This is a genomic window from Jeotgalibacillus salarius, assembly GCF_004405125.1.
GTDB classification, from domain to species: domain Bacteria; phylum Bacillota; class Bacilli; order Bacillales; family Jeotgalibacillaceae; genus Jeotgalibacillus; species Jeotgalibacillus salarius.
The window spans coordinates 313451-529640 of record NZ_SORX01000001.1 but is presented as its reverse complement, the minus strand read 5'-3'; the positions used below and the strand labels follow the sequence as shown (position 1 = coordinate 529640).

Here is a 216190-nt window from a genome sequence, read left to right as displayed (position 1 = left end):
AATCCGATGTCCTATCCGACCACTTTGGCTGCACCGCTCGACCCACTTCATGCCCCCAACAAACCAAAAGTCTGTTTCCAAAGTGCACAAAGAGCTGAGCCTACCTGACAATGTTCACTTCGTACACCGAATTCTTTTAAAAAACATCTTGAAATCTCCCCAAAAAAGTCTATACTTTTTCACATGTGTGTTTTCATTTCAAAAGAAGTGGAAAACAGACTTAGAAGCAATTTAATGATCGTTTTTGAGCCATGGTGTCATGTTCCGCTATGGTTGTATGTATAAATTTTTATCTAAACACACATTTATTGTGTTCATTCACTTCAGCTTCTGGTTGGAGTGGAGGGCGGAGACTCCCGCCCCGGAAAGGGACAGGTGAGATCCCGCAAGGCGAAGCCTGAGGAAGCTCACCGCCCGGGGGCAGGAAAGCGCAGCCCTCCACGGAAAACAGCAGCGGTTAATAAGTGCAATCTAAATTTAAAGGAGAAATGCAAAATGGGCGGATTCTGGTTCACAGAAAAGCAGACAGAAAACTTCGGTATTACAATGAAAATCAAACAAACACTTCACTCAGAAAAAACAGACTTCCAACAGCTCGACATGGCTGAAACAGAAGAATGGGGCAACATGCTATTCCTAGACGGCATGGTCATGACATCTCAAAAAGACGAATTCGTTTACCACGAAATGGTCGCACACGTACCACTATTCACACACCCAAACCCTGAAAACGTACTAGTCGTTGGCGGTGGGGATGGCGGAGTGATCCGTGAAGTACTAAAGCATCCATCTGTGAAAAAAGCGACACTTGTTGAAATCGACGGAAAAGTAATTGAGTACTCAAAGAAGTACCTTCCTGAAATTGCAGGGGATCTTGAAAATGAGCGCGTTGAAGTGATTGTAGGCGACGGCTTTATGCATATCGCCGAAAGTGAAAATATCTATGATGTGATCATGGTTGATTCAACAGAGCCTGTTGGACCAGCTGTTAACCTGTTTACAAAAGGCTTCTACTCAGGCATTTCAAAAGCGCTGAAGGAAGATGGTATCTTCGTTGCCCAGTCGGACAATCCCTGGTTCAAAGCTGATCTGATCAAACAGGTAATGAGCGATGTGAAGGAAATCTTCCCGATTACGCGTCTTTATACGGCGAATATCCCAACGTATCCAAGCGGTCTATGGGCGTTCACACTTGGATCTAAGAAGCATGATCCGTTAAAAGTGGCTGAAGAAAGATTCCATGAAATTGATACCAAGTATTATACAAAAGAACTTCACAATGCATCCTTTGCACTTCCGAAATTCGTGAAAGATTTAACTGAATAGGAGGAGCTTTCTATGAAATTTGACGAGCAGTATTCAGGAAATGTTTTTATTAAGAGTCACCCGAATTACGATGAAAGTCAGGCTGTTATTTACGGCATGCCGATGGACTGGACAGTCAGCTACCGTCCGGGTTCACGCTTCGGCCCTGCCCGTATCCGTGAGGTATCAATCGGTCTTGAAGAGTACAGCCCGTACCTTGACCGTGACCTTGATGAAGTGAAATATTTTGATGCCGGCGATATTCCGCTGCCATTCGGCAATCCTTATAAAAGCATTGACCTGATCGAAGAATACGTTGATTCTCTTTTAAAAGATGGAAAGTTTCCACTAGGTATGGGTGGAGAACACCTTGTCTCATGGCCGGTGATGAAGGCTGTGGCGAAGAAATATAATGACCTTGCGATTATTCATTTTGATGCGCATACTGACCTTCGTACAGATTATGAAGGAGAAGAACTTTCACACTCAACACCAATCCGTAAAATTGCTGAACATATCGGACCGAAGAATGTTTACTCATTCGGAATTCGTTCAGGTATGAAAGAAGAATTTGAGTGGGCGAAAAATAACGGCATGCACCTGTCGAAATTTGAAGTGCTTGAACCGCTGAAAGAAATCCTGCCAACACTTGCAGGACGCTCTGTCTATGTCACAATCGATATCGACGTCCTTGACCCGGCACACGCACCAGGCACCGGAACAGTAGACGCAGGCGGTATCACATCACGCGAACTGCTGGCATCCATCCACGCCATCGCAGGAGCTGATGTAAATGTAGTAGGTGCCGATCTCGTGGAGGTTGCACCAATTTATGACCCATCAGAACAAACCGCCAACACAGCCAGCAAAATGCTGCGCGAAATGCTGTTAGGGTTTGTGAAATAATTTTTTGTATAAGAATGGCTCTTTTTTAAAGAGGGTCATTCTTTTTTATGTATCTTTAGAAACCGCTGACCCTTTCCTTGTGGGACTGCGCTTTCCTGCCCCCGGGCGCTGAGCCATCAGGCTTCGCCGTGATAGTCTCACCTGTCCCTTCCTGGGGCGGGAGTCTCCGTCCCACACTCCAAGGGTCAGCTGAGTGTGAATCATTAAAAAGTTATAATCTTCTTCAGGTTGATCGGAGTGGAAGGCGGCGACTCCGGGACGATTAGAGGGAAGGTGAGACCCCACAGCCGAAGGCGAGGAGGCTCAGCAACCTCCGTCCGGAAAGCGTCCGCCTGAAACGTAGATCAACCGTTATTAAAAAATTGCTACATATTAGCACTCCCCGATTCAAGATTTTTCTCTACAATTCCCCTCCACATCCATTGCAATTTGCAACCACCCTCTTTTATAATAGATAAGTTATTAATTGAGCGAAACGGAGTGAGTACGATGGACAACGCAACACCCGTATCCATTCATCTAACCACAGTCATTACACAGCCGGATGGCTCAAAGGAAGAACTATCCCTGCAATCTGAAGGTGAATGGATTGAAAAAAACAACATTCACTATTTAAAATATGAAGAACATCAGGAAGCCGGCACAGTCAGAACCATTGTAAAAATGGAAGAAGACAGTGCGGTCATTTTACGCAGTGGTGCAATTAAAATGAGACTTGCATTCAGACGCGGCGATAAAATGATGAGCTCCTATGAAAGTGAACATGGAACATTGTCACTTATCACTGATACGAAATCTTATGACCACACAACGCCTGATCCGGAAAATGGGCGCTTTCAAATCACGTACGGCCTTGAAATGCAGGGCTCAAGCGTAGGTACTTATAACATGACAATTGATTACAAGGAGGCTGTGAAATGACCATTGCATTAGATGTACAGGAAAAATTGAAGCAGGAAATTAAAGATGCAGTATTAAAAGCAGGGCTCGCAACTGATGAGCAGCTGCCGGAAGTGATTCTGGAAACGCCGAAAGATAAAGTAAATGGAGATTTTTCAACGAACATGGCGATGCAGCTTGCACGCGTAGCGAAGAAAGCTCCGCGTCAAATTGCACAGGACATTGTTGAAAACTTTGACCAGTCAAAAGCTTCTATTAAAGAGCTGGACATTGCAGGACCAGGTTTTATTAATTTCTACATGGATAATTCATATCTGACAGATTTGATCCCATCAATACTGACTGCAGGTGAAGCATATGGAGAAACGAATACCGGTGCAGGTGAAAAAATTCAGGTTGAGTTTGTTTCAGCAAATCCAACTGGAGATTTGCATCTTGGACATGCACGCGGCGCGTCAGTAGGTGACTCCCTTTGTAACGTCCTTGCGAAAGCAGGATACGATGTGAAGCGTGAATATTATATCAATGATGCAGGTAACCAGATCCACAATCTTGCATTATCGGTTGAAGCACGTTATTTTCAGGCGCTTGGACAGGAGAAGGAAATGCCGGAAGACGGCTATCAGGGTGCTGATATTATCGGAATTGCCAATACACTTGCTGAAGAATTTGGTGACAAATACGTTCATGCATCGGAAGAAGAGCGTTACGAATTTTTCCGTGCATACGGCCTGAAATTTGAGTTGAAAAAGCTTCAGGATGACCTGGAAGCGTTCCGCGTACCTTTCGACGTATGGTTCTCTGAAACGTCTCTTTATAAGAGCGGTAAAATTGATGATGCGCTAAAAGTGTTAAGAGACAATGGCCACATTTATGAAGAAGATGGCGCAACATGGTTCCGTTCAACAGAGCTTGGTGATGATAAGGATCGCGTTCTGATCAAAAATGACGGTTCTTATACGTATTTGACACCTGACCTTGCTTATCACCGTGATAAGTTCGAGCGCGGCTTTGATAAAGTGATTAATATCTGGGGTGCTGACCATCACGGTTACATTCCACGTATGAAAGCAGCTGTTGAAGCGCTAGGTTATAACCGGGAAAACCTTGAAGTTGAAGTGATCCAAATGGTTCAGCTTTACAAAGACGGCGAGAAAATGAAGATGAGTAAACGTACGGGGAAAGCCGTGACGATGCGCGAGCTTGTGGATGAAGTTGGACTCGATGCAGTGCGTTATTTCTTCGCAATGCGTTCAGGTGATTCCCACATGGACTTTGATCTGGATCTTGCAGTATCTCAATCCAACGAAAATCCGGTCTACTATGCTCAGTATGCACACGCGCGTATCTGCAGCATTCTGCGTTCTGCTGAAGAGCAGGGTTTCAGCTTTGCTGACAAAGCAGATGTATCACTGATCGGTACTGAAAAAGAAATCGATCTGTTGAAAAAGCTTGGTGAATTTCCACAGGTGGTGGGCTCATCTGCGCAAATGCGTACGCCTCACCGTGTAGCAACGTATATTAATGAATTAGCAGCTGCATTCCACAGCTTCTATAATGCGAATAAAGTGCTGGATGCAGAAGCACCTGAACTGACAAAAGCGCGCTTGAATCTGATTCAGGCAGTGCGCCAGACAATCAGCAATGCACTAAAACTGATCGGGGTAGCAGCTCCGGAGAAAATGTAATGACTTAGGGATGAGGCATATTTTTACTGTCTCATCCTTTTTCTATCATGATAACCGGTTCGCTGCACTGCAGACGGTTGCTTTCCCCCTCAAATCACCTCCGTTTAGACAGTTTTGCTGTCAATAATAAAAATTCTCCTGAACAACTCATTCTAAAAAAGGAATTATGCAGAATCAACACGAATATATACTTCGGGAGGGGAAGATATGAACATTTTAACGAAACACCTGACAAAGGATCAGAAAATCGCAATTAATTTATATATAGTAAGGGATGCGCGGGAAGTGGACCGTGCTTTTCATGAATTCAGGCAGGGCTTGGATTCAGCAGAAAAAGTCATACATGCACTTGAATCCTATCAAAATGCAGACGGTGGCTTTGGTCACGCGCTTGAGCCTGACAGAAGGCTGATAGACTCATCCGTAATTGAGACGACAGTCGCCTTGCAATATTTAATGCAGTTGCCGATCAAGCCGGAGCATCCTATGGTATCAAATGCACTCAACTATTTAGAGAAACAATATGATGGTGAAATTAAGTTGTTTCCTATCGTTCCCGCAACGGTCAATCATGTGCCGCGTGCACCGTGGTGGAATGTTAATGAAGCGGGAGAGACGGGTTTTGAAAAAACGCCGGGGAATCCTTCTGCAGAAATTCTGGGGTATTTTCAGCGATGCCGGCCGAATTCCGTATTTACATCAAAACTTGAGACTGATGTAATGAATCGATTGAATGAAATTGAAGAGTGGGACATGCATGAAATTCAGTGCTACTACAGACTTGCTGAATTGACACCAAAAAAAGAGGTCAGTGCTGCAATCATTCAGAAAATTTTTCAGCTCGTTCAATTTACAAAATTACCTGAAGAGTGGCAGGGATATGGACTGCAGCCGCTGCAGTTAATTAAAAAAACGCATTCACCGTTATATGATGAATTTGAAGATCTTGTGGAAGAAAATGCGAGATGGTATGCAGAACAGCTGAATCCTGAAGGGTACTGGAATCCTTCGTGGGAATGGGGGCAGTATCCTGTTGAATGGGCGCAGTCCAGGAAAGATTGGCAAAGTTACTTAACAGTCAATGCATGTCATCCGCCACAATATTTACTACATCATTAAAAACAGCCGGACTCCTCAAATGGAGCCCGGCTGTTTGTTTAAATACTTTTGACAAATTCAATGACTTTTTCCGGCGGTGTGCGATAAGTGTAATCAGCATCGACTTCAGCAAACAGAATCTCACCTGTAGAATCAATGACAAATGTTGCCGGTTTAGGCAGTTCCCAGTCATCATTACCGTTATGAGCAGCTACATCAAGACCGGAATCTTTATAAATATCAATCAGATAATCAGGCATGCTGAAAACCAGGTTGAATTGATCAGCCACTTTATTTTCAACATCACTTAAAACCTTATATTCAAGACTGTTTTTTTCTTTCGTATTCAACGACGCGTCAGGTGTCTCCGGGCTGATGGCGACGAGCTCTGCTCCAGCGCCTTTGATGTCTGACAGTTTATTCTGATAAGCCTTCAACTCAAGATTACAATATGGGCACCAGCCCCCACGGTAAAATGTAAGAATCACGGGCCCTTGAGCCAATAATGTTTTAATAGAAACCTGCTGTCCTGCAGCATCGGGCAGAGTGAAATCAGGAATTTGATCTCCTTTTTGTAAACCCTGTGCTATACCGGATTCTTCGAGCTCTTTAGTCGCCTGAGCCATTAAGCGCTGCTTTTCTTCAGGCGCTTTTTTCTTAAATGTTTCTTTATACACTTTAATTTCCTCTAATAAAGTAGACATTTTGTTCCCTCCTTAAAGGTTCATTTTAAAACATACCAAAACAGTCGGCTTTTATCACGTAACTTGCTTCGATTAAACACAATACGCGTGACAACATGATCAATTTCTGATATTATAATCACCGTCCAGGTTAATTCCGAGTATATTGATATGAATAATAAAATTTGAATGGAGTGGACCACGAAATGGGACGCGAGTTTGTAGAAATTTTTGATGCGTGGGCAGACAGCTATGATGCATCAGTCAGCGGTCAGGATGAAGAATATGCAGCGGTTTTCGAGCACTATGACACCATCCTTGAAGAAGTAGCCGCTAAAGCGATTGGACATACGATTGAATTTGGTCCAGGGACAGGCAACCTGACTGAAAAGCTTTTAGCAAAAGGGCTGGATGTGACTGCCTATGAACCTAACAACGCCATGCGCATGCGCACGCAGGAACGCTTTCATGCTTTAAATATTTCCGATGGCGACTTTCTTGACTTCGAATTAAAAGAACATCCTGATACATTCGTCAGCACTTACGCTTTTCATCATTTAACAGATGAGGAAAAGGCAAAAGCAGCTAAAATCTATGCGTCCAAACTGTCAACAGGCGGCCAAATTATCTTCGCTGACACAATCTTCGAAACAGAAGAAGCCAAACTTGATCAGTGGAAAAAAGTAGAGCAACAGGGGTATAAAAATCTCCTTGAAGATCTGAAAAGAGAATACTACACAACCATTCCGGTGATGAACGAACTGCTGGACGAAGCAGGGTTCTCAACCTCATTTAAAAGACTGAATGAGTATGTATGGCTAATTCATTCGGTGAAGAAGTAACAATTTTTATTTTATAGAGAGTGGTACTATAAGTATCACATAGTTAATCGGAGCGTAAGGCGGCGACTCCGGGACGAATAGAGGGAAGCTGAGACCCCGCAAGGCGAAGCCTGAGGGATAAAGATTGGACCACTAAACGGTCCACCGTCCGGAAAGCGTCCGCCTGAAGCGCAGATTAACGATTATAGGACATTAACCGAATGGAAATCCCTGTACATCCCATCACCGGACCAGTTAAGATAAATATAATCACACTTTCAAAGGAGAGATTTCACATGACAAAGAAAATGAATGTAGAAAGCTTTAATCTTGACCATACGAAAGTTAAAGCGCCATACGTACGACTGGTAGGCGTTACAAAAGGACAAAATGGCGACGAAATTCATAAGTATGACATGCGCTTTAAGCAGCCGAACAAAGAACATATGCCGATGGATGGCCTTCATTCAATTGAGCACTTAATGGCTGAAAATGTCCGTAATCACCTGGATAATGTAGTTGATATTGGGCCGATGGGTTGCCAGACAGGATTCTATCTTGCAGTACTCAATCACGATAACTATGATGAAATCTTAAATGCGATCGAAGCAACGCTGAACGACGTGTTAAAAGCTGATGAAGTACCGGCATGCAATGAAGTGCAGTGCGGCTGGGCAGCGAATCACAGCCTGGAAGGTGCGAAGGAGATTGCTGCTGATATGCTTGCAAAACGCGATGAGTGGAAAGACGTTTTTGGTGAGGAAGCATAAATGAATGTAGCAAAAAGCGTGCAAGAATTGATCGGCAATACGCCGGTCGTAGAAATCTCCGGCATTCCGGTTCCAAATGAATGCCGGATTTTTGCGAAACTGGAGTACTTTAATCCGGGCGGCAGCGTGAAAGATCGTCTCGGAATGGAATTGATTGCTGATGCACTCAAGCGCGGCGAGTTAAAAGAAGGCGGAACGATTATCGAACCGACCGCCGGGAATACAGGAATTGGAGTCGCACTGGCAGCTGTCGGACGCGGATTCAAAGTGATCTTTGTTGTACCTGAAAAATTCAGTGTGGAAAAGCAGACATTAATGCGTGCACTGGGTGCAGAAGTCGTGAATACACCAACAACTGATGGAATGAAAGGTGCAATCGCCAAAGCAGAAGCACTTGTGCGAGAAATACCTGATTCATTTTCCCCGGCGCAATTTGGTAATCCGGCAAATCCTGAAACCTACTATAAAACAATGGGACCTGAGCTTTGGCGCGATCTTGATGGCAAGATTGATATTTTTGTAGCAGGCGCAGGTACGGGCGGTACGTTCATAGGAAATGCCCGGTACTTTAAGGATCAAAACTCTGCGATCAAAACAGTGATCGTAGAACCTGAAGGCTCAACGATTAATGGTGGGGAATCCGGTCCGCATAAAACAGAAGGTATTGGCATGGAATTTCTTCCTGAATATATGGATCGAGAATTATTTGATGCTATTCACACAGTTTACGATAAGGACGCGTTTTACTGGGTAAAAGAGCTTGCTTTAAAAGAAGGCTTGCTTGTTGGCAGCTCTTCCGGTGCAGCGTTTCATGCGGCATTGAAAGAAGCAGAATCAGCTGAAAAAGGCAGCCATATTGTAACGGTATTTGCAGACAGCAGTGAACGTTACTTAAGTCAGAATATCTACGAAGGTGGTTAATCAATTATGAAGCAGAAAACGAAATTGATTCACGGCGGTATTGTTGGAGACGAAGCGACAGGTGCGGTTTCCACGCCGATCTATCAGGTTAGCACATACAAGCAGGACGGGGTAGGCGGTTTACGTCAAGGCTATGAGTACTCACGCACAGGAAACCCGACGCGCCATGCACTTGAAGAATTAATTAAGGATCTTGAAAATGGCCATGCAGGCTTTGCTTTTGGCTCAGGAATGGCAGCAATCAGTTCAGTCATGATGATGTTTGATACTGGTTCACACGTTGTTCTGACTGATGATGTGTACGGTGGAACGTACCGAGTGATGACCAAAGTATTGAACCGTCTTGGCATTGATTCAACTTTTGTTGATACAAGCAATCCTGACAATGTGAAAAATGCAATTCAGGAAAACACGAAAGCAGTATTTATTGAAACGCCGACAAATCCTCTGTTAAAAGTGACAGACATTGCAGCAGTTTCAGCTGTGGCGAAAGAGCACGGTCTGCTGACAATTGTGGATAATACATTTACCACACCATACTGGCAGACGCCGATCGATCACGGTGCAGACATTGTTGTGCATAGTGCGACAAAATATCTTGGCGGACACAGTGATGTTGTAGCAGGGCTTGTTGTTGTGAATTCTGCTGAGCTTGCTGAAGAAGTACATTTTATACTAAACTCTGTTGGTGCCATTCTTGGACCACAGGATTCATGGCTGTTAATGCGCGGCATTAAAACACTTGGCCTGCGTATGGAAGAGCATGAGGTGAACGCAAAAGAGATTGTTTCATTCCTTGAACGCCATGACGGAGTCACAACAATTCATTATCCAGGTATTAAATCACATCCTGGTCATGAAACAGCAGCGAAGCAGTCACGCGGCTTTGGCGGCATGATTTCATTCGATGTGGGCAGCGGTGAAAAAGCAGCACGTGTGCTAGAAAAGGTGAAATACTTTACGCTTGCAGAAAGCCTTGGTGCAGTAGAGAGTCTGATCTCTGTTCCGGCACGTATGACGCATGCGTCGATTCCTGCAGAACGCCGCGCAGAGCTTGGCATTACTGACGGGCTTGTGCGAATCTCAGTTGGAATTGAAGACATTGAAGACCTTCTTTCAGACCTTGAACAGGCACTGGAAGACTAATCGTGACGAGCCGCTCCTAAGTTGGGGCGGTTTTTTCATGGTTGATGAAGGTAGGGTGGGGCATGGCTGGCTGGGAATTGCGACAATCTGGAGCTGGAAAGGTACAACTTGGCGGGGGACAGCGACAACCTGGCACAGAATTACAACAATTTCCCGGGCGTGTCGCAACAATCTAAGAAGGAAATGCTACAAATGTGGTTTCCCCACAAATATTTTGCACTGCATGCACTTTGGAAACAATCTTTTAGTTTTTTAAAGGCATGAAGAGGATAGGTGAAGCAATGGGAATGGTGGATTGCAACAACCTGGTAGGGCCATTGGAACAAAATGGAGTTGAATAACGACAGCCGCCCGGGTGTATCGCTACAAGCTGCACAGGGAATGCTACAACTCCAGCGAAAATACAACAAACTAAAAAATATCTCGAATTCGAGATATTTTTCTTGCATTTATTTACAATCAGGCATACAATAAAGATAGAAAATATCTCAGTTTCGAGATAAAGGAGTTGGAACAATGAACGTAACAGGTATTCATCACGTATCAGCAATCACATCAGCTGCTGAGAAAAATCATAAATTTTTCACACAGGTATTAGGTATGCGCCTTGTTAAAAAGACGGTCAACCAGGACAGTACGTCATCTTATCATTTATTCTATGCAGATGCGGTCGGCAGTCCGGGAACGGATATGACCTATTTTGATATTCCGATGGCAGGACGCACGTATCCTGGCGTTTCAAGTATTTCAAATACCGCTTTTCGCGTACCAACCACTGAGTCACTAACGTATTGGAAGAACCGTTTCAAAGAGTTAAACGTCACCCACGATGAGATTGAAAAGCGGGCTGGACGGGATACACTATACTTTGAAGATGAAGAAGGATCACGCCTGATGCTCGTTGCAGACAATGGAGAAGAAGGCGTTGCGCCGGGCATACCGTGGACCGGTTCTGATGTTCCGGAAGCACATGCAATCGTTGGTCTGGGGCCTGTCACACTAACTGTCCGCCGTGCAGCGAAAACAATCGCTGTACTTGAGCAGGTACTTGGCTTTGAAAAAGTGGGTGAATATCCAAATCGTGCGGGTGCCGAGCTGCCTGCCATTCAGGTGATGTCCGTTGCTGAAGGCGGAACAGGCGCAGAGGTTCATATTGAAGAACGCCCTGATCTGCCACCGGAACGCCCTGGCCGCGGCAGTGTTCACCACGTAGCATTCCGGGTCCCGACATTCGAGGACTATGAAAAATGGGATGAGCGGATCAGAAGCTTTGGACTGATGACATCGGGAGAAGTAGACCGCTACTATTTCCGCTCAATCTACTTCCGTGAATCAAACGGCATTCTGTTTGAGCTGGCGACTGATGAGCCAGGCTTTGCAACAGATGAGGATATGGAGCACCTTGGGGAGGAACTTGCACTTCCACCATTTCTTGAGCCAAAGCGTGCACAAATCGAAGCGAGCTTAAGGCCACTAGAGATCAAATCATAATTAAACATAAAAATGATTTACCTGCTTCTCCGGTTATTGCCGGAGAGGCTTTTAACTATGTAAAGTTCTTATAAATCTTATATATATTGACTATGGATAATCATTCTAATCGTACAATTAATTTAAAAGAGCTTTAGGTTGAAGGCAGTGGAAGGTGGAGACTCCAGTGCGAAGAGCGTGACAGCTGAGACCCCGCAGAGCTGCAGCCCGAGGAGGCTCAGCGCACGCCGCGCGGAAAGCTTCCACCTGGAGCTGCCTTCAACCGGTCTACTCTGTTCGGTAATCTCTATTAAAAAATCATTTGCACAAATGTCGAAACTAAGTGCTATAATAGCATTGGAAAAACATTTCAATATCGACGGATAAAGGTGCTGATCATCAATGATCAGTTAAAAGGGAAGCTGGTGTAATTCCAGCGCGGTCCCGCCACTGTAAATGACTTGTGAATGCCGCAGCCACTGTAGCTTAAGCTATGGGAAGGAGGCAAACACTGATCGTCATAAGCCAGGAGACCTGCCTTGATTCCAAGCACCAGACACGCCTACGAGGATATGGGCGGGTGTTGCAGCCTCTCCGTTTTTTACATACGGCTATACCCTGCAACCCTGCATCTCCCGCGTGAGATGTTTTTTTATTGCAAAAAAATCATAAGACGGAGGAACACAACATGAAAAAATGGTTACCAGTTTTACTCGCAGCGGGCGTACTTGCAGCCTGCTCAGACAGCGCAGAAGAAACGACAGAAACGCCGGCAGACGATCAGGATCAGGAAGAAACAACAGAAGAACCGGCTGAGTCATCAGAGGAATCTACATTCCCGGTCACAGTAACAGATGCAAACGGTGACGAGATCACAATTGAAGAGCAGCCTGATGCTGTCGTATCCATGCTGCCAAGTAATACAGAAATTGCATACGCACTTGGACTTGATGAAGAAATCGTCGGGGTATCTGATTTTGATAACTATCCTGAAGAAGCAATGGACGTTGAAAAAATCGGCGGAATGGAATTTAACGTAGAAAAAATTATTTCTCTTCAGCCTGATGTCGTGCTTGCACACGCCTCGAACCCGGGTGGTGCAGATGGTCTTCAGCAAATTGAAGATGCAGGAATCCCGGTTGTTGTAATTGAAAATGCGATGACGTTTGATGAAGTGTATGACACGATCGATATGATTGGTCAGGTGACTGGAACAACTGAAGAAGCAGAGCAGATTATCGCTGATATGCAGGCAGGCTTTGATGAAATTGCTGAAAAAGCAGCAGCGATTTCAGAAGAGGACCGTAAATCAGTATTAGTGGATGTGGCAGGACCGCCTGAAATGTACGTAGCAGCAAACAATACATTTATTCAGGAAATGCTTGATCTGATCAATGCTGAAAACGTGATGGCAGATCAGGAAGGATTCGTTCCTTTAACAGAAGAGGAAGTTGTCACGCGTAATCCTGAGGTAGCATTACTGACTTATGGTGATTTCGTAGAAGATGCAGTGGAACAGTGGATGGGTTATGAAGGCTTCAGCCAAGTTACTGCAGTAACGAATGAAGACGTGTATTTAGTTCCGTCAGATCCTGTTACACGTTCAGGTCCGAGACTCGTAGAAGGTACACAGGCACTTGCAGAAGCGATCTATCCTGATGTTTTCGCTGAATAAAGTCTGGGCGGGATACGCTGTTTCCATCCTGCTTTTATTGACTGCTTTCACACTTGGAGTCACAGTAGGCTCTGTAAGAGTGCCTGTCATGGAAATGCTTAGTATTTTCGCAGGTGCGTTCAGTAACCGAGAAGCGCTGGACCCGATGTTCAGCTCAATCGTGCTTGATATCAGATTTCCACGGGTGATACTTGCAGCACTGGTTGGCGCCTCGCTTGCAATTGCTGGTGCTTCTTTTCAGGGGCTCCTTAAAAATCCGCTCGCTGACCCGTATACACTTGGTGTTTCATCCGGCGCGTCAGTCGGTGCAGTAGCGACTATTTTCCTCGGGCTGACAATACCTGGACTTGGCAGCTTTACATTGCCTGTGATCAGTATATTAGCAGCGCTGCTTACGTTAATCATTGTGCTTGGCTTTGCCAGAATGGTTGAGAAGTCAATGAAGATGGAAACGATTATTCTGACAGGGATCATTTTCAGTTCATTTCTCGGCTCGATTCTATCACTGATGATTGCATTAACCGGCGATGAGCTCAGACAGATCATCAACTGGCTGCTTGGCAGTGTATCAATGAGAGGCTGGGAATACATCCGCCTGATTGCGCCATTCTTTGTCATTGGTGCACTCCTGTTGATTTGGAACGCACGTGAGCTGAATGCCATGGCATTTGGTGAGGAACGGGCCCAGCATTTAGGGGTAAACGTTCAGCGGAGAAAATTTGTTGTTTTAGCTTCAGGTTCATTATTAACCGGAGCAGCAGTGGCAGTATCAGGAACGATCGGCTTTGTCGGGCTTGTGGTCCCTCATATGGTCAGAATGCTGACCGGCTCAGATCACCGTCACGTACTGCCGCTCTCAATTCTAAATGGAGCAAGCCTGCTCATCTTATGTGACCTTGTGGCAAGAACGATTGTTGCACCGACTGAGCTGCCGATCGGCGTGATTACAGCTTTAATAGGAGCACCGGTCTTTGGATTAATACTCATACAAAAACGTAAAGAAAGGAGAGGATAGCGATGCTGAAGGCTTCAAAGATAAGTGGCGGTTATGGTGAAAAGAACGTTGTGAAAAATGTTTCATTTGAGCTTCAGAAGCAGGAGATTCTCGGCATTCTTGGACCGAATGGCAGCGGAAAAACAACACTCATGAAAATGATCAGCGGCCTGCTGCCGTGCCGTTCAGGGGATGTTTCATTTAAAGACCAGCCGCTCAAAAGTTATTCAGCGAAGCAGCTCGCCCGTGAAATCGCCGTATTACCGCAGCTGCACAGCCATGCATTTGATTATACGGTGCGCGAAACGGTGTCGATGGGCCGCTATCCTCACCAGAAAGGTATGTTTGCACCGTGGACGGCACAGGATGAAAAAGCAGTCAAAGAAGCGATGAAGCAAACCGGCGTCCTTGAGTTTGAAGGGAAATCGATTCAGGACCTTTCAGGCGGTGAGCGTCAGCGCGTATTTTTAGCACAGGCACTGGCGCAGGAACCAAAGCTGCTTTTACTGGATGAGCCGACGAATCACCTGGATCTCTCTTACCAGAAACAGCTCCTTGATCTGTTAAAAGAATGGACGGAAACGCATGAACTGACGGTGATATCGATTTTTCACGACTTAAATATTGCATCGTTATACTGCGACCGCCTGCTGCTTTTACACAACGGGGAAACCGTGCAGCTGGCTGAACCGGGGCATGTGATGAACAAAGAAACGGTTGAGCGGGTGTATCAGGCACGCGTGCATACGCAGTCGCACCCTGAGCTGCCAAAGCCGCAGGTGACACTGCTGCCAAACCATGGGCAGGGCATGCCGTCAGAAATCACAAAAGATCACTTCACCATTACCGCTGACCATATTCATGTCACAGCTCCACAGTCACTGAAGACATTATCATCTGCAGTCATTGGAGCGGGACTTGGCTGGTATCATCATTTCGTGAACCGGCACGTGCCGATGGATTATGAATGTGATGACAGCTATGAGGATATGAAAATGTACGCTTCGAAAAATGGATGGAACGCAGCTGACACAGTTGGCATGATGACAGCCGTACTGGTTGAAGATGTTGTAATTCGTGAGTACGAAGAGAATGGATTATCGGTTGTCATTGCTGTCACTGCAGGAGTAGGAAACTCAGTTGACGTCTCACTTTCCCATGAACGGGATCGAGAGGCGACAATCGGTACCATCAACAGCTGGATCTTTATTAACGGAAAGCTCTCGGATGAAGCATTTATCCAGGCGATGATGACGGCAACTGAAGCGAAAGTAAAAGCGCTTCAAAACGCTGATGTGAAAGACCCACTGACCGGCACCCTTGCAACAGGCACGTCCACTGACAGCGCCATGGTGGCAGCAACGCAGCATGGACCTTTCGTGCAATATGCAGGGTCGATTACACCACTTGGAAAGCTGATTGGTAAAGGAATTGTCGAATGCACGACAGAAGCAATCAAGATTTACCGTAAAAGAAAGGGAATATCATGATCACACATGCAGCGGCACTTACCATTGCGCTCTGCCTTGATCGACTCATCGGAGATCCGCCCGCCTGGCCGCACCCTGTCAGGTGGATCGGGTCTTTCATTATATGGCTTGAGCGCAGGTTAAATAAAGGGGAATCACGTAAGCTAAAAGGGATGATTGGCGTATTCACAGTTGTTGGCATCACGACATTGATCACGGTTTTAGTCGTTTATGGGAGCTATCAGATCCACTGGATTGCAGGCTTTGTGCTTGAAACGATCTTGATCACATCAGCACTTGCCTCTAAAAGTCTGGCTGACGCAGCAAAAGAAGTCTCTATCCCGCTTCAAAAAGGAGAGATGGAAGAAGCGAGAACAAAGCTCTCCTGGATCGTTGGACGTGATACAGAGAACCTCAATGAATCAGCCATCGCACGTGGAACGATCGAAACAGTCGCTGAAAATACAAGTGACGGGGTGACTGCACCAATGTTTTGGGGACTTTTATTCGGCGCACCCGGCATCTGGGGGTATAAAGCGATCAACACCGGTGATTCACTTGTCGGCTACAAAAATGAGCGCTACCATGAATACGGCTGGGCAAGCGCAAAGCTTGATGATGTAGCTAATTGGATTCCGGCAAGAATCACTGCTCTTTTGATGTTGCTCACTATAAAGCCGGCACAGGGTAAAAGGTCCGCGCTTTTAAAAGGACTTCCAGCACAGGCAAAAAAGCATCCAAGTCCAAACAGCGGCTGGGGTGAAGCAGCTGTTGCACTGCTCTTACATATTAAACTCGGCGGAACAAATACATATCAGGGTGTGGTCTCAAACAGGCCAGTGATCGGTCTGTCTGACGATCCGCTCACAGTACATCATATTGATCAAACCATTACCATCATGCATAGAACGGCCTGGCTGTTTATTGCATGTTGCTGGATCGGAGGAATGCTCTATGACTTTACCTTCACATGGCGCTAATCCGCTTTATTTGTATGAAACGTTGGGTATGGAAACACCTGATGCAGTGATCGATTTCAGTGAAAACAGTATTCCGACCGGTCCGCCAACACGTTTAAAAGAGCAGTGGGCTCGCTGGTACAACGCGATTTCCTCCTACCCTGATCCTGAAGGAAGGGGCCTGAAAAAGCTGATTGCGAATAAGCATCAGGTGAATGAAGCGCAGCTCCTCCTTGGAAACGGTGCGTCAGAGCTGATGATGACAGCGCTTAGGAAATTTCAGGGGAAAACAGTAGGCGTGATTCACCCTGCATTCAGTGAATATGAGCGGGTCATCAAGGCAAATGGTGCATTTACGCATCACATTTATTCAACTGAGTTGATGGGTTTTCAGCCCGATGATCATGAAATCCATGCATTTTTATCAGAGCCTGATCGTGCATTATTTATCTGTAACCCGAATAACCCTACAGGCATCAGGCTTGAAAGGGAAACCCTTTTATCCTGGTTGGTAACAGCTGAGAAATCAGGCAGTACACTTTTGCTCGATGAAGCGTTTATAGATATGGCTGGAGAGCAGTATTCACTTGCAGATTACACTGGCAGCCCTTCACTTCTTATTTTCAGGTCCATGACAAAAATGTACAGTATCGCAGGATTGCGTCTTGGCTACCTGCTCGCTAATGAGGAAACGGTAAAAGAAATCAGTCAGTGGCTGCCTCACTGGAACGTGAATCAACTTGCGCTTTTAGGCGGAGAAACGGTATTGCAGGATCAGCTGTACACAGATGAAGTCCGCTCATTTATTAGTAAAGAAAGATCTTATTTCACAGACGCATTACGTGACATTGGTTTTAAAGTTTCTGAATCAGCAGCTAATTATGTGTGCATTCAGCCGCCGGATGCAAAGCAGACAGAAGCACTTTGGCAGTTTTTACTCAGGGAAGGGCTGGTTCTGCGCCACACTTACAATTACAAAGGTCTTGACGGTGCCTGGCTGAGAATCGGGATGAAGCTGCCGGAACAAAATCAAAAGCTGATTAAGGCGGTGACGTCATGGGCACAGTAACGATTGTCATTGGCGGCGTCAGAAGCGGTAAAACCGGATGGGCAGAGCGTGAAGCGCTTGGACGGCAGCATGAAATTGGGGGCAATCTTGTGTATCTCGCATCAGGTGTTTCCTTTGACCGGGAAATGAAGGAGCGGATTGAAAGGCACCAAAGGGATCGTGAGAATGAAGAGTGGCTGACAATTGAACAGCCGGTTGACCTGCCCGGAGCGATCAGTAGGTTACCGGAGCGTGCCGTGATCGTTTGGGACTGCGTGACAACCTGGCTGACAAATGAGCTGATGAGAGGGTCAGAAAAGGCACAGATTCTGCATGATGTGTCCTATTTTATCAAGTCGGTCAGAATGCAGGCTGATCTTTATATTGTTTCAAACGAAGTGCTGTGGGAGCCAGTATTTATAGAAGGATTTACCTTTGAGTATCAGCGGCTGATCGGTGAGATTCATCAAATGCTTGTAAAAGAAAGTAACCGCGCAGTTGAAATGGAAGCGGGTCTTGCGCTGATCCGGAAAGGTGAGATGCTGCGATGAACACCCTGCAATATGATAAGCTTGCAGTAAATAAGGTATCATCATGGTAAAAGGATTTTTACTTGCCGTTCAGTTTTTTACCGTCCTGCCAATCCGCCGCGAAATAGAGATGAATCAGCGGTCAGTCAGCTGGATGATTGGGCTTCTTCCGATGGTTGGCGCAATCATCGGGAGTGGTTCGATCGGACTCATCATTACTGCAGAAACATTTTCTGCAAGTCCGCTGATCACTGCATTTCTGGTCTGGCTGACGTTTATTGTACTGACAGGCGGTCTGCATCTGGATGGCTGGACGGATGTCAGTGATGCGTACTTTTCATATAAAGATTCTGAAAAGAGACATGAGATTTTAAAGGATCCAAGAGTCGGTGCATTTGGTGTGCTGTCACTGATTGTCCTGCTGGCGTCAAAGTTTATTCTGCTGCTTGACCTTGCGATGCAGGGAGCGGCAGGCTGGATCTGGCTCATCTGGGTTCCGGTGCTGTCCAGGCTGATGATCGCTGTACTGCTTGTAAAAGCGCCGCTTGCAAGGCAGGATGGCATGGCACATTACTTGAAAAGTTATCTGACTCGCCATGTTCTTTTAAAAGCAGGGACAGTCAGTCTGGTTGCAGTCATCCCGCTGTTACTTTCACCGGAGCTGTGGCCGCTGCTCGTGATCCTTTTAGCAGGAACAACCATTTTTACAATCATCAGCGTGATCTTTTTTAAAAAAGCATTTGGCGGAATCTCAGGGGATTCGCTTGGTGCTTCAGTTGAAGGAGGAGAATTATGGAGTCTGATACTCGTGTGGTGTTATCTCTCTATCGTCATGGGGTAACAAAGGAAAATCAGGAAAAAGTCTATATCGGCTGGTCAGACGTTTCGATCTCTCAGGATGGAATCGACCGTCTGTATGAAACAAAACAACATCGGCCGGACGCAGAACGCGTTGTGATCAGTGATTTGAAAAGATGTGTGGAATCAGCAGACATTCTGTTTCCGGATCAGCCAAAAATTCAGCATCGCGGTCTGCGTGAAATCAACTTCGGTGAATGGGAAGGACGTAAAGCTGACGAACTGCAAAAGCGTGAAGACTTTGCAGAGTGGCTGAATAACCCTGAAGTGATGCAGCCTGAAAACGGTGAGCCGTTCAAAGACTTTTCAGCGCGCGTGATGGAAGCGTGGAAAACAATCCGCGAGTGGTGTATGCATGATGAGGTAAGGGATATCGCCATCGTGGCACATGGTGGTTCGATCAGAAAGCTGCTGACAGAGCTTGCACCTGAAGAGAAGGATTTCTGGGACTGGAAGCCGCTTCACGGTGAAGGACTGACACTTGTCTGGAAAGACGCTGAGTCGTTCAGGAGGGGAGACCGGTGCACTTTGTTATCGGCGGTGCCTACAACGGCAAACGAAAATGGGTAGAAACTCAGCTTAATCAAGTGCCGTATCAGAAAATCAGTGAGCCTGGTGAAAAGATAGAAAACGGTGTGACCACCATTTTATTTACAGCGCTAGAACACTGGATTCTTAGGCATTATGGACGTGACAGCGATGAAGTTGTTCTGATATGGAAACAGGAAGTTGACCGTTTAATTAAATGGGAAAACGGTGACCCTGCCAGGCAGGTGGTCATCGTTGGAACGGATCAGTCAAAAGGAATCGTACCAATTGAAAAAGAACAGCGCTTTACAAGAGACGTTCTTGGCTGGTGTCACCAATATTCCGCATTAAAAGCAGAGCGCGTGACAAGAGTCTGGTATGGACTTGCAGAAGAGCTGAAAACAAAGGAGGAATTAAGATGAAAATTTACACGAAAACAGGGGATAAAGGACAAACAAGTCTAATCGGGGGACGCGTTTTTAAAGATGATGTCCGCGTGGAAGCATATGGCACAATTGATGAGGCAAACAGCTTTGTAGGCAAGGCTGTCACTGAGCTTGATGCTGAAAAATTTGCAGATATTCTGGAAGATCTTGAAGCGATCCAGCACGAACTGTTTGACGCAGGCGGTGACCTTGCAAACGTATCAAGCCACCGTGAGTGGAAGCTTGATCCAAAGGCAGTGGAGCAGCTTGAAAAGAGAATTGACGAACTGATGGAGGAAGCACCGGAGCTTGAACGCTTTATCCTGCCTGGTGGTTCACCTGCAGCAGCAACGCTTCATATTGCACGAACCGTAACCCGTCGCGCAGAGCGTCAGACAGTGTCGCTTGCCAAGCTTGATGCAGAACTGCCGGGTACACCACAGCAGTATTTAAATCGTCTATCAGATTATCTGTTTGCATGTGCACGTGTTGTGAATGCACGCCAGAACATTTCAGATGTTGAATATATCCGCAGCGCAAAAGTGTTCCATACGAATAAAAAATCTAAAGATGAATAAATCAGCTTTTGGCCGCAACGCGATGGAGTGGTCCGTTGGTGAAAAGACGATCGTCATGACAACGGATAACAGCGGAGGCATTGGGGAGAAGCAGCTGGACGAGGTCAATGCACCTTATGAGGTGGTCGCCTATTATGCTTTCCGTACAGCAGTGATGGACTGCTTTTCAGCAGGGGCAATCCCGATTTCAGTGGTGCTGCATAATTTTTGCGGGGAAGCTGCATGGGGAAAGCTTCATGCAGGTGTTCGGCAGGGTCTGGCTGAAATTGGTGTGGATACTGATGTCACCGGGAGCACTGAATCAAATATGGCGCTGCAGCAGTCCGCTGTTGCAGTGACAGTGCTTGGAGAAAGGGTAAGGGATTTTTCAGAAGTGAGCGGTCCTATTGAATGGACGCTTGCCGGCATGCCGCTGGTTGGGATAGAAGTAGTGGAAAAGGCTGCGGAGATAGCGCCTTTGAGTCTCGCTCGCTCATATATTGATGATCCATCAGTTGCTGTGATTTGGCCGGTTGGTTCAAAAGGGATTGCTGCGGAGTGGTCACGGATGTGTGAGCAGATTGGTGTTGAAGATCCTATGCCCGACTTTGGCGTGGATATAAATAAATCGGCTGGTCCGGCAGCGTGCTGGATTGTAGGAAGGAGGTCTGCAGTGGAGTAATGCTGCAGGCTTTTTTGTTGAGTTGTAGCAATCATCGGTGCGCGGGTTGTTGTGATCCACGCACGGGATGTCGCAATCCCACTAAAAGAGGGAACTTTTACCACGCTCATCCGTATTAATACTATAAGGATTATAAAGGAGGAACATATCATGCCGGTCTGTCAGAATTGTCATCAGAAATGGCCTTACTCGAAAGCGTTTAAACGGATTATGTGGTTTAATGGCGCAATGGAATGTCCGCATTGCGGTGAAAAACAGTATGTAACTAAAAATACACGAAAACGCTCGGCTTCACTTTCAGGAGTGATCAGTTTTATCATTATATTTAGCGCTCTGATACTAGACTTATCTTTTACAAGTCTCGCAATCCTAGCAGTGATCGTATTTATCAGTGCTAGCCTCACCATGCCGGCTGGTGTCAGACTCTCAAATAACGACGAACCGCTATGGTAAAAGGCAGAGAGTCACACTACTCTTTGCCTTTTTCTCTACAGCAAATGCCCCACACACCACGCAGCCGTCTCCTTAATCGGTTGTAATTTTAAATCTCCCTGATTCAGTTTCACAGCATTGGCTAGGTCCTTCTCAATACTCTCCGATAAAGAAAGGATTATTTCCTTATCCTCCGTAATCACATTTAACTCCTCATTAATTAACAGACTCCGCCGGTCAAAATTCATCGTCCCAATATCACACAGCTTGTCATCAATTAAAATCGCTTTTGCGTGATAAAAGCCGTTTTGGAATTGATAAACATCCGCTCCTTTTTCAATCAGCCTGCGAAGATAACGGTAAGAGGCAGGCTGAACCAGGGGGTGATCAGGCGTTCCGGGCACTAAAACGGTTAGTTTTACACCACTTTTGATGGCATTAAACAGACAGGATTCAACCTTTTGAGTCGGAATAAAATAAGGAGAGCCGATAAAAATCGAAGTCTCCGCTTTTTTAAGCAGGCTGCAAATGAAATCCTCCTGGTCCACCGTTTCAGATGACACTAGCTGATATCGTCCACTGCCACCCGTTTCAGGCTCAATCGATTCCTCCCGCCAGTCACGATCAAATTCAGTCTGACAGTCCTGCGTAATGTCACCAGTCAGCCGCAAGTGATAATCGCGCCATGGTGTCAGCACAGGATCCAGATGTAAATACTCAAGTCCGATATTAAACCCGCCGACGTGAGCAATTTTTTTATCGATGACTGACAGTTTTTTATGATTGCGCTTTTGCATCGAAAACCAGCTTCCTTTAAACGTAAACGGGCGGCTGAATTGAATGATCACACCTTCATGCGAAATATGCTTCAGCGACTTTTTAAAGGAACCGCTGCCAATCGCATCCAGCATCAGACGCACGCGTACACCTTCCTGTGCTTTTTTCACAAGCAGTTTCATCAGGCGTTTCCCCGCATCATCGGGCTGTAAAATGAAAAACATGATATCTATCGTACATACTGCATTTATACAGTCATCCTCCAGCTGCTTCATCCATTCCACGCCATCATCAAAAAAAGTGGCTTTAGCATTTTTCTTTTTATAGGGAGAAGCAATTGGTTTTTTATTCTTTTTTAATCCGGCCAGCCAATCCAGTCTCAGCCAGAGAACAATCAGTGAGATCCAGACAAAAAATTTCATCACACGACTCCTTTCTCCAAAATAGTATGTCCAAATAACAGCATTAACTGTAAAATGAAAGAGAAAAGTTCTTAAAATCCATTGACTGAATGCTCATTCATTATATAATGAGTATAAGAAAGAGTCAGACAACTTTGGGAGGAGTGCAGCGAACATGAGCATTGGGGATATTTTGCTGATTGTTAACTGGATTGCGTTTATTCTTGTAACCGCTTACGCAGTCTATTTATTTGGTTATCTGGTCAAATCACGTTACGACTTTATCAAACTTGGTAAAAAAGAAGAGTTTGATAACAATGTCAAAGAACGCATGAAGAAAATCATGGTTCAGGTGTTTGGACAGAAAAAATTATTGAAGGATAAGAAGAGCGGCATGATTCACGTCATGTTCTTTTATGGCTTCCTGCTTGTTCAGGCCGGTGCCATCGACTTCATTTATAAAGGACTTGTACCTGGTGAGCATCTGCCACTTGGCATTTTCTATCCTGGATTTACGTTCTTCCAGGAGCTCGTTACATTAATGATTTTGGTAGCGGTTGCCTGGGCATTTTACCGCCGTTACATGGAAAAGCTTGTCCGTCTGAAAAGGGGTTTTAAATCAGGGCTAGTACTGATTTTTATCGGCGGACTTATGGTATCAGTTCTACTCGGAAATGGAGCAGGGATTGTTTTCTTCGATCACGATCCGACCTGGACTGAACCAGTCGCGTCCGCTGTTGCACTTGCAACAGGCTGGATGGGAGCTACCGCAAATGCAGTCATTTTCTATTTTGCATGGTGGGTACACTTATTATTCCTGTTAGGCTTCTTGGTATACGTGCCGCAGTCAAAGCACGCGCACTTAATCGCAGGACCGATCAACGTTTACTTCAACCGTCTTGATAATCCTGGTAAACTTCGCAGCATTAATTTTGAAGATGAATCACAGGAAACCTTCGGCGTTGGAAAAGTAGAAGACTTCACACAGCTTCAAATGATTGACCTGTATGCCTGCGTAGAGTGCGGACGCTGTACGAATATGTGTCCTGCAACCGGTACAGGAAAAATGCTGTCGCCGATGGATCTGATCACGAAAATCCGTGACCACCTGACATTTACAGGAGCTGCAGTTACGTCACAGTCTCCATGGGTACCGGTACCAGCATTCGCTCAGACAAAAGGGAACCAGATCGCAGCAACATCTGCAACAGGCGGTCAGGAAGCAGCAATCGACATGTACCACCCAAGTCTGATCGGCGATGTCATCACTGAAGAAGAAATCTGGGCTTGTACAACTTGCCGAAACTGTGAAGATCAGTGCCCGGTTATGAACGAGCACGTTGATAAAATCATTGACCTGCGCCGTTACCTTGTACTGACTGAAGGTAAAATGGAGCCGGATGCACAGCGCGCAATGCAAAACATTGAGCGTCAGGGTAATCCTTGGGGTCTGAACCGTAAAGAAAAAGAAAACTGGAGAGAAGCACGTGAAGACGTTGTGGTACCGACAGTAAAAGAAATGAAAAAAGCAGACGAAGAATTCGAATACCTTTTCTGGGTTGGATCAATGGGTTCATTTGACAACCGAAGCCAGAAAATCGCCCTTTCATTCGCAAAAATGCTGAATGAAGCAGGCGTGAAATTCGCAATTCTCGGTAACAAAGAGAAAAACTCAGGGGACACACCTCGCCGCCTTGGAAATGAATTCTTATTCCAGGAACTTGCGAACGCCAACATCGCTGAGTTTGAAAAAAATGACGTGAAAAAGATCGTGACGATTGATCCTCACGCATACAATGTATTTAAAAATGAGTACACTGAGTTCGGCTTAAAAGCTGAAGTCTATCACCATACAGAAGTACTTGCCGACCTGGTTGAAAAAGGAAAACTGAAGCCGGTACATGCAGTCAATGAGAAGATCACCTTCCACGACTCATGCTACCTCGGCCGTTACAACGAAGTATACGATCCGCCACGTGAAATCCTGAAGTCAATCCCAGGCGTTCAGCTCGTGGAAATGGAACGCAACCGCGAAAAAGGCATGTGCTGTGGCGCCGGTGGAGGACTCATGTGGATGGAAGAAGACAAAGGCCACCGCGTCAACGTCGCCCGTACTGAACAGGCACTCGTCGTAGAACCATCCATGATCAGCTCCGGCTGCCCATACTGCCTGACAATGCTGTCAGACGGTACGAAAGCGAAGGAAGTTGAAGAAGAAGTTGGCACAATGGATGTTGCCGAACTGCTTGAACTGAGTGTAATTGGGAAACCTCAGACAGCGGAAATCGCATAAAAAAGAAAAGCGGAAGCAGGCATTCAGCTCCGACAAGCATAAGACGCGCTGAGAGAAACGGGTGATCTTCCCCATTTTCTCAGCGAAGCTTATGACTCGAGGAGTTGCCTGCTGGAGCTGAACATCGTGATAAAGCGGAGGCGCTTAAACCGCAACAACATATACTAATAAACCCAAACGACCTGGCTGCTTCTGATGACGGCCAGGTCGTTTTTTATTTGAGGAGCGCCACCTTGACAGGGTGGAGGTCGCTGGTTCGAGCCTCGATATGCAGTAATCAGTATATGCCTTTTGATACTATTCTATGAAACACCACGTTTTTTCTCCGAACCTTGCCATTTAATCTTTGAACACCACAGGTTAAACTTCGAACATCGTACCCTGAACTCCGAACATCATTAACTTTCCTGCGAACCTATATGGCAGTCCCCAAGCCAGAATCAGAATCTCTCCTCCTATTAAAAATCCCACTTGTATCAACAATTGAAATCGCTTACAATAGAAGAGGTAGAATCATTTAAATGCCGTTAAATCGGCTTTTTTAAAGGGGACTCACTGAGCGAGCGTTCAGTCAACACACGCCCGCCCACCCTCACATTCATCAAAATGTTCAAGTCAAGGCTGCATTTTTGTAAGCGGATTCAATTTTTATTTAAATAACCTGTTGATCATATGTGTGAGTCACACAGAGCTGAACGGAGTGGAAGGCGGCGACTCCGAGACGATTAGTGGGAAGCTGAGACCCCGCAAGGCGAAGCCTGAGGAGGCTCAGCAACCACCGTCCGGAAAGCGTCCGCCTGGAACGCAGTGAAGCGGTTAACAGGAAACAAACAAAGGGGAGAATCACAATGCCAAAAACAGTAATCATTGACGGAGCAAGAACACCATTCGGAAAACTCGGAGGATCACTCGCATCATTCACAGCCTCAGACCTTGGAGCAGAAGCAATCAAAGAAGCACTTAAGCGTTCAGACGTTGCACCAGAAACAATAGATGAAGTCATCCTAGGAACAGTCCTGCAGGGCGGACAAGGACAAATCCCATCACGCCAGGCATCACAAAAAGCAGGTATTCCATGGGAAGTCAAAACAGAAACAATCAACAAAGTATGTGCATCAGGCATGCGTTCAGTCACACTTGCAGACCAGTTGATCAGACTTGGTGACGAGTCACTGATCGTTGCAGGCGGAATGGAATCAATGACCAATGCCCCTTACTTTATGGATAAAGCAAGATCAGGTTTCCGTATGGGAGATCAAATGGTCAAAGACATGATGATTCATGACGGCCTGACTTGTACATTTAACAACGTTCACATGGGAACCTACGGGAACTCAACTGCTGAAGAATTCAGCCTGACGCGTGAAGAGCAGGATGCATGGGCAGCAAGAAGCCACATAAAGGCGAGCGAAGCAACTGACAACGGCGTGTTCGCTGAAGAAATCGTAGCCCTTCAGGTTCCTCAGCGCAAAGGAGATCCAATTACTGTTGAAATCGATGAAGCAGTCAGAAAAGGAACAACTCCTGAAGCACTTGCTGGTCTGCGCCCGGTATTTGGCAAAGACGGTACAATCACTGCAGGAAACGCACCTGGAATCAATGATGGTGCCTGCGCAATGGTGCTGATGAGTGACGAACGGGCAGAAAAAGAAGGCAAAAAGCCGCTCGCAACCATTCTTGGGCATGCAGAAGTTGCAGTAGAAGCTTCAAAATTCCCACAAACACCGGGGCTGGTTATCAACAAATTACTTGAAAAAACAGGTCACAAGCTTGAAGACATCGACCTGTTCGAAATTAACGAAGCATTCTCAGCAGTCGCACTGGCAAGTAACAAAATTGCAAACCTTGACCCTGAAAAAGTAAACGTCAACGGAGGCGCAGTAGCCCTTGGACACCCAATCGGCGCAAGCGGCGCACGTGTCATCCTGACACTTGCATACGAACTGAGACGCCGCGGAGGCGGAATCGGCATTGCAGCCATCTGCTCAGGCGGAGGCCAAGGCGACGCAGTACTCATTCAGGTTTGATTCTGAACTTTTTATTCCAAAAACCATGTCCTGTATGTGTATCACTAAATTAAGGGCTGATTTTATTTTATAAATAGGAAACTTGGGCAGACCGGAGCGTAAGGCGGTGACTCCGGGACGATTAGAGGGAAGCTGAGACCCCGCAGCGCAAAGCGCGAGGAGGCTCAGCAACCTCCGTCCGGAAAGCATCCGCCTGAAGCGCAGGTCTGCGGTTATCAGAAAGTACATCATGTTAAAAGGAGAATCCCAATGAACATCAAAACAGTCATGGTCATCGGCGCCGGTCAGATGGGCGGCGGCATAGCACAAGTATGTGCCCAGGCAGGATACAACGTCATCCTCAACGACCTGAAAGACGAATTCCTCACACGCGGTCTGTCAGTCATCGAAAAAAACATGAACCGCGCAGTCAGCAAAGAAAAAATGACAGAAGAAGATAAAAATGCATCACTCGGCCGCATTACACGCTCAACCGATCTCAACGACGCAAAAAACGCGGACCTCGTCATCGAAGCAGCAGTAGAAAACATGGCCATCAAAACGAAAATCTTTGAAACACTTGATCAGGCAGCTCCTGAACATGCCATTCTGGCTTCAAATACTTCTTCACTGCCAATTACAGAAATTGCAGCGGCCACAAAGCGTCCTGAGCAGGTAATCGGGATGCACTTTATGAACCCGGTTCCTGTCATGAAGCTCGTTGAAATCATCCGCGGACTGGCAACAACAGATGAAGTGTATCAGGCAATTGAAGAGATGACTAAAACGCTGAACAAGGCGCCGGTAGAAGTAGAAGACTTTCCCGGATTTGTTTCAAACCGCATTTTGATGCCGATGATCAATGAAGCAATTTACACCCTTTATGAAGGTGTTGCGAGTAAAGAAGCAATTGATGATGTCATGAAAATGGGTATGAATCATCCGATGGGACCGCTTCAGCTGGCTGATTTTATCGGTTTGGACACGTGTCTTTATATTATGGAGATCCTGCATGAAGGATTTGGCGACAGCAAATATCGTCCATGCCCACTGCTTCGCAAGTACGTCAAAGCAGGCTGGCTCGGAAAGAAAACGGGCCGCGGTTTCTACATCTACGAATAAACATCAAGGGGGAGCATGAGATGGACCTGCGTTTTACAGAAGAACAGAAAATGATGCAAAAAATGGTGAGAGATTTCGCGCGTGAAGAAATTGAACCATTTATCGAAAGAATGGAAGCAGGGGAGTTTCCTCGCGAAATTTTAAATAAGATGGCCGAGCTCGGACTGATGGGCATCACGGTTCCTGAAGAGTACGGCGGTGCAGGCATGGATTACATTTCCTATATCATTGCACTCAACGAACTTGCCAAAGTGAGTCCGGTTGTCAGCGTGATCTTGTCCGTTCATACCTCAGTCGGGACAGGCCCGATTTTATACTATGGCAATGAAGAACAGAAGCAAAAATATGTGACGAAGCTGGCAACAGGTGAATACCTGGGCGCATTCTGTCTGACAGAGCCAAGTGCCGGATCGGATGCTGCGAGTCTGAAAACGCGCGCAGTGAAAAAAGACGATCATTATGTAATGAACGGCTCAAAGATCTTTATCACAAACGGCGGAGAAGCTGATACGTATATCGTATTTGCAGTGACCGATCCCGAAAAAGGGTCAAAAGGCATCAGCGCATTTATCGTAGAAAAGAACTTTCCGGGGTTCATTGTGGGAAAAGATGAAAAGAAAATGGGTCTTCATGGATCACGTACAGTCCAGCTGACGTTTGAAGATATGAAAGTGCCGGCGGAAAACCTTTTAGGTCAAGAAGGAGAAGGTTTTAAAATTGCGCTTGGCAACCTGGATGCAGGACGAATCGGAATCGCAGCAAAATCTCTCGGCATTGCAGAAGCGGCCGTGGATCATGCAGTGGCTTATGCAAAAGAGCGTGAACAGTTCGGAAAGCCGATTGCACAGCAGCAGGGAATCGGATTTAAGCTTGCTGACATGGCTACAGCGGCTGAAGCAGCGAGATTGCTTGTCTACCAGGCAGCGTTCCTGAGACAGGAAAACAAACCTTGCGGAAAAGAAGCCTCAATGGCTAAGCTCTTTGCATCATCCACAGCAATGAACAACGCAATCGAGTGTGTTCAGGTATTTGGCGGAAACGGTTATACAGAAGACTATCCGGCAGAGCGACTGTTCAGAGATGCAAAAATCAGTGAAATCTATGAAGGTACAAGTGAAATTCAAAGAATCGTGATCAGTAAGCACGTGACCAAATAGGGGGAAGTACAATATGAATTTTAAATTAACTGAAGAACATGAAATGATCCGTAAAATGGTGCGCGACTTTGCAGAAAAGGACGTTGCACCAACTGCTGCAGAGCGTGATGAAGAAGAGCGTTTCGACCGTGGCATTTTCGATAAAATGGCTGAGCTTGGCTTAACAGGCATTCCGTGGCCAGAAGAATACGGCGGCATCGGAAGTGACTATCTGGCATACGTCATCGCAGTTGAAGAACTGTCACGCGTCTGTGCATCAACTGGTGTAACGCTGTCAGCTCACCTGTCACTTGCAAGCTGGCCAATCTTTAAGTTCGGAACAGAAGAGCAGAAAAAGCACTACCTGACAAAGCTTGCACAGGGTGAAATGCTGGGCGCTTACGGACTTTCTGAGCCTGGAGCCGGATCTGACGTATCTTCAATGAAAACGAAAGCTGTGAAAAACGGAGACCATTACGTGTTAAACGGATCAAAAGTCTGGATCACAAATGGCGGCGCAGCAGAACTTTACATTATTTTTGCAGTAACAGATCAGGAAGCCGGCACACGCGGAATGAGCGCATTCATCGTTGAAAAAGGCTGGGAAGGCTTCTCGATCGGTAAAAAAGAGAAAAAGCTCGGCATTCGTTCATCACCTACAACAGAACTGATTTTTGACAATGTAAAAGTACCTGCTGAAAACCTTTTAGGTAAAGAAGGAGAAGGCTTTAAAATCGCAATGATGACACTGGACGGCGGCCGTAACGGAATCGCTGCTCAGGCAGTCGGAATTGCACAAGGGGCACTTGATGCATCAGTTGAATATGCCAAAGGCCGTGAGCAATTCGGCAAGTCAATACTTGCGAACCAGGGCGTATCATTCAAAATCGCAGACATGGCAACAAGCATCGAAGCATCACGCCTGCTTACTTACCAGGCTGCATGGCTTGAATCAGAGGGACTGTCATACGGAAAAGAATCTGCAATGTCCAAGCTGATGGCAGGAGACACTGCAATGAAAGTAACAGTAGAAGCTGTTCAGATCTTCGGCGGCTACGGTTATACGAAGGACTATCCTGTTGAACGCTACATGCGCGACGCAAAAATCACTCAGATTTACGAAGGCACCCAGGAAATCCAACGCCTCGTAATCGGCCGCATGGTAACGAAGTAAGCAGATTATTGCATTGAAATCGCTTTTGATTTCCGCGGGAGGACCTCGCTTTCCGCGGACGAACGCCCGAGCCTCCTCGGGCAGAAAACCGGTGCCCTGCGGGGTCTCGAACGATCGTTTTTCCGCAGGAGTCTCGGCCCTCCCGCTACAATCAACGCTCTGTCTGACTATGAAAGCGGGGGATTCTTTGTAAGTCAGATCATTTTCAGTAGCAATTTTTACTTCAATAAAGCAGGACGTACGATCACAGTGTTGATTGAAGCGTAAGGGGGCGACTCCAGCGGGATAAGTCGGACAGGTGAGACCCCGCAGCGCAAAGCGCGAGGAGGCTCACCGCCGGCCCCGCGGAAAGCGTCCCCCTGAAGCGGAAATCATAAGCGATTCTTATAAACAGTTCCCCTCAGTCAAAGGACCTTCAGAATGTGAAAGGTGGCGGATGCGATTGGAGAACAAACGGGAAGTACAATCCTCGGTAAAAGACGAGCGGCTCATAGAAATGCGCCGCGACCAGATGATCAAAGGGGCCGTCTCACTTTTCAAACAAAAAGGATTTCACCGCACAACAACACGTGAAATCGCCAAAGCTTCTGGCTTCAGCATCGGTACCCTCTATGAATATATCCGTACAAAAGAAGACGTCCTGTATCTCGTCTGCGACAGAATCTATGATGAAGTACGCGTCCGCCTCCATGGGATGGAGCTTGACGGCGGTACACTTCAGGCTCTGTCACGGGGGATTGCACACTATTTCAAGGTAGTTGATAGTATGCAGGATGAAGTGCTGGTCATGTACCAGGAAGCCAAGTCATTATCTAAAGACGCACTGCCTTATGTGCTGAAAAAAGAGCTTGAAATGGTAGAAATGTTTGAAACCCTGATCCAGAAATGTGTGGATGAAGGTGAACTGGTGATGGGTCGTGAAGAAATACACCTGCTGGCACAGAACATTTTTGTACAGGGACAGATGTGGGCGTTCAGACGATGGGCGCTGCGTGATTATGATATAGACCAGTATACGAACAGACAGACCGAGCTGCTGCTCAAAGGTGTTCGAGGATACCAGACAGCGGTGAACAAGGGGGAATAAGTGATGGCAGTAAATGAACCAGTAATCTATAAGCCGAAAAATCCGGTTCGTTTTGTAACAGCATCCAGCCTATTTGACGGGCACGATGCATCCATTAACATTATGAGGAGAATTCTGCAGGCTAGCGGTGCGGAAGTCATTCATCTGGGGCACAACCGCTCAGTGGAAGAAGTCGTGAATGCAGCGATCCAGGAAGATGTGCAGGGGATTGCCATTTCATCTTATCAGGGCGGACACGTAGAATATTTTAAATATATGCATGATCTGCTGAAAGAGCGTGGCGCACCTCATATTAAAATTTACGGTGGCGGTGGCGGAGTGATTATCCCGCGTGAAATTAAAGAACTTCACGCATATGGAATTGCCCGTATCTTTTCTCCGGAAGATGGCCGTTCCAATGGGCTTCAGGGTATGATTAACCGGATGCTTGAAGAATGTGATTATGCCACGATTGAAAAAGAGATGAAGCATGAGATCAGTGAATTAAAATCCGGCAATATTCCGGTTGTTTCCAAGTTTATTTCACTCGCAGAATACCGCATGAAGGATGACAGCGACGTCTGGCAGAACATTATGGATCAGGTAAAGGCAGAGGAAAAACATTCACCTGTAATCGGAATCACAGGGACGGGCGGTGCCGGAAAAAGTTCGCTGACAGATGAACTGATCCGTCGTTTTATCAATGAAATTCCTGATAAAAAGGTAGCCATTCTTTCAATTGATCCGACTAAGCAAAAAACAGGCGGAGCGCTTTTAGGTGACAGAATCCGTATGAATGCGATCTTCTCTGACCGTGTATTTATGAGAAGTCTTGCAACCCGTGGTTCTAAAAGTGAACTCTCTCTTGCAATCAGAGACGCGATTTCAGTTGTAAAAGCAGCAGGCTATGACATGGTCATTGTTGAGACAAGTGGAATTGGGCAGGGGGATGCTGAAATCGCTGAGATCTCGGACGTCTCAATGTACGTGATGACAAGCGAGTTCGGTGCACCATCCCAGCTTGAAAAAATTGACATGATCGACTATGCAGATCTTGTGGTTATTAATAAATATGAGCGCAAAGGATCCGAGGATGCAAAGCGCCAAGTGCAGAAGCAGTATCAGCGCAGCCGCATGCTGTTTGATCAGGACCTTGATGACATGCCGGTATTCGGTACGATCGCGTCCCAATTTAACGATGCAGGTACAAACGCACTTTTTGCAGCGCTTGTTGAAAAAGTGAATGAAAAAGTTCAGACAGACTGGTCAACTGAGTTTTCTAAAAATGCAGATGTAGAAAAGCAGAACGTCATTATCCCTAACGACCGGCGCTACTACTTGCGTGAAATCTCGGAAACCGTCCGCCGTTATCACAAGTCAGCTGAACAGCAGACGAAACTGGCGCGCCGCTTCTTCCAGCTTGAAGGCAGTATTGAAGCAGCAAAAGAAGAAGGCGAAGAAGAAACGGTTAAAGTACTGGAAACAATGAAAGAAACGGCATGGGAACAGCTTTCTGCAGAGTCTAAAAAAATTCTCGAAAACTGGCCTAAGATGAAAGAACTTTACGCACAGGATCAATTCACAACGCAGGTCCGCGGTAAAGAACTTGTGACAGAGCTGAAAACAAAGAGTCTGTCAGGTCTTTCTATTCCTAAAGTGGCACTGCCAAAGTTTGAAGACTACGGTGAAATTTTAAAATGGGTGTACAAAGAGAATGTACCAGGATCATTCCCGTATACAGCAGGCGTATTTCCGTTTAAACGTAAAGGTGAGGATCCAAAGCGTCAGTTCGCTGGTGAAGGAACGCCTGAGCGTACAAACCGCCGCTTCCATTATCTTTCGAAAGACGATGATGCAAAGCGTCTGAGTACAGCGTTTGATTCGGTCACACTTTACGGTGAAGACCCTGATCATCGTCCGGACATTTACGGAAAAGTCGGGGAGAGCGGCGTCAGCATTTGTACGCTTGAAGATATGAAGAAACTTTACGCAGGATTTGATCTGTGCGCGCCGTCAACATCAGTATCCATGACAATTAACGGTCCTGCCCCGATTATTCTTGCAATGTTTATGAATACAGCAGTGGATCAGCAGGTGAAAGTACGTGAAGAAGAGCTTGGCAGAACGCTTTCAATGGAAGAATTCACTGAAGTGCGCGAACAGACACTTCAAGTCGTACGCGGCACCGTGCAGGCTGATATTTTAAAAGAGGATCAGGGTCAGAATACATGTATCTTCTCAACAGAATTTGCACTGCGTATGATGGGTGATATCCAGCAGTACTTCATTGATCAAAAAGTACGCAACTATTATTCTGTCTCGATTTCCGGTTACCATATTGCAGAAGCAGGAGCGAATCCAATTTCCCAGCTTGCGTTCACACTTGCGAACGGCTTTACGTACGTTGAGTATTATTTAAGTAGAGGCATGGACATTAACGATTTCGCACCGAACCTGTCATTCTTCTTCTCAAATGGACTGGATCCGGAGTACACGGTGATCGGCCGTGTGGCAAGACGCATCTGGTCAACTGTCATGAGAGATAAGTATGGTGCCAACGAGCGAAGCCAGAAGCTGAAGTATCATATCCAGACGTCAGGCCGCTCACTGCACGCGCAGGAAATCGACTTTAACGATATCCGCACCACACTCCAGGCGCTGATGGCACTCCAGGACAACTGTAATTCGCTTCATACCAACGCATATGACGAAGCGATCACAACGCCGACTGAAGAATCCGTCCGTCGGGCAATGGCGATTCAGATGATCATTACAAAAGAGCATGGCTTAAGCAAAAACGAAAATCCGCTCCAGGGCGCATTTATCGTCGAAGAACTGACTGACCTTGTAGAAGAAATGGTCCTGCAGGAATTCGAACGCATTAATGACCGCGGCGGTGTACTTGGTGCAATGGAAACACAATATCAGCGCGGAAAAATTCAGGAAGAATCAATGCACTACGAAATGAAGAAGCATACAGGCGAGCTTCCGATTATCGGTGTGAACACATACCTGAATCCAAACCCGCCATCAGAAGAACAGATGGACAGCATGGAACTTGCGAGAGCGACGAAGGAAGAAAAAGAAACCCAGATCACCAACCTTCAAAACTTCCAGCAATCGCATGCTGACAAAGCAGAGGAAGCGCTGAACAGACTGAAAGAAACAGCAGTCTCAGGCGGAAACCTTTTCGCTGAGCTGATGGAAACAGTCAAAGTAGCATCACTCGGTCAAATCACACATGCATTATATGAAGTAGGCGGACAGTACCGTCGTAATATGTAATATTAATTTCCCGTTAAAACTGCCGGATTATTACCCGGCAGTTTTCTTTTTGTACTATAATGGAACTAATTATTGTGATCGGGATGTGATTTAGTGAAGAAACTGTTTATCCTCAGCGCCTCCATACTGCTGATCGCCGGATTGACTCTTTACCTGTACAGCCGAATGGTCGGAGCAGTCCCATTTCTCCTGCTATCAGCCCTTTTCTACTGGCTCGCATGGCGGGAAACAAAAAAGGCCGCATAAAGAATTCCTAAAAAACAATGGTAACTATGGCATTCTCCTTTAAACTTTGGTTATAATGGAACATATGCCTTGAGCTAAATTCATTTAAATACGTTATAAGAGGATCGTTGATTAACGCTGCAGGCGGACGCTTTCCGCTTCAATCAGCTTTGTGCAAAGCAAATAGATGCACTTTCTAAAAGTATGTTAAATGAAATTCTATACAAAGTTGCTGCAGTTAATTACTTAAAGAACAATTGATTGTTGTAAGCTATATTGGCTGTCCCTTGTAGTGGGGGACGAAGACTCCCGCCCCAGAAAGGGACAGGTGAGACCCCGGAATGCGAAGCATGAGGAGGCTCACCGCCCGGGGGCAGGAAAGCGAAGTCCCCCACGGAAAGGGACAGCGGTGCGGAAGATTAAATTTAGCAGCAACACCACCCAACCTAAAGGAGTGCAAATAATGGAACTTAAGAATCGCTCAGTAGAAGATCTACGTGAATATTCATTTATAGAAATCGCACACCAGCTGCTCGTTGACAACCATAGATCAATGACATTCAACGACATGGTCGACGAATGGAAACGCCTGCTAGGTGTAACAGATAAAGAAGCACGCCAAAGAGTTGTTCAATTTTACACAGACCTGAACATGGACGGCCGCTTCATATTCCTTGATCACGATAAAGGCTGGGGTCTCCGTTCATGGTACCCGCTTGATCAGGTAGAAGACGAACAGATCACAAGCGAAATCCAGACAACGAAGAAGAAGAAAAAGAAAACAAAAGCAAAGTCCAAGAAAAAGAAAAAAGCTGAAGAAGATCTTGATTTTGACAACCTGGACGACGAAGAAGAAGATCTTGTGTATGATGAGATTGATGACGACGTTGAGGATGTTGAAGACATCGATGGAGAAGAATTTGAAGACGATGTTGATTTTGATGATCTTGATGATGACGACGACGATGACGATGATGATGAGGAAGAAGACGACAAGCTGTAAATCGTCAGTCTTTTCCGCCATTTAATTCTTTCTTGATTTTTTAAAATTTGATGGTAATATTTTATTTGGGCTCCCTTAAAAGGGATCAATCGCAAATATCCGCGCTCCCTTGCGTTTCACACGCAGGAGGGGCGCTTTTTATTTTTTATAGAACTCTTAGAAAAAACGCTGTTTCCTTCCGTTCAGGACTGCGCTTTCCGCACCTGGGAGACAGAGCCTTCTCATGCTTTGCGCTACGTAGTCTCGTCAGCCCTTTCTGGTGCAGGAGTCTCCGTCCTGAACTCCAAGGGCAGCAGAATAGAGTGAAACATATTATCGTGCACGTTTGTCCCTGATATAAAAATCTATTCTAATGCAAAGAGTTGATCGTAGCGGAAGGGGGGGACTCCTGTGGCAGGAAGGGACAGGTGAGACAATCACGGCAAAGCCTGATGGCTCAGCGCCCGGCCACGGAAAGCTTCCCCCTGGAGCGTAGATCAACGGTCACCTTCTATCACACCGTAAACCCGAAAGGAGAAATACACATGTCAACAAAATATATCTTCGTCACAGGCGGCGTTGTTTCATCGCTTGGAAAAGGAATCACAGCAGCATCACTTGGACGCCTTTTAAAAAACAGAGGGCTTAGCGTAACAATTCAGAAGTTTGACCCATACATCAACGTGGACCCTGGAACAATGAGTCCTTATCAGCACGGAGAAGTTTTCGTTACAGATGACGGTGCTGAGACTGATCTGGATCTTGGTCACTACGAGCGTTTCATCGACATCAATCTGAACAAATACAGTAACGTCACAACTGGTAAAATCTATTCTACTGTTCTGAAAAAAGAGCGTCGCGGTGATTACCTTGGCGGAACAGTTCAGGTTATCCCTCATATTACTAACGAGCTGAAAGAGCGCGTTTTCCGTGCAGGCCGTGAAACAAATGCTGATGTTGTCATCACTGAAATCGGCGGAACAGTAGGGGATATTGAATCACTTCCATTCCTTGAAGCAATCCGTCAGATTAAGAGTGATGTAGGCCGTGAAAACGTCATGTACGTTCACTGTACGCTTGTTCCTTACATTAAAGCTGCCGGTGAAATGAAAACAAAACCGACACAGCACAGTGTAAAAGAGCTTCGCAGCCTTGGTATCCAGCCGAATATCATTGTCCTGCGTACTGAAAACCCGATTTCTCAGGATATGAAAGACAAGATTGCGCTATTCTGTGACATCGATGAAAAATCAGTTATCGAAGCAACAGATGCTGATACGCTGTACGCTGTGCCACTTGCGCTTCAGGCACAAAACATGGATCAGATCGTTTGCGACCATTTTAAACTGGATGCACCTCAGCCTGAAATGACTGAGTGGAACGAGCTGGTTGACCGTGTACGTAATCTGAAACAAAAAACGAAAATTGCACTTGTTGGTAAATACGTTGAGCTTCAGGATGCGTACATTTCAGTAGTAGAATCACTGCGCCACGCAGGTTACAGCTTTGATGCTGACGTTGAAGTGAAATGGCTGAACTCTGAGCTGCTCACACGCGAAAATATAGAGCAGGAGCTTGGAGACGTTGATGGAATTCTTGTACCAGGCGGATTCGGTGACCGTGCAATCGAAGGTAAAATCGAAGCAATACGCTATGCACGTGAAACAAAAACGCCATTCTTCGGAATTTGCCTTGGTATGCAGCTGGCAAGCGTTGAATTTGCACGAAACGTTCTTGGTATGGAAGGTGCACATTCAGCTGAGATCAACCCGACAACGCCGTACCCGGTCATTGACCTGTTACCTGAACAAAAGGATATCGAAGACCTTGGCGGAACGCTGCGCCTTGGACTATATCCATGTAAACTGACTGAAGGCACAAAAGCGTTCGAAGCGTATGACAATGAAGTCGTTTACGAGCGTCACCGTCACCGCTTTGAATTCAACAATCAGTATCGTGAGAAAATGGAAGACGCAGGATTCCTCTTCTCAGGTACAAGCCCTGACGGCCGTCTGGTAGAAATCATTGAACTTGCTGACCACCCATGGTTCGTGGCATCACAGTTCCACCCGGAATTCACATCACGCCCAACGCGTCCGCAGCCATTGTTCAGAGACTTTATCGAAGCAACAATGAAGAAATAAAGTTTGATTGGATCCTCCGCTCTGTGCGGGGGATTTTTTTCTGGCAGGATGATTGGGGTAGTGAGTGTGAATACGGCGTTCAAATATGAGGAGCGATGATACAAATAAACTTGGGCGTGAGTCAATTATTGCCGGTGATGAACTAATTATTCAGGTTTCAACAGCCCCTGAACCAATTATGCACGGCGGTGATTCAATAAATTGCGGCGGTGAACCAATTAACAAAAGTCATGAACCAATTCCCATCCCGCATCCGCCACAAAAATTCGCCCCGCCAAATTCATCCCGCTATAATAAACCAAAAGAGGTGAATCAGATGAAAAAGCTGTATCAATGGTCAAACTGGAAAACCTGGCTCGTATCTTTAATCATTTTCGCAGCATTTCTTGGCTTCATACTGCCAAATGAAGCGGCTGAATCCTCGCGAGTGACCGGAACATCTGAATCGCCGGACAGCTCATTTCTTTATACGCCGGAAACACTTTTTTCAATTGCGGAAGCATATGGTGAAGAAGGCAGGCAGTATTACGTCCGGGCCAGGTATACATTCGATGTTGTATGGCCAATTGCATATTTTTTATTCCTGACTACCACGCTGGGCATATTGTTCAAGCGGATCCGTCACTCTAAATGGGGATTAGTCATTTTACTACCGTTATGTGGTTTGGTTTTTGATTACCTTGAAAATCTCAGTACATCATTAGTGATGAGCTTTTACCCCGAACAGCTAAACGCGATTGCTGCAATTGCGCCGCTATTTACAGCTGTGAAATGGAGCTGTATTTATGCAAGTTTTGCGCTGATCCCAATCGGTGTGATTGTATTTTTGATCACCAGAAAGAAAGTCAGATCCTGAGACAACCCTGAGCACAAAAAAAGTTCCTATCCAAAATGGAATAGGAACTTTATTTATTAGTAATCCTCCAAAATCTCATCCAGCACAAACTTCACACCATGATACAAATACAACGCAGACATCAGAGACGGGAAGCCGAATCTTCCTCCTAGTTCATCTGGCAGCATGCCGCGGACAGTCTGTGTGTTCAGGAAAGAGTCCGCTTTTTCCTGAAGGTCACCCTCTGCATCTTTTACTTTCCCTGCAATGACTGCAAAAGGAACTTCAGCTTCAATCAGTTTTTCTGCAAAAACCATTGCCTGCGGATCATTTGATCTCCGGGTCACAAGCAGAACGCGGTCGGCGACAGTTAGCCCATCGGCATCCTGCAATTCTCTGACACCTTCGAGCGGCTCTTCACCCTGAATCGCTTCCGCGGCAACTCCTGTCATTTCTCCAAACCCCTTTATATAAATAAAACCGTCACCTACCGAAGCCTGGGCTAACAGACGGGCGGCATTTTCAATTTCCATTTCTTCTTTAGACTGCAGTCTTCCGAACAGTCCGGTCAGTTGTGTGGTGAACATTTTCAGCATAATTATCATCCTTTCGATTGAAATTGTTATTAATTGTCGAAAAAGCGCAAACGTTTTATTTATTAATAGGAAGGAACTCATATGTTTGTGTTGAATGTACCATAATAAGGGCAGATTGAGAAACCGTCATTATTCATCTATTATTAAAGAGAGAATAAAAAGATAATTGGGGCTGGGAATCACAAAGAAGAGGTGTAAATTGTGGAAAAAATTTTAATTGTAGATGATCAATTCGGCATTCGAATTTTACTGAACGAAATCCTTGAAAAAGAAGGCTATGAAACATTTCAGGCAGCTAACGGTTTGGAAGCACTGGCACTTTTAAAAGAAGAGCCTGATCTGGTGTTACTCGACATGAAAATTCCGGGCATGGACGGCATAGAAATTTTAAGAAAAATGAAAGAAAAAGAAGCGGATATCAAAGTCATTATTATGACAGCCTATGGTGAACTTGGCATGATACAGGAAGCAGAAGCTTTGGGAGCGCTTACACACATTGCAAAGCCATTTGACATTCAGGATATCCGCAACCTCGTTAAAGAGCATGTGAAGGCAAATTAGAGCGTCTTATACACAAAAGATAAGCTGTCGGCATGGTAAATTTCCTCAACGTTTGGTATGATACTAAAGGATATGGTTGTACACCATAAGGGGCGTACGTGCACTTTCAAAGGTGAATGTAATGCCATTTAATCAAAGGAGGAAACAAATTATGCCATTAGTATCAATGACAGATATGCTGAACAAAGCGAAGGATGGGAGCTATGCAGTAGGTCAGTTCAACTTGAATAACCTTGAATTTACTCAGGCGATTCTTCAGGCTGCTGAAGAAGAAAAATCACCTGTAATTCTTGGTGTTTCTGAAGGCGCTGCCCGCTACATGAGCGGATTTACAACTGTGGTGAAAATGGTTGAAGGTCTTCTTGAAGACTTAAAAATCACTGTACCGGTGGCAATTCACCTTGACCACGGTTCAAGCTTTGACAAGTGTAAAGAAGCAATCGACGCAGGTTTCACATCTGTTATGATTGACGCTTCACACGGTCCTTTCGAAGAGAACGTGGAAGTAACTTCTAAAGTTGTTGAATACGCACACGCTAAAGGAGTTTCTGTAGAAGCTGAACTTGGTGTTGTAGGCGGCCAGGAAGATGACGTGGTTGCTGATGGTGTGATTTATGCAGATCCTAAAGAATGTAAAGAACTTGTGGAACGCACAGGTATCGACACACTTGCACCAGCGCTTGGATCAGTTCATGGTCCTTACAAAGGCGAACCAAACCTTGGATTCAAGGAAATGGAGCAAATCGGTAACGAAGCAGGCGTACCAATCGTTCTTCACGGCGGAACAGGCATTCCGACAAAAGATATCAAAAAAGCGATTTCTTATGGAACAGCCAAAATCAATGTGAACACAGAAAACCAACTTGCATCAGCTAAGAAAGTACGTGAAGTACTTGCTGCTGATTCAGAAGTGTTTGACCCACGTAAATATCTTGGACCAGCGCGTGAAGTGATTAAAGAAACAGTAATCGGCAAAATGCGTGAATTCGGTTCATCTAACAAAGCATAAGTAACTCGTCACTCGGTTTCAAGGGGTAGAAATTGAGTCATATCAAAAGAGGCTGGCTCACAAACAGGCAAGCTGCTTATTTAATAATAAGCGGCCCAACCGTTTTTTGAGTCAGCCTTTTTTAAAACAGTCTTACGTAACCGGCTTTGATTTCCACGGGAGGGTCTCGCTTTCCGCGGACGAACGTCCGAGCCTCCTCAGGCAGAAAACCACTGCCTTCCGGGGTCTCGACCGATCGTTTTTCCGCAGGAGTCTCGACCCTCCCGCTTCAATCAAAGCCTGAATGCAGCTTTTATTCAATGAACTTCAGGGTATGTAGAAATATTTGATCATTCTCAGGTATTTTTTTACATTACTATTCATATTTTTGGAGTCTCACGAAGTTGATCGGAGCGTAAGGCGGCGACTCCGGGACGATTAGAGGGAAGCTGAGACCCCACAGCCGAAGGCGAGGAGGCTCAGCAACCTCCGTCCGGAAAGCGTCCGCCTGAAGCGCAGATCAACGTTTATCAAAGACAAACTACATAACAAAGGATGGGATTATATTGAAATTTTTCATTGACACAGCAAATATGGACCAGATCAAGGAAGCACACAGCTGGGGGATTATCGACGGAGTCACAACAAACCCGTCGCTTGTAGCGAAAGAAGGTATTTCGTTTCACGACCGGCTTAAAGAAATTACCTCACTCGTAGACGGTTCTGTCAGTGCAGAAGTTATTTCTCTTGATGCAGAAGGTATGATCAGAGAAGGTAAAGAACTGGCTGCAATCGCACCGAATATCACCGTTAAAGTCCCCATGACTCCTGATGGACTGAAAGCGACTGCGGCATTCGCCAAAGAAGGCATTAAAACAAATGTTACGCTGATTTTCAGTGCAAATCAGGCACTGATGGCAGCACGCGCAGGCGCTTCATATGTATCGCCTTTCCTTGGCCGTCTGGACGATATCGGTCATGACGGAATGGATCTGATCAGCACGATTTCTGATATATTTATTATGCATGACATTAAATCGGAAATCATTGCGGCATCAATCCGTCACCCGATGCATGTAACACAGGCTGCACTGAATGGTGCACATATTGCAACATGTCCATTAAAGGTTTTACATCAGTTATTCAAACATCCACTTACGGAAGCGGGAATCGAAGCATTTCTAAACGACTGGAACGATCGGAAATAATTGAAATCCTGCTTCCTTCACACATGATTCAGCTGGAAATACACATGATAAATAGCAAAAGAGCTGGTTCGGAAGGAGCTTTAATCTTATGGAGAAGTTAAAAATTGAAGGGGGCAATCCCCTTAAGGGTAATATAAAAGTCAGTGGAGCAAAAAACAGTGCGGTTGCGCTGATCCCTGCAACAATTCTTGCAGACTCTCCAACTGTGATCGAGGGTTTACCGAATATTTCAGACGTTAGCACACTGCAGGCGCTGCTTGAAGAAATTGGCGGAAGTGTAGAGTTTGAAAATGGTGAGATGCGAGTAGATCCTGAAGGAATGGTTGCCATGCCATTACCGAATGGGAAAGTAAAAAAACTGCGTGCATCCTATTATTTAATGGGTGCAATGCTTGGAAAGTTTAAAAAAGCAGCAATCGGTCTCCCTGGTGGCTGCTACCTTGGACCACGTCCAATTGATCAACACATCAAAGGTTTTGAAGCACTCGGTGCAACAGTGACAAACGAACAGGGAGCGCTTTATCTGCGTGCTGATGAACTGAAGGGTGCGCGCATTTATCTGGACGTTGTGAGTGTAGGTGCAACCATCAATATTATGCTTGCAGCTGTTAAAGCAAAAGGTCAGACGATTATCGAAAACGCAGCAAAAGAACCTGAAATTATTGATGTTGCTACACTTTTAAGTAATATGGGTGCAAATATAAAAGGTGCTGGGACAAATGTCATCAGAATTGAAGGTGTGGAAGAGCTGAAAGGCACGCGCCACACAATTATTCCTGATCGTATTGAGGCAGGAACATTTATGATTTTAGCTGCGGCAGCCGGGGAAGGTGTGACCATTAACAATGTCATTCCCCTTCATATCGAATCACTCATTGCAAAGCTGCGTGAAATGGGTGTGCCGATTGAAATTGGAGACGAAGATATTTACATTGGAAAAGCGGAAAATTTAAAATCGATTGATATTCAGACCCTTGTTTATCCTGGGTTCCCGACAGATCTCCAGCAGCCAATGACGTCATTAATGACTAAGATTCATGGTACAGCAATGGTGACAGATACAATCTATTCAGCCCGTTTTAAACACATTGACGAACTGAAGCGGATGAACGCCAATATTAAAACAGAAGGTCGTACAGCAATGATTTACGGACCATCTGTGTTGCAGGGTGCGAGAGTGAAGGCTTCTGACTTACGTGCAGGTGCTTCGCTTGTCATTGCAGGTCTGATGGCAGAAGGTATTACTGAAGTGACAGGACTTGAGCACATCGACCGCGGATACAGTGATTTAATTGAAAAGCTATCAGGTCTTGGCGCAGTTATTTGGCGTGAAGAGATGTCGAATGAAGAACTTGAACAAGTAAATAACGCATAGTTTTTCATTAGTATGTCATATTAAAAAACAATGTGTTATACTGATCGTGGAATGATTAACCACGAGGGGATGGATGACATGGAACGCAGTTTATCAATGGAGCTTGTACGTGTAACGGAAGCAGCAGCATTATCATCAGCAAGATGGATGGGACGCGGATTGAAAATGGAAGCAGATGACGCAGCAACCACCGCGATGCGTGATGTATTCGATACGATTCCGATGAAGGGTACTGTTGTAATCGGTGAAGGTGAAATGGATGAAGCGCCAATGCTTTATATCGGCGAGAAGCTGGGAACAGGCTATGGTCCCCGTCTCGACGTAGCAGTAGATCCACTTGAAGGTACAAATATTGTCGCTTCCGGAGGATGGAATGCACTGGCTGTTCTTGCAGTTGCAGACCACGGCAATCTATTGAATGCACCTGATATGTACATGGACAAAATTGCGGTTGGACCGGAAGCGGTAGGCTGCATTGATATTAATGCACCTGTTATTGATAACCTGAGAGCAGTTGCCAAAGCAAAAAACAAAGATGTGGAAGATGTTGTGGCAACGGTTTTATACCGTGAACGTCATGCTAAAATTATTGAGGAGTTGCGAGCAGCAGGTGCCCGCATCAAACTGATTAATGATGGGGACGTTGCAGGTGCCATTAACACAGCATTTGATCAGACAGGCGTTGACATTCTTTTCGGATCAGGCGGTGCACCTGAAGGGGTCATTGCTGCGGTAGGGTTGAAGTGTCTGGGTGGAGAAATCCAGGGTCGCTTATTGCCTCAGAATGAGGAAGAAGCAGCGCGCTGTAAAGCAATGAATATTGATGTTAGTCAGGTACTTCGTATGGAAGATCTGGTTCGGGGTGACGATGCAATTTTCGCTGCAACGGGCGTAACAGATGGCGAACTCCTGAAAGGCGTCCAGTTCAAAGCTACTTACGGTGAAACCGATTCTCTCGTTATGCGTGCAAAATCAGGGACAGTTCGTTTCATCAAAGGCACACACAGCCTGAAGAAAAAGCCGAATCTTGTCATGAGATAAATGTCGAAAAGCTCCAGGTGATGACATACCTGGAGTTTTTTCGTTTGATCATATTAGTAACCGCTATTCCTCTCCGTCCTGAACGCCGAGGAATTGCTCAGGTTAGCTTTTTCATCATTAATATCAACGTATCAGACTATGTTTGAATACAGGTTTCCTGGTGATGATTAAATTTCTAAGCGTTGATTGGAGCGTAGGGCGGTGACTCCTGCGGCAGGAAGGGTCAGGTGAGACGATCACGGCGAAGCCTGATGGCTCAGCGCCCGGCCGCGGAAAGCATCTGCCCGAAGCGGAAATCATAAGCGATTACACAAGTACTGACTAACCGACAATTTTCACCGTTGATTGTCCGGAAAAATAAGAGTAGAATAATGAATGACTTCAGCTACACAACCTCTATTTCAATTAGTTATCCTCACAAACATATTCAAGCACAATAGATTCGCTGAAGAAGCATTTAAAATAACAGAAGCGTGGTGTCCTTTATGGAAGAATTAAAAATGTCGTCACTCGACAATATGAAATTAAAAGAATTATATGAACTGGCAAAAGAATATCGTGTATCGTATTACAGCAAACTGACGAAGAAAGAATTAATTTTTGCAATCCTGAAATCACGTGCTGAGCAGGAAGGCTATTTCTTTATGGAAGGCGTGCTGGAAGTTATTCAGTCGGAAGGATTCGGCTTCCTGCGCCCGATTAATTACTCACCAAGTTCAGAAGATATTTATATTTCTGCTTCACAGATCCGCAGGTTTGATCTGCGTAATGGAGATAAAGTTTCAGGTAAAGTAAGGCCGCCTAAAGAAAACGAACGCTATTTCGGTCTGCTTCATGTTGAAGCTGTAAACGGTGATGATCCTGAAACTTCTAAAGAACGTGTGCATTTTCCAGCGCTCACTCCTTTATATCCCGATCGCAAAATCAAGCTTGAAAACCAGCAGAGACAGCTTTCTACCCGCATTATGGACTTAGTATCTCCAGTAGGATTTGGTCAGCGTGGTTTAATCGTTGCACCTCCAAAAGCCGGTAAAACGATGCTGATGAAAGAAATTGCAAATTCAATCACAACGAATCATCCGGAAGCGGAACTGATTGTCCTACTTATTGATGAAAGACCTGAGGAAGTAACGGATATCGAGCGTTCTGTAGCTGGTGATGTTGTCAGCTCAACATTTGATGAAGTGCCGGAAAACCATATCAAAGTCGCAGAATTAGTTCTTGAGCGCGCAATGCGCCTTGTTGAACACAAGCGTGATGTTGTGATTTTAATGGACAGTATCACACGTCTGGCGCGTGCCTATAACCTGGTAATCCCACCAAGCGGCCGTACACTTTCAGGTGGTATTGACCCAGCTGCGTTCCACCGTCCGAAAAGGTTCTTCGGTGCTGCACGTAACATCGAAGAAGGAGGCAGCTTAACAATCCTTGCTACCGCACTCGTAGATACAGGGTCCCGTATGGATGAAGTGATCTATGAGGAATTCAAAGGAACAGGTAACATGGAGCTCCACCTTGATCGCAGCATGGCTGAGCGCCGAATTTTCCCTGCAATTGACGTTCGCCGCAGCGGTACGCGTAAAGAAGAACTGCTCGTCACAAAAGATCACCTTGATAAACTATGGGCGATCCGCCGTGCGCTGACAGATTCGCACGACTTCGGAGAGCGTCTCGTACGCAAAATCCGCCAGACAAAAACCAACCAGGAATTCTTTGAAAACCTGACCGAAGAAATGAAAACAAGCGGGCGTAAGTCTTAATTTTTTCTTGCAGAACCGCACCTCCTTTCCGTGCAGGACTGCGCTTTCCTGCCCCCGGGCGGTGAGCCTCCTCAGCTTCGCTTCCGGGGTCTCACCTGTCCCTTCCTGGGGCGGGAGTCTCCGTCCTGCACTCCAAGTAGGCGCTGAGTGATAATAAATTACTTTAAGTTTTTTTGTTTAACTCAGGCTGGTCGGAGCGTAAGGCGGCGACTCCGGGACGATTAGAGGGAAGCTGAGACCCCACAGGCGAAGCCGAGGAGGCTCAGCAACCTCCGTCCGGAAAGCGTCCGCCTGAAGCGCAGACCAGCCGTTCTCTTGTACCAAACATTTTTCGGAAACAAGGTTGCTACACTCAAGGGAGCCTGCTATAATGTAAGCAGTGTGCTTGAAACATATCTGGCACCATGCTAGTATGTAAGATACTTACTCTGTTCCAGATGGTTCAGGGCGGAAGGAGATGACTGAGATGAAAACTGAAATTCATCCAAATTACAAAACTGCAAAGGTTTCATGTACTTGCGGTAATGAATTTGAAACAGGTTCTGTTAAGGAAGACATTCGTATTGAGGTTTGTTCTGAATGCCATCCATTCTACACAGGACGTCAGAAGTTCGCAGCAGCGGACGGCCGTGTTGATCGCTTCAACAAAAAATACGGTCTTAAGTAATATCCGTAAATCAAAACAGGCGAGAATCAATTTCTTGCCTGTTTTTTTACGGTTAAAATCGCCAATTAAGGGAATAAAACAACAGATTCAGTCAAATCGCCTCTTGAACGAAGAGGTGTTTTTCAATAGACTTAAACCATACTGTGGATCAAATATATTTACTTTTTTTAACACTATATGTTGATGTAGTAACAAAGATTCTAATCCCAAAAATCAGCTGTCCCTTGGAGTGGGGAACGCAGACTCCCGCCCGGGGGCAGGAAAGAGGAGTTCCCCACGGAAAGGGACAGCGGTTTTTAAAGAATAACTAACATTTACATAGGCACTACTGCTAACGAACCAAAGGAGCTGAAGGAAACGTGTACGTAATGAAACAGACTGGCTGGGTAGAAGTAATTTGTGGAAGTATGTTTTCCGGAAAATCAGAAGAACTAATCAGACGCGTGAGACGCGCTCAATTTGCAAGACAGCACATTCTTGTATTTAAACCAAAACTCGACGATCGCTACAGTGAAGAAGCCATCGTTTCACACAATGGTGCTTCGGTCATTGCTGTTCCTGTTGAGCACTCTACAGACATCCTCGAACAAGTAACAGATCAGGCAGACCTGATTGCCATCGATGAAGTTCAGTTTTTCGACGAAGGTGTAATTAAAGTGATCACTCAGCTTGCAGATAAAGGATTTCGCGTAATAACAGCCGGTCTGGATCAGGATTTCCGAGGGGAGCCATTTGGTCCGGTTCCACACCTGATGTCACTTGCAGAACAAGTAACAAAGCTCCAGGCAGTATGTGCAGTTTGCGGATCACCTGCAAGCCGGACGCAGCGATTAATCGAAGGACGTCCTGCAGGCTATGACGATCCAGTTATCTTAGTCGGCGCATCAGAAGCCTACGAACCACGCTGCCGCCATCACCACGAAGTACCAAAAGGCGTAACCGTTTCATCAGAAAAAGTTTAATCCATAACACTTTAGACAGAGAATCATTTTCTTCACATTCCGATTGGAGAGAGAATGATTCTCTTTTTAAAGCATGTGACTTTGAAATGAAAAATTGAGTATGATGGTAGCGTAAGGCGGGGACTCCGGGACGATTAGCGGGACAGCTGAGACCCCGCAGCCGAAGGCGAGGAGGCTCAGCGACCGCCGTCCGGAAAGCATCCGCCTGAAGCTGCCATCATCCGGTTTCAGAGAAGCTGATTTCAGTTGTGAGACGCACTGTCATCGGCTATACTAACTAAAGAGGTGAAGATATCATGTTTGATCGATTACAATCGGTAGAAGACCGTTATGATAAATTAAATGAATTACTTAGTGACCCTGAAATTGTCAATGATACGAACAAACTTCGGGAGTACTCAAAAGAACAGTCAGACCTGTCTCAAACTGTTGAGACTTACCGCCGTTACAAAGAAGTATTTGAGCAACATAAAGAAGCAAGAGAAATGCTGAACGAGAAACTTGATGCTGATATGCGCGACATGGTAAAGGAAGAAGTCAATGAACTTTCAGCAGAAATTGAAGAGCTGGAAGAAAAACTACATGTGCTTCTTTTACCAAAAGACCCTAATGATGATAAGAACGTAATTATGGAAGTGCGCGGCGCAGCTGGTGGAGACGAGGCGGCATTATTTGCCGGCGACCTTTATCGCATGTACAGCCGTTTTGCCGAAGCGCAGGGCTGGAAAATTGAAGTGATGGATGCCAGCACAACAGGCGTTGGCGGATATAAGGAAATCACATTTATGATTAATGGAACAGGTGCCTATTCTAAAATGAAATATGAAAACGGCGCGCACAGGGTTCAGCGTGTGCCTGAAACAGAATCAGGCGGTCGTATTCATACGTCAACTGCAACCGTTGCCTGCCTGGCGGAAGTAGAAGACGTTGAGGTGGATATTCATGAAAAAGATATCCGTGTAGATACATTTGCATCAAGCGGACCGGGTGGTCAGTCTGTTAATACGACAATGTCAGCAGTACGTCTGACACACGTCCCAACAGGTGTCGTGGTATCGATGCAGGATGAAAAATCACAAATTAAGAATAAAGAAAAAGCGATGAAGATTCTTCGTGCGCGTATTTATGACAAGTTCGAACAGGAAGCGCGTGCTGAATATGACGCTGTCCGAAAGTCAGCTGTCGGAACAGGTGACCGCTCAGAGCGTATCCGCACATATAACTTCCCGCAAAACCGAGTTACGGATCACCGTATCGGCTTAACGATCCAGAAGCTTGATCAGATTCTCCAGGGTAAAATGGATGAAATCATCGAGGCGCTTATTTTAGAAGAGCAATCAGCTAAAATGGAAGCGATGAATAATGGAGAAGCTTAAAATGTACGAGGCCCTTAATTGGGCTTCTTCTTATTTAGAGGATCACGATCGCGAAGCCTTTGCCGCAGAACTTTTACTGAGACATATAACCGGGCTTAACCGGACATCTTTTTTTATGGAACTAAGGGAAGAGCTCTCAGATGACCACCTGAAAGCCTTTGGTTTTGCGCTTGATCAGCACGTTCAGGGTGTGCCGGTTCAGCACATAATCGGTTACGAGGAATTCTATGGCAGACGTTTTCATGTAAATGGAGATGTGTTGATTCCGAGACCGGAAACTGAAGAACTGATCTGGTATATGTTTGATCGAGCGGATCGTATCTTTGATAAAAAGAAGAACGTATTAGCAGTTGATATAGGGACCGGAAGCGGTGTAATTAGTATCACCATGAAGCTCGAACGTCCGGACTGGCAGGTGACTGCAACGGATTTATCCACAGCAGCACTTATCATCGCTAAAAAAAATGCCGAATCGCTTAAAGCTGATGTTAATTTCCTGGAGGGGGACCTCCTTCAGCCACTCGAAGGAAGAAAATTTGATGTATTTCTATCAAATCCTCCCTACATTCCACACAGTGATATCAGCACAATGTCAGAAATCGTCACAGAACACGAGCCACATTCTGCACTTTTCGCAGATGAAGAAGGCTTAATTCTCTATAGAAAAATGAGCGAACAGCTGCCACAACACATGAACAGACCCGGCCTCATCGGCTTCGAAGTTGGAGCAGGACAAGGCAAAACAGTCGCAGCCCTGCTAAAAAAAGCATTCCCTGAAGACCACACCGAAGTCATCTATGATATCAACGGTAAAGATAGAATGGTATTTTGTGAGTTATTATAGTATAAAATGAATTGATTTGAGTTTTGCACAAAGTGAAGTGATTTAATCCAACTATTGACTACAGCGTTGATCGGAGCGTAAGGCGGGGACTCCAGCGCACGCCGCGAGTAAAGCCTCCGCCTGAAGCGCAGATCAAACGTCAATGTTTATTAGCAAGCCCAATGTTTAAAAATCTTCATTTCCGTCCACAATGCCCTAGTAACAGCAGGGAGGAATGGACGATGATTAAAAAAACAATGATTCTTGCAATCTTATTAACAATTCTTACGCCAGTCTCAGCATTTGGTGAAGAGAACGACATACGCATGCGCGTCATTGCTCACAGTGATACGGCAGAAGATCAGTTGAAAAAACAGCAGCTTTATCAATCACTACAGACAGCTATGATTCAAATGTTTGGTGACAAGCCGCTGACAAGAGAACAATTGTCTGCTCAGCTAACATCAGAGCTTCCTGATATAAAAAGATTTGTGGGAAAGGAAGCAAAGCGTATTGCGCCCGAACAAGTCATTTCAACAGCATTTGAACCGCACACCTTTCCCGATGGAAAAACCTATCTGACGCTTGTGATCACAATGGGGGATGGAGCAGGTCAAAACTGGTGGTGTACATTCTTCCCGGAAATCTGCGGGACCGTAACGCTTGATGAAGAAAACGGAGAGTGTACGAATAACTTATCCCCAGAAAAAAAGGTGTCGAAAACAGAGATTAAAGTTGAATCTCTTTTTGTGAATTGGATTTCAGAAACCTGGAACCGCTTTAATGAAAAACGGGGATAACCGATATTTATTAACAGAGTTGTGCACAATTTGAATGAAGTTATGCACAAACTGTGGATAATAATTGGCTTTGTGCACAGCAATATCAAAATAGTATACTATTAATCAGGACTAAATGTTGATAAATCAGGTTGTCGAAAAAAATCTAAATCAATCTAAAAAGTAATTTGAGAGGTGATTCACATGAAAACAATTCGCTGGACTGTGGATATTAATGTGGATAAAGAGAGTGGATATCCACAGATATCTGAAGCAGCTGAATATCTTCGAAATGGACATGTTATCGCCTTTCCTACTGAAACCGTTTACGGTCTGGGTGCCGATGCAACAAGTAATACGGCAGTTCAAAGAATTTTTGATGCGAAGGGACGGCCTTCAGATAATCCGCTTATTGTCCACATCTCCTCTGCAGATCAGCTAAGTGAATTGGTTGAAGAAGTAACTGAAGTTGAATACAAGCTGATTCAGTCGTTTTGGCCAGGTCCATTGACAATTATTTTTCGCAAAAAAGCAGGTGTGTTTTCAGATCTTGTTACAGCAGGACTGCAGTCAATAGGTCTTAGAATGCCATCTCATCCGGTTGCACTCGAATTGATCCGTCTTGCAGGAAAGCCACTGGCGGCACCTAGTGCAAATACAAGTGGTAAGCCAAGTCCGACAACAGCGAATCATGTTTTTTATGATCTGACCGGAAAGGTTTCTGGAATCGTAGATGGTGGTGAAACGGGAGTTGGTCTGGAATCTACAGTAATTGATTGTACAGTAAGCCCGCCAACGATCCTTCGTCCCGGTGGAGTAACAAAAGATGAGATTGAAAGGTGTATCGGTCAGGTCGTTATGGACGCATCATTAAAAGGGGAAAATGCACCGCGCTCTCCTGGTATGAAATATACACATTACGCACCTACTGCTCCGCTTTACTTAATGAAGGTCAAAAACAAAGAGACACTCCAGGTGAAAATAAATGATTTACAGGCTGAAGGAAAAAGAGTCGGTTTGCTGGCAACTTATGAAACTGCCGCTGATATTCAGACAGATCATATTGCTGAAATCGGATCAGTCAGTAACTTAGAGGAGGTTGCCAGGCGTCTTTACAGCGGTATTCGTTCATTTGATGAAACAGAAGTCGATCTTATAGTGGCAGAAGCCTATCCATATGAAGGAATTGGAATAGCGATTATGAATCGCCTTGAAAAAGCAGCTGGGCACAAGTGGATCTTATAGTTGAAAGCTCTCATTGTAGGCAATGGGAGCTTTTTTAATTTGTTGACTTTTTAGAACTGTATATTGATATCAACTTCCTCCGGAGGTATCAGTGTGGTAATGATCCTCTTCATAACAACATTCTTACAGTAGGAAATGCCTCACGCTACAACCCTCCGCTATGTAAGTACACAATAAATTTTAATATAGCTAAAATTTTACACTAACAGATCTTCACTATGTAATAAGAACGTTTTTCTTACAAGACCATCATTTCCTATTGAATCGTATACACCCATTTAATGGCGAACCATATAGTAATGGGAGGTGTAATATGAGAAGGTTTATTGATTTTAGTTTATCACTTTTGGTGCTGTTATTTTTAATGCCTTTTGGTGCTTTAATTGCATTGCTGATCTGGTTGACAATGGGACGGCCGATCCTATTTATTCAAGAACGATCAGGGATTAATGGGAAGGTATTTGATATTTATAAGTTTAGAACAATGATAGAAAGCTCTTCACATGCAGATCAAGAACGAATTACAAAGCTCGGGAATACATTGAGAAAGTATTCAATTGATGAGTGGCCGCAGCTGATTAATATTTTAAAAGGAGAGATGAGCTTTATCGGACCAAGGCCATTACTTCCTGAATACCTTTCTTTGTATAATGAGGAACAGCGTATGCGTTTGAGTGTCAAACCAGGCATTACAGGCTGGGCTCAAGTGAAAGGAAGAAATGCAATTTCGTGGGAACAAAAGTTTGAATTTGATTGCTGGTATGTCAGAAACCGTTCCGTTTGGCTGGATATTAAAATTCTCTTTATGACATGTTTGTATATCATAAAGCCAAAAGGTATTAATCAGAATGATGCTGTGACGATGGAACGGTTTAGCGGAGAAAAAGTTCATGAGGAGCTGAATGAAAAAAATGAATCATGATAAGATCACAGTTTTCGAGGCATTTCGAGCTGTCCTGCAAAAGTGGTGGCTGGTGCTGATATTTACACTTTTTTCAACAGGTGTGAGCTGGTATGTAACAGACAATGTAATTGATCCGGTGTATGAGTCAAAAGTAAACATTTTGATTGCAAGTAAATTGACAGATGATTCTTCCATTCTCACAACAAGTATTGATGACTCATTAAAGCTAATTAATACTTACAGTGATATCTTAACGAGCTCATACATTTTCAAAAGTGCCGAACAGGAATTGTCATTGGATGGGCATGATCTTATAATCGATCCTGAACTAGTGAAAGTAACGAATATTGAAAATTCACAAGTCATCACACTGGTCGTTCAGAACCAAAATGCTACGGAAGCCGCGTTGATCGCAGGAGAAATTTCCAAAGCGTTTGATAATAAAGTACAGACCATAATGGGTTTAAGAGAAAAAAATGCAAAGGTCCTAAATAAACCAACGATTAATCATGATCCGGTTTCTCCCAACCATATTATGATTATTTCAATCACATTTCTTCTCGCACTCATTGCCTCTATATGGTTCAGTATTTTTATTCATTTTGTAAAACTACAAAAAAAATAAGTTAAAAGGATTTCAACTATGAAAAAGGGTGCAGAACATCCATATATTCTTGTTGTGATTTCTGCTTTATCTGCTCTTCTGTCTTTTGTTACAGGCATTTGGATACGCAACATTCTTGGTCCGGAGGATTATGGTACATGGCTGATGCTTTCTCTCATTTTAATGTATGGGTATTACACTCAACTCGGAATGCTTGAAAGCTTCAGTCGGGATGTTCCGAGACTGATCGGACAAGGAGATAAAAAGGGTGTTCAGTCTGTACGCAGCACAACCCTTGCAGCAATCATATTTTCGATGATTTTATGTGTGATAGGAATATTTTTACTTCTCTTTGCATCTATTCCTCCCGCCACAAAAATTTATTGTTCGATTGCATTTAGCATAGTACCGCTTCAGAATTTTGTGCTGTACTGCAACCATTATTTCTTAACAATACAACAATATAAAAAAGCCGCAGTAACTCAATTGTTAATTGGTTCCGTTCAATACGTGTTAATGGCACTTATGTCCATGTGGCTGGGTATTTACGGTTTATTCACAGGGGTGATTGTGGGATGTTTAATGGCAGTCATATACAGCACACGGCCGGGTAACCTCAAAGTAAATTTCAAAATTGACCGTGCACTTTTGAGAAGCATGATTACTTATGGAATAAAAATTACTTTTATAGGGGTTTGTCTGTTATTACTGACCACCATTGACCGGATCGTTCTTTATGTCGGGCTTGGATCTCCCGTTCTAGGACAATACGGGATCACCATTATCATGTTTCAGGCTGTGATGGTATTGCCTGCAGTATTTCATCAGATCATTTATCCAAAAATGAATTATATCTATGGTCACACGGGGTTGAAAGTAAGCCTTTACCCGATTATTAAAAAATCGGTCATCGCCTTTTCAGCCCTGAATCCACTGATCATTGCACCTCTGTATTTTTTTATTCCATGGCTAGTGCACGATTTTATGCCTGAATATGCCGAGGGCATAATGCCGGCAAAAATCATTATTTGCAGCTTATTTTTTTATTCATGGGCGCTATTGATCGCGCATTATTTTACTGTTATCCATAAAGAGAGAAATTATTTATTTACGCTGTTATTGCATGTGGGAGTATCCATAATATTAAATGTACTGATGGTTTATATGGGCTATGGGATGAATGGAGTAGCACTTGCTTCATCTATGATTTACGTTGTGTACCCCTTTACTTTATTATTTCTGTGCCTGAAGGATATGAAAATAAAAATAAAAGATAGAGGATCACTGTTTCTTAAGGTGATTTCTCCATTTGGCGTAATGGTGCTGATTTTTGGTCTAGTATACTCGATCACTAACCCGATTATTAGCACCAGTATATTTATGCTCATATATATCTTTTTTTTATCCATGGCTCTGAAGCTGGGGGCACTGCCTTTCCTGAAAAAAATGTTAGAAGAAAGTGCAGGAAACCTTAAAAGGGTGGGAGGACGTATAATGTCCAATCTTCGTGAATGAAACGCGATACAGACCGATTAATGTATTTGCGGTTATGTTTTTTGCAGTTCTATTTGGTTTGTTTATTTCATATGTAAATGTCAGCTTTCTGAGCTATCTTTCTATTTTGACAATCGGGTTGTTATTTTCCTGTTACTTATCTTTCATGTTCCGGCAGCCATCTATTGTTATTAAAATAATTCTTTTTTCATTGTCTGTCAGAGTGGTGCTGTTTATTATTCTCAAAATCCACTCCTACCAATCAGGACTGGATGGTTTTTTCCCAGGAGATGTTGATGCATTAACCTACCATTTTGACGCAGTAAAGGCATTAAACGCTTATTCCTGGTACGAAGCGTTACAGGGTAATTTAAATTATACGAAATTCGTTGCATTTTTGTATGACATGTTACTAATTGATATGAATATTCCCCAATTGATTAACATTGCCGGATCGGTCTTGTGTATTCCATTGTTATTTGAATTAGGAAATCGTGTAGCAGGGAAAAAAGCAGGAATGACTGCTGCGATTATATGGAGTCTCTTTCCGAGTGCAATGTTCTGGTCTGTCTCTCTATTAAAGGATTCATTCGTGGTATTAGGTGCGATATTATCCTGTTTTTTAATTCTTTCATTCGAAAAGCAAAAGATAAAAATGATGGAGATGATACTTGGGTTATCCGGAGTCATCCTGATTGGTTTTATGCGACCTCAGTTTATATTAGCCGTTGCAATCCCGATCATCGTTTTGATAGGTCTTCAATTTCTAAAAGGTCAGGGAACATTCTTAAGAAGTCTCATTCTGATCATAGCAGCTGCTGCACTGATCATTCCTTCAGCTTCAGGGGACATTATTGCGGAGCATCTTGACCAGTCCACGTCAGAGGAAGGGGTAGAGCATATCAATGAAGTCGCTTTGGACGGGGGCTCGGGAATTGAATTAGTCACCCATTTTCCGCCATGGATCAGGTGGGCAGTTCAATATCCATTCTCTTTATTTGCACCATTTCCTTGGCAGTGGTTTTCATTCAGTCAAGGGCTTTATTTATTGTCTGCTGTTGAGATGATTTTTCTCTACTGCATTTATTATCTTATATGGAAAAACAGAAAAGAAATTATCCAGTCTCAATCTGGCAAGCTGATTGTATGGTACTCTCTTTCTCTGTATCTTGCTGTTTCGTTCAGTCTGCCGAATATCGGTTCAATTTATCGTTATCGTCTGGCAGCTGTAGCCCTGTTATTACCGTTAGTATTTATTACAAAAAAACAGGAAAGCAGGAAAAAAATTGAGTAGTAAAGTACTAGTTGTAACGACTGTTTCAAGAACGATAGAGGCTTTTTTAATTCCGCATATCAAGGATTTAATACAGCGCGGATATGAAGTGGGGCTTGCTTCGAATTTTTTAAAAGAACCAGACAGTAACCTAAAAAAAAATGCACATTCAATTTACTGTGTGAGTTTTCAACGAAATCCCTTTCATTGGAAAAACATACGAGCTTTTAAAGACATGAGAATGATTGCGCAGGAATATGATCTGATTCATGTTCATACTCCTGTTGCAGCATTCGTCACAAGGCTGGCGGTTAAAAATAAGATACCGGTTATTTATTCAGCTCACGGTTTTCATTTCAATAAACAGCAAATGTTTCTGAAAAACTGGCTATTTAAAAAAGCAGAGAAGATTTGTGCACCTTATACCTCGCATCTGGTCGTCACAAATCAGGAAGATGAAGAAGCCGCAAAGCAATTATATAAAAATTGTCCGGTTACTCACGTTCGGGGTGTAGGAATTGACTGCAGCCATTTTTCAATTGACAGGTTCAGCATCAGAAGGAGAGAACAGCTCCGTATGCAGTATGGAATCGAGCCGGGAGTCAAAATATTAACTCATATTGGTGAGTTTAATCAAAACAAAAGGCAGATTGATCTGGTCCGTGCAGCTGCAGAAATGAAAAAAACAAACGTTCGTTTCGTCATGTTATTAGCAGGCGAAGGAAATACCAAGAAGAAAATTGAAAATGAGATCATAAAATATAGGCTTGAAAAATACATTAAGTGTGTTGGATTTGTTCATGACATTCCGGCGCTGCTTAGCATTACTCATATAGGGTTATTAGTCTCTGCGCGTGAAGGGCTGCCTAAATCAATAATGGAAATGATGGCGATGGGAATACCTGTTATTTCTACCGATATCAGAGGAAATAATGACTTGATCAAAGAGGGGAAGAACGGTTACCTGATTCCCGTAAATGCACCTTCGCAAATTGCTTTAAAAGCCATTGATCTGATAAATGATGAGACGATATGCAGAAAAATGGGAGAAGAGAACAGAAAGAACGTCAGAAGTCATTACTCTCTCCCGATTATTCTTGAGAAGATCAATGAAATATACGAATCTTTAAGGGTGGAGAGCTGATCGTGATAAAAGAACTTATTGTAATCGGCTGCGGCGGTCAGGCAAAAGTTGTTGTTGATTTGGTTGAACAGCTGCACTCTTTTCAAATAATCGGATTTTTTGATGACTACAAAATTGAACCCGAATTTATGGGATATCCAGTTCTGGGAAAAGTAGAGGATATTAAAAAATATAATGGGATTTATTACGGAGGGATTGTGGCGATCGGGGACAATTGGAGCCGAAAGAAGATTGTGCGCAGAATTCAGGAGATGGACCCTAAGTTCAGATATGTGACCCTCTGCCACCCTGAAGCAATTGTCAGTCAAAGAGCTGAAATAGGTGAAGGAACAGCAGTTATGGCAGGAGCTGTAGTAAATACAGATGTAAAGGTTGGTCATCATTGTATTATTAATACGCTCGGTTCTGTGGCGCATGACTGTGTGGTGGGTGACTACGCAAGTGTAGGACCGGGCGCTCATCTGGGTGGGCATGTGCAAATCGGAGAGCATTCAGCGATTTCGATCGGTGCCAGAGTACTACATGGGATTACCATCGGTCAGGATACGATAATAGGCGCCGGTGCCACTGTCACACATCACATTACTGACAGGGTCATTGCATATGGCGTACCGGCAAAAGTAATTCGATCAAGAGAAAAAGATGAACCTTATTTATAAGTGAGGAAAAAATGAAAAATATATTAATTAAACACTCTCATAAAGCGTATTTACCACAAATAGAAGCAGCGGTTTCCTATTTTGAAAACAGAGATGTTCCTTTTCAATTAATTAATTATGATCAATCCCCTGAGGCTGATGAACGTGAGGCTGACGCGATTTGGAGCTTCCCGGGTATTGAATACCGCAATCAGTTAAAGATCCCTAGAATTCATGAATATGCCTCTTTATCCACAGGTTACTTTCCAAAGGTAAAAAATAGGCTGAAAAAAGTGGTGAATACCCGTCCCGACCTTCGAATTTTTCTTAATGAACTTGTAGAGCAGGCCTATCAATTCAGTGATCATGTTCCGTCAATTCAGCGGGATATGGGAGTTCATACCTCTTTTTTTAATCAGCAGCTGACCAAAAAATCATATGACTTCGTATATTGCGGATCCATTTCCAAGTCCAGAGGAATACATAAAGTGCTGAACCATTTCAAAACCCATCAAAAGAAACACTCTCTCCTCTTAATTGGTGCAGTAGAAGATGATTTGTACAACAGATTTAAGGATGAAAGTAATATAACATTTACCGGAAAAATACCTTATTCTGACGTACCTTCAGTGGCTGCTCAGGCAATATACGGTCTTAATTATATGCCTGATCAATACCCTTTTAATATTCAGACCTCCACCAAATTACTGGAATATATTGCGCTTGATCTACATGTTATTACAACAAGATACCAGTGGGCTCAACAATTTCAAAAAAAATATCATCTTCCATTTACATTTGTTAATGAAAATCTGAGTGACCTAGTGATTAAGGAACCCCCACTAATATCAGCAAATTACGATCATTCATTAAAACAATGTCTGACCTGGGATTATGTATTTTTACATTCGGGACTGGAAGAGGCATTGTCCAGCTTAGTTTGAGGACTTCAAGTGAATGCTGAGTAAGGCAATTATAAGCGGAGGGCCGGTGAAATCGTGAAGAATGACAACAGCCGAATACACCTCTCGATTCCTCACATGGGTGTACAGGAACAGCAGTTGATCAATGAAGCCTTTGAATTGAACTGGATTGCACCAGTGGGACCGCATCTTCAGAAGTTTGAACAGGCCGTTATAAAATATACGGGAGCTGGTGGAGCAGTGGCTTTAACTTCAGGTACTGCAGGCATTCACCTTGCACTCAGAGCTTCTGGTATTAAGGAAGGAGATATCGTTTTCTGTTCAAGCTTTACTTTTGTTGCAAGTGTCAATCCGATTCTATATATGGCTGCAGTACCTGTACTGATCGATTCTGAACCCGAAGGCTGGAATATGAGTCCTGAAGCATTAAGGACTGCATTTCGTAAATATGAAAAAAAAGGAATGCTCCCCAAAGCTGTACTGGTTGTGAATCTATATGGTCAAAGTGCCGATCTGAAAAAGCTGAAAGCAATTTGTGATCATTACGAAGTACCTATCATAGAAGATGCAGCAGAATCTCTCGGAGCTACTCACGAAGGAATGTCAAGCGGGACAATAGGAAAGTATGGTGTGTTCTCATTCAACGGAAATAAAATTATTACCACTTCAAATGGGGGAATGGTTGTTTCAGATGATGCAAGTAGTTTGGAAAAAATACGTTATTGGTCTACTCAGGCTAAAGATCCGGCTGATTACTATCAGCATAGTGAAGTAGGTTATAATTATCGGCTGAGTAATGTGCTTGCTGCAATTGGGTGTGCACAAATGTCCGTGCTTGATCAACGGATCGAGGCGAGGCGAAATGTTTTCAGGCGTTATTATGAAGCGCTGCATGAAATTAAAGGGATTTCTTTTACAAAAGAAATTCATGGATGTTCTACCAGGTGGCTGACAACTTTAAAGATGAATCTGTCCTGTTTCAGGGATACGCCTGAAACCATAGTAAAACGTTTTGAACAATACAATATTGAAACACGTCGTTTGTGGAAGCCGATGCATGCACAGCCGTTGTATACAGGCTGTGATTACGTCAAACATGCTGACAATCAAAGTATATGTGACGAATTATTTGAAACCGGCATTTGTCTGCCTTCAAGTTCAAACCTGTCTGTAGAAGATCAGAATAAGATAATTAAACACTTAAAGAATTTTCTTGCGGAATCAAAAGTCTGATTTTAACAAGAAGGTGAATGAATGGACTTGAAAAGTGCGGTAGAACAAGAGATTATGAGCTATAAGTGTAGTAACGACCAGAGAATTGCAACGGTCGGGACAACTGCGAGAAAAACTAATTCCTTTGCCGTTTTACCCAGAAGAGAAGCATGGGGGTTTGAAGCCATAAATTTTTTGGTTGTTGATCAACAGTCAGCGGAGACGTTGTTTCAATTAATAGATAAAAAAGTAAAGTATATACTTGTGGATATAGAAATGAAGAAAGATCTGGACTTACTTTCAATTGCCAGTAAAACAGTCCAACATGCAGTTGTGGTCACCTATAAACCAAATGACACGACTTTGGAAGCTGCAGATTTTTTTCTGCGTCATTACTTCAATGATGATTTGGAAGGAAAGAAAATTATAGTTTACGGGGCAGGGAATCTCGGCTCTAAACTCTCATTGAGGCTCGCAGAAAGAGGAGCAGAGATTCACCTTGGCTCAAGAAATGAACAGAAGGCTATGGAGATTATTAAGGCTTTAAATCATTTGCTGCCTGCTTATACAAAGTCAAAGATTAGTCTGTTTAAAGCTGCTGATGTTAATAAGGGGATATGCGATGGACTTGTATCATTTACCTCTGCATCTGCTGTCATTCCGCCATCTTATTCAAAAAGTATTAAGGCAGATGGACTTGCGCTTGATGGCGGTATTGATAACTTCACCAAAAATTTTATTAAAAAAGCATCAAAGAAAAACATACACCTTTACCGTTTGGATGTGCGTTCTGCATTTCCACACGCCATTTTGTATCTTGAAGACTATATAAAAAATTTTTATTCATCGATTCAGGGAGAAAATCTGCTTGACGGAATCAGGATGGTTGCGGGGGGCATTATTGGTCGTGAAGGGGATATTGTGGTTGATCGTATAGAGCGGCCAACACAAATTGTGGGGATTGCAAATGGAGTTGGCGGATTAAAGGACAGAGCCGTTTTTTCGTCACAGGAATCAGATGATATACGAAAGGTATATCAAAGGATCAATCAAAATTCTTCATAAATTAAGCTCCATTTTTAACAGGAGGAAAAATGTCCTCTTATTAAAAATGGAGCGGCAAATAATCTGAAAGAACGAGTCTATTCCTTTTTATCATAGGTGTAGGAAGGAATGATTTCTTTGATCATTTTTTTTATATCCGAAGAAGAGGTATAGCTGCCAGTCAATCTCACGTGCTGCAGTAAGCCTTTTATCTGGAGCATGATCACATCCAGGTTGGCAACTGAAGGTTTGGCGACAAAAATCAGCTCATGCTTCGTTGCATTATTTCCTTCTTCTTGAGAAAAGAGTTCTTCATAGAGCTTTTCACCTGGTCGCATGCCGGTAAATTGAATATCTATGTCATGCTCAGGAATTAATCCTGATAGTATAATCAGATTTTTAGCTAAATCATAGATTTTAACAGGCTTTCCCATATCCAGCACATAGGTCTCTCCACCTTTTGCGAGTGTGCCAGCCTGTAATACCAGCTGTACAGCTTCAGGAATGGTCATAAAAAAGCGTGTCATGTCCGGATGAGTAACAGTAACGGGTCCTCCACTTCGTATTTGATTCATAAACAAAGGAATTACACTTCCCCGACTGCCTAATACATTGCCGAAACGGACCGTGGCAAAACGCGTTTTACTGGATGAATGAACAGATTGAATATACAGCTCAGCAAGTCTTTTTGTAGCACCCATTACACTCGTAGGATTAACCGCTTTGTCAGTAGAAACATAGACAAATTGTTCAACATTGAACATATTAGCGCAATCAGCCATGTTTTTTGTTCCCATTACATTGTTTTTAACTGACTCAGAAGGGTTCTCTTCCATTAATGGCACATGTTTATGAGCGGCCGCATGAAATACGACATCAGGACGAAAGTGGTCAAAAATGCTTTTAATTCTTGCTAAGTCCTGTACGTCACCAATGACAGGGATGAATGTTAGCTCAGGAAATTTTTCGTGAAGTTCTCTTTCGATCAAATAAATACTATTTTCTCCATGCCCTAATAACAGAATCTTTTTTGGTTCGAACCTGGCGACCTGCCGGCAAATTTCAGAACCAATTGAACCTCCTGCTCCACTGACTAAAACTGTTTTATCAGCTAAGTAACCTGAAATGAGCTTCAAATCCTGTCTGATAGGTTCTCTTCCTAATAAATCCTCTACGTTAACATCTCTAATCGTTTTATCCAATCTGCCATGAATAATATCATTAATTTTTGGAAGAATTTTTATTTCTACACGTGTTTTACTGCAATACTGCACGATGTCTTTGATTTCTGAAGTGGTGGCAGAGGGAATCGCAATAATAATCGTTTCGATCTTATGTTTGTGAATAAATTCCTCCACTTTGTTGATGGTACCTTCTATAGGAACTCCATATAGTTTTGTTCCAACTTTTGAAAGATCATCATCCAAAAATACGACCGGGTAGAGTGGGGAATCAGCAGACTTTTTTAATTGAGTTAAAACAAGGAGGCCTGCTTCACCGGCACCGATGATTAACGTTCTTTTTCCTTTGTAGTTTCCTTTATTCTTAAAACTGTAGTGAAGCCTTACGCCTATTCGGATTAAAGATATTCCAGTTACACTGAAGCACCAGCTTAAAAAGACAAAATAGACTGAGATTGATATGAACTCAAAAAGATTTAAATAAATGTTGAGCGTATAGATGAATAAAAAACCCAACATGACTACCCTGGCAAAGTAGAAAAACTCATGGTGACTAATGTACTTATAGGTGCTTCGATAAAGGTCGTAATAATATAATCCACCAACTAAGACACCACATAAAAGCAATGATAAATATAAAGATTCTAACCAGGGAACTTGTCCAGTATTCAGCAGTAAAGACGCACTAATAACAGCCGTAAAGATTACTACGCAATCACAAAAAATAGTAAACAGAACTTTCAATTTTGGTTTCATTTTATCCTCCAAACTATTATTTTCAGTATTATATGAAGGTTTAATAGAATCGGTGATTTAATGAACAAAGTTGATTCATTTGAAGGATGAACTGCAGTAAAGAATTGTTGAGGATCAAGGAGCGGATCAAAAGGTCTTATACGAATAGGAATGAATACAGCAGGGTTTCTTATAACTGTTTTTGGTGTTGAGACTCACCTGTCATTTTATGGAGAACATCTGAAATAAGTTAACTTCTCCATCAGCTTTAATCATATAACTTAATTCTGGATTAACATATTTATCCCTCAGCTTCATACAATATTCTATTGAACAAAAGGGGGAGCAGTATGTGGACAATCTTTCTTGCGCTGGCACTGGGAATGGATGCCCTGTCAGCCAGTATTGCAGCAGGGTCCCAGCCAGTCACTGCCACAATTAAATGGGTGATTAGTATATTGATTGGTTTATTACATATGATCCTGCCGGCAGCGGGAATGCTGATTGGTTCGGCACTGCTTGACGCAATGAACTGGTTTGGAACGCTGCTGCTTATTTTTATTGGTCTTCAAATGATCTTCGCCGGCTTTAAAACGAAACGCGAACAGCCAATCACACTGACGCCGCTGAAATGGATCGCATTTTGTATTGCAGTCAGTCTGGACAGCCTGTCGATCGGCATCACACTTGGCATCACAGATCTGTCAGACTGGCATGAGCTGATCTTCTTCGGTTTTGCTGCATTTTTAATGACGAGGGTGGGCTTTGCAATTGGCGGCATTGTTACATTGACTGCCGGAAGGTTCAGTGAAGTGATTGGCGGAAGTATATTAATTGGTCTGGCACTAAGGATGATTGAGTAACAAAACTTTGTAAGGCTGGTTTGAAACCCTGCACGGAGGCTACATAACTATTATAGAAGTGAATAGCCGGGGTGAATGTGATGAAAATTGAAACATATAAAGGACTTGAAGCAATTATTTTAGAAAATGAATATCTTAAGGCAGTCATTCTGCCGGACTTTGGAGGCAAAGTAGCAAGTTTTTACGATAAAACAGCAGATTATGAGTGGTTCTATCAAGCAAAAGTTGAACAGTTGCCGATGCCCCATTATGGATCAATGTTTGGAGAGTATACACCAGGCGGGTACGATGATTTATTTCCCGGTGTTGATGGAGGGCCTCACCCGATTAATAACCGGAAAGTACCGGATCATGGAGAGGTCTGGTCGATGGTCTGGCAGATAGCCGAAAAACTCGATAATGGTATTACGCTTGAAGTGAAAAGTCCTGTTTTTCCGTACGTGCTTAAAAAGACAATCACTTTACTGGAAAACGGACTGGAAGTAAGATACAGAGCAATGAACACTGGAGAAGCGCCATTTGCATATATCTGGGCGCCGAGTATTCTGCTCAACATGAATAACCATACAAAAATTGAAGTGCCAGAAGAATGTGATGAAATTATCAGTATAGAACCGGATAACGAGCATCTCGGCGCATGGGGAACACATCACCCGTACCCTATTACAAAATCAAAAGATACAAAAGAAGAAATAGACTTGTCGGTAATGGCACCTAAAGACTCGCAGAATGTTGAAAAATTTTATTTTGCTAAAAAACTTAACAATGGATGGTGCAGAGCCGTTCAGGGTGACATTGGCAAGTCGCTCTATTATTCATTCGATCCGGACAAAGTCCCTTATCTCTCAATATTTAAAAATCAGGGAGGCTGGCTTGGCGATTATAACTTCTCACTCCAGCCATCAACTGGAATGTACGACGATGTGTACGTTGCAAATAAGATCGACAGGATCGCAAAAATTCCTTCAGAGGATGAGCATACGTGGATTTTTAAGATTACTGTGGAAGACATAGATTGAAAAAAGCTGTCCAATTCGACCGGTTGGACAGCTTTTTTTAAAAAGAACATCATCTGTAACTCTTAGTGATCTTTCATTTCAATGTGATCCAAATCAAACGTACCATTTGTAACACTTAACTCGACTGTGTTTTCACCTTCTTCAAGATTAAGCCTATATGAACTTACAGCCAGCGGTTCATCTTGAAGGCCTTGATTATTATTGAAAAATGTAAACGTGTCACCTGAGTCTGTCGAGCCATTCACTGTTACAGCGCCATTGCTTCTCCAGTAAAGGTAGAGGTAGTATTCTCCGGCTTCAGGTGCATCATATTGAATGGTGAGGGATTGGTCCGTTTCAGCTAAAATACCCTCATCAGTCATTTCTCCTTCAGTTTCAATATCCTCGGGTGTGTATTTAGTAATATTGACTGGATCACCGGCGGGAAGTGGCAACGGTTCAGTGACTGGAACGGGTTCTCCGAATTCAGGGAATCCGTCTTCGTTAATTTCAAATGGCTGCATACGAACATTTCTCGTCCAGCCTGATCCTTGTTCTTTAGCAGCATGGTATACGATCCACTGCTCCGAGCTGTCGGGTGATTCAACAAAAGAGGCGTGACCCGGTCCGAATACATTGTTACCACTTTGAAATACAGGATCTTCCTGTTTTGTCCATGAATCCGGATCAAGTAAATCAGCATTTTTTTCTGCAGTTAAAATCCCGAGTTTATAAAAGTCGCTCCAGCTTCCGCTTGCTGAGTATACAATATGAATATAATCTTCAGTGTATAGAATCTGTGGACCTTCATTAATGGACGGTTCGCCACCTTCCATTTCCCAATCATACTCGGGTCTTGAGAGTTCAACTCTATCTGTATTCAGTTCTTTAGGGCTCTCCATACCTGCGATATAGGTATGCTGACTGACATTTTCATCACCTTCCCAGCCTGACCAGACGTAAAATAATTCTCCGTCCTGGTCAATGACTGTGCCATCAATTCCCCATTTATCAGTAGGATCTGTAATTTGTCCAACATCAGTATATTCAGAGAATGGATCCTCATTTTCAGATTCCAGTACATACATTCTGTGCTGGCTGCCGCCACCATCTGCTGCATAGTATACGTACCATTTTCCATCAATAAAATGAATTTCCGGTGCCCAGATATTTTGGCTATTTTCAGTTCCGGGCGTAGGTTCCCACACGACTTTTGATTCTGCATTCATCATCGAAGTTGGGCTGTCAGATTGCCATATGGTAATATTGCTTCCTGTTGTATGAGTATATATATACGTATCTTCATGTTTAGTCATCCATGGATCAGCGCCATCGGGCAAAATCGGATTATAGAATTCTTTTGTGTATTCTGTTGAAACAGAGTCTGATGATTCATCGGGTGTACAAGCAGCAAGTCCGATACCTGCAGCAAATATAACGATACCAGTTAAAACTGACTTTTTCACAACATCACTCCTAAAACAAAAGCCGCTCTGGGCGGCTTTTGATTACTTGATACCTGATTGCGTAATCCCTCTGATAAACCATTTCTGACCGATCAGGAAAACAATCAGAATTGGAATTGTAGCTAGAGTTGTAAGTGCCATAAGCTGCCCATAAGATGATACAAAGCTGCCCTGTTGCATGATGGCAATTCCCGTTGTTACCGTTCTCATTTCGGGTGTACTCGTTGTAACTAAAGGCCACAGGAAGTCATTATAGATTGCCATGAATGTAAAAATCGCAAGTGTTGCAATCAACGGTCTTGCAGAAGGAATGACGACCTTCATGAAAATTTGCCATTTATTTGCGCCGTCCATCCGTGCTGCTTCTTCAAGCTCTTTTGGGAAAGAACGGAAAAACTGGTATAAAAGGAATACACCAAATGCATTTGCTGAATAAGGCAGAATTAGTGGAGCATAAGTATTGAGCAGACCCAGGTTACTGAACTGCTGATAGAGTGGAAGGAAAGTAATTACCCAGGGAATCATTAATGTACTGACAAACAATGGGAACAATACCTTCTTAAATGGTACGTCAAGACGGGCAAGTGCATATGCAGCCATTGAATCAATTACTACTACAATGGCTACGCCAGCAAAGCCGACAAATAAAGAGTTAAATAACCATCTTAAAATTGGAACGCTAGTGCTCGTTAAAGTGCTAATATAATTCTGAAAAGTGAACTCCTGAGGAAAAAATGTTCCTCCGCCGATTGCTTCAAAGTCTGATTTGAAAGAAGTGGAGACCATCCATACAAGCGGGATTAAAAATAAAATCGCTAATATAGAGGCAAAGACGATATTGATAATTTTAGATTTACGCATTGTTTTTCTCCTTTCTTTCACCAGATCTGGTAACAAGGAACTGGCCGACTGAAATAACAATCATAATGAGCGCCATCAACATGGCCATTGCAGCTGCTGATCCCATTTGTCTCAGTTGAAACGCCTGCTGAACAATACCCATTAACAGGACCTCTGTTGATTCACCAGGACCACCGCGTGTCATTAAGTACGGCTGGCCATAAACGTTAAAAGATGCGATCGTTGAGGTGATAATTACAAAGATCATAATCGGTCTGATAGTCGGCAGCGTGATATGTAAAAACTTATGCCATTTTGAAGCACCATCAATTTCCGCTGCTTCATAAAGATCTTCGGGAACCTCGTTCAGTGCATTGATAAAGATAATCATATTAAAACCAATAGTCCACCACACAGTTGCGATAACGAGTGATATCCATGCAAAAGGCAGTCGGGTTAACCATGGAATACTATCCATACCAAGTGAATTCAGAAATTGATTCATCAGACCTGAGTTTGAATCAAGCATCCAAAGCCAAAGGACAGCTATTACTGATACAGAAATAGCGTAAGGGAGGAAATAGGCTGTTCGGAAAAAGCCGCGAATTTTCTCAGGTAAACTGTTGACCAGCATAGCAAGCCCAAGACCGACAATGACTAATAAAGGCACACTGTAAATAACAAATTGAGCAGTATTTTTTAGTCCGTTCAAAAACACACGGTTTTCAGGTGTACCTGATATAAAAATTGCTGAATAATTTTCCAGTCCCACAAAAGGATGTATAGGAGAGATTAAATTCCAATCATGAAAACTGATATAGATCCCGTAAATCAATGGGAAAACCAAGAACAGTGTAAACATGATCAGATATGGAAGCACGAATAAAAATGATGTGAATCCCGATGCTTTTGACTTCATATCATAACCTTCTTTCTTTAAAGCTGGTTTAAAATAAAAGGTAAGAGGGAGGGCAAATCCCCACTCTTACCTTTTCACTTTATTGTTGATTATTGCAGACTTGCCTGCGCATCCTGAGCTGCCTGCTCAAGTGCTTCCTGTGGTTCACTCTGGTTAAGGAGTACTTCATTTACAGCGCTAAACAATGGATCTGATACAGGTCCCCAGTTTTCAACGTTTGGAGAGAACTGTACATATTCGAATTGCTTCGCCACTTCTGGCTGCTGTTTCATTTCATTGAATTCGTCACTTTCGTATACAGCTTTAGATGCCGGAGCCTGTCCAGACTCAGCCCAAGCCATACCATTTTCATCTACATAGTTAAGGAATGTTGTGATTGCTTCAATTTTAGCATCATCCTGAACCGTTTCAGGGATCACGAAGTTATGTGAGTTCGCAAATACAGCCTGCTGTTCAGTTCCTAGCTGAGGCACTGGTGCAACGCCATAATTCATGCCAGATTCTTCAAACTGGTTCATCATCCATGGACCGTTCATATGCATTGCTGAATTACCCTGAAGGAACAACGTCAGCTCTCCATCCTGCTGAATGTCTGCCGGTGATACTTCATGCTCATAGATTAAAGAGTGAAGAAACTCAAGTGCTTCAACTGCTTCTGGTGAATCATACTGTACTTCACCATCATCTGTGATCAGTTCTCCGCCATTTTGATATACAACTGTCGGGAAGATGAACTGCTGAGGCCATAGTGTTGGTACTGCAAATCCATATTGTCCTTCACCGTTTGTTGTCGCGATTGCTGCTTCAAGGAACTCTTCACGATTAGTTGGTGGAGCTTCCGGATCCAATCCTGCTGCCTCAAATAAATCTTTATTGTAATAGAACATAAGTGGGTGGATATCCAGTGGAACACCATAAATCGATCCATCTACTTCTGCGCCTTCCCAGGCAGTAGGATGGTAATTATCCTGGCTGATCTGGTCACCTACGATATCATCAAGGTTTTTAATAATGTTTTGATTCGCATATGTCATAATCTGATCACCGTGCATGATCATCACATCTGCACCTTCCTGCTGACCGCTTAGGGACAAGTCAAGAGTCGTATAATATTCTGACTGTGGGACAATTTGGAAATCTACTGCAACTTCATCCTGTGAGTCATTGAATTCGTTTACAATCTGCTCCATGTTTGGACCGTCTGCTCCTGAAAATGGTGCCCAGAATGTAATTTCCTGAGTGCCGCTGCTACCTTCACTGCTGCCTTCGTTTGATGTGTCATCGCCTGAACATGCTGCCAGTACTGACGCCACTGCTAAACCTGATGCAACTGTAAGTAAAGACTTTTTCATTTGAAAATCCCCCTCAAGTTAAAAGTTTAGTTAACAATCGTTTTATTAACTAAAACAAATGTAAACTAAAAGCGCTTACATTGTCAACTTTATTTTTTGATAATTTAATAACCTTGTAACATTATTACGTATTAATCCCTTAATAGTAAGGTTTTTCGAATTAAAATAGTTAGTTGATTTAGTAAAACTTATTTTAGTTTTACGTTGACTTTTACTAAAAATAAATTATAATTATGAATATGTTTAGTTTTATTAATCAGTATCAATGATAAGGAGGATGCCAGATGAACGTGTACGACTTAAAACAGTCTTTTATCTCTATATTTAATGAATCACCTGAACGTTTGTTTTTTGCGCCGGGTAGAATTAACCTGATCGGGGAACATACGGATTATAATGGAGGAAAAGTATTTCCGCTGGCGATTACATATGGAACTTACGCCTATGTGAAGCAGCGTAATGATAAGAAGATCAGATTGGCATCTAAAAACTTTCCGCAAACAGGCATCATTACAGCTTCTCTGGATGAGCTTGAAAAGAACACTGAAATTGAGTGGGTGAACTATCCGCTGGGAGTCATACACTTTTTAAAAGAAAGCGGTTACAAAATAAATCAAGGCTTTGACGTGTTATTTGAAGGTAATATTCCGAATGGTGCTGGTCTTTCATCATCTGCTTCTATTGAAATGGCAGCCGGTGTAATGGCAAAAGGATTAGCCGGACTGACAATTTCACAGGTTGAACTGATAAAGTTGTGTCAGCGTGTTGAAAACGAATTCATCGGTGTAAATAGCGGGATTATGGATCAGTTTGCAATCGGAATGGGGAAGCAGGGACAGGCGCTATGGCTTGATTGTGACACGCTGAAGTTTGAATATGCACCGATTGAACTTAAATATGAAAAAATCGTGATTATGAATACCAATAAAAGAAGAGAACTCGCATCGTCAAAATATAATGAACGTCGTGCTGAATGCGAGCGGGCTTTAGAAATGATACAAAACCATGTAGAAGTCGAGAGCCTGGGTGAACTTTCAGTTGACCAGCTCTCAGAGGTGGAGGTATGGCTCGATGATTCACTTCTATATAAAAGAGTCAAACATGTCGTAACTGAAAATGAGCGCACGAAGCAGGCTTATGTTTCTTTAAAAGCGGGCGACCTTGATCACGTAGGTCAACTGATGAATGCCTCCCACCAGTCTTTAAAGGTAGATTATGAAGTGACCGGAGAAGAGCTGGATACGTTAGCGGAATTTGCTCAAACGCAGCCAGGTGTAATAGGCGCCAGAATGACAGGAGCGGGCTTTGGTGGTTGTGCAATTGCGATTGTAAAAACGGATAATGTTGATGACTTGATTAAAAATACGAGAAGTCATTATCAGGACCGCATTGGCTATGGTCCGGACTTTTATGTCGCTTCAGTTGGAGACGGTGCAAAAGAGATTTCTATTAAAGGAGCTGAACAGACAGGATGATATCACAAAAAGAAATTGCAACACATAATGGGCAAAAGGTTATTAAATACACAATTGAAAACAAAAATGGCGTGCAGCTGTCAGCGCTGAATTACGGTTGCATCATCACTGAATGGATTACACCTGATAAAGATGGAAAACAGGACAATATTGTTCTCGGCTATAATGATTTCTCCAGATATTTAACAGACTCACCGTACTTCGGGGCAATTGTCGGGCGTTTTGCAGGCCGAATTGAAAACGCAGCTTTTAAGTTAGATGACGAAATCTTCAACCTTGAGAAAAATGACGGTGAAAACTCACTGCATGGTGGGGAAGAAGGGTTCGATAAAAAGATTTGGGCAGTAACTGAAAAAGACGATACGTTAGTGTTTCATCTGACAAGCCCTCATTTAGATGAAGGATTCCCCGGAGAACTGAATGTGCAGGTGAGTTACACGCTGACAGATGATGATGAACTTAAAATTAACTATGAAGCAACAGCTGACAGAAAAACAGTTGTCAACCTGACGAATCATACTTACTTTAACCTGACAGGAACTCTTGAACCGGTTATGAATCACGAGCTGCAGATTCCGGCAGATGCTTATCTGCCGCTAAATGAAAACCTGATTCCGACAGGAGAACAAAGAAACGTAGAGAATACGCCTTTTGATTTCCGTGAACCGAAAAAGCTGGCAGATGCTTTGGACATCCAGCATCAACAAATTAAAATTGGTGGGAACGGCTATGACCATCCGTTTTTATTAAATGAAGGAACGATTCAGCTGAGTGAGCCGAGAAGCAGAAGGCGACTATCTCTTCGTACAGATCAACCAGCTGTCGTTTTTTATTCGGGTAATCAGCTTGGAGCTGAAGGTGAGATGCGCGGTGAGAAGATAAAGGCGCACTCAGGAATGTGTCTGGAAACGCAGGGCTTGCCAAATGCAGTGAATGAGCCTTCTTTTCCAACATGTGAGTTGTCTCCGGGGGAAACATACAGTGCTGAAACGGTTTATCGATTAACTACATACTAAAAGGAGTGGAAAGTAATGAGAACAGAATATCCTCGTCCGCAATTTGTACGTCAAGACTGGCTTAGTTTAAATGGAGAATGGGATTTCGCTTTTGATGATCAGCATAAAGGGCTGAGTGAAAAGTGGTATCAGAGCAGTGAAGCATTTGACCGTAAAATCCAGGTTCCATTTGCTTTTCAGACTGAATTAAGTGGGGTATACGATAAAACGTTCCATGATGTTGTATGGTATCAGCGTAAAGTGGATATTCCTGCTGACTGGAGCGGCAAGCAGTTGATTCTTCACTTCGGAGCTGTGGACTACCAGGCGAAAGTTTATGTGAATCACGAACTTGCTGGGGAGCACACAGGGGGACATACGTCTTTTTCTTTTGATATTACACATTTAGCTGGTGAAGAAGCGGTTATTACGGTTCGTGCCTATGACCCATCAAAAGATGAAACTATTCCAAGAGGCAAGCAATTCTGGAAAGAGGAAATCGAGTCGATCTGGTATACAAATACGACAGGAATCTGGCAGTCAGTATGGCTTGAAGCTGTACCTGAAGCTTCTCTGAACCATGTACGTCTCACACCAGACCTGGATAAAGGTGATATTGAAGCTGAATTTGACTATTCAGATGCAGCGATTGGCAAATGGGCTGACGTTTCAATTTCATTTAAAGGAACGTCTATTGTAAAAGAGCGGTTTTTAATTAACGAAGCCTATGTAAAACGCACTTTTAATGTATTCGGTCAGCATATTTTTCATACCGGATTCCATCATAAGGGCATGACCTGGTCACCTGAAAATCCTCAATTATTTGATATGACAATAAAAGTTTTGGACGAAGCAGCAGTGTATGATCAGGTGGACACTTACTTTGGAATGAGAAAGGTTCATACAGAGGATGGAATGGTCTATCTGAATAATAAACCATACTACCAGCGTCTTGTACTTGATCAGGGATACTGGCGAAAAGGTTTATTGACGGCACCTGATGATCAGGACTTCAAGCGGGATATCGAACTGGCAAAAGAGCTCGGCTTTAATGGCTGCAGAAAGCATCAAAAAGTTGAGGATCCAAGATTTTTATACTGGGCAGATCAGCTTGGCTTCCTGGTATGGGGAGAGTGCGCAGCATCCGCATTTTACTCAGAAAAAGCAGCATCACGACTGGTAGAGGAATGGTCAGAAATTATCGAACGTGATTACAACCACCCATCGATTGTTGCCTGGGTTCCGCTGAATGAGAGCTGGGGTGTGCAAATGATCAGAACTGACAGCAAGCAGCAGCATCATTCACAGGCACTTTATCACCACCTGCACTCAATTGACCAGACACGCCTTGTTGTCGGTAATGACGGATGGGAGCAGACGGTAACTGATATCTGTGCGATTCATAACTACAACCACGGCAGTGACGATGAAAAAGCAAAAAGTGCCCATTTTAAAGAAGAACTCAGCACAAAAGAAAACTTGCTTTCATCACAGCCGGCAAAACGTAAAATATATGCCAATGGATTCAGCCATCAGGGAGAACCGATTTTATTAACAGAGTTTGGCGGGATCGGATTTATGACTGGCGAAGATAATGGCTGGGGCTATACATCGGTTAAAGATGAAAAAGATTATGTGGCAGATTACAAGCGGATCATGGATGCGGTCTATCATTCTGAAGCGCTGCATGGCTATTGCTATACTCAGCTGACAGATGTTGAGCAGGAGATTAATGGTATATTAACCTATGATAGAGAGCCGAAATGCAAAATCGAAGAGATTAGGGAAATCAATCTTCAATGGCATAATGAGATTAAATCGAAATAGGCGGATAAGGAGTGTTTAAAATGGCAGTACTTGTCACAGGTGGAGCGGGGTATATTGGAAGTCATGCAGTATTGGCACTGAAGAGAAGAGGATTTGAAACGGTTGTAGTTGATAGTCTGAAAACAGGTCACGGCGGGGCAGTCAGCAGCGATGATCAATTTTACGAAGGATCTTTGCATGATGGGGATTTTCTTGATCGTGTGTTTACGAATCATCATATTGACGCCGTCATTCATTTTGCTGCAAGCTCACTCGTAGGAGAAAGTGTTCAGAACCCTTTGAAATACTATGAAAATAATGTAGGCGGGGCGATTTCACTTCTTCAGGCAATGGAGCGTCACGGCGTGAAAAAGCTTGTGTTCTCTTCAACTGCAGCGACATATGGGGAGCCTGAAACAGACCTGTTAACAGAAGAAGACAGAGTGTCTCCGACAAACCCTTATGGAGAGACAAAGTTAGCTGTTGAAAAAATGTTGAAATGGTCAAGTGAAGCTTATGGTATTCACTCGATTTCGCTCAGGTATTTTAACGTTGCCGGGGCTGATCCTGAAGGTCTGAGAGGGGAAGATCATGACCCTGAAACGCACTTGATCCCAATCATTTTACAGGTGGCCCTTGGTCAGCGTGAACATATTAGTATATTTGGAAGCGATTATCCGACTCCTGATGGCACTTGTATCCGTGATTATATTCATGTGAGCGACCTGGTTGATGCACATCTTCTCGCGCTTGAAAAGCTGGAATCAGACCCTGAAACGACTGTCTTTAACCTTGGAAACGGTCAGGGATTCAGTGTAAAAGAAGTAATAGACACAGCACGTAAAGTGACGGGACATGACATTCCTGCAAAAGAAGAGGCACGCAGAGCGGGTGACCCTGCCAAACTGGTTGCTTCAGCTGATAAAGCAAAAGAAATACTGAAGTGGAGTCCAGTTTATACAAGCCTTCATGACATTATTGAAAGCGCCTGGAAATGGCACAGCCTGCATCCTCATGGGTATAACCTGGAGACCCGGAAAGGAGACTGACAAAATGATTTCATTACAAATCGAACGCCTGCTACAGTTTGCTGTGCACCAGCGAATGATTGAGCAAGCCGACATAGATTATGCCAGAAACAGAATCCTTTCTTTACTGAAGTTTGACGCACCGGAAGAAACAGTTGTTCCTGATGAACAACTGGATACACCGGTGCCTGTACTGAACGAAATACTTAGCTGGGCCGAAGGTGAACTTAATGTAATCAGCGTTACTGAAAAAGATCAGCTGGATGCAGCAATTATGAATTGTTTGATGCCGAGACCGTCTGAACTGAATCAGAAGTTTTTCTCTCTTTACCAGGACAACCCTGAAGAAGCGACGAAATTCTTTTATCAGTTGTCACAGCATGCAAATTATATCCGGACAAATCGCATTGCTAAAAATGAAAGCTGGTTTGCCAGCACCCCGTTTGGTGAACTTGAAATCACAATCAACCTTTCAAAGCCTGAAAAAGACCCTGCAGCAATAGCGGCTGAAAAGAAAGCAAAAAGTGTGGGTTATCCATCATGTTTACTATGTAAAGAAAACGTTGGGTATGATGGCAGAGCGAATCATCCGGCAAGGCAAAATCACCGGATTATACCGGTGACGCTTGAAGAAGAACAATGGTTTTTCCAGTACTCACCGTACGTCTATTATAATGAGCATGCCATTGTACTGAGTGAAGCGCATAAGCCGATGAAAGTCTCGCGAAAGAGTTTTGATAAGCTGTTAGCTTTTACAGAGCAATTTCCTCATTACTTCGTCGGTTCGAACGCAGACCTGCCAATTGTAGGAGGATCCATATTAAGCCATGACCATTTTCAGGCGGGGCACTATGAATTCCCAATGGCTTCAGCACCAGTAATAGAGCAGTTCAATTTTAATGGGTATGAAGACGTTGATGCTGGAATTGTTAAATGGCCAATGTCTGTTCTTAGGTTGCGGGGGAGAGACCGTTACAAAATCTCAAAACTTGCGGGAGAAGTGCTAGAGTCCTGGAAACACTATGAGGATCCGAAAGTGGATGTGTTAGCTTTTACTAACGGTGTGCCTCACAACACCATAACGCCAATAGCAAGAATGCGAGATGGGAAATTTGAAATCGATCTCGTATTGCGCAATAACCGCACAAGTGACGAGCATCCAGACGGAATTTTTCATCCTCATGAAGAACTTCACCATATCAAAAAAGAAAATATCGGCCTGATTGAAGTGATGGGGTTAGCTGTGCTTCCAGGCCGTTTGAAAGAAGAGCTTCAGCTGACTGCAGATTATCTTACTAACAAAGATCTCAATGGTTTAAAGCAGGATAAACGTACAGCCAAACATGCAGAATGGGCAGAGAAAATACTGGAATCGTGCACCCTTACTTCTGAAAATGCAATAGAGATTATTAAAGAAGAAACAGGGAAAGTATTTGAGAGAGTCCTTTCTCATGCTGGTGTATTTAAGCAAAATGAACAGGGACAGGAAGCATTTAAAAAATTCCTGAATTCAATAAATGACTAAAACCATTGAAGCTAATGACGTATAATAGAAAGTAAATGTTGTGAAAATGAATGGGTGGTAAAAATGGCAACTTTAAAAGATATTGCATCCAGAGCTAATGTATCGCTTGCAACAGTTTCAAGGGTGTTGAATAAAGATGAAAGTCTATCTGTTGCACATGAAACTAAGCAGCGGATCCTGCTAATTGCTGACGAGCTTAATTATCAGCCGGGTAAACGCAAGGTTGTGAAGAAGAAAACCGTACTTAGAATGGGTCTGATCTATTGGTATTCAAAAGAACAGGAAATGGAAGATCCGTATTATCTTTCAGTCCGCCTTGGCGTAGAACGCACCTGTTCAGAGCGCGGAATTGAAATCGTAAAGTATTACAAAAACGATCTTCGATTCAGATCAGCCGGGGAAGAGAAGCTAGATGGTATGATCGCGGTTGGCAAGTTCAGTCTATCTGATGTGGAACTATTTAATACTCTGACAGACAAACTTGTATTAGTAGATTTCACTCCTACCTCAAACGTTGATTCCATTGTTGTAGACTTCCGCTCCGCCATGATCGACGTTTTAAAGCATCTGATCGATCTCGGTCATGAGCGAATCGGTTACATTGGCGGGCATGAATATGTGCAGGATAATGAAATGATTAAAGACGAGCGAGAGACAACGTTTTTCGAATATTTGTCTATGTACCACACGTTTCACCCTGAATTCATATGGACTGGAAAGTTTACCGCGGCAGATGGATACACATTGATGAAGGAAGCGCTGAAACTTGATAACGGGCCAACCGCATTTATCATGGGAAGTGACTCCATGGCAATTGGTGCCATGCGTGCCCTACACGAAAAAGGCGTGCGTGTTCCTGAGCAGGTATCCGTTGTCGGTTTCAACGATATCGAAATGTCGCGCTACCTTCAGCCGTCGCTCACAACGATTCAGGTTCATACAGAATACATGGGCGAAGCAGCTGTTGACCTCCTGCTTGACCAGTTGTCATCTAAACGAAAGATTGCCAAGAAAGTCGTCCTGCCAACCACCCTTCTGGTTAGAGAGAGTAGCGGACCATTAAAATAGCGTAGACCCGGGTCTGTACCGGGTCTACTTTTTGTTTGTAGCGGTCCAGCCCCCCGTTCTTACTCCCGAACGTCGCATTCTCTCGGCTGACGGTCATATCAGCTGACTTGACGGTACGGCACGCCCGGATTGACAGTAGCGACTCCGGCGGCGACGGTAGCGAGAGCAGGCTTGACGGTCATATCGCGGCTGTTGATGGTGGTAAACGGCAAATCGACGGTCGTATCATTGCGATTGGTCGTCTAAGCATCTCCAGCACTCCCCAAAAGAAAAAGTGTCTGAAATATGATAGAATAAAGTGGAAGTGAGAATCCTAAAAAGGGGTCGTTTTCATGAGGATTTTATTTATTTGTACAGGGAATACTTGCAGAAGCCCGATGGCTGAAGCAATTTTAAATCATAGAGATGAACCGCAAATTGAAGTGCGTTCGGCAGGCCTTTTTGCAATGGAAGGCGGAATGGCATCACACAATGCCCAGCAGGTGCTTGAAGAGAATGGTCTGACACACCGGCACCGCTCGCATTCTGTCACGCAGGATGATGTCCACTGGGCAAATTATGTGTTTGCAATGACCAGTGCGCACAAAGCCTTGCTGATGGAGCAGTTTCCATTCGCCGCAGATCGCATTTTTACATTAAAAGAGTTTTCATCTGAGCGCGGATTGGATGTTTCTGATCCTTATGGAGGTTCAGTTGAAGTATACAGGTCTACATTTAACGAATTGAACAGACTGATGGATAGTATGATTACAAACCTAAATAAACAGGAACAGGGAGGATTTTAATATGAAAGTCGCATTAGCATCAGATCACGGTGGCACGAATCTGCGCAAGGAAATTGCAGATCTTTTAAATGAATTAAACATTGAATTTGAAGATTTCGGTTGTGATTGTGGGGGGTCCGTTGATTACCCTGACTACGCACTGCCGGTTGCGCAAAAAGTAGCTGGAGGAGAATTTGACCGCGGAATTCTGATTTGCGGTACAGGTATTGGCATGAGTATCGCAGCGAACAAGGTTAAAGGAATTCGCTGTGCGCTTGTGCATGATACGTTTAGCGCAAAAGCAACGCGCGGACACAATGATTCAAACATGCTGACGATGGGTGAGCGTGTGATTGGAGCGGGGCTTGCCCGTGAAATCGCAACGATCTGGCTGCAGGGCGAGTTCGAAGGCGGCCGTCACGAAAACCGAATTAATAAAATGAGTGAATATGAATTAAAGCAATAATTATTTTAGAAAGAAGGGCGCGCCATGAATAAAGAACTGCTGTCGATCCTTCAGGAATACCAGGAACAGGCTGCTTTAAAAGCCGGGCAGCTATTTGTCATAGGCTGTTCCACTTCTGAAGTCGTTGGCCGGAAAATTGGCACTTCCGGTACAGATGAAGTAGCTGAATCACTTTATAAAGCGTTTGAAGTATTTGCAGCTGACACAGGTATTCATCTTGCGTTTCAGGGCTGTGAGCACATTAATCGTGCATTGATTATTGAACGTGAAACGGCGGAACGGTTTGGGCTTGATGAAGTAACAGTCGTTCCAGTGAGAAGAGCAGGCGGCGCGATGGCATCATATGCATACCGTCATATGAAGGATCCCGTTGCAGTTGAGCGGATCCAGGCGCACGGCGGCATTGATATCGGTGATACTTTGATTGGCATGCACCTAAAACCGGTAGCCGTACCGGTTCGTGTCACTGCAAAATCGCTCGGTGAAGCCCATATCACACTTGCACGCACCCGCCCGAAACTTGTAGGTGGTGTACGTGCAGTATATGAACTTGAATAGAGGGATGGACAACCGGTCTTTTAGAGGCCGGTTGTTTTTAGGTTAAAAGAGTTATTGGCATGTGGGGGCGTGTGTGTTCAATTAAGGAGAGGGGTGAGCCGATTCAGGCAGGAGAAGAACCATAAAACTAGAGAGCTGTATCAATTATTCTGTGCAATCCGGTTGTTGATTTAATTAAGTTCGCCGGTGATTCAATGATTTCGATCGCTGACCCATATACCTTATGAAATGAACCAATTAATCTTCACGAACAGTAAAGCCCAATCCCGGCCGCCCGGCACAGGCTATAAAATCGTTTAACCTTAAAAGCAGCCGATCAAAATACAAAAATTCTTAAGGGATTTCCTGAAAACATTCGTCTCTTTGACCAAAAAAGCAAATGTAAGCGCATAACAACACCCATTATGTCAAAATCTCCATTTTCACATTACCAAAAAACATGTTAAGATGAAGAAGATTTTTGACCAAAGACGGGGACAGTCCCGGGACATGAGGGAGGATTCACAATGAATAAGATTCAACAGCAGGATCAGGCATTATTCGAAGCAATGCAGGATGAACTGAAGCGCCAGCGTACGAAAATCGAGCTGATCGCATCAGAGAATTTTGTTAGTGAAGCAGTCATGGAAGCGCAAGGATCAGTATTGACAAACAAATACGCAGAAGGTTACCCTGGGCGCCGCTATTATGGAGGCTGCGAGCACGTGGATGTAGCTGAAAACCTTGCACGCGATCGCGCGAAAGAAATTTTTGGCGCAGAGCATGCGAACGTTCAGCCGCACTCAGGTGCACAGGCTAATATGGCTGTTTATTTCTCAGTACTGAAGCCGGGCGACACAGTTCTCGGTATGAATCTGTCTCATGGAGGTCACTTAACGCACGGAAGTCCAGTAAACTTCAGTGGTGAACTATACAACTTTGTGGAATATGGTGTAGGTGAAAAAGACGAGCGGATTGACTATGAGGATGTTCGTCAAAAAGCGCTTGAACACAAACCAAAGCTGATTGTAGCAGGTGCAAGTGCATACTCGCGAACAATCGACTTTGCTAAATTCCGTGAAATCGCTGATGAAGTGGACGCATACCTAATGGTAGATATGGCGCATATCGCAGGGTTGGTTGCAACCGGTGCACACCCATCGCCAGTGCCACACGCACATTTTGTTACAACGACAACGCATAAAACACTGCGCGGCCCTCGCGGCGGCATGATTCTTTGTAAAGAAGAATTTGCGAAGAAAATCGATAAATCAATTTTCCCTGGTATTCAGGGTGGACCGCTTATGCATGTGATCGCTGCAAAAGCAGTTGCTTTCGGTGAAGCGCAGCAGCCTGACTTCAAAGACTATATTGATCAGGTCGTAAAAAATGCGAAGGCAATGGCAGAAGCATTTAAACAAAACGGTATTGATATCGTGTCTGACGGCACCGATAATCACCTTGTACTTGTAAACCTGCGTTCACTCAGTCTGACTGGTAAAGTAGCAGAAAAAGTACTTGATGATATCGGCGTTACGGTAAATAAAAATACAATTCCATTCGATCCTGAAAGCCCGTTCGTTACAAGTGGTATCCGTATCGGAACACCAGCTGTAACATCCCGCGGCTTCAAGGAAAAAGAAATGGAAGAAATCGCTGCCCTCATTGCAGATGTGCTTAAAAATCATGAAGACGAAGCGAAGCTGAAAGAAGCTTCTGTAAAAGTCGAAGAGATTACAAGCCGTTTTGCGCTATACGAGTAAGATTGAGAGACTGTCCTTGATTTGAGGGCAGTCTTTTTAGTGTCTGAAAGGCATGAAGAGGGTGACGTGGTGTATTGAAGGTGGCGGATCGTGCATCGGATTTGGAGAATAGCGACGTCGCGAGCGTGGATTGTGCACTCAACCCGAGTGTGTCGTACACTCGCTGGCGAAAATCGTGCATTCACCAGCGGAAGTTGTGCATCCGACGTCACACCGAACCAGGATTTAAGTTTCACAAATATTTAGTACAATTACCGTTCCATAACACTTCCCATACCTCATACGAACCTTTCTTGTAAAAAACCTGTAAGTGTGATAACTTTCGTAAGGATTTGCTTTATAATGATAGGAAGAAAAGTATTTACATAAAAGTTTTGTTAAAGTTCGTTTTTTATTAGCACAGCTGTGATTGGAGCGTAAGGCGGTGACTCCAGCGGGATATGACGGACAGGTGAGACCCCGCAAGGCGAAGCCTGAGGAGGCTCACCGCCGTCCCCGCGGAAAGCGTCCGCCTGAAGCGGAAATCAGCAGCCACCTTTAACAAAACCTATATAAAAGGAGTGACAGTTGTGGGTAAAGTATACGTATTTGATCATCCGCTGATTCAGCACAAGCTGACGCACATCCGTGATGAGCAGACTGGAACAAAAGATTTTCGTGAACTTGTAGATGAAGTAGCAACACTCATGGCATTTGAGATCACACGAGACCTTCCAATGGAAGAAATTGATTTGAAAACACCGGTAAGTAATACAAAAGGCAAAGTACTTTCAGGTAAAAAGCTTGCGATCGTACCTATCCTTCGTGCAGGAATAGGAATGGTGGATGGAATTCTGAAAATGATTCCAGCTGCAAAAGTCGGTCACGTTGGTCTATATCGTGATCCTGAAACATTAAAGCCAATTGAATATTACGTGAAGCTGCCGTCTGACGTGGAGGAGCGTGACTTCATTCTTGTTGATCCAATGCTTGCAACAGGGGGATCTGCAGTAGAAGCAATCAACTCCCTGAAAAAACGCGGTGCGAAAAACATTAAATTCCTATGCCTTGTAGCAGCTCCTGAAGGCGTTGAAGAAATTAAAAAAGAGCACGATGATGTAGACATTTACATCGCAGCACTTGATGAAAAACTTAACGAAAAAGGCTACATTGTCCCTGGTCTCGGTGACGCAGGCGACAGATTATTCGGAACAAAATAAGAGAATCAGTAAAGGAGTCTATTATGTCAAAACGCATAAAAGTCATGACGATCTTTGGCACGCGTCCTGAAGCCATCAAAATGGCCCCGCTCGTATTAGAGCTTAAAAAACAGGATCAATATTTCGAACCAATCGTGACTGTGACAGCCCAGCACCGTCAAATGCTTGACCAGGTAATGGACATTTTCGGCATCACGCCCGATCACGATTTAAATATTATGAAAGACCGTCAAACGCTCACAGGCATCACAACACGTGCGCTTGAAGGCCTTGACCGTATCATGAAAGAAACCAAGCCGGACATCGTGCTCGTTCACGGTGATACTACGACAACATTCGTAGCAGGGCTTGCGGCATTTTACAATCAGATCGCAGTCGGTCACGTTGAAGCCGGCCTGCGTACATGGAATAAATACTCTCCATACCCGGAAGAAATGAATCGTCAGCTGACTGGTGTCATGGCAGACCTTCATTTTGCACCGACTGATCAGTCTGCCAAAAACCTGCTTCAGGAAAATAAACCTGAAGAAAATATCTTTGTGACAGGTAATACAGCAATTGACGCTTTATCTACGACTGTAAATGAAGATTACCAGAGTGACATTCTTGATCAGCTAAATGGAGACCGTCTAATTCTCGTGACAGCGCACCGCAGAGAAAATCTTGGTGAGCCGATGAAAAACATGTTCCGCGCAATTAAGCGCGTGGTGGACGAACAAAAAGATGTACAGGTTGTGTATCCAGTCCATATGAACCCGGCAGTTCGTGAAATCGCGCAGGAGATTCTTGGTGGAGACGATCGCATTCATCTGATCGAACCACTTGATGTGATCGACTTCCACAACTTTGCATCAAAAGCGCATCTCATCCTGACAGACTCAGGCGGCGTTCAGGAAGAAGCACCGTCACTTGGTGTACCGGTACTCGTGCTTCGTGACACGACTGAGCGTCCTGAAGGAATTGATGCAGGCACGCTGAAACTAGCAGGCATTGAAGAAGAACAGATCTACACGATGGCAACTGAACTGCTGACAAATGACGACAGCTATCAGGCAATGTCAAAAGCATCAAATCCTTACGGTGACGGAAAAGCCTCTGCCCGAATCGCAGAAGCAATCCGCTACTATTTCAAAGAAACAGATCAGCGTCCGGATATATTCCGTGTGTAAAAAAGAGGCTGGAACACAAATTGTGTTTCAGCCTCTTAATCATTTCGCTGCTCTTCAGGCGGACGCTTTCCTGGATGAGCCGTTTTGTGGCTCCATCAGGCCTACTCAGGCAAGCCTTGCGGGGTCTCATCTTCCAACTAATCGTCCCGGAGTCGCCGCCTTACGCTACGCTGCATTAAGATTTCAATAATAAATAGTTTTACAACTATTAATGTATATAAACATTAACTTAATGTTCTTTTTGTATGCTATATCAGCTGACACTCGGAGCAGAGGACGAAGACTCCTGCGGAAAAACGATCGGACGAGACCCCGCAGTGAAGTGGTCTTCTGAACGAGGAGGCTCGAACGTTCGTCCGCGGAAAGCGAAGTCCTCTGCGGAGAGTGACAGCGGTTATAAGGACACACCCTGACCCCGAAAACAAGTATGAAACATACATCAAAAAAGCGGTTTGTCAAAAATGTGAACAGACATACATCTATATGTGATCAGTTGAACTTTTTGTCGAGTACGCGTTGACATCATATAGTGCCTATTGTATGCTTTTAAAGGGTATAATGATAAGGTTTTCATAACGATAAAAAAACGTTAAAAACCCTTGTATATCCGCCCTCAAATTCCATTCTCAGATTGTGAGGATGCACTCATGCGTCAGTCAAGACGTCCGTTCCATGCGATGGTCCTTTACACGGCCATTCTGTCACAATTAACTGGTTCCATGCTCGTCGGAATTTTCGGCGGCAGGTGGCTTGATCACCAATGGAATTCAGAACCACTGTTTATGATCATCGGATTACTTCTGGGTTTATCAGCAGGAATCTATGCGATGCTTCGCACAGTGAAACAATTCGACTCAGGAGAGTAGCTAAATGCCTGACATTAGAAAGCACTTTTTGCGGTACACCAGGTACATATTTTACTTGTTATCGATTTTTGTCCTTTGCTGGGGATTTACACCTTTCCCGGATGTTTTTCTCGGTTTAATACTGGGAACTTCTTTCAGCCTGCTTAATCTTTGGCTAATGAAGAACAGAATGGAAAAGTTTGACCGTGCAATGGATGAAGGAAAGAAAGTGCGTTCGCTTGGAACTTTATCACGTATGGCTTCAGCAGGGGTAGCGGTGCTCATTGCACTGGAATTTCCGGAATTCATTCATTTGATTTCCACTGTATTTGGATTAATGATGGTTTATTTCGTCATTATGATAGATTATGTATTGCAGCAAGTCCTACACAAGAAGCGGGAAGAGAGGTGAAATAAATGAATCATGAAGCGCCATTAGCAGAATTTCTGGGGCTGACCTTTAATCTCTCCAATGTCTTAATGATTACCGTCGCATCGGCAATTGTATTTCTGATTGCAGTCTTATCCACGCGCGCCCTGGCTATGAAGCCAACCGGGATGCAGAACTTTATGGAGTGGATCATGGACTTTGTACGGAACATCATCAAGAGTAACATGGATTGGAAAACCGGAGGAAGCTTTCACATTTTAGGGATTACACTCATTATGTACGTTGCGATTTCAAACTTTTTAGGTTTACCGTTTGCGATTACATATGATCACTATCTCTGGTGGAAATCACCGACAGCTGATCCAATCGTTACAATGACACTTGCTGTTATGGTAATTGCACTTACGCATTACTATGGCATACGCATGAAAGGCTTCCGCGAATACGGAAAAGACTTTTTCCGTCCAATGGGTTTCTTATTCCCGCTTAAGATTATTGAAGAATTTGCAAACACATTAACACTTGGTTTGCGTCTTTACGGTAACATCTATGCAGGTGAGATCTTACTCGGTCTGCTTGCAGGAAGTCTTGCTACAGGTTTCTTCGGTCACATCGCAGCCGTTATTCCAACGCTTGCATGGCTTGGTTTCTCCGTCTTTATCGGTGGTATCCAGGCATTCATTTTCGTAATGTTAACGATGGTTTATATGGCGCACAAAGTGAGCTCTGACCATTAATATATTTACCTGTTCAGTTACTGAACAAACATTTAAACAAAAATTACTTACCCACAACAAGGAGGATATACCCAAATGACAGGTTCAATTGGTCTTTTAGCAGCAGCATTAGCAGTAGGTTTAGCAGCACTAGGTGCAGGTATCGGTAACGGTATGATCGTATCTAAAACAGTAGAAGGTATCGCACGTCAACCAGAAGCCCGCGGTATGCTTCAAACAACAATGTTTATCGGGGTAGCACTAGTTGAGGCCGTTCCGATCATCGCCGTAGTTATCGCGTTCATCGTACAAGGTCAATAATATTGAACATAAAATGGCGAAGATCACTCAGTGACATGCTTCGCCATTTTTTACAGAACATCTGATTTCAAAAAGTATCTCTATCTATTATAACGGCTGACTGGAGCGTAAGGCGGCGACTCCAGCATGAACGACGGACAGGTGAGACCCCGCAAGGCGAAGCCTGAGGAGGCTCACCGCCGTCCATGCGGAAAGCGTCCGCCTGAAGCGGAAGTCAGCCACGTCTTATGAAATAAGTAACTAACTTTCCGTATTTGACTGACTTCTGAAGGGAGTGAAACGAGCGTGTTCACACTTGATGCATTTGTACTTGGGGCCAGCGGCTTCAGTGAGGGAGACATCCTTTTCCAATTAGCGATGTTCATCATCTTACTAGCATTACTAAAGAAATTCGCATGGGGTCCATTAATGGGCATCATGAAACAGCGTGAAGACCACATTGCCGGCGAAATCGAAGCGGCTGAAAAAAGCCGTACAGAAGCGAAGCAGCAGCTTGAAGAGCAGCGCCAGCTTTTGAAAGAAGCTCGTCAGGATGCGCAGGAACTGATTGAAAACGCCCGCAAACAGGGTGATGCTCAGCGTGAAGAGATTGTTCTTGCAGCGCGTGCAGAATCAGAGCGTATGAAAGAGGCAACACTTCGCGAAATCGAGACAGAAAAAGACCAGGCAGTTGCAGCACTGCGCGAGCAGGTCGCAACACTTTCAGTACTGGTTGCTTCTAAAGTAATTGAAAAAGAATTGACAGTTGCAGAACAACAGCAGCTGATTGACGAAACAATTGCAAAGGCAGGGGATCTGCGATGAGCAAATCGACTGCAGCATCACGTTACGCTCAGGCACTTTTTGAGCTGGCGGTAAAGCAAGGACAGACTGATCAGATTGAAGAAGACCTTCGCACAGTCCGGGAAGTTTTTATTAAAACTCCTGAACTTTCGAAAGTCCTTCAATCACCTAAGTGGTCGAAAGATGAGAAGAAGCAGCTGATCGGGAAATCGTTCAGCGGCATCTCAAGTCATGTGCTGAATACCATCTATATTCTGATTGACCGCCGCCGTAACAATGAAGTAACGGAGATGGCTACTGAATATATTAATCGTGCACTTGATGCGCGCGGCACAGCGATTGCACATGTATCATCAGCAACAAAATTATCTGACGCAGACAAGGAAGCAATTTCTGCTTCATTTGCTCCGAAAGTCGGAAAACAGCGTCTTGACATTCATAATCACGTAGACTCAGCACTTCTTGGCGGCATTCGCATTCGCATCGGGAACCGTATTTTCGACGGCACCCTTCGCAATAAGCTAAATCGTCTTGAAAGTGAACTGAAACGATAAGATCCACGAAATGAGGGGTGACATTCATGAGCATCAAAGCTGAAGAAATCAGCGCGCTGATTAAACAGCAGATTGAAAACTATCAATCGGATATCGAAGTAACGGAGGTCGGTACAGTTATCGAAATTGGTGACGGTATCGCACGTGCTCATGGCCTTGATAACGTTATGGCTGGAGAGCTTGTTGAATTCTCTAACGGCGTTATGGGTATGGCGCAAAACCTTGAGCAAAACAATGTCGGTATCATTATTCTTGGACCATACCGAGACATTAAAGAAGGCGACGAAGTTCGCCGTACAGGCCGTATCATGGAAGTTCCAGTTGGAGAAGAAATGATCGGTCGCGTAGTAAACCCGCTTGGACAGCCAGTTGATGGGCTTGGGCCTATCAGCACGTCTAAATCACGTCCAATTGAAAGCCCGGCACCAGGCGTAATGGCACGTAAGTCAGTACACGAGCCTTTACAGACTGGTATCAAAGCGATCGATGCACTTGTACCAATCGGCCGCGGACAGCGTGAGTTAATCATCGGTGACCGTCAGACTGGTAAAACATCTGTAGCAATCGATACAATCCTGAACCAGAAAGACCAGGACATGATCTGTATCTATGTTGCAATCGGACAAAAAGAATCAACAGTACGTGGTACAGTTGAAACGCTTCGTAAGCACGGGGCACTTGATTACTCAATCGTTGTAACGGCATCAGCATCACAGCCTGCACCGCTATTGTTCCTTGCTCCGTATACTGGAGTAACAATGGGTGAAGAATTCATGATTAATGGCAAGCACGTGCTTGTTGTATATGATGACTTAACGAAACAGGCATCTGCATACCGTGAACTTTCATTACTATTACGCCGTCCTCCAGGTCGTGAAGCATATCCTGGTGACGTATTCTACCTTCACAGCCGTCTTCTTGAGCGTGCAGCGAAGCTGAATGAAACATTGGGCTCAGGTTCAATCACAGCCCTGCCATTCGTTGAAACACAAGCCGGAGATATCTCTGCTTACATTCCAACGAACGTAATCTCAATCACTGACGGTCAGATTTTCCTTCAGTCAGATCTATTCTTCTCGGGTGTACGTCCAGCGATCAACGCCGGTCTTTCAGTATCCCGTGTTGGTGGATCAGCACAGATCAAAGCGATGAAGAAGGTATCAGGTACACTGCGTCTTGACCTTGCAGCATACCGTGAGCTTGAAGCATTCGCACAGTTCGGTTCTGACCTTGACAAAGCAACTCAGGCAAAGCTGAACCGTGGTGCACGTACTGTAGAAGTATTGAAGCAGGACCTGAACAAGCCGCTTAAAGTAGAAAAACAGGTTATGATCCTTTATTCATTAACAAGAGGACACCTTGATGATATTCCAGTAGAAGACATTCGCCGTTTCGAAAACGAATTCCTGAGCTGGATGGATCAAAACCACAAAGAACTGCTGGATCACATCCGCACAACGCAAGGTCTGCCTGAAGACAGTGATATGGAAGCAGCGATCAACGGATTCAAGAAGACTTTTGCTAAAAGCGAGTAAGTAGACCAGCAATTCAACATTAAAGGGTGGTGAGAACCAGTGGCATCGTTACGCGATATTAAAAACAGAATCACGTCGACGAAAAAGACAAGTCAAATCACGAAAGCAATGGAAATGGTATCCGCATCCAAACTGTCCCGTGCAGAGGATAACGCGAAATCATTCAACCCTTACATGAACAAGATTCAGGAAGTGGTTGCTTCTATTGCAACAGGCGCGAAGGACGCATCACACCCGATGCTGGAAAACCGTCCCGTGAAAAAGACAGCTTACCTCGTGATCACATCTGACAGAGGACTTGCAGGAGCTTATAACTCCAATGTGATCCGTTCAGCAATGAATGCGATTAACAGCCGTCACTCTAGCAAAGATGAATATGTCATCCTTGCAATCGGACGTGTAGGACGTGACTTCTTTGCAAAAAGAGGCATGAATATCATCGATAGCATCATTGGATTACCCGACCAGCCAAGCTTTGCTGATGTGAAAGAAATTACGGGGAAAGCAGTGGGCATGTATGCAGACGAAGCTTTCGACGAGCTTTACATGTACTACAACCACTTCGTCAGCGCAATTTCACAGGAAGTAACAGAGAAGAAGGTTCTCCCTCTTACAGATGTAGCCGCTGAAACTAGCGCAATGACATCTTACGAGTTTGAACCATCACCTGAAGCAATCCTGGAAGTGCTTTTACCACAATACGCAGAAAGCCTGATCTATGGCGCACTGCTTGACGGTAAAGCAAGTGAACACGCTGCCCGTATGACAGCAATGAAGAGTGCAACGGACAACGCCAAAGATCTTATCGATTCACTATCATTATCATACAACCGTGCCCGCCAGGCCGCGATTACTCAAGAAATCACCGAAATCGTCGGCGGCGCAGCAGCACAGGAAAACTAATATAAATCCAGATTGACTTCCTGTATTCTTAACAGTTTCAGGTAGCTTTGTCTGAAACGTACTAAGACTTTTTCAGAGAGTTGACCGGAGAGAAGGGCGACGACTCCAGCGGGATAAGACGGACAGGTGAGACCCCGCAAGGCGAAGCCTGAGGAGGCTCACCGCCGTCCCCGCGGAAAGCGTTCGCCCTGAACGGAGGTCAATCTCTCGTTATTAAAGACATATTAAGTTCAGCCGGGCTTTCCCGCTCGGCTTCCATAAGCAAGCTAGGAGGGAAAATGATGAATAAAGGACGCGTTTTACAGGTCATGGGTCCAGTTGTTGACATTAAGTTTGACAATGGCCAGCTGCCTGATATTTATAACGCTCTAACAGTAGCATCCGGTTCAGCAGAAGCCGATGTACTAACGTTAGAAGTAGCACTTCACCTTGGTGATGATGCTGTTCGTACCATTGCGATGTCCTCCACAGACGGCATCCAGCGCGGAGCAGAAGTAACGGACCTTGGTTCACCAATTACTGTTCCTGTTGGAGATGCTACACTTGGACGCGTATTCAACGTACTTGGAGAAGCGATTGACCTTGCAGGAGATGTAGATGCAAGCGTTCAGCGTGATCCGATTCACCGTTTAGCACCAACTTTTGAACAGCTTTCAACTGATACAGAAATCCTTGAAACTGGGATCAAAGTAGTAGATCTGCTTGCTCCATACATCAAGGGTGGTAAAATCGGTCTCTTCGGAGGAGCTGGTGTTGGTAAAACCGTACTGATTCAGGAACTGATCAACAACATCGCACAAGAGCACGGCGGTATCTCGGTATTCGCAGGTGTTGGAGAGCGTACTCGTGAAGGAAATGACCTTTTCCACGAGATGACTGATTCAGGCGTTATTAAGAAAACAGCAATGGTATTTGGACAGATGAATGAGCCGCCGGGTGCGCGTATGCGTGTTGCCCTGTCAGGTCTGACAATGGCAGAATTCTTCCGTGATGAGCAAGGACAGGATGTTCTACTGTTCATCGATAACATTTTCCGTTTCACGCAGGCAGGTTCTGAGGTATCAGCCCTTCTAGGCCGTATGCCATCAGCCGTTGGTTACCAGCCGACACTTGCGACTGAAATGGGTCAGCTTCAAGAGCGTATCACGTCGACAAATGTCGGTTCAGTAACATCGATCCAGGCGATCTACGTACCTGCCGATGACTACACTGACCCTGCACCGGCGACAACATTCGCCCACCTTGATGCAACGACAAACCTTGAGCGTAAGCTTTCTGAAATGGGTATCTACCCAGCCGTTGACCCGCTTGCTTCAACATCACGCGCACTGTCTCCTGAGATCGTTGGAGAAGAGCATTACGGTATAGCACGTGAAGTTCAGCAGACGCTTCAGCGTTACAAAGAGCTTCAGGATATCATTGCCATCCTGGGAATGGATGAGCTTCAGGAAGAAGATAAGATGATCGTTGGACGCGCACGTCGTATCCAGTTCTTCCTATCACAAAACTTCCACGTAGCAGAGCAGTTTACAGGCCAGAAAGGTTCTTATGTACCTGTTAAAGAAACAATCGCAGGATTCAAAGACATTCTTGCAGGTAAATACGATCACCTTCCGGAAGATGCATTCCGTCTAGTTGGACGCATTGAGGATGTACTCGAATCTGCTAAGAAGATGGGCGTAGAAGTATAATTAGGGACCAGGAGGGAAAAAAATGAAGACCGTTAACGTCAATATCGTTACTCCCGATGGCCCTGTGTACGAGTCTGCTGTAGAAATGGTGAGCACAAAAGCTCAGAGCGGGGAGCTCGGCATTTTGCCAGGGCACATCCCGATGGTTGCACCGCTTGAGATCGGTGCTGTCCGATTGAAAAAAGAAGGACGCACTGAACTTGTAGCACTAACCGGCGGATTTTTAGAAGTCCGTCCTGAGCAGGTAACAATTCTGGCGCAGGCAGCAGAGCCGGCAACTGAAATTGATATCGAGCGTGCGAAAGAAGCCAGGCAGCGGGCAGAGCGCCTTCTGCAGGCCCAACAGGACAACGTTGACTTCAAACGCGCAGAACTTGCACTTCGTCGTGCAATGAACCGCATTGATGTATACGAAAACAAAATGTAACTGATTTAACCGGCACCCTCCCCGGAATGGCTTCCAAGCCAGGCCGGTACAGGGGCCGGTTTTTTTATTTGGATTCTATAAATGGACTTGGGTTGCAGTGTGGGTTTTTTACATTATTTAGGTGTAACGGTGGGGTCGGAGTTGACCGTGCCACTTTTACAATCATTCCATAAATGAACCACTGACTCCGACCCCACTGTGTCGCCCAAATTACCGGTAAACATTTATCCTCCAGAAGAGGACTGACATCATACTTTATGAGCATTTTTACAAACTACGGACACATTCTCATTGAATTCTAAGTATTCTCTGTTAGAATGACAAAGTTGGCAGAAAGGGGTCGGACTATGGAAGAGTTTGGACAGCAGGCGCTTTTGAGCATGATGATCCACTTAATTTTCATCGCTTTAACATTCTGGTCAATGCAGGCGCTGCGATTTGATAAAGCAATCAGACCTAACCGTGTACTGCAGGCAAGAGTACTTTTTATTCTGGTCAGCATTGCAATCGGATCATCAGTAGCAAATTTCTTTTTATCTTACACAAATTGGTCCCAACAGTTACCGTATCTCTGGTAGCCACAAAATTGTCACAATGAAAAGGTTTTCATGTTGTAAAAACGTTCAATTTTGTAAAAATGAGTGTTTTTTATCTATTAAATTAGGAAGAAATGGTTTAACTTTATATAGGTGTGGAATAGTCAAGCATACGCAACTAAACCGGCAGGGGCTATCTGAAACTCTTCATATATAAGAGAACAGAGTGTATATAAAGGCAGAAACTTTAGCCGATATAAAGGATATGGCAAGTGAAAATAATGTCAAATTGCCATGAATCATGACTTTCTTCTCTTGTATTAAAGAGTTTTAGAATGATAAATTTGTAATGTTTTAGTATGAAAGTTCACTAGTATTTGAGACGTTTATTGAATCTGGCCTATTGCGGGATTGAAGAAGATGATATCACTTCAGTCACTTACGTTGAATATGAATAGTATTATGAGAATGAAGACGCGGAGGGGAACTCACTTGGAAAAAATTATCGTACGCGGCGGGAACACGCTGCAAGGTACAGTTAAAGTAGAAGGCGCTAAAAACGCAGTTCTTCCAATATTAGCAGCAGCACTTTTAGCAGGTAAAGGTAAAAGTACTTTACTGGAAGTACCTGCACTATCGGATGTAACGACAATTAATCAGGTGCTGTCACATTTGAATGCAGATGTGAGCTATACAAAGGAAGAAAATAAAGTAATCGTGGATGCAAGCAGCAAGCTGGCTCTGGAAGCACCATTTGAATATGTACGTAAGATGCGTGCATCAGTTCAGGTTATGGGACCACTTCTAGCAAGAAATGGTCATGCACGAGTTGCACTTCCTGGCGGCTGTGCAATCGGTTCAAGACCAATCGATCTTCACCTGAAAGGGTTTGAAGCGATGGGCGCAGTAGTAAATGTTGGTAATGGCTTTATTGAAGCAAAAACTGACGGACGTCTGAAAGGCGCAAAAATTTATCTGGACTTCCCAAGTGTAGGTGCTACTGAAAATATTATGGCAGCAGCAACACTTGCAGAAGGCACAACAGTGATTGAAAATTGCGCGAAAGAACCTGAAATTGTTGATATGGCAAATTATATGAACAAAATGGGCGCTAAAATCAAGGGTGCCGGTACAGATACAATTCGAATCGAAGGTGTAGAAGAACTGCACGGTGCAGAACACACAATCATTCCTGATCGTATCGAAGCCGGAACATTCATGGTGGCAGCAGCCATTACTGAAGGAAACGTACTGATTGAAAATGCTGTCCCTGAACATTCAGCATCAGTCATTGCGAAGCTGAAAGAAATGGGCGTAACAGTCATTGAAGAAAATGAAGGCGTTCGTGTTATCGGAAACGGTAACCTTAAATCAGTCGACATTAAAACAATGCCTCACCCGGGCTTCCCGACTGATATGCAGTCACAGATGATGGCACTTATGCTGAATGCTAATGGAACAGGCGTTATTACTGAAACAGTATTTGAAAACCGCTTCATGCACGTAGAAGAATTCCGCCGCATGAATGCAAGTGTGAAAATCGAAGGACGTTCAGTTATTATGAACGGACCAAGTGACTTACAGGGAGCAGAAGTAGCAGCAACTGACCTGAGAGCAGGAGCAGCACTGATCCTTGCAGGCCTTGTAGCAGATGGTTACACACAAGTTACTGAATTAAAACACCTTGACCGTGGCTATGTGAATTTCCACGAAAAGCTAGTGGCACTTGGTGCAAACGTAGAACGTGTAAGTGAAGAAACAGAAGCTAGAGCAGAAGCAGCTGCAACAGCAGTACGCGTATAATTTTACAGAACTCATACTTCTTATTCTTATACCATCACGATCATCTAATTGATTATACGTTTATACAGGCAGTATACACACGCAAAGCCGTGAGTATACTGCTTTTTTTTATTTTGTGCAGACTTACCTCTGCACTGAAGTTTGGGGTCTGACCCTCTGCTTTGCTGCATATACTCCTCCATAACCTATGTCTGGAGGGGTGAAGATGCACCAGCGGATTAAGCTGCTCATTTTATTTGTGGGATATTTCTTACTATTACTCGTTATCCCGGCGTTTATCGTATCGCCAAAAGAAGAAATCAAAACCCCTTTACCTGAAGAAGAATCGACTGAATCGACTGAATCGACTGAGGCACCTTCCGCAAAATTGACAGTTCCTGTGATGAGGCAGGTGAGCGGTGAAATAGAACCTGTGGAGCTGGAAGAATACGTGGTAGGGGTTGTGGCAAGTGAGATGCCTGCTTCATTTGAAAAAGAGGCATTGAAAGCACAGGCACTGGCTGCAAGAACATATGTCACAAAATTTTTATCGCATAGTGGTGAAGAGCCGATCACAGATTCCACTGCTCATCAAGTTTATAAAAGCAGAGAGGAATTAAAAGAAATATGGAAAGATGAATTCCCGTGGAAAATCAAAGCAATTGAAGAAGCTGTAAATGAAACGAAAGGTGAAATCCTGACATATGAAGGTAGGCCAATCACAGCTGCGTTCTTCTCAACGAGCAATGGCTGGACAGAAAATGCGAAAGATTACTGGGAAGAGGATGTCCCATATTTAGCATCAGTTGAAAGCAAATGGGATGAGCAGGCAGCGCCGGGCTTTCACCATGAAGCCTCAATGCCAATCATTGAATTTGAAGAAAAGCTTGGTATTGACTTAAAAGAAGGTGAACAGGGAAGCATTCTTGAAAGAACACCTGGAAACCGTATTAAGACCGTTGAGATAGCAGGGAAAACATTTAGCGGAAGAGAGATCCGGGAAGCACTCGACCTGCGCTCGACCGACTTCGAATGGGTTCAGCAGGGTGAAAGTGTGATCATTAAAACAAAAGGCTATGGTCACGGTGTAGGGATGAGTCAATACGGCGCAAACGGCATGGCCCTCGCTGGAAGTACCTACAAGGAAATCGTTCACCACTACTTTAAGGGGGTCGAACTGGCTACAATCGATCAGGCAGTCCCGGCACTGCTGGTGAAAAGATGAAAAAAGAAGCATTCCAATGCGGGATGCTTCTTTTTGATATGAAAGAGACTGATTTTTTGGGGTAGCGACTGTCAAATTTGCGGAATCAACCATCAAATACAGTTATACCGCTGTCAATCCGGGCGTACCTCACCGTCAGCAGCCGTTTCACTGCCGTCAATCACACCCATATGACCATCAGTGCAGCAAATACAGCAGTCACCCCTGAAAATAACTCTCCAAACGCATAAACAGCTTTCTCAGAATGCTGTCTTTCTTTACAAAATAAAAACGCTGAACCACCAGATACACGATCAAGACACCCACCACATCTTTCACAGCGTCTATCATCGTCGCTGAGCGGTATGGAACGAATGCCTGGTGTATTTCATCAACGAAGCCGTAAAACGCTGCAAACACAGCTGCAAGGGTATGTGTAGCTACTGTAAGCTTGCCATGGACAAGTAGAGCAGCAATAAATAAGAAATGAAGAATACCAAACTCGATTAAATGCAGTGATTCTTTTAAAAAGCGGTCAAATGACCCGGATGGCAGCTCAAGAACCGCGTCGTGCGGTAAACTCGACAGCACCCATACAAGGATCATATACATAAAAGGCAGAGCGGTGATAAATAGTTTAAGCCATTTGATCATGTAGAAGAATCCTTTCATCGACGTATACTATCTGGGATTGTATCACGCAATAAAGGATTTTGAAGAAAAAAATTGTGACAATGTATAGAATTTCCTCTAAGCGTTCAAAATGAGTGCTGAGGTGATGAAAATGATTAAGGGAGACAAAAATCAATCTACCCTGTCGGAAAGTTTTAAGAAGTTTTTTAAGAAACGCTGGGCAGTACCCGCTGTATACCTGGGATGCGGGGCACTCGCGGTAGGAACTGTATTCTTTATTCAGGGACAAAAAAGTTCAGAAGTAGCAGAGCAGTCAACGGAAAGTGAGTACGTGTATCAGGAAGAGACGCCGGATTATACTTACGGTCCAGGTAACCAGGAGACGGTTGAAGTCAATCAGTCTACAGAAACGTTGAGTCTGCCAGTCTCAAATCCGGACGCAGTGACAGTGCATAAAGCATTTTACGATCAGACTGCAGATGCATCTGAACAGCAGGAGTCACTAGTCGTAGTAAACCAGACATACTATCCGAATCTGGGTGTGGACCTTGTTCAGGATGGAGAACCTTTTGAAGTCGTGGCAGCAATGAGTGGAAAAGTCACACTCGTTGAAGAAGATCCGTTTATCGGAAATGCTGTGGAAATCGAACATGACGGCTATGTCACGCGCTACCAGGCAATTGAAGATATTGCAGTTGCTGAAGGTGAAGAAGTGAGACAGGGTCAGGTCATCGCACAAGCTGGTGTCAGTGAACTGAACCCGGAAGCCGGACTTCACGTTCACTTTGAAGTGAAAAAAGACGGTCAGGCAATTGACCCGATGTCAATTACGCAATAATAGGTATATCATAACCGCCTGCCGGCATATAATGCACAAACGGACCCACAGGAGGCCGGCAACGTGCATGAGTACATCAGAGAGAGAACAATCTCGGCTGGCAGGCACATCGTAGAGACAGAAGAGACGGTCCGCTCTATCGCAAAAATTTTTGGGGTATCTAAGAGTACAGTGCACAAAGACTTAACCGAGCGGCTGCCGAAACTTGACCCGGCGCTCGCAGACGAAGTAAAGACTATTCTTCATTATCATAAAGCGATCCGACACTTAAGGGGCGGAGAAGCCACAAAAGCCAAGTATGAAAAGAAGCAGCGATTATCCAACTGAAAAAAGAGGAGGTTATGAATCAAACGTTTGTTTGGTTCATGACCTCCTCTTTTAGTTGTGGTAATATATACTTATTGGACTATGCTTTCATTAAAATGGACTCACCCTGATCTTATGGAAGGGCTTTGTTAAAGGCGGACTTTAACAAAGTTTGTGGAATGTAAAGCTTCTGTGTGGCTAACATGCAGTAAAAATAAACCGATATAAGATACGTAAACGAATGAAAAGTAAATTCCAGATGATGAATACAAATAAAATACCTTCAGAAAAAACAGAATGTGTTTACATACTATTTTTCTTGAAGCATTTTTAAAGGAAGTGAAATACAGAGTTTAGATCGTCTGACTCTGTTTTAAACAAAACCAAGCTTTTGATTGTAGTGGAGGGCGTAGACTCCCGCCCCGGAAAAGGACAGGTGAGACCCCGCAGAGCTTTAGCTCGAGGAGGCTCACCGACCGGGGGCAGGAAAGCGCAGCCATCCACGGAAATCAAAAGCGGTTATCAAAGTAAACTATTTTTGAAAAACCCATTAACCAGTGACCGAAGGGAGTCTAACCAAAACATGTTTTCTAAAGATATAGGAATCGACCTCGGAACAGCAAACCTGCTGATCCACGTAAAAGGAAAAGGCATTGTACTGAATGAACCATCCGTCGTTGCAATTGACAAAAACACAAACCGCGTACTTGCAGTAGGTGAAGAAGCACGGAACATGGTCGGCAGAACGCCGGGCAATATTGTTGCGATTCGTCCGCTTAAAGATGGAGTCATTGCTGACTTTGATGTAACTGAAGCAATGCTGAAGCATTTTATTAACAAATTGAATTTAAAAGGTTTTATGTCTAAGCCACGTATTTTAATCTGCTGCCCGACAAATATCACAAGCGTTGAACAAAAAGCAATTCGTGAAGCTGCTGAAAAGAGTGGCGGCAAACGTATTTTCCTTGAAGAAGAGCCAAAGGTTGCTGCGATTGGTGCAGGGATGGATATCTTCCAGCCAAGTGGGAATATGGTCGTTGATATCGGCGGCGGTACGACTGATGTAGCCGTGCTTTCAATGGGCGACATTGTCACGTCACAGTCTATTAAAATGGCCGGTGATCAATTCGATGCAGACATTTTAAATTATGTGAAAAAAGAGTACAAGCTTTTGATCGGTGAACGTACTGCTGAAGCAATTAAACTGAATATCGCAACCGTCTTCCAGGATTCACGGGATGAGGAAATGGAAATTCGCGGTCGTGATATGGTGAGCGGATTGCCGCGTACAATTTCAATTAGATCAGCAGAAGTTGAAAGAGCTCTCCGTGAATCAGTTGCAATCATTGTTCAGGCAGCTAAAAACGTACTCGAGAAAACACCTCCTGAGCTGTCAGCTGATATTATTGACCGCGGTGTGATTTTAACCGGTGGTGGTGCGCTGCTTCACGGGATCGATCAGCTGCTCGCTGAAGAATTGAAAGTACCTGTATTTGTTGCAGAAAACCCAATGGATTGCGTGGCGATCGGCACCGGCGTTATGCTGGAAAATATTGATAAAATTCCTAGTAGTAAACTGGGATAATTGATTGAAGGAGATTCCTTCTGACAATGCCAAAAGAAGGAATCTCTTTATAATCCGTCCGTATATTGCAGAATCTTGGTATAATAAGTCATTGGTAAAAAATAATGGGGTGAAAACGATGTTTAGAGGTTTCTATACAGTCGCAACCGGAATGCTGGCTCAGCAAAGAAAGACTGAAATGCTGACGAATAATATGTCTAATGTGAATACACCTGGCTTCAAGGCGGACCAGGCTTCAATGAGAGCATTTCCTGAGATGTTGCTTTCAAGTCTTGGGGAATCTAAAGTTCCGACACAAAATGGCATGTCATCCAATAGAATGACACAAGTCGGCGGTTTGAACACGGGTGTATATATGCAGGAAGCGGTCCCTCTATTTACTCAGGGAGACCTGCGTGAAACAGGATTGACTACCGACCTTGCCATTCTGCAGGGCGATTTGCCGATAAATGAGGAAACGGGTATTCCAGGCGCGCTGTTTTTCGCACTGGAGAATGAAGACGGCACCGACCGGTATACCAGAAACGGAAATTTTGCACTGGATGCTGATGGCTTTCTGACAACACCAGGCGGTCAATATGTACTCGATGATAACGGTGAGAGAATTGAATTGGAAAACGACCGTTTTGAAGTGACAGACGGCGGACAAATTATTCAGAATGGTGAAAATGTCGCAAGAATTGGTGTTGCTTATTCAGATGACCCGCGAGCACTTGTCAAAGAAGGCAACGAGTTATACAGAGCACCTGAAGGAACCGTTTATCCAAGCGCGTACGATGTAGCGGATGCAGGCTTCACAATGACGCAGGGTTCACTGGAACGTTCCAATGTCGACAGTGCCAGAACAATGACCGATCTAATGACTTCGTACCGATCATTTGAAGCAAATCAAAAAGTACTGCAGGCTTATGACCGCAGCATGGAAAAAGCAGTTAACGAAGTCGGCAGGCTGAACTAAGGAGGCTAATGTATGAATCGTAATATGGTTACTGCTACAAACACAATGAATCAGCTGCAGCAGCAGCTTGATCTGATTTCAAATAATATCGCCAATTCAGCTGTAACAGGCTATAAGCAGACGACAGCAAATTTTAATTCCCTCCTTCATCAGCAAGTCCAGAACCAGCGTGGGGATGAAGCACCAAGAATGACGCCGGATGGTATCAGAGTAGGGAATGGCGCGAAAATTTCCCAATCTCAGCTAGTCGGTACACAAGGATCTTTGCAGCGTACTGATAGAGAGCTGGATTTCGCATTTACAGGAGAAAACCTTTATTTTAAAGTGCTCGTTCAATCTCCTGATGGCACAGCTGAGCAAAATTTCACGCGTGACGGTGCTTTTTACCTGACACCTGTTAATGATGACGAAGTGATGCTTGTTGATGCACAAGGGAATGGCATTTTAAATCAAAATGACGAACTCATTATGCTTGATGGACCAGTTGAAAATATTCAGCTGCAGGATGATGGCACATTACTCGTTGAATCAAACGGAGCACAGCAGGAAGTGGAGCTCGGCGTAGTCGATATTCAGCGACCACAGCTAATGGACCGTGTATCGAGCATTTATCTCGGACTTCCGGATAATCTTGATGAATTAGGGGTCGAAGAGGGTGAACTGCTCGTTCAGATGGAAGGTGGACTCAGACCGGGCATTGGACTCGAACAGGGTGCACTTGAACAATCAAACGTAGATTTATCAAAAGCATTTACTGAGCTGATTGAAGTTCAAAGAAATTACCAATTTCATTCAAGAGCCGTTTCGATCTCTGATCAGATGTCCGGTCTTGTCAACGGATTGCGTTAAAGGAGTTATTGCAATATGTCTGAGACACGTTCTGAAAATAAAGAAAAGACTAAAGAAAAAAATTCAGGCACACCGAAATGGGTTCAGGTCCGCCTGTTTCCGATTCTGATCAGAGTCGGTCTCATTATCCTGCTTGCTGGCTTAAGCCTGATGGTAGGGCTCATGGTCGGCTACGGCGTGATCGGAGACGGAACACCTCAGGATGTCCTGAAAAAAGAAACATGGACGCATATCATAGATCTTGTCACAAAAGATACAGAATAGCAGGAGGTATTTTGATGTTAGACATTCAGCAGATCAAAGAAATTATTCCCCACCGCTACCCATTTTTACTCATTGACAAAGTAGTGGAAATTGAAGAAGGAAAACGCGCAGTTGCCATCAAAAATGTAACAGCTAATGAGGAGTTTTTTAACGGCCATTTCCCGGATTATCCCGTTATGCCAGGCGTGCTGATTGTAGAAGCACTGGCACAGACTGGCGCAGTTGCCATGCTTAAACAGGAGGATTACAGAGGTAAGCTTGCATTCTTCACAGGAATCGACAACTGCCGCTTCAAACGCCAGGTTAAGCCAGGCGATCAACTCCGCCTGGAAGTCGAAATCGTCCGCATCAAAGGACCAATCGGCAAAGGCAAAGCAACCGCTACGGTCGATGGCGAAGTGGCTTGTGAAACAGAGATTATGTTTGCGATTAAATAAAAAAAGCGTAACTGGTGGACAGGCCCGAATGCGTTGTACAGCAGCGATTAAGATTAAGAAATTACAGTAAACCACTGTTAACTTGTTGACATGAACTGAGGCAAGCGCACTACGCCTGCGATTCAGAGTTGGACATAATCTAATGGCGCTTTGAAATAATTACATGATTTTTATCGGTTTAAAGTTACTTTCAGAGGTGAGCGTAGCGGAAGGCGGTGACTCCAGCGTGAAAAGCGTGCTAGCTGAGACCCCACAGAGCTTTAGCTCGAGGAGGCTTAGCGCACGCCACGCGGAAAGCATCCGCCTGGAGCGCAGTGAACCGGCTAACAGAGACTTAGTTGGCTTGTCCACGTTTCGTTTCAAGCACTCATACATATTTAATCACTCTCCGGGGAAACTATCGACAGACCGTGATTGGTCACCCCACAAAAAAGGAGAGGAATCAAATTGAAAAAATACATCAAGATGACCGCAGGCTCGCTGATCGCCGCAGCTCTAATGGTCGGCTGTAATGTCAACGACGGTGTTCCAGGTAACGATAACGAATCCATGATGGAAAACCCGATGAATGACAACCGGGATAACAATGCGATGGATAACAACAACCGCACAGACGATGACTGGGGCATGGATGGGGATCGTAACAATGACCGCAATACTGATGAAGACAAAGACATGATGCGCGATGATAACACAAATCGTGAAGACATGATCGAAGACGACATTGACCGCGAAGACCGCGACAATCGTGATGAGTAAGTACATTCTGCCGGAGATCTCCGGCAGATTCTTTTTACATAGTGGAATTCACAAGACTTTTTACACCTGAAAAAAGATTATATCGTGAGTAAAGACATATGAAATACCACTGGGATGTATAGATGATTGTGCTTTTGTCAGCAATAAGGTAAAATTCACAAAGAGCCTTTTTACATCAAAGTTGAGCATCGCACAGTCATTGGGAAATTATCGTATCGTATAGAGCTAGGAGGTTCGTTTCTTACATGCTACAACAATTGCCAACAGGGACTAAAATCAGTATTACCCGTTCAATTAATACAGCTCTTGAGCAGTACATGGCTGAAATTGAATGGAATGAAGATAAATTCAGTATGGTTGAGTTTATGAATGGATGGAGCACATATATTACAACACAGGCGTCATGGTATCAGAACCTGGAGCCATCTGTTAAAGAGAGCCCGGAATTTCATGAAGAGCTTGCCAATAAAATTAATGAAACAATCGAGAAGGTGCTGGAAGAAGAACCTACACCTGCCCAGATTGAAAGAATTGAACAGCTTCAATTAAGCACTGGGACTGATATGGATTATTCATGCAAAGCTGAAGCGAAATATGTGATTCAATCACTGGAAAGAAAGCTTTCATAAGATAAATTAAAAGGGCTGTTCAAAAAGTCAGTGAACCTGATTTTTTGAACAGCCCTTTTGTATGTTATTTTTTAATCCTCGGCTTCTCCTGCATCTGATGCTTAAACTCCGCAAGCAGCTCATCACCGGAAATATTTTTATTATCTAATATGTAAGCGAGCAGTTCCTCCGCATATTCATTTCTCTGATTACGCATGTGAGCTGTGAACAAGACGCTGACTCTATCACCGATTTCTTTTACTTCATGAACTGCGGCATACAAACCTGCAGGGTCATTCTTTTCATTTGAAATGACCGCAAGCACCTCAATGTCATGCTTACTCTGCTGAAGACTCTTGAAATACTCAGCCTCTGAACCATCTAAAAATGCTTCTAAAATCCACGTCTGATGGTCATCTTCTTTATTGATAATTAACCCATCATGCAGATTGAAGTTACGGATGGTCTCATCTTCAATAATCTGAATCTTCATCAGTTTAAACGTCTTCATTCCGCCCAGCTCCTTTACGAATTATACCTTTATTATAACACAGCTGAAAATTTTACAAAAAATATGAAAAATAATCTTTTAGATCATTTCCCGGGGAATATTGTCGCCTAAAAGGTTATTTTCTCCTTAGGAATTGAGCGTTTTTATACAGATAAAACGACAGTAAAATGAACATTTCTGTGTTTTACAACAATTTAAGCACCGTATAAGATGAACATATCTTAGCAGAAAGCTTTGTTAAAGTGCAATGGTGTTTTTGCATAGCTGATGATTGGAGCGTATGGCGGTGACTCCTGCGCCCGGCCGCGGAAAGCGTCCGCCTGAAGCGGAAATCAACAGCCACTTTACAGAGCCTAGCAGAAAGGAGGAAGTATTATGATTAATCAGGTAACTTTAGTCGGGAGATTGACGAAAGACCCGGAACTGAAAGAAATTGCAGGAAACAGGCAAGTGCTCAACGTCGTTATTGCTGTAAATCGTTCATTTAAAAATCAGGCCGGAGAATTTGAAGCGGATTTTATCAAATGCACGATCTGGAACAGAAATGCACAGAATACGGACGCCTACTGTGAAAAAGGATCTCTTGTAGGCGTAGTGGGCAGTATTCAGTCACGTTCATTTGAACGTGATGACGGGACCAGACAATATACGACTGAAGTCCACGTTGATAATGTCAGATTCATGGATCGTAAAAAGTTATCAGTCGATCCCGGACCATTTGAACAGCCGATTCCGCGAACCACCGCTCCACCTCAGGAAACTCATTTAGAAACAATCAGATAATACAGGCCATGGCTCCGCTCTAACAAGCATCTGCTTCCTGCAGTGCCCGCAAACCTTCCCCATTGTGAAGCCTGCAGGACACAAATGCTTCCCGCAATCTTCCTCTAAATTCTTCTTAAACAAAAACCGCCTGACGAAGTCAGACGGTTTTCCTCAAGTATTTAATACTAATAAATCCTCTAACTCTTCATTTGAAAGCTCCGTAATCCACTGGTCGCCGCGAATAATATCTTCATTTAGTGACTGTTTCTTCTCAAGCATCTTATCAATTTTTTCTTCAATCGTTCCTGAAGAAATAAATTTATGCACATGCACAAAACGGGTCTGTCCAATCCGGTAAGCACGGTCGGTTGCCTGATTTTCAACTGCAGGATTCCACCAGCGGTCATAGTGTATGACATGGTTTGCAGCGGTCAGCGTCAGTCCGGTTCCGCCGGCTTTCAGACTTAAAATGAACACAGGGAAATCGCCGGCCTGAAATTGCTCCACCATCTGATCACGTGTAGCCTTTGGCGTAGAACCGTTGAGAAACGGCACTTTAAAGCCGTATTCTTTTTGTAGCGTGTCCTGAATCATGCGTCCCATTGAAATATACTGGGTGAAGATAATCGTGCCTTCTTCAGCTTCAAGAATCTGTTCAATCAGGTCCATCAGTTTACCCATTTTTTCAGAGCGTGTCACAATGTCCTTCGGCGATTCCTCCTGGAGATAAAGGCCAGGGTGATCACATAGCTGTTTCAGTCTGTTCAGCATTTGCAGGACCATTCCTTTGCGTTCAATCCCTGACAATTGTGGAATCTTTTCAAGTGTATCCTGAACAAGCTGTTCATAAAGTGAAGCTTGTTCAGAAGTCAGTGGACAAAATTCCTTCTGTTCAATTTTAGAAGGAAGATTGAGACCGACTGCCGGGTCAACCTTTGTTCGGCGCAGCAGGAATGGACGGATTCTTTTTTGCAGCTTTAATGTCAGCTCCTCGGAACTGTCACGCTCGATTGGTGCAATAAAGTCTTTACGGAATGCACCAAGTGAACCGAGATAACCATGATTAATAAAGTCAAAAATCGCCCAAAGCTCAGACAGTCTGTTTTCCATTGGAGTACCTGTCAGTGCAAGGTGATGCTGACCGTTTAGACTGCGGATAGCCTTGGACTGTTTGGTAAATGGATTTTTGATATTCTGAGCTTCATCAAGCGCAACTGCAGTCCACTGTACAGCAGAAAGTTCTTCCAGATCAGCGTGACACAATCCATATGAAGTCAGGACCACGTCTGCATGAGCGATTGACCGGTTGAATGCCTCACTTTTTGCCCGCATAGGCCCGTAGTGCAGCTGCACTTCCAGATCAGGGGAAAAACGTTCAATTTCACGTTGCCAGTTCCCAAGAACGGATGTTGGGCAAATGATTAAAAATGGCTGTTCCGGCGATTCATTTTTTCTGACATGGAGCATGTAACTGATCAGTTGAATCGTTTTTCCAAGTCCCATATCATCAGCCAGACAGGCACCAAAACGGTTGGCACGCAAAAAGCTCATCCAGCTGAATCCCTGCTGCTGATAAGGTCTCAGCTCTCCCTGAAGATTGTCAGGAGTAGGGAGGAGAGGAATTTTTCCTGTATCATTCAGCTTTTCCATCATTGATTTCATTGACCGGTTCAGTTCAAACTGAATTCGTAAATCGTCGGCGCTTTCATCATCTTCATCATCATTCAAATGGTCATCAAGTAAATCCTGCATACTGATCCCTTTGGATTTAGCAGCCTGCATGGCCTGCTGAATCCGTGCGATCATTGCGGGATCAAGTGCCACCCATTCACCATTTAGCTGAATAAAACGCCTTTTCTCTTCTACAAGAGATTGAAATGCTTCATCCGAAAGATCCTGTCCGTTTACGGAAATTTTCCAGTCGTAATCCACGAGTGAATCAAGTCCAACGAATGAAGGTCGGTAGTTTTGGTCGCCTTTGACAGCAGCTTTCAACGACACATTTGATTTCTGAATGGAACGCCACCATCCTGGAAGGAGAATCTCAACGTCCAGTGCCAGCAGCTTTTCACTGCCTTCGGTTAAGAACAGCCATGCACGTTCCTCTGCCATTTCAAGCTGCCACTGATCGTCCTCTTTTAAATAAGGAATCAGTCTCACCCAGCGGTCAAGCTCTTGAACAATCGCATGTTCTTCATCGAGCCATCTTTTTGGAAGTGAATCAGTCAGCGGCTTGGTCAGGTCCAGATCATACGTCCAGTCAGCACGTCTGCTGTCGCGCAGAAACGGCTGCATCCGCCAGGGCTGTTCCTCAGATTCAGGCTCTTCCAGTCGCAGTCCGAAGCGGTAAGGAAGCTCAAGATCCTTTTGTTCAACCCACATTTTCCATTTCGTTTCGTCAAAATAAGCAGCCAGGTCTTCTGCAGTGAGCACGTGTCCACTGTTGAAGAGTCGCGCAGCAAGGCCTGAGCTTCTTGGATGATGGTCGAAAAACGATGTGATCGCATGTTCATACCATTCATTCATAAACTTCTTCTTATCCGCGTCAGGCGTTTCACCGCTGTAGGACATATCTATCCACTCACTCCAAAACTCTTCGCTAAGCTTCATATCAAACGTCTCAGCTGCTTCAAGGTTCCATTCTCCCAGCCATTTACCTTCAGTGATCCATTCATACAGGAGGGGAGCGGCGTCATACATAAAATCGGCCTGCTCAGATAATTCCCACTGGATTCTGCCGTGGAATTCCGGCTGGGCAAACAATGTCAGCACAGCCCAGCTATCAAGTGCAATACTGTCTGAAGGCATCCCGCTAAATGAAGGAAGGGAAGTGCCATGGAACGACTCTTTATGCCACAAAAGCAACTCGTACTGCCATAACGCCGGGTCTGTCATTTCACCGTCTTCTGTTATGACCCGAATTGAAAAATAGCCGTCAGCAAGTGGCAGTACATCAATCTTTTCCATGAATCAGTTTCCCCCTTTCGCATTCTTCTCTAAATGCCCGCAGCCGCTTATAGCGACTCATCAGCTGGTCCATATAAAGCTCAAAGCGCGGTTCTTCATTCATTCCCTGATAAATCTTTTTTAATTTCTTTAAATAGCGCACCGCTTTTTTATACGTTTCGCGCTGTTTTTTCTGAATTAAGCTTTCCACCCACTGATGAAGCAGCGGAGCCGCAAACTCGGGCTTGCGCTCCATCAGTTTTTTTAATCCGGCTGCTTCAAGCTCCTCGGGTGAAAAGTCCACCCAATGCACGAGCTCGACCCACTCTTTATATTTACCGGCATCAAGCATCACAGCGCCTAAATGACGCGCACTGTAAGGCAGCAGCTTTTCGTATAATTTGATCGTCACATCAGGCGCATGCAATCTGAGCTGTTCACCTTCTATTTTGTGAATCAGCCATAACGAAAATGAACGCTGATCTGAATGATTTTCCATTCTTTCTAAATAGAGATCAAGCTTTTTCTGCATGGCTGCTAGTACACGGACTGATAGATCTATTTCATCCTCGCGCAGCAGCCACTCAAGCCATTGAACAGCGTGAGGAACCGCCAGCTCTGAAGAATTTGCAAACTGACTTTCAAAGTCAGTATCATTGCGCAGCAGCGAGAAAACAGTCTTTGCCAGCTGTGTTTCTTCAGAATGCCCGTCTTTAGCCAGACGTTCAGCTTCCTGCTCACGTTCAGCTCGTTTTGTGAATAGCTGGAACCACATCATCCCATAGATTGAAAAACTGAGCGGATCTTTTCTTTCAAGAAGTTTAGCAGTATCGCGCTTCAGTCCTTTTAAAAAAGGATCGAATGAAAACGGAGCTGCGTAGACAGCAAGATCATAAACAGCTTTTTGCATGGACTCCATGATCGTTTCAAGCGCACGGGTGATATCTGCTGCCTGATTGCCTGCAAACATCTCAGCCAGCCGGTTGTAATAGTAAAATGACACATACATCATATATAAAGGAACCCATTCCTTTTCGACAGGTGCATTTTTTTGAAATTTGCGATACCCTGCCAGGATATAGTGCTCCAGTAAGTATGGATTTTGAACAATACTTTCAGCAGGAATCGCTGCAGCCGTATCTTCAGCAAGTCTGCGCCATGTTTCAGGAGATTTGTTCGCTCTCACCACTGCATCCTGCTTCTGATTTCGCCATGACTGAATCCACTGACTGACACTGGCATTCTCCTGATAAAATTTGAAAAACACCGCCATTCTGTGACGGCACCAGGGCTCCTCAGGACAGCTGCAGCTGCTTCCTTTATCAGGATTTAGTGAAATACGCACACTCACCCCATGAACATCCCGCACTTTCGCCTTCAGCATCTGATTGTTCGCATCAAACCCCATCTCATACACAGTGCCCTGTCTGTATAAAAATAATCCCTTTTGCACAAGGCGTTCATCTGTCTGATCAGCAGGCGAAAACTGCCTGAACAGTCGCTGCTCAAGCCGTTCCATTCCATCTGCGAGCAATTGAGTCTGCATTCACCATCTCCACCTTTTCGAAAAAAAACGTATCCTTAATTATAACGTACTTTTGGAGAAAAACGAAGGGGGGCGGGCCTGTATTTAGATTTAAGGCAACGGGGGCGTCCGTCCGGCCAATAATAGCGGGAGGTGATTCAATTACGCGAAGAGGTGATACAAATATGACTGGAGGTGAGCCAAAAAAGCAGCCTCCTCCAGTCGATGATTCAATTATTGAAGGAGGTGAGCCAATAAACAGCAGAGATGATTCAAAAAAAGAGAGAGGTGAACCAATTCCGCCTCTCACCACATAAACTTTAAAACAGAATAGAGGAAAACTATGATCATAAAGCATCGCGATATGCCAATTCATATTAAGAAATTGCAATGTATAGCAAAAAGAATGTCTGATTTCCATCCGAAAAAACAGTTGGTTGATGAAGAATTATACAAACAAATAGCTGGTTTTAAAGGTGAACAAAGTACTGACTACTATATTTCTTATTTAGATCCACCTCCATTGGTATTGCATAATCTGCGTTTGAAGAATGGCACTTTCATTTTTCAAATTGATACTGTGCTGATTTATCACAAAGCCATTATTATTCTTGAAATTAAAAATATGATCGGCACACTGGAACTTAGGTCTTCATATGAACAGGTAATAAAAACATTAAATAATGAAACAAAAGCACAAAAGAGTTTCCATACGCAAGTTAACATGCAAAAAGACAACCTTGAAAGATGGATTAAAAGAGAATTTAAATTAAAAATCCCTATTATTCCATTAATCATTATGAGCAATCCGCGGACGATTTTAAAAGCAGAATCCGTGGAGCTTTTAAAAAATGTTCATCCATCTTCTGCAATTCCCTTCGTAGTAAACGACGAGCTCGCTGCATTATCTTCAAAAAAATACTCATTAACCCAGATCAGAGCACTAGCCAATCTGATGGTCGCAAGTCATGAAGAACTTGATGTTGATTGGTTTAAACGTTTTGATTTCTCAGTCAGCAGTTTGATTAAGGGGATTTCCTGCCCTTCCTGTGAACAGTTCACAGTTAAGAGAAGAAGTACAAAATGTTACTGCACGAACTGTTCTTGCGAAGGTTTTCATATTATTGAGCAAGCGATTGAAGAAGCCTTTATGCTGTTGGGAGAGGGTATTGGAAACAAAGAACTGAGAAAATTTCTGGGAGACTTTTCAAAACAATCTATAACCAGAATTGCAATAAAAGCAAATTTGCAAAAGACTGGTGTAACAAAGGGGACAAAATACTATCGAAAAAACAAGATTCTTGAATAGAAGTTGAAAAGTACACCGCTTTTCGGGTTCCCAAGTGCTTGAAGGGCAAGGATAGCGTGCGGCCAATAAATGTGCGATGTGATTCAATTACGCGAAGAGGTGATACAAATATGACTGGAGATGAGCCAATAAAGCAGCCTCCTCCAATCGGTGATTCAATTATGGAAGGAGGTGAGCCAATAAACAGCAGAGATGATTCAAAAAAAGACAGTGGTGAACCAATTCCGCTCGCTCGTCCGGCGTCCTCGCCACTGGTCCGACGCGCCTAACGCGCCCCTGGCCCTGCATGCACTTTGGAAACAGGCCTCTAGTTACCTAAGTGCATCAAAATTAAACCAAAAAAAGCCCCGCATCAGCAGGGCTCTTTAATCAATTCGGCAATACGCCGAGCAGTACATATTTCCAGTTCGTACGCTTTTCCGTGTAACCTAAGTTATCAAACGTCAGGCGCTCAATCGTCATTGGCGTGATGTAAGGCATAGCCGTACGCTCAATCTGTTCGGGATCAACCGTGACCCATTCGCCTGGCTCAAGGCCGCTCAGGATCTGCTGGCGATCGCCGTCGAGGATGCCGATTTCGACAATTCTCGGTTCAACAATGCCCATTGCGTTCAGTACATAAACCTTTGAAATGTCCAGTCCAATCACCGGCATTGTAACCGCATTCGGCGCAGCTTCAAGCACGATTTCGTTCACCACGTGCTGACCGATAAACCAGTCCTGAGTGGCTGTCAGTAAATCGATATTTACAGGATACATACTTTTCTTATCTAAAGCAGGCTCCTGCTCAGGCAATAAAGGATTCGAAGCGACAACACCATCACCGATTGATTCGGCAACCGGTGAAGCAACGCGGGCTTCCATTCCTTCAGTCACCAATTTTGCTTCTTCATCGGTCAGTTTAGAACGTGAAGCAAGTGAATCTGTGTAAATCGTAATGAGCGGGTGACTGATATCTTCTGCAAGCCGCGCAACCTGGCCGGTGAATTCACTTTCAACCGTCACAACAGGGCTGTCTTCAAGTCCATCAGCCAAACGTTCGTACTTATCACGCTCAGCTTCCAGCCTTTCAACCTGTGCTTCCTGCTGGCCAATCTGCTGCTCAACCAGTGCCCTTGTCTGCTCAACTGTTGCATCTGATACATCAATTCCAACCTCAAGCTCTATTGTCACAAGCAGTTCTTCATCATCCAATGAACTCGTCGGCGTTGCATTAGCAGCATTTGCTGAAGATGAAGAGGTTGTTGATGAAATCTGACGCTCAATGGTATCAAGCTCAGTAATATAAGATTCCACAGCCGAAATTTCATCATCAATCTGCTCAATTTCTGATTCAAACACAAGACGCTGCTCCTCTAAATCTGACACTGTATATTCATAAAGAGGCGTTCCAGGTGATACCTGATCGCCTTCTTCTACTAAAAATCTTGTAAACATCCCGAGCTGTTCAGAAAAATAAACCCGTTCTTCAAGCGCAGTGTGCACAACGCCATTCTTTACCATGACTTCTTCGACCAGCTCGCTTTGAGCCATTTTCTGATCATGAACAATCGATGTTCGATCTACAAGCAATTCATCCTGTTTGATCAAATAAAGGTTCACGCCGGCAAAAATTACCGCGAGAATGCCGATCAGCCATTTGCTTCGTTTACTCACAATTGCCAGCCTCCCTTATAAAAATAAATACTGATAGAATGGCAGCCACTCAAGTGCAGCTGTTGCCGTCCAGAACAATATATTTAAACCTAAAATAATTAAAAATGCTGCCCACCATTTAAGCGTTGTAATACTGCGCAAGATCATAAACTGCCAGTAAACAACCCAGAACTTAAACAGTGAAATAGCGCCGAGGAAGTAAACCAGCCATGCCTGATCAATGAACAGCTGACCAATCACACCCCATGAAAACGGGGAAGAGTACCAGTCAATTCCCTGCCAGGCCATCAGTACAATATAGCTTAATTGTTCTAAAAGCAGAATTATAACAGGAAACAGTGAAAGTGCCAGCGCCTGTTTAAAGCGGACTTCTTTCCCCATCAGCCAGTAGAAAACAGCCGGTAAAAATAGCACGATACTCACATACAGTAATCCCTGGACTAATTTACCTAAAAAGAAATAAAAGCGCTGAAGGTCATATTCAAGTCCATAGAACAAAACAAAATTTCCGGCCCACTCCTGCGTGCCCATACCGATCACCGCACCAAAGCCGAAAATAAGTAAACCTGCTATAAAAACAGCAGTAATATAACGTTTTATATGTAAAACAGCATCGCTGCCCAACACGAAATCTATCATTCTGCCAGGGTCTTTCAATCCCTCGCGTAATCCGTACCGCATCTTCAAACCTCCCAAAAATACTCACTTATTCTATTGTAAAGAAAAACACTGATCTTGTCACTGCTTGAAGTAATTTGAAATTAAATGTTGTAATAGTGAGAAAAATCTAGATGTCTAAAGCACTATACTTTTTAGCATTTAATGAGAGTGGATGATCGTAGCACTGGGCGTGAGATGTTTGCACATACACGATATAAATAAAAAAGAGCAGCAAATGCCGCTCTTTTTAATAAGTACCCTTTTTAGCAACTTTAAGGAAATCTACTAATGTCTCAATGCGGGATTTTTGTTTGGCAGGAGATGAGTGTAAGAGAATGCGCAGTTCATTCATTAAAGAAGGGTGCTTTCTCAAAAACTCCAACAGCTGCTGATCTTCGGCTTTTAATGCTTTTTGTGAAAGTTCAAACTTAGATTCTTTAATCATTTTAGGATCAGTCGTTTCATATAAAACCATGGCCATGAACGTGTCATTATCAATATGGTAGATATCTTTCATTTTCCGCAGGGTGTCGATCGGAATCTGCCTGGTACCTTTTTCATAATTGGATAAGGTGGCAGACTGAATATTTAACAGATAAGCTGCACTTCTTTGGGAAATCTGAACAACTTCTTCACGGTAATACTTTAAAACATGTGCTAAAGACAATGTATTCACCTTCTTCAGTCCTGAATACATTTACAATATCGGTCTCTGTCCAATTAAATGTAAATATCAACAATATGTTGACTTAAAAGCATTAACATATTGTTGATTATTTGATATAATCCTAAATAATAAAATACAATAAATTAGTAATTTTCTGATAATTGGAGGATGTGTAAGTGGATACTTTTCAGAATTGGGTACAGCACACAAGTATTGATTTTGAGGAAAAACTGTCCAGAGCATTGAAGCCGGAGGAAAAAGAATTTCTTGAATGGGTGAAAGAACAATTCGTACAAACAAGTAATGAATAAATAGAAAACACAGGGTCATTTCATAAAATCACAGCTCCCGCATTGATACGGAGTGCCATTGTAGAAGCTGCTATCATGAATTTTGGAGGATTTTATGAATCAATACACATTTCGTTTTGACAAGCTGCCGCAAAATTTGAATACGATTCTGAAGGATTTTCTCGAATATGAAGCGGTTCAGGACTTTGAACGGCTGCCTCACTATAACTTCTTCAGGCAGCTGCACCATCTTTTTTACAGTGAAAGAAAAGTTTTTATTGAAGCATGCCAATTTTATGAACAAAGATCAGTGCCACAACAATCTAACTTCATTATCACACTTCGCGGAAAATCGTCCTTCAACGTAATGATCTCATGTAACATCGTCACACGAACAATCAGTTTTACTTTCCCGCAGCAGGAAATCTATTGTCATCGCTCATTAAGCAGTGCCCTTACCTATGCCTTTAACTACTCACGACCAGTGCTTGCCAGAAGTAAGCCGTTGTTACCTGGTGAAGAAATGGTCATTTGGTCTGGTTTAGTCTGGAAGGAAAGGAGGTAATATACAGGAAAACACTAAATGGAGCGATACATAAATGGAACAGATTAACCTATCTGAAATTCTAAAAAAAGCGCATGAAAAAGGTCAAAAAGAAGAACTGACACCGCAGCAAATGGTCCAGTGGCTTGCCTCACAGATGAATACAAGAGAACAGGTATAACAAAAAAATCCCGGATCACATCCGGGATTTTTTTGTTATACCTGATTACTAAGCAATGTTTCCATATGATCAATACCTTTACTCGTCAGCTGGTAATGCATTTGTCCTTCATGCTTGATCTTTTCAACCAGAGGACGTGACCGGCTGAGTGCGATTTGAATCGCTTTCGACGAATGATCAGTAGCGAAATGTTTTTTCAGCACATCAAACACTTCTTTGGCAGACATATGTGGACGGTCGAATTCTTTCATATAAATATATAAAATACTAAGAGCCTGGTCTTCAACACGCTCAAGCAGTCTTGGATCAGGGTTATTATCCAGATTAAATTCAGTCACATCAGGGGATTGCGTGTCTGGCTGCTCAGACTCTACATCCTCAGGCAAAACAGCGTTGATTGTGTCAATATAAGCCTGTCCTGAATTTGTCAATTCATAAATTTTCTGAAGATCCTGCTGACCGGATTCCTGGAGATACCCTTTTTTCACACAAGTATGAACACTGAGATGAATATTGTTTGGAACAGTATGACGGGCTTCTCTGAATTGTTTACGGACCATCTTTGCGGTGAATGAAGGCTGCTTTTTAAAATGAGTGAGATAATAGGCCATCGCAAGCGTAAATTGCCATTCAGCGTTCAGCGGAAGATTTTCAAGGTATTTCTGAATGCCGGGTTTTTCTCCATTGGGTGATTGCGGTAAAGGCTTAGGCGCGGGTGACGTGGTTTTTTCAATGTCAAATGTGTTTGAAATTTTCCCGCGACGTCCAGGGCCAGGTTTTACATCCTCTTTCATCATTTTTGAAAGGTAAGACTGAACAACTATGTCATGTTCATCTACAAATTCACGATCGCCAGCAACAGCATATTCGAAATCTTTATAACGAACACTCAATTGATATGATTCCTGACCCATAATACCGCCTCCTGTTAGTTTATTATCTCTGTTTAAAGTTTATTATAGTTCTTTTATCAGATAAACACAATACTTTTTGTTCTATATTAAGAACTTAATTTGTAAAACCGCTGACCCTTTCCGCGGGGAACTTCGCTTTCCTTCCCCCGGGCGGTGAGCCTTCTCAGCTTCGCTTGCGGGGTCTCACCTGTCCCTTTCCGGGGCGGGAGTCTACGTTCCCCGCTCCAAGGGCCAGCTGAGATTAGATAGAAGTGATTGTATACTTATAAATAGGAGTGCCCGAAACAGTATTCAATTTAAATCTGAAACAAAAGCATGTATGTTTTAAAAACAATATATTTTTCAATACATATCGATAACCATTAATAATATGCTCAAAATCCCATTTTCTTATTCAGTGTTTAAAAAGGGGTGAAAGCGGTCATAGTACAACAAACATTTAATAGAAAGGGGAGAGGCAATGATGTTGCTCGACCCAATGGGAAAAGTCCTATTTATGGAGATTTGTAAGAGGCTTCGTGATAATAAGTGGACGGTGGATGATCACCAGTTTTATAAAGATGAAGATGTGACGGAAGCTATTTTTGCGTTGCCGGATTATTTGGTAGAAAGAGAAGATGATCCTGAGCTGGAGAAGAATATGGCCGTGGTGAAATATGCGGGGGACTCTAAGAAAATGAAGGAAAATCAAATTGATGGGGTGCTGCTGAAGTTTTATACAAAACGCCTTAAAGCGCTTGGGTTGTATGAAGCGATTGCTAATATTGAGTTGTTTCAGCATAAAAATAACTCAACGACTGTCGAATTTTTTGTTGATGAGGTGTTTGCGAATGAAGAAGTTCAAAAGTGGTTTGAAGCGCTATTCAGCAATCTCGATCAGCAAATGACTGATATTTATGGAGATGAGATCAGGGAAATTCCTATTGTGCTGCTGCCGAAAAAGTTGCACGATTTGCCGCTTCACACGTCCTGAAAACTGTATTTTGAAATAAAAAAGCTGCGCAACCTGTTCTGAATAACAGTTTGCGCAGCTTTTCTTCTATTAATAATGTTCTTCCTCCTGGGATTTCCAGCTCAGGAAAGTATAGAAACCGATCATTCCGAAAATGAGTACAAATTCGAGTAAAAATGATTCGTTAAAAGATGTTTGGAACATATCAGTAAATACTTTTAATCCGATATATGAAATAAGTAAAATGGCAATAAGGACTGCGGCTACATTAAGTAATTTCACCGAATCACACCTCCTGCAGATCTAAGATGTCCAAAAGCTATTGAAGTGGTTTACATTTTTTGCCGTCAGCTGTACTGGCAATTCTGGAACCGGGCAGCGGATTGATCAAGCTAATATTTCGTACATTTGAAGGCTGCTGGGACTGAATGAAGACATTCTGTTCATATAGCTGGAAAAGCATTTCTTTGTGCATCAATTCCGCCTCCTGTTGATTTCATCTTACGCCGCTAAAAACCTCTATTCAACAAAATCATCGTTTCTTAATCAGGTTGTTACATAATTAATATATAAAGACAAAAAACGACAAAATTCCTCATGTGTTTGTCACACGAAAAAAATATATAAAAAATGTTTAGACTTATGAATTTGGGGTAAATGTATTTTGCTTACACCTATAACGACCGGTGAAGAATTTTGTTCATATGTTGAGATAAATGACACTTACATAACAATTTGATATGCATATTTAAATGGCTGAAAGGGGTTCAATATGACGGAGGCGCTTGAAAAATCATTACAATATTTAACCGGGAAAGTTCTTGATCAGAGAACAGAGCTTGCCAAAAAAATTACGAGCAGGCAAAACAAGCGCTACGAGCGTCTGGAAGCTTTTTCTGCGGATTTACTCGAATTCAGAATTGAGCTCGTGACTCTCTATGGAGAATCTCTTTCCATAAGTGAGGAAGAAAGATCAGAAAAAATACAGAGCTGGGGAACTAAAACCGGTAAAGCCTGTGCAGAAATGGGGATTTCTCTCGACTCAATGCTGAGAGAAGTGCCGGAATATCGCAGTGAGATTGGTGAAATTATTAAAGAAGTAGCCATTGAATATGAATTCTCAGCTGCTAAATTATATGACGTCATTACAGTGCTGGATCGCACGGTAGATGACGTTGTGTACTACTTCTGTCTGCCGTTCGTTGAGGTCCAGACAAATACCCTTCAGGCCTCACAGGAGCAGATGCTGGAGATGTCGGTGCCAGTTGTACCAATTGAGACCGGAGTGGCAGTACTGCCGCTTGTAGGAACCATTGATACACATCGAGCGAAGCTGATTATGGAAGAATCTTTAACGAAATGTCTGGAATTGAACGTCAGCGAATTTGTGATTGATTTATCAGGTGTAGCGATGGTCGATACGTTTGTTGCGCATAAATTATTTCAGGTGATTGATTCCTTGAAACTGATCGGAGTCAAGCCGAAAATTTCAGGTATTTCGCCTGAAATGGCACAGACCATTGTGCAGCTGGGACTGAATTTCACGGAAATATCTTCTTACGCGACATTGAAATCAGCTTTGAAAGAAATTGGGTTTGAGAAAAGTATGAATGTGTACGTATAATGTGTAAACCGCGGCCGGTGCAGGCTGCGGTTTTTTTAAGGAGTTTAAGTAAAATGAATAACTGAATTTTTGTTTAAGAATAAATTGATTGGGAAGTTACCAAAACAATTCAACTAAAGATCACTAATTCTTTTATCTATATTTTAAGACCACGAGTTCAACACTACACGTTTAATATAATTCAAAAACCACCTATAAATCACAAGGTAGTAATAAATGATCTTTAGGACTTTTTCATCAGTTTGGAATTAAAATGGTTTTATTATTTCTTATTTGTTACTTAAATGTTACATGTATATTACGTAATTTAATTCATTTCTTTGCTATTAATTCTATTAAATGGTTATGCGCTTGAGATGAACTTTATTGGAAGGTTTTAATTGTCTTATTACTAAAACACTGGAGGTTAAAAAATGAATCATAAATTTAAAAGAATTGCAGCTATTGCAGGAGCAGGTGTCTTATCACTTGGAGCATATCATACAGTTTCTGGAGAAGATCATAATAAAATAAAGAGCCCATTTTCTGATATTGATGAATCATCCCCTATTTTTGAAACGATGGAAAACGTGTATTACATGGACATCATGACAGGATATCTAGACCGGTCCGGGTGGACTTACGAGATGCGTCCATATGAAGATGTTACACGTGCTCAAGCTGCAAAAATGATCACTGCTTCACTTGGCGTTGAGATGGCAACCCAAGAAAAAAGTTCGTTTACAGACGTAACTGAGAGATACTGGGCTCATGACTACATAACAATTATGGCTGAAAGAAATATTTTTGGAGGTTATGAGGATGGTACATTTGATCCTCAGGATACATTAACACGTGTACAAGCAGCAAAAATTATCGTGAATACATTTGATCTGCCATTTAGCGAAAGTGATCGAGAGACTGGCTTTAAAGATGTGCCTGCCGATCATTGGGCAGCTGCTTATGTCAATGCGTTGGTTGAATCAGATATCACGACCGGCACTTCACAAACGACTTTTGAACCTGAAGAGGATGTTACACGTTATCAGCTTGCAGCATTTATTGACCGTTCATTCAATACAGTTGAATTAAGTGAAGATCAGATTTTACTTGAAGTTCGTAATATTTATAGTGAATTCAGGTCTCATTATATGGAAGGACTGCATGAAGCGACTCAAACTGAAACGACCTTTAACTATGAAGATTTAAAAAATGAAATAGATCATATTATCACAGAGGGATACGAACCGATTGTGAAAAAGAATTTCACAGGAGAGTGCGCTCATAACGGAGACTGTGACGGAATACGATACACTGCAACAATGGATTTAATGTTTAATAAAAATGTAATCGAATATAGCGAAGACCGCATCACGATCCAATATGACGAGGATGTTCACGGCCTGACACCAGACGCTAACTATATCATCAGCCTGGCAAAAGAAGACGGAAAATGGAAACTTGACAACTATGAAGTGAAATATTACCAGGATAATAAACTCTCACTTAACTTAACAAAAGAACAGGCACTAAACCATATTGAAGCAACTTTCAGACTTTACTACAGTATGGATACAGACGTATACAGCATCACAGACCTTGGCACAAACGAAGACGGTGACTATCTCATGCAACTTAACACGGATGGAGCATACCAGGATGTCATCAGATTCGATGTAGAAGAAGGTAGTTTCTACTATTAGGAGAGCAGGGAAGAGTAAAGGACAGCAGCAGACTCTCTACTTCCAAGAGCAGACATCATCACGGGTAAAGAAAATGGTACGTTTGATCCTGAAGGACACTTGAACCGTGCACAGGTGGCTAAGATGATAGTGGAAACATTCGATTTACCTGTGGATCTTTCATTTGAAGATGTGCCTGAAGAAAAAGGGTGTTGAAGCAATCATTGTCGTAAATAAAAATACTGGTGCAATGACAATTGAACCTTAAAATATGGAGGAGAAGACTATGACAAACCGTTTAACAAAAGGAATATTAACAACTGTTGGAGCCGGAATTCTTTCACTCGGTCTCACAGCCGGAGCAGAGGCTGAAGAACTGTTTACTGATGTTAGTGTGAATAGTGACGCATTTGAGCCAATAGAGAATGCCTTCTTCAAAAAAGTGATGACTGGATATGAAGTGCAAAATACGGATGGCAGTGTCAGTTTTGAAATGAGACCCTATCAGGAAATCACACGTGCACAAGCTGCTAAGATGATTTCTAATGGAATTGGCAACCTGCAGGCAACGCAGCAGATAAGTGAATTTCCTGATATTGATGAGTGGCACTGGGCTCATGATTACATTACACTTCTTGAAACGGACGGTATTGTAACTGGTGATCAGGATGGAGACTTTAACCCTGAAAACCGTTTAAACAGAGCACAGATCGCAAAAATGCTGGTCGAGGGATTTGATCTGCCATTTGACGAAAGTGATACTGAAACTGGATTTGCAGATGTAAGTAATGACAGTTGGGAAGCAGCATATGTAAAAGCGCTGGTGGATGCAGGTATTACAACAGGTACATCTCCAGATACATTTTCTTCATACGATAACGTTACGCGCTATCAGCTTGCAGCATTCATCCATCGGATCTATGAGTCAAAAGAGCTCACAGATGATATGGCGTGGGTAACAGCAAGAGGTACATTTAATGAAATGAAAAATACATTCTATTCAAATGTAATCAAAACTAATCACGGAGAGCCGGTCTATCCGTACGAAAATTTCCGCTCAGACATGCTTGAGACCGTTACAAATGCTTATGAGCTTACAGTAATTGAAAATTATGAAAAGCAGTGCCGTGCGTGTGACGGACTTTATTATACTGGCGGTTTTAATACTAAATTAGGCTTTGAAATGATTGAAAATAGTGAAGACACCATCGAACTGAAGGTGCTTCATACTATGGTTGGTCTGAATCCATCAGCTGAATACAAATTAGAACTGAAGAAAGATAATGGTACATGGAAAGTGAACGATTACAAGAGAACATATTTCCAACAAAATAAAGGGTTGCCAGCATTGAATCTTTCAATTGATGAAGCTGCAAATTATCTTGAAGGAGATGATCGAGCAGTTTCTACTGTTCAAGTTTATAAATATGAATACCTGAGAGAAACAGATGGTAATTATATTTTCTATAGGCATTCATCTGAGTACTCAGGGGAGTATGGAATTGATAAAGGCACTGGACTTCCAATGTCGGTTTATTAATTAGAATTTTATTTACTGATCTGGTTTTCGATTCGAGTGGAAAATTGCTTCTGGAAGTAGGAAATGCTTAGACCCTGAACGCAGTTTCAGCATCTATGAACCGAAATCGTGCAGCGATGGGCTATGTTTAGTTAATTGAAGACGAAAATTTCGCGGAGATCAACGTAGTTTTTAAACTGATGAACGAAAACGGTATAGCTATGAACCAGCTTTAATCGTTATCTGACAAATTCAGTCTCGTTTTCTATACTCAACTGTGTTTAAATGAGACTGACACATCAAAAAGGAGTACACAATGTTTGAAGGAATTTTTCTATTAATAGTTGGCCTCATCATTGCATGGAAGCCTGTCATTCCCTGGTTCTTGCATATCGGTTGGCTGATTAATGCTGAACAGAGTGAATTGTCATACATTATCTTTCGTGGTGGAGGGATCCTCATGGCAATTGCAGGATTTTTCTATGTATTAGGTGAATTTATTTAACAACATACAAAAACCCCGCTGTTCAGCAGAACAGCGGGGTTTTATATATATTATCCTGTTAGTCTAGGATCTTGATATCTAAAGTTTGTACGCCAAAGTTAAGCGCATCTTGTTGTGATGGAATGAATAGGTCGATCTTATTTCCTTTAATAGCGCCGCCAGTGTCTCCAGCGATCGCTTCGCCGTAGCCTTCAACCCATACACGTGAACCAAGTGGGATGACGTTAGGGTCTACTGCGATTACTTTCTGGTTAGGGTTTGCACGAAGGTCAATCCCTGTTCTTGTTACACCTGAACAACCATTACAATATGCTGTGTAAGCAGTTGCTGTTACTGTCATTGACTGTACAGCGTCAGATGATGGCGCTTCTCCACCAGTACCTGATACACCTTCAGTTGACTGTGTTTGACCTGAGTCCTGTGCAGGTGCTGCCTGTTCAGCCGGAGCTGAAGCTTGAGCAGGTGCTACTGCCTGGCCTGCTACTGAGAATTCCTGTCCAGGGAAGATTAGGTCACTTGAAAGGCCATTCCAGCTCATAAGTTCACCTACAGAAATGCCGTGCTCAGTTGCGATCTTATAAAGTGTGTCACCTTTCACTACAGTATAAGTGCTTTCTGAAGCTGCTTGTGCGTCACCAGAAACCTGAAGTGTCTGTGCCGGGAATATAAGAGTAGAAGATAAGTTGTTCCACTCCTGGATTTGTTCTACTGTTACGTTATTATTTTGAGAGATGCTCCAAAGAGTATCACCTTTTTTGACTGAATAATCTGCCGCTGAAGCTGACGCTGCTGCGCCTGTTGATAATGCTGCGATTGCAGTTAGTGCAACGATTTGTTTTTTCATGATTGAATTACCTCCTTTTCACTAACAGGACCAAGCATAACACGCATACATTGCACTGCAATGACAAAACGGTTAGAGAGAGATAACAATTACATTACGTGTGAATTTGTCTATACAGCGTTGACATGTGTCCACGTGAGGACTATACTATACTCTATTATCAGAAAGGATAGTTTAATGATTTAAAGTGTAAGAGAGGAGTAGAATATTGATGGATCGAGTCGTAAACTTTTCGGCGGGACCTTCAGCCATGCCGCTCGAAGTATTGATGCGAGCGCAATCTGAACTCGTCGACACAAATCACGCTGGCATGTCGGTAATGGAGATGAGCCACCGGTCAAAAGCCTTCGAGGACATTTTAGAAAACACAAAACACCTTTTAAAAAAAGTTATGAATATCCCCGAAAACTATAAAATTTTATTTTTACAGGGAGGCGCATCGTTACAATTCAGCATGATCCCGTTAAATTTGTTACAAAAAGATCACGAAGCGGGCTACATTATTACAGGCTCTTGGTCCCAGAAAGCGCTGAAAGAGGCTAAAAAGGTCGGACAAACGACAGTCATAGCAACGTCTGAAGGCGATCAATTCGGTCAAATCCCGGATTTCTCTAATATTACACACTCAAATAACTTATCCTACGTACACATCACAGGTAACAATACAATAGAAGGAACTCGTTTCACAAAGCTGCCGAAAACGGATGCGCCAATCATTAACGACTGGTCATCCGGCATTCTTTCAGAAGAAATCAACGTCAGCGATTACGGCGTGATTTATGCTGGTGCCCAAAAAAATCTCGGACCAGCCGGCGTCACCGTTGTCATTATCAGAGATGATCTCATCGGGCACGCATCTGACACGCTGCCCACCATGCTAAATTACGAAACACACACAAAAGCAGATTCCCTTTACCATACGCCACCAACATTCGGGATCTATATGATCGGGCTCATGCTTGAGTGGATTGAATCGCTTGGCGGGGTGAAAGAGGTTGAAAAACGAAACCGTGAAAAAGCATCCCTATTATATGAAGCAATTGATCAATCAAGTTTGTTTTATTCACCTGTTAAAAAAGAAGATCGTTCGCTGATGAATGTTCCTTTTAAATCAGGCAATGAAGAAACGGATCGTGCATTTTTGCATTATGCAGCTTCAAAGCAACTGGTGGAACTAAAAGGCCACCGTTCAGTAGGTGGCATGCGTGCGAGTTTGTACAATGCGATGCCAATTGAGCATGTGGAGCGGCTGTGCGAAGCAATGCGGGAGTTTGAGCGTACGATAAAGAATGAAAAAAGCATGGCTTAGGTAACCGCTAATGACCTGCGCTTCAGATGGCGCTTTCCGGCAGGGACGGCGATGAGCCTCCTCGAGCTAAAGCTCTGCGGGGTCTCATCTGTCCGTCTTCTCCTGCTGGAGTCGCCACCTTCCGCTACGGTCAACGCTAAGGTTTCTTAATAAAATTCTGTTTCTTAAAATCATAATTGGATGTTAAGTGTGAATCACTAAACATATATCGTATGCAGTCTGTAAACTCGTCTGCAAATAAATTTTGTGATGAAAGAATGTAGAGTAGATAATAATTACAGTCGATTAAACGTTATTTTTTTACATGTATTGAATTCATGTTTCTACTATATAAGTAAGAAGTATTTACAACATATCATAATCCATCTGCTGGTGACCGGAGTGTAAGGCGGGGACTCCGGGACGATTAGCGGGATAGCTGAGACCCCGCAGGCAAAGCCGAGGAGGCTCAGCTACCGCCGTCCGGAAAGCCTCCGCCTGAAACGCAGGTCAACAGCGTACTAAATCTAACTTAGGATTTTTTCAGGAGGTTCTCTACGTTGACTTATCAGATTCAGACTTATAACAAAATTGCCGATGCAGGATTAAAATTGTTAGATGAACAGTACCAGCTCAACGAAAGCAATGAGCCGGATGCAATATTGCTTAGAAGCCATAAACTTCATAACCAGCCAATTCCACAGTCAGTCCAGGCAATTGCCAGAGCTGGTGCTGGAACGAATAATATTCCGATCGACCATTGCTCTGAACAGGGCGTCGTCGTCTTTAACACGCCCGGTGCCAACGCCAACGCTGTAAAAGAACTCGTGATCTCATGTCTGATCGCAAGCTCGCGTAACCTGTTCCGGGCCGTTCAGTGGACTCATTCTTTAAAAGGGGAGACAGAAATCTCTGAAAAAGTGGAAGCGAACAAAAAAGCATTTATCGGACATGAAGTAGCCGGCAAAAAGCTTGGCGTCATTGGACTAGGTAACATCGGATCAGTTGTAGCCAATGATGCACTCGCGCTCGATATGGAAGTCATGGCATACGATCCATTCGTATCAGTAGACGTAGCCTGGTTGATTTCACGAAGCGTACAGCGCGTTCATCAGCTTGATGAACTGCTGTCGCAATGTGACTTCATCACCATTCACGTTCCGCTCAGCCCGAAAACAACCGGTATTATTGATGACAAAGCATTTAAAGCAATGAAAAAAGGCATTCATTTTATCAACTTTGCCCGCGGAGAACTTGTTGATCACGAAGCACTGAAAACAGCGCTCCAGGACGGCACGGTCGGAAAATACATCACAGATTTCCCGAGCGATGACATTTTTGGTATGGAAAATGTGGTTGCTACACCTCACCTTGGTGCATCGACAACAGAATCTGAAGAAAATTGTGCAGTCATGGCAGCAAGACAGCTGAAAAACTACCTTGAAACGGGTAATATCAAAAATGCTGTTAACCTTCCAAACGTCAGCCTGCCACTCACTTCACCAGGCCGCCTGACAATCATGCACCGCAACATTCCAAACATGCTCGGTCAATTCTCACAGCTGCTGGCGGAACGCAACTTCAACATTGCCGACATGCTGAACCGAAGCCGCGGAGAATTTGCCTACACACTGATAGATATTGACAACAAACTAAACGATGCAGAAGCAAAAGACATTATGGACAGACTGCAGGACATAGAAGGTGTCATCCGAGCAAGACATATTGCGAATGGATGGCATTAGTAAGAACCCTCTCCTTGATTTTTAGGAGAGGGTTTTTTAGTAGGAGAAGCCGACCTAATGTATGGTACGAGTTTGTAGTGAATCGCACGCAAATCCAGTGAACCGCCCGAAAACTAGCTGAAGTGCAACATAAAAGTCGAAATTGAACAGTGACCACGAAAATCGCTGAAATGCAACACAAGTTCTCCAAATCACACGAAGCGTCCCGACCAAATGGATCGACGGTAGTATGAAGACGTATGACGGTATGATATACCCGAGGTGACAGTAATGAAATCCCGTTTGATGGTAGTGTTTACACGATTGACGGTCGCATCAGCATAACCGATGGACGTAATCATCGAATCCGTAGTGTGATGTACAGCTCTTCATATTCATTACTACAAGAAAATATCCATAATTTACAAATCAAATTTTCCACCATCCTCAACGATTCCTACTTATATTGAAATAGAGCAAAATCAGCAAGGTTAATCGGGAATTCATCCGAACAAAATGTGAAAAAAAGATGTCAAATATGCTTTTCCAGAAAATAATCAAGTATTTTTCCTTTTCATTTCTCATAAAATATACGATAATTATGTTAAAGTACTGAATATTTAAAAAATATAATAGACAGGAGGGAGAACGATGCTGCTGACAGTTAAGATGATGAAGCCGTTTTATACGCTGCAGGAAGGCCATGAACTCAAGCTTGTATTCGCTTATCAATATTTCTCGGTGGTTAAAGGAGAGGAAGTTTATCAGTTCATTCCGGTTGAATCGAATGAAATCAGAATCAATCTTAAGACAAGGCAGATCGAAAACTTAACAGATATATTCGTTTTCCAAAGAGGTGCCCGCATCTTCAGAATTCCGCTGTTTCAACTTTTGCAAATCTCGGACCTTGTTGATCACCTGAAATCAGTATCACAATTCTATGTTGAGCAAATCCTGGCGGACGAGGAGGAAGAAGCGATGAATGAAGAAATCGGACATTTAGAAATGCAGAATCTTTACAGACTAATCGATAAAGCGCTCCTTGAAGGAGACCGGGACCTGTTTATTCAGCTAACGAATCAGCTGAAAACTGAGGAGGCGGCACAGTAATGAACGCACGAGCCCGAAGCGCACCATAAAACCCTCTCATCTGATAACCGGAAGAGAGGGTTTTTATGTTGGGAAAAATCCAAATATTTTGTCATAAAAGGTCGAATATTTTTTTAAAAAAATGATTTTAGATATCTATAATCCGACACTTATCTGATAAATCTATTAACATATGACATTTTACGCATAAAAAGTGCCGCCCGATTAATCGGACGGCCAATGAGAGGGTATTGCTGGGTCATTTCATATTCTTATTTTAATATAAATATCTCTATTCGTCTATTGGGAAAATCTTAATGGTAAAAATTGCAATCAAGCTGGTGGCTTAACAATTCTGTCTCGATCCATTGTAGAAAATTCGTCTGGTGAAGCAATGTGGACTGATTTTTCGTTAAAACCAACATCAAATGTACTAAAACTAACTGCAAGTGATAGAGCTATTGACAACGAAACAGCTACTTTCTTAAGTTTAAACATTTAATTTCCTCTCCCTTGTAATTAAATTTCTCCATTGGCTGTAAAAATAAGCAACCTTCTCTGTATCGCCTACAGACTCATAATAATCGATAATTTTCTCCAAAACTTCCAGCGCATCGCTAAAACTTTGGAGCTTAATGAGATGGGGATACAAATATTTTACCGCATATTTAACGCCTTCGTATTGGGAAAATTCATACTTTTCAAGAAAATTCAAATGGTGAAAAAAGTATTTATCTCCAATTATTGTATCTGTTTCTTTTAGAAGCCTCATTCTTGAGTGCCATTTTTTGTCAATGTCATTTAGTTTCACCTTGCATTCTAGCCAAATAAGTAAAGATGTTCCGTAACTATACGAAAATGGCTCTGAAAGGTCGATTGCTTCATTCGTGGACTTCTCAGCTTTAGAGTATTCTTTGAGTAAATATTGGCAGCGGGCATAGTTGATTAATACCCCCGGATAAAGCGTGTCTTTAAAAAACATCCTTGTATTTCTTAAAAGAGATTTATAAACTGTTAATGCTTCAGAGTAAAGATTCAACCTCATATAGCTAATACCAAGGATCATTTGTGAGTGAACCTGACGTATGAAATTTGACTCTGTTAGAAAAACATCGTACGCCTTTTTACTGAAGGTCAAAGCCGCTTCGTTTTGATTAAGAGAAGTATATAGGTGTGACAAAATATAACTTGCTTCACCTATCCACATTCCGCCAACAGGAAGAGGATTTCTCAAAAATTCGTGGACTGTTTTTAAACCTTCTTCATATTTCTCATTCATAGAATAATGAAATCCTCTGAAAAATACTAAAATATTTTTTTCAATAGGATCAAAGGTATTTTTAATTTTTTTAATCATATTTAATGATTCTTGTATTCCTTCATCATCCCAATGAAATAAATAGTACCGTAACATATATAAATGGTATAAATTCACATACTCGCTTGTTAGTATATAATCCTCTTTTTCTTTAAGTTCTTCATACAAATTTTCAATCGATTCACGATCCTGCATAAATAGCGCATGCATAAAAGATTCCAACAAATCGTGGACCTCACGCAAATCCCCCGTAATATCCTCAAGCTGCAAATCCAACTTCGCAAGCAGCATATTCACAGTCTCTTCATTTGCTGAATACATGTTGGTCTCGATCTTGCTCAGGTGAGAAGTTGAACAAATGCCATCAGCCAATTCGGTCTGAGTGAGGCCTTTTTTTGTTCGGTAATATTTGATAATTGACCCGACATTCATTTTTAATCCCCCGATCCTATTACGGAAGTGGAGGGTCAGACCCTCCACTTCATTCCTCTGCCGAAGCCGGGGACTGAAGTGCGGGGTCTGACCCTATACTTCGCTCTACTTCTCTTATTATATATAAGACTTTAGATATAGTCATCTGTCGTTTTGTTCTCTTTGTGCGTAACAATCATTACAGTTCGTTTAAATTTCATGTTTAAGGCTGGCACTTATCTTCTTGCTCGCATACAATTAGATAATGTGCAAAATCACGTTTTTGCTATCAGATATTCCCTGTTTTGCGTTATAATAGAGAGATTGAAGGATATGAGCGGAGGGATGATGGATGAAGCAGGTGAGAAAGGTGATTATACCGGCTGCAGGTCTTGGAACAAGAATGCTGCCGGCGACGAAGGCACAGCCGAAGGAAATGCTGCCGATTGTGGATAAGCCGATGATACAGTACATAGTGGAAGAGGCGATTGCATCAGGCATTGAAGATATTATTATTATCAGCGGCAGGGGAAAGCGTGCGATTGAGGATCATTTTGATAAGTCGTATGAGCTTGAAGAAACGCTTGAGAAGAAAGATAAGCGTGAGATGCTGGATCAGGTGCAGCACATTTCTAACCTTGCAAACATTCATTATATTAGACAAAAAGAACCTAAAGGACTTGGACATGCTATTTTGTGTGCAAAAAGTTTTATTGGGGATGAGCCCTTTGCGGTCATTCTTGGAGATGATATTGTTGAAGCGGATCCACCTTGTCTGAAGCAGTTGATTGAGGTGTATGGGGATTACCCCGGGAGTTCGGTGATCGGGGTGCAGGAAGTGCCGAAAGAGGATGTCTCGAAGTACGGGATTGTTTCTCCAGGTAAACAGATTGATCAACAGCTTTACACGATTGACAGTCTGGTTGAGAAACCGGCTGCAGGGGAAGCTCCATCGACATTAGCAATTCAGGGCAGATATATTTTGCAGCCTGAAATTTTTAATATACTAGAAAACCTTGAGCCGAGTGCGCGCAATGAAATTGAATTGACGGATGCGCTGAGACAGATGCCTCAGCCATTGTTTGCTTATTATTTCAAGGGGAACCGTTATGATGTTGGGGACAAGTTGGGTTTTATCAAAGCTACGCTTGAACTCGGTCTGAAACGGGAAGACCTGAAAGAGGACCTCCTGGCTTACCTTGAGGAACTGATGGCACGTCAGAAAGGATAAATCAACATGATGAATATAGGAATTGCAGGAACCGGTTATGTAGGCCTTGTCACAGGCGTTTGTCTGGCTGAGGTTGGACATCACGTAACCTGCCTGGATGTTTCACAGGAAAAAATAGATATGCTGAAAGGCGGTCATTCCCCGATATTTGAACCGGGACTGGATGACATGCTGCAGAAAAATATTCGCGAAGAGCGTCTGCATTTTACAACAGACCGTTCTGAAGCTTACGAGAATAAAGAGTTGATCTTTATTGCAGTCGGGACGCCTGAGGGTGAAAACGGCAAAGCAGATTTGTCATATGTCAAAACTGCTGCAAGGGAGATTGCCGCATCAATTACCAATGATGTAGTGATTGTGACGAAGAGTACAGTCCCGGTTGGCACGAATGAGATGGTTGAAGATACGGTCAAAGCGCATGGATCGGCTTATCAGGTGCATGCCGTATCAAACCCTGAGTTTCTGCGTGAAGGAAATGCGATTCATGATGCATTTCATGGAGACCGAATCGTGATTGGCGGTAATCATCAGCCGGCAGTTGAAAAAGTTGCTGAACTGTATGCGCCATTCGACATTCCGATCGTTAGAACAGATACAAAAAGTGCTGAACTGATTAAATATGCCTCGAATGCATTTTTAGCAACTAAAATCAGTTTCATTAATGAAATAGCAAACATTTGTGAGATTACAGGTGCAAATGTAGAAGCCGTTGCCCAGGGAATGGGGCTCGATAAGCGAATCGGCACACAGTTTCTTAAAGCCGGTATTGGTTTTGGTGGATCTTGCTTTCCGAAAGATACGAAAGCACTCACGTCCATGTCTGCTGAAGCAGGCTACGAATTCCGTATGCTGAATGCTGTGCTTGAAGTCAATGAGCTTCAGCACAACAAGCTGATGGAGAAAGCGAATGAATACAGTGCGATTGAAAAAGGGACGAAAGCGGCTGTGCTCGGTCTGGCATTTAAGCCGAATACAGATGACACAAGAGATACGCCTGCAATCCGCATCATAGAGGAGCTGCAGCGTCAGGGCGCGGATATCGTCGCTTATGATCCGATCGCAACAGATAAGATGAAGGAAGTATTTCCGGATCTGACATATACGAATTCCCTTGAAGAAGCGGTAAACGGCGCAGAAACTGCGTTTATTATTACAGACTGGGCGCAGATTAAAGAACAGACGCCCGCTTTTTTCACAAAACATATGAAGCGTCCGCTGATTTTTGACGGTCGTAACTGTTTTGATCCCGGTGAAATGGTCAGTGGCGGCGTTCACTATCATTCCATTGGTCGCAGCGGAAATTCTTTTCGCATGACTATGTCAACTTGAGCATTTTTTCGATATAATAAAAGGCAGGTTTATTGAAGATAAGCCGATGAAAGGAAGTACAAATCGTATGTTTGAAAAAATTTGTGTAGTAGGTCTTGGTTATATAGGCCTTCCGACTGCTGTCATGTTTGCGAACAATGGCATAAAGGTTCATGGCGTAGACGTAAATGAAAAAGCAGTCAGCATGATTCAGAATAAACAGCTTCATATAGAAGAAAATGGTCTTCAGGAAAAACTTGAGAAAGCAGTGGATGCAGGGGCATTAACTGTTTCAACAACGCCTGAAGAAGCGGATGTATTTATTATCGCCGTTCCTTCACCAATTAATGAAGACAAAACAGCAAATCTTAACTATGTCCGTAAAGCGACTGAATCAATTGTTCCTTTCGTGAAAAAAGGGAACCTTGTGATTTTAGAATCAACAGTGCCACCACGTACGGTTGAAGACGTTATGCTGCCAGCGCTTAAGGAGACAGGACTTGAGTTCGGTACAGAGCTGCTCGTATCCCATTCTCCGGAACGTGTGATCCCAGGCAGAATCTTTGAAGAGCTTGTGCAGAATGACCGCATTGTAGGGGGCATCAGCCAGGAATCTTCTGAGAAAACAAAAGAGCTGTATGAAACGTTTGTAAAAGGAAAGATTCATTTAACAGATGCAACGACAGCTGAGCTTGTTAAAGTGATTGAAAATACGTACCGCGATATCAACATTGCATTTGCCAATGAGCTTGCAAAAATTGCGGAAACGATTGACGTGAACATTTGGGAAGCGATTGACTTTGCGAACTTCCATCCGCGTGTGAATATTCATAAGCCTGGTCCGGGTGTAGGCGGTCACTGTATCGCAGTCGACCCATGGTTCCTTGTTGAACTGGCGCCGGATCTTGCAAAAATGATCAACCTTGCACGTGATACAAATGATGGCATGCCGAAGCATACGGTCGGACGCGTTCAGAAGTATTTCCAAAAGGAACAGATCCAAAATGGCCGTGTAGCCGTTTTTGGTCTAGCATTTAAAGGAAATGTAGATGATGTGCGTGAAAGTCCTTCACTTGAAGTATTGCGTCAGCTTGAAGAAGCCGGCGTTGATTATACAGCGTACGATCCGCATGTGAAAGAAAACAAAGTGCCACGTCAGACGCAGGACTTTAACGAAGCGGTCAGCCATGCTGATCTGATTCTCGTTCTGACAGATCACAATGAATTTAAAGAACTGGATCCTGCAGCTTTCAAATCCGACATGCGCACTCCGGCTGTACTTGATACGAAAAACTGTATCAACCGTTTAAAATGGGAAGAAGCAGGGTTTGCATTCGGACTGTTAGGTGACTCAAAGCACTCTGAATAAGAGTGGGATAGGTGAGATGACATGAAGGAAAATTATCTCGGAGTCGATGTCAGTCCTCTGAATTACGATGAGCTGATCAACGCACTCTATAATAGACTTGAAGAACAGCAAAATTCATTCATTGTCGCAATCAATCCGGAAAAAATCATGAAAGCACAGCAGGATACAGCACTCAGGAATCTGCTGAACCGCGCTGACTTTCAGATTCCGGATGGCATTGGTGTGATTCTTGCCTCCAGATTGAAAGGCGGCAGGATCAAAAGTCGTGTAACCGGCATTGATATGATGATGCGGATTAGTGAAGAATCCGTTAAACGCCAAAAAAGTGTCTTTCTGTTTGGAGCAAAGCCCGGTGTAGCTGAAGAAGCGAAGGCCGGTCTTGAAAGACTTTATCCGGGTATACAAATTGCAGGGACATTGAATGGTTATGAAAAAGACCCTGAAGTCATTAAGCAGACAATTAATGACGCAAAGCCTGATATATTATTCGTTGCGATGGGCAGTCCTGCACAGGAGTACTTCATCGTGGATCATATGCAGGAACTGTATCCGCACATCTTCCAGGGAGTAGGCGGTTCATTCGATGTTCTCTCGGGCAGAATTAAGCGTGCGCCTGAAGGATTCCAGCGTCTTGGGCTTGAATGGTTTTACCGTTTGTTAAAAGAACCAAAACGAATTAAAAGACAAATGATTCTTCCGAAATTCCTGCTCTCAGTACTGAAGAAGTAAGGAGCATATGATGTCTAAATTTAAAGTAGCCAGTATCTTGTTTTTATTTTCAACACTGCTGTTAAAGTTCTCAAGCATGCTCCGTGACATGACGATCGCGGGGCTGTTTGGTGCTTCCGGGCAGTCAGATATTTATTTTGCCGCGATGACCATTCCAAATGCCATCGTTCTTTTTATGCTTACAGGTATGAAGGATGCATTCCTGCCGAGCTATTACAAGTTCGACCGTGAAGGCAGGGGCTTTTCACACCTTACAAACGTTGTCAAAGGTACGTTCTGGATTACCATCGGAATTTCAATCATCGGGATTATCGTATCGCCGTTCCTTATGAGGCTTCTGTATCCGGAGTTCGGACGCTATGAAGACGGTTTTGAGATTGCCACGTGGACCGCAATTATTTATTTCGTTGCGATCATATTTGTCGGCATGAATGCTGTATATGAGGGATTTTTTGACTCACAGAAAAAGTTTTCATTTTCAACATTTTCACAAACGGTTGTTGTGCTCGTGATGATCGGCTTTTCATTCCTGTTCTATCAGCAGCTTGAAATTTACGCCGTACCAATCGGTTATCTAATCGGAACGGTAATCTCATTTTTAATTAAGCTGGTCTACCTGAAGCCAAAGCGCTTTATGGCGTGGAAGCAGAAGATTGACCGCAAAGAAGTGAAGGCTTTTTACCTGATCTTCCTGCCGGTAGGATTAACGATCGCCATTGGGCAGATCAACCTGACAGTCGATTCAATCTTTTCTGCTCAAATGGAAACAGGCGTTGTCTCGAATCTGAACTATGCTTTCAGACTCGTTAATATTCCACAGGCGATTTTCGGGGTCACGATCGCAACACTGGTATTTCCTTTAATTGCATCAGCTTATGCCGATAAAAAGATGGATCAGTTTAAAGGTGGAATCGAAAAGGGACTAATCTTTATGTTTATGTTCCTGATACCGACGATCGCCGGTATGATTCTTGTGATGGAGCCGCTTGTGAAGATTTTCTTCGAGAGAGGACAGTTTGACGCAGCCGCAACAGCTGATACGAGTACATATGCAATTTTCTATGTTGGGTCAGTTTTGTTTTACAGTATCCAGGCCGTGATTGCCAAAGGCTTTTACACGATGTCAAAAGGACATTATATCCTCCGCATCGGACTGATTTCCATTGTGCTGAACATCATTTTTAACTGGTGGTTCTCAAGCCTTTTTGGAGCAGTTGGGCTGGCACTTGCTTCATCCGTTGTCGGCATGTTGTACAGTATTATGACATTTACAACGCTGTATAAGATTACAGGTGGGTTTGATCTGAAGATGATCGGCTGGAATATGCTGAAGGTACTCATTGCAGGCTCGGTGATGACAGCCGTACTGATCGGTCTCCAACAGACAGCGATTCCGTCGCTGCCGATTATACTATATCTCGCAATTATCGGCGTTTCAGGCATCATCGTATACGCTGCAGGATTATATTTACTAAAAAGCCAGCCATTTAAAGAGCTGATTGCAAGGGGAGGGAACAGAGGATGAAATTCAGACACGCACTTCAGGAATTAAATAAAATTGATGTGTTTTCACCGTACCTGTTCTTTCCGTTTGTCGTTCTGCTCTACTTTGGTACAAGTCTGTTCGACTTTGGACGCTTTGATTATTTTGGGTTAACTTATTCTATCGTCCCGGTGATTCTGTCCGGCCTCGCTTCCTATTGGCTGATGGTCTGGGTTGTCAGAAGCAAGAACTGGCGCTTCAATATCACCGTGCCTGAAAAATTAAAAGGTAAAAGCATCTGGCTGTTATTCGGACTTGCATGGCTCGGACTGATTGCCTACATCATTATGATCGGCTCAGGACAAATCGGCATTAGTGATGAAGCGGCGAGAAGGTCGCTTGATCCAAAGCTGAATTTTCTGAGTGCACTGCTCTGGTACTCAGGATTATTTCTGATCAGCTGGTTCTTCCTGGTCAAAGAAAAGAAAGTCGGCATTTTTATCCTGCTGTTTGCTGTCCTTGCGGGGTTGTTCGTAGTCATGGGCTACCGCACACCGCTTGTGATTATGCTGTTTACAGCCATTATCATATTTCATTACATGGTCAGACAGATTAAATTCACCTGGTTCATCGGTGCACTTGTTATTGTGGGGCTGGCATTTTCGATGTTCGGATTTTATCGATTCGCAACAGAAGATCCTGACAATCCTTTCAACAGCAGAGAGCTTCCCGAGATTTCAGATGAGTTAAATGTTGATCAGATTGAAGAACGGAATGAAATGCTCAGAGCGAGAATGGAAGAAACACCGGCAGTGATTAGAGCACTAAATAATGAGAGTGTTACAGGACATGTTGTCCTGAGCAAAATCATGGAATATACGGACGAAGAAGGGCATCTTCTTGGGGAAATTCATGAAGGTATATTCAGTCCGGTGCTGCCGGGTGAGCAGACATCCCCGCGTATGAGAGTGTCTGAAATCGCAAATTCCCTGACAGTAGAAGAGGGGATTTACATTACACGTCCAGGACGGACGACAACACCGACACTTTTTGGTCAGTTCTTTGCTGATTTCGGTTACGCAGGAATCATTGTCGGATTCGGAATAATCGGTTTGCTGATTACTGTGTTATATAATCAGATGCAGCAAATGGGGAACAGATCGTATCAGGCAATCAGTTATGCATTTGTTTTAACGGTGTTTACCATTTCTTTGCATACAGGATTACTTGATCTGATTTTTGTGCTTATGATTGGTTTTGCTCTTTTAAGTGCCATGTTAGAAAGAAAATATCTATAATTACTAAAATGATAGATTGTGAAAATTTACTTTAAGTGTTAAGATTATGGGGAAGTTAAAAATTCCTCTATTATATATAACAACGGCTGGTTGGTGGCCGGGAGCACTTCGCCTGAGGCGGAGTGCTTTTTTATGCTTTTCATTCTCTTGTGAAATAGGATTTTACTGTGGGTCACTTGTACGGAAGGTGATGGAAAGATGTACGTTAGTGTGGAATAAACAGGCGGTGCTGCCGGGATCAAGTCCATCTGAAATACTGCTGATTGAAATCACGAGCTCATATTGCAATAGGATGGTATTAGTACATAAATGAAGGGATTCCGCCGGTTCCCCAAGTCACCCCTGCGTGAAACCAGCACATAAAAAAACCCGTTCAGTCCCCAAACTGAACGGGTTTTACGATTATTTCTTCGGTGGATAGGCTTTCCATCTGCTAAAGTCAGCATCCTGTTTCTTAATCATTTCAGCAGGGAAGATAAACGTCCAGGGCTTACTTGTGTTCGCTGAAACCGAAAGAGGTGCGAGCTTGAACCCGCCTTGTGCAACAATGTCACCTTTTGCATCTTCAATCACAAGCGGCAGCTGTTCGAGCTGAATGTTTTTCTGACTTCCATTACGAATCAGCAGTGTAACATGCAAACTGCCATCTTCCTTACGTGACTGCTGAAGACCCAGGAAATTCACTTCTCCCGGTTTTGGCGCTTCAGCCTGATTTACGAAAGAAGCCAGTTTTTCCTGTTCTTCCACTGCAAGTGACTGTTCCCATTTTTCATCAAGCTCTAATCTGTGAGGCACTTCCTTTGGCTTTAGTTCGAAAGCGAGCTGCCAGTCTTCCGAAGGTATATCAGTTTTTTCTACAGAACCCTTTTCAAATAAGAACTGCCATGGACGGCTGCTTTCTGCAGGAAGCTCTCCCAATGCAGCAAGATCAAACTCCTTACGCGCCAGACGTTCTCCTTCAGGACTCAATAATAATAGGAAGGTTTTGCCGAGTGTAATCGGCTTTTTCAGGCTTGATCTGACAAACGCAGTCACTGCTACAGCGCCGCTCTTTTCATCTTGTTCAAGACTGATGCCTGAAAGGGAAAGCTGATTCCGTTTTAAAGGTGACAGTTCTTTATTCAGGAACTGGTAATAATATTTTTCCTCGTCATTTACTCTTGAACCCGGATGAAGAGAAAGGGTAGTATTGACCTCTTCTTCACCAGGCGCTTCTGTATGTTCAACGACTTCATTCGAAGAAACAGCGTGATCCTTACCTTCTCTTTTTTTATTACGCGTAAATTTTTTCAGCCAGCTCATTTCAGTTTCACTCCGTTCTTCTTCGTGGTCTCAATCTTATGGATCAGCTGTGCAGTTTGTCTGCTGACATCCTGTTCCAGCTGATAATGCATCATAGAAAACAGCTCAAGGCCTTCTCTCTGATACTGTCTCATCGGATCTTCCTGAGAATAACTTCTCAGTCCTACGCCTTCTTTCAGGCGATCCATCGCATCAATGTGACGCAGCCAGTAATGATCTGTGCGGCTCAGCAGAAACCTTCTCAGCTGTTCTGAAAATTGCTCCTGTTGCAAATGTTCATCAACAAGCACGACATATGAATCGGTCTGTTCCTTGACAGACTCTTTAATACGCTTAAGCGGTGTATCCTCATTAATAAATGAAAAGTCTCCTGTCGGCACGATTAGTGTCAAGTTCTCTTTCATTTTATCCAGATCCCATGTCTCGTCAGGCTCATCCTCAGGACAGCGCAGGCGGACTTCTTCTGTCGTGTGTGATGAGATAATATTTTTCAAAATCGGATGAACAGCGTCGCGTTCAAGTAATTTATCACGCAGGTCATAGATTGTCGCCCGCTGAATACCAAGTACATCATCAAGCTTCAGGTTATATTCACGAATCGAGAAGTTAGATCCTTCACAAATCCGCTGTACACGATCTACAAACTCCCTTGCTTTTTTACTTTTCACTTCACCATTTTTATCACTGGATATATTTTTCTTCAGTTTCTCACGCTCTTCCGGTGCAAAGCGGCGGTACATTTCATCATCGAGTGAAATAAAGAACTCTGATGTACCCGGATCACCCTGACGTCCGGAACGTCCTTTGAGCTGATTGTCAATCCGTCGTGATTCGTGGCGTTCTGTACCGATCACATATAACCCGCCGAGCTCGCGGACACCTTCACCCAGGACAATATCCGTTCCACGGCCTGCCATGTTCGTCGCTACTGTTATCGCATTTTTCTGGCCGGCAAGTGAAATGAGGCGCACTTCCTGTTCAAGACTCTTTGCATTCAGGATCTCATGAGACAATCCGCGTTTTTTCAGTTCTCCTGAAACCAGTTCAGACTGAATAATGGAAGTTGTCCCGATTAAAATTGGTCTTCCTTCATTGTGAAGTTCTTCAACCCGGTCAGCAGCAGCTTTATATTTTTGTTCAATCGTTTCATAGATCCGGTCTGCTTTATCAGTCCGTGCAATCGGCTGATTGGTCGGCACTTGCACAACACCGAGGTTATAAATGTCACGCAGTTCTTTCTGTTCGGTTTTTGCTGTACCGGTCATGCCCGCAAGCTGGTGATAACGGCGGAAGTAATTCTGTATTGTGATAGATGCCTGCGTTTTGTTTTCCTCAGTTACTTCGAGCCCTTCTTTTGCTTCAATTGCCTGATGAAGTCCGTTACTTAATGACCGGCCTTCCATCGGGCGTCCAGTGAACATATCGACGAGCAAGACTTTGCCATCTTTAATGATGTAATCAACATCACGCTGAAACATTACCCGTGCACGCAGCGCTTGAATCACATAATGATAAAGTGTCTGGTGCTCAAGCTCATACAGGTTATCAATATCAAATCCGCGTTCAATGCTTGATATACCTTCTTCTGTCAGGTTTGTCGTTTTGGTCTCGAGGTCATAGTGAAATTCACGGCCCTCTTCAAAATGCTTTACAATGCGTGCACATAAATTACTCAGGTCTGTACTGACGCCGTCTTTTCCGGCAATAATGAGCGGTGTTTTTGCCTCATCGATTAATACGCTGTCTGCTTCATCTATAATGGCGAAGTGAAGAGGCCGCTGGACACGCTGCCCGGTTTCATAGACCATGTTGTCCCGCAAATAATCAAACCCGAATTCACTGCCGATTCCATATGTAATATCAGCTGCATACGCCATTCTCTTCCGGTCAGGCTCAAGTCCCGGGATATTAAGACTGACATCCAGCCCGAGAAATTCGTGTACCTGTCCAATCAGATCGCGGTCACGTCTCGCCAGGTATTCATTTACTGTAATGACGTGCACGCCTTTACCTTCAAGTGCATGAAGATAACTCGGAAGGGAAGCAACAAGCGTTTTACCTTCGCCTGTTGGCATTTCAGCAATGTTACTGTCTGACAGTGCAAGTCCGCCGATCATCTGCACATCAAAATGGCGCATACCAAGTACACGTTTTGAAGCTTCACGTACAACAGCAAAAGCTTCACTCCGTATCGAAGACAGGGCCTCACCCTGATCAACCCGTTCCTTAAAAACTGATGTCTGATTTCTCAATTCATCATCACTATATTGTTCAAACTGATCTTCAAGCAGATTAATCTGCTCAGTCAGCTTTCTATATTTTTTCAGCTGCCGGTCATCACCGGAGCTTTTTATCTTCTGTATGAAAGAAATCATGGTATTCTCTCCTTAATCTTGTAAACTGCATCAGCTATCAGTATATCATGACGAGTAGGCAGTTACATTAATTTCTCGGCATTTTAACTGGATAGAAATGGGAAATATGTTATGGTTAACAATGAAAGATTAATAGAAGGGGGATCACAATGAAAACATTATGGATCGGAGCGGCAGCACTGACAATTTCAATCATGAGTGCACAAAGTGCCAGCGCAGAAGAAAATGATGCACAGGCATTTAAACAGATGCTAACAGAGACAGGAATAGAAAAAGGAATTCCGCCTGAAGTATTAAAGGCAATTGCCTACAAAGAGAACGGCGGTTTTAATCACTATGATGAAGACGGCTCACCGGTTGTCTCAGATGATGGAGGAATCGGCTTAATGCAGCTGACCTTCACAGATCAGGAGATTGAGAGATTCGATATTGATATGGAACGGATAGCAGAGGATGTGGACTATCATATCGAACAGGCAGCTGAGCACCTGCTTCGTAAAAAAGCGCTGAATCTTCCTATTGTAAATGATGGAGAGAACACGGACATTGAATCATGGTACTTTGCTGTAATGGCATATAACGGTCTGAGTGAAATCAATGACCCTAATACACATGATGATGCCTATCAGGAAGATGTGTTCAGTTATATCCGCAATAATAGCGTGATCTCCATAGGCGAAACACCAGAGCTTGAAATCAACTATGGTGAAACAGATGAAGATCGTCTGATCATGCGCTTTCCAGACCGAGATTATACATGGCCAACAGAAACACCTGCTATGCAGCTGGCTGAGACCGGAAGCAGCGTCTACAGCTATCATGAGTTTGAAGGGTTTGATACGTCTAATGTAAGAAGTGAGCCAGGCGGGCAATTAATTGCTTCAATAAATCATTACACACCACTTGAGATTACTGATGGTCCTTTTGAAGCTGCAGGAGAAGCAAATCATTATGTCTTCTATAAAGTAAAAGGAAATTTTGGTGAAGGATATATTGCAAGTTCAAATCTGCAATTCGGGAACGAGCTAACGATTTTCAATGACCTTTCCCCGGGTGAAATTGAGACGGCTGTTGCTTATCTTCAGCAGAGAGAAGTGATCAACGGCTATGAAGATGGCACATACAGGCCATTCAATGTGCTTCAGAGAAGACATGCCGCAGCACTGATCGTCAGAGCACTCGACCTTGAGAAACCTGAAAACTATGAAGTGACCTCACCAGACCTTACGCCTGATACACCAGGTTACGAAGATCTTGCCATTATGGAATATCACGGCATCATGGGAAGAGGCGGACAAATGAATGCGGAGTCACCACTTAACCGTTCACAGATGGCGAGCATGTTGAACCGCTCTTTTGCGGCAGTCTATGATATCCCTGATGAAGTAATCAACATTAAAGATCTATCCGCTGATGATCAAATTTATGAAGATATTGCGGTTATTGTTCATAACGAAATTACGAATGCAGATGAAAATACCGCATTTAATCCATGGAATTCAGTCACACGTGGACAGTACGCGCTATTCTTTGAACGGTCCATTAGACTCATGGAGAAAAATTCTTAATATGTAAACGTTTTAAAAGAAGAGAGACTGACGTAAGCCTAGGCCGTCAGTCTCTTTTTGATTTATTGTTTGAATTTAACGAATATTTTATTAAAAGGATAAAAGTTTAATAGATCAGCCATAAAAAGGGTTTATAGAAAAATATTTTTTCATTTTTCTAAAGGTTTACGAAAATATGACGAAATAACTTAAGAACACCTATATTTACGCATTTTTCGCGCTTTAGCTCGAAAAAACATAGGTATTTCTCGTTATTTCTTCAAAAATGATTGAAATATTTCTGTCATCTTGTAGAATGAAAGAAGGTTATTGTAATGGATAATCCACTATGAACTGGAAATCACATATCTTTTTTTCCATTTTGTAAAAGGATTGACATTCTCGTAATCTGAGACTATACTGATGGGTGTAGGTACATAAGTTGTTGAATGGGTCTTTATTCATAATTACATATTCCTGTTTAACTACTTTATTATAATATGCAATTACAAGGAGGAAATTTTTTAATGGCTTACCAACCAAAGTCTTACCGCAAGTTCCTTGCGGGTACAGTAACAACTGCACTAGTAGCTTCAGCAGTCGCTCCAGTCGCAGGTGCCGAGGGCCTTCAGGCTCAGGACAATCACACAACATTCTCAGACGTTAACCCGGCTGATGTACACGCTCCAAATATTCAGAAAGCAGTTGACCTAGGTCTTGTTAATGGTTATGGAGACGAATTCCGCCCTTATAATAATGTTACTCGTGGACAAGTTGCATTGATCCTTTCTCGTTGGATCGAATCTGAAGGAACAACAGTGGATACTTCAGATACTGAAGAATTTGCTGATGTACCATCATCTTACTATGACGAAGAACTTTACGAAGCTTCATTAGTACTTCGTGAACTTGGTATCTTCACAGGTACTGAAGAAAACAACTTTAACCCGAACTCGCCAATCTCTCGTCAGGCAATGGCGAAAGTACTTGTTGAAGCATTCGGACTTGAAGATCTTGAAGATGTGGATGCAACTGTAACTGACATCGAAGACGCTCAGGAGTGGGCTCAGGATTATATCAACATTCTTGTTGAAAACGGCGTAACTGTAGTTGACGAATATCGTCCACTTGAGTATGTTACACGTGCTCAGTTCTCTACTTTCGCAATTCGTGCACTTACTGTGTATGAAGAGTCCCTACTTCCAGCTGTAACATCTGTTGAATTTAACGCAGAAGGTGACATGTTCACTGTTGAATTTGACGAAGAGATTCCTGAAGATGTAACACTTGAATGGGTTCTTGAAAACTATGATGTAGAAGTAAATGGAACACCTGTTTCTGAAATTCCTGAAGAAGTACTTGAAGCATTAGCTCTTGAAATTTCTAATGTAGATGGTATGACAGTTACTTTCAGCCACACTGATCTTGATGATCTAAGTGATGCACTTGGTGGAGAAAGCGTTGAACTTTCAGTTGGTGGAGCTTCAGATGTTTATACTTTTGAAGTGATCGTTGAGCCAATGGTTGAGAGTGTAATGGCGGTTAACGCTAAACAAGTAGTTGTTAACTTCAATACTGCAGTTGATGAAGATACAGTTATTGTTGATGCAGGAACAGACAACTCTTTAGTTGCTGATACTTTCTCTATTAGCCGTGTGCCTGCTTCAGCTACTACTCCAGCACTAAATGTTGACGCTGATAACGCAACAGGTGTACTTAGTGAAGATGGAAAGACTTTAACAATTACTGCTGGTGGAGCTGAGTATTTTGATGGTACTTACTCACTAACTGTTGCTGATACGGTAGAAACAGTATCAGGTGATGAATTCCCAGCATTCTCTTCAACTTTTACAGTCGATGACACTACTGCACCGACAGTTTCAAGTGTTGATTACGAAGTTGCAACTAATACAGTTACAGTAACTTATAGTGAGCCACTTGAAGCAGCTCCTACAACTGTTCGTCAGAATGGACAACCTGTTAGCTTGATTGCTGGTTTTACTCCTGGTGATACAGAGGTTTCTTTCCTTAACACAGCAACTTCAGGTACTACTTCTACAGTTTATACTGCAGGTGCGGTAGATTATAATGGAAACAACCAAACACTATTTAACGGAAATGTATTTATTGATCAAGCAAGCACTGAAGCATTAACTGTGACATCACTTGCACAAGTTGATTCTAATGTTGCAAGACTTGTATTTGATAAAGCTGTAGCAGGTGCTACTGCAAATGATGCGGAAGCTGCTGTTGCTGCTGCACTATCAGTTATTGAAGATGGAAATGTAATTGATGATCTAGATATTAGTGTTACAAGAGTTGCAACTGACACTACTAATCGTTCATTCGATGTTTCTATCAATGCTGGTGCAGCTCCAGCGTATGGTTTTTATGATAATGGTTCAACTACTGAAGATGTTACATTCCTTCTAGCGGATGGAGAAATTGAAGACATTTTCGGTAATGAAAATGGAGTATTCAATAGAACAGTAACTATGACTCAAGATCTTACTGGTCCTGAAGTTGTATCTATTGGAGCTTCTACAGACGGAACTACTTTAGATGTAACATTTGATGAAGATGTTACTATCGAAGACCTATCTGCATTTGTTGTACGCCAAGATGGTGTAAACATTGATGTTCTAGCATCATCATCTGTAGATGATAACGTGGTTTCTCTTGTTTTAGATCCTGATTCAGATACAGTTGCTGATGACCTAACAGATGGTACTTACTCTGTGCGCGTTGAAGAGGGTGCAGTTGCTGATGTACACACTAATGAAAATGAGTTAATTACTGGACTTACATTCACTTATAGCGAAGATGATGTTGCTTCACCATTAACTGCAACAATTGCAGATGAGGCGGCAGCAAATACATTCTCAGTAACATTCTCTGAAGAAGTAACAAACTCTGGACTTAATGCAGCTAACTATACTTTAGATGGCGCAGCATTACCGGCTGGAACTGATATCTACTTTGCAACTGCAGCTCGTGAAGAAGTTATTATTGAACTGCCTGAAGATTCAGTAAATATCGGAGTTGTTGGTACAGGAACAACTGCAGTTCTAGGTGTTAAAAACGTAGTAGACCTTGATGGTGATGTTGTATCAGAATTTTATGATACAGTAACAATTGAAGACAACACATCTTCAGATCTATTATCTGCTTCTCTTGTAGGTAATAACACTCTAGTGTTCACATTTGATGAGGCGCTTGAAGAAGGAACTGAACCAACAGATTTCGATGAGCTTGTTGAAGATTTCACTATCACAGGTGGTTCTACTGTACTAGATGAAGGAACAAACACTGGAACGATTGCATCATCTATTGATGGAAACCAGCTAGTAGTTACTGTAACAAGTGAAGGAGACTCTAATTGGTCTACGGTTAGATCTGCTAATACTATAACTGTACTTACTAACGACGGAATCACTATCCAAGACGATAATGAGTACGAAGTTTCTGGTGGAGTGCAAGTTACTGTTTCAAAATAAGAATTCGAACACGTCTTTTTGTCAAATTTAAGTTTGACAATTGACTACAATTCGATCAAGCCAGTTTTCCCTGAAAAGAGGAGGCTGGCTTTTTCTTTTGAACTTTATCTGAAGTGTTTATTGATTCACAGAGGATTCAGCAGGTTTGAACATATAAAAAAATAGTCAAACTGATTAATATGTTCAAAACATTAATAAATATTCAATGAATATTCTATCAATACTTAGTCCAACACTAGCATAAGAATCCGCCAAATCAGGTGAAGGTTCTTATGCCTTTTTTATTGCGCTGTTTTCGATCAAATCAAATAATACCGAGAGTCACTCAGATAAAGGTTGAATTCCAGACCTTCGATTAGTTACTAAAGTTTTAACAAGTTACGTATAAGCGTTGGTTACATTTTATCGATGAAAGTTTAGTTGTTACAGAAGTTGCCATAATTACATTGAGAAAAAACTCGTGAGGGAGTTTTATAACCGGAAAACTATGTAACTGATGTAATTTTATTGTTTGTAGTTACAAAGTTACAAGTTTAAGAAGTTACATTTTTCTAGTTACTGTTGTAACGATAGTTAAATAATTTGTAACTCGCAGAATAAATGATCGGTAACTTTCTGTGGTAGTTACATCGTAAATGGAGGAACCGAAGGTGAAAAAAGCGGTTACGTATGCCCGGAAATCATACTACACTGGAAAATTGTCAGATCAAGAAGTCATTGGATACCAACAAAGTGCAATGAATCAATATGCTGAACAACATCAATTAGAGGTTGTGAAGGAATTCTCAGACGTAAATTACACGGGAGCGAATGTTGACCGTCCTTCGTTACAGGCACTGCTTCATTATCTCTCTACTAACAAAATTGACCAGGTTCTCTTTTACTCTGTTGATCGGATGGGAAGACATAATGCCAACAATATTGATTTGGTAAGAGAAATGTTAGATCACGTGTCTAGTATTAGTTTTGTATCAGAAGGGTTAACTTTCGATCAAAATAATAATACTTTGGACGTTGTGTTGTTAGTGTTGTTTTCAAGCCAGGCGGACAGTTTCAGAGAGATTCACGGGAAGAAAATTGCGGCTGCTAAAGAATACAAATTAAAGAAATACAAGAACTTTAATGGCTGTCGCCTTCAAAAAGTTCATCCGAGAAGATTTCATATGAAATCTCCTTAGTTGGGCTTCTTTTTTTACACTTTTATCTTGAATTAGATTTGAAGGAGACAGGAATTGCAACTGAATGAACCAACGATGAGGAAGTAAATTTAAAAATAGGCATAACAAAAAAGCCTTTTTGAATTCATTTTTAAAAAAGGGTAATTGCTACTCTATGAATCTGGGGTTAAGCAATCCGTTTGTAGGTATGGTAAAGTCCATTCATGACAGGGGTTGCTTTTAATTTTAGATCTCCTTCCTTCACCGGCACATGCTTAGGTGTGGGAATCGGTGTTTGACCACCTATGCCCTGATGTGTTCGATCCGTATTATAATAGTTGGAAATGTAATCATGGAGCAGGTGGTGTATGTGTTTTTCATTAATCGGAATAATATGGTTGGTACATTCTCGTTTAATTGTTCCTATAGCTCTTTCCACGTATGCATTTTGCCAAGGTGACTTGTAAGCCGTTTTTTTAGATTGGATACCTGAAGTTTGCAAGAAGCGTTGACATTTGTTGGATCTGAATAATGGATCATTATCATGGATTAAGTAGGTTGGCCTCTCTCCGTAAGGCGTCGCGTGTCTGAACTGTTGTACGACCCATTCTGCATCGGGATTCGTTGTCACATTGAAATGGATGATCCGTCTTGTCTGGTGATGAATAATCACTAACACATGTAAGATCTTAAAATTAAACGTTGGAATCGTGAAGAAGTCAACGGCCCAAGTAACCGATAAATGATTTTTAATGAATGTGTTCCATGATTGAATCTGTTTTTTAGAAGGGGGCTTCGGTTGGTTAGCCATGTTCTTTATGTATTTGGCAATCGTATTTGGTGCGGGTGTATTGATCACGCCTCGAAGCTTGATCTGTTCGTGTAGCTTCTCGGATGATAGAGTTGGATTCTCCTTATGGAGTTTTTCTATTAATAAAATGGTTTCTATTGAGATGAGCGGCCTGCCCATTTTCTTGGATTTCCTTCTCCAATAAATTTTAAAGGCAGTACGGTGCCAGCGAATAACCGTTTCAGGCTGTACATTGAACAAATGGTCTTTCCAAGTAGGAACTATTTTAGATAAGATCACCCATAATTGTTTGAAGACGATATTTTGTTGTCTTTTAGGTGACTTAGCCTTTTTATTCTTTTCCATTTCACTCATCAATTGACTCCGCACGGCTAAAAGTTCTAATCTTATTTGAATATGGTAGGTAAAGAAACTGGAAATGAAATCTTTTAGTAGCTTGTACCACAGTTTTAAAGATTGAAAGAGTAAAGCTAATGATTTCAAATTAATCCCTCCAAAGATTTAAGATAAACTCATATGTTGTCAGAAAGTAAGAAATTATTAATTATCATTAGAATTGCTTGATGTGTTGTGCGAGATTCAGAGATGATTATTAATACAGCTTACTGCTAAAAGAAATATCAGTGTATGATGTCCTGTTGTTCTTTAATTAATTTTTTTTTCATCTTTCGTAGTAATATTTAAGAACAGTTGAGAAAAACTACCTTTCCTGGAAACGCTTCAGATGATTTAAGTAGAAGCGAGTTCCTGTGATAGACGCATTTTATAATTGACTACAATTTGATCATGTCAATTCGTTATGAAAAGAGGAGATTGTCTTTTTTAATTTTGAGATTTATTTAACCACGTTTATTGAAAGCTGGTCTTTCTAGTTTTTCAATTAGATAATGTTCTAAAGCTGAAATGAAGTACCACTGTTCACGCTTCTTAAAGGTTACAACGCCAATCTCAGTGTCCATATCATTAATCACTGTATCCCACTTTTCATCTCCGAAAGCTGAAACTTGATTCAGGATCCTTGAGCGCAATCCAACTGAAGGCAGCGCCCTTCCTATATATTTAACAGTTCCTCCTTGCACGAAATAATAAATTCCAAATTCGTTTTTTAAACTACTAGTGAAATCGGGATTACCTACAACCTACTATTTCTCTAAGTGTTTCTTTTCTATTAGCCTTCGAAATGCCACCACATATTGTCTTTGGAAAATCTTCCATTAGTCTATGTGAATCCGTTTCTGAATACGTCTGTTTCATAAATCTCCCTCCATTTATACAATATATTTCGATAAAAAGTAGAATAAAGCTCTGTATTGTATAACATCACCTTTGTGCAATTTTGTTACTTTTACTAAGCTAAGGTAATGAATTACTTCAAAGAAGCCGGAATCTTTCCCAGCGTTTAATAAGAGCTTGACTCTTTTATTGTAGCACGCGAGGGATTTTCATGAGTATGAAAGAACTAAAAATTCATAACAACGACTGCCTGAATATTGATATAATGGAACTAGATTACTAGACTATTATTACAACTAAATAGGTAAAGTTAATAGAGTTAGTTGTGAAGAAGGAGAAGTGTATATGGAGATTAATTATCCAGCTGGTTTTATGAACAGATTTTTAGCGTATGTTTTAGATTCTATAATTATTTTAATGGCAACTGGGCTTATTTCATTCGTTCTATATGGAGTGTTCTATGATAGTGAAAATTACTATCCTACTGATATATTAGGTTTAATTTATACCCTATTGTTACCTGTTTTATGGTTTGGGTACACAATCGGTAGACGAATTGCAGGCAATCGAATTGTTAGAATTGATGGAAGAAAAGTTGGGATTGGCACAATGATATTAAGAGTTATAGTAGCAGGAATAGCCTATGCTCTTACTTTAGGAATTGGATTGATTGTAAGTGCTTTTATGGTAGGGCTAAGAGAGGATAAACGTTCAATTCACGACTTTATTGCACAAACGTATGTGACAACAAATCCCCCAACAAGAAGCTAAATTATGAAAGTTGGAACTTCAATTAAAGGAGTGCATTACTTGAATAAGCAAAATAATTAATATCACATTTATTCACCCTTTCGTACATAAATTAAAAGCCACATACAGTGAACAAGAAATATGAATATAAATGTAATTTTAGATATAAGGATTATTGTGGAGCACTATAATCATTAAGTGGACCTAAAAAATAGTGATCGATTAATTGTACTTTAAATGATTTAGGATTTTTCTTCTATAAACTTAATTTTATGGAGGTAAGTAAAGGATGGAATTTGGGTTTTTAGAAAGCTTTGAAATGGGATTCGACTTATTCTGGTCCATGTTAACTGCGGACCCTGCATTAACCATAGCACTTGCAGCAGTATTCGGCGGCTTGTATGTTTTTGCTATCATCGTAAACATGCTGAGAGAACAAAAACTAAAAAAATCATGCATCCTGGAAGTCGACCAGATGTCAGGCAGAAAATTCGAAGAGTATCTGCAAATTTTAATGAAATCGAAAGGGTATTATATAAAACTTACCCCAGCAAGTGGGGACTACGGGGTAGACTTGATAATAGCATCGAAGACGAAAAAGATCATTGTACAGGCTAAAAGGTATAAAAATAATGTAGGGATAAAATCCGTACAAGAAATCGCTTCCGCTAAAAGTCTTTATAAAGCAGATGAGTGCTGGGTGATTACGAATAGTCATTTTACTGAACCGGCAAAAAAATTAGCTATTTCTAACAAGGTTCGGTTGATTGATCGGGAGGAATTGATGGGGTGGATGCTAGAGCAAAAGAAAACGGATCAAAGGAGGGACACTGCATAATCTGATTTATTATAAAATTGCTCTTCTGTTAACGAGTATTGGACCCTATTTTAATGAAGCATTCAGAAATACATAATATTCAAGGTAGTTTACGTAATTGCTACTTGAAATATAAGGAGCCTGTTATCTCTAAATAGAGGTAACAGGCGATTTTTGCTTTACACTGTATAAAATACACCTAATATAATGATTGAAAAAAGCACTTTAAAAAAAGTACCTACTTCAAAAAATATCATATCCATTTTAATAAATTTTCTTATATGATCGTTTTATATATAGCACCTCGAGAGATGATGATCGTTTATTTTATTTATTCGCCATGACTGTGATCCCATCTAGAAATTTTTCTATCTCTTCTCCGTGTGGATTAAACACGGTTTCTTCATTATCTTTGGTATAAGAACCCGTGAGTACACCATTTCTCAAATCAAAATTTTTGATGAAAATTGTGTCATCTACAATTCCTTTAATCAGTTTAAATGCTTCCATTAAGTATTATCCCCTTTTGAATACTATTTTTCTCCATAAAAGTGGATGACACCTCCCTTTTTACATAAAATACACGTATTTTAATATATTATTTGAGACGCTTAAGACACATTATGCGTAATAAAAAAAACTCGTATAAACGAGTTCTAATTGATCTGTTGCTTTATATCTGACAAGTTTTGAGTAGCTATTTGATAGTCCATATTAATACCAGTTAAAAACTCAAAAGTAGGATCTCCATAAGATCTTTTTTTCAATAAATAAAAAATAGATGGCTTTTCATTTTTTATTACAGACATAATTTCAGATGTTGGCAGATTTATAGAGGTAGTGCGTATTCTTAAAAAGTTTTTTAAAAAATTCTTTATAGTTGCGATCTCGTTGTTTTCATCTCTAATCTTAGTCATTAATCGATCGAAATTATCAAGAGCTTCTTTCAAATCTGGTTCATGGTGTCTCATGTGAAAACCTCCTTGTTTTAGAAAATTAGCTAGCCTAAGTAGTAATTATCGAATTTTCTGTGTTAATCATATTCAATTTCATTTAATGAATCAGTTAACAGCTGAATATCACTAAGAATTAAGTCTTTGATCTTTGTATTGGTACATTTGTAATAATCATCCACTAAACGTTTTAATTCATAGTAAATAAGAAACATTGTATCTTCCTTTATGTAGTTCATTTGTATTCATTAAATTATAGGTCATTTGGCACTAAAAAGGAAGATGGTTTTTAGAAAAAAACTAAATTTCTATACACATTCCGAGGAAGATCAGAAACGAGACACGTTAAAAAGCCAGAGCAATTGCCCTGGCTTTAGGAGGGGGAGTCTTAACAGACAGAATTCGACGACAGTGAAGTTGTCTGTGTCAGTTTCCATTTTATCCAATCGCAAAATCAAGTATTCATATTCAATAACTAAAATTAATTTCAGTAGACACATTATGCGTCTCAACTAAAGAATTTTATATTTTTTAAGGATTGTCATATATAAGTGAGCTTCAATAAACCCAACTAAATAAACGAAAAATGTAAAAAAGATGCTCCAACCGTTATAGTAACTGATCTTCCCTAAAAAAACAGCCATCAATTCTAAGGAGGTAAACGTGATACTGAATAATAGAATTAACCAATGTGATCTGATTAAATCTTTTGTTTTTAGATATCCAAATAAAGAAGCAATAAAAGGAAAATATCCAATGTTAAAGGGGAATGCAGACAGGGAAATGTTATCCTCGTGTACCGGAGAAACATCCCAATAAAGACCATATCCCCAATCATTAAGTGTGAAAGCAATTGCAATACCTAGAGGATACATGAGTGTAGTGTTTTTGGGATTTTTCTTAAATAAATAGAGCGTTAAGATTCCTGGAAGTACTAGACCGATTATAACGTTTGTCAACATAATTTAGAACAACCTTAGAATTTTTATAGTTAGTATTCCAATTTTAGAAATCTTTATTCGTAAAAATTAATAAATGGTATAGATGCGTATTCCGAACATTTCACGTCTTAAAAAGAAACAAAACAGTTGGAAGTGAACAAGCCAATGGATGAATGCTGTCGCCTTCAAAAAGTCTATCTAAGGATATTTCAGAAAAAAATTTCTTGGGATGTCTTCTTTTTTATGTTTTTTCAGAAAAAAATAAATAAGAAGAATTAGAGCTAATTGTAGTAATGAAAAAAGTGCATTATTAAAATTTCCCATAACGAAAAAGCCTTTTTCAAAACGTTTTTAAAAAAGACTCATCTTTATTTTATGAATCTGAGATTAAGCACTCCGTTTGTACGTATGATAGAGTCCATTCATGACAGGAGTTGCTATTATTTTAATATCTTCTACTTTTACAGGAAGGTGCTTAGGTGTTGGGATTGGAGTTTGCCACTGTATGCCTTGATGTGTTCGATTCGAGTTATAATAATTGTGAATGTAGTCATGAAGCAAGTGATAGATGTGTTTTTCATTAATTGGGATGATATGATCGGTGCATTCTCATTTGATTGTAATAATAGCTCTTTCAATGTATGCATTTTGCCAGGGTGATTTGTAAGCAGTTCGTTTGAAATAAACCTCTTAAGTTTTCAGAAAATACTGAAATTAATTCAATCTGAATAACGGAGCGTTATCATGTATTAAATAGTTAGGGACTTCACCATGAGGCGTTGCGTGTATAAATTGATGAATAACCCCTTATGCATCTGGATTTGTTGTTACATTGAAATGGATGATACGCCTTGTTTTGTAGTGAACAATGACTAAAACATATAAAGATTTAAAATTGAATGTAGGAATGGTGAAGAAGTCGACTGTCCAGGTAACTGATAAGTGATTTTTAATAAATGTCTTCCATGACTGTATTTACTTTTCAGTAGGCGGCTTTGGCTGATTGGCAATTCGTTTAATATATTTCGTGATGGTATTTGGAGTTGGTGCATTGATCATGCCTCAAAGCTTTAATTGTTCGTGCAGTTTCTCTGGTGAAAGTGTTAGATTCTCTTTATGGAGTTTTTCTATTAGCGAAATGGTGTCTTGTGAAATGCTTGGCCTGCCCATTCTCTTAGACTTCCTTTTCCAATGGGTTTTGAACGCATGGCGGTGCCAGCCAATCACTGTTTCTGACTGAACTATGAACAAATGGTCTTTCCAGCTTGGTAGGATTTTTAATAGTATGATCCATAATTGCTTGAAGACAATATTTTGCTGCTTTTTTGGTGACTTGGACATATTTCGTTTTTCCATTTCAATCATCAATTGACTCCGCAGTGCTATGTTTTCTAACCTTATTTGAACATGGTAGTTAACGAAACCTGAAATGAGTTGCTTTAATATCATGTGCCATTTTTTAAGATAATGAAAGAGTGAACTGAATGAATTCAAATTAATCCCTCCACCAATAGATTATTATAAAATATATCGTCAGAAAGTATTGAAGAGTTTAACATGATGAGAGTACTGTTTACTATAAATGTTTTAAGGACAAATAATTTATAAAAATATAGAAAATTAAGAAGGATTTTCAATAATGTTGTCGAACAGTAATATTGAGTAAACATGAAATTGCATACGTTTATACAAGGGGGATGATTAAATGTTAATGGATCAGGTTAATGAAAGCTCTAAAATTAATGAAAGTACACTGGCAATCAGAGAGGCAAGGGTTTTGGGGTTTCAGACTGAAATTATTTCAATGCAAGGAACTGAATTTTCAGTGGTTCCGCCTCTGAAGCTGCTGGATGATCGTTGTATTCAGGCTGGCTTTACAATGCAGGGTAATATTAAAGCAACAAGGATCAGACATCGAATTCATAATAAAGTTCCGCTCGTTGTGGATCCATTCAGAAATATGATTGCCATGCCAACCCATTCACCGAAACATATAGATAATGTCTGGATTTTTTCAGAGCACATACTTGCCACGCACCCTCACACCAAGACGCAATCCATCGTAGAATTCACCAACAACCAATCCCTAATTCTTAATTGTTCAATTCATACTCTGGACAAACAATACAATCGTACGTGCCGGTTAAGTGCTGAGAGCATGTATCGTAATAAGCAGTATTATATGATGAACTATCATTTTAATCGGGATAAAAAATAGCAATCCCTTTTCTCGCTTAATTAAATATTTTTGTCCTGAACACAATTCAAGTCAATTGAATAGTGGAAATAAGAAACGAGTGATGGCTATGGGTTATCACTCGTTTTTTTAAAAAATATATGTTACGTAAATTATTTGTTTATTCTTGTATGAAAAGGTATATAGATTAGTCAATAGGTCAAGAGGATTCAAGGTTAATATCAACTTGATCTTACTAATATATTTAAAAAGAGGCCTCAAAAAGAGACCTCTTAACTATTTAAGGCATTCTATAAGTTTGTAACCCGTTGGCATCAGCTTTAATCCAGCCCATACCTCCAAGGTTATACCACTGTTGCCCATCTGCTGTAACCTCTGTGCCATAAGCTTTATAGCTGTCTCCAGGAGCCAGTCCACCTTCTGAATGTCTAACTGGATTTACTGCAGGTTCTTCATATGTCGTCGTTGAATAGCTGGCTTTTACCATATATGGCTTCACTTCTCCATTATCTCTGTGAACCCATGTATCTGTAGCAACTCTAAAGTAATCTACACCATTTCTACTTGATTTTTCATATACTTTATACAAACTTCCAGTAGGCAAAGTACCATTCAGACCTACTCCCGGACTTGCGAAAGTATTTACTGTTGCATTACCTTGAGGACTCTCTGTTCTTAGCGTTGCCCATGATCCATCAAATTCGTGAAGGATTGGTTCAGGCGTAACGTCACCTTCTAAGTCCTCATTCAGGTAATAATGAGGGTTTACTCTTATACCATTTACTAAAAATTCAAAGTGCAAGTGTGCTCCGTAAGAGAATCCAGAGTTACCCATCTCACCAATTTTATACCCCTGACTCACAGATTGACCAACTGTAACTGTCGCAGTTCCAGGAGATAGATGAGCGTATCTGGTCAGATAGTTTTCACCATTCACGTTATGAGTAATTTCAATGTAATTGCCCCATCCACTTCCGCAATTGCTGTCACCCGCATTCGAGCAGCCAGAGTTTACCTTGGTGACTGTTCCTGCACCGGAAGCATACACTGGATCGTAGTAATTTCCATCATAATCAATACCATAATGATCTCCAAAGTCATAATCTTCATCCATGTAATCACCATTAATGGGTGCAGAACTTGGTGCAATAAAGGTTGCCGCTGCTGATGCTTGATTAGTTCCGTTCACAAGGTTAAAAGAACTGAAGACTAATGCAAGCGCTATAAGATATTTCGAAAAGTTTTTCATGAGTACCTCCTAAAATTTATTTCATTACAATTATAAACATTAATGACAATCATTTTACATGGTAAATACCATTGATTTCTAATTACTATTTTTACTCTTGAGAAATAACTCGTTTATTGTAATTTTATGCTAATAGAAACGTAAAATTTTATTCGTACTAAATTCATAGTTAAATAAAATTTAAATACTGAACAACGAGTAGAAGTGGATCTATCATTTTAATAAATTTAAACATTACTTTTTTAAAAACAGTAATGTTTATATTATCCTGAAACTTTATTCCTGTGTTATGAGCATATTAAACCCGAATATCTAATTAATCCAATGAGTCTTAAATCCTTGTTCATTCACTGTTCAAAAGACCAATTAGCTTTACTTACTTGAATAAACAAGAAAACAATCTCAAGGTTGAGTATGACGAAATTTTTTTGAGAACAAAAATTTATATTATTATGAGTTTTATCTTAATGAAAAAAAGCCTCTTCCGAAAAAGCATTGAAAATGAAAATACGTTGGATTCAATCATACGACTGATATGAAAATAATTACGTCATGTGAAGTAATATTAAAGTTGAGTGTGTTTTACACAAAGAAAAACCAGTTCTCTCAAAGACAGAACTGGTTTTTGGAATAAATTGAAAGTATGCTTTGTTTATTGGTTTTTTACTTTTACAAAATCTTCAACAGATTCGTCAAGTGATGTAATATAATAAAAAATCACGTTCTGAAAACTATTTTGATATTGCGTGTCAAATGTATACTGAAAGCAATAAGTTACTGAATAAAGTTTTATATACGTGCTGATCTAAGCAGTTAATACTTATAGATAAATACTCATCAAAGTCTATAGTATTGGGAATTGAATGGGGGAGAGACTTAAGATCAGCTGTTCATAAAAATCAAATAAGACGTTACAAAATAAATCACGACAACCAGCAGGGAAGGCACCATGTACATAAATGAAGACGTTACTCTTTTCCTCAAAACTGCCCAGGTCGTAATCACTGAAAGAGTAAAGATACCGATTGCGGTTGTTAAGTGAGAAGATGAGACAGATGAAATGATCGCACCATCTCTGTAAATCAGATCAGAGCCTGAAATGATGAATATATTGAAAATGTTACTTCCGAGAATCGATCCCATGGCAAGATTAATATTCCTGAGACGCAATGCGACAAATACGGCGACTGCTTCAGGAAAAGAAGTCGCTGCAGCCACCAGGAAGCTTCCGATGAAACTCGAACCGAGTCCGGTGATCACGGCAATTCGATCACCCATTATGGACAGCATTGTACCTGCACCCATAATGACAATCGCTGCAATAATAAATCCGATGGTTGCGTGTTTGACAGTCATCGTGATTTTTGATGAATCGTTTGAGGTCAGATGTACCGGCTCAGGTTGCGTGACTGTCTTTTTCTTTTTTGACAATCGGTTTAGGATCAGAATCTTTGCAAGGTAAATGCCGGCAATCAGCAGTGAATCAATGCCCAATCCAAAAATCGTGTAGTCAATACGAAGCGTTAAGGACGCCATCACAAGCAATGTCATCATGATGCCAATGCCCGCCATATATACATGATCATGACTCGCCTGCAAAAAAAGCTGTTTCTTTCTATAGTAAAGGTCAAAGCACGCATGAATAAATACATTGAATAAGCTTGAACCAAGCAGATTCCCGATTGCAATATTATTGTTCCCGATCAATACTGCTGAAAAACTAGTCGTCACTTCAGGCAGTGAGGTAGCACCCGCGAGCAAAAGTGTGCCCACAAATAGTCCGCCCATCGCCGTTTTCGTACTGATGACATCCGCATATGTAGAAAGCTTGATCGCTGTATAGACTGTGACAGCTGCAGCTAAAATAAACCAGACAAACGCCAAATGAAATCACTTCCTTGTGTATGATACCTTCGATGATTCATTATCCTATCTGATAGCTTTCCCATATTTCGAAAAGATATAGGTGTTAGAAGACATCCAGGACATAAAGCGAGAATCATTCAATATACGAATGATTCTCGTTTTATGTCCCTATTTTTGATCAGTGATCAATTTATCACAGTATCATTAGTTTTTGTTATTATTCGTTATGTTCAAATTCCTCATACTGCACATCAGTGCGCGAATAGGCTTGAATTACTTTTCCATCCTCCACAGTATATGCGTATGTCACAATCGGTTCGTTCTCAAATACAACGTAAAATTCATAATCCCATAATTCAGTCAGCTCTTTATTGTCATAGGTGAGTTCCCAGCTTTCATCTGGATAAGTTTCGTTCAAATGCTTTTCAACCATTTCCTCATATTCTTGATACTGTTCACTTATTCATTGATCCAATGTCAATTCATTATAGGTATATGCAACGATAATCATAATGACTATACTTAACAGGAAGAGCTTCCCTTTTCTTCTGACAAAAATCGAAACGACGATCAAAATGGTAACAATACTGATTAACAAAAATAGTCTAACTCCTTGTTCATCCATCTGCATTCCACCAATTCTGTATATTTATCATGAAGGCAATGACCAGAACTTTGCCTTCTGAGACGGGAGCTCAATATATGAATACAATCATACTGAATAAATGGAGCCATATCACATTGCCATTGCAGTCAAGATCTAGGGCCTCAGTTACACGAGATAAGAAAGTGTTATTTATTGATGTATACATGAACCACTTTGAAAATAAAGATATACGTACTTTCCGGGAAGATTTTACGATACAACAATTAGACCAAAACGATATGACTTCTTATGTCATACAAGATGTGCCCTTTCCACCATCTAATTTTGATACTTTTACGGATGGCACACTCTTGCTTGCCTCTGCCAGATGCTTGCGCACAAGAGATTGGATTCAACAAAATGTAAGAAGATATAGTGAGGAAAGTGAGTGTTTGGATGAATTTGTGCTGGGTGACGGCATTTGGAACTTGGCTATAGACGATAAAGACAGAATCTGGGTTGGTTATTTTGACGAAGGTGTATATGGAAATATGGGCTGGAAGAAACCGATTGGCTGGTCAGGGCTGGTGGCTTTTTCATCGACAGGAGAGGTTTTATTCCGTCCAGAGCTGCCGATGATCCATGAACTGCTATCATTAAATGTGCAGCATGCTGATCAAGTATATGCTCACTATACACTATTTTCTTCCATCATTCACCTGGACCATTTTGAAGAAGTAGAGCACAATGATATCGATGAAAAAGTGGAAATTGGTCCAATTATGATGATAGATGATGCACTGGTGACTTATGAATACGGATCTGGCTCACTAACAGTGCTGAGGAAGCAAGAAGGTATTTTTAGAAAAGAACAAGCATTTCTGCTCAAAGATCAGGGAGGAAATCAACTACATGATCAATATGCAGTAGTCAAAATGAGGGGTAACCAGCTGTTTCTCTTTAATGATTTTGGGATTTTTCAGATTGAACTCACGGCAGAATTGCTGGAGTGAGTGAAGCGAAGGCAGGGGCCTCCGCTTGCTTGATGAGACTTGAACAAGCTTTGGGGACTGAGGTAGCGTCACGTGGTGTACACCTATGGGACAGAGGTTGAGTAACTTAATGGGTAAAAAAATCGAGCCTGTCCCTCAAGTGCACATATCATGACAATTTAACCTCCGTCCCCAGCGTGCACATGCTCATTCACAATCACATACTCACGCAACCGCTCCACAGCACCTTTCTTCCACTTCTTAACCGCACTAACACTTACACCATAGAGCTCTGCAATTTCCCTGATCTTCATATCATCCACAAATGTATGCCAGAACCATTTTTGCTGATGGGCAGTCAGACCTTCTGCATAGGGCATGAGCATATCAGTCTCAAGCAGTTTATCCTCTGTGATCTCCATATTCATCTGCCAGTACTCATCAGCTTTGACCGTTTCGCGCTCCAGCAGTTTGTTCTGTTTTCTCATTAAGTCCAGCATACCGCCGCGTATATACTGATAGGCGAATGGAGCGAATTCTCCACTTTCTGCTTCAAACTTTTCTAATGCTTTCCACAAAGAAATCCGGCCTTCCTGAAGGTAAAGGTCATGATCTCTCGTGATATGCAGCTTCTTCATCATATGAAAAATCATTGGCTCAAATTGCTCGTAATACTGTTCAAACATCATCATTTTTTCTCCAAATTGGAGACGCGTCTGCCTGTTATTCCCTGGGTAAATGTAGTGTAGTTGAGAATAAAATTGGAATCTAATTACAATTTTTGATGTTTAAATGAAAATGCAGTCTTGTTTGGAACGTTCGAAGAGTGAAGCTTTTATTTTGAGTAAGCATATATGACAAACAATCAAAAAAAATAATTATTAATATTTAAGATGATTGAGGGGGTAATTGTGAAATGTCGAATACGTTTTTGATGGTATTTCTTAGGGGCATTTCGATGGCGTGATAAATCGGTGATAGAGTTCACAAGCAGCATCAATATGCAGCTAAACTGTTGATTCCTGAAGTGTATTATCTGAAAAAAAGTATGCATCTGCGGGTTCGGATGAAACCGGTGATAGACTGATCGGAATCCTCAGGGAACATAGGGGATAAGCTGGACTGGGTTCCGATTAATCCAAATAAAAAAGCCGGATCGGAAAACAACAGTTTTCGGCCCGTCCCTTCTATTATTCTTCTATACTCGCAACATTTTCACCACCGCGAACTGCCTGCACATTAACGTTCAGGTCAGGGTACTCACCACGGATCTGTTCAGCATACTTTTCTGCTAAAGCCTGGGCATCTTCATCACTGACGCCCTCTTCAAGGACAAGCGTACCAACGGCTGTTCCTTCCTGTTCGTATACCTGACCTCCAATGACGCCTTCTTCTTCAGTAATTGCAGCAGGCAGATCCTCATTCTGATTAGAAGTCTCTGGTTCGGTTTCTTCTTTTTCGACAGCTTCCTCTTCAACAGTTTCTTCAGTGTCTGCAGGAGCTTCCTCGTCTGAGCAGCCTACTAGTAAAGCAAGCGTAAAACTTCCAATTAATAATGATTTAAATCTCAGGTTGTAACCTCCAAATGTATGATCAACTTCTATTATACTATCTCCATACAACTTTATCCAATTCAGTCATTTGTCATCGGCTGCTGATCCGCTCCGAGTTTGAAATGCTTACCGCGTCTTTGTTCAAATGGTATCTTCTCTAAAGCAGCAGCTACAGTTTTTGCATAACCAACCCTGTGGAAAGCACGTTCATTTTCTCTCTCTTTAGCAAAACTAATAATCTCAGGTCCGGTATTCGCTTCAAACAAATAGATCCGCCGATCCTGATCAATTGCGAAATCAAGCGCAAGTTCATCTACTGTAAACGGATAAAAGCTATCTAGATGTGAAGCAATACGGAATGATATATTCTTTAGTTCACTATAAAGCTTAATACCCTCTTGGCCATGTTGCTGAGCCAAAAAATCAATCCCCCGGATAGTGGTATTGCCAGCATAATTACTCGTGTAACGTCCAGGTTCTGCAACATCAGCAATCACAGTGAGACACACCCACTTTGCAGCTTTGTCTCGGATTACGTGGACCCTCATATGAAATGTGTTTCCTTCATTGGTCCTGGAAACAATAAATGGCTGCACCATATAATTTCCCTGTTTAATCAAATCAATGATTAACTTCTTCGTCAAAAGTGTTGAAATCTGCTTTTTCTGATTGCTGGACACGATCAAAAACTGGTTAGCAGATATTTTCTTAAGCACATGTATGCCCTGACCTTTTCCGGAGTTTGTCGGTTTTAACACCATAGTAGTTTGCTTTGATTGCAGCACGTCATTCAGGTTTTTTAAAGGAGTGGAAGGGATGAGAAATTCATTAAACTCTCCGGATTCTTTCATCTTTTGATAGATTGATAATTTGTCCTCAATCAAATGTGAAATAAAAGGAACCTCAGTTCTCAGCACAAGCTCTTTATCTCTATTTTTTACTTTATCAGGAGAAGTAGAAGAATCATTCAATACCAAAGCAGGAAAAGAAGTAACTTTCTCTATCCATTTGCCATGCTCATAAAATGTCCCAGAAACCTCTGAACGCTCAACATTCACATCATCTATTCCAAAGAAAAATAAGGCAACACCCTGCTCGGCAGCCTGCTGCACATAACTCTTCACGCGATCCTTCGTCAGAATATCCAGAGGGTGTTTCCGGTCATTATACACACCAACCATCACTACGCATCATCCTTTATCAAGTGGTGGTTCAATTATACTATTTTATATGGTTTTGGGGAGGTGGAACTTATCTCATTAGTAAATCGAATGAATCATCTTTTGCGCCACGGCGTTTCCAAAAGGTGTTGTGGCAGAAGAATGAAAATTAAAAGCTCATGGCTACTTATGAAAGGCCATGAGCTTTTAATATAGGATCAGTTTAATTGAACTCTAATCCCTGTTCTTCAATCGCACGATATAAGAACACTGCTGCTTGTGCACGTGCTAGTGAAGCATTCGCATCAAAGTTTGCATAATCTTTAGGCTTGGACGAGTCTTTACCAGTTGTTAGATTATGATCGTACATCCATTGAACAGCTTCTCTTTCAGTGACTTTCTTGCCCTGGAAGGCCTGAGCCATAATAACAGCTACGTCACCACGGCGTAGGGCAGCATAGGGATTTCCACTGTTTGGGAGGCTATATGTTTTTGCAAGATCATAATATGTTTTAGTCCAGTTGTTTCTATCTTCATTCACTTCATCAGGTTTGGAATATCTGAAAATCATTGCAAGCCATTGAACTTCATTCAGGTTATTGTAAGGTGAGAGTTTCATCGACTTTACATCACCTTTAATCACATCATTTTCCATACCCCAGATGAAAGGGTTTGTCCAATAGGCATTTGCGCTGTAGTCCTTGAATTTAGTAATTGCTGAGCTTGAGATCATAAAATCATAACTGCCATAGCTATCTGAATATGAATCTCGTTGAATTAATACAAAATATTTACCTGCTTCAAGTGGCTCAGTAAATTTAATGATTCCGGGAGTTAAATGATCGCTTTTTATATTCTTTGATACGATTCTATTATTATTTTCATCAAGTAATGTTACCCGTAACCAGCCACTTAAATAGCTATTAAAAGAAAAAATGATCTCATCAGCTGACTGTGCAGTAAAAGTGTAATAGTCAACTGTATCATTTAAAGCGATAAACCCTTTATTTATATTACCAAAATTAGTTGCAGTAGCCAGGGTAGTTCCATTATTCGGCTCTAATTCATTCGCTAAAGCATCACTAAAAGAGAGTGTGAAATTGTATGCACCACTGCGTTCTGACCAGTATTGACGTGAATAAAATGCAATATAGTATGTTCCTTCACTCAAATAAAGTGATTCATTTATTTTTGAAGGACTTACTTTTGAGCTTGTATAAGACTTGTCAATCACAGTATTATTTTGGCTATCAAACACAATAAAATTAGTTTGAGATATAACAAACCCTTCTCCTTTTAAATCTACAGTCCCTTGTGATGGAACTTCAAATTTATAATAATCAGTACGGTCATTTATTGCTAAGTGACCACTATATTGTTTATCATATTCGACGAATAAGGATTCAGCAGTACCATTATTCGGTTCAACTTCGTCAACGGGGTATTCCAAAACATCCATTGTAAAAGTATAATTACCCTCGTTTCTGGTATAGCCTTGAACTGAAGAAGTAAAAGTGTAATTTCCTGGTTTGAGGTCCACCGTTAGTGTCTTTATTTGTGGTGAAGATTTAGAGCCGGATAAAGAAATGTTATCCAGATCATTTTTACTTTCATCATAAATATAGTAGTTATTCCTGGAGATTTCTGAGGTAATATTGAAGCTAACTTCAGCCGGCTGTTCCAATGTGAAGTGATAGGTATGTATATGATCGCCAACTGAGATATACCCTGAATATTCCTTTCCATCAATAATTAAAGAGCTTGCATCAGCAGAGTTGAAAATCAATGAACTGCCTGTAAGTAAACTTAAGATTATTACTAAAATTGAACTTTTAATTTTTTTCATTAGATCCTCCTGAGAACTATATTGTGAATTAGTAAATACCCTTTAAAACTCTCCTTTCTATAATTGTGCACAACTATTATATTATTCTTATTCCATTAAAAAGTAAATTGCTTTATATATACAATTCTAGTTATATGAAAATAGTAAAATTGATTAGATTCAAGGTCTGCATCTGGCACTTGAGATTCATGGGGGACGTAAACCTTGAATCATTCGATGCTCTAAAGGCTATGCATGATTTAAAGAATTGTTCCTCAATATATTGCAGTCTCCTGTCATCACCACTTCATTTAGGTAACAGGAGATTTTTTGATATACGTTGTAAACTCCGTATGGGATGAAAATATGTAAAGCAGTATTGCATCCTACTCTGTAAATCAACTAATAGTTAATTTTGATAGACACATACAAAGAGAGCATAAAGCTGTGTATACGCTAATAAGATCTGGTCTTTAAAAATTATTAGTCCTTCGATCGCTGAATGATTCAAGGGTTTACGTCACCGCTAATTCCAAGTGATTCACACTAACATTGTAAAATATATGTTAAATAAATAGTATTAAAAGCATGGTTCTAATGATATGATTATATTTAATAGGATTAACCAGGATGAACATATTCTCTATAGCTTCTGCATAGAGCTAAGTCATTTAAACTGGATATGATTTGAAAACGTATTTTAACGGAGGTGCAAAAATGGATTTGTATAACCATTTATTCAGTGGTGTTGGTGGGTTGAGCAATAATGTTACATTTAGCGAGCCTGATATATTTAATACCGTTACAATTTCAGGTTCAAATGGAGTCATAGGTTCGATTAAAGAAGGAATTCATAATGAAGTAGTGATGGAGGTTGGCGGCGAAAAAGTAGCAACAATGAAAGACGGGATATTACCCGATCAGACCACAATCATAACTGAAAGCGGAAATTTAACAGCTGTTGAAAATTTTTCGGGAGGGATCTCTCTCTCTGATTCTACAGGTGTAATCGCACAGTCTTCACCAAATGTGTTGGGTGGTGAGGATTGGATCAATTCTTCAACAGGTGAATTGTTAGCCAAAACATCTCCAGGTATGTCAGGTGGAATGGATGTAGAGTTACCTGTGAATTCTTTTAATAATACGGACATTTTCATGGCTGAACTAGATCATATCAGCTCCGGAACAGATTATTTAGATGCTGCAGATGCATTTGCAACAGGTTCTGATGCCTTAACAATGTTCAGTGAGTTCCTCTAAATGAGTGTCCTGACGATATTTGATCATCCAGCCAAACAGTCTGCTTTGCTTAAAGATCAGATGAGAGAACATCTGGAAGACAAGGTATTTTACGCAGTTGTCGCATACTGTTCAAGATTGAGTGAAAACAAAAAAACTGAGCTAAACAATATTTTTTTGAAGCGGCAGCAGCAAGTAGAAAGTCTTTTTGAAGAAGAAGTGGAAACAAGAGAAGCGTTTTTTCAGCATATGCAGCGTTTTATTAACATAACCGGTGCAGCTTTTTGGAATAAAGAGTTAAAGCAAGTGCTGGACGTTTCGATTTTAGAAGAGAATTATCGGTCAGTTTTTAATGCTATGGAACAAGGCCCTTTTGGAGAAGTTTATCAGCGCTATGAGTTTGCTCCTGAAACGATCAATGGCATATCACAAAGTCTGCTTAAAGATTCAACAGAGTTTTTTGAAGCTTTAAAGGAGTATGACCAAAAACTTGGTAAACACATTCAGGTCATGAAATCGAGTTCTGAGAGAACAGGAGAGAAAACGTTTTTTAAAACGGTCTCCCGAATTGCAGGATCATTTGTTCTCCCATTTATCGGATCCAGAATAGCCGGTCATTTTGCGGATTCTTTGGTAGATAATCACAGAGGTCTGCTGGAATCATATGAACAGGCTTACGAGGCATGGACAGCATTTTGTCATAATGTAGATCAATTTTCAGAAAAGTTTACTGAGCGGTATGAGCACGCATTGCTGACTCTGATTGGCGGCACAATCATGAGAGTCAATCAGGATCTATCGCAGATGCACGTATTCATCAGTTATATTAACTTACACAAAAGAGACGTTGAATACTCATTTACCCCAAAAGAGCAGGAACGTTTCAGAACGTGGATGCAAAGAACGACTATAGGAATTTCAAATCTTGTGGAAAAAGGGGATTTCGACAAAGCACATGCTGCGGGTTATTCATTGAAGGAATTCATTTTATCGAATCCATTACTGGAGGATAAAAAGTACCGCGGTGGAGTCAGCTATTTGGAGGAAGCGTCATTTTGGTATTACGCTGTAACTGCATCCCGTATGATGAATCATCAGGAGAACAGATCTCTGTCACTCGCGCTTGCAAAAGAACTTCTTGAAGGGTTACCGGTCAAACCCGATGCGAAACAAATAAGTAAACATAAGCTTGTTCCTCTACATAAAGTAGTATTGCTCGGCCTTCATCAGGCAATCAATACGAATCAGGTATCTTCATATGTTAATAGTGTAAAGAAGTTTCATAATAGAAATTCCGGCAGAACAGATTTCATTAATTTTAAACAGTTGGCGGACGTCATTTATCTGATTCTTACATTCGAGCGTGGAATTTCAGGAAAGCAGGGCAACAACACTGATACTGACATTAGTATTGGCAGCTTGAAGAAAACCCGGAAAGATTATCGTTTAATGACAGGTGTGGATAAAGACGCATTTACAGATCTGATTAAAGATCTCATTCTTGCCAGAAGAACAGAAAAAATAAAAAACATTGTGTTTAACAAGAAAACACTATTAGCAGCTGCTGTATTCATATTATCATTAGCGCTATATACAAACTTTGAAAAATTACAAACAGCTTATCAAATGAATAAAGAGTCAAGAGAAATGCAAGCTTTGAGTAATGATGCATCGATAGAATACTTTATTATTTCAGAAGAATACGCAAACATCCGATCCAATCCAATTTTGGAAGGAGATGTAGCAGGAATTGCTTCAAAAGATAACCGTTTCCGCATAAAAGCCAAAAAAACGGACCTGGACGGGCGAACCTGGTACCACATAGAAACCAGAGAAGGTGTAAGTGGCTGGGTGAGTGAAAAGACTGGTGTGATTGAGTGAAATAGGAGGACGTGAAACTTAATTCATTCGGCAAACGAATGGGCTGAGATTTACGTCCTGTGGTTTCTTTTATTTATTACACAGGATCATTTACTTGCGATGAAGCTTAAACCTAAAAAGATTTGCAAATCCATATCAAACTCTGTATGATAATCTCAATCAGGAGATGAATACTATGAATAACCAACTCGAAATCCGCAAAACCCAACTACATCATCACAACTAGCCTTTCACATTACTGATCAAAATAGATCATCGTGAAGGGCTATTTATAATGAACCGCATGAGAATTGTTTTCCAACTTTCTCGTGGGGTTCTTTTTTTATTTTCCAAAAATAAGGAGGAATTAACATGAAGAAAATAAAATATCAGAATGTAAAAGGAACACAGGATAATATCGGCAAGAGTGCAGTGATCCGGCGGAATGTGAAACGAACGATTGAAGAAACGTGTGAAGATTATGGCTGCCAGCCGTTTGAGACACCGATTTTGAATTACACAGAGCTGATGGCAAGTAAGTACGCGGGAGGTGCTGAAATTCTGGAGGAAATGTACACGCTCACTGACCGCGGGGAGCGGGATCTTGCGCTGCGCTATGATCTGACGATTCCGTTCAGCAAAGTGATTGCCATGAACCCGACGATTAGGATGCCGTTCAAGCGTTATGAAATTGGCAAGGTATTCAGAGATGGTCCAATCAAGACTGGAAGAAATCGAGAATTCATACAGGCAGATGTTGATATAACAGGAATCAAAACACAAGCAGCTGAAGCGGAATTGATGATGCTTGCAGCTGATGTATTTGAGAAGCTGAAGCTTGATATTATGATTCAGTATAACAACCGAAAATTGCTTGGTGGAGTGCTTGAAGGGTTTGGTGTGCCTGAAGATATGGTAGCAACCGTCGTGCTGAGTCTAGATAAGGTGAAGAAAATCGGGATAGTAAATGTTGTGAAAGAGCTGATGGAAAAAGGTGTTTCTACTGAAACGGTTAGTTTAATTGAGAAGTTATTAATTAATCCGGATGCAATGTCACTGGCGTATTTTCAGTCTGAGAAAGTATTGAAAAATGAACAGACGAATGAAGGAATTGCTGAATTGGAAGAACTGCAGGAATATTTAGCAACTCTGGGGATTAATGATCAATGTGAATTCAATCCCTTTTTAGCGAGAGGATTAGAGATTTATACAGGAACGATTTACGAGGTCTTTCTGAAAGACAGTTCTATTTTAAGTTCAAGTATAGGAAGCGGTGGACGCTATGACAATGCGATTGGCGGTTTGATTGGAAGTGGTCAACGATTTCCGACAGTGGGTATTTCTTTTGGCGTTGATGTGGTTTGTACAGCGCTTGATAAGATGATTTCAAGTGAAGATATGAAAGCGCTGGTTGATGTGTATATTATTCCACTTGGCACAGAAAAAGAAGCGATGAAGCTGGCGCAAAAATTGAGAAAGGATGATTTGAAAGTGGAGGTTGAATTCGGGCGTAAGAAAGTTGGTAAAGCGATGGACCGGGCGAATAAAGAAGGAATTCGGTATGTAGTGGTGCTTGGGGAAGACGAGGTGAAGATGAATAAGTACATAATGAAGGATATGCACACAGGGAATGGTGTGGAAGTTCAGTATAGCTTTTAGGAAATTGGGGAGGGAGGTAGCACTTCAAGTGAAGTCTGAACTCCGTCCCCGTTTAAGATTTTATTGAATACTGGTTTTTAAATTTACATTTTTTATCTGTAATTGCTATTTATGTAGTATATTAGTATTGAGAATAAAGAACTATAGAAGGTGGCATAAAAATGAACCATTTACCGTTACATACACTTGATTTAAAGACAAGAATAGAAGTAGACAAATTAGCATTTGATCATGAGGAATTCGATAGAGGAACCTTAGAAGGTATAGCCTTTCAGGAATTTTACGATGACCTGACTTTTATACTGGATGAAAATGAAATTAAAATGGGTTTAAATAATGATCGGCATAGTCTGGAGCTTTTAATGCTGAAGTATGATACAAAGATTCTTTATGAACTAATGGAGAGGTACAGAATGGAGATGGAAGCAATCTTTCTGGATCTCAAACAGATCTCAACAAGATTCATGAAGTATGAGATTGCGCTGAAGTACAGATATTCTCTAGGGCTCTATGATACAGATGAAACGATGGCAGACTATCGCGCACGAAAAATAGCGGAATTTGAGAATAGCAAAGTGCATCTCGTTGTAAAAGCAACGAGACATTTCACATTACCTACGATCAGTATTCCAGTTGATCAGGTAATGGACGATTCGAGAACGACCTACGTCGATCGCTTATTGGAAACAATGGATGCTATGGTTTATGAACAACAATATTTTGACACTGCACGTGATGAACTGACATTTCAGCTTGCTGTTATCGACTTGCCAACTAAATATGACTGGTCGCCCCAGAAAAAGGACTGGCGGCTGGGTTATTTAGAGCAGCGTGCCATCCAGGCAGAGTTGATCCTGCACTTTAAAAATGGACTAAGAGAGGCGATGCTGATTGGTGATGAGATTTCGATCCAAAAGTATATAGCCTGTCTGAATACCGTTTATTATGTCAATTTAGTAGTGAGTGGAATTGAGCCTGAGAAAAAACCTTATGAAATGCCAGCAGTCGATTATCTAGATGCCTCTTATATAAATACAGGTGTGCTGGGCACCAGCATGTATGAAGCGGGGAAGAATTATGCTGAAAATGTCCGTATGCTGGGAACAAGAGGGCACGGTATAGCGGCTGAAATGGCGAATAATCTAATAGATAAAGCTACACTGAAAAAAGCTGATCTATTAGGCAGTGACAATGCAAAAAATGGAGCAGACCGTATTGTAAACGGTGAACTCATACAGACAAAGTACTGTTCATCTGGCGGAAAGGGTATCAGTGAGTGTTTTTCTGATAAACAGTTCAAATATGTGGCTGATGGAAAACCGATGCAGATTGAAGTCCCGAAAGATCAGTATGAACAGGCACTTAAGTCTATGAAAGACCGTATTTCACGTGGAGACATGAAAAATTTAGGTATTACTGATCCGGAACAGGCCGCTCAGATTGTCCGAAAAGGCAATATCAGTTATAAAACAGCACAGCGCATAGCAAAAGCGGGAACAATTGAAGGGATCAGTTTTGATGCTTCTAAAGGTGCAGTTACAGGACTTAAAACTTTTGGTGTTTCTGCATCCATTTCGTTTGCTGGAGCTATTTGGAAAGGTGAAAATGCTGACGAAGCTCTGAATCAGGCTGTAAAAGAAGGATCATCTGTTTTTGGCAGACATGTCGTTCAGCATGTGCTGACTCAGCAGATCGGTCGTACAGCGTTAGAAAAATCCATGAGACCAGCCACTGATTACGTTGTAAAAAACGTCCTTGGGAGTAAAACTTCAGCTCAAATCGTAAATACTTTTTTACGCACAGCATCTGAAAAATCTATTCATGGTGCAGCTGCACTTAATCATTTGTCGAAAGTCTTCAGAGGCAACATGGTCACGATGGCAGTTACAACAGCTGTCTTGTCATCGGGCAGTGTATATGATGTGATTAATGGCCGGATTTCAAAGTCTCAGCTATTTAAAAATATTGGAACTGCCGGTGCAAGCGTCGGAGGAGCTGCATTGGGAGCGACCGTAGGCTCAGTCGTACCTGTAGTGGGAACATTTGTTGGAGGTATCATAGGGGGCGTCATCGGAGGGAAAGCTTCTAAGAAAGCCCTCGACAGCATGATAGAAGACGACGCAATTGCAACACTTGATGACATGAAGAGAATCTTTGTAGAAAATATAGAAGAATTAAGTCTGGATAGGGAAGAACTGAACTTTATCGCCGGGAAAATCTTTGATGGCAAGGCTCTGTCAAAAGAATTGAAGCTCGTGTATGCAGCAAGTAATCGTGAACAATACATCTCTGACAAAATGGATCCGTACATTGAAGTAATTTTGAAATCAAGACCAAAAATTTTGGATGTAGGCGATTTTGTGGAGAGTTATCATAAAAGAGCTGTTTAAGAAGCGTGTTACAGTTTTCCATGCCACTTGAATAAGCATGTGATTTGGCAGGGGGTACAAGAGGACCGAAGCGGAATCCCTCTAAAAGTGGCATATCAAGATAGCAGTGCTATCAAATGTACAGGATAGGGACACAGTAGTTGCACCTGTTTCTGGGAAGTGCAGAACGTGTTACTTAACCTCTGTTCCCAATACCACATCTAAGCTATTATTTCTTTATAACCAAATATGATTTAAAAATAATCTTTTATGCCCTTATTTGCCTGAAGAACTTGAAGTTCATGTTAAATTTGCAGATGGCAGCAGATTGAAATTTGAGCTTGAAGATGATGAGCAGGATGAGGAAGACGAAGATGACGATAATGATGATGATGATCAGGAAGATGACGACCAAGAAGATAAAGATGATGAGTAATTAATTCAATCATAGTCTGAATATACCATCACCGAAAAACCTGCTGAACGTACAGCAGGTTTTTTACGTGTTGTTTATTCAATTCTTCAATAGGTACTCCGATATAAAGACTAACAACTTAGAATGTACAAATGGAGGAATGATTGTTGAAACATATATATTCATTCTTATTGCTGCTTATTCCATTTATGTTTATTGAGACTGAGGCTTTTGGAAAGCAGTTAGAAGGAGAATTTTTGATTGAATTTGAAAGTGATGAAGGAAGACAGCTGATTAGTGAAGCGGGCGGCAAGATTATTACTTACTATGAGAATTTTAATCTCGCAGAAGTAAGGCTTTCTGTCACAGCTTATGAGACACTGCGTCAGTCAGAAATGATCAGACACATAGAAAGAAATATTGAGATTTCACTGGATGAACAGTTTGTGGAATGGGGGCCTCTGATGATACAGGCACCTGCATTATGGGATTCTGAACTTACGGGTAAAGGAATTAAAATTGGAATCATTGACTCAGGGATTGCACCGCATAATGATTTGAAGGTTGCCGGCGGTGCGTCTTTTGTGGATTATACATCATCATATATTGATGACAATGGACATGGTACACATGTTGCTGGAATCGCTTCCGCACTGGATAATCAGAGTGGGATTAAAGGTATTGCTTCAGGTGCGGAAGTTTATGCATTAAAGGCATTTGATCATACAGGCACGGGCACGCTCGCCAGTATGATTGCTGCACTGGACTGGGCAATAAGAAATGATCTGGATATCGTAAATATGAGTCTGGGCTCAGAGTACGATTCTTTTGCTGCCCGCAGAGCCATGCAGCAGGCAGAAGCTGCCGGAGTGCTGATGATTGCTTCTTCAGGTAACAATGGGCAGGAAGCGGGGCACCGTGTCTCCTTTCCTGCTGCCTATCCTGAAACGATTGCTGTAGGAGCGGTGGACCGATACCGCAATTACGCCAACTTTTCATCTAGAGGAACAGCCGTGGACCTGGTCGCACCAGGAACAGACATCGGCAGCACTTACCTAAATCAGCGGTATGTGAGAATGAGTGGCACCTCCATGGCAGCACCTTATGTAACAGGTGCAGCAGCCTTATTAATGGAGAAATATCCACTAGCTGACTCCAAATGGATAAAAGATCAACTGCTGAAAGCCACTGTTGATCTTGGGTTGAAGGGCCGTGACATCTATTACGGAGAAGGACTTTTACAGCTTCAAAAACTGGCACAGCTTACACCGCCCAATCAGGTAAAGGACATCGAAGGACCTTCAGAGATGGAAGGTTTTGTAGGTGATAAGCAACAACTGAATGCAATTGCTCTATTAGAAAATGGGGGGATTACTGACCTTGTTACGAATGGCGAGGCAGTGTGGAGATCTTCTAATGAAGAGGTTGCAGAAGTTACGGGTGCCGAGGTTTATTTTAAACGGACTGGTGAAGCTGAAATCACGGTGACTTATCAGGATAAAACTCATAGGATTTCCTTAAGGGTAATACCTTTATTAAGTGTTGAAGGGTCATTAAATGGGACGATCGGTGAGAAATTGATGCCTAAAATTATTGTTCAGATGGCAGTTGGCGGCGCCAGGATTCTAAACCCGGATGAAGGGAAAAGGACTTCAAGTAATGATCAGGGCTTGAGTATAAATGAGGATGGGAGTCTCTTACTGATTCGTGCTGGAGAATACGAACTGAATATTACATTCATGGGTAGTCAACTGACGGTTCCGATTCAGGTTGAAGGCGAAGTTACAGCCGATACTATTATCCAGGGTGAACAGGGGGAAATCTATCAGCCTGAGATACGCTATTACATCGCAAAAGATCAGTTTGAAAACGTCACTTTAGAAGAAGTGAATGCGGAGATTCAGGATCCATACATCGCGACGATTAGAGATGGAATCATTCAATTCCACCAGCAGGGCAGGACCTCGCTGGAATTCACTTATGAAGGGATCAGTGTATCCATTCCCATTATCGTGGATGAGTTAAAAGTTGAAGAGCCAGTTGTTGAAACGTCTTCGACAGATTTTAAAGACGTCTCCGCCGATTACTGGGCAAGTAATCAGATCATGTCTTTGGTGTCTGAGGATATTATTAAGGGCTACAGCGACAACACTTTCCGTCCTGAGCAGCCAATTAAGCGTAGTCACGTAGCACTGCTTTTGTCACGGATTACAGATCTGCCGGCAATTCAGGATCCTTCGGTTTATCAGGATGTACCGGAGTCTTATCTTTACAATGCTGAAATTATGAGCATGCAGCAGGCAGGTATCTTTGCAAAAACAACTAATTTCCAACCGGAAGCACCTCTGACAAGAGCGCAAATGGCGAAAATTCTTGTCCTGAGCTTTGGGTTAGAGGGGAAAACTGATCCGGGATTTGAAGATATTCCTTCAGACCATTGGGCAACGGATTATATACAAGTGCTTTATCATAATGGCGTTACAACGGGGTCAAATGGTCATTTCAGACCGAACGACCCTGTGACGAGAGCTCAGTATGCGGTGTTTTTAGCCAGGGTGCTGGAGTGAGGAGTAAAACCCGTTCTTCATTATAGAAGAGCGGGATTTTTATATGTAAAAATATTGTTAAATAAATAGTATTAAATGCATAGTTCAAATGATATTGCGGGGAATGGATGTTAAAGATTTGACTGCACCAAATCTAAATTTTCATGACATGAGTCCTGGTGGCTATGGGTATGATAAGGTAGCCAATGCAGTTGAATTAGATATTATTAATGGAAGTAACGGCTATTTTAAACCATGGGAAACAGTAACTCGAGCACAGATGGCTGCAATTCTTTCACGGGCTTATGATTTAGAAGGAAATACGAATTCAAATTTTACAGATGTTAATGAAAATCATTGGGCTTACTCCAATATTCAAGCTTTAGTAGCTAATAAAATTACTACTGGTTACAGTGACCAAACTTTTAGACCAAATGCTTTTATACAAAGACAGCACTTTTCTTTATTTTTAGAAAGAAACTTCAATGATTTCTTCAAGCCGGGATCACCTGGCCCGAGTCCAGATCCTGATCCAGAGCCGGAACAAAAAGTTAATTTCGTAGGGACGATTAAGGATGATAAAGGTGAATTGATTTCAGGAGCTGAAATACAACTATACGATGAAAACAATGACATTGTCGCTGAAGCTATCACAATCGGCAATGGAGAGTTTATAATTTTAGTGGAATCAGGCGAATATTCTTTGTCAGTCACACATGAAAACTATGAAGCATATGAATTACAGGAGCTGACGGTTAACGCTGATGCAGAAAATGAAGTGAACATTACTTTACAATCCACACAGGTTAGTTTCGAATATTTAGAGCTCAATCAGCCCTATGTATCAGGCGATAATGGGATGACTGTCGAATTGAATAGCCTTGAAAAGATAGATCAAGGTGGTTTTTACGAATATATATTTAACTATACAGAAACCAATCATACTAAAGATGTTATTCCTCAAGGTGCGTTTAAATTATATTTCCAGAATGAAGAACCTGTTCCTCAGTACGGTTTCTTCAACGACTTATATCCTGGAGAATCAGCCACTAGAGAATATAGATTTAAAGTATTGAAATCATCAGAACCGTATTGTCTTGAGTATGGTGGAAATTTATTCTTCAAAGAAGAGCCGACTGCAGAAATATTGAAATGGGAGATTTCGTGATGATCTTTGGGGAACGCTTTGCTATAGTCACATAGGTAGAACATTAATTATTGAATCCATATAAAAAGCGAAGCTCCTAAATATATCAGGCGCTTCGCTTTTGTTATGCCAGCTGTATAGTTGTGATGCAGGTAGCGTCAGCTTCGTACATGGAGATTTGTGATTCTGTGCTCTTGCTGTCGTGTTCAATTGTGACATTATACATTTTGTCACGCGGGAGCCAGAGGTCGATAAATCCGTTCTCATAAGTTGTCATTTCTTCGTCGATGATGACGTTTCCTTCTTCATCTTCTATATAAACTTTAAATGTTTCTTCAACCATTTCACCCTGTCAGCCTGTCAGGCTATGGAATGTGTATGGGTGCGTTTGGTTTTCGTAAGGCGAAATTGACACGAAAAAGTCTTCGTTTGAAATGTTATAAACATTTTTACTCTCGTCTTTCTCATTTACAATTAAATTTTTCCCATTAATAGAAGCCTACTCAGCACTGAGCTCACGCGTACTGAATTCCTCAACTAAACTTTTGATATCAAGTTCTTCATTCACCGAGCTGCTACTATCAATGTTGCAACGAGCGAGCACAACTGACACGAGCAGCAAAATAAACATTGACCACTTCTTCATGAGCTGTCACACCCTAAATGTAAAATTCTTATACCCCATTAGAGTATCTATTTTGTAAATGAAAGCGATATAAGAAAAATGACATAAAATGTTCAGAGGTCAAATTTTTTTAACCATAAAAAGGTAACTGTGAGATAATGAAGACTACATATTAAAAAAAGGGGGTTTAAAAGTGGTTCGGATTCGCTTCACTAAAATGTTATTATTTATACTGATTATCAGTATTTTATGCGCGTGCAATAATGGCATCGAGGTAGAAGAGCCGATAGACTATTCAATCCTGACCTCTGAAAAGACCGCGCCAGAAAATTTCAGGTATATCGAAGTGTCTGAAACAAATGGGCTAAGTTCAAATATGTCTGCTGAAATTGTACAATCTGAAGCTGAGCTGGATGAAGCCTGGGCGCGTTATTCTTTTGAAGAAGAACAACCAGCTATTCTATTCGAGGAACAATCGGTTTTATTGCTTACTAACTTCGAATCCAGCAGTTGCGAAAAAGAGATTGGTGCCATAGGAAAAGCTCCAGATACTAACAATATCGAAATTCATTTTCCAGTGATTGAAAAAGCCTGTACTGATGATGCATCCCCAAGAGCATTTGCACTCGCAATAGATAACACAATCATTGAAGAAGCCCAAAATATTGCTGTGATCGAGGGGAATTGGGAGGTTATCATTAAGATTAGTCACTAAGGAGAGCGAGGCACAAAGTATGGGGGCTGACCCCAGTCTTCGCAGAAAGGAGTACTACATATGAATTCAATCACACTCGAAAAATGGAGCGACGTAGTTTTGCCAATACCTGCAAGGTACAGAGCGGTAATCACCCGTGATCATAAGATTCTTTTTCACGAAACGGATATGACTCCTTTTATCAATCAGGATCAAAGAACGTTTCGGGAGGATTTTATGATGTACCAGTTTGATGGGGACAATATTATTTCTATTGTGATAAAAGATATGCCGTTTCCACCAACTCATTTTGATACATTTACAGATGGTACGTTATTACTCGCCTCTGCAAGGTGTGTGCGGACAGATGACTGGATACAGAAAAATGCAGGACGGTATAGTCTGGATGGTGAATGTCTGTATAAATTTGTGTTAGGTGACGGCATTTCTGCAGTTGCGATTGATGACGAAGATACGATTTGGGCAGGCTATTATGAGGAAGGGGTATATGGGAATTATGGATGGGATGAGCCGATTGGTTCGTCAGGTCTGGTTGCTTTTTCATCAAAAGGAGAAGTTCTTTTCCGTCCACATCTACCCATGATCAATGAGTTATATTACCTTAATATACAGAAAGCGAATAGTATCTTCGCTTACTACTCACTATTTTCTGCAATCATTCATCTAGACCATTTTGGACGAGTTCAGCATAGCGAGATTGAAGAGGTGATGGAAGTTGGACCTATAACAATTATTAATGAATCCCTCATAACTTATGATTATCATTCCAAATTGCTGTGGTCATTAAAAAAGCAGGAGGGTGTCTATAAGAAAGACAAAGCATTCGCTTTAAAAGATCAGGAAGGAAACGACCTGTATAGTGAAGAATCAGCAATCAGGATACGTGGTAATTGGCTGTTTGTCTTGAATGACTCCGGAATCTATAGAGTAGAGTTGACGATGAGAATGCTTGAAGAGTAGAGCGAAGGCGAGGGTCAGATCCTCGCCTTCGGTTTACCAGCATCTGGAGAACAAGCAACATACACCTTCAATTTTTAACACTCGAAGTAATTTAATAAATTATTAAGATGGTAATAGGAAATATGCTCTTATCATGGGAGTACTTTCTGGAAATCAATTAAGTCGTAGCTAAAATAATAAACATTAAGAAATGACTATTAAACTAGGTTATCCCTAGCATTTCAGTGAACCCATTTAAAAAATATCATGATTGTAATATAATTGTATAATAGTGAAATGTTATCAGCATCAATTATCTTGTTTAGTGAGAGCTATCTTATAGAGGCTCTTTTTTTATGTGCATTGTGGGGACGGAGGTCAGAGTGACATGAAATGTACACTGCAGGGACAGAGTTACACATGAAATGCCTAGAGTAGTGGTTTTGAACCTGTCCCCGGTGAGTACATTTTGTGACTATTTAACCTCCGTCCCCAGCATGCACACGAGCATTGCGCATTAACCACCTAATTACCAATAATCAAAAGGAGGCAACAATATGAAAAAACTATTTATTTCTACAGTCACAGCTAGCCTATTACTAAGTGCACCACTCTCAGCTGATGCTGCGTTCAGTGATGTCAGTATGTATGAGGATGAGATTGATTTCCTGACTGGTGAGGGGATTATTAAGGGTTATGATAATGGCACTTTTCGTCCTGGAAATGCGCTGAACAGGCTGCAGGCGGTGCAGATGATTTTGCGTGAGATGGGGATTGAGGATATTCAGGAGAATGAAGTGCTGGATCCTGGTTTTACGGATCTTCGTCCTGGGAATTATGGTTATAATGAAGTTGCGAAGGCTGTTGAGTTAGGCTTTATTGGAGGCAAAACAGCTGAGAATGGAACGCGCTTTTTTGATGCATATGGTACGCTGACGCGTGCGCAGATGGCGAAGATTATGGCTGAGGGCTATGATCTTTCGTCTGGAAAAGATTACTCGTTTAGTGATGTGGCAAGTGGTCACTGGGCGAATGACCATATCAGCAGGATTGCGAATGCTGGGGTGACGACTGGTTATCAGGACGGTTCTTTTAAGCCGGAAAATAAGCTTCAGCGTCAGCACTTTGCGTTGTTTATGGCAAGACTATTAAATGAATCGTTTCGTGATCATAGCGGGTCTGGACAGATTGGGGAATTAGGCGAGATTGCAGTGACGTTCCTTGACGTTGGCCAGGGAGACGCGATTTTGATTGAGCATACGAATGGCGAAGTAACGCTTGTGGGTGCGGGCCGTTATGGTTCAGTAACTGAAGCGGCATTGCAGGCTGAAGGTGTGACGCGGATTGATACGCTCATTATTACACATCCGGATGCAGACCATGTTGGCGGTGCTGCTGATGTGATTCGTAACTATGATGTGAAAGAAGTATTTGACAGCGGTCAGGTACATACGACACAGGTATTTGAAGATTACTTAGATGCGATTGAAGACACGGGCGTTTTTTACAGTGATGTAAGAGTGGGTGATGAGCTTTCAGATGATGAGCGCACTGATCTGGCTGCGATCGCAGTTGACCCTGAAGCAAGTGACATGAATGAGGGTTCGATCGTGCTTAAGCTGACACATGGTGAGATGGACTTTATGCTGACTGGCGATGCTGGCATAGAAGTTGAAGAAGAGCTGATTGCAACCGGTGTGGAGCTTGAATCAGAAGTGTTGAAAGTTTCGCATCATGGTTCAAATACTGGTACATCTGTTGCGTTTTTAGCGGCAGTTGATCCTGACTATGCTGTCCTTTCATTTGGTGATAATCCTTATGGACACCCGCATGATGAGGTCGTGCAGCGCCTTGCTGAGTACCCGACAGACATTTACGCAACAGAAGATGGATCGGTCATTTTTACAAGTAACGGTGACGCACTGACTGTTGAAAATGGTAAGCAGTACACAGCGCCTGATCAACCTCAGGATCCGGATCCAATGCCTGGAGATGATGGTCAGCTGTCAGATAAGCTTCGTATTACTGGTAAAAATCTGGACACAGAAGTTGTGACTGTTAAAAATGAAGGAACGATAGACGTGAGCATGAAGGACTGGAAACTGGTCAGTGTTGAAGGTAATCAGACTTACACATTTCCCGATGATTATGTATTAACAGCTGGTGCAAGCGTTCAAATTGTTTCTGGAAATGGCGCATCTGCAGGGACAGACCGCCTTCTTTGGACAGGGTCATACATTTGGAACAATGACGGTGATGCTGCTCAGCTCGTTGATCCGGAAGGAAACATCGTATATCAGCTCGACTAAGGAGGGCTCACATGCGAAATGGTATTTACACAGTAGATTCGATTGAAAACGGCCTGGTCAGACTGCTTTGGCAGGAAGATGAAACAGTTGAAGAATACATTGCTGAAGATAAATTCAGTCATGAGATTTCTGAAGGGATGCTGATTGATGTAAAAATGGCATCCCAAAAAGTATTCATCAGTAAACCTAAACATGAGCTGACGAAATCCAGACGTGATGAGATGAAAGAGAAAATGGACCGTTTGAAAAAGAGGTAAGTTGGTACGGCCGGGAGCTTGAAAGTACAGCTTCCGGTCGCTTTTATTGAAGTATTAAAGGGAAAAATTTCTTGATTTAAGGGTAGAATATGCTATGATAAATTCAACTTCAAACCTTCTTTGTAAGCCTTCTCAAAAACCTTCATTTGAAACTGTGACTCATTTCACCCATTTACACGATCTGATGATTGACAGATGAACACTATATAATTCCATAAGGAGGAACACACACTGCTGAAAAAATTACTACTATTAAAATGTGCAGTTTTTTTAATATGCTTATATTCGATCCTCTGGCCAATACAGATTGCTATATCTGAGCAAAACATTCCGCACGAAAACCTTCATTCTGAAAACACTGCATGTGCCCCACTAAAGCAACTACTTTCAGACATTTCATTTACTGACATCGATACCCACTGGGCGAGAGAATTCATAGAAAAACTGACTGCAAAACAGATCATACTTGGCAAGCCCAACAATACATTCGCCCCGGATGAAAAAATCACCCGAGCACAATTCACAGCAATGGTCTCAAGGGCCCTTAACCTCAAACCAATTCATTCCAACTATTTTTACGATGTTTACGGCAATTTTGAATACGAAATCAGCGCGGCCTATGAAGCTGGTATTATTAGAGGAATCTCTCAGAGGAAATTCGCTCCACACCGTGCCATCACCCGGGAACAAATGGCCGTCATCCTGCACCGCGCCTACAACCTCCTTCACAAAACTGACTACCAAACATTTATCACAGCCCCCTACAAAGACCACCGCCAAATTCATTTCAAAAAAGAAGTCAATGGCATTTATGAACTTGGTATTATGACAGGAACTCATGAAGGAGCATTCAGACCGAAAAAAAATTCTACACGTGCGCAGGCTGCGAAGGTGGTTTGGCTGCTTGTCGCGGGTGTGCACTGTGGGGACGGAGGTTAAAGTGTCACGAAATGTGCAGTAGAGGGACAGAGTTAATGGGGGGTGCTGGGCAGTCATCATGCGTAGAGTTCATAATAGTTGACATAACATCCAAAAATAAAAAATATTCCCTTTTTGATTACATTTAAGTTACTTTTATGTTACATTATCATTACAAAAGATTGAAAGGGGATATTATGAAAAAATTAATAATGACAGTATTGGCTTTGTTACTGGTGCTTCCGATTTTGCCTTCAAAGGCAGCAGGTTTTTCTGATGTTGATTTATATGAGGATGAGATTTCATGGTTGGCCGAGCGCGGGGTGATTAAGGGATATCCTGATGGGACTTTTAGGCCTGAGGAACCGATCAATCGTTTAAATGCAATTCAATTAATTCTAAGAGATATTGGTTTTACAGAGGAGCAGATTATTAAATACAGTGCGAAAGATCCTGGTTTTACAGATTTGCGCAAAGGAATGTATGGGTACCAGGAGGCGTTAATTGCTCATTCGCTTGGATTTATCAGCGGGAACAAGAATGAAAATGGTGAACTGGTTTTTAATGCTGGTGCTCCGATTAATAGAAGTCAGATTGCGAAAGTATTGAAGAATGCGTATGTCATCCAAGCTGGTGGAATGGGAGAGCCAGTGACATTTAAAGATACTGAGAATCTCAATCGTGATCTTCAGAGTAATGTCGCAACACTCGCATTAGCAGAAATTACGACTGGTTATCAAGATGGCACATTCAGACCTTTCGAGAATACTTCAAGACAGCATTTTGCAGTATTTATGAAAAGAACATTTGACTACATAGATCATCCGCTGATTAAAACACAGGTGCATTTCTTTGGAGATGATGAAGGAAATGCAGCAGTGATTGAGTTTGTAGGGGAATCTGTGGCGCTGGTTGATGCAGGACTTGGTGCTGCTGAACTTGATGAACAGCTTACAACGCTTGGCCTGACTACTATTGAAACGTTTATCGCAACTGAACTTTCTGGTGAAACTCTAAATGGAGTTACTAAAGATCTTTTTGAAAAATATAATGTGCAGCGGGCAGTCGATGCGAGCGATGTAACTGGCACTGCCTATACTGAACTGCTTGAAGAACTTGATATTGAACGTGTGAGAGCAGTCTATGACGAGCCGCTGGTAGGGAGTAACGAAACTTCCAATTTATTTGTTGAACACATGAAGGATAACATGATGGTGCTAGACCTTGGTAATGGTACAGTTTCTATTATGTTGGCAAATTCTGCAACAACTGAAATGTATAACGAGGCTGCTGATTTTTACTTCCCATTTGATGTCATGCAGGCTTCAAGAAAAGTAAAAGTGAGTGACAGTACCCTAAACCGGATTGACCCGGCACATGCCATCCTGCCATCAAACTATCCGGTTGAGTTCTTCAGACACCTGAACCGTAACGATGTGTATGTATACTCTCCACAGGATCAATATATAACAACTTTGTCTATGACAGATGGCTACTATTTTTTTGAACAGCACGCATTAAATGTGGTTGAGTAATAAGAAATTGAATAAGTTTTAGAGCGGGTGGAGCTGAGGCTTTGCCCGTTTTTTCTTTAGAAAGAGTTGACAATTCAGTGTTTGTGGACAGAGATCGCATTTAAAATAGGTTGTTAACTCCGTCACCGCATCTGCTACCTAACGCTTGGGCGTTATGTTATAAATACCTCTTTAGTGGTAAAGATACATTAGTGGGAAAAAAAGCCTGCAAAAACAAGGGGGACAATATGTATAAAATTATTCTCAGCTCATTGACTCTATTAATTATGCTAGCCGGTGCGAATCATGATCGCGCGAGTGCACAGACTTTCTCGGACGTTTCTACGGAATTCTGGGCCGCGGATGAAATAAGTTATCTAAGTGACATGGACATTATTAATGGTTATGAAGATGGTTCGTTCCGTCCAAATCAATATTTATCAAAGTATCAGGCAGCGCTGATGTTTGCGAGAGCGTTGGAGCTTGATCCCTGGAGAGTTAATGATCCCCAGTTTACTGATGTACCTCAGGACTTTAATGGTTTTTTTGAAATTGCAAGGCTTGTTGAACTTGGAATCATTGAAAGAACCGAAGAAATTGAAGAGTTTAAACCATTTTCGCAGCTTCCCAGATATGAAATGGCACAATATCTGACAAGAGCCTTCGAGCTTAATGGAGAATATTTAGGAGAAATTAAGGACATTACTGATGAGCAAATGTTATATGTCGGTCCTCTGGCATCTAAAGGGATCACATCAATCAATACGGATGATCCAAGATTTAAACCTGAAAACGGTGTCACCCGAGCTCAATTTTCAGTATTTATGGCAAGAGTATTTGAAGAGAAATATAGACTAGCATTTCCAACCGCTGAAATATTTGTGCCTGAAGCAGACTTTTTTATGCCTGAAGAAGAAGTAACTAAAGCTTTGGCTAACGTTGAAATATTAAATGAAGTTGAAAACTTTAGCGAGAAGAGTCTTACTTTTTTATATGAGCATGATCGTTTTGTAGAGCCGGTTGAAATGACTATGTTATTTGTAAAAAATAATCTGGTTTCGATCTCATTTATTAATCAGTCAGGTTCTCCTTTTGAAAAACGTTGGAGCCAGGAAACCGTTGAATGGCTGGAAACGATATTTAATCAAACGGCAATTGTGGATGAGGAAACAGCAACAGTGATGGCAGGAGATATAGCGTATCAGGTAAGTGAAGAACAGGTGCGAGTCAACATTGATTACTCAGTTGATACTTTACCAAACAAAGACCTGGATTACATAAGGGGAGGATCTGACTGGGATGTATTTAAAGAATATGTATTTGGACCTAACCCACCGCCAGCATATTATGAGGAGTTTGGTGAGTATGTGAAGTATAGAGAAAACGTTGTCCATGTTCATTTAGACTCGGATCAGGTAGAGTACCTGGCCCAATTCGGGGAGTATTACAATTCGGAAGTTTACCCTGACATTGAAGAGGAGATCGTTATATATTTCTATGACACAAGTGTAAAAGCAGCAAAAGAAGAAGGGTATCACGCCTATTACAGAAATGGTTTCGTATATTATGGAGAAGAATTAAAACAAGTTAGGGAACCGTCAGAGCTCAATAATGACTGGAGAGAAATATCACTAACTGATTTAGAAGCTGAAAATTATTTAGATTTTGGCCAGAGTTTATATTATGAAGGATCCTGGAATCTGTTCACAAGAGCTTATATCCCGCACTTTTCAGACGAAGTGCAACTGGCAAGGCAAACACTTTATGTGCTAGAAAAAGATGGTGAAGACACTGAAATTTTTTACTTTTTGAGAATAGCTGATCGATCGAGTGATAATTATTTTGCTTATTATAGGGACGGAAAGTTGTTTATTAGGCAGTGAGTAGGGATGTACAGTGTGGGGACGGAGGTTAAAGTGTCATGAGATGACACTTTAACCTCCGTCCCCATAGTGCTCACTATTTCCCAGTAAAACTCCCTCCAAACCACTCAGTTCTTCTTCTATTCCCATCAAGATTCGGACTGACAAAATATTTGTCCTGATCTGCCATGACAGTTTCCCTTGCGATTTGCTTCACTCTAATATCAGGTGTGACCCGACCTTCTTTTTGGAAAACGAGTTGGTCTTTTGTTAAAATGATTAACTCAAAAGCCCAGCCATTCAGTGAACCACTACGCAATTTTCCACGCTGATGACAAAGTTGCTGACGTGGAAGCAGATGAGCATATCTTAAAGAAATTTTCCAGGTGATTTTGCGTAAGTTTTCATCTATAAGAAACTCCACATAACTGCAGCTTTTCATTTTAGTAATAGGTGCATGTTGTACATTTTTGATACGTAAGTTAAATGTATATTCAGTATTATTAATTGCATAGAATGCATTCTTTGTCGAGGGGAAACGAAATTGATCCCCATTAGTTTGAAGCACCTCGTCAAAGCTGACACTTATTTCGATAGAATTCGGCAAGCTTCTTTAATAGAGACCATTTGCTCACTCCTTTTTATAGTATAATTATCACTATTAAAAATTGAAAAGTCAAATAATTTTGATATATTGCATTTATATATGATGGGTAAATCGGGGGAGGAGTTTGCTGTGCTATTTTTAGAATTATTCTAAAAATAGCACATTAAATTTTGTCCCCACTGTACCGCTATAAAACGAAGGAATGATCACTTTAATATAGAAGTATAAAAATAGAGCAAATCTGAAAGGAGCATAAGTTAATGACTAATTATCTAGCAAAAGAAAATTTTATATACTCAATGGATCAGGCAAACAAGCCTGCGATCAAAGTGAAATCAGGAGAGCAGATAGTTGTAGACACATACGATTGTTTTGAGAATCAAATAAAATCAGAGAATACGGCTTTTGATTCGATTGACTGGAATAAGGTGAATCCGGCAACTGGCCCGATTTTTGTGGATGGCGCGCAGAAGGGAGATATTCTGAAAGTCCGGATTGATGAAATTGAGATTGGTGAACGTGGCGTAATGGTGACAGGTCCCGGATTGGGTGTGATGGGGCACCGGATGGAACGTTTTGATGTGAAAATGATTCCGGTTCGCGAGGGAAAAACGATTTTTGATGATCAGATAAGTATTCCATTGAACCCGATGATCGGTGTAATTGGTGTGGCTCCTGAAGAAGGTGGCATTTCATGCGGAATACCGAGTGCGCATGGCGGAAATATGGATACGAAAGAGGTAACAACTGGCGCAACACTTTATTTTCCCGTGTTTCACGAAGGGGCACTGCTATCACTCGGTGATCTACACGCAGCAATGGGAGATGGGGAAGTAAGTGTCTCTGGGATCGAAATCCCCGCCACTGTTAAAATCACAGTAGAAGTTATAAAAGGGAAAAGCATCACTTACCCATTTTTAGAAAATGAAGAGGGGTTAACAGCGCTCGTATCAAAAGAAACACTTGATGAAGCAGCAGATACAGCAGTCGAACTTATGATCGACCTGATCAGACCGCAGACAGGCCTTACTTTGTCAGAAATGACGATGCTGATGAGTGCCGCGGGACAGGTACAGGTAGGGCAGATAGTAGATCCACTGAAAACTGCGAAATTTCACGTGCCGAGGTATGTGCTGGAGGCTTATGGGATTGAAGTGTGGGGACGGAGTTACTATTCCAAAAAATAGAGGCGGAATTGGCACTTCATATTTAGTGCCAACTCTGCCTCCCATACTAATCTTAATAAGGATCTCCTCCTGCATAACCAAACTCTCCATCGATATATCCTTTGTTAGGTGCATAATAACTATCAATGAGTTCATTTCCATTTGGACCGCCGGATGAGTCAATATAAACAACGTTTTTATAAATTTGGCCATCAGTCTCATAAGAATCCAATAGATGAACTGTTCCATCATAAGTATATAAATATTGGAATTTTTCACCATTTTCGAGTGGATAAGGTAACTCGATTAAAAAGTCTCTCGAATCGAATAATTCTACACTAGGCGCATCTTTTGAAAACAACCCCTCTGCAGTTTCTTTGTAACCTACATAAGATACGCTGATTTCCCCGAAATCCATTGAATATTCCTGCAAGTCTTCTCTTGACACTTTCCAATACTGGGAACTATCTTCTTTGAAATCTAAAAATTCATAAGTAGTACGGAAATTCTCATCTTCAGTAACATAATCTTTCGGATCAGGCATGTAACTAACATTCTCCATCACATCGCCTTCCACAAAACGATCATCCAGCATTCGTGCCATAAATAATGCAAAGTGACTGCGTTTAATCTGCTGATCGGGTCTAAACGTGCGATCTTCATAGCCTGTTGAAATCCCGTGAGAAGCCAATGTATCTACATAATCTTTTGCCCAATGATCATGACTGATATCTGCAAAGAAGTAATTCCATTCCTCTTCAAGTGCATAGGCATTCGTTAAAATTTTTGCCATCTGAGAACGAGTCAGGGGCGCATATGGATCAAAATACTGCTCACCAGTCTTCGAATTTGTTTTACCAGAAATAATCCCGAGCTCAACCGCTGCGGAAATTTCATCATACCCATAATCGCCAGCATTAATATCGCTAAATTCAGCACTATTCTCACCATCAGGCTCTACCTGAAGACCACGCAAAATCATCTGAACAGCCTGCAGCCTCGTCACCGTATTATTAGGTCTGAACTCATCATTATCGTAACCTTGAATAATATTACGTTCTGTTAAATAATCAATCTCATCCTGATAGATCGAAACATCGCTAAACGAAGCATCCACAGCCGCTGGGAATGTGCTCAAACCTAGCGCCATCGCAGCTCCTGTTATATACTTTTTCATTAAAAAAACCTCCTAAATATTTGTCCCACGCATTTGTCGACACAGTAGCAGAAAAGATTCATCTTTTAAAATAATCAAGCCGGGAATTCTAATAGTTTACCGGCGTCCAGCAGTAACCTTAATCCGCTATAACCATCTCCACAACCGCATCATCCATACTGTTCACAACGGTAATAGTCCATTCATCAGCAGGTTCATTAAATGCAATATCAGAAATTGTTTTAATTGCAAAGTCACTGAAAGATTCTTTTTGAATCAATTCCCGTACAACCTGTGCCTCAGTTTTGTCCGCACTTTGAGGGAGGTAGGTTGGCAGAATATTAACGATTACCGCGGTAGCCTGTTCAGGATAGGAAGTAAATACAAACCCGCTATCTTCAACTTTTACCCGCTGACCAATCTCTAAATGCTCTGAAGCTCCTGTAAATGACCAATTGACTGCGTCAAAATGCTCCCCGGCTATAGCACCTGCCTGAGCAGTTAGAAAAGAATCTTCCTCGACCTTTATAATGTAGTGACCGTTTAATGTCAGGTCATTTGTGACCAATGAATCCGGCCACACGATCCGCTGACTATCATCATCAGGAATTTGTGTGCCTATTCTCTCAAAACGTATTGAATATTGCGGGAAGGATGATTGCAACTTCTTCTGATCAACTTCATTTAAAAAATTATGTTCAACAATTATTTCACCATTATTGTAATCTGTGCTTACAATAGAGCCTGCTCCTTCGTGCTGTGATGCGATTTTTTGTACCTCGTCTGACACAAGACGAGTACGCTCTCTCAGATCATCCTGAGTAAAAGGTGTGTAGTAAATGTGCACGCTATCAAAAGGGATCTCGCCAGCATCTACCTTCTTCTGCAGGTAAGTTGTAAGCGCCTCAAGATTTTCCTCAGGGTGTTTCAGTCCTATCCAGACACCTTTGCGCGGCTCATTATTTTTTATAAATAATAGTCCTGTATCATTCATAGACTCATAATCTCCAAAATACTCTTCAACAATAATCGTTACTTCTACTGTATCAATCGATGGTGCAGGAACTACACCAGGGTCCTTAAGCTCACCAATCACAGCTTTCCCGTCGATTTCCTCAATCGTCTCAAATTCAGTAGGATTCAGCTCAGTCTGCACCGGATTATCGGCAATTACATCACTAGCCTCCCGAACTTCCACAAGTTCAGTCGATATATTCAAATCGTCTCTCTCTTCTCCAAACTCACTCTTAATCAGTCCGACATTCGGTGCATAGTACTGGATTTGGTTGCTCACCAGATCTTCCTGAACGACAACATGCTCGAATGTACCGGCTCTCGTTGTAATTGTTGCATCTGTGTCAAGAATCTGGTGGGTTGATTCACTTCCATAGGTATAACTCCATTCTTTTCCATCATAAATTGGATAGTCTAGACGTGGAAAATACTCAGATCCAAGCCAGCCAGAGTAAAGCCTGTTGTCAGCTTCGACGTATAATAAGTCTTTGTGATCTCCACCTTCAAACTTTTGAGCCCAAACTTCCCAGTCATTATCCTTAACATGTGTGTGACCGGCAAATGATAATGTATACGTGATCGTTTCATCTTCAAGGATTTCTTCAAACACATATTCCTTATCCTGATCCATCATGAAACTGATGTTTTGGAGCTCAGTGCCAGTAATGAAATCATCGTTTAACATTCGCGCCATAAACAAAGCGAAATGCTGGCGTTCAATGTCATTTTCCGGGCGGAAAGTCTGATCCTCATAACCAGTCGTGATTACGTCAGACGCAATGCGGTCAATATAATCTTTCGCCCAATGTTCATGGCTCACATCATTGAAAAAATATCGCCATTCCTGATCTAATTCATAAGCTTCTGACAAGATTTTTGCCATCTGTCCTCTGGTCAAAGGTCCATATGGGTCAAAATAAGAGTTGCCATCAATGTCTGTTTTCCCGGAAATGATGCCAAGATCAACTGCCTTTGCTATCTCTTCATAACCATAATCGCCGGCGTTTACGTCAGTGAAATCAGGGTCTGCAGCAGAAAAATCAGTCACATCCATCTCCCGTAAAATCATCTGAATTGCTTGTAAACGGTTCAGACTAGAGGCAGGTTTGAATTGTCCATCTTCAAACCCCTTAATCACACCAGCTTCACTAAGATATTGAATTTCCTTTTCATACATCGAAACATCATTAAAAGCTGATGCTTGCGCCGGTAATATAGCAATTACGCCTGCACTAAGTAGACTTGCAGATATTATTTTTTTCATAATTCACCCTCCCATAAATTGGATTAATGTTAGTGTAACATATATAAGAAGATACAAAGGTTTTGCCTTATATTATAAGAAATTAGAAGGACAAACGATGGCTGTTCATGAGAAATTTGACACCCTCACATTCTCTTACTTCATCTATCCTTTAACAATTTTCAAAATATCCTCACCAAACTCCTCAGCTTTTTTCTGACCAATGCCCTCTATTTTTAAAAGGTCTTTCATGGTCATTGGTTTTTCAGTAATGATAGCGTCGAGTGTTTTGTTTGTGAAAATGTAGTAGGGCTTCATGTTAAGTTCCTTTGAACGTATGGCTCTGAATTCAATTAAATTCGATTTGATGTTGTTGTTATTTGTTATTCTTTTGGGAGAAGGGGCATGGACTTGGGTCTCTTCAGGAAGCTGGGGCTGAATGATTGCCAGGATTTCATCGCCAAACTCTCCAGCTTTCTTCTCGCCGATTCCTTCTATTAAAAGTAAATCCTCGATCGTTACAGGCTGTTTCTCTAAAATAAGATCCAGTGTTTTATTTGTAAAAACATGATAGGGCTTGATATTCAGTTCTCTTGAACGTTTTAGTCGAAAGTCCACCAATTTTTGCTTTAAGTTAACGTCATGAGTGTTGTTCATTTTATCAGGTAATGAACTAGTGAGATTTTGTGCTGGTGTGTCTGTTAAGTAATCCGCCCGGTTAAATGGTTTTTCAGTACTGCGTTTGATAAGCGTATCTGCTATATCGTAAACCTGCTGATCAGACATAGATACAGCAGGTTTTTTCTCTAATTGATTGAGCAGGAACGTTTTAATTTGGTCATGCCGAATTACACTTGATTGAATATGAGGTGGTGCGTTTTTAGAGACATCTAAGATCGTTTTAGGATTTGCAAAAGTGACCGCGTAATGGATTGGGCAATTTTCAATTTTGCCTGTCTCCTTAAGTAGCTTTTCAAGAATGGCTACATGACGCTCAACCTGATTGATCGGGCTGTACATCCCCTCTTTATTAACTACTTTATTATTTTTAGTGATTACGCGCTGAAATTCTCCTTTATCGGTTACCTTTATATTCCCAAATAGTTTTTTTACTTCAATGATCATTACGAATTGATGAGTGATGACGACAAAATCTAATTGAGCACTAAGATCCCCATATTCAATGTACACGTCATGTAGAATGACAATTGGCAGCATCGAATGTTTAAGCTCAAACAATACGCTTTTCTCGCCGGTTTGTCCTATAGAAAATAGCTTCAAATGATTTTTTACTTTTTTTATGTCAATGCTCGGATCATTACTATCCGCTAATTTTGTTAACTGAGAAATTAAAACTGATTGCTCATTAAACGCTTTATAAATCTCGGGTTCTTTGATCTCCTGCTTATTTGCAAATACATTCAGTACATTTTTAAAAAAAGACATGATTATACCTACTTTCAAAAGAAAAATTTAATAGTGAATGATATGTAACTTTCTGTAAGTGATAGCGTAAGTATAACAAAAGTAATGGGACATTTAGAAGATGAATAGTCATTTATACATAATAAATTAGAATTTCTGATTATATCTAGTATGTAACATTTTCCAGTCACTCGCGTCTAATCATTTAAAGGGGGACTGACCGTGAAAAGTAAATTGAAATTTATAGGCGGGCTGGCACTTATCTGGGTTATTGTATCAGCTTGTGGTTCCGAAAACGCAAACCAGGCAAACTGGGATGCTTCAGAAGTAAATGAAGTTAATAACTTAGCAGGTGTAAGTATGAGTGTGAAGGAAGGGTCCGTTTCTAAAGCGAGTGCGACAGTAGTCATTGAAAATGAATCTGACAGCGAGGTCTTATATGGGAAAGCTTATGAACTTGAGAAGAAAGTGGAAGAGGAGTGGTATAAGGTTCCGATTATTTTTGAAGGCAACTATGGATTTGAAGCTATTGGATACACCATTGCTGCCGGTTCATCAGCAGAAATAGAAATTGAATGGGACTGGCTTTACGGTAAGCTTGATAAAGGAGAGTATCGCATCTTAAAAGGAGCAAGCTACCACATGTCAGATGTTGGTAGTAATAATACGCTTGCTGCGGAGTTTACAGTGAAGTAGTTATTGAGAATTGTTTGAGATATGTCTCACATAAACGGAGGTCAAGACTTTATGAAATTGCATATTATTGTTGGGGGGTTCATTGTGCTTCTTTTAACAGGATGTATTTCTAATAGTGATGAAGACACTGATTGGGAGCCAACAAATGCTGAAGAGGTGAATCAGTTGGAAGGCGTGAGTATGACCGTGAAGGAAGGATCAGGTTCAACCACAGGTGTGACTGTGCTGATTAAAAATGATTCTGATCAGGAGGTGCGGCATGGTAAACCTTATGTGCTTGAAAAGAAAATCAATGATGAGTGGTATCGGGTCCCAATAATGAATGGATTAGGTGATTTTACAGATATAGGGTATTCAGAGCTGCCTACTGGTTCCGTTTATGAAAGGGAAACTATTTGGGGGTCAGGTAAATATGATCCACTTGAAAACGGAGAATATCGCATTGTAAAGGACATCATGGTTTTTAAACAATCAAGGAACTATGACAAGTATGACCTGACCGCTGAATTTGAGATAAATGAATGAAAAACCGCGCAGGGAAATTAATTCCCCTACGCCGCTTTTTAACTGAGCTGCATTGTCGTTATACAGGTAGGATCCCCTTCAAACGTAGAAATCTCAGTTTCAGTACTCATTCCATTATGATCAATTTTAACCTGATACGTCTTATCTCGCGGCAGCCAAAGATCAATGAACCCATTTTCAAATGTGGTCATGCGCTCGTCGATGATGACTTTTCCTTCAGAGTCTTCAATGTAAACGTCGAAAGTCTCCTCCGCCATTTCACCCTGACATCCAGTCAGACTGTGAAACGTACACTGGTGTGTCTGCTCCACATAAGGCGCAATTGACACAAAGAAATCTTCACTTGTGACATCATGTGTTTTTTCGTTTCCATCATCTTCAGTAATTGTTAAAGTTTCTCCTGTGATTGAGGCCTGCTCAGCGCCAACTTCACGTGTGCTGAAGTCATTGACAAGTTCTTTGATATTCAAGGAATCATCGTCGACTGAGGAAGCCTTATCGCTCCCTTCACTACTGCACCCCACTAATAGAACAGAGATAAATAGTAAAGCTAAAAGAGATTTAAGATTCATAGAATTATCGTCCTCTCATACGTATGGTATACCCCATTATAGTATGAGTGAAGTGATCTGTAATGAGGAAATGTGCATTTGACAAAGAATGTTCATTTGAAGAATAGGTTGCATAGTCGAAAAATGTACATGACAGGTACAGAGATGAGAAATGTTTGGTAGGAAAGAGTTTTTAGTGTGTCCCTGATGTGTACATGAAATGACAATACAACCTCCGTCCCCAAAATCCAATCCCTCCTTTTCCACCTTTCCAAATCCATCCATCAAATGGTAAAATAAAACTGGTTGATCTAACCAATCATACATAGGGGAGGAATGACGGTGAAAAAGGGCGGTAAAATGAAAGCGTTTGCTGGTGGGGCTTTGGCTTTGGGACTGATAGTTCCGATGGCGACGCCGGCTGTGTCGTATGCTGAGGTGATGGGTGAGGATGTTGTAAAGATTCGGATCCTGGAGACAACTGATATTCATGCGAATCTTGTGAACTATGATTATTATCAGGATCAGGAGACGGATGCATACGGATTGGTGAAGACGGCTGCGCTTGTAATGGAAGCGCGTGGGGAAGCGAAAAACAGCCTGCTTTTTGATAACGGGGATCTGCTTCAGGGTAATCCGCTGAGTGATTATTTTGCTAAGGAGAATCCGTTGAAAGAAGGCGAGACACATCCTGTTTATAAAGTAATGAATATGATGAATTATGATGCAGGTAACATTGGAAATCACGAGTTTAACTATGGTCTGGACTTTTTAGATCAGTCACTTGAGGGCTCTGCGTTTCCGTATGTGAATTCAAATGTGTATGTAGATGATGGTGATGATGAGCCTTCAAATGATGTGTCGTATTTTAAACCTTATGAAATTCTTGAGCGCACAGTTGTTGATGAAGAAGGAGATGAGCATCAGATTAAGGTTGGTGTGATCGGATTTGTTCCGCCTCAGATCATGCAGTGGGACAAAGCTAATTTAGAAGGGGAAGTCATTGCGAAAGATATGGTGGAATCTGCTGAGAAGTACGTTCCGCAAATGAAAGCAGAGGGTGCTGACCTGATCGTTGCGATTCCGCACTCAGGGATCGGATCTGTTACGCAAAACGGCATGGAAGAAAACGCTACATATGACCTTTCAAAAGTTGAGGGAATCGATGCGCTTCTTTTCGGTCACTCACACGGCGTGTTCCCCTCTGATGATTATGCCGGCATTGAAGGGGTAGACGTAGAAAAAGGAACAATTAATGGCGTGCCATCAGTCATGCCTGGATATTGGGGGAGCCACCTTGGTCTTGTTGACCTTGACATTCAGTTAAAAGATGGAAAATGGGAAGTCATGAACGCTCAGACGTCAACGCGCGGCATTGCTGATGACGAAGGAAATGCGCTGGTTGACCGTGTGGAAGAACTTTATGAAGTAATTGAAGAGGATCACAACGATACAGTTGACTGGGTAAGAAGCGCTGTAGGAACAACAACTGCGCCGATCAACAGCTACTTTGCGCAGGTAAAAGATGATCCATCGATTCAGATCGTTACGAACGCACAGAAGTGGTATGTGGAAAATTATATTGAGGGAACAGAATATGAAGGACTTCCCGTTTTATCAGCAGGTGCGCCATTTAAAGCAGGAACACGCGGCGACTCGTCTTATTACACTGACATTCCTGCCGGCGAGCTTGCGATTAAAAACGTAGCAGATCTCTACTTGTACCCTAATACACTGCAGGCCGTACTGATTACAGGCGCTGATGTAAAAGAGTGGCTTGAGCGCTCAGCTGGTCAATTTAACACAATTGATCCTGACTCAACTGAAGAACAGTCACTTGTAAATGGAGAATTCCGCTCATATAACTATGACGTCATTGACGGCGTGACGTATGAAATTGATGTAACTGAACCTTTGAAATATGATGTCGATGGAAACGTAATCGACGAATCTGCAAACCGGATCAAAAATCTTCAATACAACGGAGAGCCGATTGATCCTGAACAGAAATTTATCGTCGCAACGAACAATTATCGTGCAAGCGGCGGCGGCGGTTTCCCTGGCATCGATGGCAGCAACATCATCATCGAATCTCCGGATGAAAACCGTAACGTGCTGATCAACTACATTTTAGAAGAAGGCACAATCAACCCTTCTGCAGACAGCAACTGGACGTTCGCTCCAATCGATGCTGATGTAAATGTCGTATTTGAATCATCACCAAAAGCGCAGGATTACCTGACAGAAGACGGCAATATCGCTTATGCAGGTGAAGGTGAAGACGGTTTCGCTAAATACAATCTGACATTTGAAAAAAATGAAATAGAAGAACCTGTCGTTGATTTCAGTGACATAGAAGGACACTGGGCTAAGGAGTACATTGAAGCTCTTGCTGCAAAAAGCGTGGTGTACGGGAAGCCGGACGGCACATTTGACCCGGAAGGCAAAGTCTCACGTGCCCAATTTGCAGCCTTTCTCGTTCGTTCACTAAACTTAACGGCAGAAGGCGACAACTACTTTGATGACGTAACCGGCACATACGCTGCCGAAATCAATGCAGCATATGAAGCAGGCATCACAACAGGCATTACAGAAAACACATTTGCACCATACCGTGAAATCACCCGTGAGCAAATGGCTGTTATGCTCGTACGTGCCTATAATCATAAAAACAATACAGAATACAAACCAGAAATAACAAGAAACTACAATGACCAATACCTCATCTACTTCACTGAGGAAGTCAGCACAGTAACTAAACTTGGCTATATGAAAGGCTTTAACAACGGCGACTTCGGGCCACAACATCCAGCCACTCGTGCCCAGGCCGCAAAAGTAATTTATATGCTGTTGGAAGAGTAGATGAATGGAACCAGTTGCCTTTATTTTATGGCGGCTGGTTTTTTAATGCCGGAGGGTACGTGATCAATAAAAGTACATGTCAGGGGGCAGGGATGAGGAAAGTTTTGTCTTGGTCTCGTAGGAAAATATTTTAAGTCTGTCCCTGATGTGTACATGAAATGACAACTTAACCTCCGTCCCCAATGAGTACAAATAATATGATAACCACGTACAAAGAACCCTTTTATATAAAATTTGTAACACTTTTGTAATATCCTTTTACTCTAAAAACAACGTAATATAGACTTATGTTTTAATTATCAGAAAAATCACGAGAAATGTTTATTTAGAGTTTACGGGATGAAGGAGAGTGTGCGGGTTGAGGAAGTGGTTATATACGGCTGCAGCGACTGTAGCAGTGGCAACTTTTGGAGGATTCGATTCAGAAGCACATGCCAGTACACATAAGGTTTCAAGCGGGGATTCTCTTTGGAAGATTGCGAACAAGTATCAAACTTCTGTCGATCATATAAAAAAACTCAATAACTTAAGCTCTGAGATTATTAGACCAAATCAGATGCTGAAAGTGTCAGGCGAACCAGTCTCCTTATCAGCGGCTAATGCGTCTTCGAAAAACTCGACATCTGCAGGTTCTCAGGCAGCAGTTTATATTGTCCAACCCGGTGATACGCTGTCCGCAATCGCACGTAAGTCAAATATGACTTTGACTGATTTAACATCAATTAATCAGCTGACATCCCACATCATTCGTCCAGGCCAGTCATTGAAACTAAAAGGTTCAGCTCAAAGCAATAGTCATTCGAATGCGCCAAGCACTATTGTTTCAAATGCAGGAGTCTATACAGTCCAGCCGGGTGACAATCTATCGAAAATTGCTGTTAAACACGGTCTCAGTTTGTCAAAATTAATGGAAATGAATCGTTTAAGCGGTCACGTGATATACGCAGGTCAAAAGCTTACTGTGAACGGTCAAATGATAACTAAGCAGCCAAATCCACCAGCATCACAATCAGCTGCTTCAGCAAAAGTCCATATTGTTAAAAGTGGAGATACTCTAAGCAAAATTGCCATGATGCACCAAATGTCATTGGTGGAATTAAAACGTACCAATCAGCTTTCTTCTGACTTAATCAGGGTTGGACAATCACTCCAGTTAAAAGGTACGGTTCAATCGACTCAACCATCAACCGGTCCATCTCAAATCACTCATAATCAAACTGAAACTGCCGGAAATATTGATGCACTTCTATTGGAAGCTCAATCTCACCTCGGCACTCCATATGCATGGGGTGGTTCAACGCCAGGCGGATTTGATTGCAGCGGTTTCATCCACTATGTCTATCAAAAAGCCGGATTCAGCACTGCCAGAACAAACGCTGAAGGACAGCATGCACGATCGTTTGAAGTAAGCAACCTACAGCCTGGAGACCTTGTGTTTTTTGAAAATACATATAAAAAAGGAATTTCGCACGTAGGCATATATATTGGCGGCAATCAATTTATCCATGCCGGAGACAATGGTGTAGTCATCTCGAGCCTTTCAAACTCCTACTGGCAATCTAAATTCGAAAGTTTTAAACGTTTCTATTAAAAGCTGCCTCTGCAGCTTTTTTCTATTATAAGGAGGTGCGTACAATGAGTTTCTTCAGAAAGAATAACGGAAGCACTGAAAAGCGCTGTGATCAGGAGGCCATTGATTTAGAAAAAAAGCGGCTCACACCTATAATTGAAAAAGAGATCCATCATCTATTAGAACTAACAGATCGTCATGACATTATGGATAAAGTCATTGAAAAAATCCGCAGAATGAAATATGTCCATATTGATGAAACGGATTATAAATACGAGCTATTGAAATCTACCGTATTTTATATCGAAATGATCAGATTACTCCAACGTACACTCGCAGACCGGCTGCGAACCTTTAGTCAAAGCGCATCACTGGCAGACCTCAAAAAACAAACAAACCAGGAAATCGAAACAGCCATCGAAAAACATTACGAAGACTTCCATACCAAATACCTGACCAGCCCGGAAGGACTCACAGGACTCGAACGCACCTACCAGGAAAACCTGCTCCTGTACGAATCTCTGAAAAAAATCAACCAACACATCGATCCCACACACTTTCAAACCATCGACCAGCTTCCAAAACGCTGGATCGTGAGGAGAATGAATGATGAGTGCCGTAAGTGGGTGGATGAGGTGATGTATTTGTGAGGATCGATGTGTGTGCACTGTGGGGACGGAGGTGACAGTGTCATGATATGTACATTATAGGGACAGAGGTTGTGAAGTTGTGAGAGCTACAGTTTTTAAAATCACTTCTCGAAGTCTGTCCCAGAAGTGTACATGAAATGACAACTTAACCTCCGTCCCCAACATGTACATCAATTCAAAAAAATCCCCTAAACCTATTGAACTATTAAAATAATCATGTATAATAACTTTAACACATAAAAGCATAAAAGCGTCGAAGTGTAAAAGTGAAAATGGGGGTTTTGAGATGAAAAAGGTTTGGTTGTCAGGTGCAGCGTTGTCTGCGGTGTTAGTGTTAGCAGCTTGTGGTGAGGAGACTTCTGAGTCGTCGGCTGAGAGCGGTGGCGATTCGGATTCATATACGATTGGGGTAACGCAGATTGTGGAGCATCCATCATTGGATGCTGCCACTGAAGGGTTTAAACGGGCGTTCGAGGAAGCTGGTTTGGAAGTGACTTTTGATGATCAGATTGCACAGGGTGATCAGAATAACAGTCAGTCGATTTCGCAGAAGTTTGTGGCTGATGGTGTGGATTTGATTTTTGCTAACTCTACACCGAGTGCTTTGAGCTCGCTGAATGCGACGAGTGATATTCCGATTGTATTTACATCGGTGACGGATCCTTTGTCTGCGAGTCTTGTAGCGGATATGGAAGCGCCGGGCGGTAATGTGACTGGCACGACGGATATGCATCCGGATGCGATCGGGAATACGATTGAATTCATGACTGAAGAGCTTGATGTGAAGTCGATCGGTATGGTCTATAACGCGGGCGAGCCGAATTCTGTGGTGCAGGTGGACGCTGTAAAAGAGGCTGTCGGTTCTGATGTGACGGTTGAAGAAGCGGCTGTTTCGACTTCTGCTGATGTGAAACAGGCAGCTGAATCGCTGGTTGGAAAAGTAGATGCTTTCTATATTATTACTGATAATACGGTCGTTTCTGCTCTTGAATCGGTGATTGGCGTTGCGAATGATCAGGATATTCCACTTTTCGTTGGGGAGCTTGATTCAGTGGCACGCGGTGGATTTGCTGCATACGGATTTGAATACGGAGATATCGGATATGAAGCGGGTCAGATGGCAGTTGAGATATTGACTGAAGGCGCTGATCCTGGTGAAATGGCGGTTCAGTACCCAGGAAATCTGAAGCTGATGATCAATCGCGATGCGGCTGAGGAAATGGGCATTGAAGTGAAGTCTGAATGGGAAGAAATGGCTGAATTTACAGAGTGAAAATTCAGAGCGGAGCGCGCTGCTTCGCTCTTTTTGATCAAAGGAAGAGAGGAAGAATTGTATGTGGATGTCAATTTTTACGTCAGTTGAGGTTGGGCTGATGTTTGCACTGATGGCGCTTGGCGTCTATCTATCGTTTAGAATTCTCGATTTCCCGGACCTGACAGTGGACGGAAGTTTTGTGACAGGAGCTGCGGTTGCGGCTGTTATGCTTGTAAATGGAGTGAATCCGCTGGTCGCAGTTGCGGCAGCATTTGCAGCAGGATTTATCGCAGGCACCATTACCGGACTGCTTCATACGGTGGGTGGCATCAATCCGCTCTTATCAGGAATCCTGATGATGATCGCGCTTTACTCGATCAACCTGCGCATCATGGGCGCACCAAACGTCTCGCTGCTTGCCCAGGATCATCTGTTTACATGGATCCGCCAGGGAATCGGCGGTACATGGGCGATCATGATCGTCATGGTTGCAGTCGTGCTTATTGTAAAAGTGATGCTCGATTTCTTTTTAAAAACGGAGTTTGGCCTCGCACTCAGAGCGGTCGGGGATAATCACCTGATGATCACTTCTTTCTCAGGGAATATCCATTTTTATAAAGTGTTCGGACTTGGTCTTTCAAATGGATTAGTCGCTTTAGCAGGTGCGCTTGTTGCGCAGTACAGCGGTTTCGCTGACGTCAATGCAGGCATTGGCATGATCGTGATTGGTCTTGCATCCGTCATCATTGGTGAAGCGATTTTTGGTAAAAAGACAATCATCCGCACAACGCTTGCCGTCATTGTCGGCGCAATCATTTACCGAATCATCGTAGCACTGGCACTGCGTGTAGAATTTCTGGAAACGGGCGATCTCAAACTGATTACAGCAATCATCGTGATCCTTGCGCTCGTCCTGCCAAAAGCCATTGCCAAACAGAAAGAAACGATGAGAAAACGACAGCGCCGCCTTAGACTCAGCGCGCAGAAAGGATAGTGACTCATGCTTCAGCTAAACGATATTTACAAAGTATTTAATGAAGGTACGCCTGATGAAAAAGTTGCGATTGATGATATCAGTCTAGACGTGAAAAAAGGTGATTTCATTACAATCATCGGCAGTAATGGTGCAGGGAAATCTACACTGTTTAACGTGATTGCCGGTAAAACATTTCCCGACTTGGGCGAGGTTTTGATTGGTGAGCAGGATGTAACCGGACTTTCCGAATACAAACGTGCCCGCAGAATCGGCCGCGTATTCCAGGATCCGATGGCAGGCACGTCACCAACGCTTACAATAGAAGAAAACCTCTCTATTGCATACAGCAGAGTGAAACCACGCACGCTTAGACCCGGTGTAACAGCAAAACGCAGAGCATTTTTCAAAGAGCAGCTCGAAACGCTTGGCCTTGGCCTTGAAGACCGCCTGCGCGCAAAAGTCGGACTGCTTTCAGGCGGAGAACGACAGGCACTGTCACTGCTCATGGCAACATTCACAAAGCCCGATTTGCTTCTGCTCGATGAACACACAGCCGCACTCGATCCATCAAGAGCCGCACTCATCACCAGGCTCACCAAAGAAATCGTCGAGCGCGAACAACTCACCACCATCATGATCACCCACAACATGCAGCAAGCCGTCGACCTCGGCAATCGCATCCTCATGATGGACAAAGGAAAAATTATCTTTGAAGAAGAAGGAGCACGAAAAAAACATCTCACTGTGACTGACTTGCTCAATGAGTTTGGGAAGATGAAGGGGACGGAGTTGTCGGACCGTACGTTGCTTGGGGTTTAGAAAGCATGTACATGTTGGGGACGGAGGTTGTTGCGTCATGAAATGTGCACTTAAGGGACAGAGGTGAGAGGGCCATTACTGAAATCCCTGTGTTAAAAGAGTTTCAAGTCTGTCCCTCACGTGCACAAATCATGAACATTTAACCTCCGTCCCCACAGTGCACAAAAAATAAGCGGTACACCTCCCCCATGGTGTGCCGCTTATTTTATTGAGTAAAGTTTGCACAATGAAGGATTTCCCAATTTATCTGATATCCTCATGATTAAGGTGATGGTGTTTGGAAGACGTGTGGATTTGGTGAAGGGGGTTAATAGCATCGACCCCGCTGTGCCGTCCTTTCTTTCTTCATGTATAATTAAATCACTATCCATTCGGAAAAAGGAGTCAAAACATGTCGAATCACAGAGGACTTTCAACTTCATGGCAGATGCTTGGCTGGCTTCTTTTGGCTCAAGTTGCGGTGGCGCTTGTGGGACGATCGCTTGCGCCGCTTGGTCCGCTGATTGCAGAGGACTTTACGCTGACAAAAGCGCAGGTTGGGCTGCTGCCTTCATTTTTATTTTTGGGACAGATGCTCGTCAGTATTCCGGCTGGGATACTGACTGATAAGATCGGAACGCGGCGGCTGCTATTGATTGTGTGTCTTGTGCTGGGTACTGCTTTTCTGCTCGGTTCATTTGCATCTGGATTTTACATATTGTTGTTTTTTATTATGCTTGGCGGAATGGGTTACGGTGCTACGCATCCAGTGACAAACCGGGGCATTCTTTACTGGTTCCCAGCTAAAAGAGGTACGGCGATGGGCATTAAGCAGATGGGTGTTACATTCGGGTCCGCTCTTGCAGCGATTGCACTTTTACCACTTGCAGTAACATTCGGCTGGCGGATTGCAATGGCGGCTGCCTGTATTGTTCTGATGTTAAGCGGTGTGATTGCGTTTCGCTTTTATAAGGAACAACTCGCTGAAAAAACATCCCGTGAGCCTGCGTTGAAGGGTAGCATGCTTGGAATCGTTACGTATAAACCATTACTTTTAATCAGTGTTGTGGCACTTATTTTAAATGGATCGCAAATGAGCGTGAATACATATTTGCTTTTCTTTGTGACAGATGAACTGTTTTTCAGTCTGGCACTTGCGGGAACCATGCTCGTTTTGTCTGAAGCAAGCGGTTCACTTGGACGAATTATCTGGGGATCAGTAAGTGATTCGATTTTTGGTGGTAAAAGGTTTCCGGTTTTAATGATCATTATTGTAACTGCACTGACAGGAACGCTTGGAATGGCATTTTTATCAGATGGTATTCCGGTGCCGTTACTTGTGGCGCTTGTAATGATTCTCGGATTTGCAGTTTCAGGATTTAATGGACTCTGGATGAATATTGCAACAGAACTCACGCCGAAGCAGCAGGCTGGGGCAGCGAGCGGGGTCAGTCTGACAATAGGATCGGCAGGGGTAATTATGTTGCCGCCGCTTTTTGGTCTGACGATTGATGTCAGTGGGAACTTCCAGTCGGCCTGGCTGATGCTGACTTCATTGCTGGGAGTAGCTGGTATGCTGGCTTTAGTATTGAGGAAGTTGCAGGTTTATTAATAGTTAAGAAAATTCTGGGGACAGAGGTTGTTACACTATTTTAGAAATAGTCCAGCGACCTCTGTCCCTATTTTATTTTCCTGAAAAAGGGTTTTTGGAATTATATATTGAATTTTATATATATCCTAAACGAAATGGACGTGGCTAACATGACGAATGTTTTAACTGATGAAAAGCTTGATGTCAAACGCAATTTCTACGACGGAAACGAAACGCTGAAAAAGTTGTTAAAAGAGAAACTAGATGATGAGCTTTACAGTTTTGCAAATGTAGAACTGCCTGAACTCGGGCGTGCCGCAGCAAATGAGATTGACGAGCGGGCCATTCATACGGATCGTGAAGGTGCGCCTAGGCTTGAGAAGTTTGACCGCTTCGGGAATGACAAGTCGAAGGTTTGGGTGAATGAAGGGTATGAAAAAACGGTGGAGCAGGTGTATGGGAGCGGGATTGTCGGGTACGTGCATGAACCGATTCCTGTGCTCGGACGCAAGGGGAATTATGTCTACAGTTTTGCGCAGGGGTTCCTCGTTTCACATGCAGAAGCAGGTTTATACTGCCCGGTTACGTTGACAATGGCCACCGCTTACCTGCTCGATCACTATGCTGATGAAAGTGTGCGCAATCGTTTTTTACCGCACGTTTGTTCAACCGGAGATTTGCCGCTGTATGAAGGTGCAACCTTTTTAACAGAACGCCAGGGAGGATCTGATGTCGGTGCAAATGTTGTAAATGCGGTAATAGAAGATGGAGAATACAGAATTTATGGAGAAAAATACTTCGCTTCAAATGCTGGACAGGCCGGTGTTGCAATGGTGCTTGCGAGAATTGAAGGAGCAAAGCCTGGTTCAAAAGGGCTGACGCTTTTTGCTGTGCCATGGAAAGTGGACGCGGAGTTAAACGGGATTAAGGTCAGACGTTTAAAAGATAAGCTGGGCGTACGTGCCGTGCCTTCAGGCGAAGTCGAGTTTGATGGTGCAAAAGCATATGTTGTCGGTGATCCTTTAAAAGGCATTAACTATATGCTCGAAGCGCTCAATTTGTCGAGGATCTGCAATGCGGTGGCATCAATCGGCATCATGCGCCGCGCGCTGCTGGAAGCAAAAGACTATGCTGAAAAAAGAGAAGCGTTCGGCGCACCGCTCACACAATACCCAATGGTGAAAGATTCTCTTGGTAAAATGTCTGCAATTCTCCACGCAGAAACCGTCAGCGTTTTTGAACTGATTTCATTATACGACCGCGTGACTGAAGGGAAAGCCAGCTGTGAAGAAGGGTTGCTCGTCAGATTGTTGATTGCCCTTTTGAAAAAAGAAACAGCAGAAAATGCGATTCATTTTTCACACGAAGCAATCGAAATGCACGGCGGCAATGGCTATATTGAAGACTTCGTTACACCGCGTCTGCTGCGTGACGCACAGGTCTTAACCGTCTGGGAAGGTACGGTAAATATCCTTGCGATGGAACTGATTCGTTTGTTGAAAAACGGAATTGAGGACATTTATGCGGACTGGGTACATGAAAAACTTGAAGAAATTCAAACTTCACCGTGGCATGCCGAGCTGAAGAAACAGGCAGAACGGATCCTGAGTGAACTGAAACAATTCAAACAAATGCCAGATGACCTGCAAACCTTCGAAGCAAAACAGATGATGAAGCAAATGACTAAACTGACCGAAAGTTTGTTTGCTGCAGGATTTGGTGTAAGACATGGAGAGCGTGAGCAGATGCTGTGTGATGTGTTTTGTGAAACTATTTGGAATAAGAGAGAGTTTGGCGCTGAGATGAAAACAGTAAAAGCGTTTGGCGTTTTAATGGAAAGTATATAAGAGAGTGATTTATAGGGAGGGGGCACAGCGGGGACGGAGTTCAGTGAGACAAAATTAGAATCATTCCAAAAATGACTCACACAACTCCGTCCCCGCTGTGCCTTTAAATACTTAACCAAAAACACGTTGTATTTTTATACAAAATAATGATAATATATAAATTATCTTATTAGCAGCGGCTGTGGAGGTTTTGGAGATGGAGCGAATACATAATAGTGGTACTGAAAGAAATGGTGGTTATTCTGCAAAACATTATATGAAGTTCTGGTTACCATCTTTGATCGGGGTTTTGCTTTTTCTCGTTCCGGTCAGTTTTGATGGGAAGGTAACGATCGGACTCGGGATTTTGGCTGATAGTTTGCAGGGTGCGATTTCTGATTACATACCCGGCTTTATGACGGTTGTGCTGGTGGTTTCGGCGTTAGGCAGTTTGCTGGTTAGAACACCTGCGTTTAACGTGGTGAAACGACAGTCAGTGCTGGCGATGCTGTTTGATGTAGCGCCGTTTTGGATCGTGCTGCGCGTCATTGGGGCGCTGTTTGCATTGTCGACACTTTTCGAAGTGGGACCTGAGCTGATCTGGTCGCCGATCACAGGTCAGGTAATGCTGTATGACCTGATTCCGGTACTGATGGTATGGTTTCTATTTGCATGTTTATTCATGCCTTTATTGTTAGAATTCGGTTTAATGGACTTTATCGGAACAATGGTGCGAAAAGTGATGGTGCCATTGTTTACATTGCCGGGCCGTTCATCGATTGATGCGCTGGCGTCATGGATGGGGAGCGGCACGGTTGGTGTGCTGCTGACAACCCAGCAGTATGAATCCGGTTATTATACAAAGCGTGAAGCGGCAGTCGTGGCAACGAACTTTTCGATTGCTTCAATTGCTTTCAGCCTAGTCATCGCACGTTTTTTAAATATTGATGGAATGTTCGTACAGTTTTATTTTACTGTAGTCGTCACAGGGATCGTTGCGGCAGTGATTTGTCCGCGTATTCCTCCGCTTTCACGAAAGAAAGAAACGTATTACGGACCGGTTGGTAAGCAGATTGAAGAGGAAGTGCCAAAAGGCGTTTCAGATTTTAAATGGGGCGTACAAAAGGCTGTCGAAAAAGCGGATCAGGTAACAAGTTTCCGCGGAGTAGCGAAAAGAGGCGTGGTGAACGTACTCGACATCTGGTTTGCACTGATCCCACTCGTAATGGCGATCGGTACCTTTGCATTGATCATCGCCGAGTTCACACCGGTATTCACCTACCTCTCATATCCATTCGTGCCTATTCTTGAGCTGCTGAGAATTCCTGAAGCACAAGCTGCCGCCCCGGCTATGATCGTCGGGTTTGCAGATATGTTCCTGCCGGCAGTGATTGGAAGCAGTATTGAATCTGAGCTGACGCGATTTGTGATCGGAGTATTATCTTTAACACAGCTGATCTACATGTCTGAAATCGGTGTGCTTTTAGTAAAATCAAAAATTCCGATTTCGATTTTAGAGCTATTCATTGTATTCCTTCAGCGTACAATCATCAGCCTGCCAATTGCGGCACTGATGGCACATCTTTTATTCTTTTAAATAGGATCCGGGGAGCTGCGTGCTTCACCGGATTTCTTTATCATTCATTGTTATACTGACAGTAATCGATTAAGGGAGTGAATACAAATGGATTATACAAAATATGTTTCTCAGGATATCAAATCTTCATTAAAACACGATCCGCCCGGTGCATGGATGCCCTCTGTACCGGCTGGTTGTGTACGCCTGAGCTCAGGTTTTCCGGATGCATCTCTCGTACCGGTTGATGAGCTTCAGCAGGCTTCAACCCGACTTTTAAGAGAAGAGCGTGATCTGCCACTTCATTACGTGGGCAGTCCGAAAATTGATCAGCTCCAAACCTGGCTGATTGCGCGAATGAAGCAAAGACACATACATATCAAGCAGGAAGAACTGCTCGTCACATCAGGAGCGTGTCAGGCGATTGATCTGATTGCCCGTATATTAATGGATGAAGAGACATGTGTGGTTGTAGAGTCGCCAACTTACATGGAAGCGCTTGAGATTTTTCGAAACTATACAGATCGCATTTTGACTACCCCGGTTGATGAAAATGGGCTGAATACCGTTGAACTTGAAAAAATGTTAGCGCAGCGAATGCTTGAAAATAAGCCGCTTCCTAAAGTGCTTTACACGATTCCAACCTTTCAAAATCCGACTGGCACCACACTTTCAAACGAACGCCGGACACATCTGCTTAAGCTTGCATCCGTCTATGATTTCTTAATTATGGAAGACGATGCCTACGGTGAACTGTATTTTAACGAACCAGTCCCGACATTGAAATCACTGGATCAGGAAGGCAGAGTTCTTTACATTGGCTCTTTATCAAAGGTGATTGCGCCAGGCATGCGCATCGGCTGGGTAGCAGCAGATAAAGTATGGATTCAGACACTCTTCCGTTTTAAAAAAGACCTGGATCATCCATTTTCACAATCAGTCATGGCCACTTATCTTGAAACAGTCAACTGGCCTAACCATTTAAATAAACTGCAAGGCGCTTATCAGTCTAAATGCAAAGTGCTGACTGACGCACTTGCAACGTACATGCCAAAAACAGTCAGCTGGACCAAACCTGACGGCGGCTACTTCGTCTGGCTTACGATCCAGGGAGCAGACACTTCAAAACTGTTAGATCAAGCCACAAGAGCAGGCGTTTCCTATATTCCGGGTAAATATTTCTTTCTTGAAAAGGAGAAAGGGATGGAGTATTTGCGGTTATCGTTTAGTGCGGCTGGTGAAGAGGAGATAGTTGAAGGTGTGAAGCGGCTGGCAGGGGTGATTGGTGGGTAGAAAGTCATGTGCACTGTGGGGACGGAGGTGAAAAGTGTCATAATATGTGCATGTGAGGGACAGACTTAACCCTTACTAAACAGGTTTTTCTTGCGCAACTCCGTTCCTCAAAAATACATAGAGTAGCTTGTGAACCCCTAAACCCAAAAACTACGTATTCTCTACTCAAACTAATCTTCCAAATAACTTCAAATCTCACATGCTAATCATATTAACCATTTTTTATATAACCTGAAATAGTGCGCCATCACTAGTTTTGTTCTTTATTAAGTATTAAATATTGATAAAATTTAAAATATTAAGTAAAACAGAGGAAAATAGAGAGAATACCACCATTTTTGTTCTTTATATAGAATAAATGGGCGAATTTGGCTCTTTTCACGATTTTCTCCCTGGGTTATAGTGAGGTTGTTGATTCGTTATCGAGAACAAAAATTAACTTGAAAACGAACGAACAAAACAAATTTGAGGAGGAGATTTGAATGGGTATCAAACAGAAATTGGGTCTTGGGGTAGCATCAGCGGCAATGGGATTAGCGTTAATTGGTGGAGGTACATATGCGTACTTCAGCGACACAGAAGTTTCGAATAATACGTTTGCAGCGGGTAAATTAGATCTTGCATTGGATCCGACAACGATTGTCAATGTTGATAACATTAAACCTGGTGATACGATGTTTAGAGAATTTGATCTTATAAATAACGGTTCATTGGACATCGGTTCTATTGATCTTAAGACAAAATACACTGTGAATGACTATCACGGTGATAACACAGGAGACCTAGGGAAATTTATTCGTGTTAACTTCCTTGTAAATGCAGACAAGGCTGATGTACCAATCTGGTCAACAACATTATATGACCTTCAGAGCATGGATCCTGATGTGATTGAAGGGAATTTCTGGAGTGGATGGTTTTCTGAAAATGGAGGAAAACTTGCTGCAGGAACGTCTGATAAATTATATGTTCAATATGAGTTTGTAGATAATGGAAATGATCAGAATCAATTCCAGCAGGATAGTCTATCACTTGAGTGGACATTCGACGCAATGCAAACAGATGGTGAAGCTAGATAGTTTGATTCAAAGAAGAGAAAGGTCGGCCAAGCCTTCCTTTCTCCTCCTTAATTTTCTCCACGTTCTATAAACCACCCTTATACAAGGTGAAGAAAATTAAACTTTAATCATATAAAAGAAAGGTTGATCACCATGAAAGTAGCACTAAAACTAACCAGCCATCTCATTTCACTCATTTTGTTCACGGTATTTGTTTTGATACTATTCATCGTGGTTTCTGCCAGAGCTTCCGGCGGTGAACCGGAGTTTCTGGGGTACCAGCTTAAAACTGTTTTGTCAGGGTCGATGGAGCCGGGGATTCAGACGGGGTCTGTGATTGCAGTAGAGAAGGTGAATGACGCGATGTCTTTTGAAATAGGTGATGTGATCACTTATATGGAGGATGAGCAGCGGCTGACGACTCACCGGATTACGGATGTGATTCAAAACGGAGAGCATACGATGTTCCAGACGAAAGGTGATAACAATGAGGAAGTGGACGCGAATCCGGTCATGGCGGAGAATGTCGTCGCTAAATATACTGGTGTGACTGTACCTTATATCGGCTATTTTTTAAATACGGTCAACTCTAAAAATGGTGCTTTCATCTTCATAGGTATTGGCGCTTTCCTTCTATTGTATTCAATCTTTACCATCTGGCGCGCAATTGCTCAGGTTGATCTGAAATCTAAACGTGAAGAAGCGAATGTTTCATAGCATGATTTTCGCACCGCTGTTAAATGTAATGAAGCAGCGGTGTACATAAATTTTCATGAGTATTTTTCAAAAGGGGATGACTGATGTGTTAAAGCGGGCAGACAGGATTCAGCGGGAGCGTTTAAAGAAACAGAAGCAAATGGCCTCAGTCAGAAAGCTGCAGGCTGGCATGGCAGTCTCTTCCTTGTTACTTTTGGGAATGGGTCAGGTAGCAGGGGGTACATATGGTGCGTTTACAGACGCGGAGGATTACCGGGATCAATTGAAAGCCTGCGAGGTATTTCCGGCTACCATTGAGAAAATGTTAGAGGAGTTGAGAGCAGATTTAACTGAGTTATCAGCCTTAGACCGCGAAGTGTTTTCTGTTAAACTGGCAAATCACTCTATTAAAATAAAAGAGGTTCCTTCCGGAGCAGACAGTGAAAAAATCAGTAGCATTGCTGCAAGTCTTGATGGTGATATAAACGATCTGCAGACTAAAATTTCACAAACGCAGGAGCAGCTGGGGAATGTAGAAGACGTCTGGGCCCGGGTGGATCAGGGGTTAACAGACCTGGCTGTTTTGGTAAATGAGATACAATTTAACAAGTACTATCATCCTAATTGCCTGGAAATTGATCATGCTGGATTATTAAATGGAGTGACAAACGAAGTCAATAAACTTTCATTACTGGACACCCATATGAAAAACAGTATCGGCCAACTCATCAAGGAATACCGACAAATGAAAAATCTATCTGACCACGCAGTTCCTGAATTGTCGCCATCTGTCCAATTTAGCGGGGAAAGCCTTTTAAACAGTGAAAAGCATAAGGCTTATCAGGAATTGAAAAAATCATTTGCAGACCGGATCGATGAGTTGAACGTTCAAAAAGACAATACCGCCACCCGCCAGGCAAAATTGTACAAGCTTGCGGATGAAAAATTTGCAGAGGAAGAAAAGGCCCGTTTAGCAAAAGAGAAAGAAGAAGAGGAAAAGAAGCGGGCTGAAGAGGAAAAATTAGCTGAAGAACAAAAGAAAGCGGCAGAAAAGAAAGAAAAAGTAAAAGAAAAATCAGAGTCAGCACCTGAAGAAAAAGTTGAACAGCCGGTTGAAGAGGAAGAAGTAGTGAAAGAAGCTGAAGAAGTGATAGAAGAACCCGTTGAGGAAGAGCCTGTGAAAGAAGAGCCGGTTGAAGAAGTAATAGAGGAGCCAGTTGATACTCCAGAGGAAGAAGAAGCAGAATCGGCCGCAGCAGAAGAAGCAGTAATCGAAGAACAAACGGACGGGGAGTAAAAAATGAATTGGCTTCGACTGAATGTTAAACAGGTACTCAAGCAAGCGGCAGTCGTCATGATCGTTCTCGTTGCATTAAGTGTGGTCATTTCGAGAATGACCGGTGCAGATCCGTCCCTGTTTGGCTATCAGTTCAAAAATGTCCTGTCCGGTTCAATGGAGCCTGTTTTCATGACAGGCTCAGTCATTCAAATTAAAAAAACAACAGCAGAAGGTACAGAATACGAAACAGGGGATGTCATCACGTTTCACAGAGACAACATGCTCATCACACATCGCATCATCGAAAAAATTACAAACGACCAAACCGTCATCTATAGGACACAAGGTGACAACAACGACGGTCCCGATATCGACCCGGTAAGTTCAGACGCCATCGTCGGAAAATACACAGGACTCACCATCCCATACATCGGCTACCCCTTAGGCTTCGCCAACTCAAAAATCGGTGCGCTTATCCTGCTGCTCATTCCGGGTGTCATATTCCTGGTGATTGGTATCGGACAAGTTAGGGGAGTTCAGTTGGGGAGGGAGTGAGGAATGTACATGTGCATGAGAGGGACAGGCTTTAAGCCCCCGTTACAATGATTACTGCCCTGACACTTGTACTTTTCTCACTAAATATCCACTTGTTCTTAACTTTTATATTAATAACTTCTAAAAGTAGTGACGGAGTTAGCGCTTCGTCTCTTTTTTGTTTGTAATTTAGTAAATGAGTAACTAAGGTTTATAGAACAGCACAATAGTGACAATATTTACTGAGTAGTTTTTATAATCATTCTAATAATGGCACTTTAACCTCCGTCCCCACAGTGTACATATTATGCTATAATTCCATTATCTGAATATTCTTTATTCCGCAAAGGAGACCGATTAAATGAAAAAAATGTTGCGTTCGGCTGTGATTGGCACAGGTTTTTCTGCGATGGCTCATTTAGAAACGTTAAAGAGGATACCGGGGGTTGAGGCGGCAGCGATTGTTTCGAGATCTTATGAGAAAGCGGCCAGTATTGCTTCGGAATACCGGCTTGCTTATGCGTATTCTTCGGTTGATGATCTTTTAGCCAATCCGGAAATTGATGTGATACATAATTGTACGCCAAATTCGCTGCACTACGAATTGAATAAAAAAATCCTGTTGGCGGGAAAGCATGTGCTGTCAGAAAAACCGCTTGCTTTAAACAGTGAGCAGTCAGCTGAATTGCTTGAAATAGCAAAATCCTCAAATCTTGTTCATGGCGTTTGCTTTAATTACCGGCACTATCCGATGGTGGAAGAAGCGCGAGTGCGCATCACAGAACAGTTATCGGGTAAGCCGAATTTAATTTCTGGGGGTTATTTACAGGATTGGTGCTTGTATGATTCTGATTACAGTTGGCGCATGGACCCTGAATTAAATGGCCAGTCCAGAGCGATTGCTGATATAGGTTCACATTGGTGTGACACTGTGCAGCACTTATTAGGACAGCGGATCACCCGGGTTATGGCGGATCTGGCTATCATTCATCCAACACGAAAAAAACCGTTGGAATCTGCAGGGTCCACTTTTACAAATGAATCAACACAACCAATCGAATCAGTAAAGATTGAGTCAGAAGACGCCGGCAATGTGTTGGTTCAATTTGAAGATGGCACGAAAGGCATGTTCAACGTTTCGCAAGTGACTGCAGGTAAAAAGAATAACCTGCATTTCACCATTTCTCTGGCTGATGGCACGCTCGAATGGGATCAGGAAGAACCAAACCGGCTCTGGATCGGCAAACGGAATGAGGCAAACCAGTTACTCATGAAAGACCCGGCACTTTTATCAAATACAGCGAGTGATTACGCACACTTTCCAGGCGGACATCAGGAAGGGTGGCCGGACTGTCTGAAAAATTTAATGCTGTCTTTTTATAAAAAAATTAAGCACCTTGATCAGGAAAGTTATTTTGCTACTTTTGAGGATGGGCATTATAACATGAAGATTGTTGATGCTATATTGCGTAGTAATAGTGAGGAGAGGTGGATGGATGTTTAAGCAGCACGGTGGGGACGGAGGTGAAAGTGTCATTCAATGACACTTTCACCTCCGTCCCCACCGTGTACACTAATTCAAGTCATCTCTATATTTCAGCGTCAAGCCTTTCAGGAAATTCCGAGCAAAACGATCCATACAGGGTTTATAGTTTTTATGTCCTTCTTTTCTTAACAACGCGCTCAGTTCACCTTTCGTCACAGTGATTCCGGCTCTGTCGAACAGGTCTAGCATTTCTTCACTTGTTAAGGACAAGGCAATCTTAACTTTTTTTAGCAGCACATTGTTGACGCTGGCATGATTTTTAATTGATCGATCAGGTTTATTGGACTGGCCTGGTCGCGGTTCCTGTGGTCCTCTTTTAAAAATAATAAAGCCATTTAAAAACGATTCAAGCATTGAGTTCGTACATTTAATATAATCCTCAGTTTCCTCCGGCTCATCATATTCATCATAAAAGTCATCCTCATCAATTTTCGTCAGGATTTTCAGTACATCTTCCTTGGAGACATCCACACCTCCAAGCTTAAAAATTTCAACCATTTCAACATTTTTAATATCCAATGCATATCGTAAACGTATTAAAATATCATTATTTGTCATCATCGTACTCCTTGTTCAAACAATTTATTATTTAGATGCTTCAATTTAAAAAGTGTATCAGGAAATTGGGTTTTCTACTAGTCGTATAAAAAAACTGCAGTCATAACTAACTTTTCATATAGAAATAATGAATCAGCTTCTACATTGATTATTTCTCATACGTGTTATATTTAGCACTTCATTTAGATAAAATCGTTTAAGAAATAAGGTCTAATCGAAATTAATTTTAAGGAGTATCATTGTCATTATCCCCTCAACCTGATCAAAAATCCACCAAGCTCCGACAAAATTAACTGTGATGAGTAAACCAAATAGGGACAGATCGAACAACTGTCACTTTGATATTGAGTTAGTAGAATTTATGACTTTAGACCTCCACTGAAGTCTCCTAAAAGAAAGGACTTTATAACTTAATTTTACAATTGCCTTTTGTATGATAAAGATGAAAGCTATAATTGAATTATCAGTTAATTAAGTGTAATAAACAAGGGGTGTCGAAATATGGTTCAAGCTGCTGAAAGATTAGAGAATCAGACCACTTTAAATTTAAGAGTGGAAAACAAAATTTTAAGTTATGTCAGCTTAAATCACAGCTCATTTAACCAGCCACTGGATATCGACAAAATGGTTTTTACGAGCGGTGGCATTTTTATTATTAATTATAATGAAGCAAAGGGAATGATTGATGGTAGCCAGGACCGGCCAATATGGCTGTCGGAAGGTGACGTGAGAATAAAAAACCCGCTAATTGAAAATGAAAAAAAGATCGATTCATTAAAAATGGTTATTCCTCCATATTTCCATGACTACTTCTACTCAATCGTTGGATTCAAGAAAAGAGTTAAAATAAACGTTCCTGGGAATCATAAAAATATCGAAGGAAATCAATGGATGCTTAGTGAAAGCGAAATATCCGAATACATAGAACGCGTCATACTCAAGAAAAACGTGCAGCAAAACCAACCAATTAAGCCTCACCACCTGAATATATTGGAGCGCGGGTTGAGGTGGATGAGCCAATAGAACGTTAAACCTTAGATAAATTAGTTGTCTGGGGTTTTTTTATGTGCATGCTGGGGACGGAGGTTAAAGTGCTACGAAATGTGCACTACGGGGACAGAGGTGAGCTGGTCAAAGTTTTAATTTCGAAATAGCTGATTTTTAAGTCTGTCCCCGCCTGTACATTTGATGAACATATAACCTCCGTCCCCAACATGCACATCAACTACCAACCGAAAATAATAGTTCGAAATACCCCTTTTATTTTCTGAATATTTAATTCTATAATAGTGTTTGTAGGAAATATTTTGAATATGAATGGAGTTGGGGTTGTGGGCAGGAAGTTGTTGGTTAGTGTACTTGTACTGATGCTTGCTTTTAGTAGTGCTGCTTTTGGGGCGTTGCCAAAGGAGAAGCCGGTGCGGGAGAGTAGTGACATTGCACTGGATTTAGATCAGGATGAGGAGGTTCGTGTGATTGTTGAGCTTGATGGGAATTCGGCTCTGGAGATTGCTTCGGAGGATGGAGCAGATTTTCAGGAGTTGAGTGTTGCCGAGCAGGACAGGATCATTGAGGAGGTCCTCAAGAGTCAGAAGGCTGCGAAGAGTGAAGTAGGTGAGTTTTCAGCGGCTTCGGTTGAAAATGAGTTTACGACGATTGTGAATGGTTTCAGTACGACTGTTCAGGCTGGTGATATTGAAAAGATTGAGAAGATTGCCGGTGTGAAGCGTGTACATATTGCAAATGTGTATGAGCGTCCGGAGGTTTCACCGGATATGTCTTATACAGGTGAGCTGATTGAGAAGGAGCTTGCGTGGGATGAATATGGTTATAAGGGTGAAGGGCTGGTTGTTGCGATTATTGACTCCGGTATGGATCCTGATCACCGTGACATGATCATCAGTGATGAGACTGATGTGAAGCTTGATAAAAGAGGAGTGGAAGCGGCAATTGATGAGTTTGGTCTGAAAGGATCATACATAAATGAAAAAATGCCGTATGGCTATAACTATTTCGATAAAAATAATCAGGTAAAAGATTTTGGTGCGGAAGCGTCTCACGGGATGCACGTGGCGGGGACGGTTGCTGCGAACGGAGACACTGATAATGGCGGTGTGAAGGGTGTTGCGCCTGAAGCACAGCTGCTGGCGATGAAGGTTTTCGGGAGCGACCCGCTGATTTCAACAACGTACAGTGATGTATTTATTAAAGCAATTGATGATTCAATTCGCCTAGGTGCGGATGTGATCAATATGAGTCTGGGTGCTACTGCAGGGTACGTTGATGCAGAGGATCCTGAGCAGCAGGCGGTTCAGCGTGCGGTTGATGCCGGAATTCTTGTATCGATTTCGGCAGGGAACTCGGCGATGTTTGGAGATGGATACTATTATCCTTATGCGTCTAATCCTGACTATGGGGTTGTAGGCTCACCTGCTGTTTCTGAAAGTGCATTGACAGTTGCTTCGCTGGACAATGTCTTTGTTGATTCAAAAGCAGTTCAGGTAACAATTGACGGAGAAGGGGCTGGATTGGCACCTTATTCTGTTGCGAATGAAGAAGATCCGGAAGATTACGTGCAGACGGATTTTGAATTAGTTTATGCAGGTCTTGGATATGAAGAAGACTTTTATGAGATTGATGTGACTGATAAGTACGCGTTGATTCAGCGTGGGGAAATTGATTTCGTTTCAAAAGTGCTGAATGCGCAATATGCTGGTGCTGCCGGCGTGATTATTTACAATAACACGGATGGTTTTGTCAGCATGGCAACTGATCCGGAGATTGTAATTCCTCAATTATTTATGGTGAAGGCTGAGGGAGATCGCCTTGCAGAAGCACTTGCAGATGGGGCTTTAGTTGAGCTTTCATTTAACGGAGATGAGCTGACACAGGCAAATCCGACAGCCGGCATGATGAGTGATTTTACATCATGGGGATTAACACCGGATCTTGAGTTCAAGCCGGAAATCACTGCACCGGGCGGCAGTATTTTATCTACTGACAATGAAGATGGCTATGCTGTCATGGGCGGTACTTCAATGGCTGCGCCGCATATCGCGGGTGGATCAGCGCTGATCATGCAGCAGCTCGAGGAAACGGTTGATAAAGAATTCAGATCTGACTGGGTAAAAACTGTGATGATGAACACAGCTGCGCCTGTGATGGATCCGAATGGACTTGCCATTTCGCCTCGCCGTCAGGGAGCAGGACTGATGCAGCTTCATGCAGCACTATCAGCACCGGCGATCGTGACGGACACAGAAGGTGATGCAGCTGTTGCATTGAAAGAAATCGATGGTGACACAGCAATATTTGAATTAACGGTGGAAAACTTAACGGATGAAGAAGTCGTGTATGATGTAGCAGTTAACGCGCAGACTGATGCGCTGTCAGAAGGATTAACTGCACCAAATCTCATTTATGGGCAGGAAATTACTGGTGCAGGTCTTTTGTTAAATGGAGAAGAGGAACTTGCACTTGAAATTGCACCGATGGCAACTGAAACAGTTGAAGTTGAAATCGACCTTTCAGATGTAACCGTTTTTCAGCAGGTTGAGGAAGAATTAGTGGAAGTGGCTCCTGAAGACATTTTTGAAAATGGATATTTCGTAGAAGGATTCGTGACATTTACTGATCCGACAGATGTCAATCCTGTGTTGACAGTTCCTTATGCCGGTTTTAAAGGGGACTGGAATCAGCCGCCGATTTTTGACCTGCCGCAGTGGGATGAAATGAGCTACTACGGTTATACAGGTGTTCGCGCGTTTGATTATTATGGTGAATATGCTCAGGACTTAGGACTTGATCCGTTCTCTGAGGATTATATTGTTGATCCTGAACTGATCGCATTTTCGCCAAATGGAGATGGTGTGCAGGATGATGTGATGCCAGTCGTCTCACTTTTAAGAAACGCAAAAGAACTGAAAGTCACGGTGACAGACGAAGATGGAGATACGCTTCGGACAATTCGTACTGAACGTGAACTGCGCAAAAATTATATTGACGGTTTTGAAGAAGAAGGCGCGACCACGTCACCTATGTGGGCATGGGACGGCAAAATCAAAGGCCGCACTGCTGCAGACGGACAATATTTCCTGACGCTTCAGGCCAAAATTGATTTCGATGGCGCAGAGTGGCAGGAACTTTCACTGCCGGTCAAAATTGATACTGAAAAACCTGAGATTGAAGCAGAGCTTGATGCAGCTGCATCTATGATCACATTCTCTGCAGAAGATGATCATGCAGTTCAGTATGTTGATATTTTAGTAGATGGACAGAGTGTTACGGACATGTACCTCTCACCTGAAGAGGGTTCGTTTACTTTTAACAAAAAGATTAACGCGAAGCAGCGCATCCAGGTTGAAGCGGTGGACTTTGCAGGAAACAGCGTAAAGACGACGGTCCAGCAGGGAACAGATGCTAAAGGGCCTGAGATTTTTCTTGATATGCCTCAATTTTTTGAATTAACACCAGTTCGTGAAACGTTTGTAGCAGGTTATGTAACCGATGCTTCAAGCGTAAAAGAAGTGAAGGTAAACGGTAAGAAAGTAGACTCTTTTGAAATTGATGAACAGAATTATCTGTTTTTCGAACGCGTGACGTTTGAAACGGACGATGTTCACGACATTATCGTTTCAGCGACTGACAAAGAAGGCAACGAAATCAGTATTAACCGCACGATTATTGTGGACAGTGCAGCGCCTGAATTGAAGGTGTCCGGACTTGATACACCATTTATCGTTGACGAAGATGCTGAAAACCCGGTCATTTCTGTAAATGTTAAAGATAACTATGACGACGTTCGTCTATATGTAAATGGAGACGAAAAGTTCGCTTCAAAGCCTACAAAACTTTTAGAAAAGAAAGCTTTTGAAACAACGGTTGAAGACATTGAACTGGAACTTGAACCAGGGTTGAACCACTTCCAGATCAGCGCGGTGGATATCGTTGGAAACGTTGGCTACACGAAAGACATCATTTTATTTAAAGAAGGCGAAGATGATTCGCGCGTCATGACAATTGATGAGGAAGAAGCGAAGCAAATCGTCAAAGATTCAGATGATTTCTTTATGCTGAATGCCATTCCACAGCAGGCTGACGGCTCGCTTGACGCAACATTGATGATGAGCGGAGCGGCTGTTAAAACACTTGCAGCAGCTAAAAAAGATCTGGAGTTCCGATCAGGACCATTCCAGGTGCTTGTACCTGCTGATTTCTTAAAAGAACACGCATCT

At 42.4% G+C, this 216190-nt stretch carries 194 protein-coding genes, 1 pseudogene and 1 riboswitch (1 of these 196 only partly in view); of the genes and pseudogenes, 150 read left to right on the top strand and 45 right to left on the bottom strand.

Annotation, left to right across the window (positions count from 1 at the left end; all coding sequences use genetic code 11):
* Nucleotides 1-495: 495 nt before the first annotated feature.
* The 5 genes from speE (at nucleotide 496) to E2626_RS02310 (ending at nucleotide 5918) form a co-directional block, all read left to right on the top strand.
* Nucleotides 496-1326, top strand: coding sequence for a polyamine aminopropyltransferase (speE, locus tag E2626_RS02330; RefSeq protein ID WP_134379234.1), 831 nt, complete (start codon nucleotides 496-498; stop codon nucleotides 1324-1326).
* A gap of 12 nt (nucleotides 1327-1338) precedes the next feature.
* A complete protein-coding gene (gene speB / locus E2626_RS02325) occupies nucleotides 1339-2211 on the top strand; it encodes an agmatinase (RefSeq protein WP_134379232.1) in 873 nt (290 codons plus the stop codon).
* A 489-nt stretch (nucleotides 2212-2700) separates the two neighbouring features.
* Nucleotides 2701-3132 (top strand): YwiB family protein, encoded by a 432-nt coding sequence (locus E2626_RS02320; protein WP_134379230.1) that lies wholly within the window; start codon nucleotides 2701-2703, stop codon nucleotides 3130-3132.
* Nucleotides 3129-4799: an arginine--tRNA ligase gene (argS, locus tag E2626_RS02315; RefSeq protein WP_134379228.1), complete on the top strand. Its 1671-nt coding sequence runs from the start codon at nucleotides 3129-3131 to the stop codon at nucleotides 4797-4799. The genes E2626_RS02320 and argS overlap by 4 nt, the downstream gene beginning before the upstream one ends.
* Before the next feature lie 207 nt (nucleotides 4800-5006).
* The gene (locus E2626_RS02310; protein WP_134379226.1) at nucleotides 5007-5918 is read left to right on the top strand and encodes a prenyltransferase/squalene oxidase repeat-containing protein; all 912 of its coding nucleotides are present in this window, start codon (nucleotides 5007-5009) and stop codon (nucleotides 5916-5918) included.
* Between the two features lie 38 nt (nucleotides 5919-5956).
* On the opposite strand, the gene E2626_RS02305 is transcribed toward E2626_RS02310, so the two are convergent.
* Nucleotides 5957-6601, bottom strand: a complete 645-nt coding sequence (locus E2626_RS02305) for a peroxiredoxin-like family protein (protein ID WP_134379224.1) — start codon at nucleotides 6599-6601, stop codon at nucleotides 5957-5959.
* A gap of 185 nt (nucleotides 6602-6786) precedes the next feature.
* Here E2626_RS02305 and E2626_RS02300 point away from each other — a divergent pair, with 185 nt between their 5' ends.
* The 17 genes from E2626_RS02300 (at nucleotide 6787) to E2626_RS02220 (ending at nucleotide 21886) form a co-directional block, all read left to right on the top strand.
* Nucleotides 6787-7422: a class I SAM-dependent methyltransferase gene (locus tag E2626_RS02300; RefSeq protein ID WP_134379222.1), complete on the top strand. Its 636-nt coding sequence runs from the start codon at nucleotides 6787-6789 to the stop codon at nucleotides 7420-7422.
* A gap of 275 nt (nucleotides 7423-7697) precedes the next feature.
* The gene (locus tag E2626_RS02295; protein WP_134379220.1) at nucleotides 7698-8171 is read left to right on the top strand and encodes an S-ribosylhomocysteine lyase; all 474 of its coding nucleotides are present in this window, start codon (nucleotides 7698-7700) and stop codon (nucleotides 8169-8171) included.
* Entirely contained in the window at nucleotides 8172-9092 is a 921-nt protein-coding gene (locus E2626_RS02290) for a PLP-dependent cysteine synthase family protein (protein ID WP_134379218.1), read from the top strand.
* Nucleotides 9093-9098: 6 nt separating this feature from the next.
* Nucleotides 9099-10238: a bifunctional cystathionine gamma-lyase/homocysteine desulfhydrase gene (locus tag E2626_RS02285; RefSeq protein WP_134379216.1), complete on the top strand. Its 1140-nt coding sequence runs from the start codon at nucleotides 9099-9101 to the stop codon at nucleotides 10236-10238.
* Between the two features lie 516 nt (nucleotides 10239-10754).
* Entirely contained in the window at nucleotides 10755-11729 is a 975-nt protein-coding gene (locus E2626_RS02280; protein WP_134379214.1) for a ring-cleaving dioxygenase, read from the top strand.
* Nucleotides 11730-12078: 349 nt separating this feature from the next.
* A riboswitch (cobalamin riboswitch) is annotated at nucleotides 12079-12264 on the top strand.
* A 132-nt stretch (nucleotides 12265-12396) separates the two neighbouring features.
* Nucleotides 12397-13383: an ABC transporter substrate-binding protein gene (locus E2626_RS02275; protein ID WP_134379212.1), complete on the top strand. Its 987-nt coding sequence runs from the start codon at nucleotides 12397-12399 to the stop codon at nucleotides 13381-13383.
* A complete protein-coding gene (locus E2626_RS02270; RefSeq protein ID WP_424955108.1) occupies nucleotides 13346-14398 on the top strand; it encodes a FecCD family ABC transporter permease in 1053 nt (350 codons plus the stop codon). The genes E2626_RS02275 and E2626_RS02270 overlap by 38 nt, the downstream gene beginning before the upstream one ends.
* Nucleotides 14399-14400: 2 nt before the next feature.
* Nucleotides 14401-15867: an adenosylcobinamide amidohydrolase gene (locus E2626_RS02265; protein WP_134379208.1), complete on the top strand. Its 1467-nt coding sequence runs from the start codon at nucleotides 14401-14403 to the stop codon at nucleotides 15865-15867.
* Nucleotides 15864-16826 carry an adenosylcobinamide-phosphate synthase CbiB gene (gene cbiB, locus E2626_RS02260; protein ID WP_341785724.1) on the top strand — a complete coding sequence of 321 codons (963 nt, stop codon included), beginning with the start codon at nucleotides 15864-15866 and terminating at the stop codon, nucleotides 16824-16826. Before E2626_RS02265 ends, cbiB begins: the two co-directional genes overlap by 4 nt.
* Nucleotides 16801-17874 carry a pyridoxal phosphate-dependent aminotransferase gene (locus E2626_RS02255; protein ID WP_134379204.1) on the top strand — a complete coding sequence of 358 codons (1074 nt, stop codon included), beginning with the start codon at nucleotides 16801-16803 and terminating at the stop codon, nucleotides 17872-17874. Before cbiB ends, E2626_RS02255 begins: the two co-directional genes overlap by 26 nt.
* Nucleotides 17862-18404, top strand: a complete 543-nt coding sequence (locus E2626_RS02250; RefSeq protein ID WP_134379202.1) for a bifunctional adenosylcobinamide kinase/adenosylcobinamide-phosphate guanylyltransferase — start codon at nucleotides 17862-17864, stop codon at nucleotides 18402-18404. The genes E2626_RS02255 and E2626_RS02250 overlap by 13 nt, the downstream gene beginning before the upstream one ends.
* A 43-nt stretch (nucleotides 18405-18447) precedes the next feature.
* Nucleotides 18448-19224 carry an adenosylcobinamide-GDP ribazoletransferase gene (cobS, locus tag E2626_RS02245; protein WP_134379200.1) on the top strand — a complete coding sequence of 259 codons (777 nt, stop codon included), beginning with the start codon at nucleotides 18448-18450 and terminating at the stop codon, nucleotides 19222-19224.
* Entirely contained in the window at nucleotides 19176-19811 is a 636-nt protein-coding gene (locus E2626_RS02240; protein ID WP_134379198.1) for a histidine phosphatase family protein, read from the top strand. The genes cobS and E2626_RS02240 overlap by 49 nt, the downstream gene beginning before the upstream one ends.
* Nucleotides 19763-20191, top strand: a complete 429-nt coding sequence (locus E2626_RS02235; protein WP_134379196.1) for a bifunctional adenosylcobinamide kinase/adenosylcobinamide-phosphate guanylyltransferase — start codon at nucleotides 19763-19765, stop codon at nucleotides 20189-20191. Before E2626_RS02240 ends, E2626_RS02235 begins: the two co-directional genes overlap by 49 nt.
* Nucleotides 20188-20772, top strand: coding sequence for a cob(I)yrinic acid a,c-diamide adenosyltransferase (locus tag E2626_RS02230; RefSeq protein ID WP_134379194.1), 585 nt, complete (start codon nucleotides 20188-20190; stop codon nucleotides 20770-20772). The genes E2626_RS02235 and E2626_RS02230 overlap by 4 nt, the downstream gene beginning before the upstream one ends.
* The gene (locus E2626_RS02225) at nucleotides 20765-21433 is read left to right on the top strand and encodes an AIR synthase related protein (RefSeq protein WP_166786711.1); all 669 of its coding nucleotides are present in this window, start codon (nucleotides 20765-20767) and stop codon (nucleotides 21431-21433) included. Before E2626_RS02230 ends, E2626_RS02225 begins: the two co-directional genes overlap by 8 nt.
* 150 nt (nucleotides 21434-21583) lie before the next feature.
* Nucleotides 21584-21886, top strand: coding sequence for a TIGR04104 family putative zinc finger protein (locus tag E2626_RS02220; RefSeq protein ID WP_134379190.1), 303 nt, complete (start codon nucleotides 21584-21586; stop codon nucleotides 21884-21886).
* Nucleotides 21887-21921: 35 nt separating this feature from the next.
* Here E2626_RS02220 and E2626_RS02215 read toward each other — a convergent pair whose 3' ends face one another.
* On the bottom strand, nucleotides 21922-23064 hold the full coding sequence (locus tag E2626_RS02215) for a phospholipase D-like domain-containing protein (protein ID WP_134379188.1): 1143 nt from the start codon (nucleotides 23062-23064) through the stop codon (nucleotides 21922-21924).
* Between the two features lie 154 nt (nucleotides 23065-23218).
* On the opposite strand from E2626_RS02215, the gene E2626_RS02210 reads away from it, so the two are divergent.
* From E2626_RS02210 to E2626_RS02165, 10 genes are all read left to right on the top strand, one after another.
* Nucleotides 23219-25336: a heterodisulfide reductase-related iron-sulfur binding cluster gene (locus E2626_RS02210; protein ID WP_134379186.1), complete on the top strand. Its 2118-nt coding sequence runs from the start codon at nucleotides 23219-23221 to the stop codon at nucleotides 25334-25336.
* Nucleotides 25337-26184: 848 nt separating this feature from the next.
* Complete coding sequence (locus E2626_RS02205; protein ID WP_134379184.1) at nucleotides 26185-27363, top strand: acetyl-CoA C-acetyltransferase; 1179 nt, start codon at nucleotides 26185-26187, stop codon at nucleotides 27361-27363.
* 249 nt (nucleotides 27364-27612) lie between these two features.
* A complete protein-coding gene (locus E2626_RS02200; protein ID WP_134379182.1) occupies nucleotides 27613-28464 on the top strand; it encodes a 3-hydroxybutyryl-CoA dehydrogenase in 852 nt (283 codons plus the stop codon).
* Nucleotides 28465-28484: 20 nt separating this feature from the next.
* Nucleotides 28485-29621 carry an acyl-CoA dehydrogenase gene (locus tag E2626_RS02195; RefSeq protein WP_134379180.1) on the top strand — a complete coding sequence of 379 codons (1137 nt, stop codon included), beginning with the start codon at nucleotides 28485-28487 and terminating at the stop codon, nucleotides 29619-29621.
* A gap of 13 nt (nucleotides 29622-29634) precedes the next feature.
* A complete protein-coding gene (locus E2626_RS02190) occupies nucleotides 29635-30774 on the top strand; it encodes an acyl-CoA dehydrogenase (protein ID WP_134379178.1) in 1140 nt (379 codons plus the stop codon).
* 496 nt (nucleotides 30775-31270) lie between these two features.
* The gene (locus E2626_RS02185; RefSeq protein WP_424955111.1) at nucleotides 31271-31861 is read left to right on the top strand and encodes a TetR/AcrR family transcriptional regulator; all 591 of its coding nucleotides are present in this window, start codon (nucleotides 31271-31273) and stop codon (nucleotides 31859-31861) included.
* 3 nt (nucleotides 31862-31864) lie between these two features.
* The gene (gene icmF, locus E2626_RS02180; protein ID WP_134379174.1) at nucleotides 31865-35125 is read left to right on the top strand and encodes a fused isobutyryl-CoA mutase/GTPase IcmF; all 3261 of its coding nucleotides are present in this window, start codon (nucleotides 31865-31867) and stop codon (nucleotides 35123-35125) included.
* Nucleotides 35126-35813: 688 nt separating this feature from the next.
* Nucleotides 35814-36353, top strand: a complete 540-nt coding sequence (gene rpoE / locus E2626_RS02175) for a DNA-directed RNA polymerase subunit delta (RefSeq protein WP_134379172.1) — start codon at nucleotides 35814-35816, stop codon at nucleotides 36351-36353.
* Nucleotides 36354-36877: 524 nt separating this feature from the next.
* Nucleotides 36878-38476 (top strand): CTP synthase, encoded by a 1599-nt coding sequence (locus E2626_RS02170; RefSeq protein WP_134379170.1) that lies wholly within the window; start codon nucleotides 36878-36880, stop codon nucleotides 38474-38476.
* 85 nt (nucleotides 38477-38561) lie between these two features.
* Nucleotides 38562-39332, top strand: coding sequence for a hypothetical protein (locus tag E2626_RS02165; protein ID WP_134379168.1), 771 nt, complete (start codon nucleotides 38562-38564; stop codon nucleotides 39330-39332).
* Between the two features lie 56 nt (nucleotides 39333-39388).
* Here the strand turns inward: E2626_RS02165 and E2626_RS02160 are convergent, their stop codons facing one another.
* Complete coding sequence (locus E2626_RS02160) at nucleotides 39389-39907, bottom strand: DUF2529 family protein (protein WP_134379166.1); 519 nt, start codon at nucleotides 39905-39907, stop codon at nucleotides 39389-39391.
* A gap of 198 nt (nucleotides 39908-40105) precedes the next feature.
* Between E2626_RS02160 and E2626_RS02155 the strand changes: the two genes are divergently transcribed.
* The 21 genes from E2626_RS02155 (at nucleotide 40106) to E2626_RS02055 (ending at nucleotide 61949) form a co-directional block, all read left to right on the top strand.
* Nucleotides 40106-40468: a response regulator gene (locus tag E2626_RS02155; protein WP_134379164.1), complete on the top strand. Its 363-nt coding sequence runs from the start codon at nucleotides 40106-40108 to the stop codon at nucleotides 40466-40468.
* A gap of 151 nt (nucleotides 40469-40619) precedes the next feature.
* On the top strand, nucleotides 40620-41477 hold the full coding sequence (locus E2626_RS02150) for a class II fructose-bisphosphate aldolase (protein WP_134379162.1): 858 nt from the start codon (nucleotides 40620-40622) through the stop codon (nucleotides 41475-41477).
* Nucleotides 41478-42022: 545 nt separating this feature from the next.
* Nucleotides 42023-42664 (top strand): fructose-6-phosphate aldolase, encoded by a 642-nt coding sequence (fsa, locus tag E2626_RS02145; protein WP_134379160.1) that lies wholly within the window; start codon nucleotides 42023-42025, stop codon nucleotides 42662-42664.
* Nucleotides 42665-42752: 88 nt separating this feature from the next.
* Nucleotides 42753-44039 (top strand): UDP-N-acetylglucosamine 1-carboxyvinyltransferase, encoded by a 1287-nt coding sequence (locus tag E2626_RS02140; protein WP_134379158.1) that lies wholly within the window; start codon nucleotides 42753-42755, stop codon nucleotides 44037-44039.
* 78 nt (nucleotides 44040-44117) lie between these two features.
* The gene (gene glpX / locus E2626_RS02135; RefSeq protein WP_134379156.1) at nucleotides 44118-45080 is read left to right on the top strand and encodes a class II fructose-bisphosphatase; all 963 of its coding nucleotides are present in this window, start codon (nucleotides 44118-44120) and stop codon (nucleotides 45078-45080) included.
* A 485-nt stretch (nucleotides 45081-45565) separates the two neighbouring features.
* The gene (gene rho / locus E2626_RS02130; protein WP_134379154.1) at nucleotides 45566-46840 is read left to right on the top strand and encodes a transcription termination factor Rho; all 1275 of its coding nucleotides are present in this window, start codon (nucleotides 45566-45568) and stop codon (nucleotides 46838-46840) included.
* A 466-nt stretch (nucleotides 46841-47306) separates the two neighbouring features.
* Complete coding sequence (rpmE, locus tag E2626_RS02125) at nucleotides 47307-47507, top strand: 50S ribosomal protein L31 (RefSeq protein ID WP_134379152.1); 201 nt, start codon at nucleotides 47307-47309, stop codon at nucleotides 47505-47507.
* Between the two features lie 359 nt (nucleotides 47508-47866).
* Complete coding sequence (locus E2626_RS02120) at nucleotides 47867-48469, top strand: thymidine kinase (RefSeq protein ID WP_134379150.1); 603 nt, start codon at nucleotides 47867-47869, stop codon at nucleotides 48467-48469.
* A 296-nt stretch (nucleotides 48470-48765) separates the two neighbouring features.
* Nucleotides 48766-49845 (top strand): peptide chain release factor 1, encoded by a 1080-nt coding sequence (gene prfA / locus E2626_RS02115; RefSeq protein WP_134379148.1) that lies wholly within the window; start codon nucleotides 48766-48768, stop codon nucleotides 49843-49845.
* Complete coding sequence (gene prmC / locus E2626_RS02110) at nucleotides 49832-50689, top strand: peptide chain release factor N(5)-glutamine methyltransferase (RefSeq protein WP_134379146.1); 858 nt, start codon at nucleotides 49832-49834, stop codon at nucleotides 50687-50689. The genes prfA and prmC overlap by 14 nt, the downstream gene beginning before the upstream one ends.
* A gap of 221 nt (nucleotides 50690-50910) precedes the next feature.
* The gene (locus E2626_RS02105; RefSeq protein WP_166786710.1) at nucleotides 50911-51468 is read left to right on the top strand and encodes a stage II sporulation protein R; all 558 of its coding nucleotides are present in this window, start codon (nucleotides 50911-50913) and stop codon (nucleotides 51466-51468) included.
* A 183-nt stretch (nucleotides 51469-51651) separates the two neighbouring features.
* Complete coding sequence (locus E2626_RS02100) at nucleotides 51652-52692, top strand: L-threonylcarbamoyladenylate synthase (RefSeq protein WP_134379142.1); 1041 nt, start codon at nucleotides 51652-51654, stop codon at nucleotides 52690-52692.
* A 313-nt stretch (nucleotides 52693-53005) separates the two neighbouring features.
* Nucleotides 53006-53614, top strand: coding sequence for a sugar transferase (locus E2626_RS02095; RefSeq protein WP_134379140.1), 609 nt, complete (start codon nucleotides 53006-53008; stop codon nucleotides 53612-53614).
* Complete coding sequence (locus tag E2626_RS02090; RefSeq protein ID WP_134379138.1) at nucleotides 53595-54221, top strand: YveK family protein; 627 nt, start codon at nucleotides 53595-53597, stop codon at nucleotides 54219-54221. Before E2626_RS02095 ends, E2626_RS02090 begins: the two co-directional genes overlap by 20 nt.
* An 18-nt stretch (nucleotides 54222-54239) precedes the next feature.
* On the top strand, nucleotides 54240-55715 hold the full coding sequence (locus E2626_RS02085; RefSeq protein ID WP_134379136.1) for an oligosaccharide flippase family protein: 1476 nt from the start codon (nucleotides 54240-54242) through the stop codon (nucleotides 55713-55715).
* Complete coding sequence (locus E2626_RS02080) at nucleotides 55708-56988, top strand: hypothetical protein (protein WP_134379134.1); 1281 nt, start codon at nucleotides 55708-55710, stop codon at nucleotides 56986-56988. The genes E2626_RS02085 and E2626_RS02080 overlap by 8 nt, the downstream gene beginning before the upstream one ends.
* Nucleotides 56981-58111: a glycosyltransferase family 4 protein gene (locus E2626_RS02075; RefSeq protein ID WP_134379132.1), complete on the top strand. Its 1131-nt coding sequence runs from the start codon at nucleotides 56981-56983 to the stop codon at nucleotides 58109-58111. Before E2626_RS02080 ends, E2626_RS02075 begins: the two co-directional genes overlap by 8 nt.
* A gap of 2 nt (nucleotides 58112-58113) precedes the next feature.
* Nucleotides 58114-58770, top strand: coding sequence for an acetyltransferase (locus tag E2626_RS02070; protein WP_166786709.1), 657 nt, complete (start codon nucleotides 58114-58116; stop codon nucleotides 58768-58770).
* Nucleotides 58771-58781: 11 nt separating this feature from the next.
* On the top strand, nucleotides 58782-59693 hold the full coding sequence (locus tag E2626_RS02065; RefSeq protein WP_134379128.1) for a glycosyltransferase family protein: 912 nt from the start codon (nucleotides 58782-58784) through the stop codon (nucleotides 59691-59693).
* A 54-nt stretch (nucleotides 59694-59747) separates the two neighbouring features.
* Nucleotides 59748-60905, top strand: a complete 1158-nt coding sequence (locus tag E2626_RS02060) for a DegT/DnrJ/EryC1/StrS family aminotransferase (protein ID WP_279587245.1) — start codon at nucleotides 59748-59750, stop codon at nucleotides 60903-60905.
* A gap of 21 nt (nucleotides 60906-60926) precedes the next feature.
* The gene (locus tag E2626_RS02055; RefSeq protein ID WP_134379124.1) at nucleotides 60927-61949 is read left to right on the top strand and encodes a Rossmann-fold NAD(P)-binding domain-containing protein; all 1023 of its coding nucleotides are present in this window, start codon (nucleotides 60927-60929) and stop codon (nucleotides 61947-61949) included.
* Between the two features lie 77 nt (nucleotides 61950-62026).
* Here E2626_RS02055 and E2626_RS02050 read toward each other — a convergent pair whose 3' ends face one another.
* The gene (locus E2626_RS02050; protein ID WP_134379122.1) at nucleotides 62027-63865 is read right to left on the bottom strand and encodes a polysaccharide biosynthesis protein; all 1839 of its coding nucleotides are present in this window, start codon (nucleotides 63863-63865) and stop codon (nucleotides 62027-62029) included.
* 329 nt (nucleotides 63866-64194) lie between these two features.
* Here E2626_RS02050 and E2626_RS02045 point away from each other — a divergent pair, with 329 nt between their 5' ends.
* Both E2626_RS02045 and E2626_RS02040 read left to right on the top strand, forming a co-directional pair.
* Nucleotides 64195-64707 carry a manganese efflux pump MntP gene (locus E2626_RS02045; RefSeq protein ID WP_134379120.1) on the top strand — a complete coding sequence of 171 codons (513 nt, stop codon included), beginning with the start codon at nucleotides 64195-64197 and terminating at the stop codon, nucleotides 64705-64707.
* 80 nt (nucleotides 64708-64787) lie between these two features.
* The gene (locus E2626_RS02040; protein ID WP_134379118.1) at nucleotides 64788-65726 is read left to right on the top strand and encodes a DUF5107 domain-containing protein; all 939 of its coding nucleotides are present in this window, start codon (nucleotides 64788-64790) and stop codon (nucleotides 65724-65726) included.
* A 62-nt stretch (nucleotides 65727-65788) separates the two neighbouring features.
* Here the strand turns inward: E2626_RS02040 and E2626_RS02035 are convergent, their stop codons facing one another.
* The 4 genes from E2626_RS02035 to E2626_RS02020 form a co-directional block, all read right to left on the bottom strand.
* Nucleotides 65789-67171 (bottom strand): family 43 glycosylhydrolase, encoded by a 1383-nt coding sequence (locus E2626_RS02035; RefSeq protein ID WP_134379116.1) that lies wholly within the window; start codon nucleotides 67169-67171, stop codon nucleotides 65789-65791.
* A gap of 42 nt (nucleotides 67172-67213) precedes the next feature.
* Complete coding sequence (locus tag E2626_RS02030) at nucleotides 67214-68032, bottom strand: carbohydrate ABC transporter permease (protein ID WP_134379114.1); 819 nt, start codon at nucleotides 68030-68032, stop codon at nucleotides 67214-67216.
* Nucleotides 68025-68930 (bottom strand): carbohydrate ABC transporter permease, encoded by a 906-nt coding sequence (locus tag E2626_RS02025; protein WP_134379112.1) that lies wholly within the window; start codon nucleotides 68928-68930, stop codon nucleotides 68025-68027. The genes E2626_RS02030 and E2626_RS02025 overlap by 8 nt, the downstream gene beginning before the upstream one ends.
* An 89-nt stretch (nucleotides 68931-69019) precedes the next feature.
* On the bottom strand, nucleotides 69020-70282 hold the full coding sequence (locus E2626_RS02020) for an ABC transporter substrate-binding protein (protein ID WP_134379110.1): 1263 nt from the start codon (nucleotides 70280-70282) through the stop codon (nucleotides 69020-69022).
* Between the two features lie 284 nt (nucleotides 70283-70566).
* On the opposite strand from E2626_RS02020, the gene E2626_RS02015 reads away from it, so the two are divergent.
* The 25 genes from E2626_RS02015 (at nucleotide 70567) to spoIID (ending at nucleotide 95786) form a co-directional block, all read left to right on the top strand.
* Nucleotides 70567-71757 carry a galactokinase gene (locus tag E2626_RS02015; RefSeq protein WP_134379108.1) on the top strand — a complete coding sequence of 397 codons (1191 nt, stop codon included), beginning with the start codon at nucleotides 70567-70569 and terminating at the stop codon, nucleotides 71755-71757.
* On the top strand, nucleotides 71754-72773 hold the full coding sequence (locus tag E2626_RS02010; RefSeq protein WP_134379106.1) for an aldose epimerase family protein: 1020 nt from the start codon (nucleotides 71754-71756) through the stop codon (nucleotides 72771-72773). Before E2626_RS02015 ends, E2626_RS02010 begins: the two co-directional genes overlap by 4 nt.
* Before the next feature lie 15 nt (nucleotides 72774-72788).
* Nucleotides 72789-74579 (top strand): glycoside hydrolase family 2 protein, encoded by a 1791-nt coding sequence (locus E2626_RS02005; protein ID WP_134379104.1) that lies wholly within the window; start codon nucleotides 72789-72791, stop codon nucleotides 74577-74579.
* A gap of 20 nt (nucleotides 74580-74599) precedes the next feature.
* Nucleotides 74600-75607 (top strand): UDP-glucose 4-epimerase GalE, encoded by a 1008-nt coding sequence (gene galE, locus E2626_RS02000; protein ID WP_134379102.1) that lies wholly within the window; start codon nucleotides 74600-74602, stop codon nucleotides 75605-75607.
* 4 nt (nucleotides 75608-75611) lie between these two features.
* Nucleotides 75612-77111 (top strand): UDP-glucose--hexose-1-phosphate uridylyltransferase, encoded by a 1500-nt coding sequence (gene galT / locus E2626_RS01995; protein WP_134379100.1) that lies wholly within the window; start codon nucleotides 75612-75614, stop codon nucleotides 77109-77111.
* 63 nt (nucleotides 77112-77174) lie between these two features.
* Nucleotides 77175-78179: a LacI family DNA-binding transcriptional regulator gene (locus E2626_RS01990; protein ID WP_134379098.1), complete on the top strand. Its 1005-nt coding sequence runs from the start codon at nucleotides 77175-77177 to the stop codon at nucleotides 78177-78179.
* A gap of 332 nt (nucleotides 78180-78511) precedes the next feature.
* Entirely contained in the window at nucleotides 78512-78964 is a 453-nt protein-coding gene (locus tag E2626_RS01985) for a low molecular weight protein arginine phosphatase (RefSeq protein ID WP_134379096.1), read from the top strand.
* Nucleotide 78965: 1 nt separating this feature from the next.
* Complete coding sequence (gene rpiB, locus E2626_RS01980; RefSeq protein ID WP_134379094.1) at nucleotides 78966-79409, top strand: ribose 5-phosphate isomerase B; 444 nt, start codon at nucleotides 78966-78968, stop codon at nucleotides 79407-79409.
* Between the two features lie 24 nt (nucleotides 79410-79433).
* Entirely contained in the window at nucleotides 79434-79967 is a 534-nt protein-coding gene (locus E2626_RS01975; RefSeq protein WP_134379092.1) for a TIGR01440 family protein, read from the top strand.
* Between the two features lie 506 nt (nucleotides 79968-80473).
* Nucleotides 80474-81709, top strand: a complete 1236-nt coding sequence (gene glyA / locus E2626_RS01970; RefSeq protein WP_134379090.1) for a serine hydroxymethyltransferase — start codon at nucleotides 80474-80476, stop codon at nucleotides 81707-81709.
* 569 nt (nucleotides 81710-82278) lie between these two features.
* Complete coding sequence (gene upp / locus E2626_RS01965; protein ID WP_134379088.1) at nucleotides 82279-82908, top strand: uracil phosphoribosyltransferase; 630 nt, start codon at nucleotides 82279-82281, stop codon at nucleotides 82906-82908.
* Nucleotides 82909-82931: 23 nt separating this feature from the next.
* Complete coding sequence (gene wecB, locus E2626_RS01960; RefSeq protein ID WP_134379082.1) at nucleotides 82932-84077, top strand: non-hydrolyzing UDP-N-acetylglucosamine 2-epimerase; 1146 nt, start codon at nucleotides 82932-82934, stop codon at nucleotides 84075-84077.
* A 647-nt stretch (nucleotides 84078-84724) separates the two neighbouring features.
* Nucleotides 84725-84943, top strand: a complete 219-nt coding sequence (locus E2626_RS01955; RefSeq protein WP_134379080.1) for an AtpZ/AtpI family protein — start codon at nucleotides 84725-84727, stop codon at nucleotides 84941-84943.
* Between the two features lie 4 nt (nucleotides 84944-84947).
* A complete protein-coding gene (locus tag E2626_RS01950) occupies nucleotides 84948-85334 on the top strand; it encodes an ATP synthase subunit I (protein ID WP_134379078.1) in 387 nt (128 codons plus the stop codon).
* Nucleotides 85335-85339: 5 nt separating this feature from the next.
* Nucleotides 85340-86050, top strand: a complete 711-nt coding sequence (atpB, locus tag E2626_RS01945; RefSeq protein ID WP_134379076.1) for a F0F1 ATP synthase subunit A — start codon at nucleotides 85340-85342, stop codon at nucleotides 86048-86050.
* 87 nt (nucleotides 86051-86137) lie between these two features.
* Complete coding sequence (atpE, locus tag E2626_RS01940; RefSeq protein WP_039813889.1) at nucleotides 86138-86350, top strand: F0F1 ATP synthase subunit C; 213 nt, start codon at nucleotides 86138-86140, stop codon at nucleotides 86348-86350.
* Between the two features lie 285 nt (nucleotides 86351-86635).
* Nucleotides 86636-87154, top strand: coding sequence for a F0F1 ATP synthase subunit B (gene atpF, locus E2626_RS01935; protein WP_134379074.1), 519 nt, complete (start codon nucleotides 86636-86638; stop codon nucleotides 87152-87154).
* On the top strand, nucleotides 87151-87687 hold the full coding sequence (locus E2626_RS01930) for a F0F1 ATP synthase subunit delta (RefSeq protein ID WP_134379072.1): 537 nt from the start codon (nucleotides 87151-87153) through the stop codon (nucleotides 87685-87687). The genes atpF and E2626_RS01930 overlap by 4 nt, the downstream gene beginning before the upstream one ends.
* Before the next feature lie 26 nt (nucleotides 87688-87713).
* A complete protein-coding gene (gene atpA, locus E2626_RS01925; protein ID WP_134379070.1) occupies nucleotides 87714-89222 on the top strand; it encodes a F0F1 ATP synthase subunit alpha in 1509 nt (502 codons plus the stop codon).
* A 39-nt stretch (nucleotides 89223-89261) separates the two neighbouring features.
* Complete coding sequence (locus E2626_RS01920; protein WP_134379068.1) at nucleotides 89262-90125, top strand: F0F1 ATP synthase subunit gamma; 864 nt, start codon at nucleotides 89262-89264, stop codon at nucleotides 90123-90125.
* Nucleotides 90126-90406: 281 nt separating this feature from the next.
* Complete coding sequence (gene atpD / locus E2626_RS01915; RefSeq protein WP_134379066.1) at nucleotides 90407-91816, top strand: F0F1 ATP synthase subunit beta; 1410 nt, start codon at nucleotides 90407-90409, stop codon at nucleotides 91814-91816.
* A 22-nt stretch (nucleotides 91817-91838) separates the two neighbouring features.
* Nucleotides 91839-92243, top strand: a complete 405-nt coding sequence (locus E2626_RS01910; RefSeq protein ID WP_134379064.1) for a F0F1 ATP synthase subunit epsilon — start codon at nucleotides 91839-91841, stop codon at nucleotides 92241-92243.
* 347 nt (nucleotides 92244-92590) lie between these two features.
* The gene (locus E2626_RS01905) at nucleotides 92591-92821 is read left to right on the top strand and encodes a DUF1146 family protein (RefSeq protein ID WP_134379062.1); all 231 of its coding nucleotides are present in this window, start codon (nucleotides 92591-92593) and stop codon (nucleotides 92819-92821) included.
* A gap of 450 nt (nucleotides 92822-93271) precedes the next feature.
* Nucleotides 93272-94582 (top strand): UDP-N-acetylglucosamine 1-carboxyvinyltransferase, encoded by a 1311-nt coding sequence (gene murA / locus E2626_RS01900; RefSeq protein WP_134379060.1) that lies wholly within the window; start codon nucleotides 93272-93274, stop codon nucleotides 94580-94582.
* A 205-nt stretch (nucleotides 94583-94787) separates the two neighbouring features.
* Nucleotides 94788-95786: a stage II sporulation protein D gene (gene spoIID, locus E2626_RS01895; RefSeq protein WP_134379058.1), complete on the top strand. Its 999-nt coding sequence runs from the start codon at nucleotides 94788-94790 to the stop codon at nucleotides 95784-95786.
* A gap of 198 nt (nucleotides 95787-95984) precedes the next feature.
* On the opposite strand, the gene E2626_RS01890 is transcribed toward spoIID, so the two are convergent.
* On the bottom strand, nucleotides 95985-96419 hold the full coding sequence (locus tag E2626_RS01890) for a VanZ family protein (RefSeq protein ID WP_134379056.1): 435 nt from the start codon (nucleotides 96417-96419) through the stop codon (nucleotides 95985-95987).
* Nucleotides 96420-96549: 130 nt separating this feature from the next.
* On the opposite strand from E2626_RS01890, the gene E2626_RS01885 reads away from it, so the two are divergent.
* From E2626_RS01885 to E2626_RS01845, 9 genes are all read left to right on the top strand, one after another.
* Entirely contained in the window at nucleotides 96550-97236 is a 687-nt protein-coding gene (locus E2626_RS01885; RefSeq protein WP_166786708.1) for a M23 family metallopeptidase, read from the top strand.
* Nucleotides 97237-97299: 63 nt separating this feature from the next.
* Nucleotides 97300-97563: a sporulation transcriptional regulator SpoIIID gene (spoIIID, locus tag E2626_RS01880; protein ID WP_134379052.1), complete on the top strand. Its 264-nt coding sequence runs from the start codon at nucleotides 97300-97302 to the stop codon at nucleotides 97561-97563.
* 562 nt (nucleotides 97564-98125) lie between these two features.
* Nucleotides 98126-99127, top strand: a complete 1002-nt coding sequence (mreB, locus tag E2626_RS01875; RefSeq protein ID WP_134379050.1) for a rod shape-determining protein — start codon at nucleotides 98126-98128, stop codon at nucleotides 99125-99127.
* A gap of 118 nt (nucleotides 99128-99245) precedes the next feature.
* Nucleotides 99246-100085: a flagellar hook-basal body protein gene (locus E2626_RS01870; protein ID WP_134379048.1), complete on the top strand. Its 840-nt coding sequence runs from the start codon at nucleotides 99246-99248 to the stop codon at nucleotides 100083-100085.
* 12 nt (nucleotides 100086-100097) lie between these two features.
* Nucleotides 100098-100934 (top strand): flagellar hook-basal body protein, encoded by an 837-nt coding sequence (locus tag E2626_RS01865; protein ID WP_134379046.1) that lies wholly within the window; start codon nucleotides 100098-100100, stop codon nucleotides 100932-100934.
* Nucleotides 100935-100949: 15 nt separating this feature from the next.
* Nucleotides 100950-101198 (top strand): DNA-directed RNA polymerase subunit beta, encoded by a 249-nt coding sequence (locus E2626_RS01860; RefSeq protein WP_134379044.1) that lies wholly within the window; start codon nucleotides 100950-100952, stop codon nucleotides 101196-101198.
* Nucleotides 101199-101212: 14 nt separating this feature from the next.
* Nucleotides 101213-101635 (top strand): 3-hydroxyacyl-ACP dehydratase FabZ, encoded by a 423-nt coding sequence (fabZ, locus tag E2626_RS01855; protein ID WP_134379042.1) that lies wholly within the window; start codon nucleotides 101213-101215, stop codon nucleotides 101633-101635.
* A 447-nt stretch (nucleotides 101636-102082) separates the two neighbouring features.
* Entirely contained in the window at nucleotides 102083-102394 is a 312-nt protein-coding gene (locus E2626_RS01850) for a hypothetical protein (protein ID WP_134379040.1), read from the top strand.
* 245 nt (nucleotides 102395-102639) lie between these two features.
* Nucleotides 102640-103023: a hypothetical protein gene (locus E2626_RS01845; protein ID WP_134379038.1), complete on the top strand. Its 384-nt coding sequence runs from the start codon at nucleotides 102640-102642 to the stop codon at nucleotides 103021-103023.
* 64 nt (nucleotides 103024-103087) lie between these two features.
* Here the strand turns inward: E2626_RS01845 and E2626_RS01840 are convergent, their stop codons facing one another.
* Complete coding sequence (locus E2626_RS01840; RefSeq protein WP_134379036.1) at nucleotides 103088-103513, bottom strand: YwpF family protein; 426 nt, start codon at nucleotides 103511-103513, stop codon at nucleotides 103088-103090.
* A gap of 375 nt (nucleotides 103514-103888) precedes the next feature.
* Between E2626_RS01840 and E2626_RS01835 the strand changes: the two genes are divergently transcribed.
* The gene (locus E2626_RS01835) at nucleotides 103889-104296 is read left to right on the top strand and encodes a single-stranded DNA-binding protein (RefSeq protein ID WP_134379034.1); all 408 of its coding nucleotides are present in this window, start codon (nucleotides 103889-103891) and stop codon (nucleotides 104294-104296) included.
* A 153-nt stretch (nucleotides 104297-104449) separates the two neighbouring features.
* On the opposite strand, the gene E2626_RS01830 is transcribed toward E2626_RS01835, so the two are convergent.
* Both E2626_RS01830 and E2626_RS01825 read right to left on the bottom strand, forming a co-directional pair.
* Complete coding sequence (locus E2626_RS01830; RefSeq protein WP_134379032.1) at nucleotides 104450-107245, bottom strand: DEAD/DEAH box helicase; 2796 nt, start codon at nucleotides 107243-107245, stop codon at nucleotides 104450-104452.
* The gene (locus E2626_RS01825; protein WP_134379030.1) at nucleotides 107232-108770 is read right to left on the bottom strand and encodes an SWIM zinc finger family protein; all 1539 of its coding nucleotides are present in this window, start codon (nucleotides 108768-108770) and stop codon (nucleotides 107232-107234) included. The genes E2626_RS01830 and E2626_RS01825 overlap by 14 nt, the downstream gene beginning before the upstream one ends.
* A 322-nt stretch (nucleotides 108771-109092) precedes the next feature.
* Here E2626_RS01825 and E2626_RS01820 point away from each other — a divergent pair, with 322 nt between their 5' ends.
* On the top strand, nucleotides 109093-110058 hold the full coding sequence (locus tag E2626_RS01820) for a nuclease-related domain-containing protein (RefSeq protein WP_134379028.1): 966 nt from the start codon (nucleotides 109093-109095) through the stop codon (nucleotides 110056-110058).
* Between the two features lie 110 nt (nucleotides 110059-110168).
* On the top strand, nucleotides 110169-110327 hold the full coding sequence (locus tag E2626_RS17125; RefSeq protein WP_166786707.1) for a hypothetical protein: 159 nt from the start codon (nucleotides 110169-110171) through the stop codon (nucleotides 110325-110327).
* A 100-nt stretch (nucleotides 110328-110427) separates the two neighbouring features.
* On the opposite strand, the gene E2626_RS01815 is transcribed toward E2626_RS17125, so the two are convergent.
* The 3 genes from E2626_RS01815 to E2626_RS01805 all read right to left on the bottom strand — a co-directional run bounded on the left by E2626_RS01815 (nucleotide 110428) and on the right by E2626_RS01805 (nucleotide 113041).
* Nucleotides 110428-111714, bottom strand: a complete 1287-nt coding sequence (locus tag E2626_RS01815; RefSeq protein WP_134379026.1) for an efflux RND transporter periplasmic adaptor subunit — start codon at nucleotides 111712-111714, stop codon at nucleotides 110428-110430.
* A gap of 15 nt (nucleotides 111715-111729) precedes the next feature.
* Complete coding sequence (locus E2626_RS01810) at nucleotides 111730-112395, bottom strand: hypothetical protein (RefSeq protein WP_134379024.1); 666 nt, start codon at nucleotides 112393-112395, stop codon at nucleotides 111730-111732.
* A 226-nt stretch (nucleotides 112396-112621) separates the two neighbouring features.
* Nucleotides 112622-113041: a helix-turn-helix domain-containing protein gene (locus E2626_RS01805; protein ID WP_134379022.1), complete on the bottom strand. Its 420-nt coding sequence runs from the start codon at nucleotides 113039-113041 to the stop codon at nucleotides 112622-112624.
* Between the two features lie 176 nt (nucleotides 113042-113217).
* Here E2626_RS01805 and E2626_RS17420 point away from each other — a divergent pair, with 176 nt between their 5' ends.
* From E2626_RS17420 to E2626_RS17415, 3 genes are all read left to right on the top strand, one after another.
* Nucleotides 113218-113352, top strand: coding sequence for a hypothetical protein (locus E2626_RS17420; protein ID WP_279587244.1), 135 nt, complete (start codon nucleotides 113218-113220; stop codon nucleotides 113350-113352).
* Between the two features lie 94 nt (nucleotides 113353-113446).
* Nucleotides 113447-113896, top strand: a complete 450-nt coding sequence (locus tag E2626_RS01800) for a hypothetical protein (protein ID WP_134379020.1) — start codon at nucleotides 113447-113449, stop codon at nucleotides 113894-113896.
* A 34-nt stretch (nucleotides 113897-113930) separates the two neighbouring features.
* Nucleotides 113931-114056 (top strand): YwzD family small protein, encoded by a 126-nt coding sequence (locus tag E2626_RS17415; protein ID WP_279587243.1) that lies wholly within the window; start codon nucleotides 113931-113933, stop codon nucleotides 114054-114056.
* Nucleotides 114057-114091: 35 nt separating this feature from the next.
* Here the strand turns inward: E2626_RS17415 and E2626_RS01795 are convergent, their stop codons facing one another.
* On the bottom strand, nucleotides 114092-114970 hold the full coding sequence (locus E2626_RS01795; RefSeq protein WP_134379018.1) for a hypothetical protein: 879 nt from the start codon (nucleotides 114968-114970) through the stop codon (nucleotides 114092-114094).
* A gap of 460 nt (nucleotides 114971-115430) precedes the next feature.
* On the opposite strand from E2626_RS01795, the gene E2626_RS01790 reads away from it, so the two are divergent.
* Complete coding sequence (locus E2626_RS01790) at nucleotides 115431-115943, top strand: hypothetical protein (protein ID WP_134379016.1); 513 nt, start codon at nucleotides 115431-115433, stop codon at nucleotides 115941-115943.
* 69 nt (nucleotides 115944-116012) lie between these two features.
* Here the strand turns inward: E2626_RS01790 and E2626_RS01785 are convergent, their stop codons facing one another.
* Both E2626_RS01785 and E2626_RS17120 read right to left on the bottom strand, forming a co-directional pair.
* Nucleotides 116013-116204, bottom strand: coding sequence for a hypothetical protein (locus E2626_RS01785; protein WP_134379013.1), 192 nt, complete (start codon nucleotides 116202-116204; stop codon nucleotides 116013-116015).
* Between the two features lie 37 nt (nucleotides 116205-116241).
* On the bottom strand, nucleotides 116242-116397 hold the full coding sequence (locus E2626_RS17120; RefSeq protein WP_166786706.1) for a hypothetical protein: 156 nt from the start codon (nucleotides 116395-116397) through the stop codon (nucleotides 116242-116244).
* 297 nt (nucleotides 116398-116694) lie between these two features.
* On the opposite strand from E2626_RS17120, the gene E2626_RS01780 reads away from it, so the two are divergent.
* The 5 genes from E2626_RS01780 to E2626_RS01760 all read left to right on the top strand — a co-directional run bounded on the left by E2626_RS01780 (nucleotide 116695) and on the right by E2626_RS01760 (nucleotide 121231).
* Nucleotides 116695-117546 carry an STAS domain-containing protein gene (locus tag E2626_RS01780; protein ID WP_134379011.1) on the top strand — a complete coding sequence of 284 codons (852 nt, stop codon included), beginning with the start codon at nucleotides 116695-116697 and terminating at the stop codon, nucleotides 117544-117546.
* 413 nt (nucleotides 117547-117959) lie between these two features.
* Nucleotides 117960-119228: an S-layer homology domain-containing protein gene (locus E2626_RS01775; RefSeq protein ID WP_134379009.1), complete on the top strand. Its 1269-nt coding sequence runs from the start codon at nucleotides 117960-117962 to the stop codon at nucleotides 119226-119228.
* A 54-nt stretch (nucleotides 119229-119282) separates the two neighbouring features.
* Entirely contained in the window at nucleotides 119283-119423 is a 141-nt protein-coding gene (locus E2626_RS17525) for a hypothetical protein (protein WP_134379323.1), read from the top strand.
* Nucleotides 119424-119493: 70 nt separating this feature from the next.
* Complete coding sequence (locus tag E2626_RS01765) at nucleotides 119494-120747, top strand: S-layer homology domain-containing protein (protein WP_166786705.1); 1254 nt, start codon at nucleotides 119494-119496, stop codon at nucleotides 120745-120747.
* A 295-nt stretch (nucleotides 120748-121042) separates the two neighbouring features.
* A complete protein-coding gene (locus tag E2626_RS01760) occupies nucleotides 121043-121231 on the top strand; it encodes a DUF6199 family natural product biosynthesis protein (RefSeq protein WP_134379005.1) in 189 nt (62 codons plus the stop codon).
* Between the two features lie 58 nt (nucleotides 121232-121289).
* Here the strand turns inward: E2626_RS01760 and E2626_RS01755 are convergent, their stop codons facing one another.
* Nucleotides 121290-122075 carry a LysM peptidoglycan-binding and 3D domain-containing protein gene (locus tag E2626_RS01755; RefSeq protein ID WP_134379003.1) on the bottom strand — a complete coding sequence of 262 codons (786 nt, stop codon included), beginning with the start codon at nucleotides 122073-122075 and terminating at the stop codon, nucleotides 121290-121292.
* Between the two features lie 211 nt (nucleotides 122076-122286).
* Between E2626_RS01755 and serC the strand changes: the two genes are divergently transcribed.
* The 3 genes from serC (at nucleotide 122287) to E2626_RS01740 (ending at nucleotide 126197) form a co-directional block, all read left to right on the top strand.
* A complete protein-coding gene (gene serC, locus E2626_RS01750; RefSeq protein WP_134379001.1) occupies nucleotides 122287-123384 on the top strand; it encodes a 3-phosphoserine/phosphohydroxythreonine transaminase in 1098 nt (365 codons plus the stop codon).
* A gap of 539 nt (nucleotides 123385-123923) precedes the next feature.
* On the top strand, nucleotides 123924-125108 hold the full coding sequence (locus E2626_RS01745) for a phosphoglycerate dehydrogenase (protein ID WP_134378999.1): 1185 nt from the start codon (nucleotides 123924-123926) through the stop codon (nucleotides 125106-125108).
* 630 nt (nucleotides 125109-125738) lie between these two features.
* Nucleotides 125739-126197 (top strand): IDEAL domain-containing protein, encoded by a 459-nt coding sequence (locus E2626_RS01740; RefSeq protein WP_244094220.1) that lies wholly within the window; start codon nucleotides 125739-125741, stop codon nucleotides 126195-126197.
* Between the two features lie 312 nt (nucleotides 126198-126509).
* Here the strand turns inward: E2626_RS01740 and E2626_RS17115 are convergent, their stop codons facing one another.
* The gene (locus tag E2626_RS17115; RefSeq protein WP_166786704.1) at nucleotides 126510-126674 is read right to left on the bottom strand and encodes a hypothetical protein; all 165 of its coding nucleotides are present in this window, start codon (nucleotides 126672-126674) and stop codon (nucleotides 126510-126512) included.
* Nucleotides 126667-127926, bottom strand: coding sequence for a helix-turn-helix domain-containing protein (locus E2626_RS01735; protein ID WP_134378997.1), 1260 nt, complete (start codon nucleotides 127924-127926; stop codon nucleotides 126667-126669). The genes E2626_RS17115 and E2626_RS01735 overlap by 8 nt, the downstream gene beginning before the upstream one ends.
* Before the next feature lie 331 nt (nucleotides 127927-128257).
* Here E2626_RS01735 and galU point away from each other — a divergent pair, with 331 nt between their 5' ends.
* The 6 genes from galU (at nucleotide 128258) to E2626_RS01705 (ending at nucleotide 135323) form a co-directional block, all read left to right on the top strand.
* Complete coding sequence (gene galU, locus E2626_RS01730) at nucleotides 128258-129136, top strand: UTP--glucose-1-phosphate uridylyltransferase GalU (RefSeq protein ID WP_134378995.1); 879 nt, start codon at nucleotides 128258-128260, stop codon at nucleotides 129134-129136.
* 6 nt (nucleotides 129137-129142) lie between these two features.
* The gene (locus tag E2626_RS01725; RefSeq protein ID WP_341785723.1) at nucleotides 129143-130465 is read left to right on the top strand and encodes a UDP-glucose dehydrogenase family protein; all 1323 of its coding nucleotides are present in this window, start codon (nucleotides 129143-129145) and stop codon (nucleotides 130463-130465) included.
* A gap of 67 nt (nucleotides 130466-130532) precedes the next feature.
* Nucleotides 130533-131813, top strand: a complete 1281-nt coding sequence (locus E2626_RS01720; protein WP_134378993.1) for a nucleotide sugar dehydrogenase — start codon at nucleotides 130533-130535, stop codon at nucleotides 131811-131813.
* A gap of 21 nt (nucleotides 131814-131834) precedes the next feature.
* Nucleotides 131835-132542, top strand: a complete 708-nt coding sequence (locus tag E2626_RS01715) for a WecB/TagA/CpsF family glycosyltransferase (RefSeq protein ID WP_134378991.1) — start codon at nucleotides 131835-131837, stop codon at nucleotides 132540-132542.
* A gap of 10 nt (nucleotides 132543-132552) precedes the next feature.
* On the top strand, nucleotides 132553-134067 hold the full coding sequence (gene murJ, locus E2626_RS01710) for a murein biosynthesis integral membrane protein MurJ (protein WP_134378989.1): 1515 nt from the start codon (nucleotides 132553-132555) through the stop codon (nucleotides 134065-134067).
* Nucleotides 134064-135323, top strand: a complete 1260-nt coding sequence (locus tag E2626_RS01705) for an oligosaccharide repeat unit polymerase (protein WP_134378987.1) — start codon at nucleotides 134064-134066, stop codon at nucleotides 135321-135323. Before murJ ends, E2626_RS01705 begins: the two co-directional genes overlap by 4 nt.
* 402 nt (nucleotides 135324-135725) lie before the next feature.
* On the opposite strand, the gene E2626_RS01700 is transcribed toward E2626_RS01705, so the two are convergent.
* Nucleotides 135726-136625, bottom strand: a complete 900-nt coding sequence (locus E2626_RS01700) for an accessory Sec system S-layer assembly protein (RefSeq protein ID WP_341785722.1) — start codon at nucleotides 136623-136625, stop codon at nucleotides 135726-135728.
* Complete coding sequence (secA2, locus tag E2626_RS01695; protein ID WP_134378985.1) at nucleotides 136622-139000, bottom strand: accessory Sec system translocase SecA2; 2379 nt, start codon at nucleotides 138998-139000, stop codon at nucleotides 136622-136624. The genes E2626_RS01700 and secA2 overlap by 4 nt, the downstream gene beginning before the upstream one ends.
* A 149-nt stretch (nucleotides 139001-139149) precedes the next feature.
* Between secA2 and E2626_RS01690 the strand changes: the two genes are divergently transcribed.
* The 3 genes from E2626_RS01690 (at nucleotide 139150) to E2626_RS01680 (ending at nucleotide 145222) form a co-directional block, all read left to right on the top strand.
* Nucleotides 139150-140568 (top strand): S-layer homology domain-containing protein, encoded by a 1419-nt coding sequence (locus E2626_RS01690; protein ID WP_134378983.1) that lies wholly within the window; start codon nucleotides 139150-139152, stop codon nucleotides 140566-140568.
* Between the two features lie 506 nt (nucleotides 140569-141074).
* Complete coding sequence (locus tag E2626_RS01685) at nucleotides 141075-144044, top strand: S-layer homology domain-containing protein (RefSeq protein WP_166786703.1); 2970 nt, start codon at nucleotides 141075-141077, stop codon at nucleotides 144042-144044.
* Between the two features lie 650 nt (nucleotides 144045-144694).
* On the top strand, nucleotides 144695-145222 hold the full coding sequence (locus tag E2626_RS01680) for a recombinase family protein (protein WP_166786702.1): 528 nt from the start codon (nucleotides 144695-144697) through the stop codon (nucleotides 145220-145222).
* Nucleotides 145223-145388: 166 nt separating this feature from the next.
* Here E2626_RS01680 and E2626_RS01675 read toward each other — a convergent pair whose 3' ends face one another.
* A complete protein-coding gene (locus E2626_RS01675) occupies nucleotides 145389-146495 on the bottom strand; it encodes an integrase core domain-containing protein (protein WP_244094219.1) in 1107 nt (368 codons plus the stop codon).
* 356 nt (nucleotides 146496-146851) lie between these two features.
* A complete protein-coding gene (locus tag E2626_RS01670) occupies nucleotides 146852-147091 on the bottom strand; it encodes a hypothetical protein (protein WP_134378977.1) in 240 nt (79 codons plus the stop codon).
* 499 nt (nucleotides 147092-147590) lie between these two features.
* Between E2626_RS01670 and E2626_RS01665 the strand changes: the two genes are divergently transcribed.
* Entirely contained in the window at nucleotides 147591-148016 is a 426-nt protein-coding gene (locus tag E2626_RS01665) for an RDD family protein (protein WP_134378975.1), read from the top strand.
* Nucleotides 148017-148284: 268 nt separating this feature from the next.
* Nucleotides 148285-148833 (top strand): restriction endonuclease, encoded by a 549-nt coding sequence (locus tag E2626_RS01660; RefSeq protein WP_244094218.1) that lies wholly within the window; start codon nucleotides 148285-148287, stop codon nucleotides 148831-148833.
* Nucleotides 148834-149139: 306 nt separating this feature from the next.
* Here the strand turns inward: E2626_RS01660 and E2626_RS01655 are convergent, their stop codons facing one another.
* The 4 genes from E2626_RS01655 to E2626_RS01645 all read right to left on the bottom strand — a co-directional run bounded on the left by E2626_RS01655 (nucleotide 149140) and on the right by E2626_RS01645 (nucleotide 152071).
* The gene (locus E2626_RS01655) at nucleotides 149140-149322 is read right to left on the bottom strand and encodes a hypothetical protein (RefSeq protein ID WP_134378973.1); all 183 of its coding nucleotides are present in this window, start codon (nucleotides 149320-149322) and stop codon (nucleotides 149140-149142) included.
* A gap of 146 nt (nucleotides 149323-149468) precedes the next feature.
* Nucleotides 149469-149783 (bottom strand): hypothetical protein, encoded by a 315-nt coding sequence (locus E2626_RS01650; RefSeq protein ID WP_134378971.1) that lies wholly within the window; start codon nucleotides 149781-149783, stop codon nucleotides 149469-149471.
* 62 nt (nucleotides 149784-149845) lie between these two features.
* The gene (locus E2626_RS17110; protein WP_166786671.1) at nucleotides 149846-150004 is read right to left on the bottom strand and encodes a hypothetical protein; all 159 of its coding nucleotides are present in this window, start codon (nucleotides 150002-150004) and stop codon (nucleotides 149846-149848) included.
* 1764 nt (nucleotides 150005-151768) lie between these two features.
* The gene (locus E2626_RS01645; RefSeq protein WP_134378969.1) at nucleotides 151769-152071 is read right to left on the bottom strand and encodes a hypothetical protein; all 303 of its coding nucleotides are present in this window, start codon (nucleotides 152069-152071) and stop codon (nucleotides 151769-151771) included.
* A 340-nt stretch (nucleotides 152072-152411) separates the two neighbouring features.
* On the opposite strand from E2626_RS01645, the gene E2626_RS01640 reads away from it, so the two are divergent.
* Nucleotides 152412-152924, top strand: coding sequence for a competence protein ComK (locus tag E2626_RS01640; protein ID WP_134378967.1), 513 nt, complete (start codon nucleotides 152412-152414; stop codon nucleotides 152922-152924).
* A gap of 259 nt (nucleotides 152925-153183) precedes the next feature.
* Here the strand turns inward: E2626_RS01640 and E2626_RS01635 are convergent, their stop codons facing one another.
* The 4 genes from E2626_RS01635 to E2626_RS17105 form a co-directional block, all read right to left on the bottom strand.
* On the bottom strand, nucleotides 153184-154152 hold the full coding sequence (locus E2626_RS01635) for a M23 family metallopeptidase (protein ID WP_134378965.1): 969 nt from the start codon (nucleotides 154150-154152) through the stop codon (nucleotides 153184-153186).
* Between the two features lie 882 nt (nucleotides 154153-155034).
* Entirely contained in the window at nucleotides 155035-156036 is a 1002-nt protein-coding gene (locus tag E2626_RS01630) for a sodium:calcium antiporter (RefSeq protein WP_134378963.1), read from the bottom strand.
* Between the two features lie 199 nt (nucleotides 156037-156235).
* On the bottom strand, nucleotides 156236-156436 hold the full coding sequence (locus E2626_RS01625) for a hypothetical protein (protein ID WP_166786701.1): 201 nt from the start codon (nucleotides 156434-156436) through the stop codon (nucleotides 156236-156238).
* Between the two features lie 45 nt (nucleotides 156437-156481).
* A complete protein-coding gene (locus E2626_RS17105; RefSeq protein WP_166786700.1) occupies nucleotides 156482-156643 on the bottom strand; it encodes a hypothetical protein in 162 nt (53 codons plus the stop codon).
* A 77-nt stretch (nucleotides 156644-156720) separates the two neighbouring features.
* On the opposite strand from E2626_RS17105, the gene E2626_RS01620 reads away from it, so the two are divergent.
* Nucleotides 156721-157617 carry a hypothetical protein gene (locus E2626_RS01620; protein WP_134378959.1) on the top strand — a complete coding sequence of 299 codons (897 nt, stop codon included), beginning with the start codon at nucleotides 156721-156723 and terminating at the stop codon, nucleotides 157615-157617.
* Between the two features lie 158 nt (nucleotides 157618-157775).
* On the opposite strand, the gene E2626_RS01615 is transcribed toward E2626_RS01620, so the two are convergent.
* The 4 genes from E2626_RS01615 to E2626_RS01600 all read right to left on the bottom strand — a co-directional run bounded on the left by E2626_RS01615 (nucleotide 157776) and on the right by E2626_RS01600 (nucleotide 162155).
* Nucleotides 157776-158285 (bottom strand): sigma-70 family RNA polymerase sigma factor, encoded by a 510-nt coding sequence (locus tag E2626_RS01615; protein ID WP_166786699.1) that lies wholly within the window; start codon nucleotides 158283-158285, stop codon nucleotides 157776-157778.
* A 501-nt stretch (nucleotides 158286-158786) separates the two neighbouring features.
* Nucleotides 158787-159218 carry a hypothetical protein gene (locus tag E2626_RS01610; RefSeq protein WP_244094217.1) on the bottom strand — a complete coding sequence of 144 codons (432 nt, stop codon included), beginning with the start codon at nucleotides 159216-159218 and terminating at the stop codon, nucleotides 158787-158789.
* A gap of 11 nt (nucleotides 159219-159229) precedes the next feature.
* Entirely contained in the window at nucleotides 159230-160330 is a 1101-nt protein-coding gene (locus E2626_RS01605) for a YheC/YheD family protein (protein ID WP_244094228.1), read from the bottom strand.
* A 202-nt stretch (nucleotides 160331-160532) separates the two neighbouring features.
* The gene (locus E2626_RS01600; RefSeq protein ID WP_134378953.1) at nucleotides 160533-162155 is read right to left on the bottom strand and encodes a hypothetical protein; all 1623 of its coding nucleotides are present in this window, start codon (nucleotides 162153-162155) and stop codon (nucleotides 160533-160535) included.
* 696 nt (nucleotides 162156-162851) lie between these two features.
* Between E2626_RS01600 and E2626_RS01595 the strand changes: the two genes are divergently transcribed.
* The 6 genes from E2626_RS01595 to E2626_RS01570 all read left to right on the top strand — a co-directional run bounded on the left by E2626_RS01595 (nucleotide 162852) and on the right by E2626_RS01570 (nucleotide 173390).
* A complete protein-coding gene (locus E2626_RS01595; protein WP_134378951.1) occupies nucleotides 162852-163394 on the top strand; it encodes a hypothetical protein in 543 nt (180 codons plus the stop codon).
* Nucleotides 163395-165254 (top strand): SH3 domain-containing protein, encoded by a 1860-nt coding sequence (locus tag E2626_RS01590; protein WP_134378949.1) that lies wholly within the window; start codon nucleotides 163395-163397, stop codon nucleotides 165252-165254.
* 351 nt (nucleotides 165255-165605) lie between these two features.
* Complete coding sequence (locus tag E2626_RS01585) at nucleotides 165606-166892, top strand: histidine--tRNA ligase (RefSeq protein WP_134378947.1); 1287 nt, start codon at nucleotides 165606-165608, stop codon at nucleotides 166890-166892.
* Nucleotides 166893-167053: 161 nt separating this feature from the next.
* Nucleotides 167054-169282 (top strand): hypothetical protein, encoded by a 2229-nt coding sequence (locus E2626_RS01580; RefSeq protein WP_134378945.1) that lies wholly within the window; start codon nucleotides 167054-167056, stop codon nucleotides 169280-169282.
* 561 nt (nucleotides 169283-169843) lie between these two features.
* Entirely contained in the window at nucleotides 169844-172243 is a 2400-nt protein-coding gene (locus E2626_RS01575; RefSeq protein ID WP_134378943.1) for a S8 family serine peptidase, read from the top strand.
* A gap of 118 nt (nucleotides 172244-172361) precedes the next feature.
* Nucleotides 172362-173390 (top strand): S-layer homology domain-containing protein, encoded by a 1029-nt coding sequence (locus E2626_RS01570; RefSeq protein ID WP_166786698.1) that lies wholly within the window; start codon nucleotides 172362-172364, stop codon nucleotides 173388-173390.
* A 103-nt stretch (nucleotides 173391-173493) separates the two neighbouring features.
* Here E2626_RS01570 and E2626_RS17515 read toward each other — a convergent pair.
* Nucleotides 173494-173862 (bottom strand): annotated as a pseudogene (locus tag E2626_RS17515) (CueP family metal-binding protein).
* Nucleotides 173863-173868: 6 nt separating this feature from the next.
* Nucleotides 173869-174015, bottom strand: a complete 147-nt coding sequence (locus E2626_RS17100; protein ID WP_166786697.1) for a hypothetical protein — start codon at nucleotides 174013-174015, stop codon at nucleotides 173869-173871.
* 172 nt (nucleotides 174016-174187) lie between these two features.
* On the opposite strand from E2626_RS17100, the gene E2626_RS01560 reads away from it, so the two are divergent.
* From E2626_RS01560 to E2626_RS01525, 7 genes are all read left to right on the top strand, one after another.
* The gene (locus E2626_RS01560; protein WP_134378937.1) at nucleotides 174188-174709 is read left to right on the top strand and encodes a hypothetical protein; all 522 of its coding nucleotides are present in this window, start codon (nucleotides 174188-174190) and stop codon (nucleotides 174707-174709) included.
* 60 nt (nucleotides 174710-174769) lie between these two features.
* The gene (locus E2626_RS01555; protein ID WP_134378935.1) at nucleotides 174770-175669 is read left to right on the top strand and encodes a hypothetical protein; all 900 of its coding nucleotides are present in this window, start codon (nucleotides 174770-174772) and stop codon (nucleotides 175667-175669) included.
* A 536-nt stretch (nucleotides 175670-176205) separates the two neighbouring features.
* Nucleotides 176206-177957, top strand: a complete 1752-nt coding sequence (locus E2626_RS01550) for an S-layer homology domain-containing protein (RefSeq protein WP_134378933.1) — start codon at nucleotides 176206-176208, stop codon at nucleotides 177955-177957.
* An 11-nt stretch (nucleotides 177958-177968) separates the two neighbouring features.
* Entirely contained in the window at nucleotides 177969-178214 is a 246-nt protein-coding gene (locus E2626_RS01545) for a DUF3006 family protein (protein WP_134378931.1), read from the top strand.
* Nucleotides 178215-178445: 231 nt separating this feature from the next.
* The gene (locus tag E2626_RS17520) at nucleotides 178446-179153 is read left to right on the top strand and encodes an S-layer homology domain-containing protein (RefSeq protein ID WP_424955110.1); all 708 of its coding nucleotides are present in this window, start codon (nucleotides 178446-178448) and stop codon (nucleotides 179151-179153) included.
* Between the two features lie 176 nt (nucleotides 179154-179329).
* Entirely contained in the window at nucleotides 179330-180667 is a 1338-nt protein-coding gene (locus E2626_RS01530) for an S-layer homology domain-containing protein (RefSeq protein ID WP_166786696.1), read from the top strand.
* 227 nt (nucleotides 180668-180894) lie between these two features.
* On the top strand, nucleotides 180895-182529 hold the full coding sequence (locus E2626_RS01525) for an S-layer homology domain-containing protein (protein ID WP_134378925.1): 1635 nt from the start codon (nucleotides 180895-180897) through the stop codon (nucleotides 182527-182529).
* 76 nt (nucleotides 182530-182605) lie between these two features.
* Here the strand turns inward: E2626_RS01525 and E2626_RS17095 are convergent, their stop codons facing one another.
* Nucleotides 182606-182827, bottom strand: coding sequence for a hypothetical protein (locus E2626_RS17095; protein ID WP_166786695.1), 222 nt, complete (start codon nucleotides 182825-182827; stop codon nucleotides 182606-182608).
* A gap of 548 nt (nucleotides 182828-183375) precedes the next feature.
* Here E2626_RS17095 and E2626_RS01515 point away from each other — a divergent pair.
* Nucleotides 183376-184302: an acetamidase/formamidase family protein gene (locus E2626_RS01515; protein ID WP_134378921.1), complete on the top strand. Its 927-nt coding sequence runs from the start codon at nucleotides 183376-183378 to the stop codon at nucleotides 184300-184302.
* A 52-nt stretch (nucleotides 184303-184354) separates the two neighbouring features.
* Here the strand turns inward: E2626_RS01515 and E2626_RS01510 are convergent, their stop codons facing one another.
* The 3 genes from E2626_RS01510 to E2626_RS01500 all read right to left on the bottom strand — a co-directional run bounded on the left by E2626_RS01510 (nucleotide 184355) and on the right by E2626_RS01500 (nucleotide 189140).
* A complete protein-coding gene (locus E2626_RS01510) occupies nucleotides 184355-185458 on the bottom strand; it encodes an S-layer homology domain-containing protein (protein WP_134378919.1) in 1104 nt (367 codons plus the stop codon).
* Nucleotides 185459-185576: 118 nt separating this feature from the next.
* Entirely contained in the window at nucleotides 185577-187715 is a 2139-nt protein-coding gene (locus E2626_RS01505) for an S-layer homology domain-containing protein (RefSeq protein WP_134378917.1), read from the bottom strand.
* A 144-nt stretch (nucleotides 187716-187859) separates the two neighbouring features.
* Nucleotides 187860-189140 (bottom strand): HRDC domain-containing protein, encoded by a 1281-nt coding sequence (locus E2626_RS01500; protein WP_134378915.1) that lies wholly within the window; start codon nucleotides 189138-189140, stop codon nucleotides 187860-187862.
* 201 nt (nucleotides 189141-189341) lie between these two features.
* Between E2626_RS01500 and E2626_RS01495 the strand changes: the two genes are divergently transcribed.
* Together E2626_RS01495 and E2626_RS01490 are read left to right on the top strand one after the other, a co-directional pair.
* The gene (locus tag E2626_RS01495; protein WP_134378913.1) at nucleotides 189342-189815 is read left to right on the top strand and encodes an immunoglobulin-like domain-containing protein; all 474 of its coding nucleotides are present in this window, start codon (nucleotides 189342-189344) and stop codon (nucleotides 189813-189815) included.
* Between the two features lie 51 nt (nucleotides 189816-189866).
* The gene (locus E2626_RS01490) at nucleotides 189867-190340 is read left to right on the top strand and encodes an immunoglobulin-like domain-containing protein (RefSeq protein WP_134378911.1); all 474 of its coding nucleotides are present in this window, start codon (nucleotides 189867-189869) and stop codon (nucleotides 190338-190340) included.
* A 38-nt stretch (nucleotides 190341-190378) separates the two neighbouring features.
* On the opposite strand, the gene E2626_RS01485 is transcribed toward E2626_RS01490, so the two are convergent.
* Complete coding sequence (locus E2626_RS01485) at nucleotides 190379-190912, bottom strand: CueP family metal-binding protein (RefSeq protein ID WP_134378909.1); 534 nt, start codon at nucleotides 190910-190912, stop codon at nucleotides 190379-190381.
* Nucleotides 190913-191233: 321 nt separating this feature from the next.
* On the opposite strand from E2626_RS01485, the gene E2626_RS01480 reads away from it, so the two are divergent.
* The 15 genes from E2626_RS01480 (at nucleotide 191234) to E2626_RS01410 (ending at nucleotide 210356) form a co-directional block, all read left to right on the top strand.
* On the top strand, nucleotides 191234-193753 hold the full coding sequence (locus E2626_RS01480) for a bifunctional 2',3'-cyclic-nucleotide 2'-phosphodiesterase/3'-nucleotidase (protein ID WP_341785721.1): 2520 nt from the start codon (nucleotides 191234-191236) through the stop codon (nucleotides 193751-193753).
* A 358-nt stretch (nucleotides 193754-194111) separates the two neighbouring features.
* Nucleotides 194112-195344, top strand: coding sequence for a LysM peptidoglycan-binding domain-containing protein (locus E2626_RS01475; RefSeq protein ID WP_166786694.1), 1233 nt, complete (start codon nucleotides 194112-194114; stop codon nucleotides 195342-195344).
* 44 nt (nucleotides 195345-195388) lie between these two features.
* Nucleotides 195389-195973, top strand: a complete 585-nt coding sequence (locus tag E2626_RS01470) for a hypothetical protein (RefSeq protein ID WP_134378905.1) — start codon at nucleotides 195389-195391, stop codon at nucleotides 195971-195973.
* Between the two features lie 286 nt (nucleotides 195974-196259).
* Nucleotides 196260-197246 carry an ABC transporter substrate-binding protein gene (locus tag E2626_RS01465; protein ID WP_134378903.1) on the top strand — a complete coding sequence of 329 codons (987 nt, stop codon included), beginning with the start codon at nucleotides 196260-196262 and terminating at the stop codon, nucleotides 197244-197246.
* A gap of 61 nt (nucleotides 197247-197307) precedes the next feature.
* Nucleotides 197308-198222: an ABC transporter permease gene (locus E2626_RS01460; RefSeq protein ID WP_134378901.1), complete on the top strand. Its 915-nt coding sequence runs from the start codon at nucleotides 197308-197310 to the stop codon at nucleotides 198220-198222.
* A 6-nt stretch (nucleotides 198223-198228) separates the two neighbouring features.
* Complete coding sequence (locus E2626_RS01455; protein WP_134378899.1) at nucleotides 198229-199023, top strand: ABC transporter ATP-binding protein; 795 nt, start codon at nucleotides 198229-198231, stop codon at nucleotides 199021-199023.
* Nucleotides 199024-199414: 391 nt separating this feature from the next.
* Nucleotides 199415-200614 carry an MFS transporter gene (locus tag E2626_RS01450; protein ID WP_134378897.1) on the top strand — a complete coding sequence of 400 codons (1200 nt, stop codon included), beginning with the start codon at nucleotides 199415-199417 and terminating at the stop codon, nucleotides 200612-200614.
* A gap of 149 nt (nucleotides 200615-200763) precedes the next feature.
* A complete protein-coding gene (locus E2626_RS01445) occupies nucleotides 200764-202440 on the top strand; it encodes an acyl-CoA dehydrogenase family protein (RefSeq protein WP_134378895.1) in 1677 nt (558 codons plus the stop codon).
* Nucleotides 202441-202636: 196 nt separating this feature from the next.
* Entirely contained in the window at nucleotides 202637-204016 is a 1380-nt protein-coding gene (locus E2626_RS01440; RefSeq protein WP_134378893.1) for a YjiH family protein, read from the top strand.
* Between the two features lie 87 nt (nucleotides 204017-204103).
* A complete protein-coding gene (locus tag E2626_RS01435) occupies nucleotides 204104-205288 on the top strand; it encodes an aminotransferase-like domain-containing protein (RefSeq protein ID WP_134378891.1) in 1185 nt (394 codons plus the stop codon).
* A gap of 482 nt (nucleotides 205289-205770) precedes the next feature.
* The gene (locus tag E2626_RS01430; protein ID WP_134378889.1) at nucleotides 205771-206364 is read left to right on the top strand and encodes a CalY family protein; all 594 of its coding nucleotides are present in this window, start codon (nucleotides 205771-205773) and stop codon (nucleotides 206362-206364) included.
* A gap of 132 nt (nucleotides 206365-206496) precedes the next feature.
* A complete protein-coding gene (gene sipW / locus E2626_RS01425; protein ID WP_134378887.1) occupies nucleotides 206497-207060 on the top strand; it encodes a signal peptidase I SipW in 564 nt (187 codons plus the stop codon).
* A 55-nt stretch (nucleotides 207061-207115) separates the two neighbouring features.
* A complete protein-coding gene (locus E2626_RS01420) occupies nucleotides 207116-208336 on the top strand; it encodes a hypothetical protein (protein ID WP_166786693.1) in 1221 nt (406 codons plus the stop codon).
* Nucleotides 208337-208339: 3 nt separating this feature from the next.
* Nucleotides 208340-208873: a signal peptidase I SipW gene (gene sipW / locus E2626_RS01415; protein WP_134378883.1), complete on the top strand. Its 534-nt coding sequence runs from the start codon at nucleotides 208340-208342 to the stop codon at nucleotides 208871-208873.
* Between the two features lie 340 nt (nucleotides 208874-209213).
* A complete protein-coding gene (locus E2626_RS01410; RefSeq protein ID WP_134378881.1) occupies nucleotides 209214-210356 on the top strand; it encodes a Gfo/Idh/MocA family protein in 1143 nt (380 codons plus the stop codon).
* A 69-nt stretch (nucleotides 210357-210425) separates the two neighbouring features.
* On the opposite strand, the gene E2626_RS01405 is transcribed toward E2626_RS01410, so the two are convergent.
* A complete protein-coding gene (locus E2626_RS01405; protein ID WP_134378879.1) occupies nucleotides 210426-210956 on the bottom strand; it encodes a YehS family protein in 531 nt (176 codons plus the stop codon).
* 501 nt (nucleotides 210957-211457) lie between these two features.
* Here E2626_RS01405 and E2626_RS01400 point away from each other — a divergent pair.
* Both E2626_RS01400 and E2626_RS01395 read left to right on the top strand, forming a co-directional pair.
* Nucleotides 211458-211979 (top strand): nuclease-related domain-containing protein, encoded by a 522-nt coding sequence (locus tag E2626_RS01400; protein WP_134378877.1) that lies wholly within the window; start codon nucleotides 211458-211460, stop codon nucleotides 211977-211979.
* 308 nt (nucleotides 211980-212287) lie between these two features.
* Nucleotides 212288-216190, top strand: partial view of a S8 family serine peptidase gene (locus E2626_RS01395; protein ID WP_166786692.1) — the 5' portion only. Its footprint extends 849 nt past the window's final position; 3903 of the gene's 4752 nt are visible here — the first part of the coding sequence; the start codon lies at nucleotides 212288-212290; its stop codon lies off the right edge, out of view.

Bases quoted from the DNA above. Each gene is read 5' to 3' on its own strand.
- wecB (WP_134379082.1), top strand. From the start codon at position 82,932: ATGTCAAAACGCATAAAAGTCATGACGATCTTTGGCACGCGTCCTGAA.
- sipW (WP_134378883.1), top strand. From the start codon at position 208,340: ATGAATTGGCTTCGACTGAATGTTAAACAGGTACTCAAGCAAGCGGCA.
- E2626_RS01440 (WP_134378893.1), top strand. From the start codon at position 202,637: ATGGAGCGAATACATAATAGTGGTACTGAAAGAAATGGTGGTTATTCT.
- cbiB (WP_341785724.1), top strand. From the start codon at position 15,864: ATGATCACACATGCAGCGGCACTTACCATTGCGCTCTGCCTTGATCGA.
- E2626_RS01865 (WP_134379046.1), top strand. From the start codon at position 100,098: ATGAATCGTAATATGGTTACTGCTACAAACACAATGAATCAGCTGCAG.
- E2626_RS01810 (WP_134379024.1), bottom strand. From the start codon at position 112,395: ATGCGGTACGGATTACGCGAGGGATTGAAAGACCCTGGCAGAATGATA.
- E2626_RS02020 (WP_134379110.1), bottom strand. From the start codon at position 70,282: ATGAAAAAGTCTTTACTTACAGTTGCATCAGGTTTAGCAGTGGCGTCA.
- E2626_RS01685 (WP_166786703.1), top strand. From the start codon at position 141,075: ATGGCTTACCAACCAAAGTCTTACCGCAAGTTCCTTGCGGGTACAGTA.
- secA2 (WP_134378985.1), bottom strand. From the start codon at position 139,000: ATGATTTCTTTCATACAGAAGATAAAAAGCTCCGGTGATGACCGGCAG.
- E2626_RS02230 (WP_134379194.1), top strand. From the start codon at position 20,188: ATGAAAATTTACACGAAAACAGGGGATAAAGGACAAACAAGTCTAATC.
- galE (WP_134379102.1), top strand. From the start codon at position 74,600: ATGGCAGTACTTGTCACAGGTGGAGCGGGGTATATTGGAAGTCATGCA.
- E2626_RS17110 (WP_166786671.1), bottom strand. From the start codon at position 150,004: ATGAACTACATAAAGGAAGATACAATGTTTCTTATTTACTATGAATTA.
- E2626_RS02150 (WP_134379162.1), top strand. From the start codon at position 40,620: ATGCCATTAGTATCAATGACAGATATGCTGAACAAAGCGAAGGATGGG.
- prfA (WP_134379148.1), top strand. From the start codon at position 48,766: ATGTTTGATCGATTACAATCGGTAGAAGACCGTTATGATAAATTAAAT.
- E2626_RS01555 (WP_134378935.1), top strand. From the start codon at position 174,770: ATGAATTCAATCACACTCGAAAAATGGAGCGACGTAGTTTTGCCAATA.
- E2626_RS01985 (WP_134379096.1), top strand. From the start codon at position 78,512: ATGAGGATTTTATTTATTTGTACAGGGAATACTTGCAGAAGCCCGATG.
- E2626_RS01720 (WP_134378993.1), top strand. From the start codon at position 130,533: ATGTTTGAAAAAATTTGTGTAGTAGGTCTTGGTTATATAGGCCTTCCG.
- E2626_RS01990 (WP_134379098.1), top strand. From the start codon at position 77,175: ATGGCAACTTTAAAAGATATTGCATCCAGAGCTAATGTATCGCTTGCA.
- E2626_RS01830 (WP_134379032.1), bottom strand. From the start codon at position 107,245: ATGGAAAAGATTGATGTACTGCCACTTGCTGACGGCTATTTTTCAATT.
- E2626_RS01505 (WP_134378917.1), bottom strand. From the start codon at position 187,715: ATGAAAAAAATAATATCTGCAAGTCTACTTAGTGCAGGCGTAATTGCT.
- E2626_RS01490 (WP_134378911.1), top strand. From the start codon at position 189,867: ATGAAATTGCATATTATTGTTGGGGGGTTCATTGTGCTTCTTTTAACA.
- E2626_RS02170 (WP_134379170.1), top strand. From the start codon at position 36,878: ATGTCAACAAAATATATCTTCGTCACAGGCGGCGTTGTTTCATCGCTT.
- E2626_RS01950 (WP_134379078.1), top strand. From the start codon at position 84,948: ATGCCTGACATTAGAAAGCACTTTTTGCGGTACACCAGGTACATATTT.
- E2626_RS02030 (WP_134379114.1), bottom strand. From the start codon at position 68,032: ATGCGTAAATCTAAAATTATCAATATCGTCTTTGCCTCTATATTAGCG.
- E2626_RS02320 (WP_134379230.1), top strand. From the start codon at position 2,701: ATGGACAACGCAACACCCGTATCCATTCATCTAACCACAGTCATTACA.
- E2626_RS01765 (WP_166786705.1), top strand. From the start codon at position 119,494: ATGACAAACCGTTTAACAAAAGGAATATTAACAACTGTTGGAGCCGGA.
- E2626_RS01975 (WP_134379092.1), top strand. From the start codon at position 79,434: ATGAATAAAGAACTGCTGTCGATCCTTCAGGAATACCAGGAACAGGCT.
- spoIID (WP_134379058.1), top strand. From the start codon at position 94,788: ATGCACCAGCGGATTAAGCTGCTCATTTTATTTGTGGGATATTTCTTA.
- E2626_RS02220 (WP_134379190.1), top strand. From the start codon at position 21,584: ATGCCGGTCTGTCAGAATTGTCATCAGAAATGGCCTTACTCGAAAGCG.
- E2626_RS01840 (WP_134379036.1), bottom strand. From the start codon at position 103,513: ATGAAGACGTTTAAACTGATGAAGATTCAGATTATTGAAGATGAGACC.
- murJ (WP_134378989.1), top strand. From the start codon at position 132,553: ATGTCTAAATTTAAAGTAGCCAGTATCTTGTTTTTATTTTCAACACTG.
- E2626_RS02090 (WP_134379138.1), top strand. From the start codon at position 53,595: ATGAAAAAAATGAATCATGATAAGATCACAGTTTTCGAGGCATTTCGA.
- atpB (WP_134379076.1), top strand. From the start codon at position 85,340: ATGAATCATGAAGCGCCATTAGCAGAATTTCTGGGGCTGACCTTTAAT.
- E2626_RS02085 (WP_134379136.1), top strand. From the start codon at position 54,240: ATGAAAAAGGGTGCAGAACATCCATATATTCTTGTTGTGATTTCTGCT.
- cobS (WP_134379200.1), top strand. From the start codon at position 18,448: ATGGTAAAAGGATTTTTACTTGCCGTTCAGTTTTTTACCGTCCTGCCA.
- fabZ (WP_134379042.1), top strand. From the start codon at position 101,213: ATGTTAGACATTCAGCAGATCAAAGAAATTATTCCCCACCGCTACCCA.
- E2626_RS01835 (WP_134379034.1), top strand. From the start codon at position 103,889: ATGATTAATCAGGTAACTTTAGTCGGGAGATTGACGAAAGACCCGGAA.
- E2626_RS02240 (WP_134379198.1), top strand. From the start codon at position 19,176: ATGGAGTCTGATACTCGTGTGGTGTTATCTCTCTATCGTCATGGGGTA.
- E2626_RS01585 (WP_134378947.1), top strand. From the start codon at position 165,606: ATGAAGAAAATAAAATATCAGAATGTAAAAGGAACACAGGATAATATC.
- E2626_RS17115 (WP_166786704.1), bottom strand. From the start codon at position 126,674: ATGTTTAAACTTAAGAAAGTAGCTGTTTCGTTGTCAATAGCTCTATCA.
- E2626_RS01905 (WP_134379062.1), top strand. From the start codon at position 92,591: ATGGAAGAGTTTGGACAGCAGGCGCTTTTGAGCATGATGATCCACTTA.
- rpmE (WP_134379152.1), top strand. From the start codon at position 47,307: ATGAAAACTGAAATTCATCCAAATTACAAAACTGCAAAGGTTTCATGT.
- E2626_RS02055 (WP_134379124.1), top strand. From the start codon at position 60,927: ATGGACTTGAAAAGTGCGGTAGAACAAGAGATTATGAGCTATAAGTGT.
- E2626_RS01640 (WP_134378967.1), top strand. From the start codon at position 152,412: ATGTTAATGGATCAGGTTAATGAAAGCTCTAAAATTAATGAAAGTACA.
- E2626_RS02305 (WP_134379224.1), bottom strand. From the start codon at position 6,601: ATGTCTACTTTATTAGAGGAAATTAAAGTGTATAAAGAAACATTTAAG.
- E2626_RS02250 (WP_134379202.1), top strand. From the start codon at position 17,862: ATGGGCACAGTAACGATTGTCATTGGCGGCGTCAGAAGCGGTAAAACC.
- speE (WP_134379234.1), top strand. From the start codon at position 496: ATGGGCGGATTCTGGTTCACAGAAAAGCAGACAGAAAACTTCGGTATT.
- E2626_RS02010 (WP_134379106.1), top strand. From the start codon at position 71,754: ATGATATCACAAAAAGAAATTGCAACACATAATGGGCAAAAGGTTATT.
- E2626_RS02105 (WP_166786710.1), top strand. From the start codon at position 50,911: ATGATTAAAAAAACAATGATTCTTGCAATCTTATTAACAATTCTTACG.
- mreB (WP_134379050.1), top strand. From the start codon at position 98,126: ATGTTTTCTAAAGATATAGGAATCGACCTCGGAACAGCAAACCTGCTG.
- E2626_RS02045 (WP_134379120.1), top strand. From the start codon at position 64,195: ATGTGGACAATCTTTCTTGCGCTGGCACTGGGAATGGATGCCCTGTCA.
- argS (WP_134379228.1), top strand. From the start codon at position 3,129: ATGACCATTGCATTAGATGTACAGGAAAAATTGAAGCAGGAAATTAAA.
- E2626_RS17120 (WP_166786706.1), bottom strand. From the start codon at position 116,397: ATGCACAAAGAAATGCTTTTCCAGCTATATGAACAGAATGTCTTCATT.
- E2626_RS17100 (WP_166786697.1), bottom strand. From the start codon at position 174,015: ATGAAGAAGTGGTCAATGTTTATTTTGCTGCTCGTGTCAGTTGTGCTC.
- E2626_RS01600 (WP_134378953.1), bottom strand. From the start codon at position 162,155: ATGAAAAAAATTAAAAGTTCAATTTTAGTAATAATCTTAAGTTTACTT.
- E2626_RS01860 (WP_134379044.1), top strand. From the start codon at position 100,950: ATGTCTGAGACACGTTCTGAAAATAAAGAAAAGACTAAAGAAAAAAAT.
- E2626_RS01655 (WP_134378973.1), bottom strand. From the start codon at position 149,322: ATGGAAGCATTTAAACTGATTAAAGGAATTGTAGATGACACAATTTTC.
- E2626_RS01660 (WP_244094218.1), top strand. From the start codon at position 148,285: ATGGAATTTGGGTTTTTAGAAAGCTTTGAAATGGGATTCGACTTATTC.
- E2626_RS02050 (WP_134379122.1), bottom strand. From the start codon at position 63,865: ATGAAACCAAAATTGAAAGTTCTGTTTACTATTTTTTGTGATTGCGTA.
- E2626_RS02040 (WP_134379118.1), top strand. From the start codon at position 64,788: ATGAAAATTGAAACATATAAAGGACTTGAAGCAATTATTTTAGAAAAT.
- E2626_RS02065 (WP_134379128.1), top strand. From the start codon at position 58,782: ATGAAAAATATATTAATTAAACACTCTCATAAAGCGTATTTACCACAA.
- E2626_RS01780 (WP_134379011.1), top strand. From the start codon at position 116,695: ATGACGGAGGCGCTTGAAAAATCATTACAATATTTAACCGGGAAAGTT.
- glyA (WP_134379090.1), top strand. From the start codon at position 80,474: ATGAATAAGATTCAACAGCAGGATCAGGCATTATTCGAAGCAATGCAG.
- E2626_RS01590 (WP_134378949.1), top strand. From the start codon at position 163,395: ATGAGTGTCCTGACGATATTTGATCATCCAGCCAAACAGTCTGCTTTG.
- E2626_RS01755 (WP_134379003.1), bottom strand. From the start codon at position 122,075: ATGAAAAAACAAATCGTTGCACTAACTGCAATCGCAGCATTATCAACA.
- E2626_RS01400 (WP_134378877.1), top strand. From the start codon at position 211,458: ATGGTTCAAGCTGCTGAAAGATTAGAGAATCAGACCACTTTAAATTTA.
- E2626_RS01845 (WP_134379038.1), top strand. From the start codon at position 102,640: ATGCTACAACAATTGCCAACAGGGACTAAAATCAGTATTACCCGTTCA.
- E2626_RS17125 (WP_166786707.1), top strand. From the start codon at position 110,169: ATGACTGGAGATGAGCCAATAAAGCAGCCTCCTCCAATCGGTGATTCA.
- E2626_RS01725 (WP_341785723.1), top strand. From the start codon at position 129,143: ATGATGAATATAGGAATTGCAGGAACCGGTTATGTAGGCCTTGTCACA.
- E2626_RS02210 (WP_134379186.1), top strand. From the start codon at position 23,219: ATGAGCATTGGGGATATTTTGCTGATTGTTAACTGGATTGCGTTTATT.
- E2626_RS01930 (WP_134379072.1), top strand. From the start codon at position 87,151: ATGAGCAAATCGACTGCAGCATCACGTTACGCTCAGGCACTTTTTGAG.
- E2626_RS01530 (WP_166786696.1), top strand. From the start codon at position 179,330: ATGAAAAAATTAATAATGACAGTATTGGCTTTGTTACTGGTGCTTCCG.
- E2626_RS02190 (WP_134379178.1), top strand. From the start codon at position 29,635: ATGAATTTTAAATTAACTGAAGAACATGAAATGATCCGTAAAATGGTG.
- E2626_RS01460 (WP_134378901.1), top strand. From the start codon at position 197,308: ATGTGGATGTCAATTTTTACGTCAGTTGAGGTTGGGCTGATGTTTGCA.
- E2626_RS01790 (WP_134379016.1), top strand. From the start codon at position 115,431: ATGATGTTGCTCGACCCAATGGGAAAAGTCCTATTTATGGAGATTTGT.
- E2626_RS01470 (WP_134378905.1), top strand. From the start codon at position 195,389: ATGAGTTTCTTCAGAAAGAATAACGGAAGCACTGAAAAGCGCTGTGAT.
- E2626_RS01445 (WP_134378895.1), top strand. From the start codon at position 200,764: ATGACGAATGTTTTAACTGATGAAAAGCTTGATGTCAAACGCAATTTC.
- E2626_RS02005 (WP_134379104.1), top strand. From the start codon at position 72,789: ATGAGAACAGAATATCCTCGTCCGCAATTTGTACGTCAAGACTGGCTT.
- E2626_RS01705 (WP_134378987.1), top strand. From the start codon at position 134,064: ATGAAATTCAGACACGCACTTCAGGAATTAAATAAAATTGATGTGTTT.
- E2626_RS02095 (WP_134379140.1), top strand. From the start codon at position 53,006: ATGAGAAGGTTTATTGATTTTAGTTTATCACTTTTGGTGCTGTTATTT.
- E2626_RS01885 (WP_166786708.1), top strand. From the start codon at position 96,550: ATGATTAAGGGAGACAAAAATCAATCTACCCTGTCGGAAAGTTTTAAG.
- E2626_RS02100 (WP_134379142.1), top strand. From the start codon at position 51,652: ATGAAAACAATTCGCTGGACTGTGGATATTAATGTGGATAAAGAGAGT.
- E2626_RS01715 (WP_134378991.1), top strand. From the start codon at position 131,835: ATGAAGGAAAATTATCTCGGAGTCGATGTCAGTCCTCTGAATTACGAT.
- E2626_RS01910 (WP_134379064.1), top strand. From the start codon at position 91,839: ATGAAGACCGTTAACGTCAATATCGTTACTCCCGATGGCCCTGTGTAC.
- E2626_RS01700 (WP_341785722.1), bottom strand. From the start codon at position 136,625: ATGAGCTGGCTGAAAAAATTTACGCGTAATAAAAAAAGAGAAGGTAAG.
- glpX (WP_134379156.1), top strand. From the start codon at position 44,118: ATGGAACGCAGTTTATCAATGGAGCTTGTACGTGTAACGGAAGCAGCA.
- E2626_RS01485 (WP_134378909.1), bottom strand. From the start codon at position 190,912: ATGAATCTTAAATCTCTTTTAGCTTTACTATTTATCTCTGTTCTATTA.
- E2626_RS02290 (WP_134379218.1), top strand. From the start codon at position 8,172: ATGAATGTAGCAAAAAGCGTGCAAGAATTGATCGGCAATACGCCGGTC.
- E2626_RS01465 (WP_134378903.1), top strand. From the start codon at position 196,260: ATGAAAAAGGTTTGGTTGTCAGGTGCAGCGTTGTCTGCGGTGTTAGTG.
- E2626_RS02140 (WP_134379158.1), top strand. From the start codon at position 42,753: ATGGAGAAGTTAAAAATTGAAGGGGGCAATCCCCTTAAGGGTAATATA.
- prmC (WP_134379146.1), top strand. From the start codon at position 49,832: ATGGAGAAGCTTAAAATGTACGAGGCCCTTAATTGGGCTTCTTCTTAT.
- atpD (WP_134379066.1), top strand. From the start codon at position 90,407: ATGAATAAAGGACGCGTTTTACAGGTCATGGGTCCAGTTGTTGACATT.
- E2626_RS02195 (WP_134379180.1), top strand. From the start codon at position 28,485: ATGGACCTGCGTTTTACAGAAGAACAGAAAATGATGCAAAAAATGGTG.
- E2626_RS01545 (WP_134378931.1), top strand. From the start codon at position 177,969: ATGCGAAATGGTATTTACACAGTAGATTCGATTGAAAACGGCCTGGTC.
- E2626_RS01435 (WP_134378891.1), top strand. From the start codon at position 204,104: ATGGATTATACAAAATATGTTTCTCAGGATATCAAATCTTCATTAAAA.
- E2626_RS01595 (WP_134378951.1), top strand. From the start codon at position 162,852: ATGGATTTGTATAACCATTTATTCAGTGGTGTTGGTGGGTTGAGCAAT.
- E2626_RS01500 (WP_134378915.1), bottom strand. From the start codon at position 189,140: ATGTCTTTTTTTAAAAATGTACTGAATGTATTTGCAAATAAGCAGGAG.
- E2626_RS01635 (WP_134378965.1), bottom strand. From the start codon at position 154,152: ATGAAAAACTTTTCGAAATATCTTATAGCGCTTGCATTAGTCTTCAGT.
- atpA (WP_134379070.1), top strand. From the start codon at position 87,714: ATGAGCATCAAAGCTGAAGAAATCAGCGCGCTGATTAAACAGCAGATT.
- E2626_RS01580 (WP_134378945.1), top strand. From the start codon at position 167,054: ATGAACCATTTACCGTTACATACACTTGATTTAAAGACAAGAATAGAA.
- E2626_RS01645 (WP_134378969.1), bottom strand. From the start codon at position 152,071: ATGATTGAAATGGAAAAACGAAATATGTCCAAGTCACCAAAAAAGCAG.
- E2626_RS02265 (WP_134379208.1), top strand. From the start codon at position 14,401: ATGCTGAAGGCTTCAAAGATAAGTGGCGGTTATGGTGAAAAGAACGTT.
- icmF (WP_134379174.1), top strand. From the start codon at position 31,865: ATGGCAGTAAATGAACCAGTAATCTATAAGCCGAAAAATCCGGTTCGT.
- rpiB (WP_134379094.1), top strand. From the start codon at position 78,966: ATGAAAGTCGCATTAGCATCAGATCACGGTGGCACGAATCTGCGCAAG.
- E2626_RS01955 (WP_134379080.1), top strand. From the start codon at position 84,725: ATGCGTCAGTCAAGACGTCCGTTCCATGCGATGGTCCTTTACACGGCC.
- E2626_RS02295 (WP_134379220.1), top strand. From the start codon at position 7,698: ATGACAAAGAAAATGAATGTAGAAAGCTTTAATCTTGACCATACGAAA.
- E2626_RS02225 (WP_166786711.1), top strand. From the start codon at position 20,765: ATGAATAAATCAGCTTTTGGCCGCAACGCGATGGAGTGGTCCGTTGGT.
- E2626_RS17105 (WP_166786700.1), bottom strand. From the start codon at position 156,643: ATGGATGAACAAGGAGTTAGACTATTTTTGTTAATCAGTATTGTTACC.
- E2626_RS02280 (WP_134379214.1), top strand. From the start codon at position 10,755: ATGAACGTAACAGGTATTCATCACGTATCAGCAATCACATCAGCTGCT.
- E2626_RS01620 (WP_134378959.1), top strand. From the start codon at position 156,721: ATGAATACAATCATACTGAATAAATGGAGCCATATCACATTGCCATTG.
- speB (WP_134379232.1), top strand. From the start codon at position 1,339: ATGAAATTTGACGAGCAGTATTCAGGAAATGTTTTTATTAAGAGTCAC.
- E2626_RS02200 (WP_134379182.1), top strand. From the start codon at position 27,613: ATGAACATCAAAACAGTCATGGTCATCGGCGCCGGTCAGATGGGCGGC.
- E2626_RS01405 (WP_134378879.1), bottom strand. From the start codon at position 210,956: ATGACAAATAATGATATTTTAATACGTTTACGATATGCATTGGATATT.
- E2626_RS02215 (WP_134379188.1), bottom strand. From the start codon at position 23,064: ATGAAATTTTTTGTCTGGATCTCACTGATTGTTCTCTGGCTGAGACTG.
- E2626_RS01515 (WP_134378921.1), top strand. From the start codon at position 183,376: ATGACTAATTATCTAGCAAAAGAAAATTTTATATACTCAATGGATCAG.
- E2626_RS01525 (WP_134378925.1), top strand. From the start codon at position 180,895: ATGTATAAAATTATTCTCAGCTCATTGACTCTATTAATTATGCTAGCC.
- E2626_RS01820 (WP_134379028.1), top strand. From the start codon at position 109,093: ATGATCATAAAGCATCGCGATATGCCAATTCATATTAAGAAATTGCAA.
- E2626_RS01800 (WP_134379020.1), top strand. From the start codon at position 113,447: ATGAATCAATACACATTTCGTTTTGACAAGCTGCCGCAAAATTTGAAT.
- E2626_RS01410 (WP_134378881.1), top strand. From the start codon at position 209,214: ATGAAAAAAATGTTGCGTTCGGCTGTGATTGGCACAGGTTTTTCTGCG.
- E2626_RS01690 (WP_134378983.1), top strand. From the start codon at position 139,150: ATGAAAACATTATGGATCGGAGCGGCAGCACTGACAATTTCAATCATG.
- E2626_RS02310 (WP_134379226.1), top strand. From the start codon at position 5,007: ATGAACATTTTAACGAAACACCTGACAAAGGATCAGAAAATCGCAATT.
- E2626_RS02275 (WP_134379212.1), top strand. From the start codon at position 12,397: ATGAAAAAATGGTTACCAGTTTTACTCGCAGCGGGCGTACTTGCAGCC.
- E2626_RS01550 (WP_134378933.1), top strand. From the start codon at position 176,206: ATGAAAAAACTATTTATTTCTACAGTCACAGCTAGCCTATTACTAAGT.
- sipW (WP_134378887.1), top strand. From the start codon at position 206,497: ATGAAAGTAGCACTAAAACTAACCAGCCATCTCATTTCACTCATTTTG.
- E2626_RS01665 (WP_134378975.1), top strand. From the start codon at position 147,591: ATGGAGATTAATTATCCAGCTGGTTTTATGAACAGATTTTTAGCGTAT.
- E2626_RS01450 (WP_134378897.1), top strand. From the start codon at position 199,415: ATGTCGAATCACAGAGGACTTTCAACTTCATGGCAGATGCTTGGCTGG.
- E2626_RS01605 (WP_244094228.1), bottom strand. From the start codon at position 160,330: ATGGTTGGTGTGTATAATGACCGGAAACACCCTCTGGATATTCTGACG.
- E2626_RS01795 (WP_134379018.1), bottom strand. From the start codon at position 114,970: ATGGGTCAGGAATCATATCAATTGAGTGTTCGTTATAAAGATTTCGAA.
- E2626_RS02300 (WP_134379222.1), top strand. From the start codon at position 6,787: ATGGGACGCGAGTTTGTAGAAATTTTTGATGCGTGGGCAGACAGCTAT.
- E2626_RS01510 (WP_134378919.1), bottom strand. From the start codon at position 185,458: ATGAAAAAGTATATAACAGGAGCTGCGATGGCGCTAGGTTTGAGCACA.
- E2626_RS01650 (WP_134378971.1), bottom strand. From the start codon at position 149,783: ATGAGACACCATGAACCAGATTTGAAAGAAGCTCTTGATAATTTCGAT.
- E2626_RS01455 (WP_134378899.1), top strand. From the start codon at position 198,229: ATGCTTCAGCTAAACGATATTTACAAAGTATTTAATGAAGGTACGCCT.
- E2626_RS01420 (WP_166786693.1), top strand. From the start codon at position 207,116: ATGAGTATTTTTCAAAAGGGGATGACTGATGTGTTAAAGCGGGCAGAC.
- E2626_RS02255 (WP_134379204.1), top strand. From the start codon at position 16,801: ATGACTTTACCTTCACATGGCGCTAATCCGCTTTATTTGTATGAAACG.
- rpoE (WP_134379172.1), top strand. From the start codon at position 35,814: ATGGAACTTAAGAATCGCTCAGTAGAAGATCTACGTGAATATTCATTT.
- E2626_RS02015 (WP_134379108.1), top strand. From the start codon at position 70,567: ATGAACGTGTACGACTTAAAACAGTCTTTTATCTCTATATTTAATGAA.
- E2626_RS17415 (WP_279587243.1), top strand. From the start codon at position 113,931: ATGGAACAGATTAACCTATCTGAAATTCTAAAAAAAGCGCATGAAAAA.
- rho (WP_134379154.1), top strand. From the start codon at position 45,566: ATGGAAGAATTAAAAATGTCGTCACTCGACAATATGAAATTAAAAGAA.
- E2626_RS02160 (WP_134379166.1), bottom strand. From the start codon at position 39,907: ATGCTGAAAATGTTCACCACACAACTGACCGGACTGTTCGGAAGACTG.
- E2626_RS01760 (WP_134379005.1), top strand. From the start codon at position 121,043: ATGTTTGAAGGAATTTTTCTATTAATAGTTGGCCTCATCATTGCATGG.
- serC (WP_134379001.1), top strand. From the start codon at position 122,287: ATGGATCGAGTCGTAAACTTTTCGGCGGGACCTTCAGCCATGCCGCTC.
- E2626_RS01740 (WP_244094220.1), top strand. From the start codon at position 125,739: ATGCTGCTGACAGTTAAGATGATGAAGCCGTTTTATACGCTGCAGGAA.
- E2626_RS01870 (WP_134379048.1), top strand. From the start codon at position 99,246: ATGTTTAGAGGTTTCTATACAGTCGCAACCGGAATGCTGGCTCAGCAA.
- E2626_RS01615 (WP_166786699.1), bottom strand. From the start codon at position 158,285: ATGATGTTTGAACAGTATTACGAGCAATTTGAGCCAATGATTTTTCAT.
- galT (WP_134379100.1), top strand. From the start codon at position 75,612: ATGATTTCATTACAAATCGAACGCCTGCTACAGTTTGCTGTGCACCAG.
- E2626_RS02185 (WP_424955111.1), top strand. From the start codon at position 31,271: ATGCGCCGCGACCAGATGATCAAAGGGGCCGTCTCACTTTTCAAACAA.
- E2626_RS01430 (WP_134378889.1), top strand. From the start codon at position 205,771: ATGGGTATCAAACAGAAATTGGGTCTTGGGGTAGCATCAGCGGCAATG.
- E2626_RS01775 (WP_134379009.1), top strand. From the start codon at position 117,960: ATGAATCATAAATTTAAAAGAATTGCAGCTATTGCAGGAGCAGGTGTC.
- E2626_RS01825 (WP_134379030.1), bottom strand. From the start codon at position 108,770: ATGCAGACTCAATTGCTCGCAGATGGAATGGAACGGCTTGAGCAGCGA.
- E2626_RS01735 (WP_134378997.1), bottom strand. From the start codon at position 127,926: ATGAATGTCGGGTCAATTATCAAATATTACCGAACAAAAAAAGGCCTC.
- E2626_RS02025 (WP_134379112.1), bottom strand. From the start codon at position 68,930: ATGAAGTCAAAAGCATCGGGATTCACATCATTTTTATTCGTGCTTCCA.
- E2626_RS02285 (WP_134379216.1), top strand. From the start codon at position 9,099: ATGAAGCAGAAAACGAAATTGATTCACGGCGGTATTGTTGGAGACGAA.
- galU (WP_134378995.1), top strand. From the start codon at position 128,258: ATGAAGCAGGTGAGAAAGGTGATTATACCGGCTGCAGGTCTTGGAACA.
- E2626_RS02165 (WP_134379168.1), top strand. From the start codon at position 38,562: ATGAGGAGCGATGATACAAATAAACTTGGGCGTGAGTCAATTATTGCC.
- E2626_RS02205 (WP_134379184.1), top strand. From the start codon at position 26,185: ATGCCAAAAACAGTAATCATTGACGGAGCAAGAACACCATTCGGAAAA.
- E2626_RS01890 (WP_134379056.1), bottom strand. From the start codon at position 96,419: ATGATCAAATGGCTTAAACTATTTATCACCGCTCTGCCTTTTATGTAT.